This window comes from Streptomyces sp. NPDC058650, from assembly GCF_042717315.1.
GTDB lineage: Bacteria > Actinomycetota > Actinomycetes > Streptomycetales > Streptomycetaceae > Streptomyces.
In genome coordinates this window covers 1-226,996 of record NZ_JBHXRL010000011.1, presented here as the reverse complement: position 1 = coordinate 226,996, position 226,996 = coordinate 1, and the positions used below count along the sequence as shown (strand labels likewise).

General features: G+C 71.7%; 196 protein-coding genes, 3 pseudogenes and 1 riboswitch (1 of these 200 cut by a window edge). Of the genes and pseudogenes, 64 read left to right on the top strand and 135 right to left on the bottom strand.

Annotated elements, in window-relative coordinates; all coding sequences use genetic code 11:
• From ACFWWU_RS21550 to ACFWWU_RS21535, 4 genes are all read right to left on the bottom strand, one after another.
• Positions 1-1,554: the 5' portion of a prolyl oligopeptidase family serine peptidase gene (locus ACFWWU_RS21550; RefSeq protein WP_384147423.1), read on the bottom strand. Its footprint begins 462 nt before the window's first position; the window shows 1,554 of its 2,016 coding nt (coding positions 1-1,554); the start codon lies at positions 1,552-1,554; the stop codon falls past the left edge of the window.
• A 27-nt stretch (positions 1,555-1,581) separates the two neighbouring features.
• A complete protein-coding gene (locus ACFWWU_RS21545; RefSeq protein ID WP_384147422.1) occupies positions 1,582-2,916 on the bottom strand; it encodes a M20/M25/M40 family metallo-hydrolase in 1,335 nt (444 codons plus the stop codon).
• Positions 2,909-3,742: a M55 family metallopeptidase gene (locus tag ACFWWU_RS21540; RefSeq protein ID WP_329620362.1), complete on the bottom strand. Its 834-nt coding sequence runs from the start codon at positions 3,740-3,742 to the stop codon at positions 2,909-2,911. Before ACFWWU_RS21540 ends, ACFWWU_RS21545 begins: the two co-directional genes overlap by 8 nt.
• A 107-nt stretch (positions 3,743-3,849) precedes the next feature.
• Complete coding sequence (locus tag ACFWWU_RS21535; protein ID WP_384147421.1) at positions 3,850-5,751, bottom strand: hypothetical protein; 1,902 nt, start codon at positions 5,749-5,751, stop codon at positions 3,850-3,852.
• Positions 5,752-5,928: 177 nt separating this feature from the next.
• Between ACFWWU_RS21535 and ACFWWU_RS21530 the strand changes: the two genes are divergently transcribed.
• Positions 5,929-7,110, top strand: coding sequence for a hypothetical protein (locus tag ACFWWU_RS21530; RefSeq protein ID WP_384147420.1), 1,182 nt, complete (start codon positions 5,929-5,931; stop codon positions 7,108-7,110).
• Positions 7,111-7,219: 109 nt separating this feature from the next.
• Here the strand turns inward: ACFWWU_RS21530 and ACFWWU_RS21525 are convergent, their stop codons facing one another.
• Both ACFWWU_RS21525 and ACFWWU_RS21520 read right to left on the bottom strand, forming a co-directional pair.
• Positions 7,220-7,795, bottom strand: coding sequence for a hypothetical protein (locus tag ACFWWU_RS21525; protein ID WP_384147419.1), 576 nt, complete (start codon positions 7,793-7,795; stop codon positions 7,220-7,222).
• The gene (locus ACFWWU_RS21520) at positions 7,792-15,798 is read right to left on the bottom strand and encodes a ricin-type beta-trefoil lectin domain protein (RefSeq protein WP_384147418.1); all 8,007 of its coding nucleotides are present in this window, start codon (positions 15,796-15,798) and stop codon (positions 7,792-7,794) included. Before ACFWWU_RS21520 ends, ACFWWU_RS21525 begins: the two co-directional genes overlap by 4 nt.
• A gap of 600 nt (positions 15,799-16,398) precedes the next feature.
• Between ACFWWU_RS21520 and ACFWWU_RS21515 the strand changes: the two genes are divergently transcribed.
• A complete protein-coding gene (locus ACFWWU_RS21515) occupies positions 16,399-19,578 on the top strand; it encodes a hypothetical protein (RefSeq protein ID WP_384147417.1) in 3,180 nt (1,059 codons plus the stop codon).
• 86 nt (positions 19,579-19,664) lie between these two features.
• On the opposite strand, the gene ACFWWU_RS21510 is transcribed toward ACFWWU_RS21515, so the two are convergent.
• The gene (locus ACFWWU_RS21510) at positions 19,665-22,157 is read right to left on the bottom strand and encodes an MFS transporter (protein WP_384147480.1); all 2,493 of its coding nucleotides are present in this window, start codon (positions 22,155-22,157) and stop codon (positions 19,665-19,667) included.
• Between the two features lie 264 nt (positions 22,158-22,421).
• Positions 22,422-22,865, bottom strand: coding sequence for an SRPBCC family protein (locus tag ACFWWU_RS21505; protein ID WP_317600663.1), 444 nt, complete (start codon positions 22,863-22,865; stop codon positions 22,422-22,424).
• A 158-nt stretch (positions 22,866-23,023) separates the two neighbouring features.
• Here ACFWWU_RS21505 and ACFWWU_RS21500 point away from each other — a divergent pair, with 158 nt between their 5' ends.
• The 3 genes from ACFWWU_RS21500 to ACFWWU_RS21490 all read left to right on the top strand — a co-directional run bounded on the left by ACFWWU_RS21500 (position 23,024) and on the right by ACFWWU_RS21490 (position 26,369).
• Entirely contained in the window at positions 23,024-24,055 is a 1,032-nt protein-coding gene (locus ACFWWU_RS21500; protein ID WP_384147416.1) for an Rv2578c family radical SAM protein, read from the top strand.
• 127 nt (positions 24,056-24,182) lie between these two features.
• Complete coding sequence (locus ACFWWU_RS21495) at positions 24,183-25,832, top strand: alpha/beta hydrolase (RefSeq protein ID WP_384147415.1); 1,650 nt, start codon at positions 24,183-24,185, stop codon at positions 25,830-25,832.
• 93 nt (positions 25,833-25,925) lie between these two features.
• A complete protein-coding gene (locus ACFWWU_RS21490) occupies positions 25,926-26,369 on the top strand; it encodes a RidA family protein (RefSeq protein ID WP_384147414.1) in 444 nt (147 codons plus the stop codon).
• Between the two features lie 43 nt (positions 26,370-26,412).
• On the opposite strand, the gene ACFWWU_RS21485 is transcribed toward ACFWWU_RS21490, so the two are convergent.
• A complete protein-coding gene (locus ACFWWU_RS21485) occupies positions 26,413-27,015 on the bottom strand; it encodes a HEAT repeat domain-containing protein (RefSeq protein WP_384147413.1) in 603 nt (200 codons plus the stop codon).
• 309 nt (positions 27,016-27,324) lie between these two features.
• Here ACFWWU_RS21485 and ACFWWU_RS21480 point away from each other — a divergent pair, with 309 nt between their 5' ends.
• The 9 genes from ACFWWU_RS21480 (at position 27,325) to pssA (ending at position 38,232) form a co-directional block, all read left to right on the top strand.
• Positions 27,325-29,106 carry a 3-hydroxyacyl-CoA dehydrogenase family protein gene (locus tag ACFWWU_RS21480; RefSeq protein ID WP_384147412.1) on the top strand — a complete coding sequence of 594 codons (1,782 nt, stop codon included), beginning with the start codon at positions 27,325-27,327 and terminating at the stop codon, positions 29,104-29,106.
• Between the two features lie 115 nt (positions 29,107-29,221).
• The gene (locus ACFWWU_RS21475) at positions 29,222-30,040 is read left to right on the top strand and encodes a TetR family transcriptional regulator (protein ID WP_384147411.1); all 819 of its coding nucleotides are present in this window, start codon (positions 29,222-29,224) and stop codon (positions 30,038-30,040) included.
• Between the two features lie 418 nt (positions 30,041-30,458).
• Positions 30,459-31,796 carry a crotonyl-CoA carboxylase/reductase gene (gene ccrA / locus ACFWWU_RS21470; RefSeq protein ID WP_125742214.1) on the top strand — a complete coding sequence of 446 codons (1,338 nt, stop codon included), beginning with the start codon at positions 30,459-30,461 and terminating at the stop codon, positions 31,794-31,796.
• A 14-nt stretch (positions 31,797-31,810) separates the two neighbouring features.
• On the top strand, positions 31,811-33,847 hold the full coding sequence (locus ACFWWU_RS21465) for a protein meaA (protein WP_384147410.1): 2,037 nt from the start codon (positions 31,811-31,813) through the stop codon (positions 33,845-33,847).
• The gene (locus ACFWWU_RS21460; RefSeq protein WP_384147409.1) at positions 33,844-34,809 is read left to right on the top strand and encodes an HpcH/HpaI aldolase/citrate lyase family protein; all 966 of its coding nucleotides are present in this window, start codon (positions 33,844-33,846) and stop codon (positions 34,807-34,809) included. The genes ACFWWU_RS21465 and ACFWWU_RS21460 overlap by 4 nt, the downstream gene beginning before the upstream one ends.
• 5 nt (positions 34,810-34,814) lie before the next feature.
• Entirely contained in the window at positions 34,815-35,339 is a 525-nt protein-coding gene (locus ACFWWU_RS21455) for a MaoC family dehydratase (protein WP_384147408.1), read from the top strand.
• A 2-nt stretch (positions 35,340-35,341) separates the two neighbouring features.
• Entirely contained in the window at positions 35,342-36,547 is a 1,206-nt protein-coding gene (locus tag ACFWWU_RS21450) for an acyl-CoA dehydrogenase family protein (RefSeq protein ID WP_125742218.1), read from the top strand.
• Positions 36,548-36,716: 169 nt separating this feature from the next.
• Positions 36,717-37,373 carry a phosphatidylserine decarboxylase gene (locus ACFWWU_RS21445; protein WP_384147407.1) on the top strand — a complete coding sequence of 219 codons (657 nt, stop codon included), beginning with the start codon at positions 36,717-36,719 and terminating at the stop codon, positions 37,371-37,373.
• On the top strand, positions 37,366-38,232 hold the full coding sequence (pssA, locus tag ACFWWU_RS21440) for a CDP-diacylglycerol--serine O-phosphatidyltransferase (protein ID WP_384147479.1): 867 nt from the start codon (positions 37,366-37,368) through the stop codon (positions 38,230-38,232). Before ACFWWU_RS21445 ends, pssA begins: the two co-directional genes overlap by 8 nt.
• Positions 38,233-38,310: 78 nt before the next feature.
• Here the strand turns inward: pssA and ACFWWU_RS21435 are convergent, their stop codons facing one another.
• A complete protein-coding gene (locus ACFWWU_RS21435) occupies positions 38,311-38,826 on the bottom strand; it encodes a GNAT family N-acetyltransferase (protein ID WP_384147478.1) in 516 nt (171 codons plus the stop codon).
• 69 nt (positions 38,827-38,895) lie between these two features.
• Positions 38,896-39,321: pseudogene (locus tag ACFWWU_RS21430) on the bottom strand (GNAT family N-acetyltransferase); the annotation flags it as partial.
• A 51-nt stretch (positions 39,322-39,372) separates the two neighbouring features.
• Here ACFWWU_RS21430 and ACFWWU_RS21425 point away from each other — a divergent pair.
• A complete protein-coding gene (locus tag ACFWWU_RS21425; RefSeq protein WP_384147406.1) occupies positions 39,373-39,777 on the top strand; it encodes a hypothetical protein in 405 nt (134 codons plus the stop codon).
• Here ACFWWU_RS21425 and ACFWWU_RS21420 read toward each other — a convergent pair.
• Genes ACFWWU_RS21420 through ACFWWU_RS21400 form a run of 5 tightly spaced genes read right to left on the bottom strand, consistent with a single transcriptional unit; the run spans position 39,765 to position 44,670 of the window.
• On the bottom strand, positions 39,765-41,030 hold the full coding sequence (locus tag ACFWWU_RS21420) for an ABC transporter substrate-binding protein (RefSeq protein ID WP_384147405.1): 1,266 nt from the start codon (positions 41,028-41,030) through the stop codon (positions 39,765-39,767). The genes ACFWWU_RS21425 and ACFWWU_RS21420 overlap by 13 nt on opposite strands.
• The gene (locus ACFWWU_RS21415; RefSeq protein WP_384147404.1) at positions 41,027-42,172 is read right to left on the bottom strand and encodes a branched-chain amino acid ABC transporter permease; all 1,146 of its coding nucleotides are present in this window, start codon (positions 42,170-42,172) and stop codon (positions 41,027-41,029) included. Before ACFWWU_RS21415 ends, ACFWWU_RS21420 begins: the two co-directional genes overlap by 4 nt.
• On the bottom strand, positions 42,165-43,055 hold the full coding sequence (locus ACFWWU_RS21410; RefSeq protein WP_384147403.1) for a branched-chain amino acid ABC transporter permease: 891 nt from the start codon (positions 43,053-43,055) through the stop codon (positions 42,165-42,167). Before ACFWWU_RS21410 ends, ACFWWU_RS21415 begins: the two co-directional genes overlap by 8 nt.
• Positions 43,052-43,855: an ABC transporter ATP-binding protein gene (locus tag ACFWWU_RS21405; protein WP_384147402.1), complete on the bottom strand. Its 804-nt coding sequence runs from the start codon at positions 43,853-43,855 to the stop codon at positions 43,052-43,054. The genes ACFWWU_RS21410 and ACFWWU_RS21405 overlap by 4 nt, the downstream gene beginning before the upstream one ends.
• On the bottom strand, positions 43,852-44,670 hold the full coding sequence (locus tag ACFWWU_RS21400) for an ABC transporter ATP-binding protein (RefSeq protein WP_384147401.1): 819 nt from the start codon (positions 44,668-44,670) through the stop codon (positions 43,852-43,854). The genes ACFWWU_RS21405 and ACFWWU_RS21400 overlap by 4 nt, the downstream gene beginning before the upstream one ends.
• A gap of 205 nt (positions 44,671-44,875) precedes the next feature.
• On the opposite strand from ACFWWU_RS21400, the gene ACFWWU_RS21395 reads away from it, so the two are divergent.
• Entirely contained in the window at positions 44,876-46,075 is a 1,200-nt protein-coding gene (locus ACFWWU_RS21395; protein ID WP_384147400.1) for a PucR family transcriptional regulator, read from the top strand.
• 70 nt (positions 46,076-46,145) lie between these two features.
• Here ACFWWU_RS21395 and ACFWWU_RS21390 read toward each other — a convergent pair whose 3' ends face one another.
• Positions 46,146-47,297, bottom strand: a complete 1,152-nt coding sequence (locus ACFWWU_RS21390) for a glycerate kinase (protein ID WP_384147399.1) — start codon at positions 47,295-47,297, stop codon at positions 46,146-46,148.
• A 112-nt stretch (positions 47,298-47,409) separates the two neighbouring features.
• On the opposite strand from ACFWWU_RS21390, the gene ACFWWU_RS21385 reads away from it, so the two are divergent.
• The 3 genes from ACFWWU_RS21385 to ACFWWU_RS21375 are packed head-to-tail and all read left to right on the top strand — an operon-like array spanning position 47,410 to position 50,669.
• On the top strand, positions 47,410-49,089 hold the full coding sequence (locus tag ACFWWU_RS21385; RefSeq protein ID WP_384147398.1) for a BCCT family transporter: 1,680 nt from the start codon (positions 47,410-47,412) through the stop codon (positions 49,087-49,089).
• Positions 49,090-49,095: 6 nt separating this feature from the next.
• Positions 49,096-50,178, top strand: a complete 1,083-nt coding sequence (locus tag ACFWWU_RS21380; RefSeq protein ID WP_384147397.1) for an ADP-ribosylglycohydrolase family protein — start codon at positions 49,096-49,098, stop codon at positions 50,176-50,178.
• Complete coding sequence (locus ACFWWU_RS21375; protein ID WP_384147396.1) at positions 50,175-50,669, top strand: NUDIX domain-containing protein; 495 nt, start codon at positions 50,175-50,177, stop codon at positions 50,667-50,669. The genes ACFWWU_RS21380 and ACFWWU_RS21375 overlap by 4 nt, the downstream gene beginning before the upstream one ends.
• 15 nt (positions 50,670-50,684) lie before the next feature.
• On the opposite strand, the gene ACFWWU_RS21370 is transcribed toward ACFWWU_RS21375, so the two are convergent.
• Complete coding sequence (locus tag ACFWWU_RS21370) at positions 50,685-50,888, bottom strand: type II toxin-antitoxin system VapB family antitoxin (protein WP_384147395.1); 204 nt, start codon at positions 50,886-50,888, stop codon at positions 50,685-50,687.
• Between the two features lie 64 nt (positions 50,889-50,952).
• On the opposite strand from ACFWWU_RS21370, the gene ACFWWU_RS21365 reads away from it, so the two are divergent.
• Entirely contained in the window at positions 50,953-51,672 is a 720-nt protein-coding gene (locus tag ACFWWU_RS21365) for an NAD-dependent deacetylase (RefSeq protein WP_384147394.1), read from the top strand.
• 21 nt (positions 51,673-51,693) lie between these two features.
• On the opposite strand, the gene ACFWWU_RS21360 is transcribed toward ACFWWU_RS21365, so the two are convergent.
• From ACFWWU_RS21360 to ACFWWU_RS21335, 6 genes are all read right to left on the bottom strand, one after another.
• A complete protein-coding gene (locus tag ACFWWU_RS21360) occupies positions 51,694-52,197 on the bottom strand; it encodes a methylated-DNA--[protein]-cysteine S-methyltransferase (protein WP_384147393.1) in 504 nt (167 codons plus the stop codon).
• Between the two features lie 6 nt (positions 52,198-52,203).
• The gene (locus ACFWWU_RS21355; protein WP_384147392.1) at positions 52,204-53,691 is read right to left on the bottom strand and encodes an AlkA N-terminal domain-containing protein; all 1,488 of its coding nucleotides are present in this window, start codon (positions 53,689-53,691) and stop codon (positions 52,204-52,206) included.
• Between the two features lie 88 nt (positions 53,692-53,779).
• Complete coding sequence (locus ACFWWU_RS21350; RefSeq protein ID WP_384147477.1) at positions 53,780-54,562, bottom strand: metallophosphoesterase; 783 nt, start codon at positions 54,560-54,562, stop codon at positions 53,780-53,782.
• A 112-nt stretch (positions 54,563-54,674) separates the two neighbouring features.
• Positions 54,675-55,295, bottom strand: coding sequence for an L-threonylcarbamoyladenylate synthase (locus ACFWWU_RS21345; protein WP_384147391.1), 621 nt, complete (start codon positions 55,293-55,295; stop codon positions 54,675-54,677).
• Between the two features lie 9 nt (positions 55,296-55,304).
• A complete protein-coding gene (locus ACFWWU_RS21340) occupies positions 55,305-56,708 on the bottom strand; it encodes a phytoene desaturase family protein (protein WP_384147476.1) in 1,404 nt (467 codons plus the stop codon).
• Positions 56,709-56,789: 81 nt separating this feature from the next.
• Positions 56,790-57,626 (bottom strand): inositol monophosphatase family protein, encoded by an 837-nt coding sequence (locus ACFWWU_RS21335; RefSeq protein ID WP_384147390.1) that lies wholly within the window; start codon positions 57,624-57,626, stop codon positions 56,790-56,792.
• A gap of 121 nt (positions 57,627-57,747) precedes the next feature.
• Here ACFWWU_RS21335 and ACFWWU_RS21330 point away from each other — a divergent pair, with 121 nt between their 5' ends.
• The 3 genes from ACFWWU_RS21330 to ACFWWU_RS21320 all read left to right on the top strand — a co-directional run bounded on the left by ACFWWU_RS21330 (position 57,748) and on the right by ACFWWU_RS21320 (position 60,891).
• Entirely contained in the window at positions 57,748-58,815 is a 1,068-nt protein-coding gene (locus ACFWWU_RS21330; protein ID WP_384147389.1) for a biotin/lipoate A/B protein ligase family protein, read from the top strand.
• Positions 58,816-59,040: 225 nt separating this feature from the next.
• Complete coding sequence (locus ACFWWU_RS21325; RefSeq protein ID WP_384147388.1) at positions 59,041-59,931, top strand: hypothetical protein; 891 nt, start codon at positions 59,041-59,043, stop codon at positions 59,929-59,931.
• A gap of 150 nt (positions 59,932-60,081) precedes the next feature.
• Complete coding sequence (locus ACFWWU_RS21320; RefSeq protein WP_384147387.1) at positions 60,082-60,891, top strand: serine protease; 810 nt, start codon at positions 60,082-60,084, stop codon at positions 60,889-60,891.
• On the opposite strand, the gene ACFWWU_RS21315 is transcribed toward ACFWWU_RS21320, so the two are convergent.
• The 8 genes from ACFWWU_RS21315 to ACFWWU_RS21280 all read right to left on the bottom strand — a co-directional run bounded on the left by ACFWWU_RS21315 (position 60,845) and on the right by ACFWWU_RS21280 (position 70,222).
• Entirely contained in the window at positions 60,845-62,377 is a 1,533-nt protein-coding gene (locus ACFWWU_RS21315; protein WP_384147386.1) for an NCS1 family nucleobase:cation symporter-1, read from the bottom strand. The two genes, ACFWWU_RS21320 and ACFWWU_RS21315, sit on opposite strands and share 47 nt — an antisense overlap.
• Positions 62,378-62,449: 72 nt before the next feature.
• On the bottom strand, positions 62,450-63,466 hold the full coding sequence (locus ACFWWU_RS21310; protein ID WP_384147385.1) for a TIGR03842 family LLM class F420-dependent oxidoreductase: 1,017 nt from the start codon (positions 63,464-63,466) through the stop codon (positions 62,450-62,452).
• A gap of 23 nt (positions 63,467-63,489) precedes the next feature.
• On the bottom strand, positions 63,490-64,893 hold the full coding sequence (gene hydA / locus ACFWWU_RS21305) for a dihydropyrimidinase (RefSeq protein WP_384147384.1): 1,404 nt from the start codon (positions 64,891-64,893) through the stop codon (positions 63,490-63,492).
• Positions 64,894-64,964: 71 nt separating this feature from the next.
• Positions 64,965-66,245: an aspartate aminotransferase family protein gene (locus ACFWWU_RS21300; RefSeq protein ID WP_384147383.1), complete on the bottom strand. Its 1,281-nt coding sequence runs from the start codon at positions 66,243-66,245 to the stop codon at positions 64,965-64,967.
• Positions 66,242-67,084: a nitrilase-related carbon-nitrogen hydrolase gene (locus tag ACFWWU_RS21295; protein ID WP_384147382.1), complete on the bottom strand. Its 843-nt coding sequence runs from the start codon at positions 67,082-67,084 to the stop codon at positions 66,242-66,244. The genes ACFWWU_RS21300 and ACFWWU_RS21295 overlap by 4 nt, the downstream gene beginning before the upstream one ends.
• A 217-nt stretch (positions 67,085-67,301) precedes the next feature.
• Complete coding sequence (locus tag ACFWWU_RS21290) at positions 67,302-68,792, bottom strand: UL36 very large tegument protein (RefSeq protein ID WP_384147381.1); 1,491 nt, start codon at positions 68,790-68,792, stop codon at positions 67,302-67,304.
• A 103-nt stretch (positions 68,793-68,895) separates the two neighbouring features.
• Positions 68,896-69,291 carry a PPOX class F420-dependent oxidoreductase gene (locus ACFWWU_RS21285; RefSeq protein WP_384147380.1) on the bottom strand — a complete coding sequence of 132 codons (396 nt, stop codon included), beginning with the start codon at positions 69,289-69,291 and terminating at the stop codon, positions 68,896-68,898.
• A 526-nt stretch (positions 69,292-69,817) separates the two neighbouring features.
• Positions 69,818-70,222 carry a winged helix-turn-helix transcriptional regulator gene (locus ACFWWU_RS21280; protein WP_384147379.1) on the bottom strand — a complete coding sequence of 135 codons (405 nt, stop codon included), beginning with the start codon at positions 70,220-70,222 and terminating at the stop codon, positions 69,818-69,820.
• 61 nt (positions 70,223-70,283) lie between these two features.
• Here ACFWWU_RS21280 and ACFWWU_RS21275 point away from each other — a divergent pair, with 61 nt between their 5' ends.
• Complete coding sequence (locus ACFWWU_RS21275; RefSeq protein WP_384147378.1) at positions 70,284-70,988, top strand: NAD(P)-dependent oxidoreductase; 705 nt, start codon at positions 70,284-70,286, stop codon at positions 70,986-70,988.
• A 19-nt stretch (positions 70,989-71,007) separates the two neighbouring features.
• On the opposite strand, the gene ACFWWU_RS21270 is transcribed toward ACFWWU_RS21275, so the two are convergent.
• Positions 71,008-71,265: a helix-turn-helix domain-containing protein gene (locus ACFWWU_RS21270; RefSeq protein ID WP_384147377.1), complete on the bottom strand. Its 258-nt coding sequence runs from the start codon at positions 71,263-71,265 to the stop codon at positions 71,008-71,010.
• Between the two features lie 32 nt (positions 71,266-71,297).
• Between ACFWWU_RS21270 and map the strand changes: the two genes are divergently transcribed.
• Positions 71,298-72,065, top strand: a complete 768-nt coding sequence (gene map, locus ACFWWU_RS21265; protein ID WP_384147376.1) for a type I methionyl aminopeptidase — start codon at positions 71,298-71,300, stop codon at positions 72,063-72,065.
• A gap of 33 nt (positions 72,066-72,098) precedes the next feature.
• Here map and ggt read toward each other — a convergent pair whose 3' ends face one another.
• Complete coding sequence (ggt, locus tag ACFWWU_RS21260) at positions 72,099-73,910, bottom strand: gamma-glutamyltransferase (protein ID WP_384147375.1); 1,812 nt, start codon at positions 73,908-73,910, stop codon at positions 72,099-72,101.
• Positions 73,911-74,014: 104 nt separating this feature from the next.
• Between ggt and ACFWWU_RS21255 the strand changes: the two genes are divergently transcribed.
• Positions 74,015-74,746: a hypothetical protein gene (locus ACFWWU_RS21255; RefSeq protein ID WP_384147374.1), complete on the top strand. Its 732-nt coding sequence runs from the start codon at positions 74,015-74,017 to the stop codon at positions 74,744-74,746.
• Here ACFWWU_RS21255 and ACFWWU_RS21250 read toward each other — a convergent pair.
• Positions 74,697-75,959, bottom strand: a complete 1,263-nt coding sequence (locus tag ACFWWU_RS21250) for a cytochrome P450 (protein WP_384147373.1) — start codon at positions 75,957-75,959, stop codon at positions 74,697-74,699. The genes ACFWWU_RS21255 and ACFWWU_RS21250 overlap by 50 nt on opposite strands.
• Before the next feature lie 762 nt (positions 75,960-76,721).
• On the opposite strand from ACFWWU_RS21250, the gene ACFWWU_RS21245 reads away from it, so the two are divergent.
• On the top strand, positions 76,722-78,278 hold the full coding sequence (locus ACFWWU_RS21245) for a CocE/NonD family hydrolase (protein ID WP_384147372.1): 1,557 nt from the start codon (positions 76,722-76,724) through the stop codon (positions 78,276-78,278).
• A gap of 38 nt (positions 78,279-78,316) precedes the next feature.
• Here ACFWWU_RS21245 and ACFWWU_RS21240 read toward each other — a convergent pair whose 3' ends face one another.
• The 10 genes from ACFWWU_RS21240 to ACFWWU_RS21195 all read right to left on the bottom strand — a co-directional run bounded on the left by ACFWWU_RS21240 (position 78,317) and on the right by ACFWWU_RS21195 (position 85,623).
• A complete protein-coding gene (locus tag ACFWWU_RS21240; protein WP_384147371.1) occupies positions 78,317-79,174 on the bottom strand; it encodes an amino acid ABC transporter permease in 858 nt (285 codons plus the stop codon).
• Complete coding sequence (locus tag ACFWWU_RS21235) at positions 79,171-79,815, bottom strand: amino acid ABC transporter permease (protein WP_384147370.1); 645 nt, start codon at positions 79,813-79,815, stop codon at positions 79,171-79,173. Before ACFWWU_RS21235 ends, ACFWWU_RS21240 begins: the two co-directional genes overlap by 4 nt.
• An 18-nt stretch (positions 79,816-79,833) precedes the next feature.
• Complete coding sequence (locus ACFWWU_RS21230; RefSeq protein WP_384147369.1) at positions 79,834-80,751, bottom strand: glutamate ABC transporter substrate-binding protein; 918 nt, start codon at positions 80,749-80,751, stop codon at positions 79,834-79,836.
• Positions 80,752-80,765: 14 nt separating this feature from the next.
• On the bottom strand, positions 80,766-81,512 hold the full coding sequence (locus tag ACFWWU_RS21225) for an amino acid ABC transporter ATP-binding protein (protein WP_384147368.1): 747 nt from the start codon (positions 81,510-81,512) through the stop codon (positions 80,766-80,768).
• A gap of 148 nt (positions 81,513-81,660) precedes the next feature.
• On the bottom strand, positions 81,661-82,104 hold the full coding sequence (locus tag ACFWWU_RS21220; RefSeq protein WP_384147367.1) for a DUF6278 family protein: 444 nt from the start codon (positions 82,102-82,104) through the stop codon (positions 81,661-81,663).
• A 74-nt stretch (positions 82,105-82,178) separates the two neighbouring features.
• On the bottom strand, positions 82,179-82,958 hold the full coding sequence (locus tag ACFWWU_RS21215) for an exodeoxyribonuclease III (RefSeq protein WP_384147366.1): 780 nt from the start codon (positions 82,956-82,958) through the stop codon (positions 82,179-82,181).
• Between the two features lie 39 nt (positions 82,959-82,997).
• Positions 82,998-83,630, bottom strand: coding sequence for an MBL fold metallo-hydrolase (locus ACFWWU_RS21210; RefSeq protein WP_384147365.1), 633 nt, complete (start codon positions 83,628-83,630; stop codon positions 82,998-83,000).
• A gap of 9 nt (positions 83,631-83,639) precedes the next feature.
• Positions 83,640-84,899 (bottom strand): alpha/beta fold hydrolase, encoded by a 1,260-nt coding sequence (locus ACFWWU_RS21205; protein ID WP_384147364.1) that lies wholly within the window; start codon positions 84,897-84,899, stop codon positions 83,640-83,642.
• A 31-nt stretch (positions 84,900-84,930) separates the two neighbouring features.
• Positions 84,931-85,347 (bottom strand): transposase, encoded by a 417-nt coding sequence (locus ACFWWU_RS21200; RefSeq protein ID WP_384147363.1) that lies wholly within the window; start codon positions 85,345-85,347, stop codon positions 84,931-84,933.
• Positions 85,348-85,380: 33 nt separating this feature from the next.
• Positions 85,381-85,623: an FxLYD domain-containing protein gene (locus ACFWWU_RS21195; protein ID WP_384147475.1), complete on the bottom strand. Its 243-nt coding sequence runs from the start codon at positions 85,621-85,623 to the stop codon at positions 85,381-85,383.
• A 544-nt stretch (positions 85,624-86,167) separates the two neighbouring features.
• Between ACFWWU_RS21195 and ACFWWU_RS21190 the strand changes: the two genes are divergently transcribed.
• Positions 86,168-86,719 carry a hypothetical protein gene (locus ACFWWU_RS21190; protein ID WP_384147362.1) on the top strand — a complete coding sequence of 184 codons (552 nt, stop codon included), beginning with the start codon at positions 86,168-86,170 and terminating at the stop codon, positions 86,717-86,719.
• Between the two features lie 52 nt (positions 86,720-86,771).
• Complete coding sequence (locus ACFWWU_RS21185; protein WP_384147361.1) at positions 86,772-87,278, top strand: hypothetical protein; 507 nt, start codon at positions 86,772-86,774, stop codon at positions 87,276-87,278.
• A gap of 123 nt (positions 87,279-87,401) precedes the next feature.
• Here the strand turns inward: ACFWWU_RS21185 and ACFWWU_RS21180 are convergent, their stop codons facing one another.
• The 4 genes from ACFWWU_RS21180 to ACFWWU_RS21165 form a co-directional block, all read right to left on the bottom strand.
• Complete coding sequence (locus ACFWWU_RS21180) at positions 87,402-87,590, bottom strand: DUF6381 family protein (RefSeq protein ID WP_384147360.1); 189 nt, start codon at positions 87,588-87,590, stop codon at positions 87,402-87,404.
• Between the two features lie 159 nt (positions 87,591-87,749).
• The gene (locus tag ACFWWU_RS21175; protein WP_384147359.1) at positions 87,750-88,787 is read right to left on the bottom strand and encodes a M28 family peptidase; all 1,038 of its coding nucleotides are present in this window, start codon (positions 88,785-88,787) and stop codon (positions 87,750-87,752) included.
• Positions 88,788-88,794: 7 nt separating this feature from the next.
• Positions 88,795-88,971, bottom strand: a complete 177-nt coding sequence (locus ACFWWU_RS21170) for a hypothetical protein (protein ID WP_384147358.1) — start codon at positions 88,969-88,971, stop codon at positions 88,795-88,797.
• 1,252 nt (positions 88,972-90,223) lie between these two features.
• Entirely contained in the window at positions 90,224-91,570 is a 1,347-nt protein-coding gene (locus ACFWWU_RS21165) for an MFS transporter (RefSeq protein WP_384147357.1), read from the bottom strand.
• A 683-nt stretch (positions 91,571-92,253) separates the two neighbouring features.
• Between ACFWWU_RS21165 and ACFWWU_RS21160 the strand changes: the two genes are divergently transcribed.
• The 6 genes from ACFWWU_RS21160 to ACFWWU_RS21135 are packed head-to-tail and all read left to right on the top strand — an operon-like array spanning position 92,254 to position 104,035.
• Positions 92,254-98,265 (top strand): acyltransferase domain-containing protein, encoded by a 6,012-nt coding sequence (locus tag ACFWWU_RS21160; RefSeq protein WP_384147356.1) that lies wholly within the window; start codon positions 92,254-92,256, stop codon positions 98,263-98,265.
• Positions 98,262-100,082, top strand: coding sequence for an amino acid adenylation domain-containing protein (locus tag ACFWWU_RS21155; protein WP_384147355.1), 1,821 nt, complete (start codon positions 98,262-98,264; stop codon positions 100,080-100,082). The genes ACFWWU_RS21160 and ACFWWU_RS21155 overlap by 4 nt, the downstream gene beginning before the upstream one ends.
• Before the next feature lie 50 nt (positions 100,083-100,132).
• On the top strand, positions 100,133-101,917 hold the full coding sequence (locus ACFWWU_RS21150; protein WP_384147354.1) for a beta-ketoacyl synthase N-terminal-like domain-containing protein: 1,785 nt from the start codon (positions 100,133-100,135) through the stop codon (positions 101,915-101,917).
• Complete coding sequence (locus ACFWWU_RS21145; protein ID WP_384147353.1) at positions 101,914-103,152, top strand: cytochrome P450; 1,239 nt, start codon at positions 101,914-101,916, stop codon at positions 103,150-103,152. Before ACFWWU_RS21150 ends, ACFWWU_RS21145 begins: the two co-directional genes overlap by 4 nt.
• A complete protein-coding gene (locus ACFWWU_RS21140) occupies positions 103,152-103,343 on the top strand; it encodes an MbtH family NRPS accessory protein (RefSeq protein ID WP_384147352.1) in 192 nt (63 codons plus the stop codon). Before ACFWWU_RS21145 ends, ACFWWU_RS21140 begins: the two co-directional genes overlap by 1 nt.
• Positions 103,340-104,035 carry a formyltransferase family protein gene (locus tag ACFWWU_RS21135; RefSeq protein WP_384147351.1) on the top strand — a complete coding sequence of 232 codons (696 nt, stop codon included), beginning with the start codon at positions 103,340-103,342 and terminating at the stop codon, positions 104,033-104,035. Before ACFWWU_RS21140 ends, ACFWWU_RS21135 begins: the two co-directional genes overlap by 4 nt.
• A 51-nt stretch (positions 104,036-104,086) precedes the next feature.
• Here the strand turns inward: ACFWWU_RS21135 and ACFWWU_RS21130 are convergent, their stop codons facing one another.
• The 7 genes from ACFWWU_RS21130 to ACFWWU_RS21100 form a co-directional block, all read right to left on the bottom strand.
• Positions 104,087-105,565, bottom strand: a complete 1,479-nt coding sequence (locus tag ACFWWU_RS21130) for a PHP domain-containing protein (protein ID WP_384147350.1) — start codon at positions 105,563-105,565, stop codon at positions 104,087-104,089.
• Positions 105,566-105,586: 21 nt separating this feature from the next.
• Positions 105,587-106,174: a hypothetical protein gene (locus tag ACFWWU_RS21125; protein ID WP_384147349.1), complete on the bottom strand. Its 588-nt coding sequence runs from the start codon at positions 106,172-106,174 to the stop codon at positions 105,587-105,589.
• Entirely contained in the window at positions 106,171-107,346 is a 1,176-nt protein-coding gene (locus ACFWWU_RS21120; RefSeq protein ID WP_384147348.1) for an ROK family glucokinase, read from the bottom strand. The genes ACFWWU_RS21125 and ACFWWU_RS21120 overlap by 4 nt, the downstream gene beginning before the upstream one ends.
• 37 nt (positions 107,347-107,383) lie before the next feature.
• Complete coding sequence (locus ACFWWU_RS21115; RefSeq protein WP_384147347.1) at positions 107,384-108,178, bottom strand: ATP-binding cassette domain-containing protein; 795 nt, start codon at positions 108,176-108,178, stop codon at positions 107,384-107,386.
• On the bottom strand, positions 108,175-109,230 hold the full coding sequence (locus tag ACFWWU_RS21110; protein WP_384147346.1) for an ABC transporter permease: 1,056 nt from the start codon (positions 109,228-109,230) through the stop codon (positions 108,175-108,177). The genes ACFWWU_RS21115 and ACFWWU_RS21110 overlap by 4 nt, the downstream gene beginning before the upstream one ends.
• Positions 109,227-110,246 (bottom strand): sugar ABC transporter substrate-binding protein, encoded by a 1,020-nt coding sequence (locus ACFWWU_RS21105; protein WP_384147345.1) that lies wholly within the window; start codon positions 110,244-110,246, stop codon positions 109,227-109,229. The genes ACFWWU_RS21110 and ACFWWU_RS21105 overlap by 4 nt, the downstream gene beginning before the upstream one ends.
• Before the next feature lie 87 nt (positions 110,247-110,333).
• Positions 110,334-111,062: a GntR family transcriptional regulator gene (locus ACFWWU_RS21100; protein WP_384147474.1), complete on the bottom strand. Its 729-nt coding sequence runs from the start codon at positions 111,060-111,062 to the stop codon at positions 110,334-110,336.
• Between the two features lie 167 nt (positions 111,063-111,229).
• On the opposite strand from ACFWWU_RS21100, the gene ACFWWU_RS21095 reads away from it, so the two are divergent.
• Positions 111,230-112,225 (top strand): Gfo/Idh/MocA family oxidoreductase, encoded by a 996-nt coding sequence (locus ACFWWU_RS21095; protein WP_384147344.1) that lies wholly within the window; start codon positions 111,230-111,232, stop codon positions 112,223-112,225.
• 11 nt (positions 112,226-112,236) lie between these two features.
• On the opposite strand, the gene ACFWWU_RS21090 is transcribed toward ACFWWU_RS21095, so the two are convergent.
• Genes ACFWWU_RS21090 through ACFWWU_RS21080 form a run of 3 tightly spaced genes read right to left on the bottom strand, consistent with a single transcriptional unit; the run spans position 112,237 to position 115,333 of the window.
• The gene (locus tag ACFWWU_RS21090; RefSeq protein WP_384147343.1) at positions 112,237-113,415 is read right to left on the bottom strand and encodes a cytochrome P450; all 1,179 of its coding nucleotides are present in this window, start codon (positions 113,413-113,415) and stop codon (positions 112,237-112,239) included.
• A 17-nt stretch (positions 113,416-113,432) separates the two neighbouring features.
• On the bottom strand, positions 113,433-114,116 hold the full coding sequence (locus ACFWWU_RS21085) for a response regulator (RefSeq protein WP_384147342.1): 684 nt from the start codon (positions 114,114-114,116) through the stop codon (positions 113,433-113,435).
• Complete coding sequence (locus tag ACFWWU_RS21080) at positions 114,113-115,333, bottom strand: sensor histidine kinase (protein WP_384147341.1); 1,221 nt, start codon at positions 115,331-115,333, stop codon at positions 114,113-114,115. The genes ACFWWU_RS21085 and ACFWWU_RS21080 overlap by 4 nt, the downstream gene beginning before the upstream one ends.
• A 145-nt stretch (positions 115,334-115,478) precedes the next feature.
• Here ACFWWU_RS21080 and ACFWWU_RS21075 point away from each other — a divergent pair, with 145 nt between their 5' ends.
• Positions 115,479-115,700, top strand: a complete 222-nt coding sequence (locus ACFWWU_RS21075) for a hypothetical protein (protein ID WP_384147340.1) — start codon at positions 115,479-115,481, stop codon at positions 115,698-115,700.
• A 35-nt stretch (positions 115,701-115,735) separates the two neighbouring features.
• Here ACFWWU_RS21075 and ACFWWU_RS21070 read toward each other — a convergent pair whose 3' ends face one another.
• From ACFWWU_RS21070 to ACFWWU_RS21060, 3 genes are all read right to left on the bottom strand, one after another.
• Positions 115,736-116,101 (bottom strand): hypothetical protein, encoded by a 366-nt coding sequence (locus ACFWWU_RS21070; protein ID WP_384147339.1) that lies wholly within the window; start codon positions 116,099-116,101, stop codon positions 115,736-115,738.
• An 11-nt stretch (positions 116,102-116,112) separates the two neighbouring features.
• On the bottom strand, positions 116,113-117,048 hold the full coding sequence (locus tag ACFWWU_RS21065; protein WP_384147338.1) for a DMT family transporter: 936 nt from the start codon (positions 117,046-117,048) through the stop codon (positions 116,113-116,115).
• 118 nt (positions 117,049-117,166) lie between these two features.
• Positions 117,167-117,775, bottom strand: coding sequence for a dihydrofolate reductase family protein (locus tag ACFWWU_RS21060; protein ID WP_384147337.1), 609 nt, complete (start codon positions 117,773-117,775; stop codon positions 117,167-117,169).
• Between the two features lie 169 nt (positions 117,776-117,944).
• Between ACFWWU_RS21060 and ACFWWU_RS21055 the strand changes: the two genes are divergently transcribed.
• Positions 117,945-118,685, top strand: coding sequence for an SDR family NAD(P)-dependent oxidoreductase (locus ACFWWU_RS21055; RefSeq protein WP_384147336.1), 741 nt, complete (start codon positions 117,945-117,947; stop codon positions 118,683-118,685).
• 303 nt (positions 118,686-118,988) lie between these two features.
• Here ACFWWU_RS21055 and alc read toward each other — a convergent pair whose 3' ends face one another.
• Positions 118,989-120,104 (bottom strand): allantoicase, encoded by a 1,116-nt coding sequence (alc, locus tag ACFWWU_RS21050; protein ID WP_384147335.1) that lies wholly within the window; start codon positions 120,102-120,104, stop codon positions 118,989-118,991.
• Position 120,105: 1 nt separating this feature from the next.
• Entirely contained in the window at positions 120,106-121,440 is a 1,335-nt protein-coding gene (gene allB / locus ACFWWU_RS21045; RefSeq protein ID WP_384147334.1) for an allantoinase AllB, read from the bottom strand.
• Positions 121,441-121,775: 335 nt separating this feature from the next.
• Here allB and ACFWWU_RS21040 point away from each other — a divergent pair, with 335 nt between their 5' ends.
• The gene (locus ACFWWU_RS21040; protein ID WP_024758417.1) at positions 121,776-122,585 is read left to right on the top strand and encodes an IclR family transcriptional regulator; all 810 of its coding nucleotides are present in this window, start codon (positions 121,776-121,778) and stop codon (positions 122,583-122,585) included.
• A gap of 75 nt (positions 122,586-122,660) precedes the next feature.
• On the opposite strand, the gene ACFWWU_RS21035 is transcribed toward ACFWWU_RS21040, so the two are convergent.
• Together ACFWWU_RS21035 and ACFWWU_RS21030 are read right to left on the bottom strand one after the other, a co-directional pair.
• Positions 122,661-123,341, bottom strand: a complete 681-nt coding sequence (locus tag ACFWWU_RS21035) for an ABC transporter ATP-binding protein (RefSeq protein ID WP_384147333.1) — start codon at positions 123,339-123,341, stop codon at positions 122,661-122,663.
• Positions 123,338-124,444 (bottom strand): ABC transporter permease, encoded by a 1,107-nt coding sequence (locus ACFWWU_RS21030; protein WP_384147332.1) that lies wholly within the window; start codon positions 124,442-124,444, stop codon positions 123,338-123,340. Before ACFWWU_RS21030 ends, ACFWWU_RS21035 begins: the two co-directional genes overlap by 4 nt.
• A 124-nt stretch (positions 124,445-124,568) precedes the next feature.
• Between ACFWWU_RS21030 and ACFWWU_RS21025 the strand changes: the two genes are divergently transcribed.
• Positions 124,569-125,798, top strand: a complete 1,230-nt coding sequence (locus ACFWWU_RS21025) for a histidine kinase (protein WP_384147331.1) — start codon at positions 124,569-124,571, stop codon at positions 125,796-125,798.
• Positions 125,795-126,445: a response regulator transcription factor gene (locus ACFWWU_RS21020; RefSeq protein ID WP_317600512.1), complete on the top strand. Its 651-nt coding sequence runs from the start codon at positions 125,795-125,797 to the stop codon at positions 126,443-126,445. The genes ACFWWU_RS21025 and ACFWWU_RS21020 overlap by 4 nt, the downstream gene beginning before the upstream one ends.
• A gap of 171 nt (positions 126,446-126,616) precedes the next feature.
• Here ACFWWU_RS21020 and ACFWWU_RS21015 read toward each other — a convergent pair whose 3' ends face one another.
• On the bottom strand, positions 126,617-126,940 hold the full coding sequence (locus ACFWWU_RS21015; protein ID WP_384147330.1) for a DUF5955 family protein: 324 nt from the start codon (positions 126,938-126,940) through the stop codon (positions 126,617-126,619).
• A 182-nt stretch (positions 126,941-127,122) separates the two neighbouring features.
• Between ACFWWU_RS21015 and ACFWWU_RS21010 the strand changes: the two genes are divergently transcribed.
• The 3 genes from ACFWWU_RS21010 to ACFWWU_RS21000 all read left to right on the top strand — a co-directional run bounded on the left by ACFWWU_RS21010 (position 127,123) and on the right by ACFWWU_RS21000 (position 131,064).
• Entirely contained in the window at positions 127,123-127,737 is a 615-nt protein-coding gene (locus ACFWWU_RS21010) for an NTP transferase domain-containing protein (RefSeq protein ID WP_384147329.1), read from the top strand.
• 237 nt (positions 127,738-127,974) lie between these two features.
• Positions 127,975-129,597, top strand: a complete 1,623-nt coding sequence (gene aceB, locus ACFWWU_RS21005) for a malate synthase A (protein ID WP_384147328.1) — start codon at positions 127,975-127,977, stop codon at positions 129,595-129,597.
• A gap of 318 nt (positions 129,598-129,915) precedes the next feature.
• On the top strand, positions 129,916-131,064 hold the full coding sequence (locus tag ACFWWU_RS21000; RefSeq protein ID WP_384147327.1) for a GDSL-type esterase/lipase family protein: 1,149 nt from the start codon (positions 129,916-129,918) through the stop codon (positions 131,062-131,064).
• Here ACFWWU_RS21000 and ACFWWU_RS20995 read toward each other — a convergent pair.
• Positions 131,051-132,850, bottom strand: coding sequence for a hypothetical protein (locus ACFWWU_RS20995; protein ID WP_384147326.1), 1,800 nt, complete (start codon positions 132,848-132,850; stop codon positions 131,051-131,053). The two genes, ACFWWU_RS21000 and ACFWWU_RS20995, sit on opposite strands and share 14 nt — an antisense overlap.
• A 76-nt stretch (positions 132,851-132,926) precedes the next feature.
• Complete coding sequence (locus ACFWWU_RS20990) at positions 132,927-133,886, bottom strand: fibronectin type III domain-containing protein (protein ID WP_384147325.1); 960 nt, start codon at positions 133,884-133,886, stop codon at positions 132,927-132,929.
• Positions 133,887-134,017: 131 nt separating this feature from the next.
• Between ACFWWU_RS20990 and ACFWWU_RS20985 the strand changes: the two genes are divergently transcribed.
• The gene (locus ACFWWU_RS20985; RefSeq protein ID WP_384147324.1) at positions 134,018-134,620 is read left to right on the top strand and encodes a hypothetical protein; all 603 of its coding nucleotides are present in this window, start codon (positions 134,018-134,020) and stop codon (positions 134,618-134,620) included.
• A 7-nt stretch (positions 134,621-134,627) separates the two neighbouring features.
• Here the strand turns inward: ACFWWU_RS20985 and ACFWWU_RS20980 are convergent, their stop codons facing one another.
• The 9 genes from ACFWWU_RS20980 to ACFWWU_RS20940 all read right to left on the bottom strand — a co-directional run bounded on the left by ACFWWU_RS20980 (position 134,628) and on the right by ACFWWU_RS20940 (position 142,669).
• Positions 134,628-135,281 (bottom strand): aspartate/glutamate racemase family protein, encoded by a 654-nt coding sequence (locus tag ACFWWU_RS20980; RefSeq protein ID WP_384147323.1) that lies wholly within the window; start codon positions 135,279-135,281, stop codon positions 134,628-134,630.
• Between the two features lie 62 nt (positions 135,282-135,343).
• Entirely contained in the window at positions 135,344-136,693 is a 1,350-nt protein-coding gene (locus ACFWWU_RS20975) for a nucleobase:cation symporter-2 family protein (protein WP_384147473.1), read from the bottom strand.
• A gap of 433 nt (positions 136,694-137,126) precedes the next feature.
• The gene (locus ACFWWU_RS20970) at positions 137,127-138,515 is read right to left on the bottom strand and encodes an 8-oxoguanine deaminase (RefSeq protein ID WP_384147322.1); all 1,389 of its coding nucleotides are present in this window, start codon (positions 138,513-138,515) and stop codon (positions 137,127-137,129) included.
• A gap of 48 nt (positions 138,516-138,563) precedes the next feature.
• Positions 138,564-139,970, bottom strand: coding sequence for a nucleobase:cation symporter-2 family protein (locus ACFWWU_RS20965; RefSeq protein ID WP_384147321.1), 1,407 nt, complete (start codon positions 139,968-139,970; stop codon positions 138,564-138,566).
• A 69-nt stretch (positions 139,971-140,039) separates the two neighbouring features.
• Positions 140,040-140,963, bottom strand: a complete 924-nt coding sequence (gene pucL / locus ACFWWU_RS20960) for a factor-independent urate hydroxylase (RefSeq protein WP_384147320.1) — start codon at positions 140,961-140,963, stop codon at positions 140,040-140,042.
• 5 nt (positions 140,964-140,968) lie between these two features.
• Complete coding sequence (gene uraH, locus ACFWWU_RS20955; RefSeq protein WP_384147319.1) at positions 140,969-141,358, bottom strand: hydroxyisourate hydrolase; 390 nt, start codon at positions 141,356-141,358, stop codon at positions 140,969-140,971.
• Positions 141,355-141,879 carry a 2-oxo-4-hydroxy-4-carboxy-5-ureidoimidazoline decarboxylase gene (gene uraD / locus ACFWWU_RS20950; protein ID WP_384147318.1) on the bottom strand — a complete coding sequence of 175 codons (525 nt, stop codon included), beginning with the start codon at positions 141,877-141,879 and terminating at the stop codon, positions 141,355-141,357. The genes uraH and uraD overlap by 4 nt, the downstream gene beginning before the upstream one ends.
• Before the next feature lie 155 nt (positions 141,880-142,034).
• Positions 142,035-142,373 (bottom strand): helix-turn-helix domain-containing protein, encoded by a 339-nt coding sequence (locus tag ACFWWU_RS20945; protein WP_384147472.1) that lies wholly within the window; start codon positions 142,371-142,373, stop codon positions 142,035-142,037.
• Positions 142,374-142,417: 44 nt separating this feature from the next.
• A complete protein-coding gene (locus ACFWWU_RS20940; RefSeq protein WP_078627122.1) occupies positions 142,418-142,669 on the bottom strand; it encodes a hypothetical protein in 252 nt (83 codons plus the stop codon).
• A 140-nt stretch (positions 142,670-142,809) separates the two neighbouring features.
• Here ACFWWU_RS20940 and ACFWWU_RS20935 point away from each other — a divergent pair, with 140 nt between their 5' ends.
• The 4 genes from ACFWWU_RS20935 to ACFWWU_RS20920 all read left to right on the top strand — a co-directional run bounded on the left by ACFWWU_RS20935 (position 142,810) and on the right by ACFWWU_RS20920 (position 147,536).
• Positions 142,810-143,661 carry a TIM barrel protein gene (locus tag ACFWWU_RS20935; protein ID WP_384147317.1) on the top strand — a complete coding sequence of 284 codons (852 nt, stop codon included), beginning with the start codon at positions 142,810-142,812 and terminating at the stop codon, positions 143,659-143,661.
• A 44-nt stretch (positions 143,662-143,705) separates the two neighbouring features.
• Positions 143,706-144,596, top strand: a complete 891-nt coding sequence (locus ACFWWU_RS20930; protein ID WP_384147316.1) for a 2-hydroxy-3-oxopropionate reductase — start codon at positions 143,706-143,708, stop codon at positions 144,594-144,596.
• Between the two features lie 205 nt (positions 144,597-144,801).
• Positions 144,802-146,259 (top strand): catalase, encoded by a 1,458-nt coding sequence (locus ACFWWU_RS20925; RefSeq protein ID WP_384147315.1) that lies wholly within the window; start codon positions 144,802-144,804, stop codon positions 146,257-146,259.
• 611 nt (positions 146,260-146,870) lie between these two features.
• On the top strand, positions 146,871-147,536 hold the full coding sequence (locus ACFWWU_RS20920; RefSeq protein ID WP_384147314.1) for an HNH endonuclease: 666 nt from the start codon (positions 146,871-146,873) through the stop codon (positions 147,534-147,536).
• Here ACFWWU_RS20920 and ACFWWU_RS20915 read toward each other — a convergent pair.
• Positions 147,472-148,737 (bottom strand): MFS transporter, encoded by a 1,266-nt coding sequence (locus tag ACFWWU_RS20915; RefSeq protein ID WP_384147313.1) that lies wholly within the window; start codon positions 148,735-148,737, stop codon positions 147,472-147,474. The two genes, ACFWWU_RS20920 and ACFWWU_RS20915, sit on opposite strands and share 65 nt — an antisense overlap.
• Before the next feature lie 86 nt (positions 148,738-148,823).
• Here ACFWWU_RS20915 and ACFWWU_RS20910 point away from each other — a divergent pair, with 86 nt between their 5' ends.
• Positions 148,824-149,807, top strand: a complete 984-nt coding sequence (locus tag ACFWWU_RS20910) for an ArsR family transcriptional regulator (protein ID WP_384147312.1) — start codon at positions 148,824-148,826, stop codon at positions 149,805-149,807.
• Between the two features lie 96 nt (positions 149,808-149,903).
• Here ACFWWU_RS20910 and gcl read toward each other — a convergent pair whose 3' ends face one another.
• On the bottom strand, positions 149,904-151,691 hold the full coding sequence (gcl, locus tag ACFWWU_RS20905; protein WP_384147311.1) for a glyoxylate carboligase: 1,788 nt from the start codon (positions 151,689-151,691) through the stop codon (positions 149,904-149,906).
• Between the two features lie 235 nt (positions 151,692-151,926).
• On the opposite strand from gcl, the gene ACFWWU_RS20900 reads away from it, so the two are divergent.
• The 3 genes from ACFWWU_RS20900 (at position 151,927) to ACFWWU_RS20890 (ending at position 154,799) form a co-directional block, all read left to right on the top strand.
• A complete protein-coding gene (locus tag ACFWWU_RS20900) occupies positions 151,927-153,279 on the top strand; it encodes a hypothetical protein (RefSeq protein WP_384147310.1) in 1,353 nt (450 codons plus the stop codon).
• Between the two features lie 136 nt (positions 153,280-153,415).
• On the top strand, positions 153,416-154,246 hold the full coding sequence (locus ACFWWU_RS20895) for a TIGR04222 domain-containing membrane protein (RefSeq protein ID WP_384147309.1): 831 nt from the start codon (positions 153,416-153,418) through the stop codon (positions 154,244-154,246).
• Positions 154,247-154,265: 19 nt separating this feature from the next.
• A complete protein-coding gene (locus tag ACFWWU_RS20890; RefSeq protein WP_384147308.1) occupies positions 154,266-154,799 on the top strand; it encodes a GNAT family N-acetyltransferase in 534 nt (177 codons plus the stop codon).
• A 50-nt stretch (positions 154,800-154,849) separates the two neighbouring features.
• On the opposite strand, the gene ACFWWU_RS20885 is transcribed toward ACFWWU_RS20890, so the two are convergent.
• Both ACFWWU_RS20885 and ACFWWU_RS20880 read right to left on the bottom strand, forming a co-directional pair.
• Positions 154,850-156,448 (bottom strand): AMP-binding protein, encoded by a 1,599-nt coding sequence (locus tag ACFWWU_RS20885; protein ID WP_384147307.1) that lies wholly within the window; start codon positions 156,446-156,448, stop codon positions 154,850-154,852.
• Positions 156,445-158,130: an AMP-binding protein gene (locus ACFWWU_RS20880; RefSeq protein WP_384147306.1), complete on the bottom strand. Its 1,686-nt coding sequence runs from the start codon at positions 158,128-158,130 to the stop codon at positions 156,445-156,447. Before ACFWWU_RS20880 ends, ACFWWU_RS20885 begins: the two co-directional genes overlap by 4 nt.
• Positions 158,131-158,238: 108 nt before the next feature.
• Between ACFWWU_RS20880 and ACFWWU_RS20875 the strand changes: the two genes are divergently transcribed.
• Positions 158,239-159,078: a response regulator transcription factor gene (locus tag ACFWWU_RS20875; protein WP_384147471.1), complete on the top strand. Its 840-nt coding sequence runs from the start codon at positions 158,239-158,241 to the stop codon at positions 159,076-159,078.
• Positions 159,079-159,244: 166 nt separating this feature from the next.
• Here ACFWWU_RS20875 and ACFWWU_RS20870 read toward each other — a convergent pair whose 3' ends face one another.
• Positions 159,245-160,360 carry a winged helix DNA-binding domain-containing protein gene (locus ACFWWU_RS20870; protein ID WP_384147305.1) on the bottom strand — a complete coding sequence of 372 codons (1,116 nt, stop codon included), beginning with the start codon at positions 160,358-160,360 and terminating at the stop codon, positions 159,245-159,247.
• Between the two features lie 217 nt (positions 160,361-160,577).
• Here ACFWWU_RS20870 and ACFWWU_RS20865 point away from each other — a divergent pair, with 217 nt between their 5' ends.
• Positions 160,578-161,684, top strand: coding sequence for a magnesium and cobalt transport protein CorA (locus tag ACFWWU_RS20865; protein WP_384147304.1), 1,107 nt, complete (start codon positions 160,578-160,580; stop codon positions 161,682-161,684).
• A 92-nt stretch (positions 161,685-161,776) separates the two neighbouring features.
• Here the strand turns inward: ACFWWU_RS20865 and ACFWWU_RS20860 are convergent, their stop codons facing one another.
• The 25 genes from ACFWWU_RS20860 to ACFWWU_RS20740 all read right to left on the bottom strand — a co-directional run bounded on the left by ACFWWU_RS20860 (position 161,777) and on the right by ACFWWU_RS20740 (position 191,315).
• On the bottom strand, positions 161,777-162,490 hold the full coding sequence (locus ACFWWU_RS20860) for an alpha/beta fold hydrolase (RefSeq protein ID WP_384147303.1): 714 nt from the start codon (positions 162,488-162,490) through the stop codon (positions 161,777-161,779).
• 180 nt (positions 162,491-162,670) lie between these two features.
• Entirely contained in the window at positions 162,671-163,462 is a 792-nt protein-coding gene (locus ACFWWU_RS20855; protein WP_384147302.1) for an AraC family transcriptional regulator, read from the bottom strand.
• 149 nt (positions 163,463-163,611) lie between these two features.
• Positions 163,612-164,463 carry an alpha/beta fold hydrolase gene (locus ACFWWU_RS20850; protein ID WP_384147301.1) on the bottom strand — a complete coding sequence of 284 codons (852 nt, stop codon included), beginning with the start codon at positions 164,461-164,463 and terminating at the stop codon, positions 163,612-163,614.
• 138 nt (positions 164,464-164,601) lie between these two features.
• Complete coding sequence (locus tag ACFWWU_RS20845; RefSeq protein ID WP_384147300.1) at positions 164,602-165,849, bottom strand: PucR family transcriptional regulator; 1,248 nt, start codon at positions 165,847-165,849, stop codon at positions 164,602-164,604.
• A gap of 137 nt (positions 165,850-165,986) precedes the next feature.
• Positions 165,987-168,827 (bottom strand): LuxR C-terminal-related transcriptional regulator, encoded by a 2,841-nt coding sequence (locus ACFWWU_RS20840; protein ID WP_384147299.1) that lies wholly within the window; start codon positions 168,825-168,827, stop codon positions 165,987-165,989.
• A 60-nt stretch (positions 168,828-168,887) separates the two neighbouring features.
• Positions 168,888-169,502 (bottom strand): FMN reductase, encoded by a 615-nt coding sequence (locus tag ACFWWU_RS20835; protein WP_384147298.1) that lies wholly within the window; start codon positions 169,500-169,502, stop codon positions 168,888-168,890.
• Positions 169,499-170,584, bottom strand: coding sequence for an LLM class flavin-dependent oxidoreductase (locus ACFWWU_RS20830; protein WP_384147297.1), 1,086 nt, complete (start codon positions 170,582-170,584; stop codon positions 169,499-169,501). The genes ACFWWU_RS20835 and ACFWWU_RS20830 overlap by 4 nt, the downstream gene beginning before the upstream one ends.
• Before the next feature lie 102 nt (positions 170,585-170,686).
• Entirely contained in the window at positions 170,687-171,523 is an 837-nt protein-coding gene (locus ACFWWU_RS20825; protein WP_384147296.1) for an alpha/beta fold hydrolase, read from the bottom strand.
• Between the two features lie 133 nt (positions 171,524-171,656).
• Complete coding sequence (locus ACFWWU_RS20820) at positions 171,657-174,425, bottom strand: AAA family ATPase (RefSeq protein ID WP_384147295.1); 2,769 nt, start codon at positions 174,423-174,425, stop codon at positions 171,657-171,659.
• Positions 174,422-175,309: a carbohydrate ABC transporter permease gene (locus ACFWWU_RS20815; protein WP_384147294.1), complete on the bottom strand. Its 888-nt coding sequence runs from the start codon at positions 175,307-175,309 to the stop codon at positions 174,422-174,424. Before ACFWWU_RS20815 ends, ACFWWU_RS20820 begins: the two co-directional genes overlap by 4 nt.
• Positions 175,306-176,271: a carbohydrate ABC transporter permease gene (locus tag ACFWWU_RS20810; RefSeq protein ID WP_384147293.1), complete on the bottom strand. Its 966-nt coding sequence runs from the start codon at positions 176,269-176,271 to the stop codon at positions 175,306-175,308. Before ACFWWU_RS20810 ends, ACFWWU_RS20815 begins: the two co-directional genes overlap by 4 nt.
• Positions 176,271-177,602, bottom strand: coding sequence for an ABC transporter substrate-binding protein (locus tag ACFWWU_RS20805; RefSeq protein ID WP_384147292.1), 1,332 nt, complete (start codon positions 177,600-177,602; stop codon positions 176,271-176,273). Before ACFWWU_RS20805 ends, ACFWWU_RS20810 begins: the two co-directional genes overlap by 1 nt.
• A gap of 103 nt (positions 177,603-177,705) precedes the next feature.
• Entirely contained in the window at positions 177,706-178,431 is a 726-nt protein-coding gene (locus ACFWWU_RS20800; RefSeq protein WP_384147291.1) for an alpha/beta fold hydrolase, read from the bottom strand.
• Between the two features lie 106 nt (positions 178,432-178,537).
• Positions 178,538-178,852, bottom strand: a complete 315-nt coding sequence (locus ACFWWU_RS20795) for a GNAT family N-acetyltransferase (protein ID WP_266782491.1) — start codon at positions 178,850-178,852, stop codon at positions 178,538-178,540.
• A gap of 45 nt (positions 178,853-178,897) precedes the next feature.
• Complete coding sequence (locus ACFWWU_RS20790; protein ID WP_384147290.1) at positions 178,898-179,635, bottom strand: GPR1/FUN34/YaaH family transporter; 738 nt, start codon at positions 179,633-179,635, stop codon at positions 178,898-178,900.
• A gap of 16 nt (positions 179,636-179,651) precedes the next feature.
• Positions 179,652-181,538 carry an amidohydrolase gene (locus ACFWWU_RS20785; RefSeq protein WP_384147289.1) on the bottom strand — a complete coding sequence of 629 codons (1,887 nt, stop codon included), beginning with the start codon at positions 181,536-181,538 and terminating at the stop codon, positions 179,652-179,654.
• Positions 181,535-182,488 (bottom strand): alpha/beta hydrolase, encoded by a 954-nt coding sequence (locus ACFWWU_RS20780; protein WP_384147288.1) that lies wholly within the window; start codon positions 182,486-182,488, stop codon positions 181,535-181,537. The genes ACFWWU_RS20785 and ACFWWU_RS20780 overlap by 4 nt, the downstream gene beginning before the upstream one ends.
• 47 nt (positions 182,489-182,535) lie before the next feature.
• On the bottom strand, positions 182,536-183,384 hold the full coding sequence (locus ACFWWU_RS20775) for an alpha/beta fold hydrolase (RefSeq protein ID WP_384147287.1): 849 nt from the start codon (positions 183,382-183,384) through the stop codon (positions 182,536-182,538).
• A gap of 142 nt (positions 183,385-183,526) precedes the next feature.
• Positions 183,527-184,954, bottom strand: a complete 1,428-nt coding sequence (locus ACFWWU_RS20770; protein ID WP_384147286.1) for a dihydrolipoyl dehydrogenase family protein — start codon at positions 184,952-184,954, stop codon at positions 183,527-183,529.
• Positions 184,954-185,532, bottom strand: a complete 579-nt coding sequence (locus ACFWWU_RS20765) for a Dps family protein (RefSeq protein WP_384147285.1) — start codon at positions 185,530-185,532, stop codon at positions 184,954-184,956. The genes ACFWWU_RS20770 and ACFWWU_RS20765 overlap by 1 nt, the downstream gene beginning before the upstream one ends.
• A gap of 91 nt (positions 185,533-185,623) precedes the next feature.
• Complete coding sequence (locus ACFWWU_RS20760) at positions 185,624-186,130, bottom strand: DoxX family membrane protein (RefSeq protein ID WP_384147284.1); 507 nt, start codon at positions 186,128-186,130, stop codon at positions 185,624-185,626.
• 5 nt (positions 186,131-186,135) lie between these two features.
• A complete protein-coding gene (locus tag ACFWWU_RS20755) occupies positions 186,136-186,798 on the bottom strand; it encodes a hydrolase (protein WP_384147283.1) in 663 nt (220 codons plus the stop codon).
• 338 nt (positions 186,799-187,136) lie between these two features.
• Complete coding sequence (locus tag ACFWWU_RS20750) at positions 187,137-188,450, bottom strand: MFS transporter (protein WP_384147282.1); 1,314 nt, start codon at positions 188,448-188,450, stop codon at positions 187,137-187,139.
• Between the two features lie 124 nt (positions 188,451-188,574).
• Positions 188,575-189,744 carry an acyl-CoA dehydrogenase family protein gene (locus ACFWWU_RS20745; RefSeq protein WP_384147281.1) on the bottom strand — a complete coding sequence of 390 codons (1,170 nt, stop codon included), beginning with the start codon at positions 189,742-189,744 and terminating at the stop codon, positions 188,575-188,577.
• A 14-nt stretch (positions 189,745-189,758) separates the two neighbouring features.
• The gene (locus tag ACFWWU_RS20740; protein WP_384147280.1) at positions 189,759-191,315 is read right to left on the bottom strand and encodes a long-chain fatty acid--CoA ligase; all 1,557 of its coding nucleotides are present in this window, start codon (positions 191,313-191,315) and stop codon (positions 189,759-189,761) included.
• A 113-nt stretch (positions 191,316-191,428) separates the two neighbouring features.
• Here ACFWWU_RS20740 and ACFWWU_RS20735 point away from each other — a divergent pair, with 113 nt between their 5' ends.
• Both ACFWWU_RS20735 and ACFWWU_RS20730 read left to right on the top strand, forming a co-directional pair.
• Complete coding sequence (locus ACFWWU_RS20735; protein WP_384147279.1) at positions 191,429-192,055, top strand: TetR/AcrR family transcriptional regulator; 627 nt, start codon at positions 191,429-191,431, stop codon at positions 192,053-192,055.
• 113 nt (positions 192,056-192,168) lie between these two features.
• A complete protein-coding gene (locus tag ACFWWU_RS20730; protein WP_384147278.1) occupies positions 192,169-193,377 on the top strand; it encodes a serine hydrolase domain-containing protein in 1,209 nt (402 codons plus the stop codon).
• A 137-nt stretch (positions 193,378-193,514) separates the two neighbouring features.
• Here the strand turns inward: ACFWWU_RS20730 and ACFWWU_RS20725 are convergent, their stop codons facing one another.
• Positions 193,515-194,027 carry a GNAT family N-acetyltransferase gene (locus ACFWWU_RS20725; protein WP_384147277.1) on the bottom strand — a complete coding sequence of 171 codons (513 nt, stop codon included), beginning with the start codon at positions 194,025-194,027 and terminating at the stop codon, positions 193,515-193,517.
• A 351-nt stretch (positions 194,028-194,378) separates the two neighbouring features.
• On the opposite strand from ACFWWU_RS20725, the gene ACFWWU_RS20720 reads away from it, so the two are divergent.
• Entirely contained in the window at positions 194,379-194,957 is a 579-nt protein-coding gene (locus ACFWWU_RS20720) for a TIGR03086 family metal-binding protein (RefSeq protein WP_384147276.1), read from the top strand.
• Positions 194,958-195,108: 151 nt separating this feature from the next.
• On the opposite strand, the gene ACFWWU_RS20715 is transcribed toward ACFWWU_RS20720, so the two are convergent.
• The 6 genes and pseudogenes from ACFWWU_RS20715 to ACFWWU_RS20690 form a co-directional block, all read right to left on the bottom strand.
• Positions 195,109-196,371 carry an NAD(P)/FAD-dependent oxidoreductase gene (locus ACFWWU_RS20715; protein WP_384147275.1) on the bottom strand — a complete coding sequence of 421 codons (1,263 nt, stop codon included), beginning with the start codon at positions 196,369-196,371 and terminating at the stop codon, positions 195,109-195,111.
• 148 nt (positions 196,372-196,519) lie between these two features.
• Positions 196,520-198,772: an RICIN domain-containing protein gene (locus ACFWWU_RS20710; RefSeq protein ID WP_384147274.1), complete on the bottom strand. Its 2,253-nt coding sequence runs from the start codon at positions 198,770-198,772 to the stop codon at positions 196,520-196,522.
• Between the two features lie 246 nt (positions 198,773-199,018).
• Complete coding sequence (locus tag ACFWWU_RS20705; RefSeq protein ID WP_384147273.1) at positions 199,019-199,810, bottom strand: DUF4239 domain-containing protein; 792 nt, start codon at positions 199,808-199,810, stop codon at positions 199,019-199,021.
• 298 nt (positions 199,811-200,108) lie between these two features.
• A pseudogene (locus tag ACFWWU_RS20700) lies at positions 200,109-200,777 on the bottom strand (site-specific integrase); the annotation flags it as partial.
• Between the two features lie 81 nt (positions 200,778-200,858).
• Positions 200,859-202,025, bottom strand: a pseudogene (locus ACFWWU_RS20695) (RNA polymerase sigma factor); the annotation flags it as partial.
• A gap of 250 nt (positions 202,026-202,275) precedes the next feature.
• Entirely contained in the window at positions 202,276-202,599 is a 324-nt protein-coding gene (locus tag ACFWWU_RS20690) for a YciI family protein (protein WP_317602152.1), read from the bottom strand.
• A gap of 176 nt (positions 202,600-202,775) precedes the next feature.
• Between ACFWWU_RS20690 and ACFWWU_RS20685 the strand changes: the two genes are divergently transcribed.
• On the top strand, positions 202,776-203,474 hold the full coding sequence (locus ACFWWU_RS20685; protein WP_384147272.1) for a DUF998 domain-containing protein: 699 nt from the start codon (positions 202,776-202,778) through the stop codon (positions 203,472-203,474).
• A 185-nt stretch (positions 203,475-203,659) separates the two neighbouring features.
• Here the strand turns inward: ACFWWU_RS20685 and ACFWWU_RS20680 are convergent, their stop codons facing one another.
• From ACFWWU_RS20680 to ACFWWU_RS20660, 5 genes are read right to left on the bottom strand one after another with little or no spacing between them, the layout of a single operon-like run.
• Positions 203,660-204,328 carry a potassium-transporting ATPase subunit C gene (locus ACFWWU_RS20680; protein WP_384147271.1) on the bottom strand — a complete coding sequence of 223 codons (669 nt, stop codon included), beginning with the start codon at positions 204,326-204,328 and terminating at the stop codon, positions 203,660-203,662.
• A 6-nt stretch (positions 204,329-204,334) separates the two neighbouring features.
• Positions 204,335-206,455 carry a potassium-transporting ATPase subunit KdpB gene (gene kdpB, locus ACFWWU_RS20675; RefSeq protein WP_384147270.1) on the bottom strand — a complete coding sequence of 707 codons (2,121 nt, stop codon included), beginning with the start codon at positions 206,453-206,455 and terminating at the stop codon, positions 204,335-204,337.
• The gene (gene kdpA / locus ACFWWU_RS20670; RefSeq protein ID WP_384147269.1) at positions 206,452-208,116 is read right to left on the bottom strand and encodes a potassium-transporting ATPase subunit KdpA; all 1,665 of its coding nucleotides are present in this window, start codon (positions 208,114-208,116) and stop codon (positions 206,452-206,454) included. Before kdpA ends, kdpB begins: the two co-directional genes overlap by 4 nt.
• Before the next feature lie 9 nt (positions 208,117-208,125).
• On the bottom strand, positions 208,126-208,215 hold the full coding sequence (kdpF, locus tag ACFWWU_RS20665; RefSeq protein WP_056647661.1) for a K(+)-transporting ATPase subunit F: 90 nt from the start codon (positions 208,213-208,215) through the stop codon (positions 208,126-208,128).
• Entirely contained in the window at positions 208,212-208,676 is a 465-nt protein-coding gene (locus ACFWWU_RS20660; protein WP_384147484.1) for a hypothetical protein, read from the bottom strand. Before ACFWWU_RS20660 ends, kdpF begins: the two co-directional genes overlap by 4 nt.
• Between ACFWWU_RS20660 and ACFWWU_RS20655 the strand changes: the two genes are divergently transcribed.
• Positions 208,611-208,883 (top strand): sigma factor-like helix-turn-helix DNA-binding protein, encoded by a 273-nt coding sequence (locus ACFWWU_RS20655; RefSeq protein WP_384147470.1) that lies wholly within the window; start codon positions 208,611-208,613, stop codon positions 208,881-208,883. The genes ACFWWU_RS20660 and ACFWWU_RS20655 overlap by 66 nt on opposite strands.
• A 31-nt stretch (positions 208,884-208,914) precedes the next feature.
• A complete protein-coding gene (locus tag ACFWWU_RS20650) occupies positions 208,915-209,370 on the top strand; it encodes a tellurite resistance TerB family protein (protein WP_384147268.1) in 456 nt (151 codons plus the stop codon).
• A 25-nt stretch (positions 209,371-209,395) separates the two neighbouring features.
• On the opposite strand, the gene ACFWWU_RS20645 is transcribed toward ACFWWU_RS20650, so the two are convergent.
• The 5 genes from ACFWWU_RS20645 to ACFWWU_RS20625 all read right to left on the bottom strand — a co-directional run bounded on the left by ACFWWU_RS20645 (position 209,396) and on the right by ACFWWU_RS20625 (position 214,648).
• On the bottom strand, positions 209,396-210,328 hold the full coding sequence (locus ACFWWU_RS20645) for a M56 family metallopeptidase (protein ID WP_384147267.1): 933 nt from the start codon (positions 210,326-210,328) through the stop codon (positions 209,396-209,398).
• A gap of 8 nt (positions 210,329-210,336) precedes the next feature.
• Positions 210,337-210,780, bottom strand: coding sequence for a BlaI/MecI/CopY family transcriptional regulator (locus tag ACFWWU_RS20640; protein WP_384147266.1), 444 nt, complete (start codon positions 210,778-210,780; stop codon positions 210,337-210,339).
• Positions 210,781-210,872: 92 nt separating this feature from the next.
• Positions 210,873-211,790: a glutaminase gene (locus ACFWWU_RS20635; RefSeq protein WP_384147265.1), complete on the bottom strand. Its 918-nt coding sequence runs from the start codon at positions 211,788-211,790 to the stop codon at positions 210,873-210,875.
• A 28-nt stretch (positions 211,791-211,818) separates the two neighbouring features.
• Complete coding sequence (locus tag ACFWWU_RS20630) at positions 211,819-212,973, bottom strand: hypothetical protein (protein WP_384147264.1); 1,155 nt, start codon at positions 212,971-212,973, stop codon at positions 211,819-211,821.
• A gap of 115 nt (positions 212,974-213,088) precedes the next feature.
• Positions 213,089-214,648 carry an MFS transporter gene (locus ACFWWU_RS20625; RefSeq protein WP_384147263.1) on the bottom strand — a complete coding sequence of 520 codons (1,560 nt, stop codon included), beginning with the start codon at positions 214,646-214,648 and terminating at the stop codon, positions 213,089-213,091.
• 139 nt (positions 214,649-214,787) lie between these two features.
• On the opposite strand from ACFWWU_RS20625, the gene ACFWWU_RS20620 reads away from it, so the two are divergent.
• Entirely contained in the window at positions 214,788-215,528 is a 741-nt protein-coding gene (locus ACFWWU_RS20620; protein WP_384147262.1) for a TetR/AcrR family transcriptional regulator, read from the top strand.
• Positions 215,529-215,531: 3 nt separating this feature from the next.
• On the opposite strand, the gene ACFWWU_RS20615 is transcribed toward ACFWWU_RS20620, so the two are convergent.
• The 7 genes from ACFWWU_RS20615 to ACFWWU_RS20585 all read right to left on the bottom strand — a co-directional run bounded on the left by ACFWWU_RS20615 (position 215,532) and on the right by ACFWWU_RS20585 (position 222,042).
• On the bottom strand, positions 215,532-216,929 hold the full coding sequence (locus ACFWWU_RS20615) for an MFS transporter (protein ID WP_384147261.1): 1,398 nt from the start codon (positions 216,927-216,929) through the stop codon (positions 215,532-215,534).
• Positions 216,930-217,020: 91 nt separating this feature from the next.
• Positions 217,021-217,449: an ArsR/SmtB family transcription factor gene (locus ACFWWU_RS20610; RefSeq protein WP_384147260.1), complete on the bottom strand. Its 429-nt coding sequence runs from the start codon at positions 217,447-217,449 to the stop codon at positions 217,021-217,023.
• Between the two features lie 204 nt (positions 217,450-217,653).
• Complete coding sequence (locus ACFWWU_RS20605) at positions 217,654-218,481, bottom strand: ABC transporter ATP-binding protein (protein WP_384147259.1); 828 nt, start codon at positions 218,479-218,481, stop codon at positions 217,654-217,656.
• A complete protein-coding gene (locus ACFWWU_RS20600) occupies positions 218,478-219,566 on the bottom strand; it encodes a FecCD family ABC transporter permease (protein ID WP_384147258.1) in 1,089 nt (362 codons plus the stop codon). The genes ACFWWU_RS20605 and ACFWWU_RS20600 overlap by 4 nt, the downstream gene beginning before the upstream one ends.
• Positions 219,563-220,624 (bottom strand): ABC transporter substrate-binding protein, encoded by a 1,062-nt coding sequence (locus ACFWWU_RS20595; RefSeq protein ID WP_384147257.1) that lies wholly within the window; start codon positions 220,622-220,624, stop codon positions 219,563-219,565. Before ACFWWU_RS20595 ends, ACFWWU_RS20600 begins: the two co-directional genes overlap by 4 nt.
• A gap of 86 nt (positions 220,625-220,710) precedes the next feature.
• Positions 220,711-220,836: riboswitch (cobalamin riboswitch) on the bottom strand.
• A gap of 96 nt (positions 220,837-220,932) precedes the next feature.
• Positions 220,933-221,115, bottom strand: a complete 183-nt coding sequence (locus ACFWWU_RS20590) for a cold shock domain-containing protein (RefSeq protein ID WP_384147256.1) — start codon at positions 221,113-221,115, stop codon at positions 220,933-220,935.
• A 333-nt stretch (positions 221,116-221,448) separates the two neighbouring features.
• A complete protein-coding gene (locus ACFWWU_RS20585) occupies positions 221,449-222,042 on the bottom strand; it encodes a TetR/AcrR family transcriptional regulator (RefSeq protein WP_384147255.1) in 594 nt (197 codons plus the stop codon).
• 514 nt (positions 222,043-222,556) lie between these two features.
• On the opposite strand from ACFWWU_RS20585, the gene ACFWWU_RS20580 reads away from it, so the two are divergent.
• Positions 222,557-223,207: a ScbR family autoregulator-binding transcription factor gene (locus tag ACFWWU_RS20580; RefSeq protein WP_384147254.1), complete on the top strand. Its 651-nt coding sequence runs from the start codon at positions 222,557-222,559 to the stop codon at positions 223,205-223,207.
• 7 nt (positions 223,208-223,214) lie between these two features.
• On the opposite strand, the gene ACFWWU_RS20575 is transcribed toward ACFWWU_RS20580, so the two are convergent.
• The 3 genes from ACFWWU_RS20575 to ACFWWU_RS20565 are packed head-to-tail and all read right to left on the bottom strand — an operon-like array spanning position 223,215 to position 225,932.
• Positions 223,215-223,979 (bottom strand): SDR family oxidoreductase, encoded by a 765-nt coding sequence (locus tag ACFWWU_RS20575; RefSeq protein ID WP_384147253.1) that lies wholly within the window; start codon positions 223,977-223,979, stop codon positions 223,215-223,217.
• 22 nt (positions 223,980-224,001) lie between these two features.
• Complete coding sequence (locus ACFWWU_RS20570; protein ID WP_384147252.1) at positions 224,002-224,967, bottom strand: NAD-dependent epimerase/dehydratase family protein; 966 nt, start codon at positions 224,965-224,967, stop codon at positions 224,002-224,004.
• A gap of 14 nt (positions 224,968-224,981) precedes the next feature.
• Positions 224,982-225,932, bottom strand: a complete 951-nt coding sequence (locus ACFWWU_RS20565) for a ScbA/BarX family gamma-butyrolactone biosynthesis protein (RefSeq protein WP_384147251.1) — start codon at positions 225,930-225,932, stop codon at positions 224,982-224,984.
• Positions 225,933-226,059: 127 nt separating this feature from the next.
• On the opposite strand from ACFWWU_RS20565, the gene ACFWWU_RS20560 reads away from it, so the two are divergent.
• Positions 226,060-226,719, top strand: coding sequence for a ScbR family autoregulator-binding transcription factor (locus ACFWWU_RS20560; protein WP_384147250.1), 660 nt, complete (start codon positions 226,060-226,062; stop codon positions 226,717-226,719).
• Positions 226,720-226,996 lie beyond the last annotated feature (277 nt).

The window sequence follows — 226,996 nt, the reverse complement described above, 5'->3', positions numbered from 1 at the left end:
CCCGCGCACCGCGAGCCGGGCGGGGTCGGCGGTGCCCTCGGCGGCGAGGGCCGCGGCGACGGCCGCGCAGTCCTCGACGTCGACGACGCCCCACTGCTCACGCAGCCGCTCCCGGTACTCCCGGCCGTAGCCGGTCGAGCCGCCGTAGTTGACCTCGGCGACGCCGATCCCCCGCGAGGTGAAGTAGGCGATCTCCAGGTCGAGGACGAGCGGGGCGTGTCCGGTGGGTCCGCCGTGGGCCCAGATCACGTAGGGCGGCAGTTCGCCGGCGGGGCCGGTGAACCCGGGGTGGTGGGGCGGGTACACCTGCGCGTGGATCTCGCGTCCGCCGGGGCCGGTGAAGGTGCGGATCCGCGGCTCGGGGTAGTACGCGGGGTCGACGGCGTCCGTGTGCGCGGCACCGACGACCCGGGTGCGGCCGGTGCGGGTGTCGAGCTCGACGAGCTCGTAGGCGCTGCGCGGTCCCGCGGCGACACCGACGACGCGGGTGCCGTGCGCGGCGAGGGTGGAGGCCCAGTCGGTCCAGGGGCCTGCGGCGTCGACGAGGGTGCCGCTGTCGGGATCGAGTATCCCGAGGGCGGTGGTCCCCTTGCCGTGGACGACGGCGATCAGGCCGTTCTCGAGGGGCGTGAACCAGTTCAGCCCGATCTTCCAGAGCGGTCCGGCGAACTCCTCGTCGCGGGGGCAGAGCGCGAGGGGTTCACCGACCTCGCCGGCCGGGTCGATCTCCGCCCGGTAGAGGTTCCACCAGCCGGTGCGGTCGCTCGCGAAGAGCAGTCGCCCGGCCGCGTCCCAGGCGACCTGCGCGATCGACTCGGCGGGGCCGCCGGCGACGGTCCGGTCCTCGTGGAAGGTGCCGTCGGGGGCGAGGTCGGCGAGCCGGACCTCGGTGCCGTCCCAGGGCATGCGGGGGTGGTCCCAGGCGATCCAGGCCGCCCGGCGCCCGTCCGGGGAGAGGCGGGGCCCCGTGACGAACCGGTGCCGCCCGTCGGAGAGTTCGCGCACGGCACCGCGGTCCTCGGCGGCCGATCCGTCCAGCGGCACGGCGGCGAGGACCCGGCGGACGTCGGTCGGCGCGGGCCCGGTGAACTCCTCCAGGACGCACCAGACCTCGCCGCGGTCCGGGTGGATCACCGGGTCGACCCAGCGCAGTCCGCCGCCGACGCCGGAGACGGGCGTGAGCGGCCGGGGCCCGGCACCGGGTCCGGCCTCCGGCTCGTAGGCGTACAGGCGCTGGTCGGGGAAGTGGCTGAAGACCACGAGGGGTCCGCCGGTCGGGCGCGCGCTCGCGGCCCAGGGCTGTCCGCCGTACTCGATGACCCGGCTGCGGACGTTCCACGGCGCGGGGAGCACCGGCTCCTCGGTGCCGTCGGCGCGCCGCCGGACGAGGGCACGCCTGCCGCCCTCGGCGGGCCGGGGCGCGGTCCACCACAGCTCGTCGCCGACGGTGCCCGCGTACTCGGGTCGCCCGTCGTGGGCGGCGGCGAGCGCGGCGTCGACGGGCGACGGCCAACTGCCGTGCGCGGCCGTGGTCGCGGTCGTGGACGTGGTCATCTCGGCTCCCCCTGTCACTGCGTTTTCCTAGGCGGACTTCATGTAGTGGTCGAGCACCCGGACGCCGAAGTGCAGGGCGTCGACCGGGACCCGTTCGTCGACGCCGTGGAAGAGCGCCCCGTAGTCGAGTTCCGGCGGCAGCCGCAGCGGAGAGAAGCCGTAGCCGGTGATGCCCAGCCGGGAGAACTGCTTGGCGTCGGTGCCGCCGGACATGGTGAACGGCACGACGTGTCCGGCCGGGTCGAAGCGCTCGACGGCGGCGCGGAGCTTCGCGAAGGTCGGCGAGTCGACCGGGGCCTCCAGGGACACCTCGCGGTGATGGAACTCCCACTCCACGTCGGGCCCGGTGAGCTCGTCCATGGTCGTGGCGAACTCTTCCTCGCCGCCGGGCAGGGTCCGTCCGTCGATGTACGCGACGGCCTGGCCCGGGATGACGTTGACCTTGTAACCGGCCTTCAGCATCGTCGGGTTGGCGCTGTTGCGGACGGTGGGTGCGACGAGCGCGGCGGCGGGGCCGAGCTTGTCGAGGAGGAGGTCGACGTCGAGGTCGGGCGCGCTGGTGTCGACGTCGATGCCGTACAGCACGGCGAGTTCGGTGAGGGCGGCGCGGACGGTGGTGGTGAGGCGCACCGGCCAGGTGTGCGCGCCGATCCGGGCGACGGCGGAGGCGAGGCGGGTGACGGCGTTGGCGGTGTTCACCTTGGAGCCGTGGCCCGCCTTGCCGTGGGCGGTCAGCTTGAGCCAGGCGGTGCCCCGCTCCCCCGCCGCGATCGGGTAGAGGGTCGTGCCGGGCTGCGGGTGGAAGCTGAACGCCCCGGACTCGCTGATGCCTTCCGTGCAGCCCTCGAAGAGCGCGGCGTGGCGGTCGGCGAGGAAGCCGGAGCCGTCGTCGGCGCTGGCCTCCTCGTCGGCGGTGTACGCGAGGACGATGTCGCGGCGCGGACGGACGCCCTGCCGGGCCCAGGAGCGGACGACGGCCAGGACCATCGCGTCCATGTTCTTCATGTCGACGGCGCCGCGCCCCCACACGAGCCCGTCGTGGACCTCCCCGGAGAAGGGGTGCACGGTCCATTCGGCGGGGTCGGCGGGGACGACGTCGAGGTGGCCGTGGACGAGGAGCGCGTCGGCCGAGGGGTCGGTGCCGGGGATGCGCGCCACGACGTTGGTGCGGCCGGGGGTCCGCTCCAGGAGGGTGGGTGTGATGCCGGCGGCCGCGAGCCGCTCGGCGACGTACTCGGCGGCGGGGCGCTCGCGGCAGTCGCCGTCGCCCCGGTTGGTGGTGTCGATGCGGATGAGCTCGGAAGTGAAGGTGACCACCTCGTCGAGCGCCGTCGTGTCCGGGCCCCGGACCTCCTCAGCCATACTGCTCCTCCACTGCGGCCGAGACGATGGTCGTGACCGCCTTGAACGTGCGAATTGCCTCGTACATCGTCTCCCCCGTGTAGGAGACGCGCCGCTCGCCGCTCCGCGCCACGCCGGGAACCACCGTGGCGGCCGCGCCGAGGTGGTCGGCGTCGAACTCCAGCTCCACCGTGAACGGTCCGCCGCGGACCGGCTCGTGCCGGACGGCGAGGGCGGTCGCGTCCTTCGCCGCCGCTCTGATGTCGGCGGCGGTCCTGGCCGGGGTGCGGCACACCGCCGCGTACCGCGAGACGTGGTCCTTGACGGCCACCTTGCGGGCCTCCGGCGCGTACCCGAGGGCGTCCTCGCAGGTCAGGTCGTCGCCGGTGACGAGCACGACCGGGACGCCGTACTCCGCCACCACATGGGCGTTGAGCAGGCCCTCGCTCGCCCGCTCGCCGTTCAGCCAGACGCCCGTGATCGAGTTGGCGAGGTAGGTGTGCGCGAGGACCCCCTCGGTGCCCGCGCCCGTGTGGTAGCCGACGAAGGCGATCCCGTCGACGTCCCCGTGCTGCACGCCCTCGACCATCGACAGCGACTTGTGCCGGCCCGTGAGCATCTCGGCGCGCTCGTCCAGCCGCTCCAGGAGCAGGTTCCGCATGCTCCAGTGTGCTTCGTTGATCAGGACCTCGTCGGCGCCGCCGTCGAAGAAGCCGAGCACGGCCGCGTTCACGTCGGACGTGAACATCGCGCGGCAGCGCTCCCACTGGGGTGTACCGGGCAGCACGTCGGCGGGCCAGGTCACCCCGGTCGCGCCCTCCATGTCGGCGCTGATGAGGATCTTCATGTCTGGCACCGTACGCGCCGCCCGGCAGCCCTACCACCCCTGTGGATAACCGCCGTTGGAGTGGACCAATGACGGCCCGTCGAAGGTCACCGGGACGGCGGTACGGATCATCCGCGGAGTTCCGGATACCCCCGGGGATCATCCTCGGCCAGACGGCGCAGGGCGGCGGCGGCCTGTTCCTCGGGCGGTGTCCCGTCGTCCGGGAGGTGCCACAGGAACTGCCGCCGCTCCCCCTCCGCCTCGGGCGTTCCGTCGGCGGCCAGGGGCGGGCCGGTGAAGGTGACCACGGTCGTGTCCGGCGCGTCGAAGGCCGTGGAGATCCACCCCTGCCGGAGCCCCCACCGGGTGAGCGACTCCGGCCGGTCGCGCAGACCCGCCGTGATCAGCCGGGCCGTGCGGCGGGCCGGCCAGGTCCAGCCATGGTCGTGTTCCGCGTACGCGATCTCGGCGTCGTACGCGACGGCGTCGAAGCGGTACGCGGGGAGTTCCGGCAGCCCGCGCGACGCGCCCGGCCGCCGCCAGTCGTCCCAGACGACGTGGCCGCCTTCGCGCCGCACGGTGACGTAGAGCGCGCCGCAGCAGCCCTCGGTGCAGTAGGCCTCGGCGAGCCGCACTTCGCGGGGTTCGGACGTGGCCCGCAGGGCGCCCTCGTCGAGCAGCCGCTCGGGCGGCTCGCCGGGACCCTGGTCGAAGGCCTCGGGGACGAGGGGTCGTCCGTCGATCAGGAAGCGGGTCTCGACGACCTCCGGCTCGGCGGGATCGGCGACGGCGACCTCGATCCGCAGCCGGGGCGCGCCGGAGGGCTCCGCCGCGTCGGCGGTACGGAGCCGGCGGGCGGTACGGAGCCGCCGCACCGTGCGGTGGACCCAGTCGGCGCGCCGCCGGTCCGCCGGGTCGGCGGGCGTGTCGCCCTGCCACCTCGCCACCGCCAGGAGGGTGTCGACCAGTTCCTCGCGCCGCCCCTCAGACCAGGCGAGGAGGTGCCCTGCGCCGCTGTGCAGGTCGAGGGCGAGGGAGACCAGATCGGCCCGGTGGTCGAGCTCGCGGGGCAGCCGGTGGGCGAGGCCGGCCACCGTCTCGTACAGGTCGACGGCCTCTCCGTACCGAAGGATCTCGGCCAGATAGTTGCTGCGACTGGTCATCCGGACCAGCACACGGACCGCCTGGGCGAGCAGCCCGGGGTGGTCGGGCTCCCGCCGGAGGAGGCCCACGAGCCCGATGGCCTCGGCGACGTGCCTGGCGGCCTCGGGACCGAGGCCCCGGGGCCCGGTCGGGATCTCCAGGAACCGGTCGCGTACGGCCTCGGTGTCCCCCGAGTCGAGTGCGTCGACGAGTGCGCGCAGCTCGGCCCCTCGGACGCGGTGGATCAGCCACACGAACGCGGCGGTCCGCCGGTCCAGGGGGGCGAGCGCGGTGACGATTTCCTGATCGAGGCTTTGGAGGACGCCGAGGGTGCGGAGATACGGCACGTCCTCGGCCTCGCCGAGCCGGGCGAGGATGCCGAGGCCGGCGGCCACGGTGATCGTGGTGGTCCCGTCGCGGGTCAGGCGCCGGCCGAGCGCCCTGGCGCGGGCCCGGTCGGTCGGATCGTCGGGTGGCGGGAGGTCGGCGACCGCGGAGAAGACGGTCCGGTCGCGCACCCCGGTTGCGGCGATGACCCGGTGGGCCTCGGCTGCCGCCCGCTCCGCGTCCGGGTCGGCGAGCAGGGAGACGAGGACGTCGGTGACGGCGATCCTGGCCTCGGCATGGGTGCGGCCGACGCGTTTGGGCCTCGGTGGGCGCCCGGTGTCGGGGAGGGGATGGCCGCGCTCGGGCAGGGGCTGGTCGGGTTCCGCGCGGCGGAGGTCCCTGGCGTACGCGAAGAGGGAGGGCGCGGAGAGGGAGGGGTCGGAGAGGGAGGGGTCGGAGAGGGAGGGGTCGGAGAGGCCGGGGGCGGAGAGGCCGGGGGCGGAGAGGCCGGGGGCGGAGAGGCCGGGGGCGAGCGTCGGGCGCTCGTGCGGGGCGCTCACCGCGCGGGGTGGAGCTCGATTCCGTAGGTCATGGGAGCATGCTGCCCTCCGGGCCTCCCGACCCGCCATCGAATTAACGGGCGCCTAGACGATGGCTCGAATAGGGCGAAATATCGTCAACGTGTGCGTATAGGCTGTCGGCCGCAGTTGTCGTACCGACCTTCCGGAGAGCACTCGGTGACCATCGCCATCACCCCGTCCGACACGTCCGCCGAAGAGCGCGAGACCGCCCCCGCGGCGATCTCGGAGCCCGAGTTCTGGGTGCCGGATGCCCCGGAGCCGGCGTCCACGCAGCCGGAGTCCCCCGAGGCCGAGGTCCAGGACGAGGCCGAGGATGAGGAGCCGGAGCCCGTGTCGCCCGACGCGCACGACCCCGTCGTCGTCCGCGACGCGCAGGACTTCGGGATCTACGCGCGGACCGGCGGCTGGGCCTTCGCGCTCAAGGTCGCGCGGAGCGTGCGCCCCGGCGGCCAGCCCGCCGAGGGCACGGCCGCCGCGAAGGTCTCGGCGAAGGCCTTCGCCGCGCTCGCGGGCTGCTCGCCCGACCGGGTCATGCGCTACTACAAGGCCTGGGACATGGCGGCCGACGACGGCCTGGTCCCGCAGTTCGAGGTCCTGGTCCCCGGCGAGGACGTCGAGCTGCCCGACGCGGACGTCTGGCTCTCGTACTACACCTCCCGCAACAGCGCGTCCTCCGTGCGCGGCCAGGCGATCAGCGCGGCGGCCGAGGCGGAGGGCATCCGGCCGACGAAGGCCCTGGAGGTCGCCGAGAACCCCACGGCGCTGCGGGCCGCGATCCTCGCCGACCCCGGGACGGCCGAGGCGGCGCGCGGCGCGCTGCTCGACCGGATGAAGGAGGACCCGGCCCTCCAGACGGAGATGGCCCGCGCGTTCGCCCGCACCGACGACCTGAAGAAGGCGGTGGCGAGCGAGGCGAAGGCGGCCGACCGCATCGGGTACGTGCGGCAGATCGTCGAGAACGGCCAGATCAAGACCCCGGCCGGCCAGACGGTGGACGCTCCGGCCGAGCTGCGCGCCGAGGCGGAGCGCCATCTGTCGCTCATCGACGAGCTCGACGACTCCGAGGAGGCGGGCGAGTGGGCCGGTGAGGCGTACGACGCGGTGAAGGGCCTGGTCGCCCGGGCCGTCGAGGAAGACCCGACGCTGCGGGTCCAGGAGCGGCGCACCAAGTTCTACAACAGCCTGCAGAAGGCGACGAAGGTCTTCGAGGAGCTGACGCTGGACGAGGTGATGGAGGAGGACATCTACGAGGCCGACATGCTCCAGCGCCTCGAAGCCCTCCAGGAGGCGATCGGCACCTGCATCAGCGCGCTGCGCAAGGCGTCGACCGCCTCCTGAGGGCAGCCGCTCAGTCCGGAAAAGGGGGAGCCCCGACCGATGTCTCGGTCGGGGCTCCCGAACTGCTTCGAGGGCGGCCGGGCCGGGATGACCCGGCCCGGCCACACTCCTAGTGAGTGTCGAGCCAGCGGCGTGCCGCCGGGCTCAGCGGGGGCTCATCCGGATAGTCCATCGATCCGGACGCCAGATCCTCGGCCCACCGACGGAGGACCTTCGAACGATGCGGCGCCGTCAGTACCGAGGTGCTGATCTCGTGTTCCCACGTCGTCGCGAAGAGCAGCACGTTCCCGTCGAGCGAGAGCATGCGGAACTCGGGACGGCAGGGAGCGCTGCCGAGTAGCCCGGCGGCTCCCGCGCCCATGATGTCCCATTCGCTCTGCAGCTCGACGCAGAACCACCCCGAGCTGTCGTTCTCCTCCGTGTCCATCGCGAGCAGGAACCTGCGGTCGGTCTCGGAGAAGAGCCCTCCTTCGACCGCCAGCCGGTACCAGTCGGCGTTCGCCCTCTCGTGCAGCTGCGGCTCGAGGACGTCCAGCATGGCTTCGACGCGTCCGTCCGAAGGCGGGCAGCTCGTGGCCAGGCCGGTGACGATGGTCGGGATGAGCCCCTCGGGCTCGGTCCACCCGTCAACGAGCAGCAGACCCGCTGCGGCCAGAGCGTCGACTGCTGCGGCTGAAGGCTTCATCGGGGAGATCCACCTCCATGACTCTGGTACCAGTCGGACCCTGGCTGGTTCCACCTGCCTGGCAGGCGTCCGGCATATCCGTATTCGTGGACCGTATTGTAATTGTGGCCCAGCACGTACCCGACGACGCCGTCGGAGCGGACGAGAACGCGGTGCAGAGTGTCCTGACCCTGCCTGTTGAAGACGGTGTACACCGTCGCGTCGTACCACGGGTTGCTGGTGTTGTAGGTGGTCACACCGTTTCGCACCCTGCGGGCGTCGTACCAGTCGGCACCGTTGTTGTTGACCCGCTGCGGCAGCTGACCGCTCTCCACCCGGTTCACGGTCTCGTGAACGTCACGCGGGATCTCCGACCAGTTCTGCGCGTTCTCCTTCTGGCGCTTCTCGGTGAGCTCCGGCGAGTACGGGTCGACTTCCTCGCCACCCGTCGGGCAGCTTTCGTTGTGGTTGAGGAGCGAGGTGCCCGCCGCCATCACGTAGTACGTGTGGAGGTCGGAGACCGTCAGGTTGTGAACCGTGGCCGCCTGGGCGGTCCTGCGCTCGATCGCGGTGATCTGGACGCGGGTGCCGGCGCTGGTCTGCAGCCACTGGCCCGACGTCAGGTCGGTGGCCTTGAGCCAGGCGCGGAGCTGGGGCACCCAGAACGGGTGGCCTTCGGTCGCGGTGACCTGGGCCGTCTTCGTCCCGGTCTTGCCGTCGATGTCGACGGTGATCGTGACGAGGTGCTTGAGGCCCTGGCCCTTGATCTCCGCGGTGACCGTCTCGACCCGGCTCTCACCGGACACGGGGTCGGTCGCGATGACCTTGTCGCCAGCCTTGACCTGCTCGATCGGCTTGGTGGAGCCGTCGGCCATCAGCACCTTCGTGCCGGGCGCGAAGCTGTTGCAGCCGGACTTGCCGGAGCCGCCGCCGCTGGATCCGCCCTTGCTGCGGGAGGAACCGCCGGAGCTTCCGCCCGGCTTGGACGCGCCGGACTTGCCGCCCTTGCCTCCGCCCGCCTGTGAGGAGGACTTGGGAGCGGCCTTGGCCTGGGAGCTCTTCTGGGCCGGGTTACCGGTCTTCTTCTTGGCGGCCGCCGCCGCTTCGGCCTTCCGTTTCGCGGCCTCGGCCGCCTTCTTCTTGGCCCGTTGCGCGGCCTCCTTCTTCGCCTTCTCGATGGCGGCCTTCTTGGCTCTCAGAGCCGCCGCCTCGGCCGCCTTCGCGGCCTTGAGGACGGCTTCCGCCGCCGCCTTCGCCTTCTTGAACGCCTGGATGGCGTTGATCGTGCGGTCGACCGCCCTCAGGACGGACGGGATCTTGCCCAGCTTGGTCCACGGGATCGCCCCGATGATCAGGCTGCCGCAGGACCACATGTCACCGCCGAAGCAGGCCATGGCGTCACTGAGTCCGATGAAGTCGCTCAGGACGCTCCATGCGGCGGCGAGGATCACCGAGGTGAGGGACTTGCCCATGGTGGCCTGCGCCTGCGCGACCTGCGCCGCGGACAGGCCCGCGCCCGCGAGGGCCGCCGCCTTCTCCGAAGCGGTCAGGGTGATCGCCTCACCGGTCGGGTCCGCGTGGGTGACCGGGTTGTTGTGCGCGTAGACGTACCCGTTGGCCTGCAGTGGGTCGTTCAGGTCCATCTGCGGGTCGGCGGACAGGAATCGTCCGACCACCGGGTCGTAGAGACGGGCGCCCAGCAGCGTGTAGCCGGAGGAGTCGTCCCGGGTCTTGTTGAGGAACCCGGTGTGCGCCTGCATGTTGGCGCCGACCGTGCCGGCACCGCGCTGGTTGCCGAACGCGTCCTGCTTGCGGATCCGCACGTCCATCGAGGCGGCCAACGCGACCTCGGCGTAGGTGGAACCCTGGTGATCCGTGGTCAGAGCGACCAGCCGGTCCGCACCCGTGCCGTAGGCGTAGCGCATGACCGAGCCACTGGGGGTGGTGTAGGTGCGCTGCGAGTTGACCAGGACGCCGCCCTGCTGGACGGTGACCTCCGTGTCACCCAGGTTCAGGGTGGCCGTCTTGCCCTTGATGGTGAGCAGGCGTTCGCCACCGGGGCCGTAGATGTGACGGGTGTCGTTCTGCGGCGCCCACAGCTGTGCGGCGGAGGCTCCGTCGCACGTGGCCAGGACGATCGCCGTGCCGCTGGCCGAGTTGGCACCCTGCACCGCCAGGCACAGGTTGGACGCGATGTGCGTCAGCTGACCGGCGGCGTTGCGCTTCAGCTCCTGCGCTGTAGCCGCCGCGGCGGTGGCGGCGCACTTCTGGACCTGTACCGCGGACCCGACGGTGTTGGCGGCCGGCTGGACGCACCAGTCGTCCTGCACCGACAGCGCGCCCCGGTTGGGGTCGGTCTGCGGAGTCGCCGGCGTGCTCGGGGTGGGCGTGAACTTCCAGCTCTGCGCCGAGGAGGCGTTGCAGCTGTACAGCTGGACCGCCTGTGCCGCGGCCGGGATGCCGCTCTTGAGGTCGAAGCACTTGTCGGCCAGGCCCACGTAAGGGGTCTTGCCGCCGGTGCCCGCGCCGGTGATCCGGTCGACCTTGCCGTCCGGCGTCCAGGTCAGCGTCTGCTTGTCACCGTTGTCGAGCGAGGTGACGGACTTCGTCTGACCCGTGAGCTCGTACAGGCGCTCGGCCTCGGCCTTGACCTGCGCACCCGCGGGGGTGGTGTAGGTCTTCGAGGCCTTGGTGAGCGTGTGCGGCTGGCTCTTGGCCGCGCCCACACCGTACTGGTACGTGGTGGTCGCGTCCTTGGCCGTGGCGCCGGTCAGGTCCTTCTCGACCAGCTTGGTGCGGTTGCCGAGGAGGTCGTACTCGTACTCCTGCCAGTAGCCGGAGGTGTCCTTGCCCGGGGCGACGTTGAGCGTGCCGTCGGTGTTCTTCGGGGCGGTGCAGTTCTCCTGGTCCTTCGAGGTCCAGGCGGTCTTCAGCTGACCCAGCGGGTCGTACGTGAAGCACTGCCGCTCCTCGATCCCGGTGGCGTGCTCACGGATGCCCGTGACGTTGCCTGCGGGGTCGTAGGCGTACTCGCGCTTCGAGACCAGGGTGCCCTCGACCGGACCGGCACCAACGGTCTGCTCCCGGTAGACCATCTGGTTCTGGAGCTCACCGGTGGACTCGTCGTACGAGTTCTGGGCCCACACCCGGTACGGCACCGCGCCCATGGTCGAGCGCATGACCTGGCCGTAGGGCGAGTAGACCGTCTCCGAGCCGTACCAGTCCTTGCCGGAGATCGAGAGCGGGTTGCCGTCCTTGTTGTAACGGATGACCAGCTTCTCCGGGTCGAACTTGCCGGCCTTGGGAAGGTGCGCCTCCTCCAGCATGCCGTTGTCGGAGAACTTGTAGTCGTACTGGTAGTCCGCGGGGATGCCCCACGTGGCGGCCAGCGACGAGGGAAGCGACAGCGTCGTCGACGTCGGCTGGTAGTCCGTCGTGTAGCCGTTGACCTTCTGCGTGTACGCCAGGCCGTCGGTGTACCGGGTGGCGGAGGCGGGCATGCCCTTGCCGCCGGCGACGGTGTCGTACGAGAAGCCGGCGAGCAGCGTGCCCGTGGAGCTGCCGAGGCGCTGCTCCTTGGGCCGGGACAGCTCGTCGTATCCGTTCCAGACCGTCACGCCACGCGCGTCGGTCGTGGTCAGCGGACGGTCACGATCGTCGTACGTCATCCGCGTGGTGCCCGTGTCCGGGTCGGTCGCGGTCTCCAGCCGTCCCCGCCCGTCGAACGTCCACGACCACGGGTGGGTCGGGTCGGCCGAGGGCGTCGCCTTGGTCAGCTGACCCCGGCTGTCGTACGTGTAGCGCGTCGACGTGTAGCCGCCGGGCGCCGCCGGGTTGGTGGTGTCCGTGCGGACGGTGCGGCCGAGGGCGTCGGTGTAGACCGTGTAGGCCGAGGCGCCCTGCGGGTGGATCACCTTCGACCAGTCGGGTCCGTACTCGTAGCGGGTGGCCTTCTCGGGCACCTCCTTCGAGATGGCCTCGGTGGTCTCGGAGGCCTTCACCTTGAGGACCGGCATCTCCTCGAGCACGCGGCCAAGGCCGTCGTACTTGTACCGGGTGATGTTCGGGACCGTGGTGTCGGCGCGCGGCGTGAACAGCTCGCCGTTCGGGGTGTCCTCGTTGAGGTAGGCGTTGTTGGTCTGGTAGACCTCACCGGCGCTGTTGTACAGCGTGTCGGTGATCAGACGGCCACCGCCGTCCGCCTCTTCCTGCGACTGGCGCTCGCGGCCGAGACCGTCGTAGATCGTGACGGACTTCTCCACCCGGTCCTCGTAGCCACGGCTGTAGGTCGTGACGTAGGGGGGCTTGCGGAGCGTGCCGCCGTTCGGGTCGTTCGGGTCCGGCTCCTCCACCGGGATCACGTAGTCGGCCTTGAAGTCCGGAATCTTGCCCGCGGCAGGTGTCCGGCCGGGGGCCCAGGCCTCGGCGAGACGGCCCAGCGGGTCGAACGACGCCTCACTGACGTGGCCGTTGGCATCGGTCGTCTTCAGCGAGACCCCGCGGCCCGGCTCCACCTCCTGGACCTGGGTGTGGCCCAGAGGGTTCGTCTGGGTGATCTTGAACACCTGACCCGTCGGCGGGTCGAAGGTGATCGAGGACTCCTTGTTGTCCGGGTCGATCTGCTTGGTGACGCGGCCCATGGCGTCGAAGACGACGGTGCCGCCGGTCTGGAAGCCGGTGCCGTCCGCCTTCAGGGACCACGTCTCGGTGGCCAGACCGCGGGTGGTGTCGGCGGGTGCCGTGCCGTACGCCGTGTTGTCGTACGCGGTCCGTGAACCGGCGGTCAGCGTCTTCAGATCGGCCCAGTTGGCGTCAGCGCACGCCGTGGGCGAGACGAGGACCTGCTTGGTCAGACCGATGATGTTCTTGGTCGTGTTGTGCAGGTACTCCAACTTGGTGCAGGAGTCGTCACCGGTCTTGGTGGGGTCGGTGTCGCCGAACGACTCCACCTGCGTGGGCAGACCGTAGGTGGATTCGAACGTCGTCTTGGTGCGGACGCTCCGCAGGGTGCGGGTGTCGTCACCCGTGCCCGACGACTTCGTGTACGCGATCTCCTCGGGCTCGGTGACGCGCCACGCCTTCAGCGGGTCGAGGCCGTCGCCGCGGGTGCGGCTGGCGAGCTCGGTGGCCTCGGGGACGGTGAGGCTGCGGGTGAGCCAGTCGGTGTCGGCGTCGGCCGCGTCGGAGTAGCTGAACTCCTCGGCTATTCGGCCGGCGAAGGGCTCACGGTCGTAGACCGTCGCACCGTTGTGGGTGAGCGTGGCGCCCGTGATGCTCTTCATCGGGACGGTGTCGCCCATGCCCCGGTAGAAGCGGGTGACCGCCTTGGTCTTCGGTCCCTCTGTGCCCGGCGTGTCCTCGCCGGGAGTGGAACCCTCGCCGTTGTCGGCTGCGACCTTCCGCTCGCCCGTGACGACGGCCGTCTGCTCGAAGCCCGCGAACTGCGAGTACGTGCGCGTGGACTTCTTGCTGAACTCCGCCTCGGCGAGCTTCCAGCCGGCGTTCTTGTAGTCGTACGACGTCCGCGTGGAGTACGAGCCGTCGACGTTCGGCAGCTCCTCGATGGAGTCGACCACGTACTTGTGGAACCAGTCGATGTCCTCGACCTCGGCGTCCGGGTGCCAGAACATCGGGTAGCACAGACGCGTGTTGGCCTTCAGCGCGGCGGTGTCCGTCTTGCCGGGCAGGCCCGTCCTGCTGGCGCAGCCGTCCGCCGCGTCACCCCAGGTCGGCACCTTGTAGGTGACGACGGTCTCGCCGCCGTACTCGTTGATGACGCGACCGATGCGCAGCCTGGCGAAGCCCGGGCGCGGGTCGATCGGCGCCCCCTTCTCCTCCCCGGACGTCTTCCGCAGGAGGACGCGGTTCGGCATCTCCTCCTCGTTGGACTCGAACCGGATCGGGTTGAGCGTGACCGAGGCGTCCAACGAGCCCTTGCGGGCGTAGCCGGTGCGCTGGATGGACTCCAGCCACAGGGCCGTGTTCGGGCCGGTCTTGAGGACGGGGAAGTTCTGCTTGAGCTGGTACTGGTCGACGTCCTGGCGCGCGGTGGTGTCGGTGCGGCGCTGGGCCGAGGTGGTGATCTTGTCCAGGCGCTTGGTGGACCAGAAGGTCGGGCCGGCGTTCCAGCACTTCTTCTTGTCCGTCGAGGTGACCGCCTGGCACCGCAGGTCGGCGGGGGTGTCGTACCAGATGCGGTACTTGCCCGGGTCGCTCGACTTGAAGTTGTCCTCGCTACAGGTCAGCGTGCCCTCGGTGAAGCAGCGCTCGGCGACGGTGAAGCGCACGCGGCCCGGGGCCTCGGCGCTGAAGACGGTGTCCTTGCGCTGGCCGTAGTCGATGTGCTTCAGGTAGCCGCCCCGGTGGTACTCGACCGGGCCCTTGAAGTAGAAGTTCTTCGCGTAGTAGTTCTTCTCGCGCTCCCACCACAGCGACATGGCGTTGCCGTGGACGTCCTCGACGTAGTCGAGGTTCCACTGCCAGGCCTGGTTGCAGGCGGAGGCCTTCCAGTCGGCGGTCGTCGCGCCCTTGTAGCAGGGCTCGCCCGCGTGGTTGCCGTAGACCGGCACCGCGAGCACGGAGTCGGTGTACGGGTCGTCGGCGGCGGCGCCGTTGTCCGACCAGCCCGGGAGCTTGTTCAGACCGAAGTGGTACTTCGTGCCGTCCTTGGTGGTGACGACCCAGTACTCGCCATCGGCGTCCTTCATGCCCGAACGCGGGTCCTTGGACGTGTCCTTGAACCGCTCGATCTTCGAGCCGTCACCGTTGGCGCTGAACCACTTCTGCTTGGCTTCGTCCCACACCAGCTCGGTGGTCATGCCGCCCAGCGACAGGGTGGCGTTCTCCGAGCCCCAGCACTGGTCGGCGGTCTTGTGGGTCGAGTTGTTCGACCCGGCCTTCTTGGAGTCCTGGCGGCAGTTGACGTACGTCCGGCTGATGGAGCCCGGGTTGTAGTCCCAGCCGTCACCGATCCAGGAGGCCTGGTTGTTCGACGCCGAGGTACGGCCGTCGACCGTCTGCGACGAGTAGCCCAGGCTGACCTTCGGCGTCAGACCGCCGGCGGCCTCCGGGACCTGCACCTGGTATCCGTAGGTGAAGGCACCGTTCGACGAGCCCGCGGCCCAGGAGCCGGCGGACAGCAGCGGCGAGGCGGTGAAGTCGCCGGTCGCCGAGGCGCCGGTGTCCATCGCACCGACGACCTGGCGGCCGGAGGTGTCGACGGCCGGGAGGGCGACCTGCCGGGCCGAGGCGCCGGAGACGGACGAGCGGGCTACGCCGTCCTCGAGCAGGTTCGCGACCGGCACCGATCCGGACAGGATCTTGCGGGTGGGCGCGCTCGTCTTGAGCTTGACCTTGGTGGGGGCCTTGGCGGCCGGCACCTCCTTGACCGTGGAACGCAGCCGCTCGATGTCGTCGGCGACCTCGGACGTGCCGGACATGGTCTCCGTGCCGGTGTCCGGGGCGCAGTCACCGGAGTCCGGGGAGTCGATGACGCAGTTCGGCAGCAGGACCAGGCCGAAGCGCTCGGCGGCCTGGGGGCCGTAGCGGTCGGCGAAGCCGGTGGTGTCGACCTCGAGCGTGACCTGCGCGGCCGGATCGGCGTCCGCCGGCGGAATGACCTCAAGGATCATGCCCGGGACGCCGGTGTCCTCCGACGTGGTGGTCGACTTGACCGCGACCCGCCAGTCACCGTCGACCTTCGTCGGGTCCTGACCGACCGGCACGCCGACCGCGACCGGCAGACCGACCGACGTGGTCTCGTTCACCACCGGGACCGTGGTGCCCGGCTGGGTCTGCGCCGTCAGCGGCGCCTTGCCGGCGTCCTCCGCCCACGGGGCGACGTTCTTCGGCACGTAGGGGTCGAGCTGCTGCTCGTCCCCGAGGCTCAGCGCCTTGTCGGCACTGGCGTCGTCGGCGAGCGCGGTGCTCTCGGGGATGTCCGGCAGATCGACCTGGGAGGTCGTCTGCTCACGGCTCATCCCGTCGCCGGGAACGGCCAGGGCCTGCGAGCCCAGACTCGTCACCGTCAATACCGATGACAAAAGAAGGACGGTCGCCGTGCGGCTTCGCCGACGGCGCCGTCGTTGTGACTCTGTCATGGCTAGGCGATTCCGCCCCACCCATGACAGTGGTTCTGAAGCACGCATCACGCGTCGACTCCCACCCAAACGAACAAGACAACGGAGGAGGTGCGGAAACACCAAAGAGCACGCGCCTGGATCAGGCGCGTGCGTGCGCACTCTGTGTCATGTGCGCTCCATTTACAAGATCGGCCAAGTGGCCGAGATGCCCCGACAGTGAGATTCACCACGGTGCAGTCGCAAACAGAAGCTCACACTGTCGATCTTCCGGACAGATCGGATGACAGGAGCATTTACGACCTAAAGCACCATCAGAACGGTTCGAACCAGAACCGAATGACACTCTGTCGAGCTCGTTCCACAGAATCTGTAACATCTTCATAAAGTCTTCAGAAATGGACGTCACGTACCGAACGTGTGATCGTGTGCGCGCCTTGTGCCCCGCGGACGGTCCGTCGGGGCCGTCTGCGCTGTCCGAAAATCCCTCTGGTCCCACGGGAGTAGACCGCCGTGCCCGCGCCGCCTCGTCTTCTCAGCCCGTTCGTGCGCACGCGCACACGGCTGACACTCACTCTCGGCCTCGTACTGGCCGCACTCACCGCCGTGCTCCTGCCCTGGTGGCAGCCGGGCACGCCTACGACCACCAGCTCCCCCAGCGCCCCCAACTCCCCCCGCACGGATGCCAAGCAGGCGTCGACGGGGCCGAAGGACGGGGCCGCCGCGTCGGCCGAGGCCAAGCGCACCGGCAAGAAGGTGCTCGTCGACACGGCGACCACCGCCACCGAGCTGATCTGGGCGCTGCCGAACGGGCAGATGCGCACCCAGATCCACGCGCTGCCCCAGCGTGCGAAGAACGCCCGGGGCAAGTGGGCGCCCATCGACAACACCCTGCACCGGACGGAGAACGCCGGCGCTCTGACCGTCCGTCCGGCCAACCCGGCCGTGCCGGTCCGCTTCTCCGGGGGCACCTCCGGCGAGGACCGCGCCGACCGTTCGTACGCCCGGCTGCCGCTCGCCGAGGGCGCGGGCGACGCGTCCGTCCTCGCCGAGGTCGACCTCGGCGGCCACACCATCGCCTACACCTGGCCCGGCGCCCTGCCGAAGCCGGTGCTCGACGGCCCGCGCGCCCTCTACCCCGAGGTGCTTCCCGGCGTCGACCTGCTCCTGGTGGTGCGTGAGGAGGGCGGCTTCGGCCAGCTCCTGATCGTCAAGAACCGCGAGGCCGCACAGAACAAGGACCTCGCGACCGTCTCGTACGGCCTGCGGTCCAAGACCGCTGTCTTCCGGCAGGACGCGAAGGCCAACCGGATCCAGGTCCTGGACAAGTCGGGCGCGGAGGTCGGCACCATCCCGACCCCCTTCGCCTGGGACTCCAGCGGCCGGGACCCCGAGCTCAAGCCGGGCACGCCCCAGCGCACCTCGGTCGCCGGCCCCGCCGACGTGCTGAAGCTGTCGGGCCTGACGGGCATCGAGCCGGGCGCGCGCTCCGCGCAGCTCCCGATCGCGCTCGACGGCGACGACACCGGTACGGCCACCCTGAACCTGGGCCTGGGCCGGACCGGCCTCCTCGCCCACCAGGACACGAAGTACCCGGTCTTCATCGACCCGCCGCTCAACAGCGGCTGGGCGGCCTGGACGACCGCGTACAAGAAGTACCCGAGCTCCAGCTTCTGGAACGGTACGAACTTCTCCTCCGGCACCTCCGACGCCCGTGTCGGCTACGAGAGCGACACCGGTGGTCTCGGCCGCTCCTTCTGGCGGATGAAGTTCTCGACCGGCTACAAGGGCGCGAAGTTCACGCGGGCCACCTTCAAGGTCAAGAACAACCACTCCTGGTCCTGCACCGCGCGGGAGTTCCAGTTCTGGCAGACCGGGTCCATCTCGTCCGGTACGACGTGGAACGCGCAGCCGAGCTGGTCGACGAAGCTGGACTGGCAGTCCTTCGCCCACGGCTGGTCCTCGACCGGCTGCCCGGACGCGTACGAGGCGTTCAACGTGCTGGCCGGAGTCCAGAAGAGCGCGGACGCCGGCGCCGAGACCCTCACCTTCGGCATGCGTGCCACCAGCGAGGGCGACACCCAGACCTGGCGCAAGTTCCTCGCGACCTCCGCCGTGGTGGAGGGCGACTTCAACACTGCCCCGTCCGAGCCGACCAACGGCACGTCTTCCCCGGGCGGCGCGTGTGTGCCCGGACCGACCAACAGCGTCACCATCGGCCGGACGACCATCACCCTGAAGGCCAAGGGCTACGACCCGGACAAGACCATTCCCAAGCTGCGGTTCCGTATCTGGAAGGCCGGCGCGACCACCAAGACCGAGTACGTCGCCACCGCGGACTCCACCGGCTACGGCCAGATGGTCATCCAGTCCGACCACGCGCTGCTGACGGGCCTCACGGGCAACACCCTCTTCTCCTGGGACGTGCGCGCCGAGGACGCGGCCGGTGCGGTCTCCTCGTTCTTCCCGAACGGCACGGAGTCGTGCCGGATCACCGTGGACCCGACCGCGCCGCCGCAGCCGGACATCACCAGCACCGTGTTCACCGAGGCCACGCCCGACGGCAAGACCTGGGCGAAGGTCAAGTACGGCACCCCCGGTGACTTCACCTTCAGCGCTGCCGGCGCGACCAAGTTCAAGTACGCCTTCGAGGGCGAGGCGCTCATCGAGACGCCGGCGCCCGTGAACGGCAAGATCACCCTCACCAACGTCCAGCCCAGGCACGCGGGTCCGACCTCCCTGAACGTCTACGCCTACGACGTCAGCGGCAATCAGAGCATCAAGGGCGACTACTCCTTCTACCTGCCGCCGCGCGACCGGGCCGACGGTCCGATGGACACCGGTGGCGACGACATCGCCGACCTGCTGGTGCTCTACCCGGACGGCAAGCTGAAGAACTGCGTGGGTGCCCCCGCCGACCCGGCGGTCCCCGGTACCGGCGGTGAGCTGTACAGCTGCCTCGCCGCGTCGTACGTGACCAAGGACAAGCAGGTCGACCCGGCGAACCACTGGATCGACGCGGCGGGCACCGCCTCACTGATCGCGCACTACAACGACACGTACCCGGGCGACGGTTCGACCGACATGTTCGCGGTCACCCCGGACAAGAAGTTCTGGCTCTACCCGGGTGACGGCTACGGCAGCTTCAACGTCGACGAGCGGATCGAGATCCGCCTGCCGGCCAACGCCCCCGCGCCGTCCACCTGGACGCAGCTGAAGGCGATCGGCGACATCACCGGCGACAAGCTGCCCGATCTGACCCTGCGGGCCGGGCCGGCGTTCTGGGTGCTGTCCGGCTACACCGGCGCCACCTTCCAGACCGCGACGCTGATGGAGGGCACCGCATGGGCCCGACGGGACATCGTCAACATCGCGGACATGAACAAGGACAGCACGCCCGACCTGCTGTGGCGCAACCTGGACAACGGCAACATGTACGTCCGCCACGGCAAGCCCGGTACGGGCGGCGGCGTCGACCTGGAGTCGATCAAGGTAGCGGTCAACTCGCTCAATGGTGACGTCGCGTTCGGCACGACCTGGACCGAGGTCAACGTCACGACCGCGATCGGCATCCCCGATGTCAACAACGACGGCGTGCCCGACATCTGGGCCCGCTTCGGTGACACCGGCAACATGAAGCTGTACTACCCGTCCACCACCAACACCAACCCGCCGGTCAGGACCGTCCTGGGCGTCGACTGGCGGGCCATCCGCGCCTTGGGCTGACCCCGCCCCCGCCCGCTGATCCCGAGCCCCGGCCGCCTGCCTCGCAGCAGGCGACCGGGGCTCGGGCCGTTCGCGGGAACGAGCCGTCAGTCCTGGTGGCCGAGCTGGAGGTCGCGCTCGGTGCGGCCCCCGCCCGCCATCTGGAGGACGGTGGCGACGGGCGGGTACCCGGCCGCGATGACCGTGTACTCGCCGGAGGACAGGTCCACGAAGCGGAAGGTGCCGTCGGCCCCGGTGGTGAGGGTGTCCATGACGTTGCCCGCGGCGTCGAGGAGGGTGACGCGGGCGTCCTCGACGGGGCGCCCGCCACCGGCCCGCACCGTGCCGCGCAGCACCGCCCCGCCGGCCAGCTCGATGTCCTGGCGGGTCTCGCGGGAGGACTGGACGCTCACCGGGAGCGCGGCGGGCCGGAACGCGGGGGCGCTGGCGGCGAGCGTGTACTCGCCCGCGACCAGTTCGGTGATGACGTACCCGCCCTCGCGTCCGCTGCGGGTCGAGGCGACGACCTCGCCGCGTACGTCGGTGAGGGTGACGGCCGCGTCCCGTACGGGCGTCCCGTCGGCGGTGACGACGCTGCCCGCGAGCCGCCCCGCGCCGCCGAGGACGACGTCGAGCTCCACGGGCCGGTCGCCCACGGTGACGGAGACCGCCTGCGGCTGGTGTCCGCCGGCCGCCGCGATGAGGACGTAGGCGCCCCGGTCGGGCACGCTCAGCGCGTACCGCCCGTCCTCGCCGCTCGCGCCGCGCCCGACCTGGCGGCCCTGGACGTCGATGAGGGTGAGGGCGGCCCGGGGCACGCGGCTGCCGTCGTGGTGCTGGACGGTGCCGCAGACCGGGACGCCGGAGTGGGCGGGCCCCTCGTGCGAAGAGGCGGGGGCGGCGTGGCGGGCGTGCGGGACCGCCTGGGTGCCGCGGAAGTCGGTGGCCTCGGTGGCCTCGGTGAGCGGGGTGTGGTGGGACACCAGCGGTTTCTCCTTGAGGAAGAAGGCGAGGACGAGACCGAGCACGAGGACCGGCACGAGGTAGAGGAAGATGCGGGGCATCGCGTCCGCGTACGCCTGGATGTAGGCGTCGCGCAGGGCGGGCGGCAGGGTGTGCACCGACTGCGGGGTGATCGACTCGGCCGGCGGCGGGGACGCCGCGGAGCCGCCCTGGGCGGTCACCCGCGCGAGCCGGTCGCCGAGGGCGTCGTCGAGCCGGGAGGCGAAGAGGGTGCCGAAGATCGCCGCGCCGACGCTGCCGCCGATCTGGCGGAAGTAGTTGTGGGCGCTGGTGGCGGTGCCGAGGTCGGCGGGGCGTACGGAGTTCTGCACGGCGAGCACGAGGACCGGCATGACGAGTCCGATGCCGGTGCCGAGGACGGCCTGCCAGAGGCTGTGCTGGAGGCGTGGGGTCTCGGTGTCCATGCGGGAGAGCAACCACATGCCGAGGACGGAGACGGCCCCGCCGAGCACCGGGTAGACCTTGTAGTGGCCCGTGCGGCTGATGAGTTGGCCGGAGACGACGGACGCGATGACGATCCCGCCCATGAGCGGGAGCATCAGGAGGCCGGACTCGGTGGCGGTGGCCCCCTCGACCATCTGCAGGAAGCTGGGGAGGTAACTGGCGGCGCCGAAGAGCGCGATGCCGACGACGGCCCCGACGAGGGCGGTGACGGTGAAGACGGAGTCGCGGAAGAGCCGGAGCGGGATGAGGGGTTCGGGCGCGACGTGCTCGACGACCAGGAAGAGCAGGGTCGTTCCGGCGGCGCCGCAGGCGAGGGCGAGGACGACCCGGGAGTCCCAGGCGTACTCGGTTCCGCCCCAACTGGTCAGCAGGACCAGGCAGGTGGAGGCGGCGGCGAGGAGCAGCGCGCCGAGGACGTCGAAGCGCCCGCGCGCCGTGGGCTTGGGGAGTTTGAGGACGACGGCGACGACGGCGAGGGTGACGAGCCCGAAGGGCACGTTGAAGTAGAAGCACCAGCGCCAGGAGACGTGGTCGGTGAAGAAGCCGCCGAGCAGGGGTCCGGCGACGGAGGCGAGGCCGAAGGCGGCGCCGATCAGGCCCATGTACCGGCCGCGTTCCCGGGCGGGGACGATGTCGGCGATGATCGCCTGGACGCCGATCATCAGGCCGCCGGCGCCCGCGCCCTGGAGCGCTCGGAAGGCGATCAGCTCGTCCATGCTCCGGGACCAGCCGGCCAGGCCGGAGCCGATGACGAAGACGACGATGGCGAAGAGGAAGACGCTCTTGCGGCCGAGGAGGTCGCCGAGCTTCCCGTAGATCGGGAGGCCGATGGTGGAGGTCAGCAGGTAGGCGGTGATGGCCCAGGACATCCGGTCCAGGCCCTGGAGCTCGCCGACGATCTTCGGCAGGGCGGTGGCCACGATCATCTGCTCGAGCGCGGCGAGGAGCAGCGCGAGCATGAGGCCGCAGAAGACGAGCCGGACGCGGCGGGCGTCGAGGGGGGCCGGTCCGGGGTCGGGCGGCGGCGCGAGGCCCGGGGGCGGGCCGCCCCCGTCGAGCTGCTCCGTGCCGACGGTGGCAGCGGCGCCCGGGGCACCCTCCGTGTCCGCCACGCCGTCCGCGGACTTCACCATCGCGATCGCACCCACGTACCTGCTCCCCTCGACACGGCGTCTGCGCCGCGCCATTCTTCGCATTGGGCGCGAAGCGGGAGCAAGTCGGGCGGTACGGGAGGCCGGTGGCGGTCAGGGGCGCCCCGTGGGCCGAACGACCCTGCGGCACGGCGCACTTGGGTCGCTCATCAGCGCGTTTACGAGGACGCCCGCGCCCCCTCGGTGCGCGGGGGCTCCGGTACGGGGGTGCGGGCGAACCACTCGAATCGGTGAACGCTCGGGGCGTTACTTCTCGACCTCGTCGGCCAGCTTGACGAGCAGGGCGTCGTAGATCCGGGCCAGGCCCTTGGGCGCGAAGGTCCTCTCGAAGAAGCCGCCGACGCCGCCGGCGCCGTTCCAGACGGAGGTGACGACGGCGCGCGACTTGCCCTCGCCGGCGGGGGTCACGGTCCAGGTGGTGACCATGGACGAGTTGCGGTCCTTCTCGACGAGCTGGCCGTCGGTGGGCTCGGTGACCTCCAGGAGGCAGTCGCGAACGCGCTTGCTGGTGGCCTGGAGCTTCCAGTGGACGAGGGTGCCCTCACCGTCGCCGCCCTCGCGCACCTCGTATTCGCTGAAGTGCTCGGGGAGCACCTTCGCGCGCGTGCCGCTGTAGTCCGCCAGCGCGTCGAACACCGTCTCCGCGTCCGCGGCGATGATCCGTTCCGTCGTGGCCTCGACCTGCGCCATTGACTTCCTCCAGCTTGTGGTTCCTCGGGGGTGTGGGCCAAGCGAACCACGCGGGCTCCGGGGCGCGAAATCCGGGTTGCGGTGATCAAGGGAACAGGTGTTCTATTCTGGGCGCAGGGTGGAGTCAGAGGCGAGGCAGAGCAACCGAGGAGGCGTCCGTGCGCTGGGACAATCTGGGCGACAGACCGACCGCGCCCGCCGATATCGGCCTGTTCGGTACGGACGCGGTGACCACGCGGACGTTCGACACTCCGGAGTTCCGGGGCATCACCTTCCACGAGGTGCGGGCCCGCTCGATCCTCAACCGGGTCCCCGGCGCCTCGCGGATGCCGTTCGAGTGGACGGTCAACCCGTACCGGGGCTGCACGCACGCGTGCGTGTACTGCTTCGCCCGCAAGACCCACAGCTATCTGGACCTCGACACCGGGCTCGGCTTCGACTCCCAGATCGTCGTCAAGATCAACGCCCCGGAGGTCCTGGCCCGCCAGCTCGCCTCCGCGCGCTGGCAGGGCGCCCACGTCGCCATGGGCACCAACGTCGACTGCTACCAGCGCGCGGAGGGCCGCTACCGCCTGATGCCGGGCATCCTCACCGCCCTGCGCGACCGGGCCAACCCCTTCTCGATCCTCACCAAGGGCACCCTGATCCTGCGCGACCTGGAGCTCCTCACCCAGGCCGCCCGGGTCACCGAGGTCGGCATCTCCGTCTCCGTCGGCTTCATCGACCAGGAGCTGTGGCGGACGATCGAACCCGGTACCCCCTCCCCCGAGCGCCGCCTCGACGTGGTCCGCACCCTCGGCGAGCACGGCATCGACTGCGGCGTCCTGATGGCCCCGGTCGTCCCCTTCCTCGGCGACCGGCCCGAGCAGCTGCGCGCGACGGTCCGCGCGATCGCCGAGGCCGGGGCGAGTTCGGTCACCCCGCTCGTGCTGCACCTGCGGCCGGGCGCCCGCGAGTGGTTCATGCGGTGGCTGCGGCAGCACCACCCGGAGCTGGTGCGGCGGTACGAGCGGATGTACGCGGACGGGGCCTACGCGCCGACCTGGTACCAGCGCCGGATCACCCGTCAGGTCCACGAACTGGCCGCCGAGTTCGGCATCGGCCCAGCCGACCGGGGCGCGCCGCGCCGGATCCCGGTCCCGGAGGAGCCCGCCCTCGCGGCCGCCCCCGAGCAGCTCACGCTGCTCTGATCAACGGACCGATCAACGGACCGATCATCGGACCGGTTCACCTGACACGCCGTCGGATCGTCCTCTGTTCGGGTCAACTCTCGGCGAAACAGGTCCCTCCACTGACCGTTCGGGGCACGGACGCCCTATGACCCCACGCGCAGGAATGCTGATCGCCGCGGGAGCGCTGGTCGCCGGGACGGTCACCGTCCTGCCCGCCACCCCCGCAGGCGCCGGTGAACCGACCCCCCGGCCGTTCCCCAGGCTCGCCTGGACCGGCTGCGCCACCCAGGCGTACCCGAAGCTCCAGTGCGCCACCCTGAAGGTGCCGCTCGATCACGACGACCCGGCCGGGCGGAGCATCACGCTCGCCCTCACCCGGGTCCCGCACACCGCCAAGACCTTCCAGGGGCCGCTGCTCGTGAACCCGGGCGGGCCCGGGGGCAGCGGGCGCACGATGGCCGGGTACGTGGCGGCCTCGCTGCCCCCGAAGGTGGCCGCCGAGTACGACGTGATCGGCTTCGACCCGCGCGGGGTCGGCAGGAGCGAGCCCGCGCTCGACTGCCGGCCGGGCCATTTCGCGCCGGTCCGCCCCGACTCGGTGCCGCGCGGCGCCGACGCCGAGAGGGTGGCGGTCGAGCGGGCCCGGGCCTTCGCCGAGGCCTGCGGCGACAAGTACGCCGACGTGCTTCCGTACATCGACACCGTGAGCACCGCCCGGGACCTCGACGCGATCCGCGACGCGCTCGGCGCGCCGAAGGTCAACTACCTCGGTTACTCGTACGGCACCTACCTGGGAGCGGTCTACGCGCGGCTGTACCCGGACCGGGTGCGGCGCATGGCACTCGACTCCGTCGTGAACCCGCACGGGGTCTGGTACGAGGACAACATCGCGCAGGACTACGCCTTCGACACCCGCCACAAGGACTTCATGGCCTGGGTGGCCCGGCAGGACGCGGTGTACAAGCTGGGGACCGACCCGGCGGCGGTCGAGGCCGCCTGGTACCGGATGCGCGACGCGCTGCGCGAGGCCCCGGCCGGCGGGAAGGTCGGACCGGGCGAACTGGAGGACACCTTCCTGCCCGGCGGGTACTACAACGGCTACTGGCCCCGCCTCGCGAGCGCGTTCTCGTCCTACGTCAACGACGGCGACGCGGCGCCCCTGACGGAGGCGTACGAGAAGTACGGGGAGGCCGACGCCTCCGCCGACAACGGCTACTCGGTCTACACGAGCGTGCAGTGCCGGGACGCGGCCTGGCCCCGCGACTGGAACGTCTGGCGAAAGGACAGCTGGGACGTCCACGCGAAGGCGCCCTTCTCGACCTGGAACAACGCCTGGTACAACGCTCCCTGCGCCTTCTGGACCGTGCCGGCCCTGACCCCGCCGGACGTCACCAACGACCAGCTGCCGCCGACCCTCATCCTCCAGGCGACGGAGGACGCGGCGACCCCGTACGAGGGCGGGATGGCCCTGCACCGGCTGCTGCGCGGCTCCAGCCTCGTCGTCGAGGAGGGCGGCGGGAACCACGGCGTGACCCTCGGCGGCAACGACTGCCTGGACGACCACCTGGCCGCCTACCTCGCCACCGGCAAGGTGCCGCGCGCCGAGGACGGGGCCGAGGTCGACGCGGTCTGCGAGGCGCTCCCCGAGCCGGTGCCCGAGCCGCCAACCCCGGCCGGGAAGAAGGCCGGGAAGGGAACGGCCCAGGCCCCCGATCCCACGGGAAAGCGCGTCGGCTCCCTGCGGGCGGAGGCGACCGGCATCACGCTCCACGGACTCCTCGGCCACGTCCGCTGACGACGGTCGCGCCGACCGGCACGGCCCCCACCGACAGTGCCCGCGCCCCCAGGGACGCGGGCACTGTCAGTGGCGTGCGCGAGGATGTGGGACATGACGAGCCACCTGACCCACGTCCCCGCACCCGACGGCCTCGCGCCCAGTCCGCAGTACAGCCACGTCGTCTGGGGGACGGGCCGGTTCGTCGCGATATCCGGGCAGTGCGCGCTGGACGCTTCCGGCGCGGTGGTCGGGGAGGGCGACGCGGTGGCCCAGGCCCACCAGGTCTTCGCCAATCTGGAGCGCTGCCTCGCCGCCGCCGGCGCGGGTTTCGGTGACGTGGTGAAGCTGACGTACTTCGTCACGGACGTGGCCCACCTCCCCGCGGTGCGGGACGCCCGGGACGCGTACTTCGCGGGGGCGCCGCTCCCGGCGAGCTCGGCGATGCAGGTGTCGGCGCTGGTCCGGCCGGAACTCCTCGTGGAGATCGAGGCCTTCGCCCTCGTGCCCGAGAAGGAGACCGGCGAGTCCGTGGCGGAGCTCCGTCTGCTGCGTTGACGCCCGTGTTCCTCGGGCGTCGCTGCGTTGACGCCCGTGTCTTTCAGCCGTGCGGACCGAGCCGCGTCAGTGAGTCCTCGGCCGCGCGGCCGAGCCGGGGGTGGGGAAGCGCGGCCTCCAGGGCGGGGCGGGCCCGGGGGTCACCGAGGGTGCCGAGGCCTTCGACGCAGGCGAGGCCGACCCGCCAGTGGGGGTCGTCGGCCGGAAGGCGCCGCCGCAGGACGGTGATCAGGGCCGGTACGGACTCGGGGGCGCGGAGTTCGGCGAGCAGCCGGACCGGCAGGAGGGCGTAGGCGACCCGGAGTTCGTTGGTGGCGAGGGCGGCGGCCGCGCGGGCGGTCCGCGGGTCGCCTAGCCGGACCAGGGCGTGGGCGGCGGTGACGCAGCGCTCGGCGTCGCGGTGGTTGAGGAGGAGGACGAGCGCCTCGAAGGCGCGCGGGTCGCCCGCGAGTCCGAGCTTGAAGGCGGCGATCTCACGGGCCCAGAGCGGCTGCCCGGGTGCGGTGAGGACCTGGTGGAGTTCCTCCGGATCGTCGGTTCCGGCGAGTTCTCCGAATGCCGCCGGGACTTCTCCGGTGTCATTCTCGATCTCGTCCCGCAATCGATCGATCATCGAGCAGAATTCCGGATCCTCGGCGCTTTCCATGAATCCGAGCCTATCCGCGATCCAGATCACACTTTCTCAACTTGCCGGGACTGGCGCGCTCGTTACCGGCCGGTTAGTCTCAGGTGAGCGGGTCACCACCCGCACTCCTCACTTTGGCCTGGTGACGCAGCCATCGTGAGCGTTTCGTCGGTTCGGCAGTTTCGATGTGACTCCGGGACAGAGTCCGTCGCCCTTTTCTCCAGGGCCTCGCCCTTCCTTCCAGGGCATCGCCCTCGTTCTTTCCCGCGCCCTTTCCCTCTCGCGCGCGCACTGCCCTCAGTCGTCACTCTTCCTCCCTGGAGTCCCCTGATGGACACCCCTCTCTCCACCATCGCCGTCGTCGGTCTCGGCACCATGGGCACCGGCATCGCCGACGTCCTCGCCCGGGCCGGCCGCGAGGTCATCGGCATCGACATCGACGACACCGCCGCCGCCCGGGCCGTCACCGCCCTGGAGGCCTCCACCGCCCGCGCCGTGGCCCGCGAGCGGATCACCGAGGAGGAGCGGCAGGACGTCCTGGCCCGCTTCCGTACCTTCTCCGACCTCCAGGCGGCCGCCGAGGCCGACCTCGTGATCGAGGTCGTGCCCGAGTCGTACGAGGCGAAGCAGGAGGTGTTCCGGGCGCTCGACGGGATCGTCCGGCCGGACGCGATCCTGGCCACCGGCACCAACGCGCTCTCCGTCACCCGGCTCGCCGCCGACTCGGCCCACCCCGAGCGGGTGCTGGGCCTGCACTTCTTCGCCCCCGTGCAGGCGATGAAGCTGGTCGAGGTGGTCTCCTCGGTGCTGACCGACCCGCGGGCCGTCGACGCCGTCACCCGGCTCGCGCAGGACCTCGGCAAGGAGCCGGTGGCGGTCGGCGACCGGGCCGGTTTCATCGCGGACGGGCTCCTCTTCGGCTACCTGAACCAGGCCGCCGCCATGTACGAGGCCAAGTACGCCTCCCGCGAGGACATCGACGCGGCCATGAAGCTGGGCTGCGGCCTGCCGATGGGGCCGCTGGCGCTGCTCGACCTGATCGGCGTCGACACGGCCCGTACGGTCCTGGAGGCCATGTACACGTCCTCGCACGACCGGCTGCACGCGCCCGCCCCGATCCTCAAGCAGCTCAGCGAGGCGGGCCTGACCGGCCGCAAGGCGGGGCGCGGCTTCTACACGTACGAGGCGCCGGGCTCCGGCGAGGTCGTGCGGGACGCGCTCACCCCGCTGACCTCCGCCGACGCCGGCGCCGGCCGCGAGGTCCGCTCGGTCGGCGTCGCCGGCTCCGGCACCATGGCCTCGGGCATCGCCGAGGTCTTCGCCAAGGCCGGATACGAGGTCGTCCTCGCCGCCCGCTCCCAGGAGAAGGCGGACACGGCCAAGGCCCGGATCGCCAAGTCCCTGGCCCGCTCCGTCGACAAGGGCCGGATGACCGGCGAGGCCCGTGACACGACACTGGCCCTGATCACCGCGGCCGGCACGCTCGACGCCTTCGCCGACGTCGACCTGGCCGTCGAGGCGGTCGCCGAGGACCTGGGGATCAAGCAGGAGCTGTTCGCGCGGCTCGACAAGATCTGCAAGCCGGGCGCGGTGCTCGCCACCACGACCTCCTCGCTGCCGGTCGTGGCCTGCGCCCGCGCCACCTCGCGCCCGCAGGACGTCATCGGGATGCACTTCTTCAACCCGGCGCCCGCGATGAAGCTGGTCGAGATCGTCCGTACGGTCCTGACGGCCGACGACGTCCACGCCACCGTCCGCGAGGTCACCACGAAGATCCGCAAGCACCCGGTGGACTGCGGCGACCGCGCCGGCTTCATCGTGAACGCGCTGCTCTTCCCGTACCTGAACAACGCGATCAAGATGGTCGAGGAGCACTACGCGACCCTCGACGACATCGACGCCGCGATGAAGCTGGGCGGCGGCTACCCGATGGGCCCGTTCGAGCTGCTCGACGTGGTCGGTCTGGACGTCTCGCTCGCGATCGAGCAGGTGCTGCACCGCGAGTTCCGCGACCCGGGCCTCGCCCCGGCCCCGCTCCTGGAGCACCTGGTGGCGGCCGGCTGCCTCGGCCGCAAGACGGGACGCGGCTTCCGCGAATATGCCCGCCGCTGAGCCGCCCACCGCGGGCTGGGGCGGCCTGCTGAGCTCCCCGGGCACCTCCGGTGTCCCGGGGGGCTCCCCGCCCCCACCTGGGCACACTCCCACTCCGATGCAGTACGTTCGGACCATGCCCAAGGCCGCGAAGACACCCCGTGCCACGTCCACGTCCGACGCTCCGGAGAGCGCGGCCGGCACGCGTGCCGCCGCCCAGCGGCTCAAGATGCGCCGGGAGCTGGCGACGGCGGCGATGGAGCTCTTCGCCACCAAGGGGTACGAGGCGACGACCGTCGACGAGATCGCGGCCACGGCCGGGGTCGCCCGGCGGACCTTCTTCCGCCACTTCCGCTCCAAGGAAGAGGCGATCTTCCCGGACCACGACGACACGCTGGTGCGGGCGGAGGCGGTGCTGAACGCCGCCCCGCCGCACGAGCACCCGCTCGACACCGTGTGCCGGGGCATCAAGGAGGTCATGAAGATGTACGCGGGCTCCCCCGCGGTCTCCGTGGAGCGCTACCGGCTGACCCGCGAGGTGCCGACCCTGCGGGAGCGCGAGATCGCCTCGGTGGCCCGCTACGAGCGGCTGTTCACCCGCTATCTCCTCGGCCACTTCGACGAGCGCGACCACCACGACGGCAACGACGACCCGCTGCTCGCGGAGGTGGCCGCCTCGGCGGTCGTCACCGCGCACAACCACGTGCTGCGCCGCTGGCTGCGGGCGGGCGGCCAGGGCGACGTGGAGGCGCAGCTCGACCACGCCTTCGCGATCGTCCGGGACACCTTCGGCACCGGCATAGGCGCGGGCCGCCCGGCCCCGTCCCCGCAGGCCGAGCAGGCGCCGGCCGTCAGGGCCTCCACCACCGGTGACGTGGTGATAGCCGTGGCCCGCACGGACGCCCCTCTCGACGAGGTCATGCGCACGATCCAGCAGGCGCTCAAAACCCCCTGAGGAGCCCTTGAGGACCCCTCAAGACCGCTCCACCACGACGGCCGCCCCCGGTTTCCGGGGGCGGCCGTCTTCGTATCGTCCCAGTTCAGGGGGGATTTCGATCGATCATCGCTCATCTGTGAGGGGCAGATTGCATCTGAGTGAAATTGTTGGCACGCAGTGCCTTGTGCGGTGACACGGCGTGCCATACGTTGATGTTGTCCGGGCGGCCGGCGAGCAGAGAACACCTCGTTCGCCGGCTGTCCCCACAAGCCGACGGCTCGTGCGCCCGGACGCCTGCGTCACAGGCACCCACGCGCCACCAGCGCCGCGCCACCGCACCACCCGAGCCGAACCGACGGCACACCTCCACAGCAAACAGCACTCCCCGCCGCAACCCTCAGGCGTCCACCCCGGACGCTCATCGCCGGAGGCAACCGTGAAGGAAATCCTGGACGCGATCCAGTCGCCGGACTCGACGTCCGCCGACTTCGCGAACATCTCGCTCCCCGAGTCGTACCGGGGCATCACCGTCCACAAGGACGAGGCCGAGATGTTCGCCGGGCTCGCCAGCCGCGACAAGGACCCGCGCAAGTCGCTGCACCTCGACGACGTGCCGCTGCCCGAGCTCGGCCCGGGCGAGGCCCTGGTCGCCGTCATGGCCAGCTCGGTCAACTACAACTCGGTCTGGACCTCGATCTTCGAGCCGGTGTCGACCTTCGGCTTCCTGGAGCGCTACGGCCGGCTCAGCGAGCTCAGCAAGCGCCACGACCTGCCGTACCACGTCATCGGCTCCGACCTCGCGGGCGTCGTGCTGCGCACCGGCCCCGGCGTGAACTCGTGGAAGCCCGGCGACGAGGTCGTCGCCCACTGCCTCTCGGTCGAGCTGGAGTCCTCCGACGGCCACAACGACACGATGCTCGACCCCGAGCAGCGCATCTGGGGCTTCGAGACCAACTTCGGCGGCCTGGCGGAGATCGCCCTCGTCAAGTCGAACCAGCTGATGCCGAAGCCCGGCCACCTCAGCTGGGAGGAGGCGGCCTCCCCCGGCCTCGTGAACTCCACCGCCTACCGCCAGCTGGTCTCCCGCAACGGCGCCGGCATGAAGCAGGGCGACAACGTCCTCATCTGGGGCGCGAGCGGCGGACTCGGCTCGTACGCCACGCAGTTCGCCCTGGCCGGCGGCGCCAACCCGATCTGTGTCGTCTCCTCCCCGGAGAAGGCCGACATCTGCCGCGCGATGGGCGCCGAGGCGGTCATCGACCGCAATGCCGAGGGCTACAAGTTCTGGAAGGACGAGCACACCCAGGACCCGAAGGAGTGGAAGCGCTTCGGCAAGCGCATCCGCGAGCTCACCGGTGGCGAGGACATCGACATCGTCTTCGAGCACCCCGGCCGCGAGACCTTCGGCGCGAGCGTCTACGTCACCCGCAAGGGCGGCACCATCACCACCTGCGCCTCCACCTCGGGCTACATGCACGAGTACGACAACCGCTACCTGTGGATGTCGCTGAAGCGGATCATCGGCTCGCACTTCGCGAACTACCGCGAGGCGTGGGAGGCGAACCGCCTGATCGCCAAGGGCAAGATCCACCCGACCCTGTCGAAGGTCTACTCCCTGGAGGAGACCGGCCAGGCCGCCTACGACGTCCACCGCAACCTGCACCAGGGCAAGGTCGGCGTCCTCGCGCTCGCGCCGCAGGAGGGCCTGGGCGTCAGCAACCCCGAGCTGCGCGAGAAGCACATCGACGCCATCAACCGTTTCCGCAACATCTGAGCCCGGGACCATAGATGACTGAGCGCCAGAAGGACCGGCCGTGGCTCATGCGGACCTACGCCGGTCACTCGACCGCCGAGGCGTCCAACGAGCTGTACCGGCGCAACCTCGCCAAGGGTCAGACCGGCCTGTCGGTCGCGTTCGACCTGCCGACGCAGACGGGCTACGACCCGGACCACATCCTCGCCCGCGGCGAGGTGGGCCGGGTCGGCGTCCCCGTCTCGCACCTCGGTGACATGCGCCGGCTGTTCCAGGACATCCCCCTGGAGCAGATGAACACCTCGATGACCATCAACGCCACGGCGATGTGGCTGCTGGCGCTCTACCAGGTGGCCGCCGAGGAGCAGGGTGCGGACATCACCCAGCTCCAGGGCACCACCCAGAACGACATCGTGAAGGAGTACCTGTCGCGCGGGACGCACGTCTTCCCGCCCGGCCCCTCCCTCCGCCTCACGACGGACATGATCGCGTACACGGTCAACAACATCCCGAAGTGGAACCCGATCAACATCTGCAGCTACCACCTGCAGGAGGCGGGGGCCACTCCGGTCCAGGAGATCTCGTACGCGATGTCCACCGCGATCGCGGTGCTCGACTCGGTCCGCGACTCCGGGCAGGTCCCGGAGGACCGCTTCGGCGAGGTCGTCGCCCGCATCTCCTTCTTCGTGAACGCGGGCGTCCGCTTCATCGAGGAGATGTGCAAGATGCGCGCCTTCGGCCGCATCTGGGACAAGATCACCCACGAGCGGTACGGGATCGAGAACGAGAAGCAGCGCCGGTTCCGCTACGGCGTGCAGGTCAACTCGCTCGGCCTGACCGAGGCCCAGCCGGAGAACAACGTCCAGCGGATCGTCCTGGAGATGCTGGCCGTCACCCTCTCCAAGGACGCCCGCGCGCGGGCCGTGCAGCTCCCCGCCTGGAACGAGGCGCTCGGGCTGCCGCGGCCCTGGGACCAGCAGTGGTCGCTCCGCATCCAGCAGGTGCTCGCCCACGAGTCCGACCTGCTGGAGTACGAGGACATCTTCGCCGGCTCGCACGTGATCGAGGCCAAGGTCGAGTCGCTCGTCGCGGAGTGCCTGGCCGAGATCGACCGGATCCAGGAGATGGGCGGCGCCATGGCGGCCGTCGAGTCCGGCTACCTCAAGTCGCAGCTCGTCTCCTCGCACGCCGAGCGGCGCGCCCGGATCGAGTCCGGCGACGAGAAGATCATCGGCGTCAACATCTTCCAGTCGACGGAGGAGAACCCCCTCACCGCCGACCTCGACACGGCGATCATGACAGTCGACCCGGCGGTCGAGGCGCGGGTGGTCGGTTCGCTGAAGACCTGGCGGGACAACCGCTACCAGCCGCCGTTCAACCACCCGCGCCCCTGCAAGGCCCTCGAACGCCTCAAGGAGGCCGCCAAGGGCACGGGCAACCTCATGGAGGCCACCCTCGAGTGCGCCCGCGCCGGGGTCACGACCGGCGAGTGGACCGAGGCCCTGCGCGAGGTGTTCGGCGAGTTCCGGGCCCCCACCGGCGTCTCCTCGGCTCCGGTCGCGGTGACGGCCGAGGAAGGCACGCCGCTGGCTCTCGTACGGGAGAAGGTGGCGCGGACCGCCGAGGAGCTCGGCGCCGGGCGGCTGCGGCTGCTCGTCGGCAAGCCGGGCCTGGACGGGCACTCCAACGGCGCCGAGCAGATCGCCGTACGGGCCCGTGACGCCGGTTTCGAGGTGGTCTACCAGGGCATCCGGCTGACCCCCGAGCAGATCGTCAACGCGGCCCTCGCCGAGGACGTGCACTGCGTGGGGCTGTCGATCCTCTCCGGCTCGCACGCCGAGCTGGTCCCGGACGTCCTCGACCGCCTCCGCGAGGCGGGCGCGACCGACGTGCCGGTCATCGTCGGCGGGATCATCCCGAACGCCGACGCCGCAGATCTGAAGCGCGCGGGCGTGGCCGCCGTCTTCACACCGAAGGACTTCGGTATCACGGAGATCATCGGCCGTATCGTCGACGAGATCCGGAAAGCTCACAAGCTCAGCCCCCTTGAAAGTACGGAGGTCCTCGCATGACCAGCCCCGTGAACCGTCTGCGTCCGCGCCGCTCCTGCCTCGCGGTCCCCGGCTCCAACCCGCGCTTCCTGGAGAAGGCCCAGGGCCTCGCCGCGGACCAGGTCTTCCTCGACCTGGAGGACGCCTGCGCGCCGCTGGCCAAGCCCGAGGCACGGCACACCATCGTCAAGTTCCTCAACGAGGGCGACTGGACCGGCAAGACCCGGGTCGTGCGGGTCAACGACTGGACGACCCACTGGACCTACCGGGACGTCGTCACGGTCGTCGAGGGCGCCGGCCAGAACCTCGACTGCATCATGCTGCCGAAGGTCCAGGACGCCCAGCAGATCGTCGCGCTCGACCTGCTGCTCACGCAGATCGAGAAGACGATGGGCTTCGAGGTCGGCAAGATCGGCATCGAGGCGCAGATCGAGAACGCCCAGGGCCTCGTCAACGTCAACGCGATCGCGCAGGCCTCCCAGCGCGTCGAGACGATCATCTTCGGCCCGGCCGACTTCATGGCCTCCATCAACATGAAGTCGCTGGTCGTGGGCGAGCAGCCGCCGGGCTACCCGGCGGACGCCTACCACCACATCCTGATGAGCATCCTGATGGCCGCCCGCGCCAACAACCTCCAGGCGATCGACGGCCCCTACCTCCAGATCCGCAACCCGGAGGGCTACAAGGCCGTCGCGCAGCGTGCCGCCGCCCTGGGCTTCGACGGCAAGTGGGTGCTGCACCCGGACCAGGTCGCCGCCGCGAACGAGATCTTCTCGCCCGCGCAGGACGACTTCGACCACGCCGAGCTGATCCTCGACGCGTACGACTACTACACGTCCGAGGCCGGCGGGAAGAAGGGCTCCGCGATGCTCGGCGACGAGATGATCGACGAGGCCTCCCGCAAGATGGCCCTGGTCATCTCCGGCAAGGGCCGCGCCGCCGGCATGCAGCGCACCACCAAGTTCGAGATCCCGGGGGCCTGAGTCCGATGCAGTTCGGCCGTAGCTACGAAGAGTTCGAAATCGGTGCCGTCTACAAGCACTGGCCCGGAAAGACGGTCACCGAGTACGACGACCATCTCTTCTGTCTGCTGACGATGAACCACCATCCGCTGCACATGGATGTGAATTACGCCGAGAACACGACGGACTTCGGGAAGAACGTCGTCGTCGGCAACTACATCTACTCGCTGCTGCTCGGCATGTCCGTGCCGGACGTCTCCGGCAAGGCCATCGCCAACCTGGAGATCGAGTCGCTGCGGCACGTGGCGCCGACCTTCCACGGCGACACGATCTACGGCGAGACGACGGTCCTCGACAAGACCCCGTCGAAGTCGAAGAACGACCGCGGCATCGTCTACGTCGAGACCAAGGGCTACAAGCAGGACGGCACCCTCGTGTGCGTCTTCCGCCGCAAGGTCATGGTGCCCACCGAGACGTACATCAAGGAGCGCGGCGGCGAGCAGCCCGGCCGCCCCGAGCTGATCGAGCCCGCCAAGAAGACGGAGAAGTAGCCATGGCCCGACTCGCCCAGACCGCCGGGCTCACGGACGTCCAGCAGGAGATCCTCAAGACCGTCCGGGAGTTCGTCGACAAGGAGATCATCCCGGTCGCCACCGAGCTGGAGCACCGCGACGAGTACCCCCAGCAGATCGTCGACGGGCTCAAGGAGCTCGGCCTCTTCGGTCTGATGATCCCCGAGGAGTACGGGGGCCTGGGCGAGTCGCTGCTCACCTACGCGCTGTGCGTGGAGGAGATCGCCCGCGGCTGGATGTCGGTCTCCGGCATCATCAACACGCACTTCATCGTCGCGTACATGCTCAAGCAGCACGGCACGCAGGAGCAGAAGGACTACTTCCTTCCGCGGATGGCGGCCGGCGAGACGCGCGGCGCGTTCTCGATGTCGGAGCCGGGCCTCGGCTCGGACGTGTCCGCCATCACGTCCAAGGCGGTCAAGGACGGCGACGAGTACGTCCTCAACGGTCAGAAGATGTGGCTGACGAACGGCGGAACGTCGACGCTGGTCGCCGTTCTCGTCCGAAGTGACGAAGGACACCCGGAGGGCACCGCCCCCCACAAGTCGATGACGACCTTCCTCGTCGAGAAGGAGTCCGGCTTCGGAGAGGTCCGCCCCGGCCTCACCATTCCCGGGAAGATCGACAAGATGGGTTACAAGGGCGTCGACACGACCGAACTCATCATGGACGGACTGCGCATTCCGGCCAATCGGGTCCTCGGCGGCACGACGGGCCGAGGGTTTTACCAAATGATGGACGGCGTGGAAGTCGGCCGCGTGAACGTGGCGGCCCGTGGCTGCGGCGTCGCTCAGCGTGCTTTCGAACTGGGTGTCTCGTATGCCCAGCAACGTCACACTTTCGGCAAGGCGATCGCCGAACACCAGGCGATTCAGTTCAAGCTTGCCGAGATGGCTACCAAGGTCGAGGCCGCTCATGCCATGATGGTGAACGCAGCACGCAAAAAGGACTCCGGGGAACGAAACGACCTCGAAGCAGGGATGGCGAAGTACCTCGCCTCCGAGTACTGCAAGGAGGTCGTGGAGGATGCCTTCCGCATTCACGGCGGCTACGGGTTCTCGAAGGAGTACGAGATCGAGCGCCTCTACCGTGAGGCGCCGATGCTGCTCATCGGTGAAGGTACCGCCGAGATCCAGAAAATGATCATTGGTCGTCGGCTGCTCGAGGAGTACCGCTTCCAGGGTTGATTGTCGCGTTTGAGTCGGTTCGGCCGCGAAGAAGATCACACCCTGTGTTCGTCTTCCGGCCGTCGACTCGGTTCCTGGCTTGCCCAGTTGCGCCCCGCAACCGATAGCATCGCCGGAAAGCCGCCGTCCCCCGTTGCCAGTGCGGCATCATCCGCTACGAAGGTCATCCATGCCCCACAGCCAAACCTCTGCACACCGCGACAGCCTCTCGGGCGTACGCCTCGCGCGCGGAGCATCGCCGTGGCTTCTGCCGACCGTCGCCACCGCGGCGCTCACGCTCCTGCGCGCGCGCAAGTCGAAGCGTGCCGCGGCCATCGCCGTGCCGACCACCGCGCTCGCGGCCGGCATGCTGTGGTTCTTCCGCGACCCCGAGCGCGAGATCGCGCAGGGCCGGGTCATCTCCCCCGCCGACGGCGTGGTGCAGAGCATCATGCCGTGGAAGGACGGACGCACCCGGGTCGCCATCTTCATGAGCCCGCTGAACGTCCACGTCAACCGCGCGCCGCTGGCCGGCACGGTGACGTCCGTGGAGCACATCCCCGGCGGGTTCGTCCCGGCGTTCAACAAGGAGAGCGAGAACAACGAGCGCGTTGTCTGGCACTTCGACACCGAGCTCGGCGACATCGAGATGATCCAGATCGCGGGTGCCGTCGCACGACGCATCGTGCCGTACATCCCGCAGGGGACGAAGGTCGAGCAGGGTGACCGGATCGGTCTGATCCGCTTCGGCTCGCGTGTCGACATCTACCTCCCGGAGGGTGTCGAGGTCGCCGTCGAGGTGGGCCAGGCCACGACCGCGGGGGTGACTCGCATTGACCGTGATTGATCCCGACACACGGGCTGCCGAATGGGTTGCCGACGCCGAGGCGGAGGCGGCCGAAGAGGCCGAGGAGATGCCGCTGTCGTTGAGGCTGTCCATAGCGGACGCCCTCACGCTCGGTAACGCCACGTGCGGCTTCATGGCGGTCTACTTCACGACGACCGGCATCCTGATCCCGCATCTCACCGGCAGCACGGAGACCGGCATGGCGCGCAACAGCGCCGCCACCGCCGTGATCCTGATGCTGGCCGCGGCGATCTTCGACCTCTTCGACGGCATCGTGGCGCGCAAGCTCCGCAGCTCGCCGATGGGCGCCGAGCTCGACAACCTGTCGGACCTCATCAGCTTCGGTCTGGCCCCGGCCTACTTCGTGCTCGTGTACGGCATGGTCACGCCCGGCGCGCAGCAGAAGGTCTCGGCGGTGGCCGCGATCGTGGTGCTGCTCGCCGTGGTGCTGAGGCTGGCGAGATTCTCGTGCGTGACGATGAAGGACGGCATGTTCCAGGGCATGCCGAGCCCCTTCGGCGCGCTGACGGTCGTCTCGATCGTGCTTCTGGAGCTGCCGTTCATCCCGACGCTCCTCGCGATCATCGGGGTGGCCTGGCTGATGGTGAGCCGGGTCGAGTACCCCAAGCCGCGGGGTGTCCTCGCGGTGGCGATGCTCGCCTGGATCGTCGGTGCGATGGGCATGCTGGCGGCCTGGGCGTTCGACGCGCCGGGCGGGGCATTCCTGCTCCAGACCGGCTGCGCGCTCCAGGTGGTGTTGGGCGCCGTGATCCCCCTCTTCGCGACGGCCCGCCGGGTGAACACGTTCCGCGGCAACCGCCGTGAGAGCCGCGAGGCTCGTGCGACGCAGCTGCGGTAGCGGATCGAGTGGTACGTGAAGGGCCCCAGGAGGCGACAAGCCTCCCGGGGCCCTTTCGTGTGCCCGGCGCTGCCTCGGCTACCCGAGGCGCTTGTAGTACAGCGTGGTGGGGCGGAGGGTGCCGGCCGGGTCGGCGGCGAAGTCCGGGATCGTTCCCGCGGCCGTCCAGCCCGCTCGCCGGTAGAGGCGCTCGGCGGGGCTGTCGGTCTGGGTGTCCAGGACGAGCAGGCGCAGGCCGGTGGCGGCGGCGTGGGCCTCGGCGGCGGCGAGCAGCCGGCGCCCGAGGCCGCGGCCCCGCGCCGAGCCGTGCACGAGGAGCCGGGCGATCTCGCCGCGGTGGCGGCCGTTGGCGGTGCCGGTACGGACGAGGGTCACGACGCCGGTCAGGCTCCCGTCCGGGGCGTGGGCGGCCCAGACGTCCCGTACGCCGGCCGCGGCTTCCTCGGCGACCTCCGACCACCAGGCGGCCGCCCGGGCCGTCTCCAGGGGCGCCAGGAAGCCGACGGAGGCGCCGCCGTCGACGGCGTCCACGAGGAGCGCCGCGAGACCGGCGGGGGCGTGGGTCCGTACGGCGTCGGGGGTGAGCCGCTCGATCACGTCCAGGTCGGGGAGCGGCTTCTCCAGGCAGACCAGGTCCGGACGCTCGTCCCAGGAGTCGACGGTCGCGAAGCCGAGGTTCCGGTAGAGGGCGAGCGGCTCCGCCCGCCAGGCCCAGACCGTGAGGCGTACGGCGGGTGTGCCCGCGGCGGCGGCCCGGCGCAGGGCCTCGGCCATGAGGGCCTTCGCGAGGCCCTTCCGCCGGGCCTCGGGCGCGACCCAGAGCCGCTTGATCTCGGGAGACGCGCCCTCGCGGGGCGCCTTGAGGACGACACAGCCCGTCGGGGTGTCGTCGCCGGGCGCGGTGGCGAGCAGGACGGTGTCGGCGGCGAAGGCGGCGGCCGGGTCCTCGGCCTCGCCGCGGTATACGGCGGGGAGCTCGGCGACCGTCTCCACGGCCGTCCCCTTCTCGGCCTGGTTGACCAGGTGGTAGGCGGCCAGCAGGTCGCGGAGGCGCGGGTGGGAGCGGTTCTCCTCGATACGTACAGTCATGGGCCAGAGCTTCACATCGCGATGTTTCGGGAGTGTGAAGATCCACTAGGGGTGACCCTCTACGGTCCCGGCACCTGGTACGCGCTCCGGGGCGCGGTGGCCGCCGCGCTCGCGGGGGACCCGGAGGCCCGGTTCCTGGGCAGCACGGCGGCCGACGGTTCGGTGAGTTCCTTCGTTCACGTCGCCGACGCCGCCGAGGCGGCCGTACGGGCCCTGGCGTGGCCCTCGGGCGCGTACAACGTGGTGGACGACGAGCCCGCGCCCGGTCACGACTGGCTGCCGGTCCTGGCGGGGGCCCTGGGTGTCCCGGCCCCGGAGCGGAGCGGGGGCCGGGCGTCCTGGGCCCGGGGTGCGGCGAACGCCCGGGCCCGTGCGCTGGGCTGGGCCCCGGCCCGCCCGTCCTGGCGGACGGGCTTCGCGGACCAGGGCGTGGAGGCGCCTGACTACGGCGTGTAGGACTTCGCCGCCTCCGCGACGAACGGCTGCCGGACCGTGCGCATGCCGCCGGGGACGGACTTGTCCGGCTGGATGATGACGGACTCGCGGGAGGACGGGGCCTTCGGGTCGCCCAGGTCGTGGGTCATGCCGAAGCCCGCGTCGTGGGCCTTCAGGCTCAGGAGCGCCTTGTCGACGCCCTCGCGGGTGAGGTCCTTGTCCGCGCAGGCCTTCTTCAGGGCCTCGCCGAAGACGCCGGCCGCGGTCCAGCCGGCCACGATGCCGTTGTCGAGGCTGTCGCCCGGGTAGGCGGCCTGGTAGTCGGCGACGAGCTTCTTCGCCGTGGGGGTGTCCGCGCCGATCGGCAGGCTCGGCGAGGCGAACCAGTACATCTTCTCCAGGGCGGGTCCCGCCTGGGTGCCGAGGAGCTGGGGCGCGAAGGCGGAGTTGTTTCCGACGACCGGGACCTTGAGGCCGGTGGCGGCGGCGACGCCGACGAGGGAGGCGGCCTGGCGGGGGCCCGCGCTGATGACGATGGCCTTGACCCCGGCCTGCTTGAGTGCCGAGACCTGCGCCGACATGTCGTTGTCGGTGGGCTTGATCTTCTGCTCGACGACGGTCAGGCCGGCCTTCCCGGCGGCGAACTTCGAGCCCTTCAGCGCGTTCTCGCCGTAGTCGCCCTCGAAGTAGACGTGCCCGAGCTTGTCGCCGGACTTCAGGCCCTTCTCCTTGAGGAGGAAGTCGACGGCGTTGATCGTCTCGACGTCGTACGTGGCGCCGAGGACGCGGATGTACGGGGAGCCGAGCAGGGACGCCGACCAGGCCTGGGGCAGGACGAGCCCCTTGTCCTTGCCGTCGACCTGGGGCTTGACCGCGGCGACGAACGGGGAGCCGATGAACTGGGTGTAGCCGACGACCTTCGGCTCCAGCTCGGTGTAGGCGGCGAGTGCCTTCTGCGGGTCGTAGCCGTGGTCGCGGACCGTGAGCTCCAGCTGCCGGCCGCAGATCCCGCCGGCGGCGTTGACCTGCTTGACGTACAGCTGCTGGGCCTGGGTGACGCTCTTGCCGAGGGTCGCGTACACGCCGGTCATGTCGGTGAGGGCGCCCAGCGCGATCGTCTTGTCGGTGACGCCCTCGCCGGTCTTCACCCCGCCCGCGCCGGTCTGCTTGCCGTCGCCGGTCTTGGCCTTGGAGCTGCATCCGGCGGCGGTGAGGGCGACCAGTGCGGCGAGCGCGGCGGCCAGGCCCCGCACGGCCTGTCTGCGGTGGTTCATCGTGTCTCCCCAGAGGGTTCGGTGGTGGGTGTGGGGCTGTGGGGTGTGGGGCTTTGGGATGGGGTGCTTGGGGTTGGGGGGCTCTTGGGTTTCCGGGCGGCGAGGCGGACCAGGCCGCCGGGCAGGAACAGCACCACCGCGACGACGGCGGCGCCGTAGAGGTAGCGCGAGGCCTCGCCCGGGGCGATCCCGCCCGTCCCCGGGGCGGAGACCAGGGGCAGCGCGTCGCTGTACCGGGTGAGGAGCTGGGGCAGGAGGGAGACGAAGACGCCTCCGGCGACCGCTCCGGCGACGGAGCCGAGACCGCCGATGACGATCATGGCCAGGTATTCGAGGGAGAGCGCCATGCCGAAGTACTCCGGCACGGTGCGCTGGAAGACGAGGGCGAGCAGGACGCCCGCCAGGCCCGCGTACATCGAGGAGAGGACGAAGACGGCGCCGCGGTAGCGGGCCACGGGGATGCCCATGACCCCGGCGGCGATCCGGTGGTCCCGGATGGCGTTCATGGCACGTCCGGGGCGGCCCCTGAGGACTCCCCTGGCGAACAGGACGCCGCCGAGGAGCAGGATCAGGCCGAGGTACCAGAGCTTCTCGACGGCGCCGAACGGCACCTGGGCGACGAGGAGTTCGGTGTCGTCGAAGGTGAGACCGAAGAGGGAGAGCGGCGGGACGGCGCGGCCGTTGTAACCGCCGGTCAGGTCATGGGCGTTGAAGAGCACGTGCTGCCCGATGAAGATCAGCGCGAGGGTGGCGATGCCGAGGTACGCGCCGCGCAGCCGGCCCGCGATGGGGCTGAACACCCCGCCGGCCAGGCCCGCGAGGGCCACGGCGAGGACGGCGGCGAGCCAGCCGGGCAGGCCGAGTCCGGCGAGTCCGTCGGCGCCGTCGCCGGCGAAGAGGCAGTAGCCGTAGGCGCCGACGGCGAGGAAGAAGGCGTGTCCCATGGAGAGTTGGCCGGTGGCGCCGGTCAACAGGTTGATGCCGAGGGCGCCGATGGCGGCGACCATGGCGAACAGGCCCGCCTGGAGCCAGAATCGGTCCAGGTAGAACGGGAGGGCGACGAGGAGGAGTCCGGCGGCGGCCCACCCGTACACCCCGGTGGTACGGGCCCGCAGGCCGCTCCGGGCGAGGGTCTCAGACACGGGCGAGCTCCTTCGTGCCGAAGAGTCCGGCCGGGCGGATCAGCAGCACCGCGACCATGACGAGGTAGGGGGCGAGGTCGCCGATGCCCCGGCCGAGGAAGGCCAGGTCGCTCTGGTAACCGGTGGCGAGGGACTCGGTGATGCCGACGAGGAGGCCGCCGACGAGGGCGCCCGTGGTGGAGTCGAGGCCGCCGAGGATGGCGGCGGGGAAGGCCTTGAGGGCGGCGAGCGAGGTGGCCCGTTCCAGGCCGGGCGTCGGGAAGACGGTGAGGAAGAGCGCGGCGACCGCGGCGAGGGCGCCGGCGACCGCCCACGCCCCCAGCGAGACCCGGCCGAGCCGGATGCCCATGAGCGCGGCGGTCTCCTGGCTCTCGGCGGCGGCCCGCATGGCGACGCCCCAGGAGGTGTACCGGAAGGCGAGCAGGAAGGCCGTGATGAGGAGCCCCGCGACGAGAAGGGCGGCGATCCGGGTCTGGGCGATGGTGACGGGGCCGACGGTGAGGACCGCGTCGCCCCACGGGTCGCCGAGGGCGAGGATGTCGGTGCCGATCCGGCGGGTCAGCTCGGTGGCGAGCAGGATGTCGACACCGATGGTGACGATCGCGAGGACGCTGTGGTCGGCGCCCCGGTGGCGGCGCATCACGAAGAACTCGACGGCGGCGCCGACCACGGCGGCGCCCGCGATCCCGGCGAGCAGCGCGGGCCAGAAGCCGATCTCGTCGTGGAGCACGGCGGTGACGTAACCGCCGGCCAGGAGGAGGGAGGCGTGGGCGAAGTTGACGACCTCGGTGGCACGGAAGATGACCACGAAACCGAGGGCGATGAGGGCGTAGATCGAGCCCAGTGAGACGCCGTTGATCAGGAATTCGGCGAAGGTGCTCACGCGGCGGTCTCCTCTCCGAGGTAGGCGCGGACGACCGCCGGGTCGTTCTGGACGTCACCGGGGGCTCCGTCGGCGATGCGGCGGCCGAAGTCGAGGACGGTGACGGAGTCGGCGAGCCGCATCACCAGGCCCATGTCGTGCTCGACGAGGAGGACCGAGATGCCGAGGCCGTCGCGGACGCCCGCGATGACGGAGGCCGTACGGCGCCGCTCGTCGGCGGTCATGCCGGCGACGGGTTCGTCGAGGAGCAGGAGCTTCGGCTCCATGCAGAGGGCGCGGGCGAGTTCGGCGAGCTTCTGCTGCCCGTACGGGAGGGAGCCCGCGGGCTGCGCGAGCTGCTTCTCCAGGCCGACGAAGGCGGCGATCTCCCGGACCCTGGCCCGGTGGCGGGCCTCCTCGCGGGCGGCGGAGGGGAGCCGGAGCCCGGCGGCGAGGAAGCCGGTGCGGGTGAGCCGGTGGCGGCCGAGCATCAGGCTGTCCTCGACGGTGGCGCGGGGTGGCAGGGCCAGGTTCTGGAAGATCCGGCCGACGCCGAGGTCCGCGATCTTGTGCGGGGGCAGGGCGGTCAGCTCGTGCGGGCCGAGGCGGACGGAGCCGGCCGTGGCCCGGTAGACACCGGAGAGCACGTTGAAGCAGGTGGACTTGCCTGCGCCGTTGGGGCCGATGAGGGCGTGGACGGTGCCGGGCCGGACGGTGAAGCCGATGCCGTCCAGGGCGGTGAGTCCGGCGAACCGTACGGTCAGGTCCTCGACGACGAGGGCGGGGACGTCGGGGGCGCCGGGCATGGACGAGTCGCTCATCGGGTCTCCTCCCAGCGGGACAGGACCGGGTGCGCGGACCGCGCGCGGTCCGCGTCGGCGGCGGCGTCCTCGTCGACCACGCCCAGATAGCGGCGGCGCACCTCGTCGGAGGCTGCGAGCTCGGCGGCCGGGCCGGAGAGGGTGACCTCGCCGACCTCCAGGACGTACGCACGGGAGGCGAGGCGCAGCGCGAGCGCCGCGTTCTGCTCGACGAGGAGCACCGCCGTGCCCTGGGCGTTGATCTCGCGGACGGCGTCCGCGATCCGGGCGGCCATCAGCGGGGCGAGCCCGAGGGAGGGCTCGTCGAGGAGGAGCAGGCCCGGCGCGGCCATCAGGGCGCGGCCGACGGCGAGCATCTGCTGTTCGCCGCCGGAGAGGAGTCCGGCCTGCTGCCGGGCCCGGTCGGCCAGGACCGGGAAGAGCTCGTGGACCCGGCGCAGCGCGGCGGCCTTCGCGGCGCGGTCGCCGCGGCGGCCGAGTGCGCCCGCGCGCAGGTTGTCCTCGACGGTCATCCGGGCGAAGACCTGGCGGCCCTCCGGCACCTGGGAGACGCCGGCGGCGACCACCCGGTCGGGCGGGAGCCCGTCGAGCGGCCGGCCGTCGCGGCTCACCGTGCCGGAGACCACGGACCCGCCGTGGAACCGCAGGGTGCGCGAGACGGCCCGCAGCAGGGTCGACTTGCCGGCGCCGTTGCCGCCCAGGACGGTGACGACGGCGCCCGCCGGCACGGTCAGCGACACCTGGCGCAGCGCGCGCACCGGTCCGTATCCCGCCGTGAGGTCCTTGACCTCGAGGGCGGGTGCGGTTCCTCCCATGGATCCCCTTCCCCGGCCGCGCCGTTACCTGGCGTTTCCCGGCCGATTCAATGGCGCTCACCCCAACACCGCGCCGGACCGCCCGTCCACGTCCCGCGGCCGAATCGCTGCCGGTGACCAGCGGGGACGGCGATGGGCTGTGCATGCGCACAACGCTGCGCGTCAGGGGTGTGCCGAGGGGCCCGGGGCGGTGGATCCTCCGGGCATGGGACGGCGCAGACGGCGGACCGGTGACGACTGGAAGGTGCTCGCTCAGGCGTGCACGGCGCTTCTGGAGCGGGTGCCGGAGCTGGTGGACGAGCATCTGAGGGAGCTTCACGCGTACGAGCCCGCCTACGGGCGGATCCTCCCGTACGACCAGCACTGGCAGGAGGCCCACGAGGCGATGCGGATCGGGATCGAGATGATCTCGGCGCCCCGGAACTCGCCCCGGCGGGACCTGGAGCAGGCGGAGTCGATGGGCCGGCGCCGGGCCGCGCAGGGCATGCCACTGGAACTGGTCGTGCACGCTTACCGGCATGCCGGGCACCTCGTGTGGGACGCGCTGATCGAGGGGGCCGGGGAGGACACGGCTCAACTGGCGGCGCTGATGCAGTCGGCGACGACGGTGTGGTCGGCGGTGGACGCGCAGGCGGACACGGCGTCGGAGGCGTACCGGTCGACGGAGGCGGAGCTGCGCCGCCGGACGGACGAGCAGCTCCAGGCGCTCCTGGACGCGCTGCTCCAGGGGCAGCGGTCGCCCGAGCTGGTGTCGCGTGCCGCGGCGGGCCTGGACCTGCCGGAGCAGGGGCGGTACGCGGTGGTGGTGCTGCGCTACGACCGGCGGGAGGAGCGGGAGTCGTTCCACCGGCAGGTGCAGGGCGAGGGCGTGCGGTTCCTGTGGCGGATGGGCGCGGACTGCGAGATCGGGGTGGTGGCGCTGGCCGGGGAGACCGGCCTGGACGCGCTGTCGGAGCTCCTCGACGGGCGGTGCCCGGGGCCCGGCGGGATCAGCCCGGTCGTGGTCGGCCTGACCGAGCTGGGCCGGGCGCGCCGCCTCGCGGAGCTGGCCCTGCGCACGTGCCCGCCGGGCAGCCGGCAGATCGTACGGCTCGACCGCCGGATGGCGGGGGCGCTGGTGGTGGGCCAGCCGGAGATGGCGAGCCTGCTGGTCTCGGACGTCCTGGGCGGGCTGTTGGAGCTGGACCCGGCGGACCGGGCGGTGCTCCTGGAGACGCTGGACGTGTGGCTGGACTGCGAGGGTTCGGCGGGCCGGGCGGCGGGCCGCCTGTACTGCCACCGGAACACGGTCTTCAACCGCCTGCGGCGCCTGGAGCAGCTGACGTCACGGTCGCTGTCCCGGCCGCGGGACCTGACGGAGATGACGCTGGCGCTGGACGCGTTCCGGCTGACGGCGTCGGGGTGAGCGCGCGTACGGGTTCGGGGGCGCCCCCCAGAACCCGTACACGCGACCGTACGGACGTCCCGGGCAGGCCCTACGTCAGGAAGTCGCGGGCGATGTTCGCCGCCACGTCCTCCAGGAGCGGGCCCGCGTTCGCGATGCACTTCGCCGTGTCCGGCTCGATGGCGGTGAGCGGGTAGGCGCGGCGGATGCCGGCCGTGCCGAGGGCCTCGGGCGGGAGGGCCAGGCGGCCGCAGACCGCGACGACCTCCTTGCCGGCGGCGCGGGCCGCCGCGGCGACGCCCGCGGGGGCCTTGCCGTGGAGGGTCTGCTCGTCGAGGGAGCCCTCGCCGGTGATGACGAGGGTGGCCCGCTCCAGGGCGGGGGCGAAGCCGAGGACCTCCAGCATCAGCTCGATGCCGGGGCGGAAGCTCGCGCCGAGGATGAGCGCGCCGTAGCCGATGCCGCCCGCGCCGCCGGCGCCGGGAGCCACGGCCGCTTCGGCCGCCTTGGGGCCGATGGACTTCTCCAGGACGGTGGCGAAGTGGGCGAGGGCCGCGTCCAGGGTGCGGACGTCGTCCGGGGTGGCGCCCTTCTGCGGTCCGTAGACGGCGGGGGCGCCCTTGGGGCCGGTGAGCGGGTTGTCGACGTCGCTGGCGAGGATCAGATCGACCGTCGCGAAGCGGGTGTCGAGGCCGGTGAGGTCGGCCGTGGCCAGCTCGGCGAGGGCCGCGCCGCCGGGGCCGACGGGCTCGCCGGCCTCGTCGAGGAAGCGGGCGCCGAGCGCGGCGAGCATGCCGGCGCCGCCGTCGGTGGTGGCGCTGCCGCCGACGCCGAAGACGACGGTGGTCGCCCCCGCGTCCAGGGCCGCGCGGAGGAGCTCCCCGGAGCCGTAGGTGGTCGCGGTCAGCGGGGCGAAGACCCCGGCGGGGAGGAGCTGGAGGCCGGAGGCCTCCGCCATCTCGACGACCGCGGTGGTGCCGCGCAGCGCGTAGGCCGCGGTGACCTGCTCGCCGAGCGGTCCCGTGACCCGCACCTCGCGGCGCTCGAAGCCGGCCGCGACCGCGGCCGCGACGGTGCCGTCGCCTCCGTCGGCCACCGGCAGCGTCTCCACCGTGAGCTCGGGGACGACCCGTCGCAGTCCTGCTGTGACCCGCTCCGCGACCTGTACGGCCGTGAGCGAACCCTTGAACTTGTCAGCCGCCACGAGTACGTGAGCGACCTGAGTTGCTGCCCCGTCCGTCACCTTGCATCCCTTGCTTTCGAACGTGCAGTCGCGCCAGGGCCGACCCTATCCGTACCGCCAGACGGCGTGCCACCCCCTGATAGCGCGATATTCCGCACCATAGTGGGGTCACATGAGCACGGAACCGATCGAACGGACCCCGCGTGAGCGGTACGCGCCCGATGCCAAAGTCATCGGTATCGGGGTCGCGGCCGTCGTGGCGGTCGTCGCCTGGGCGGCCCTGGGCGAGGACTCCTTCGACAGCGCCTCGTCCACCGCCCTCCAGTGGGTGCTGTCCAATTTCGCCTGGCTCTTCGTGGTCGCGGCGGACACCTTCCTGGTCCTGTGCGTGGTGATCGCGCTGAGCCGCTTCGGCCGGATCCGGCTGGGCGCGGACGACTCGGAGCCGGAGTTCACGAACCTCGCGTGGATCGCGATGATGTTCAGCGCCGGCATGGGCATCGGTCTGATGTTCTACGGGGTCGGGGAACCGCTCCAGCACTTCCTGAGCCCTCCCCCGGCGAGCGGTGTCCCGGCGGGGTCGGGCGCGGCGGCCCGTACCGCCATGGAGTACTCGTTCTTCCACTGGACGCTCACCCCGTGGGCGATCTACGGCATCGCCGGTCTCGCCCTCGCGTACGCGGGCTTCCGCAAGGGCCGCGGCAACCAGCTGAGCTCCGTCTTCGTGCCGCTGATCGGGGCGCGCCGGGCGGCTTCCTGGCCCGGCAAGGCGATCGATCTGCTCGCCGTGTTCGCGACCGTCTTCGGTACGGCGACGAGCCTGGGGCTCGGCGCGCTCCAGGTGGCCGAGGGGCTGAACCTGACGATGGGCGTGGAGAACTCCACCTCCACCCAGCTGATCATCATCGTCTCGCTGTCGGCGGCCTTCGTCCTGTCGGCGTTCTCGGGGCTCCACAAGGGCGTGAAGTGGCTCTCCACCCTGAACATCGTCCTCGCCGCCTGCCTGATGCTCTTCGTCTTCCTCCTCGGTCCGACCGTCTACATCCTGGACACCATCCCGGCCTCGGTCGGCGGCTATCTGCACCAGCTGCTGCCGATGGCGAGCCGCACGGGTGCCTTCACCGACCCCGACTGGCTGGGCGTGTGGACGATCTTCTACTGGGCGTGGTGGCTGTCCTGGGCGCCGTTCGTCGGCACCTTCATCGCCCGGATCTCGCACGGCCGGACGATCCGCGAGTTCCTGATGGGCGTGCTGCTCGTCCCCTCCGGCGCGACCGTGGTGTGGTTCTGCGTCCTGGGCGGTACGGCGATCCGGCTGGAGTCGACCGGCGCCGCGGACCTGGCGACGGCCGTCAAGGACGGCCCGGAGGCCTCGCTGTTCGCGATGCTGGACGCGCTGCCGATCCGCACGGTCACCTCGGTCATCGCGATGATCCTGGTGATGACGTACTTCGTCACGAGCGCGGACTCGGCCTCGCTGGTCATGGGCTCGCTGACGAGCCGGGGCTCGCTGCACCCGCCGACCTGGCTCGTGGTGACCTGGGGCGTCCTGATGGCGGCCGTGGCGGCGGTGCTGCTCGTCGTCGGCGGGCTGAACTCGCTCCAGACGGCGACGATCCTCGTGGCCCTGCCGTTCGTGGTGGTCATGCTCGTGTTGTGCTTCGCGCTCCTGAAGGAGCTGCGGGAGGACCCGGGGGCCGGCCCGGTCCGGCACCACCCCCTGCACGGGATGCGGGACGCGGTGCGGACGCTGGTCGGCGAGGCGATGACCGAGCAGGGCGGCGGCACCCGCCACCACCGGCTGCGCCGGGCGGCGAAGGCCCGTACCGACACGGAGGAAGAGGAGCGCTGACCTGCCATGGAGCTCGCGCACAGGGAACTCACCCGCACGGAACTCGCCGACCGGATCCTGGGCGGCTGGACCGGCCGCATCGCCGGGAACATGCTCGGCAAGCCCGTGGAGCGCGGCGACCACTGGACGCGCGGGCACATCGACGCGTACCTGCGGCTCGCGGACGCGCTTCCGCTGACCGACTACCTGCCGCCCCCGCCGCCCGGGGCGACCGGTTTCGAGCTGCGCCCCGAGTGGCCCCGGTGCGTACGCGGCGGGATCGACGGGAGCTGCCGGGACGACGACGTCGACTGGTCGGTCCTCGGGCTGCACCTCCTGGAGACCCGGGGGTTCGCGTTCACGACCGAGCAGGTCGGCGAGGAGTGGCTGCTGCGGCTGCCGTACCTCCAGACGTTCACGGCCGAGCGGGTCGCCTACCGGAACCTCGCGAACGGGCTGAGGCCGCCGCTGACGGCGACGTACGACAACCCCTACCAGGAGTGGATCGGCGCGCTGATCCGGGCCGACGTCTACGGCTGGACCTGCCCGGGGGATCCGCGCCGGGCCGCCTCGCTCGCCCGCCGGGACGCGGTCCTCTCGCACACCGGGAACGGCGTGTACGGGGCGATGTGGGCGGCGGCGCTGATCGCCGCCGCCTTCACCGCGCCCGACGTCCGGTCCGCCCTGGAGGCGGGCCTGGAGCGGGTCCCGGCGAGCAGCCGGCTCGCCCGGACCGTACGGGGGACGATCGCCCTGTACGAGTCCGGGCTCGACTGGTCCGAGGCGCTCGCCGAGCTGGAGGAGCGGACGGCGGGGCTCGGCTGGATCCACACCGTCCCGAACGCGGCCGTCCTGACCGCCGGACTCCTGTACGGCGAGGGGGACTTCACCCGCACGATCGCGCTGACCGTGCGCGGCGGTCTCGACACGGACTCCAACGGCGCGACGGCGGGCTCGGTGGCCGGGGTGATGTGCGGGGCGGCCGCGATCCCGCCGCAGTGGTCGGAGCCGCTGCGGGACCGGGTGAGCAGCGCGGTGTTCGGCTACGACGGGGTGCGGATCACCGATCTCGCCGAGCGGACGCTGCGGCTGGCTACGCTGACGCAGTGACCACCACCGACTACGCCACGTACATCGCCGGCCTCCCCCGCGTCCTGGCCGCCGCCGCCGCACTCTTCCGCGACTCCGAGGGCCGGGTCCTCGTCGTGGAGCCCAACTACCGCGACGGCTGGGCGCTGCCGGGCGGCACGATCGAGTCCGACGGCGGCGAGACGCCGCGGCAGGCCGCCCGCCGGGAGACGGCGGAGGAGATCGGCCTGGACGTGCCGCTCGGACCGCTGCTCGCCGTCGACTGGTCGCACGGCACCGAGCGGCCGCCGATCGTGGCCTACGTGTATGACGGCGGGGTGCTGCCCGAGGAGCGGTTCGCGGAGATCCGGCTCCAGGAGGAGGAACTGCTCTCCTGGAAGCTGATCGACCGCGGGGAGGTCGCCGCCCATCTTGCGGGCAGCCTGGGCCGGCGTGTCCTCGCCGCGCTGGACGTCCTGGAGACGGGCCGGGGTCCGGTGGAGCTGGAGAACGGTCACCCCGCGCGGGGATGACCGGAGCCCCTTCTCTCAGCCCTGCGGGGGCTCGGGCGGCAGGAGTTCGCCGGTGCGGTGCGGTTCGTCACGGGTGGCGACGCGGGCCTCGGTGCGGTGTCCGCGCGCGATGTAGTCGCGGACGACGGCCTCCACCGCGTCCTGCGGGTTCCCGATCCCTGCCAGGACCATGACTTCCACGACGAGTTCGGCGTCGAGCGTGATGTTCACCTTGGCCATGCGGGGAACGTAACACCCGGAAACCCGTTCGCGGGAGCGGTTCGGCGCTGCTTAGGGTCGTCGTATGACGATGGTCGCGATTCTCAGTGGAGCCGGTATCTCGACGGACTCGGGCATCCCCGACTACCGGGGCCCGAACGGTGTCTGGCGGCAGGACCCCGAGGCGGAGCGGCTCGTCACGTACGGGCCGTACATGGCCGACCCGGAGATCCGCCGCCGCTCGTGGCGGATGCGGCTCGACGGTCCAGTGCTGAGCGCCGAGCCGAACGTGGCGCACCACGCGATCGCCGCGTACGAGCGGACGAGCGGCCACGCGCTGCGGGTGATCACGCAGAACGTGGACGGACTGCACCAGGCCGCCGGGGTGCCCGGGCGGAAGGTCCTCGAACTCCACGGCTCGGCGCGGTCGGTGGTGTGCACGGCCTGCCACGCCCGCTCGTCGATGACGGAGGCGCTCGACCGGGTGCGGGCCGGTGAGGACGACCCGGCGTGCCGGGTGTGCGGCGGGATCCTGAAGTCGGCGACGGTCATGTTCGGGCAGCGGCTCGACCCGGTCGTACTCGGCGAGGCCATGTCGATCGCCAAGGCCACCGAGGTGTTCGTGGTGGTCGGGAGCAGTCTCCAGGTCCAGCCGGCGGCCTCGCTCGCGGGGATCGCGGCCGAGCACGGCGCCCGGCTGATCATCGTGAACGCCGAACCCACTCCGTACGACCCCGTCGCCGACGAGGTCGTCCGTGAGCCGATCGGCACGGCGCTGCCCGCGCTCCTCGACCGGCTCCGGTAGGCGGGCTCCGGTAGCCGGCTCCTAGAAGAGGCCCGCGGGTTCCTCCGTCCCCGATTCGAAGGCGAGCAGCCGCTGTTTGCGGTCGAGGCCGCCGCCGTAGCCGGTGAGGCTTCCGCTCGCGCCGACCACGCGGTGGCAGGGGACGACGATGCCCACGGGGTTCTTGCCGTTCGCGAGGCCGACGGCCCGGGAGGCGGTGGGGTTGCCGAGGGCCTCGGCCAGTTCGCCGTACGTCCGGGTCTCCCCGTACGGGATGCGGCACAGCTCCGCCCAGACCCGTAGCTGGAACGGGGTGCCGACCAGGTGGAGCGGGAGGTCGAACTCGGTGAGCTCGCCGGCGAAGTAGGCGTCGAGCTGCCGGACGGTCTCGTCGAAGGGGCGGGGGTCGGGCTCGCCGAAGGTCTCCTCGGGCGGGCGGTGGCGCTGGCCGGTCATGTGGATGCGGCTGAGGACGCCGTCGACGGCGACGAGGGTCAGCGGCTCGTACGGGCTGTCGACGACGGTGTGGCGGACGGTGGCGGGCATGGGGGTTCAGCTCTCCTCACCGGGCAGGTGGTTGATGGGGTGGTCGTCGGTGGCCCAGAGGTACTGGACGGCGTAGGCGCGCCAGGGCCGCCAGTCGGCGGCGCGGGCGGTGAGCGCGGCCGGGGTGCCGGGCAGGCCGAGGCCCTCGGCGGCGCGGCGGACGCCGAGGTCGCCGGGGAGGAAGGCGTCGGGGTCGCCGAGCGCCCGCATCGCGATGATCTCGGTGGTCCAGGGGCCGAAGCCCGGCAGGGCGAGGAGCCGGGCGCGGGCCTCCTCGCGGTCGTCGGCGGGGCCGAGGGTGAGCGAGCCATCCGCGAGCGCCCCCACGAGGGTGAGGAGGGTGGTGCGGCGGCTGCGGGGCAGGGCGAGGCTCTCGGGGTCGAGCGCGGCGAGGGACTCGGGGCCGGGGAAGAGGTGGGTGAGACCGCCCTCGGGGTCGTCGATGGGGGTGCCGTACGCAGTGACCAGGCGGGCCGCGTGGGTGCGGGCGGCGGCCGTGGAGACCTGCTGGCCGAGCACGGCCCGTACGGCGAACTCGGCGGGGTCGACGGTCCCGGGCACCCGGCGGCCGGGCGCCGCGTCGACGAGGGGCGCGAGCAGCGGGTCCGCGCGCAGCCGGTCGTCGACGGCGACGGGGTCGGCGTCCAGGTCGAGGAGCCTGCGGCAGCGGCTGATCGCGTGCGTGAGGTCGCGCGGGTCGGTGAGGAAGAGGCGGCAGGCGATGTGGTCGGCGCGGGGTGCGAGGCCGACGATGCCGTGTCCGTACGGGAGGCTCAGCGTTCGCCGGTAGGCGCCGTCGCGCCACTCCTCCACGCCGGGGACGGCGGTCGCGGCGAGGTGTCCGAAGAGGTTGGACGGTTCGAGGGGCGCGCGGAACGGCAGCCGGAGGCTGATCACCCCGGGGGTGGCGGCGGCCGTCGCGGGGTGGCGGCGGGCCGCGCGGGCGCGGAGCTCCCCGGGGGTGAGGCCGAAGACCTCGCGGACGGTGTCGTTGAAGGTCCGGATGGAGGAGAAGCCGGCCGCGAAGGCGATCTCGCCCATCGGCAGCGGGGTGGTCTCGATGAGGACCCGGGCGGTCTGGGCGCGCTGGGCGCGGGCGAGGGCGAGGGGTCCGGCGCCGAGCTCGGCGAGGAGCTGGCGTTCGATCTGGCGGGTGGACCAGCCGAGCCGTCGGGCGAGTCCGGGGACGCCCTCCCGGTCGACGACGCCGTCCTGGATGAGCCGCATGGCGCGGGCCACGGCGTCGGCCCGGACGTGCCACTCGGGCGAGCCGGGGCTGGTGTCGGGCCGGCACCGCTTGCAGGCCCGGAATCCGGCGCGCTGGCAGGACGCGGCGCTGGGGTGGAACTCCATGTTCTCGGGCTTGGGCGGGACGACCGGGCAGCTGGGCCGGCAGTAGATCCGGGTGGTGCGGACGGCGGTGAAGAACACGCCGTCGAAGCGGGCGTCCTTCGATTGGACGGCCCGCACGCAGCGCTCGGTTTCGGTGTGCATGGTTCCAGGATCGGGGACGGACGGCTCGCGGGCTGGCGAGAAAACGACATGGACGTCCGCGCCGGTCGCCGTTGCCCGTCGCCGGCGGTCAGACGGTGACGGTCCGGTAGTGGGTGGTCAGCCTGCCGTCTTCGGCGAGGACGTGGAAGGCGAGCGCGGGCGGCAGGTCGAGGTGGACGTGCGGCGAGTCCGGTCCCGGGTTCTCCCAGGGGAGGCGGAGGGCGGAGACGACACCGGGTGCCACGAGGAGCGGGCGCCCGGCGAAGGTGGTGGCGGCCGCCGTGTGGGCGTGGCCCGCGAGGAAGGCCGTGAGGTGGGGGTGGCGCTCGGCGAGGGCGGCGAGCCGCACCTCGCCGAACTGCCGGATCCCGTCCACGTACGGGGTGTGCAGCGGGACCGGCGGGTGGTGGAAGGCGACGAGGACGGGCACCTCGCGCGGGGTGGAATCGAGGACGCCGTCCAGCCACTCCAGGGTCTCGTCCTCCAGGAGGCCCTCGTCCTTGCCCGGCACCGAGGAGTCGCAGAGGGCCACGACGAAGCCCTCGCCCCGGAGCACCTGGTTGACGGGCGCGTCCGGCCGGGCGGTGGCCCCGGCCGGGGCCTCGGTGCCCGGGTCGAGGAGGCCCGCCCGGAAGGCGGCGCGGTCGTCGTGGTTGCCGGGGCAGACGAGCAGCGGGTGACGGGAGGTCAGCAGCTCCCGGACGACCGCGTACTCGTCCGCCGTCCCGTGGTCGGCGATGTCCCCGGTGACGAGGACGGCCGCCAGGTCGTACGGCAGCTCCTCCAGGTACCGCATGACCGCGCGGGTGCGGTCGACGCTGCGCGGTTCCCCGTCGACATGGATGTCGCTGACCTGGGCGATGACGATCACGAGACTCGGTCCTCCGTCGGTTCCGGTGAGCGGCTGCTCGCACGACCGTACGGCGGTCACGGTGCTGACCGTAAGGGCCGGTCCGCGAGCGGTGGCCTGCTCCCGGCGCTTCCTACTCGAACCGCGTGGTGTCCCCCGCCCCGCGCCGGACGATCTCGGGCTCGCCGCTGGAGAAGTCGACGACGGTGGTCGGTTCGGTGCCGCAGTCGCCGGAGTCGACGACCACGTCCACCTGGTGGTCGAGGCGCTCCTTGATCTCCCATCCCTGGGTCAGGGGTTCGGCCTCGTCGGGCAGGAGCAGGGTGCTGGAGAGCAGCGGTTCGCCGAGTTCCGCGAGGAGCGCCTGAGTGACGACGTGGTCGGGGATGCGGACGCCGACCGTTTTCTTCTTGGGGTGCAGCAGCTGGCGCGGCACCTCCTTGGTGGCGGGCAGGATGAAGGTGTACGGACCGGGGGTCGCGGCCTTGACCGCGCGGAAGACGTCGTTGTCGATGTGCACGAGCTGGCCCAGCTGGGCGAAGTTCTGGCACATGAGCGTGAAGTGGTGCCGGTCGTCGAGCTCGCGGATCGCGCGGATGCGGCTGATGCCGTCGCGGCTGCCCAGTCGGCTGCCGAGGGCGTAACAGGAATCGGTCGGGTACGCGACGAGCGCCCCGTTCCGGATGCTGTCTGCCACCGAGCCGATGGTGCGCGGCTGGGGGTTGTCGGGGTGCACGTCGAAGTACTTGGCCATGGGGGCAGTCTATTTTCGCAGTCGGCGCCAGACCGCCTTCGCCGCGTTGTGGCCGGACATGCCGTGGACGCCGGGGCCGGGCGGGGTGGCGGAGGAGCAGAGGAAGACCGCCGGGTGCGGGGTCGCGTAGGGGCGGAGCGAGAGCGTGGGACGCAGCACGAGCTGGAGGCCTCGGGCGGCTCCGCAGGCGATGTCGCCGCCGACGTAGTTGGCGTTGCGGGCGGCGAGTTCGGGGGGGCCGGCGGTGGCGCGGGCCAGGACGCGGTCGCGGAAGCCGGGTGCGAAGCGCTCGATCTGCCGCTCGATGGCGTCGGTGAGGTCGCCGCGCCAGCCGTTCGGCACGTGTCCGTACGCCCAGAAGACGTGCTTGCCCGCGGGGGCGCGGGAGGGGTCGACGAGGCTGGGCTGGGCGGTGATGAGGAAGGGTGCGTCGGGGGCGGTGCCGGAGGAGGCCTGGTGCAGGGCGGTGTCGATCTCGCCGGCGGTGGGGCCGATCTGGACGGTGCCGGCGCGCCGGGGTTCCTCGGCGGTCCAGGGCACGGGCCCGTCGAGCGCGTAGTCGATCTTGAAGACGCTGGCGCCGTACCGGTAGTGGTCGTAGTGCCCGCCGAAGCCGGCGATCCGGGCGAGGGCGGTGGGCGAGGTGTCGAAGACGTAGGCACGGGCGGGCGGCAGGTCGTCGAGCCGCTTGACCTCGTAGTCGGTGTGGACGGCGCCACCGAGGTCCTTCAGGTACGCGGCGAGGGCGTCGGAGATCGACTGCGAGCCGCCCCGGGGCATCGGCCAGCCGCCCGCGTGCGCGGCGAGCGCGAAGACGAGGCCGACGGCCCCCGTGGCGAAGCCGCCCAGCGGGGCGATCACATGACCGACAAGCCCGGCCAAGAGCGCGGGAGCCTTCTCGTCCTGGAACCTTCGCATCAGCCAGGTGGCGGGCGGCAGCCCGTCGATGCCGAAGCGGGCGAGGGTGACCGGGTCGCGCGGCAGTCCGGTGAGCGGCAGCTGCATGAAGTCCCGTGCGAGGGTGTCCCACTTGCCGATGTAGGGGGCGACGAGCCGGCGGTACGCCCCGGCGTCGCGCGGTCCGAAGGAGGCGGCGGTCTCGGCGACGGAGCGGGCGAGGACGGCGGCGGTGCCGTCGTCGAAGGGGTGGGCCATGGGCAGTTCGGGGTGGAGCCACTCCAGGCCGTACCGCTCCAGCGGCATCGTCTTGAAGACGGGTGAGCCGACGCCGAGGGGGTGCACGGCGGAGCAGGGGTCGTGGCGGAAGCCGGGGAGGGTGAGCTCCTCGGTCCTGGCACCGCCGCCGACCGTCGACTTCGCCTCGAAGACGGCGACGGAGAAGCCGCGCCGGGCCAACTCCACCGCCGCGGTCAGTCCGTTGGGCCCCGCTCCCACGACGACGGCATCGAGCATCGACGTCTCGTTCGTCACCTTCGGACTCCTTCGTCAGCCGATGGCCAAGGCCCTCAGGATAGGCCGGTGGTCCCCCGCGCCTCACGCACCCCCGAGGAGCGTCCGGATCCGTTCGGCGGTCGCCGCGTCCCTGGCCGCGGTGAACGGCAGCGCGTTCCCTCCGGTGATGCGGTACGGCTCCCCGGCGATCGTCGTGTGCGCGCCGCCCGCCTCGACGACGAGGAGCAGTCCGGCCGCGTGATCCCAGGCGTACTCCCAGGAGAAGGCGGTGCCGGAGAGCACGCCGCGGGCCACGGCGAGGTACTCCAGACCGGCCGAGCCACAGGGACGCGGAGCGACCCCTTCCACCTGAAGACCGAGCAGGGCCTGCTTCTGCTCCGGGGTGGTGTAGTCGGGGTGGGAGGCGGCGACCTCCAGGACCTCGCCGGGTGCCGGTGAACCCGACCGTATCGGCTGCCCGTTGAGCGTGGCCCCGCGGCCGCGCACGGCGACCGCCATCTCGTCCAGGGCCGGGGCGAAGGTCCACGAGGCGAGGAGCTCGCCGCGGACGGCGAGGGCGACGAGGGTGCAGAAGGCGGGGTCGCCGTGGACGAACTGACGGGTGCCGTCGACGGGGTCGACGATCCAGACGGGCGCGTCGCCGCGCAGCGCCTCGTACACGGCGGGGTCGGCGTGGACGGCCTCCTCGCCGACGACGACCGAGCCGGGCAGCAGCGCGGTCAGCGAGGCGGTGAGGTGGGCCTCGGCGGCCCGGTCGGCGATGGTGACCAGGTCGTGCGGCCCGTTCTTCTCCACGATCTCGTGCGCGGCGAGCTGCCGGAAGCGCGGCATGATCTCGGCGGCGGCGGCCTTGCGGACCGCCTCCTCCACCTCGGTCGTACGGCCGCCGAGGACGTGCTCAAGGAACTCTTCGATCATGCCTCCAGCTAAGCACGGGGCACTGACAACCGGAATGCCGCACTTGTCACCAGCTGTTCTCCTCAGGAGTACCCTTTGATTCCCTTGGCTGAGTTCGCCCCTTACATGCAGGGAGGGTTCCGTGCACGGCGCGTTCCACGGCGAGTACAAGGTCCCCGGCGGCAAGCTGGTGGTCGTCGACCTCGACAGCGAGGGCGGTGTCCTGCGGAACGTCCGGGTCGCGGGCGACTTCTTCCTGGAGCCCGACGAGGCGATCCTGGCGATCGACCGGGCCCTGGAGGGAGCGCCGGTCGACACGGACGCCGCCGGGCTCGCGGCGCGGATCGACGGGGCCCTCCCGCCGGGCACGCAGATGTTCGGGCTGACCGCCGAGGGCGTCGGGGTGGCGGTCCGCCGGGCCCTCGCGCACGCCACGGACTGGACCGACTACGACTGGCAGCTGATCCACGAGCCGCCGCAGGCACCCGCCCTGCACATGGCCCTCGACGAGGTCCTGACGGCCGAGGTGGCGGCCGGTCACCGGCCTCCCACGTTGCGCGTCTGGGAGTGGGGGGCTCCCGCGGTGGTGATCGGCAGCTTCCAGTCCCTGCGCAACGAGGTCGACCCGGCGGCCGCCGAGCGCCACGGCATCCAGGTGGTGCGCCGGATCAGCGGCGGCGGGGCGATGTTCATCGAGCCCGGCAACACGATCACGTACTCGCTCTCCGTGCCCGACGCGCTCGTGCAGGGGCTGTCCTTCGCCGACAGTTACGCCTATCTCGACGACTGGGTGCTCGGCGCGCTCGGCGACATGGGGATCAAGGCCTGGTATCAGCCGCTGAACGACATCGCGACGGACGCCGGGAAGATCGCGGGTGCGGCGCAGAAGCGGATGGTCGGGGGCGGGGGCGCGGTCCTGCACCACGTGACGATGGCGTACGACATCGACGCGGACCGGATGACGGAGGTGCTGCGGATCGGCCGCGAGAAGCTCTCCGACAAGGGCACGAAGAGCGCGAAGAAGCGGGTGGACCCGCTGCGGCGGCAGACGGGGCTGCCGCGCGAGGCGGTGATCGAGCGGATGATCGACTCCTTCCGCGGCCGGTACGGCCTTTCGGAGGGCAGCCTCACGGAGGACGAGCTGACGCGGGCGAAGGAGCTGGCGGAGACGAAGTTCGGCACGTCGGAGTGGACGGCCCGGGTGCCGTAGGGGCCGGCTGGCCCGGAGGGCGCGGGAGCGGTCCTCCCCGCTGTCGCAGGAACGCTTCTCCCGGCTGTCGCAGGAACGGTCCTCCCGGCTGTCGCAGGAACGCTTCTCTCGGCTGTCGCAGGAACGGTCCTCCCGGCTGTCGCAGGAGCGCAACTCCCGGCTGTCGCGGGAGCGGTCCTCCCGGCCGTCGCAGGAGCGCTTCTCCCGGTTGCCTAGGCTGTCGGCATGCGGATGCGTGTCGAGGGGCCGGTGAAGCCCGGTCTGCGGATGGAGAGCGCCGACGGGCGGCGGCTCGTGCTGGTCCAGGGCGGGGTTCCGGTGCTGTTCGCCCGGCAGCGCGCCACCCACCGCGGGCTGCGCTACGCGCGGACGGGCCGGTACGTCTCGCCGCTGGCGCCGCTGCGCGCGGAACGGGCCCGTGCGGTCGCGGAGTTCGCGGAGCCGGGCTCGGAGGAGTGGACGGAGCGCTGGGCCGCGCACGGCGAGACGGCGCTCCGCGCGGCGGACGACGGGCCGCTCCACGAGGGCGAGTGGCACCTCGCCCCGGACGCGGACCGCTGGTTCGTGGACGGCAATTGGCCGAAACTGCTCGCCCACGACCCGGACCGGGGCCACCTCACCTGGTTCGGCTACGGCGACCCGGTGGAGGACGCCCGGGACCTGCTGCCGCTGCGGGCCCTGTCGCACCCGGAGGCGCCCCGGGTGAAGGCCTACCGCCGCCAGTACCGGGAGGGGGTCCTCCCGCCGGTGTTCGCGTGGTGGATCAGCGGGCTCAACTCCCCCGTGGTCCTCGACGGTCACGACCGGCTGACGGCGGCGCTCGCGGAGGGCGGCCGCCCGCGGCTCCTGCTCCTCTCCCGGGCCATGGAGGCCCACTGGATCGCGCTCTGGGCCGAGCGGCCCGTGATGGAGTACGAGAAGCGGGTCGCCGCTCTGGAGGGCCCGCTCGCCCCGGCCCGGGCCGGTCACCAGAGTCGCAGCCTGGCCGCGCAGCTCCAGGCGCTCGACCGCACGCCACGCCTCACCCGCGCCTGGCCCTTCCCGGGCGGGCCCGCGGCCTGGGACGCGGCGGCGGCCGCGCACGTCCCGGGCTGGGCCCCCGACGCGGACCTGTGACCGCACCCCGCCTTGATCGTTGAAGTCCGGACGGGCCGGAACGGGCCGTGGTGACGGGCAGAGGAAACGTCTCCGCATGCCACCGCCGGCCCAGGGAAACCGCGCCGACAGTTCGGAGATGCCGTGGCACGCCGGGTACGCATGGGACGGATGAGAAGGACGAGAAGGCTCCTGGCCACGGTCACGGGGGCGGTGCTGGCCATGAGCCCGCTCGGCCCCGCCCCGGCGCACGCGATCGTCGGAGGGCAGGAGGCGAAGCCGCACCAGTACCCGTTCATGGCGGGGCTCGTGGACCTCGCCGAGCAGCGGGTGGTGTGCGGCGGGGCGCTCGTCACCGACCGGCACGTGCTCACCGCCGCCCACTGTCTGACCGGCTCCTACAGCGACCCCGCCCGGCTGGGCGTCCTCCTGGGCGACCACGACCTGACGACCGGGGACGACAGCCCGTACACCGTCCTGGCGACGCCGGAACGGTTCGTCGTGCACCCCGACTACGACCCGGAGACCCAGCGGAACGACATCGCGCTCGTCCGGCTGGCCGAACCGGTCGCGTACAACCGCGGCGTGAGCCCGGTCGGGCTGCCCGCCCCGTACTCCCACGGCACCTTCGACCACACGCAGGTCGAGGTCCCCGGCTGGGGCGCCACCTCGTTCGGCGGCCGGACCTCCGACGTCCTGCGCACGGTGGTCCTCGGCACGATGAGCAACCCGACGTGCGTGGACCGGGGCATGTCCCACGTCGCCTCGCCGCAGATCTGCACCTACGCCCCCGGGCGGGACACCTGCCTGTACGACTCCGGCGGCCCCCTCGTCCGCAAGGTCGGGCGGAAGCCGTACCTGGTCGGCCTGGTCTCCTACGGGAAGGGGTGCGCCACCGACACCCCGGCCGTGAACACCCGTGTCTGGTCCTACCTCAGCTGGATCGGGAGGACGACGGGGACGCGCCCCGCCGCTTCATGAGGGCGGTGTAGAGGAGCAGCGAGGCTGCCAGTCCCACGGCCCAGCCGTAGTCGGCGAGGGGCTTGAGGAAGGGGATGAGGCCGTCCTCGGGGAAGGGGCCGGTGCCCGGCGCCGAGTGGGAGCCGCCGACGGCGAGGACGCCGCCGACCGCGAACGCGAGGACGGCCGCCGGGTTCCAGCCGCCCCGGTACCAGTACGGCCCGTCCGCCCGGTACAGCCCTTCGAGGTCGAGTGCGGTGCGGCGGACGAGCCAGTAGTCGGCGATGAGGATGCCGGCGACGGTGCCGAGGAGGCCGCCGACCAGACCGAGCCAGGTGAAGATGTAGAGCTCGGGGGTGGCGGTGAGCTTCCACGGCATGATGACGACGCCGACGACCCCGGTGATCAGCGCGCCCGTGCGGAAGTTCACGAGCTTCGGCGCCAGGTTGGCGAGGTCGTACGCCGGGGAGACGACGTTCGCCGCGATGTTGACCGAGAGGGTCGCGACGAGGACGGTCACCAGGGCGAAGAGCAGGCCGAAGACGTTGTCGGCCTTGGCGGCGAGCTCCACCGGGTCCCAGACGGGTGCTCCGTACACGGCCTGCGAGCCGGAGGTGACGAGCACCGAGAGCAGCGCGAACAGGGTCATGGTGGTGGGCAGGCCGAGGGTCTGGCCCCACACCTGGGCCCGCTGCCCCGCGCCGAAGCGCGTGAAGTCGGGGATGTTGAGGCTGAGCGTCGCCCAGAAGGCGATCATGCCCATGAGGGCGGGGAAGAAGACCGGCCAGAAGTCCGCGCCCCAGCCGAGCCGGGAGGGCTGGTCGAGGAGGGGGCCGAGGCCGCCCGCCTTGACCGTGATCCAGACGAGGAGCGCGAGCGCGCCGACGATGACGAAGGGCGCGGCCCAGTTCTCGAAGCGGCGCAGGGCGTCCATGCCCCGGTAGATGATGGCGAGTTCGAGGGCCCAGAAGAGGACGAAGCAGAGCCAGAGGGTCCAGGGCTGGCCGCCGATCCTCGACGCCTCCGCCCAGCTGCCGCCGAAGACCTTGTCGAGGAGGATGAAGACGCCCTGTCCGCCGATCCAGGTCTGGATGCCGAACCACGCGCAGGCGACGCCGGCGCGGATGAGGGCGGGCAGGTTGGCGCCGCGCAGTCCGAAGGAGGCGCGGGCGAGGACCGGGAAGGGGATGCCGTACTTGGGTCCGGCGTGCCCCGTGAGGAGCATCGGAAGCAGCACGACGACGTTGGCGAGGGCGATGGTGAGGACGGCCTGCTTCCAGTCCATGCCGAGGGCGACGAGACCGGAGGCGAGCATCCAGGAGGGGATGTTGTGGGCCATGCCGACCCAGAGGGCGGCGAAGTTGTACGTGGTCCAGCGGCGCTCCGCGACGGGGACGGGGAGCAGGTCGTCGTTGACGAAGCGGGGGTCCGTGGGGGCCGTGCCGGGCGCGAGCTCGGCACGGCCGTCGGCTATGGCGGGGCTTCCGGAGGAGGCGGTGGCGGTCATGGCGGCGGAACCCTTCGTTCGGCGGGGACGGAACGAGGCCGTGCGGGGCGTGGGGGGTTCGGCGGCGCGGGGTCAGGGGCGGAGGACGGGGATGATCTCGCTGCCGTACGCGTCGATGGTCGCTTCCCGGTTGTCGTGCATGTTGTAGACGGCGAACTGGTCCACGCCCATGTCCCGGAGGCGGCGCAGCTTCTCGATGTGCGCCTCGGCGGGGCCGAGGAGGCAGAAGCGGTCGACGATCTCGTCCGGGACGAACGCGGTGTCGGGGTTGTCCGCGCGCCCGTGGTGGCTGTAGTCGTACCCCTGCCGGTCCTTGATGTACGCGGTGAGCGCCTCCGGCACCATCCCCGAGTGCTCGCCGTACTTCTCCACCAGGTCGGCCACGTGGTTGCCGACCATGCCGCCGAACCAGCGGCACTGCTCCCGGGCGTGCGCCAGGGCCTCGGGAGAGTCGTCGGCGGTGACGTACGCGGGCGCGGCGACGCAGATCGTGAGCGCGTCCGGGTCGCGGCCCGCCTCGGTGGCGGCCTGCCGGACGGCCTTGACCATCCACTCCGTGAGGAAGGGGTCGGCGAGCTGGAGGATGAAGCCGTCGGCCTTCTGCCCGGCGAGGGCGAGGGCCTTGGGGCCGTACGCCGCCATCCAGACGGGCAGCTTGCCGTCCTTGATCCAGGGGATCCGGATCGGGTTGCCGTCGACGAGCGCCTCGCGGCCCTCGGCGAGGTCGCGGATGACGTCGATGGCCTCGCCGAGCCGGGCGAGGGTGTTGGGCCTGCGGCCGGCGACGCGCATGGCGGAGTCGCCGCGGCCGATGCCGCAGACGGTCCGGTTGCCGTACATGTCGTTGAGGGTGGCGAAGGTGGAGGCGGTGACCTCCCAGGTGCGCGTGCCCGGGTTGGTGACCATGGGGCCCACGTGCAGTTTCGTGGTGTGTTCGAGGATGCGGCTGTAGATGACGAAGGGTTCCTGCCACAGCACGGCGGAGTCGAAGGTCCAGCCGTAGCGGAAGCCGTTCCGCTCCGCCCGGCGCATCAGCCCGACGACCTGCGAGGCGGGCGGGTCGGTCTGCAGGACGAGTCCGAAGTCCACGCGGGGACCTCCTGGTTCGGGGTTCAGTTCAGGTACTGGCAGGTGGAGCGGGGGGTGAAGGCGCCGTGTCCGGCGCGGCCGGTGAACTTCCGCTGGTCGATGACGAGTTCGCCGCGCGAGAGGACGGTCTCGACCTGTCCGGTGATCGCCTTCCCCTCGTACGCGGAGTAGTCGACGTTCATGTGGTGGGTGGCCGCGGAGAGGGTCTGGCGGGCGTTCGGGTCGTAGATGACGACGTCGGCGTCGGCGCCGGGCGCGATCGTGCCCTTCTGCGGGTAGAGGCCGAACATCCGGGCGGGTGTGGCGCAGGCGATCTCGATCCAGCGGCGCCGGGAGATGTGCCCTTCGACGACGGCCTGGTGGAGGAGGTCCATGCGGTTCTCCACGCCCGGCAGGCCGTTGGGGATCTTGGAGAAGTCCCCGCGGCCGAGGTCCTTCTGCCCCGTGAAGCAGAAGGGGCAGTGGTCGGTGGAGACCACCTGGAGGTCGTTGGTCCGCAGCCCGCGCCAGAGCGCGGCCTGGTGCTCCCGGGGGCGGAGCGGGGTGCTGCACACGTACTTGGCGCCCTCGAAGCCGGGCTCCGCGAGGTTGTCCGTGGAGAGGAAGAGGTACTGGGGACAGGTCTCGCCGAAGACGGGCAGCCCCTTGTCGCGGGCGGCGGCGATCTCGGCGACCGCCTCCTCGGCGGAGACGTGGACGACGTAGAGGGGCGCCCCGGCGACCCGGGCGAGCTGGATCGCGCGGTGGGTGGCCTCGGCCTCCAGGAGGACCTTGCGGACCTCCCCGTGGTAGCGGGGGTCGGTCTCGCCGCGGGCGAGCGCCTGCTCGACGAGGACGTCGATGGCGATGCCGTTCTCGGCGTGCATCATGATCAGTCCGCCGTTGTCGGCGGATCGCTGCATGGCGCGCAGGATCCGGCCGTCGTCCGAGTAGAAGACCCCCGGGTACGCCATGAAGAGCTTGAACGAGCTCACGCCCTCCTGGACGAGCCGGTCCATCTCCTTGAGCGTGTGCTCGTTCACGTCGGAGAGGATCATGTGGAAGCCGTAGTCGATCGCGCAGTTGCCGTCGGCCTTGGCGTACCAGGCGTCGAGTCCTTCCCGGAGGCTCTGGCCGACGGTCTGGACGGCGAAGTCGACGATCGTGGTGGTGCCGCCCCAGGCGGCGGCGCGGGTGCCGGTCTCGAAGGTGTCGGAAGCGGCGGTGCCGCCGAAGGGCAGCTCCATGTGGGTGTGGGCGTCGACGCCGCCGGGCAGCACGTAGCGGTCGGTGGCGTCGATGGTCCGGTCGGCGGTCCAGCCGGCGGCCGCGTCCGAGCCGTGGGCGGCGAGGGCGGCGATCCGGCCGTCCTCGATCAGCACGTCGGCGTGGATTTCGTCGGCGGCGGTGACGACGAGACCGCCCCGGATGAGGGTACGGGTGCTCACGGGACTCTCCTGCGCGAGTAAGGGTGAAGTACAGGGAGCGGATTGCGGGGAGCGGGCTACGCGGGCGTGGACTACAGGGCTCCGAGCGCACCTTCGAGGATCGCGGCGCCTTCCTCGGCCTCGGCGACGGTGAGCGAGAGCGGCGGCGCGACCCGCAGGGCGCTGGTGTTGTGTCCGCCGCCCTTGCCGATGAGCAGGCCGTTCTCCCGGGCCGACTCCAGGACGGCGGAGGCCGCGTCCGGGTCGGCGCGGTCGGTGCCCGGCTCAGTGAGTTCGATGCCGATCATGAGGCCCCGGCCCCGGACCTCCCGTACGGCGTCCACGCCCGCGGCGGCGGCCCGTAGGCGCTCGATGAGGAGGCCGCCGACGCGGCGGGCGTTGCCCTGGAGGTCGTGCTCCAGGAGGTAGGAGAGGTTGGCCAGGCCCGCGGCCATGGTGATCGGCGAACCGCCGAAGGTGGAGATGGAGTTGGCGTCGATGCAGTTCATGATCTCGGCGCGGGCCACGACCCCGCCCACGGACATGCCGTTCCCGATGCCCTTGGCAAAAGTAAGAATGTCGGGCGGCCCGGCCTGGCCGTGGGCCTGCCAGCCCCAGAAGTGGTCGCCGGTGCGGCCCCAGCCGGTCTGTACCTCGTCGGCGATCCAGAGGATGCCGTGCCGGTCGAGGACGCGCCGGAAGGCGGCGTACAGGCCGTCCGGCGGGGAGGTGAAGCCGCCGACGCCCTGGACGGGTTCGGCGATGAGGGCGGCGACGTCCCGGGTGTGGCCGAGGAGGTCTTCGAGGTCGGCGACGCAGGCGTCGACGAACCGCTCGTCCGTGTACTGGGCGTAGGGGCCGCGGTTGCGGACGCCGCCGTGCACGTACAGCGTCTGGAGCGGCGAGAGGCCGGTCGGCGACCAGGCGCGGTTGCCGGTGATGCCGACGGTGGAGAAGGAACGGCCGTGGTAGCTGTTGCGCATCGCCAGGATCTGGTTCGAGCGGCGGTACGCGGTGGCCAGGAGCAGGGCCGTGTCGTTGGCCTCGGTGCCGGAGGTGGTGAAGAAGACGCGGGCGTCGGGGATGCCGGAGAGGCCGGCGATCCGCTCGGCGAGCTCCACCATGGGCCGGTTGAGGTAGAGGGTCGAGGAGTGGACGATCCGCCCGGCCTGCTCGGCGACGGCCTTGGTGACCTCGGGCAGGGCGTGGGCGGTCATGGTGGTGAGGATGCCGCCGAAGAAGTCGAGGTACTTGCGCCCCTCGGCGTCCCAGACGTGGCGGCCCTCGCCGTGGGTGATCTCGATGGGGTCGCGGTAGTAGAGGGCGACCCAGTCGGGGATGACGGCCTTGTGCCGGTCGTAGAGGCTGCTCACGGACGCACCAGCCCGTCGTACGCGTCGGGGCGGCGGTCCCGGTAGAAGGCCCACTGCTGCCGCACCTGCTCGATGAGGCCGAAGTCGAGGTCCCGGACGACGAGTTCCTCGGTCTTGTCGGAGGCGACGTCGCCGACGAAGCGGCCGCGGGGGTCGACGAAGTAGCTCGTGCCGTAGAAGTCGTTGTCGCCGTACTCCTCGACGCCGACGCGGTTGATGGCGGCGACGAAGTACTCGTTGGCGACGGCCGCGGCGGGCTGTTCCAGCTGCCAGAGGTGGGAGGAGAGGCCGCGGTGGGTGGCCGAGGGGTTGTAGACCAGCTGGGCGCCGTTGAGCCCGAGTTGGCGCCAGCCCTCCGGGAAGTGCCGGTCGTAGCAGATGTAGACGCCGACCCTGCCGACGGCGGTGTCGAAGACCGGCCAGCCGGCATTGCCCGGGCGGAAGTAGTACTTCTCCCAGAAGCCCTTGACCTGCGGGATGTGGTGCTTGCGGTACTTGCCGAGGTAGGTGCCGTCGGCGTCGATGACGGCCGCGGTGTTGTAGTAGAAGCCCTCGCCCTCGATCTCGAAGACGGGGACGACGATCACCATCCCGGTCTCCCGGGCGAGGTCCCGCATCCGCTGGACGGTGGGGCCGTCGGGGACGGGCTCGGCCCAGCGGTAGTGCTCGGGCTCCTGGACCTGACAGAAGTAGGGGGCGTTGAACACCTCCTGGAACCCGATCACCTTGGCGCCCTGCCGGGCGGCCTCCCGGGCGTGCTCCTCATGTTTGGCGATCATGGATTCGGTGTCACCCGTCCAGGTCGCCTGGACGAGCGCGGCGCGTACGACGTCGGTCATGAGCTGCTCCTTCGGCACGGCGTCAGAGAGCCTCTACGCCCGTAGACGCGGGGCGTAGGAGGAGAACGTAAGCCCCGTCACACCCCGGAGCAAGACCACCGTCGTGAAGCGGCGGCGTCGATCATGTTTCATACCCGAGTGGTCCACGTCGGACACGTACCGACACGTACCCGCAAGTAACGACACGCGCCCGGGGGAGGGCTCCGCCGGCGGGGCTTCAGGCCCCCGCCAGGCCCGCCACGCGCAGGGCGTGGATCAGGTCGCGCTCCCGGGCGACGGAGACCGCGCGGGCCGCGTCCAGGAGCTGGGGGACGAGTCCGCGCGGGTCCGCGCCCGCGAGGCGGGCGGCGTCCTCGGGGGCCCGGACCCGGACGAAGGCGGTGAGCAGCGCGTGCGCCTCGCGGTGGTGGTGCTCCGCGCGCAGCGCGGCGCACGCCCCGGCGAGCTCCTCCACGGGGCGGGCCACGCCCTGGCGGAGGAGCTGGTCACAGTCGGCCGCCCGGCCCGCGTCGGCGAGGACTCCGGCGACGGCGGCGAGCCGGCCGGGCGGCAGCGAGGCCGCCTCCCAGAGCAGGGTGGACCAGTCGGCGCCGAAGCCGGCCCGGTGCAGCTCCACGGCGAGGGCGGGCAGCCGGTCCGGCGGGCCGTTGAGCGCCTCGCAGAGGAGGGCGTGCGCCTCGCCGCTGCGGCCCTGGGCGCGGAGCCGCTGGAGGGCGTAGACGGCATTGGCCGCGGCACGGGCGGCCTCCCCGGGGTCCGCCGTCGTCACCTCGGGGGCCGGGGCCGCCGCCCCGCTCGCCTCGCCACCACCGCCGAACCTGGCGCCCCGGGGCGCCGCTCCCCCGGTCGGCAGCGCGGGGACGGCCACGGCGGGCGTCCGCTCCTCGGCACTCTCGTCCAGCCAGGCGTACCGAGCGCCCCGGCGGCGCGGCTTCGCGGGCCGGGCGGGGGCGGGAGCCGGGGCCGGGGCCGGGGCGGGAGCGGGCGCGGGTGACGCGGCGGGGGCCGGCGCGGGTGACGCGGCGGGGGCCGGCGCGGGAGCGGGGTTCGAGGCCGCGGCATGCGCCCGGCCGGGGGCCGGGGCGGCGGTGGCGGCGTCGCGGGCGCCGGCCAGAGGCCACGCCGGGGCACGGCCCGAGGCGGGAGCCTGCGCCGGAGCAGGGGCTTTGGCCCACCTGGCGGCGCGCTCCGGTGCGGCCCTCGCGGCCTCCGCGGCCCCTTCGAGGCGGGCCAGGCGGGCCGTCAGTTCGGCGACGCGGGCGGCGGCCCGGGCCTGGTCGTCGCGGATCCAGGCGAGGTCGTTCTCCAGGGCGGCCGCCTCGGCCGCCCCCGCGGCGGCGCGGAGCCGCTCCCCCAGCTCGCGGGCGCGGGACTCCGCGTACCGCCGCTCCCGCTCCATGAGCCCCCGGCGTTCGGCGAGCGCGGCGGCCCCGCCGGGGCGCCGGTCGTGGGCGGTGGCAGCCGCCTCGTACAGCGTCCCGGCCCGCGCGGCGAGCGGTCCGCCGGCGGGCTCCCCGGCGTCCTGGAGCAGCGACTCGACGACGTCCCAGGGCAGGATCTCCGTACCGTCGAAGCAGGCGCGCAGGCCCTCCGGGTCGCGGTCGGCGAAGACGCCGTACCAGCCGGCGTCCGGCCGAAGGCGGGATGCGAGCTCCGTCAGCCAGTGCGCGAACGCCTGCACTTCCTCCGGAAGTTGATACACCGTCATGCGTTCAGCACCTGCCCCGCCGTCGACTGGAACCTTCCGGTCCGCGGGTATTGGACCGCAGTCGTGTTACGGGACGACTACGGTCCGTTTTCGTGCGGGTGCCTCACTCGGCGGATTCACCGAATCGCACGACGATTCCGGTGTGCGGGCGCTTGCCGAGGCGGACGATCATGGCCGGCACGTCGGTCAGCCAGTACTGCCAGGTGTACTTGCGCGAGAGCAGGCCCCGGATCCGGCGCAGCTCCTCGCCCTCGACCAGCCGGCCCTCGCCGGGGAAGCGCGTGGCGCCCTCGGCGACGTTGCCGCGCAGGTCGCAGACGGATACCTCGACCCGCGGGTCGTTCCGCAGCCGCTTGACCTTCCAGGAGTCGGCGCGGGTCCACGCGTACAGCTCGGCGCCCTCCACCGCGTACCAGACGGGCGTCGCGACGCCCGTGCCGTTCTTGCGGAAGGTGGTCAGGCTGACGTAGCGGCCGCGCCGCAGTTCCTCGGGAATCATGCCCGGAGCCTAGGCGAGGGCGGGCGTCAGGCGGGGGCCGGGTTGGCCGCGTGGGCGAGGATCCCCCGGCCGACGAAGAGGTCGTCGGTGCCGCTGGCCGCTGGCTCCGGGCGAGCTTCGCGGTCTGCGGGAGCTTCACGCCCATCCGGCCTTCGAGGTGGTTGAGGGCGACCTCCACGTCCGGGCCCATGGTCCGTTCGACCTTCCCGCCGCAGAGCCACTTCGGGGCGGCCTCGCCGAGCTGGTAGCGGGCGTGGAACTCCAGGGCGGCGCCCATCCGTTCGGCTTCCTCGCCGTAGAGGTCGAGGCCCTGGCGCCAGGCGGTCTCGGCGGTGTCTATGGTGCCGCCGGGCGCCGCCTTGGGCACGACGGACCGGGGCGGGTCGACGGTTCCGCCGGCCGTGTCGTCGGCCCCCGCAGGCCGTACCGAGGAGCAGCAGCGGGGCCAGGACGGCGGCGAGGAAGCGCTTCTGACGAAGGTGCACGCGTCCACGGTCGCCCCGGCCGCCGGAGCCCGCGTCCGGTACTACGCCACCGGGCCGGCCTGCTCGTACGAGGCGCGGGCCGCCGTGATGGCGGGAGCGTGGGCGCGGGCCCAGTCGCAGGCCGTGTCGAGCGGTCCGATGAGCGATCGCCCGAGGGGCGTGAGGGCGTACTCGACGCGGGGCGGGTTCTCGTCGTGGACGGTCCGGGTGACGAAGCCGTTGCGCTCCATGGAGCGGAGGGTCTCGGTGAGGACCTTGGGGGTGATCCAGTGCAGGGGCACGCGCAGTTCGGTGAAGCGGCGGGGCGTCCCGTCCTCCAGGCAGCGCAGCACCATGCCGGTCCATTTGTCGCCGACGCGGAAGGGCTGGGCGGGGCTGGTGGCGCAGTCGGGGTCGTCGAAGCGGGCGGCGTCCGACGGCGCGGCCGGGGAGGGCTGATCAGGCATGCGACCGACGCTAGCCCAGTACCGTTGAAGTAACCAGGGACCTCCGTTCTACCGTCCGGGCATGGACATCGAGAGCGGCAACCACAGTGACGGCAACAGCAACGACAACAGCACCGGGAACGGACTGCGCATCGCGGTCTTCGGCGCCGGCGGGCGCGTCGGCCGGGCGGCCGTGGCCGAGGCGGTGGCCCGGGGCCACCGGGTGACGGCAGTCGTCCGCGACCCGGCCGCGCATCGCGACCTGGAGGGCGCGGGAGTCACGCTCGTCCGGGGCGACGCGACGGACGCGAGCTCCGTGGCGGCGCTCGCGGCCGGCCACGACGCCGCGCTCCACGCGGCGGCCCGCCTGGACCTGCCGTCGGAGGAGTACTTCACGGCGGCGGCGAAGGCCCTCGTCACGGGCCTCGCGGAGGCGGGGGTGCGGCGACTCCTCACCCTCGGGATCGCGACGACGCTGGAGGCCGAGCCGGGGGTGCGACTCATGGACGCGCCGGAGTTCCCGGCGGCGTGGCGCGCCTTCGCGCAGGGCCACGTGGCCGAGTTCGAGCTGCTCACGGCCGAGGCGGGGCCGGAGCTCGACTGGCTGATGGTGGTGCCGCCGCTGGACCTGAACGCGGAGGCGGAGCGGACCGGCGACTACCGGACGGCCGTGGGCACGGTGGTCGAGGGGCCGGGCCGTATCGGGCACGCCGATCTGGCGCTCGCGCTCCTGGACGAGATCGAGCGCCCGCGCCACAGCCGGGTGCAGTTGGCCGTCTCCCTCTGAGGCCCGGAACCGGCCCCTGTCAGGCCGGGGCCGGGGCCGGGGCGCAGAGCACCACGAGTTCGTCCATGGACAGGTCGAGGACCCCGGCGAGGGCCGCGACGGTGAAGAAGGCGGGCGTCGGGGCCCGCCCGGTCTCGATCTTGCGGAGGGTCTCGGCGGACAGGCCGGCCGCGGCCGCGATCTCGACCATGGACCGCTCGCCGCGCGCCGAGCGCAGGAGGAGGCCCAGGCGCTCGCCGCGCTCGCGCTCTTCGGGGGTCAGGGGTGTGCGCACCATGCCGCCATTCTAATACCGGTATAGTAATTGGCATGGTGGAGATCAAGACGAACGAGTCCCTGGCGGCGATGCGCGAGGCCGGGCGGGTGGTGGCCCGGGCCCTCGCGGCCGTACGGGAGAAGGCGGCGCCCGGCGTCCCGCTGACCGAGCTCGACCGGGCCGCCCGCGCGGTCCTGGCGGAGGCGGACGCCGGTTCACCCTTCCTCGACTACCACCCGGACTGGGCGCCGGTGCCGTTCCCGGCGGTCGTGTGCCTCTCCGTGAACGACGCGATCGTGCACGGCATCCCCGACGACACGCGGCTGGCCGACGGCGACCTGGTGTCCGCGGACTGCGGCGCGCTGCTGGGCGGCTGGGCGGGCGACGCGGCCGTCAGCTTCACGGTCGGCCGGGCCCGGCCGGAGGACACGCGCCTGATCGCCGCGGCGGAGGACGCCCTGGCGGCGGGCATCGCGGCGGCCGTCGTCGGCAACCGCATCGGCGACATCGCGCACGCGATCGGCGGGGTCTGCCGCGGCGCGGGCTACGGCATCCCCGACGGCTTCGGCGGCCACGGCATCGGCCGCACCATGCACGAGGACCCGGGCGTCCCCAACGAGGGACGCCCTGGCCGGGGCATGAAGCTGCGGCACGGGATGGTGCTCGCGATCGAGCCGATGCTCATCGGCGGCGGCACGGACGACCACTACACGGCACGGGACGGCTGGACCATCCGTACGCTCGACGGCTCGCGCGCGTCCCACGCCGAGCACACGGTCGCGATCACGGACGACGGCCCGCGCGTGCTCACGGCCCTGTAGGGGGACCTGCCGATCAGGCCGCCGAGGCGCCCGCTACCGGCCCGCCGGCCGTACGACCATCGCCGAACCACCGCCCCTGCGGACCGTCTCCGCGGCGGCCACCCAGCGGCCGTCGGGCAGGCGCTGTACGCCCGTCGCCGCGCCGATCTCCGGGTTCTGCCGGAAGCCGTGCCCGATCCCCTCGAGCTCCGCCCTCAGCGGGCTGTTCCACAGGCCGGGTTCGAGTTCGGTGGTGGCCTGGTTGCGCTGGCTGGCGCGGGGCGCGGCGATCGCGTCGACGAGTGGCAGGCCCCGGTCGACGACCCCGGTGAGGGTCTGGAGGGCCGTCGTGATGATGGTCGCGCCGCCCGGCGAGCCGAGGGCGAGGACGGGCCGGTCGTGCCGGTCGAGGACGATCGTCGGGGAGATCGAGGAGCGGGGGCGCTTGCCGGGGCCGGGCAGGTTCGGGTCGTGCACGGCCGGGTTCGCGGGGGCGAAGGAGAAGTCGGTCAGCTCGTTGTTGAGCAGGAAGCCCCGGCCGGGCACGGTGATGCCGCTGCCGCCGGTGGACTCGATGGTCAGGGTGTAGGCGACGACGTTGCCCCACTTGTCGGCGGCCGTCAGATGAGTGGTGTTCTCGCCCTCGTACGTGGTCGGGGCGGCGATCCCGCCGCTCGCGCAGGCCGCCGGGTCGCGGGGGTCGCCCGGGGCGAGTGGGCTGGTCAGGACGGCGTCGTCGCGGATCAGGCAGGCGCGGGAGTCGGCGTACCGCTGGGAGAGCAGTTCGCGGGTCGGCACGGACTCGAACGCGGGGTCGCCGACCCAGCGGCCCCGGTCGGCGAAGGCGATCCGGCTGGCCTCGATGAACCGGTGCAGATAGCCGGCCGGGGTGGCGGCGGCGAGGTCGGTGCCCTCCAGGATGTTGAGCGCCTCGCCGACGCTCGTGCCGCCGGAGGAGGACGGGGCCATGCCGTAGACGTCGAGTCCGCGGTACGCGACCTTCGTCGGCCTGCGGGACTCGGTCCGGTACGCGGCGAGGTCACGCCCCGTCAGGTCGCCGGGGCGGACGGTCCGGGTGGCGCCCTCGCGGACGGGGGGCGTGCGGACGGTGTCGACGATGTCCCGGGCGAGCGGCCCCCGGTAGAGGGCGCCGACGCCCTCACGGCCGAGCGTCTCGTACGTACGGGCCAGGTCGGGGTTCTTGAAGACCGAGCCGACGACCGGCAGTTGACCTCCGGGCAGGAAGAGCGCGGAGGTGTCCGGGAAGTCGCGGAACCGGGCCTCGTTGGCGGCCGTCTGGGCCCGGAAGGTCGGGTCCACGGTGAAGCCCTCGCGGGCGAGCCGCTCGGCGGGTGCGAGGAGCGTGGCGAGGCGCTTGCTGCCCCAGGCGTCGAGGGCGGTCTTCCAGGTCGCCGGGGTGCCGGGGGTGCCGACGCCGAGGCCGCTGGTCATGCCCTCCTCGAAGGGGATCGGCTTGCCGTTCTCCACGAAGAGGTTCGCGTCGGCGGAGCGCGGTGCGGTCTCCCGGCCGTCGACGGTGTGGACCGTACGGCGCTTGGCGTCGTAGTACACGAAGTAGCCGCCGCCCCCGATCCCGGCGGAGTAGGGCTCGGTGACGCCGAGGGCCGCCGCGACGGCGACGGCCGCGTCCACGGCGTTGCCGCCCTTGCGGAGCACCTCGATGCCGGCGGCCGAGGCGTCGGCGTCGACGCTGGCGACCGCTCCGCCGTAGCCGACGGCGACGGGCTCCTTGACCGGTGCCGGCGGGGCTCCGGGAGGGGCCGCGGGCGGCGCGGCGGCGCCCATCGAGAGGACCGTCGCCGCTACAGCGAGAACGGAGACCTTCCGGGCGGCGGATCGACGCATGCGCAACCTCCACTCAACGACCGTCCGCGCAGCGTAACTTCCGCGCGCACCTCCCGTCAGGACCGCCTCGAACGAAGTCCGGATCGCCGCTACCATGCGCGCACATGGACGAAGACGTGCGCAACATCGTGCTCGGGGTCCTGGCCACCGGGGTCAGCGCCTCCTTCGGCTGGCTGGGCCGCACGTATCTGTGGCGGCGCAGGCTCCGCCGCAAGCAGGCGTTCTTCGGGCTGCCGGGGAACTCGGAGTGCCTGCTGGTGGTGAACAGGGAGTCCGGCGGGGAACGCTCGGTGCACCGGTTCGACGTGTTCGCGCTGCTCGAACTCTCCGCGCTCATCAAGGACTGCGGGGCGCAGGCCCGGATCCTCACCCATGACCAGGCCCACCAGGGGTTCGGGGACCGGACGGAGTTCTGCGTCGGCGGCCCCTACTCGAACCGGCGGATGGACGCCCATCTGGCCACGCTCCTGCCGGGCGTGGAGGTGAACGTCGAGGTGGAGCCGAGCCCCGTGCGCGGCATGTTCCGGATCGGCTCGGGGCGCTACCTCTCGGAGGTGGGCGTGTCCGAGTACGTGATCCTGGCCCGGCTCACGGCCGGCGAGGGCGGGCGGCCCGTCTTCCTCTTCTGTGGGCAGCGGGCCATCACCAACCAGGCGGCGACCCGCTATCTGGCACGCCACCACCGCTCGCTGGCGCGCCGCTACCGCTCGGGCTCCTTCGTGCTGCTCCTGAAGGTGATCAACTCGCAGGCCTACGGCCCCGATGTGGTGGAGCTGGTCGCCGATGTCACGCAACTGGCGCGGACGGCTCCCGCAGCCGAACCGGCAGCGACTTGACGCCGTTGATGAAGTTGGAGACGAGGCGGCGGGGCTGCCCCGCCAGGGTCAGCCCGTCGCAGGCCTCGCGCACCTCCTCGTACAGCACCCGGAGCTGAAGCCGGGCGAAGTGGGCGCCGAGGCAGACGTGCGGGCCGTCGCCGAAGGAGACGTGCGGGTTCGGGCGCCGGCCGAGGTCGAGGCGGTGGGGTGCGGCGAAGACGCGTACGTCGTGGTTGGCGGAGGCGTGGAAGACGACGACCTTGTCGCCGTCCCGGATCAGCTGACCGGCCAGCTCGGTGTCGTGTGTCGCCGTGCGCCGGAAGGAGAGCACGGGCGGGTGCACCCGCAGGAGTTCGTCGACGGCGGTCTCCATGGAGACCTTTCCGCTCCACAGCCCGGCTTGCTCTCCGGGGTGTTCGGCGAGGGCGAGGAGTCCGCCGGGGGCGGCGCTGCGTACGGTGTCGTTCCCGGCGACGGTCAGCAGGAAGAAGAACATCTCCAGTTCGGCGTCCGCGAGTTCGGAGGTGGCCAGCGAGGTCATCACGTCGTCGGCGGGGTGCGCGCGCTTGTACGCGGCGAGTTCCTGGGCGTATCCGAACATCTCGGCGAGCATCGCGGGCGAGCGGGGGTTGACCGGCCGCCCGTGGGCGTCGAGGACGGGTGGCTCGTCGGGGTCCTGGTAGGCGATGACCCGCTCGGTCCAGGCGTGCAGCAGTCCCCGGTCGCTCGCGGGCACGCCGAGCAGGTCGGTGAGGTTGAGCAGGGCGTAGTCGTCGGTGACGGTCCGGACGAGGTCGATCTCGCCGCCGTCCGCGGCCTCAACCGCGTCCGCGAGCAGGCCACGCGCCCGCTCCCGTGCGGTGGTGGCGAACCGCTCGATCCGCCCGGGGGTGAAGGCCCGGCTGACGAGCCGCCGCAACCTTCCGTGCTGGGGAGGGTCTTGATTGAGCATCATGCGCCGGATGAAGGGCAGATCGGCGGGGTCGGGGTCGCGGATCTGGGTGGCACCGAGACAGGACGAGTACGTGCCCGAGTCCTTCAGCACCCGGACGACATCGGCATGCCGGGTGACGGCCCAGAACCCGGAACCTGCGGGCCATCCCAGGATCTCGGGCTCCTCCTGCCAGGCGACGGGCGCGTGGTCGCGCAGGGCGCGGAAGCGGTCGTGCGGGATCCCGGCGGCGTAGATCCGCGGGTCGAACACATCGGGTAGGTCACCCGTGTCGCCCACCGTGCCTCCCGTCAGGGGTCAACCAGAGGTGAAGACGTTTCCATCATGACAGGTCAGAGGCGGTTGTCGTAGGACTGATCGCACAGTCGTGGAACCTTGCCCGCCCCGTTCCGCGACTCCCAGAATCACCGTCATGAATCACTCCGAGAACGTCGATCAGGATGCGGTGCTGCGGGCACGGACGATGCTGCTCGGATCGGGTCGACTGAGTCTGTCGCAGAAGGTCGAGGCGTACCGGGTGCTGGTGAAGGTGAGCCCGGCGGCCTATCTGCCGAAGCTGGTCAGCGCGCTCGTCTCGTACGGCTACGAGGTCGGGGATCGGGGCGGGCAGGAGCTTCGGCTCGCGCTGCACGCGGAGGCCGTGGACACCGGCCGACGCATCGACGCCCACGAACCGAAGCGGACCGAGGCGCTCTGCCGGGCCCTGAACGCGTACCAGCACACCCTGCTCACCGACGGCCGCCGGACCGAGGCGTTCGCGGTGTGCGAGGAGATGGCGGAGGTGGAAAGGCTGGGCTTCGAGCGTGGCCATACGGAGGGCCTCGCGAACACTCACGGGCGACTGGCGAAGGTACTCGCCGAGGAGGGGCGCCACGCGGAGGCGGCGTGGGCCTCCGCGACGGCAAAGTTCCGCCTTCAATCGTTACCCGCACGTAACTTACCGACCGGTTACCACGGGTACGGCCCGCCGGTTACCGTCGGGTCACTTTCACTGCCCCCCATTCACCGCCCCCCATCGGTGCCCCCAGTGAGGAGTGACCCGTGCGCACATCCCTGGCACTCGCCGTCTCGGCCGCTCTCGTGGCCGGGACGGCCCTCGGCCTGGCCCCCGCCGCCCAGGCCGTCGAGACCGGCCAGACCGGCATCCGCTTCGTCGACATCGCCGGGGAGGGCGGCACCGTCCTCAAGGCGAACGTCGTCACCCCCGCCGGCGCCGGCGCCTCGGCCCGACTCCCCCTGATCGTGCTGCCCACGAGCTGGGCCATGCCCCAGATCGAGTACCTCGCCCAGGCGCAGAAGCTCGCCGACTCCGGTTACATCGTGGTGAGTTACAACTCCCGCGGCTTCTGGCAGTCCGGCGGCGAGATCGAGACCGCGGGCCCGAAGGACATCGCCGACGCCTCGAAGGTCATCGACTGGGCACTCGCCAACACGCCGGCCGACGCCGACCACGTGGGCATGGCGGGCGTCTCGTACGGCGCGGGGATCAGCCTGCTCGCCGCCGCGCACGACCCCCGGATCAAGGCCGTCGCCGCGCTCAGCGGCTGGGCCGACCTCATCGAATCGATCTACAGCGGCCGCACCCAGCACCTCCAGGCCGCCGCCCTGCTCGGCGGCGCCGGCTATCTCACCGGGCGCCCCGGCCCCGAACTCCAGGGAATCCTGAGCGACTTCCTCTCGTCGAACCTCGACAAGGAGGACGAGATGATCGCCTGGGGCCGTTTGCGGTCCCCGGTCACCTACCTGGACCGGATCAACGCCAACGGCGCCGCGATCATGATGGGCAACGCCTGGGGCGACACCATCTTCCCGCCGAACCAGTACGCGAGCTTCTACGAGAAGCTCACCGGCCCGAAGCGGCTGGAGTTCCGCCCCGGCGACCACGCCACCGCAGAGGCGACCGGCATCCTCGGACTCCCCAACGACACCTGGACCAACGCCCACCGCTGGTTCGACCGCCACCTCAAGGGTGTCGACAACGGCATCGACCGCGAGCAGCCCGTCCAGCTCAAGTCCCGCTCCGCCGACGGCTACGAGGGCTATCCCGACTGGAAGTCCGCCCACGCGAACCAGCGGAAGTTCGCCCTCGCGGACTCGGAGCACCTCTGGGCGAACGTCGACTCCGGCGCCAACGGCGGCATCACCCTGCTCACCAACCTTCTGGACCAGTTCCTGCGCACCCCGCCCACCGTCTCCGTCCCGCTGCTCAACCGCGCCTTCTCCGGCGTCTGGCAGTCCGAGCGGTACGACACCCCGCAGCGGGTGCGCGGCACGGCCGAGGTGCACACCACGGTCACCTCCACGAAGGAGAGCGGCACCTTCGTCGCGTACCTCTACGACGTGGGCCCGCTCGGCGTGGGCAAGCTGATCAGCAACGCCCCGTACACCTTCCACGGCAAGACGCCGGGGAAGCCGTTCGCCGTCGATCTGGAGCTGTTCTCCACGGCGTACGACGTACCGGCCGGACACCGGCTCGCCCTGGTCGTCGACACCGTCGACCCGCTCTACATCGAGCACAACCCGACCGGCGCGCAGCTGACCTTCTCCTCCCCTTCGGCCGACCCGTCGTACGTGTCGGTACCGCTGCGGGAGAAGTGATCACCGGCTGCTGCCGGGCGGGCAGGGCTTCACAGCAGCTACTGCGCTCCCGGCAGCAGCGTCCCGGGGTCGGCCGGCGCGACGTCCACGGCCTTCGTCTTCGGGTTGCGGCGCTCTCGGCGGGCCACCCAGGTGGCGAACCAGGAGAGCAGCATGCACATCCCGATGTAGATCGGTGAGATGACCAGCACGACGGGGATGAACGGCAGGTCGTAGTCGAGGTTCGACGCGATCAGCTTGCCCGCGTGCAGGAACTCCTCGTAGGTGATGAGGAAGCCGAGCGAGGTGTCCTTGAGGGCCACGACGAGCTGGCTGATGATGGCCGGCAGCATCGCCCGGACGGCCTGCGGTACGAGGACGGAGGTCATGACCTGCGTCTTGCGCATGCCGAGCGCGTACGCGGCCTCGCCCTGGCCGCGCGCGACGGAGTGGACACCGGTGCGGAAGACCTCGGCGAGCACCGAGCCGTTGTAGAGGGTCAGTCCGGCGACGAGCGCGGGCAGCGGCTGCACCTTCAGGGCCACGAAGATGAAGAAGATCATCACGAGGACGGGCATCGCGCGGAAGAACTCGACGAACAGGGTCGACGTCCACCGGAACACGCGGTGCTGGGAGAGTCGCCCGGCGGCGAGGACGCCACCGAGCGCGAGCGAGAGCACCGAGGCGTACGCGAAGGCCTTGAGGGTGTTGCCGAGGCCTTCGAGCAGCAGCTCCTGGATGCCCTCGTAGAGGAAGGGCGACCACTTGGTGGAGGTGAACTGCTCGGTGTCGAAGAGGAGATAGAGGAACCAGCCGGCCAGGGCGAGGATCAGGACGGTGGACGCGAGGCCGTAGAGGAGGTGACGCCGCCGGGCGTGCGGCCCGGGGATGTCGTAGAGGGCGGTGGACTCGGTCATCGGGCGACTCCCCAGCGCTTCTCCAGGACGTGGAAGAGGGCGCTGATGGTGAGGGTGATGATCAGGTATCCGACGGCGATCCAGACGAAGGTCCAGACGATGTTGTAGCCGAGTTCGCTCAACGTCTTGTAGGTGCCGAGGAGTTCGGTGACGCTGAAGGCACCGGCGATCGCCGAGTTCTTGGCGAGGGCGATCAGGGTGGAGCCGATGGGCGGGATGACCGTCCGGAAGGCCTGCGGCAGGACCACCGCCCCGAGCGTCTGCGTGAAGGTCATGCCCAGGCTGCGGGCCGCCTCACCCTGGCCGCGCGGCACGGTGTTGATGCCTGAGCGCAGGACCTCGCAGATGAAGGCGGAGGTGTAGCAGCCGAGCGCGAGGACCGCGAACACCTCGAAGGGCAGGACCAGTCCGAAGCGCGGCAGGCCCAGCATGACCGCGAAGAAGAGCAGGGTCAGCGGGGTGTTGCGCAGGACCGCGACCCAGACCGTGCCGAAGACCCGGAAGGAGCCCACGGGCGCGACCCGGAAGGAGGCCATGACGAAGCCCAGGACGAGGGCCAACGCCGAGGCGTAGACGGTCAGTTCGACGGTTCCGAGGAAACCCTCGCCGTAGAGCGCGAAGTTGTCGGTCAGGACGTCCATGTCGGGGGGCTCCTCCGGTCAGCTCGCCGGGTACCGGTCGATGGCGGGCGGCGTCGGGGCGGGGACCCCGGAGAGGCCGAGGGTGGCGTCGTAGGCCTTCTTCCAGTCGCCGTTCTTCTCGTGGGCGGCGATGGCGTCGTCGAGGGCGAAGCGCAGTGCGTTGTCGCCGCGCGGGACGCCGATGCCGTACGGCTCCTTGGAGAACGGCTTGCCGACGACCTTGAGTTCGTCGGGGACCTTGGCGGCGTACCCCATGAGGATGGTGTCGTCGGTGGTGACCGCGTCGACCTGGTAGGTCAGCAGGTTGTCCACGCAGACGGAGTACGTGTCGTAGGCGACGAGTTCGGCCTCCGGGTAGTCCTTCTCGATCCGCTGGTACGGGGTGGATCCGGCGGCCGAGCAGACCCGCTTGCCGGCCAGGTCCCGCGGTCCGGCGATGTCGTCCTCGTCGGTGCGGACGAGGAGGGACTGGCCCGCCTGGTAGTAGGGGCCGGCGAAGCCGACGAGCTTCTTGCGGTTGTCGTTGATGGTGTAGGTGCCGACGTAGTAGTCGATCTGGCCGTTCTGCAGGGCGGTCTCGCGGTTGGCCGAGGCGATCGTGCGGAACTCGATGCCGGCGGGTTCGAAGCCGAGGGAGGCCGCCATCATCTTGGCGATCTCGATGTCGAAGCCGGAGTAGCGGCCGGTGGCGGGGTCCTTCTCGCCCATGTAGGGCTGGTCCTCCTTGGCGCCGACGACGAGCCGGCCGCGCTTCTTCGCCCGGTTCCAGGTGCCCGAATCGGGCAGGGTGAAATCCGACTGGACTTGGTAGACGGGGAGTTGGTCGGGCTGCGGGCCCTTGACGGGTGGGCTGCCCGACCGGCCGCAGCCGCCGAGCGCCGCCGTGGCGGCGAGCAGCAGGGCGAGCGCGGCCAGGGTCCGGTGCGTACGCTGCATCGTTGCCGCCCCGCTCAGTGCTTGAGGATCTTGGAGAGGAAGTCCTTGGCGCGCTCGCTGCGCGGACTCGTGAAGAACTCCTCCGGCGTGCGGTCCTCGACGATGCGTCCGTCGGCCATGAAGACGACGCGGTTGGCGGCGGAGCGGGCGAAGCCCATCTCGTGGGTGACGACGACCATCGTCATGCCGTCCCGGGCGAGTTGCTGCATGACCTCCAGGACCTCGTTGATCATCTCGGGGTCGAGCGCGGAGGTCGGCTCGTCGAAGAGGAGGGCCTTGGGGTCCATGGCGAGGGCGCGGGCGATCGCCACGCGCTGCTGCTGACCGCCGGAGAGCTGCGCCGGGTACTTCTCGGCGTGCGCCGCGAGGCCGACCCGTTCGAGGAGTTCGCGTGAACGCCGGTCGGCCTCCTCCTTCTTGCGCTTGCGGACCTTGATCTGCGCGAGGGAGACGTTGGCGAGGACGGTCTTGTGCGCGAAGAGGTTGAAGGACTGGAAGACCATGCCGACCTCGGCCCGCAGCCGGGCGAGCGCCTTGCCCTCGTCGGGGAGGGGCTGCCCGTCGATGACGATCTCGCCCGACTCGACGCGCTCCAGCCGGTTCATCGCCCGGCAGAGGGTGGACTTGCCGGAGCCGGAGGGACCGATGACGACGACCACCTCGCCGCGGCCGACCGTCAGGTCCACGTCCTGGAGGACGTGCAGCGCGCCGTAGTGCTTGTTGACGCCACGCAGTTCGATCAGCGGATCGACAACGGCCATACGCTGCCCTGCCCCATTTCTCAGCGGTGTCGAGGTCAGCGCAAACTATCCACCAAAAAAGGGACTTCACGGCCGACACGCATGAAAACGGAATAAGCCGTATTTACTGCAAAAGGGTGGTGCGGGCTGGGGTGGGAAGCGGGTCCGCTCAGTATTCGGCGGCCTCGGCGTACACCTGGTACAGCTCCGGCGCGCCGCGCATCGCCCAGTCGAGACCGGCCTCGACGACCTGGATCTCCCGGCCGGTGACGAGCCGCACCACGGGCCCGCCACCGGGCCACACCTGCCACCGGGCCCCGGGTACGTTGCGGACGATCACCGTGCCGAGGTAGAGGCCGGCGTCGTTGCCGAACCAGGGAAGCTCCTCGGGGTCGTCCCGCCAGCCGGGCGGCAACTGGTCCAGCTCCTGGAGAGAACGCGGGCTGCCGTCGAGCACCACCCCGGATTCCTCGACGCGGGCGCGGAGGAGCTCGCACTCGGAGAGCAGCTCGCCCACCCCTTCGGGGTCGCGGTCGAAGTCGACGGCCGACGGCTCGTCGGCCTCCTCGCTTCCGTGCCGCTTGCGCCAGTTGTCCAGAAACGGAATGTTCATCCGAACAGCGTCGCACCGCCACCTGCCGGTCGACCACCCGGCGCGCGGAGATCGTCAGCTCGCCGGGCCCCCGCTCACACGTCGAGGTCGACCACGACGGGTGCGTGGTCGGAGGCGCCCTTGCCCTTGCGCTCCTCGCGGTCCACGTAGCTGTCCGAGACCGCCTCGGCGAAGGGCTTGTTGCCGTAGACCAGGTCGATGCGCATGCCCTTGTTCTTCGGGAAGCGGAGCTGGCGGTAGTCCCAGTAGGTGTACGGGTGGTCGTACTTGAGGGGGCGCGGGACCACGTCGGTCAGACCTGCCTCGCGCAGGCCGGCGAGGGCGGCCCGCTCCGGCTCCGTGACGTGCGTGGCGCCCTCGAACGCGGCGATGTCCCAGACGTCCTCGTCGGCCGGGGCGATGTTGTAGTCGCCGAGGACGGCGAAGGGGCGCTCTCCGGCCGCGTCGTCCGCGACGGCCGCCTTGAGCGCGTCCAGCCAGCGCAGCTTGTACGCGTAGTGGTCGTGGATCACCTCGCGGCCGTTCGGCACGTAGACCGACCAGACCCGGACGGGGCCGCAGGTCGCGGAGATGGCCCGCGGCTCCTCCACGCCCTCGTACTCGGGGCCGCCGGGCAGACCCGTGACCACGTCCGCGAGGCCGACGCGGGAGACCAGGGCCACGCCGTTCCACCGTCCGGTGGCGTTGACCACCGACTCGTAGCCCAGCGCGCGCAGCTCCTCGGTGGGGAACTGCTCGGCGGTGCACTTGGTCTCCTGGATGCACAGCACGTCGGTGCCGGTGCTCTCCAGCCAGGCCAGGAGGCGGGGCAGCCGGGCGGTGATCGAGTTGACGTTCCAGGTGGCGATGCGCATGGACGCAAGCCTACTGGCGGGGTGTGACAGTCGGCGGATTCAGAGCTCGGTCGAGGCGCCGGGGGCGAGGCGGGAGTGGTCGGTGCCGCCGAGGGCGCCGATCTGCCGGTCGTAGATCGGCCGGGCGAGGTCGGTGAGGAGCGCGTCGTGGATGTCGTACGCCCGGCGGGGCTTCACCTCGCGGACGTAGTCGATGACCTCGGAGATCTTGTTCCAGGGGGCCATGACCGGCAGCAGCAGCGTGTCGACGGGGTGGTCCGGGACGGTGAGCGCGTCGCCGGGGTGGAAGACGGCGCCGTCGACGAGGAAGCCCACGTTGGTGATGCGCGGGATGTCGGGGTGGATCACCGCGTGCAGCTCGCCGTGGACCTGGACGTCGAACCCGGCGGCCGTGAAGGTGTCGCCGTGGCCGACGGTGTTCACCCGGCCGGGGAAGGCCGCCGAGAGCCGGTCGGCGACGCTCCGCAGCGTCCAGATCTCGGCGGCCGGATTGGCCTCCAGGGCGGCGCGCAGCCGGCTCTCGTCGAAGTGGTCCGGGTGCTCGTGGGTGACGAGCAGAGCGTCCGCCCCGAGGGCCGCGTCCTCCTCGGTGAAATTGCCCGGGTCGAGGACGAGCGTCCGCCCTTCCTTCTCCAGCCGGACGCAGGCGTGGGACTTCTTCGTCAGCTTCACGCGGTCAGGTTACGCGGGAGGCGTCGTCTCCTCCCGGATGACGCGGGTGACCACGCGCAGGGCGGACTCGGCGGCCGGCAGGCCGCAGTACACGCCGGTGTGGAGCACGATCTCGCGGAGCTCGTCGGGCGACAGGCCGTTGCGGAGGGCGGCCCGGGTGTGGTCGGCGAGCGCCTCGTGGTGGCCTCCGGCGATGAGGGCCGTGACGGTGACGACGCTGCGGGTGCGCCGGTCGAGGCCCTCACGGCTCCAGACCTCGCCCCAGGCGTACCGGGTGACGAGTTCCTGGAGGCCGCTGTCGGGATCGTCGGCGAGGGCCTGGTCCACATGGGCGTCGCCGAGGACCTCGCGGCGCAGTCCGAGGCCCGTCTCGTACGGGTCGGGCCGGCCGGGATCGGCGGGTTCGGCGTCCGGGGCCACGGGGGCGGGCTCGGCGGCGGGGACCGGGGCCGCGGGGAGCGGCGGCACGACCAGGATGCCGCCGGTCTCCTGGGCGGTGTCCGCGAAGTGCTCGGTGAGCAGGTCGGTGACGGCGGCGGGCTGCTCGACGGGCGCGAGGTGCGAGGCGCCGGGGACGACGGCGAGCCGGGCGTCGGCGATGCCGGCGACCAGGGTGCGGGCCTCGGCGGGGCCGGTCACCTGGTCCTCGGAGCCGACGAGGACGAGGACGGGGATGCCGATGCGGTCGAGTGCCTCGCGGACGTCGAAGACGGCGAGGGCCTCGCAGGCGGCGACGTAGCAGGCGGGGTCGGTCGTCCGGACCATCTGGACGGCCCAGTCGACGATGGCCGGCTGCGCGCCCGCGAAGAGCGGGGTGAACCACTGCTCGGGCGCGGTGCGGGCCATCGGTTCCAGACCGTTGGTCCGGACGATGACGCCGCGCTGCCGGAACTCGTCGGCGCTGCCGAACCGCGGCGAGGTGGCGACCAGCGCGAGCGAGGCGACCCGCTGCGGTGCGCGCAGCGCGAGGTCGAGGCCCACGGCGCCGCCGAGGGAGCAGCCCGCGTAGCCGAAGCGCTGGACGCCGATCGCGTCGAGCGTGGCGAGGAGCCGGTCGCCGAGCTCGGCGACGGAGGTGAAGGGCTCGGCCGGGGCGCCGCCGTGACCGGGAAGGTCGAAACGGACGACCCGCCACTCGCGCGTGAGCTCGGGTATCTGCCGGTCCCACATGTGCCAGGTGGTACCGAGGGACGGCCCCATGACCAGGACGGGAGCCTGTTCTGGCCCGTCAACGCGGTACTGCAGCGTATCGATCTTGGTCTCGCTCACCGGTTCACACCTTCATCTGTCACGACAGCCCCTATAGCGTCGGGTACGAGTGGGTGGTCCTGACCAGGTGGAACACCTCACGGGCAGCGTAACGTTTGAGGCATCGGACGATTTCACCTCGGGTCTTGCCCTGTTGGGTGCGGCGTTCGTAGTACTCCTGGGTGCGCGGTTCGAAGCGCAGGCGGGTCTGCACGATCCGGTGGAGGGCGGCGTTGGCCTGCCGGTCGCCGCCGCGGTTGAGGCGACGGCACTGCCTCGCGCCCGAGGATCGCTCGACGGGGCTGACCCCGCGGGCGAAGTATCCGGTGCCGGCCGGCCTCGAATACTCGACTCGCCCTGCGGCCGCTCCGCCATCATCCTCGTGCTCGTCGGACAGGTGGACGTCGTCACGGCGATGTTCATCTGGACGACTTCCAGACCGGCGCAGCAGGCGCGGGTCCAAGGCCACGTCAGCGCGAAGCCCCACCGGCCGGGAGCCGATTCAGGACGCGAATCGGCTGACGTCCGTGATCCGGCATGTGATCTCGGCCGTGATCTGGTCCAGGCCCTGGGCCGTCAACCTCGACTGCCGGCCAGGCGCGAGGCCGTTCGTCGTCGCATACGCCTCGCCCAGCCGCCTGTGAGACGCGTCGACGAACTCGACCTGCACGATGTAATTGCTGGCCCTACTCGACCTATTGGTGACCAGCAACTCCGCACTGGGCCACTTCGTGGCCGAATCCACCTCGCACGCCGTGATCTTCACATCTCCCCTCGGACCGCTCTCCTCCTGCGGCCGCTCCGAGGCCGACGTCTCTCGGTGCGGTCTTGCGCCGGGTGCGCTCCAGCAGGGAACGTCAGCTCCTCACATCAGTGGCCATGGCTCAGCCATGCCTGCCCGCTGCGGCGGTGTCGACAGCGCCGCACTACGCCAACCGCCACCGCGACCCACCCGGACGGCCACACACTCCAACGCACCCGCGTCCGCCATGACAGTCCGAGTGCTGCGGTGACACAGAACTCCTCGCCACCTGGCCGCCTCGGCCCGCGCTGCGTGGTGCGCTGCCGCCCGACCCACTGACCTGTCCGCAGTGTCCGCGGCCGCTCCCCCGACCCGACCGTTGTCCGTCACAGCGGCCAGGCGGGCCGGCCACCATTTACCCGATAGCACATTTTGGGCGATATGTGAAATTCTGGAATGGCGCACCAAGGGACAGCACCCGCGGCGGTGACCCTCGTACGCCCAGGTTCTGGCTGCCCGTGTGAGCTGTCAAAGAGTGGAGGATGCGATGTGGACCATCGTCATCATCGTGGCCGCCGTGGTCATCGTGGTCGCCATCGCGCTGACCATGCGGACCATGGCCCGGCGCCGGCACCTGCGGGATCAGTTCGGGCCCGAATACGAGCGCGCGGTCGAGGCGGGGCAGAGCCGTGGAGCAGCCGAGCGCGACCTCAAGGAGAGGGAGGAGCGGCATGAGGAGCTGGAGATCAGGCCGCTGCCCTCGACGGTCCGGGACCGGTATGCCCGGGACTGGGCCAGCGTTCAGGAGCATTTCGTCGACAGTCCCGACCAGGCTGTGGGTGAGGCGGACCGGCTCGTGACCACGCTCATGAGCGAGCGTGGCTACCCGACGGAGAACTACGAGCAACAGAAGCGGGACCTGTCGGTCGAGCACTCCCGAACCCTGGACCACTACCGCATCGCCCACGAGATCAACGGGCGTGCCGGCGGCAGGGACACCACGACAGAAGAACTGCGGGGTGCGATGGTCCACTACCGGGCGCTGTTCGACGAACTGCTGCAGGACGACACCGCTTCGCCGGATGAGGAACGCCGCTGAATGCCCAGCGGCCGGGATCTGATGTTCACCACCGCCATGAAGGTGAAGAGACATGCAGAGAGAATCACGACACGGGCGCGACGAGTACGCCGAGCCCGCCGAAGAGACACTGTCCACCGAGGACATCGCCAGGCCCCAGACGGAAACATCGCAACAGCCCCCGGACGATGACCCGTCAGCGGCCCCCGATGACGAGGGGGCAGCACTCAGGACCAGAGTCACGGGCGAGGCGGGAGACGAGCGGGACGCTGCGCCCGGTGAACGGGACGAGTCCGCGCGGCGGCCCGATGCTGCCCCGCTTCTCGGGGCACAGGAGGCAGAAGGGCTCCGTACCAGGTGGCAGGAGATCCAGCAGGGATTCGTCGATGACCCGAAGCGGTCTGTGCTTGCGGCAGACGGGCTCGTCGCCGAGGTGATGCAGCTGCTCGCCACCACATTCGCCGACCACAAGCTGGGACTCGAAAGCCAATGGCACCGCGGCGAGGAGGTCGCCACCGAGGACCTGCGCCTGGCCCTGCGCCAATACCGATCCTTCTTCGACCGCCTGCTCAGCACCTGACCTACGGGCCCGGATCCGCGACGAGTACCGTCCGACTGGGGGGCGCTTGTACGCAGAACACCGGCCGGTGGCTCCCTCGCGCGTAGAGCGGGCAGCCACCGGCCGGTATACGTACAGGGGCCGTCACATGGGGTCGACGTTCCCGCTGCCCCTGTCGTTCTCCCTCTTGCTCTGCTCCTCGAACCGGCGGGCCTTGTCCTTCAGTCGCTGACGCTCGGCCGGGTCAGTGGCACGCTCCGCGGCCTGCTCCATCTCCTGCGCCTTCTGACGCATCTGCTGGGCACGACTGCCGGACTCGCCTGCAACGCTCATGATCACTCCTGGGATCTGGGGGAGAGCGGATGCCACCAGCGAAACAGCGCCACCGTCCCCGCGCACCTCGAACGGTCACCCACCGCAATCGCCACAGCACAGGCCGTGCACCCCTTCGAACTCTCGCAGTCGAACTCCTGCACCACGCGGAGGCAGCGATCAACCGGGTCCTCCGACCGACCAGGACACAGCGGTCGCGGCGGTCGCGACGGCGACCGCCGCCAGACGCCGGTAGTCGATGGTGTCCGGGGTGTCGGTCGGGCGGTGGTAGTTGCGGTTCCGGAAGTTGGCCGTACTGGTCAGCATCAGGGCCGGAATTCCTGCGTTCCAGAAGGACGCGTGGTCGCTGCGGTCGAGCTGGATCAACGGTGGTACCCCGAGGCCGACGAGTGCGCCCAGCAGGCCGTCGGGACGCGGGTCGCGCAGTGTGACAGCGGGCAGTGAGGGCTCCGCGGCCTCGGCTGCCCGGCGCCACAGGGCGGCCGCCGCCTCCGACGAGCGCCGGTGGGCCACGAGGGTGAAGTCGCCTCGCCGCCCGGCCGAGCGGACCGCCGCGGCCGCCCGGGGGAAGGCCGCGCGAAAGCCGCCGGGCATCAGCTGGGTTCCGGGCTCGTTCGCGAAGAAGCCGACCGACTCCAGGCAGATCATGCCCGTGACCCGCCCGGCGTGGCGGAGCCGCCGGGCAGCGACCCGTGAACCGATCATCCCCAGCTCCTCCATGTCGAAGACCATGAGGGTGACCGCGGGCGGTCGCGGCAGCCCGCCGAGGAGCCGCGCGATCTCCAGCAGCGCGGCGACTCCGGAGGCGTTGTCATCGGCTCCGGGGCTGTCGGCGACGGTGTCCAGGTGCGCTCCGACGACCACCGTGGGGCGGGCGTCGCCTCCCGGCAGCCCGGCCAGGAGGTTCGCGCCGGTCAGCCGCCGGTGCAGACGGAGTTGGAACGCGAGCGCCCGATTGGTCTGGCGGTCGGTGCCGCCCAGGCGCCACCGTACGTCGAACGGCTGCCGCTCCGTCCACCAGCCCGCAACGGCCAGTTCACTCGTCACATGGGCCTCGGCGCGCAGCATGGCCTCGGGAGAACGGATCCGGCTGCGCGGGCGGTCTGCGAGGAGTTCCACGTCATGCCGCAGGCGCTGCGGGTCAGCCCGCCGGGCCAGTTCGCGTACGAGCGCGGGCACTTCGTGGCCGAGATCCATGACGGAGTCAGCTCCGAGCGGCCGGGGCCGGGACGGCCACGATCCGGTCGAGAGCCAGCGAACAGCCCGTGCCGCGGCAGCCGGGCTGCTCCGCCGGCAGCTTGCGGCCTTCGGTGCCGAGGCCGTCGACGGCCTCGCCGAGCGTGACCGGATCACCCATCGCGTAGATCGTACGAACGTACATGGCGCCCTTCCTCATGTGTAGGCCGGCGCCGGGGCGGGCGCACAGCCCTCACTCCATGCCATGACAGGGGCGGGTGGGAGGCAAGGCCGCCCGGGCGTTCGAGTGACCGTGCCCTCTCTGCACTTGGCCGACCGGCGATCCAGCGGCAGGAGGCGTCCCCGCACCTGGGAAGCGGTCGTGGGGCAGTCCAGCCTGACGGATCAGCGCAGGCTGGGGCGTCGGGAGTGGCGCAGACGCATGCCGTAGTAGACGATGTCCGCCGCGAGCAGGACGATGCCGATGATCAGCAGGTAGAGCAGCCCCTCAGCTGTATGGACTGTGTGGACGGTCGTGGAAGGGTCCTACGACCTGTGCCAGGTGCTCCCCAGAGAGGGCCCGATGACCAGGACCGGAGCGTCGTCTCGCCCGTCGACGCGGTCTTGCAGGGTGTTCGTCGGTGTCTCACTCACCCGCAAGACCCTCTCATCTCTCACGCCGGCCAATGTGACCGGGGGTACGGCTGCCCGGGTCCGACCAGGTGGAAGACGTCTCGCGCCGCGAGGCGTGTGTGGCTGTCGAGGGCGATGGCCACGGTCGTATTCCGCCCAAGACCGACCTCGGCCGGCTTCCTCCGGAGAAGCGTGACGCCCTTCTCGACCGTGACCGCCCCTGACTCGCTGCGGGCGAGGGAGGAAATCTCCGCAGTGCCCGTGCGTCGGGGTTCCCTCGGGGCGATTCCGGATATCCGGGGAAGCCCGCGCCGATCAAGAGACGTGCTGCCCATCGTCTACACGGTCGGTCCGTCCCCTTTCTCCGTAGGGTCATTTCTGCGGCGCGCTGTCCCCTCTGGGGCGCGGCCTGACATACGGCGAGTTGACGAGAGAGACCCGGCATTGCCGGAGAAGGCTCGTCGTATGTGTGGCATTTCGAGTTTCGACACATGGGTGACCTCGCCACGGCAGACGGCGATGTGCGGTCCAGAGGCGAATCAGTCGACCGGGTGATCGGTTTCTCCGGGTACCGGTGTACGGAAAGCGACTCATGAAGCAGGGGTTACGCAAGGCCGATATGCGTACGGCGAAGTCGGAATGACTTCCCGACGCGTCCTACCGAGCGCAGCACGATTTCCTATGCCCTCGATTCTCTCGTGCCGCGAGCTCTCCACGGAAAACACTCCGGGTGTGCGTCGCCGACGGTCCGGCACGCCTCGCCGACTGGTGCGGATTCCGGATTCGGATTCCGGGGAGGCGTGCCGGAGCGTCACCGTCGTCCGTCAGGGCCGCCGTACCGCGGCGATGGTCACCGCTCCGAGCACACAGGCGACAGCTGCCGCGACGTAGGCCAGGTGGTAACCCGTGAGCTGGTCGCCGCTGGTCGCCGCGATCAGGACCATGACCGCCACACCGACGCTGGCGCCGATCTGCTGTGCCACGACGTTCACCGCGCCGGCGACCGCGTGTCGCTCCGGCGGCACGCCGGTGAGCGCGGCGGAGGTCATCGAGGGGAAGTTCAACCCCTGGCCGATGCCGCTGATGACCAGGCCGGGAAGCACGTGCAGCACGTAACTGCCGTCCTGCGGCGTGCTCAGCCACAGCCCTGTTCCCACACCGATCAGGACCAACCCGACGGCCATCAACGTGCGCGGAGTGTGCCGGGCGAGCAGGCGCCCGGTGGCGAAGTTGGCGGTGAGGAACACGGCCGCGGACATCGGCACCAGGGCGAGACCGGACTCGAGCGGGGAGTAGTCCAGCATGCCCTGGAGATACAGCGGCGCGAAGAACAACAGCCCGACCGAGCCCATGTACTGGAGGAACGCCGCCAGGCTCGCGGCCCGTACCGACGCGATCCGGAAGAGGCCGAGAGGAAGGACGGGGTCGGCGGTGCGGTGCTCGCGGACCACGAAGAACACCAGGAACGCCACCGCGGCGGAGAGCGCGATCCAGGCCGGCGCACCACTGGTGCTCACGCCGACGATCAGCAGGGTGAGGCCGAGCGTGCCCGTGATCGCCCCGGGCAGGTCCAGGCTGCCGCCGCGCCCGACACCGTCGGGCAGCCCGGCGCGCGTCGCGGCCAGCACGACGAGACCCAGGAGCACCGAGAACCCCAGCACCGACCGCCAGCCGAAGAACTGGGTCAGTACGCCGCCCAGCAGCACCCCGCCGCTGAAGCTCGCGGCGCCGACCGCGGCGTACACGCTGAGTGCCCGGTTGCGCGCCGGTCCGGCCGGGAACACCTCGGTCAGCAGGGCCAGTGCGGCCGGCCCCGACAGGGCCGCGCCGATGCCCTGGGCCGCCCGCGCGCCGAGCAGCACCGCGGTGTCCGGCGCCACGGCCCCGACGAGCGCGGCCGCCGTGAACAGGGCGACCCCGAACTCGAACACGCGCCGGCGGCCGAACACATCGGCCAGGCGCCCGCCCACCAACAGGAAGCCGGCGAAGGTCACGGCGTAGGCGATCATGACCCACTGGAGCGTGGTGTCGTCCAGGCCGAAACGCGCTCCGACCGACGGAAGCGCGGCGTTGAGCACCCCGAGACCGCTCACGTCCAGCGCGAGTGCTCCGGCCAGTACGCCAAGTGCCAGGCCCGGCCTGTGCCGTGGCATCACCTCGGTACCGGTCATGCGTCACCCGCAACCGTGACAGGGGTGCGCGGGTGACGCCTGGATAAAGCAATGTCGACATCGGCCGAAAACCCTTGCCGCACGGTGGCAAGTTCCCTTCGGTGGTTCATGTATTTCATGCCGAGCATGCTTGCAAGGTCGTCCGTCCGCTGTCCAGTCCGCCTCGAATCCCAGGAACCTCCGAAGCACCCCACGGTGATTGAGCGAGTCGATCCGGTCAGTCGGGGCCCAAATCGCGCCAGCGCACCATCCGACCCGGGAAGCACCCTTGTCTCACCTTTCCCAGAGTGGCAGTCTGATGTTGGTCGTTCGGGGCAACTACTTCGTCATACGGGCCATGTCAGCCCGCTGGTTTCTAGACCTGGGATCGCCGTCGCAGAGCGACGCGACCAGGAGCGCGCGATGTACGCCGGCGGCTGGACCGCCGGGAAACGGTCCTGATGCGGACCCCGATCCGATGCAGCCAGGATGACTCGACGGGAGTCATTTCGAGACCGCAGGGCCCCGGCCGTGTCCACCGACACGGCCCGTACGTGCGCCGCAGCCCTCCCATCCTCCTGCCACGACACAGCTCTGTCGGCCCATACCACCCGCCCTGCTGAGGAGCCGTAATGCCCCAAGAGCGCGCAGAACGAGATCAGCATGCCTTAACAGAGTTTCTCCTTTCTCGCGTTGCCGATCTTATGGATCTTCCCAAGGACTCGGTGGACCGCTGGACACCGATGCACCGATACGGTCTCGATTCACTGAAATTCACCCATCTCGCCACCTCGTTATCCGAATTCGTCGGCTGGAAGGTGCCGGTCACCTGGATGTGGCAGTACCCCTCCGTCGACGAGCTGTGCCGGGCTCTCGTGAACGGCCCGCGGGCGGCGGAGCCCGCGCCGGGAGCCGAGCGCCGTACGGCCTCGGCCTCGGCCTCGCACGAGCCCATCGCGATCGTGGGCATCGGCTGCCGCTTCCCCGGCGGGCCCGACCCGTCCTCCTTCTGGAAGTTGCTGTCCGAGGGCCGTGACGCCGTCGGCCCGGTACCGGCCGCGCGCCGCGACCTGCTGCGCGGCTCGGCTCGCTGGGGCGGGTTCATCGACGGCATCGACCAGTTCGATCCGCTGTTCTTCGGCATCTCACCCCGCGAAGCCGTCCAGATGGACCCGCAGCAGCGCCTGATCCTGGAGCTCGCCTGGGAGGCGCTGGAGGACGCGGGCGTCGCGCCCGACAGCCTCGTCGGCACCGAGACCGGCGTGTTCATGGCCTCCTGCTGGGGCGACTACGCCGCGCTCGCGCACTACCGCGGGCCCGACGTCCAGATCACCCCGCACACCGCGACCGGCATGCACGACGGCATCATCGCCAACCGCGTCTCCTATGTACTCGGCCTCCAGGGCCCGAGCATGGCCATCGACGCCGCCTGCGCCGGGTCGCTGGTCTCGGTGCACGCGGGCTGTCAGTCGATCTGGATGGGCGAGAGCGAGCTGGTGCTCGCCGGTGGCGTGAACCTGAGCTTCGTCTCCGACTACTACACCGCCATGGACGCGATGGGCGCGCTCGCCCCGGACGGCCGCTGCAAGTCGTTCGACGCCCGGGCCGACGGCTACGTCCGCGGTGAGGGCGCCGGAGTCGTCGTGCTCGCCCCGCTGAGCGTGGCCCTCGAACGCGACCTGCCCGTGTACTGCGTGATCAAGGGCAGCTCCTCCCAGAACGACGGTCTGAGCAACGGCATGACCGCGCCGAACCCGCAGGCGCAGGAGCTGATGCTCCGCAACGCGTACCGGCGGGCCGGTATCGCGCCGTCCCTCGTGGACTACATCGAGTGCCACGGCTCCGCGACACCCCTCGGCGACCCCATCGAGGCCAACGCCATCGGCGCGGTCCTGGGCGGCGACCGCGCCGCGCCGCTGCGGCTCGGCTCGGTCAAGTCCAACGTCGGGCACCTGGAGGCGGCGGCCGGCATCGTCGGCCTGGTCAAGCTCGCGCTGTCGATCCGCAACCGCGTGCTGCCGCCCAGCCTGCACTACACCTCCCCGAACCCGCAGATCCTGTTCGACGAGTACAACCTCACCGTCCAGGACCGGCTCACGGCATGGCCCCGGCGGTCGGACGCGCGCCGCGGAGGCGTCAGCTCGTTCGGCTTCGGCGGCGCGATCTGTCACGTCGTCGTCGAGGAACTGCCGCAGCCCGAGGGCACGCTCCTCCTGCTGGCCGAGGACTCCCGGGAGGCGCTGGCCGAACGGGCCGCGGCGCTGCGCGACGAGGACGACCTGCGGGCGGTCTGCCGCCGGACTCCCGCCGACGGGACGTTCCGGCTCGCGGCCGCCGCCCGTGACATGACCGAGCTCAGGACGCAGCTGGACGCCTTCACCGCCGGCACGCCGGCCGACGGGCTGCACGTCGGGGAAGCGACCGGCCGCAGGCCCCGGGTGGCGTTCCTGTTCTCGGGCAACGGCTCGCAGTGGGTGGGCATGGGCCGGCAACTCCTCGCCGGGATGCCCGTGTTCCGGCGGTCGATGATGCGCTCCGACAAGCGGATGCGGGAGCTGCTCGGCTTCTCGCTCGTCGACCAGATGCTGGCGGCCGACGGCCGCATCGACGACATGGACGTCTTCCAGCCGCTGCTGTTCTCGATCCAGGTCGCCCTGGCCGACGCCTGGCGCTCCCTGGGGGTGGAGCCGGACGTCGTCGTGGGACAGAGCGTCGGCGAGTTCGCCGCCTCCCACATCGCCGGCGCGCTCGACTTCGAGGACGCCTCCCGGCTGGCCGCCGGCCACGGTCGGCTGCTCCAGCAGCTGGCCGTCGGGCGCGGCGACGGCATCGTGGTCACGACCGGTGCCGACGCCGTCAGGCCGTACCTGACCGGGCAGCTCACGATCGCCGGCTACAACGGCCTGAACTCGACGCTGGTCACCGGCACACCGGAGGAGATCGACGGACTCGTCCAGCGGCTGACCGAGGAGGGCGTCACGAGCCATCGGGTGCGGATGGGGCACGCACCGCACTCGCCGCTGGTCGACCACGTCCTCGCCCCGCTGAAGGTCGAACTCGACGGCATCAAGCCCCGGACCACCCGCGTCCCGATGGTCTCGACGGTCACCGGCGAACTCGTCGACGGTACGGAGCTCGGGCCGGACTACTGGGCGGACAACCTGCGCGGGGAGATCCGGGTGGTCGACGCCCTGACGACCCTGCGCGACCACGACGTCGACGCCGTGATCGAGGTCAGTCCGCATCCCGTCCTGCTCAAGTCCGTGGCCGAGATCCTGCCGGCGGCGACCACCCTGCCCTCGCTGCGGCGCGGCACCGACGAGGCCTGGACCCTGCTCGGCTCGCTCGGTGCGCTGCACGCCGCCGGCCACCCCGTCACGGCCGGCCCGTTCCTCGCGGGTGACCGGGGCCGACACGTCACACCGAGCCAGGGCGACGCCGCGCCCGACGAGCAGGTGCACCTCGTGCCCGTCACGGCGCGTACGGCGGACGCGCTGGCCGACACCTGCCGCGAGCTGTCCAACCACGTCGAACGCGACGCGGGCCTGCGGGTCTCCGACCTCGCGTACACGCTCGCGACCAGGCGTGCCCACCACAACCAGCGGATAGCGTTGTTCGCCCGCAACCGTCAGGACGTCCTGGACGGACTCGCCCGCGTCGCCGCCGGTCAGCCGCACCCGGATGTCGTCACGGGCACGGTCGCCGGCAACAGCGACCGGCGGGTGGCGCTGGTGTTCTCCGGCGGCGGGACGCAGTGGGTCGGCATGGGCCGGGAACTCCTGCGCTCGCACGCCGGCTTCCGTACGTGGATGAACGCCTGCGACGCCGCCGTGCGCGCGGCCGGCGGCTGCTCGGTGCTCGACCAGCTCGACGCCCCGGCCGACGAGGCCCGGTTCGAGGAGATGGACTTCCAGCAGCCCGTCCTGTTCGCCTTGCAGGTCTCGCTGGCGAAGGTCTGGCTCGGACTCGGCATCCAGCCGACCGCCGTCGTCGGACACAGCCTGGGCGAGGTCGCGGCCGCCTGTGTCGCCGGGTCGCTGTCGCTGGACGACGCAGCCCGTGTCGTGGTCGCCCGGTCGCACCTGCTCGAACGGAAGGCGGCCCCCGGGGCCATGATCTCGGTCGACCTGCCGGAGCAGGAGCTGCTGCCGAGGATCGCCCCGTACGCGGAGCACGTGGCCGTCGCCGTGGTGAACAGCCCCACCAGTGCGGCGGTGTCCGGCTCGCCCGAGGCCATCGGTGCCCTGGAGGCCGACCTGAAGCAGGCCGGCATCTCGACCAGGAGGATCCGGGTCGAGCGGCCCGTACACAGCCCCGGCATGGATCCGCTGATCCAGCCGCTGCGTGAACGCATCGACGGGATCAGCCCGTTGACGAACACGATCGAGTTCCGTTCCACGGCGCTGGCCGACACGGTGAACCCGGTCACGGACGTCGACTACTGGGTGCACAACCTGCGCAACCAGGTGCGGTTCGCCGAGACGATCGGTGCGCTGGTCGACGAGGGTGTCGGCACCTTCATCGAGATCGGGCCGCACGAGACGCTGCGCGGCGCGGTCGAGGAGATCGCGCTGACCCGTGGCGCCCGTGTGCACGCGATCAACTCGCTGCGGCGCGACGAGAGTGACGTCCGCTGTCTGCTGGCGGCCGCCGCGTCGCTGTACGTCCGGGGGCTGCCGCTGACCTTCGACTCGTTGTTCGCCGACGACGTCGAGGTCGTGGAAACCCCGCTCGTGCAATGGCAGAAGGACCGCTACTGGCTGGACACCACGCCGCTCCCCCGGGTCGCGTCGACACCGGCCGCCGAGACCGCGGCCGTGACCGAGTCCGTGGCCGTGGCCGTGGCCGGATCCGAGGCAGCGACCGGGTACGTGGCAGCGACCGGGTCCGCCGTCGGGTCCGTGGCGGACAGGCCGCTGAAGGACGTCGTCCTCGGCGAGCTCGCCGACGCGCTGGGTGTTCCCGCCGGAAAGCTCGACGCCAACGCCGAACTGCGGGACTTCGGCCTCGACTCGATGCTGGCGATCCGCCTCGTCAACCGCCTGCAGTCGCTGTTCGGGCATCGCGTGTCGCCGGTGGTGTTCCTGGACGGCCGGACCATATCCGAGGTCGTCGGCCATGTCGTCGAGACCATCGGGGGGACGACGGAGTCCCAACCGAGCGCGGTGGTCGCACCGGAGCCGACGCCCAAGGCCAAGACGAAGCCCAAGACCAAGCCCGAGCCCGAGCCGGCCCGGACGTTCCTCGACGACCTGTCCGAGGTGGACGCAGAGGAGCTGCTGGAGGAACTGACCGCACGCGGGTTCCTGGAGCCCACCGACGCACCGGCGGCGGAGCGGCTGCGCGCCGGCGGCCTCGGTCTCGAACTGGCACCGGCGTCCCACGGCCAGGCCTCACTGTGGTTCATGCAGCAGGTCTCACCGGACGCCGTGCCCTACAACTTCATGGTGGCGGCCCGGATCCGCGCCGAGGTCGACGAGAAGACGCTCGACCTCGCCGTACGGGCCGTGATGGAGCGGCATCCCGCGCTGCGCACGCTCTTCGTCGAGGCCGGCGGCCGACCGCACCAGGTCATCCTGGACGAACCGGTGTACGAGTTCCTCGTCGTGGACAGCACCGACTTGGACGACGAGCAGGCCCGCGAGGAACTCGCCGAGTACGGGCACGAGCCGCTGGACCTGGACAACGGCCCGCTGGTGCGGGTGGTCTTGATGACGCGCGGGCCCGCGGACCACTACCTGCTGGTGCTCGTGCACCACATCGCGTCGGACGCGGCCTCGGCGGACGTGATGATCCGTGAACTCCAGGAGTTCTACGAGGGCGCCGACCCCGCCGCCCGTGAACCGGTCGCTCCGTACACGGAGTTCGTCGCGTGGGAGCGGGAGTGGCTGACCGGCCCCGCGGCCGACGCGGCGCTGGACTGGTGGTCGGGGAAGCTGGCCGACCCGCCCGCCCACCTGGACCTGTCCACCAGGGAGCGACCCCCGGGCGTCACCTACGAAGGCCGCGACCTGACGCTCCGCTGGAGCGCCGAAGAGACGCGTCGGCTCCGGGAGTTCGCGGTACGCGAGGGGGTGTCGATCAGCACCGTCGTCCTGGCCGGCTTCTTCGCCACGCTCAACCGCGCGGCCGGGGTCGAGGACTCCGTCCTGGCCACCGCCGTCGCCCAACGCGCCGAACCCGGCTGGGAATCCGCGATCGGCTACTACCTCAACACGGTGCTGGTACGCGCCGAACCCTCCGGCGACCGCAGTTTCCGGGACCTGCTGGGCGAGGTCCACGCCTTCTCTCTCGGCTTGGTCGAGCACATGAACTACCCGCTCGACCTGCTGGCCTCGCACCTGAAGCCGCCCCGGGCCGAGGGCCGTTCCCCGTGGTTCGACGTGGTGGTGAACTGGCTGTCCTCCGACGCGTTCCCCCGGTCCGTGAAGCTCTTCCACGGCATCGGCGACACCATCGCGCCCGACGGCGCGCTCCCGCTCGAACCGCTCCAGGTGCGCAGGCACCTCGCCAAGTTCGACCTGGAGATCTCCATGGCCGACATCGACGGTGAGGTCGTCGGCCACATCCAGTACAAGCCCAGCTACCTAGAGAGGGAGACCGTGACGGCCCTGCTCGCGCTCTACCGCACCGTGCTCTTCGACTCCATGGCCCACCCCGACCTGGCCCTCCGGGACATCGCGCCGAGCGGCCTCCCCGAGGAGTCGGACCAGTGACCGATACCCTGCACTCCGAGTTCATCGAGCAAGCGGTCAAGAACCCCGGTGCCCCCGCGGTCTACGCCGACGCCGGCGTCCTGACCTACGGCGACCTGAACGAGCGGTCCCGGGGCCTGGCGGAACGGCTCGTCGCCGAGGGCGCCGGTCCCGGTGTCCCGGTCGGCATCTGTGTCGAGCGCACGCCCGACCTGCTCGTCGCCCTCCTGGCCGTCCTGCGCACCGGCTCCTGCTACGTACCCCTGGACCCGAAGTACCCGGCCGAGCGGCTGACCTTCATGGTCCGGGACAGCGGGACCCGGCTGCTGCTGACCACGCCCGCGTCCCGGGCCAACTGCCCGGCGGGCCCGACCGTGGTCGTCCTGGGCGAGACCGTGACGACCGAGCCCGGCGAGCAGCCCGTACCGGTCGTGCCCGGCGACACCGCGTACATCATCTACACCTCGGGATCCACCGGCGTACCGAAGGGCGTGGCCATCCACCACGGCGGCTGCGTCGCCATGCTGTCCGAGATGGACCGGATCTTCGACGGCCGCGACATGAGCGGCATCTCGGCGGCGAGCTCGGTCTGCTTCGACATGTCCGTGATGGAGATCTTCCCGGCGCTGTGCCGCGGCGGCGCCGTCGTCCTCGTGGAGAGCGCCGTCCACCTGCCGGACAGCCCGCACGCCGACAAGATCACCCACCTCAACGTCGTCCCGTCGGTGATGAACGGCCTGCTCGACGCCGGCGCCCTGCCGCCGAACGTCCGCACGGTCGTGTTCGGCGGCGAGCCCCTGCGGCGCAAGCTGGTGGACCGGGCGTACCGGGAGACCGCCGCCGACCGGGTCTACAACGCCTACGGCCCCACCGAGGCGACCGTCTTCAGTTCGCACAAGTGGGTGCCGGAGGACGAGACCGGCGAGCCGTCGATCGGCGCGCCGTCGGCCAGTGCCCGCGCCTACGTCCTCGACGAGAACCTGAAGCCGCTGCCGGCCGGCGTGCCGGGTGAGCTGTATGTCGGCGGCGTCGGCCTCGCCCACGGCTATGTGAACCGGCCGCGCACCACGGCCGAGCGGTTCGTGCCGGACCCGTTCCTGGACGGCGAACGCATGTACCGCACGGGGGACGTCGTCACGTTCACCGACGACGGCGAACTCCGGTTCGGCGGCCGCTCCGACCACCAGGTGAAGCTGCGCGGCTTCCGTATCGAGCTGGAGGAGGTCGAGGCGCGGCTGACCAGCTGCCCCGGGGTCCGGGAGGCCGCCGCCGTCGTACGGGGGAACAAGCTCATCGGCTACGTCGTGCCGGAGAGCGACTCCCGGGAGGGCGTCTGGCTCGACGCCGGACTCCAGACCGCCCTCACCGGCGAGCTGGCCGCCGAGCTGCCCGACTACATGGTGCCGGGGACCCTCGTGTTCCTGACGGCGCTCCCGCTGGCGCCGGGCGGAAAGCTCGACCGTGCGGCGCTGCCCGATCCGCCGGCCGCCGCTTCCGGTCCTCCCCTGAGGGCCGCCAGTACGCCGACGGAGGTGGCGCTGGCGGAGATCTGGGGCCAGTTGCTCGACCTCGAACCGGCGAACATCGACGTCCAGGCCGCCTTCTACGACCTCGGCGGGGACTCGCTGCTGCTCGTCCGGCTGGCCAGGCTGATGACCCGGCGGTTCGACCGCCGCGTCCGCGTGCCCGACCTCTTCAGCTTCCGTGACATCGCCTCCCTGGCCCGCTGGCTCGACACCGAGAGCGGCGCCACCCCCGAGGTGGTCGAGTCGGCCCGCCGGCGCGCCGGCGCCCGCCGCGCGGTGCTGCGCGGCCGCGCCGCCCCCACCGACAGCTGAGTCACGCGTCGCTCGCCACCCGCCACTCGCCTCAACGCAGGAGCGTTTCCATGACCGACAGCCCCGAGCAGGACTACGACCCGGGTGACGTGGCCGTCATCGGCATGTCCCTCCGGTCGCCCGGAGCCCGTACCAAGGAACAGTTCTGGGACAACCTCGTCCACGGCAGGGAGTCCGTGTCGTTCCTGGAGAAGGACGACATCCACGTCGACGAGACCCTGATCCACAGCCCGTTCTACGTGCGGGCCTGCGGCGTGCTCGACACGTACGACAAGTTCGATCCCTCGGTGTTCGGCATCAGCGACCGGATGGCGGCCGCGATGACCCCGGAGAACCGCCTGTTCCTGGAGAGCGCGTGGGAGACGCTCGAGGACGGCGGCTACGACCCGGACCGGGTCACGGCCGAGATAGGCATGTACGGCGCCAACAACCCGCAGACCGCCGCGCTCTACAGCTCGCCGCCGGACCGGGTGTCGGTCGGCCCCGAGGCGATCGAGGCGAGTCTGGCGTGGTCGCCGGACACCATGACGTCCAACGCCCTGTACTACATGGGGCTGACCGGTGAGGCCGTCACCGTCGCCGCCGTCTGCGCCGGCTTCCACTACGCGGTGCACCTGGCCTGTCAGTCGCTGCTGCTCGGCCAGACCGACATGGCGATCGCCGGTGGCGCGATGGTCCGGCTGCCGCACCCCCGTGGTCACCTGTGGGAGGAGAACCGCATCCTCTCCAAGGACGGCCACTGCCGCCCGTTCGACGCCAACGGCACCGGTACGGCCCTGTCCAGCGGTGTCGTCACCGTGCTGCTGAAGCCACTGGCCGAGGCCGTCGCCGACCGCGACCACATCTACGCCGTGGTCAAGGGCTCGGCCGTGAACAACAACGGTGTCAGCGCGATGGCCTACGGCCTGGCCCAGCCCGAGCGGCTGAGCGCGTGCATCGCCGCCGCCATGGAGGTCGGCGGCGTCGCCCCGGACACCGTGTCCCTGTACGAGGCCAACGGTCTCGGTCTGCCGATGACCGACGAGCTGGAGGTGCACGCGGCGAGCATGGCGTTCGGCAAGCAGACCGGCACCACCTCGATCGGCGGGGTCAAGGGCAACGTGGGCCACGGCGGCGTGGTGTCGGGCGGCTTCGGCGCGATGAAGGCCGCACTGGCGCTCTACCACAAGACGCTCGCGAAGACGATCAACCTGACCGAGGTCAACCAGGACCTCGACCTCCCCAGCACCCCGTTCGTGCCGCAGCTGGAGACGACGGACTGGGAGGCGGAGTCCGGCATCCGCCGTGCGGGCATCACCTCGATCGGCGGCGGTGGCTACAACGCGCACCTGGTGCTCGAGGAGCCCCCGACGGTCGCCGAGCGCACCCCCGAGGCCGACGGCAGGCCGCGACTGGCCACGCTGTCCGCCCTGGACGACGAAGCGCTGGCCCGTCAGCGCGCACGGCTGAGGGAGTGGCTGATCGCCCGCCCCGAGCTGCGTCTGGACGACATCTGCTTCAGTCTCAACCTGGGCCGCAAGGTGATGGACCGCCGGTGGGCGGCCGTGGTCCGCAGCCGTGCGGAGCTGATCGAGGCGCTGGCCGCCGACTCCCCCCGGGGCCCGGCCGTCACGACGAGTGCGGCGCCGCCGGTGGACGCGGACTCCTTCCGCCGCAACGACAACGGCATCGTGGAGCCCGGACGGGACGCGGAGGCCCTGGCCGATCTGGCCGCGGCCTGGGTGACCGGCGAGCGGGTGGACTTCGGCTCCCTGCACCTCGGGGAGACCAGCCACCGCGTGCCCCTGCCCACGTACCCCTTCACGCCGCGCCGCTTCTGGCGTACGGACTGGTGACCGTGAGCACGACGGCACTGGACACCGTGGACCTGGGCGACCCGGGCACCTTCGCGGACCACGACCTCGGCGCGTTCTGGCGCACCCTGCGGGACACCGCACCGGTGCACTGGAACCCGCCGGTCGGCGGCCGCAAGGGGTTCTGGGTGCTCTCCCGCTACGACGACATCATGGCCACCTACCGCGACGACGTGAACTTCACGTCCGAGCGCGGCAATGTGCTCGTCACGCTGCTGGAGGGCGGCGACGCCGGGGCCGGCCGGATGCTGGCCGTCACCGACGGGCACCGGCACCACGAGCTGCGCAAGATCCTTCAGCGGGTGCTCTCGCCGAGGGTGCTCGACGAGGTGGCACGGACGGTACGGGTCAACACCCGGCGGTGGATCCGCGAGGCGGTCGAGAGCGGCGGGTGCGACTTCGCCGAAGAGATCGCCGGCCGGATTCCGATGACGACGATCTCCAGCCTGCTCGGAGTCCCCGAGCAGGACCGGGAGTTCCTGCTCTCGCTGACCAAGGCCGCGCTGTCGACCGAGGACGAGGGCGCCGGCGAGGCCGACTCCGAGCTGGCCCGCAACGAGATCCTCATGTACTTCATGGACATCGTCGAGGAGCGGCGCGAGTCGCCGGGCGACGACGTGATCAGCATGCTGATCGGCAGCTCCATCGACGGTGTGCCGCTGTCCGACGAGGACGTCGTGCTCAACTGCTACAGCCTGATCATCGGGGGCGACGAGACCAGCCGGCTCACGATGATCGACTGCGTGCGCACGCTCGCGGACCGGCCCGAGCAGTGGCGGCGGCTCAAGCGCGGCGAGGTCGCGGTCGACACCGCCGTGGACGAGGTGCTGCGCTGGGCGTCGCCCACGATGCACTTCGGGCGCAGCGTCGTCCACGAGACCGAACTGCACGGCGTACGGCTGCGGCCGGGCGAGATCGTCACGCTCTGGCACGCCTCCGGCAACCGGGACGAACGGGTCTTCGCCTCGCCGGGGACGTTCGACCTCGGCCGCACGCCCAACAAGCACCTGGCCTTCGGCTACGGCCCGCACTTCTGTGTCGGCTCGTACCTGGCCAAGGTGGAGATCGCCGAACTCCTCATGGCGTTGCGGGACTTCACCACCGGATTCGAGCAGACCGGCGAGGCGCTGCCCATCCGGTCCAACTTCCTGACCGGGTTCTCCACCCTGCCGGTGCGGTTCCGCCCCGATCACTCCGGACTGAAAGAGGTCGACTGATGAACGGTAACCCCTTCGAAGGCGGCGACGCCGACTGGCTGGTCGTGGCGAACGACGGCGAGCAGTACGCGCTGTGGCGGCCGCACCTGGACGTGCCGAAGGGCTGGCGGATCGTCCACTCCGGCCCGGACCGCGACGGCGCCCTCGACTACGTCGAGCGGCACGCCACCGCGGCGCGGGAGCGCGCGTGAACATCTACCTGTCGGGACGAGGGGGATTCGCGGTCCAGGTCGCGGACGCGCTGCTGGACGAAGGGCACAAGATCGTCGGCGTGGCCGCCCCCCGGCTGCGCAAGGGGCAGTCCGACGAGAGCAACGCGATGTGCTGGGACCGCCTGCGGTCCTGGGGCTTCCCCAGGAACATCCCGTGGACGGACTCGGCCGAGCTCCGCGCGATGCACGTCCCGGACGGGGTGGACATCATCGTCGCCGCGCATTCGCACGCCTTCCTCGGCCGCCGTACGCGGGCCAGGGCCGGCGTCGCCACCATCGGCTACCACCCCAGCCTGCTGCCGTTGCACCGCGGCCGGGACGCCATCCGGTGGACGATCCGCGACGGGGACAAGGTGACGGGCGGGAGCGTCTACCACCTCACGGAGCGCACCGACGGCGGCCCGCTGGCCGCCCAGGAGCACCTGCTCGTGCCCCCGGGCTCGACCGCGCAGACCCTGTGGCGCGAGCATCTGGCGCCGCTCGGTGTGCGGTTGCTCCTGAAGGTGGTCGCCGACCTCGCCGCGGGCCGGCGGATCGAGGTCCCTCAGGACGAGAAGCTGGCGACCTGGGAACCGGCGATGGACACGCAGCCGCTGTTCAAGCCCGAACTCATCGCGCTGCCCGGATCAGTGGACGTCGACGGCAGCAAGTGGGCGCTTCACGCGAACTAGCCCCGCCGGTCGACCCGCAGGGAGCACCCGCCTGCGGGTCGACGTCGCGTCTCAGAGGGGAACGACCCACATCGGGTTGGAGTAGAACCACAGGTCCTGCCACGGATCGACATCGCCTCGTACGTCCATGGCAGGGCCGTGGGGATCGACGGCGGCACCCCGGAGGCCGGTGGCGCCGCGCTTGCCGTCGGTCCCGCGCAGCCGTACGTACACGGGCCGGTCCAGGCGGCCGAGATCGTACGTCAGCCGCACCGTACGCGCGGAGCTGTCCACCTCGAAGGACCGGACCACTCTGGTGCCGGGTGCGCAGAGGGCATCGGGATCGGCCGGAGCCCCGGTCACGTCGCCCTGGATGACGTCCACGCGGGCCAGACCGGGCACGGTCCCCGCCCAGTTGGCGGCAGTCGCCAACGCGACGTCGACGACGAGCTCGACCCCGTCGCCACGTCGCACGGTCAGCGTCTCGCCGAGGCCGGCCGTGCGGTCGTCCGCCCGGAGCCGCGCGTGCAGTCCGCTCAGCAGGCCGCCGTGGTCGACCCAGATCCGGCCGGCCCGGAGGCCGTCCATCACGGCCTGGTAGGAGAAGGCGTGCGCCCCGACGTGCGTACGGCTGTACTGGCCCGGCCAGTGGTCGCCGATCACCCGGTTCGGCTCTCCGCCGTAGACGGGATCGGCGTGGCGGCCGTCGCCGGCGAAGTCGCTGCCGGGACCCCGTACCGACGTGTCGCCGATGACGTCGTGCGCGTCGGAGTTCACGGTGATCCACCAGGGCCGGCCCTCGGCGAGCAGGCTGTCCCACAGCCCGCCCACGGTCGCGGTCATCCAGTCGAATCCGCCGAACGTCCGGTAACTCTCCGGCGGGTAGAGGGGAGAGGAGTCGGGTCCCGGAGTCGCGCTGTAGTGGCCGCGGTACGTACCGGGCCCGCGCGACGCCGGCAGCCCGGCGGCCTGATGGCCCGGCGCGCCCTCCATCCCCACGGCGATGCGCGGCTGGGCGTCGCGCCAGTTCCTGAGGTCGCGCGGAGCGTCGAGGCCCCGACGCGAGGGGTGGTTGGCGAGGAAGAGGGCGTCGTCGACGCGCCCGTCCGTCAACGCGTCCGCCAGGAAACCGAGTCCTGAGAGGGCGAGCGCCTTGTGGGCGTCGGTGACGGCGGTCGAACCCGTCACCCCACCGTCGTAGCGCGACTCGAACTCCTTGAGGACGGCGACCTCGTCGCGCCCTGGATGGACGAAGACCGTGGCGTGTTCCGCGGCCGGGACGTTCCACTCCAGGCCCTGGAAGACCAGGATGTCCGGATGGGTCCCGCGGGCCTGGAGAATGTCCGGATTCACCTTCTCCACACCGAGCTTGACGTGGGTGGTGCCGCCGTGGTCGGTGATGACGATCCAGCGCAGGCCGTGCGCCCGGGCCTGGCGTACCTGGTCGATGACCCGGTACTTCCCGTCGCCGCTGTACTGGGTGTGGACGTGATGGTCACCCGCCAGCCACATCTCGCATCCCCCTTGCCTCGGCATGGAGTCCCGAAGCATACCCAGGACCCTCGGAGGGGGTCAGGGGCTGGTGGTGGAGACCGCGTAGACGCGGGGGAACGCCGGGTCCGTGAGGTCGACCGTGATGTCGGTGGTCGGGCGCGGTTCCTCGCGCTTGACCGTGGTGCCCGCCCAGGCCATCCCCTCGGCGAAGGACCAGCCGGCGATCTCGGCGTCGCGGTCGCCGACGGTGATCCGCCCCGCGGTGAGCCGCGCACGGGAGGTGCCGGCGTCGGCGAGGAAGGCGTCGAGGCCGTAGGCGTCCGTCGTGAACTGGACGTAGAGCCTGCTGGTCTTCCAGTTGCTGGTCTCGTAGTACGCGACGTCCCAGGCGCCGCCGGGGATCGGGACCTCGAAGACCCGGCGCTTCATCTTGGAGGGCGGGTTGGTCTGGAGGCCGGCCGCGGAGGACTCGCGTTCCTTGTCGCGGCCGCTGTCGCGGCTCTGGCCCGCGGAGACGACGAGGTACCCGGCCGGGATGCCGACGAGCAGCACGATGATGACGGCCGTGAGCCAGCGGCGGCGGATCATGTGCCGGCGCTCCTCCGGCAGCTTTCCCTCGGGCGGATGGGGCGAGTGGGGCGGGCGGGACGGGTGGGGCAGGGTCATGAAGAGGGGTCCTCGGGAGTACGGGGAGCCCGGGCCGAGGTGCCGGTGCGCAGGGCCTGGGCGTACCGCTCGTAGCGTTCGTACCGCTCGACGCGGCGCCGGTTGGCGCGGCGGAAGCGGCGGGCGACGAGCCGGGCGAGGTCGGCCGCACCGACCATCCCGGCCTCGGGGCCGAGCTGGGCACGGGCGATGCGGGCCTCGGGGCGGTAGCCGCGGCCGGTGAGGTGGCGGCGGAAGGCGTCGCGGGCGGGGCCGATGAGGAGGTCGTCGGCGGCGGAGACGCCTCCGCCGATGACGAAGCAGGAGGGGTCGAGCGCGGCGGCGAGGTTGGCGATCCCGACGCCGAGCCACTGGCCGATGTCCTGGAACAGCTCGATGCTCATGGCGTCGCCCTCGCGGGCGAGCTCGGTGATGAGCGGTCCGGTGATGTCGGGGATGTTGCCCTTGACCCGCTCGATGATCTCGTACGCCACCGGGGAGTCGGCGGCGGCCAGCTCGCGGGCCTCGCGGACGAGGGCGTTGCCCGAGCTGTACTGCTCCCAGCAGCCACGGTTGCCGCAGGGGCAGCGGTGGCCGCCGGGGACGACCTGCATGTGCCCGAACTCGCCGGCGACGCCGTACTTGCCGCGCTTGACCTGGCCGTCCTCCAGGATCGCGCCGCCGATGCCCGTACCGAGGGTGATCATGACGAGGTGGTCCTCGCCGCGTCCGGCGCCGAAGCGCCATTCGGCCCAGGCGGCGGTGTTGGCGTCGTTGTCGACCATGACGGGGACGGCGAGCCGGCCCTGGAGGGCGTCCTTGAGGGGTTCGTTGCGCCAGGCGAGGTGCGGGGCGAAGAGGACCCGGGACCGGTCGGCGTCGACCCAGCCGGCCGCGCCGATGCCGACGGCGTGGACGTCGTGCCGGTCGGCGAGGTCGAGGACGAGCTCGACGATGGTGTCCTCGACGACCTTGGGGCTCTTGGACTTGTCCGGCGTCTCGGTGCGGAGCTTCTCCAGGATGTTGCCGTCCGCGTCGACGACACCGGCCATCACCTTCGTACCGCCGATGTCGATGCCGACGGTCGGCACCCGGGGCGCGGTCAGGTGGGAGCGCCGCTCCCGGGTCCCGACGGTCCGCAGCACGGTGCCCCGGGCCGATCCCCGGTGGGTGAGGTCGCGGTAGGTACTCATCGGATCCGATTCTGCCAGGTGGGAGGTGAAGGGGCCGTTACGCTCCGGACGGCCGCTCCAGTTCGTGGCGGAGGTCCTCCAGCTCGGTGCCGCCGGCCATCTGGCGGGTCAACTCGTCGAGCGTGACGGAGCTCTTGGTGTGGCGGGCGGCCATCACGCCCCGCTTGAGCAGGACGAACCGGTCGCCGACGAGGTAGGCGTGGTGGGGGTTGTGGGTGATGAGGACCACGCCGAGGCCCTGGTCACGGGCGGCGGCCACGTACTTCAGGACGACCCCGGACTGCTTGACGCCGAGCGCGGCGGTCGGCTCGTCGAGGACGAGGACCTTGGCGCCGAAGTGGACGGCGCGGGCGATGGCCACGCACTGGCGCTCGCCGCCGGAGAGGGTGCCGATGGGCTGGTCGACGTCGCGCAGGTCGATGCCCATGCGGAGCAGCGCCTCGCGGGTGGTGGTCCGCATGAGGTCGACGTCGAGCCGCTTGAAGGGGCCGGAGCCCTTGGTGGGCTCGGAGCCGAGGAAGAAGTTCCGCCAGACCGGCATGAGGGGGACGACGGCGAGGTCCTGGTAGACGGTGGCGATGCCCCGGTCGAGGGCGTCGCGCGGGTTGGCGAGGGTGACTTCCTCGCCCTCGATGCGGAAGGTGCCGGCGTCGTGCCGGTGGAGTCCGGCGACGATCTTGATGAGGGTCGACTTGCCGGCGCCGTTGTCGCCGAGGACGCAGGTGATCTCGCCCGCGTCCACCCTCAGGGAGACCCCTTCGAGGGCGCGGATGTTGCCGTAGTACTTGCTGACGTCGTCGAGCTCGACCAGCGCGGTGGCTTCCGTCGTCACTTGGTGGCCTCCACACGCTTGCGGATCCAGGCGTTCAGCAGGGTCGCCAGGAGGAGCATCGCTCCCAGGAAGAACTTGAACCAGTCGGGGTTCCACTCGGCGTACACGATGCCCTTGCTCGTCATGCCGAAGATGAGGGCGCCGACGGCCGAGCCGATGGCGGAGCCGTAGCCGCCGGTGATCAGGCAGCCGCCGATGACGGCCGCGATGATGTAGATCAGTTCGTTGCCGACGCCTTCGCCCGACTGGACGACGTCGAAGGAGAGGAGCAGGTGCTGGCCGGAGATCCAGGCGCAGAAGGCCACGCCCATGTAGAGGCCGATCTTCGTCCGGTAGACCGGGACGCCGACCGCGCGGGCGGCGTCGGCGCCGCCGCCGACGGCGAAGATCCAGTTGCCGAAGCGGGTGCGGAGCAGGATCCAGGTGGCGAGCGCCACGAGGCCGAGCCACCACAGGATGGTGACCTTGAGCTCGACGCCGCCGACGGTCACCTGGGAGGCGAAGAGCTTCCGGGCGGAGGGGAAGCCCTCCATGTCGGCGATGGTCTTGGTGGAGACGGTGCCGCTGATCAGCTTGGTGAGGCCGAGGTTCAGGCCGGTCAGCATGAGGAAGGTGCCGAGCGTGATGATGAAGCTGGGCAGCTTGGTGCGGGTCAGCATGAAGCCGTTGAAGGCGCCGATCGCGAGGGTGACGAGCAGCGAGACGCCGACGCCGACCCAGACGTTCGCCGTCAGCTGGTAGCTGACCATCGAGGAGACGAGCGCGGAACTCGTGACCATGACACCGGCGGAGAGGTCGAATTCGCCGCCGATCATCAGCATCGCGACGGGGACCGCCATGATGCCGATGGTGGAGGCCGCGTAGAGCACGGTGCCGAGGCTGGCGGGGCGCAGGAAGCTGTCGGCCGCGACGGAGAAGAAGACGAAGACGGCGATCGCGCCGACGACCGAGCCGAGCTCGGGCCGGGCGAGGAGCTTCTTCAGCGGGGTGGTGCGCAGGAGCCGTTCGTCGACGTGGTCGACGCCGTCGGACGGTGGGGCGGTGGAGCTCATCGGGTACCCCGCTCCGCGTACTGCTTGAGCGCGCCCGCCTGGTCCTTGGTGATGATCTGGGGGCCGGTGAGGACCGGCTTGCCGCCGCCGAGGACGTCGGCGTTGTAGCGGTACAGCCAGAGCAGGTCGACGGCCTCGTACCCCTGGAGGTAGGGCTGCTGGTCGACGGCGAAGCCGAGCGTGCCGTCCTGGAGGGCGGTCGCGACCTTGGCGTTCAGGTCGAAGGTGTCGATCTCGGCCTTGCTCCCGGCGCTCTTCGCGGCCTGGACGGCGGCGTCGGCGAAGGGGGCGCCGAGGGTGACGACGGCGTCGATGGCCTTGTCGGACTGGAGCTTGGCCTCGATGGAGGCCTTGACGTCGGGCATGTTCGTGCCGTCGACGTAGAGGTTCACGAGCTCACCGCCGAAGGTCTTCTTCGCTCCGGCGCAGCGCTGCTCGTGGCCGATGTTGCCCTGCTCGTGCAGGACGCAGAGGGCCTTCTTCTTCGCGCGCTGGTCGAGCTCGTCGCCGACGGCCTCGCCGGCCACGGCCTCGTCCTGGCCGATGTGGGTGAGGGCGCCGTAGGCCTTGGACTGCTCGGCGCCGGAGTTCACGGTGATCACCGGGATGCCGGCCTTGACGGCCTTCTCGACGGAGGCCTTCATCGCGTCGGGCTTGGCGAGGGTGACGATCAGGCCGTCGACGCCCTTGGCGACGTACGAGTCGATGAGCTGGGCCTGCTGCTGGGCCTCGTCGCTGTGGGCGTAGAGGAAGTTGATGTTGTCCTTGACGGCGGCCTGCTTGGCGCCGTTCTGGACGATGTCCCAGAAGGTGTCGCCGTCACCGGAGTGGGTCACCATGGCGAAGGTCCAGCGGGGGGTGTCGACGGCCGCCCTGCCCTGCGCCGCCGCGGCCTTGCGAGCGTCCTCCGCCCGCTTCCCACCGGTGCTGCTGCACCCCGCGAGCGCTCCTGTGAGCGCGAGCGCGAGCACGGCGCCGATGACGGCCCGCACCCCTCCTGTCCGAAGCCTGGTCACGAGGCCGTGCCCTCCTTTGTGTCCTTCTGCGTGCATTGCAGTATCGGTCATGCGGGTCGTGGCACTGGTCAGCGGGGGTCTGTGTGGTCAGGGACGGACCATCAGCTGGAGCTCGAAGGAGTAGCGCGCGGCCCGGTAGAGGTGCGAGCCGTACTCGACGGCGCGGCCCGTGTCGTCGTACGTGGTGCGTTCCATCGTGAGCAGCGGGGCGCCCTCCCGCTCGTCGAGGAGCGCGGCCTCCTCGGCGGTCGCGGCGCGGGCGCCGATGGACTGGCGGGCGCTGTGCAGGGTGAGCGCGGCGGAGCGGAGCATGCGGTAGAGGCCGGTGGTCTCCAGGCGCTCCGTGTCCGGCTCGTCCGGTGCGAGGAGTCCGGCGGGCAGGTGGTTGCGCAGGTACGCCATGGGCTCGCCGTACGCGGTGCGCAGCCGCTCCAGGTAGTGGACGTCGCTGCCCTCGGGTACGCCGAGGGCGGCCGCGACGGGTGCGGTGGCGGGTTCGAGGCGGTTGGTGAGGACGCGGGTGGCGGGGCGGCGGCCCGCGGCCTCCAGGTCGTCGTAGAGGCTGCTGAGCTCCAGCGGGCGCCGGACCCTGCTGTGCACGACCTGGGTGCCGACACCCCGGCGGCGGACCAGGAGGCCCTTGTCGACGAGGGACTGGATGGCCTGGCGGACGGTGGGGCGGGAGAGGCCGAGGCGGGTGGCGAGCTCGATCTCGTTGCCGAGGAGGGTGCCCGGGGGCAGCGTCCCGTTCTCCACCGCGCTCTCCAGCTGCCGGGCCAGCTGGAAGTAGAGCGGGACCGGGCTGGTGCGGTCCACGGAGAGCGGAGGCAGGGGGGAGCCGGACTGCTTGGACACGGGGGGAGCGTAACCGGGCGCGCTGATGACCGGAAGCCGGTGGCGAGAAGCGGATGACGGGACGTCGTGACGTCCGGTTGTCCTGACAAATCCTTGACACGGCGGTCGTACGGCTCCACGGTGGGGCCATGCGCATCGGACTCATCGGTACGGGACGGATCGGGAGCTTCCACGCGGGGGTGCTGGCCCGCCACCCGGAGGTCGAGTCGCTGGTCGTGGCGGACGCGGACGCGAGCCGGGCGGCCGGGGTCGCGGGGGCGCTCGGGGCGGAGGCGGCGCCCGATGTGGCGGCGCTGCTCGGGCACGCCGTGGACGCGGTGGTGATCGCCTCGGCGACGGCCGCGCACGCGGAGTTGATCGCCCGCGCGGCCGGCGCGGGGCTGCCGGTCTTCTGCGAGAAGCCGATCGCCCTGGACGTGCCCGGCACGCGGGCGGCGCTGCGGGCCGTGGCGGACGCGGGCACCGAACTCCAGCTCGGGTTCATGCGCCGCTTCGACGCGGGCTACCGGGCGGCGCGCGAGGCGGTGCGGTCGGGGCGGCTCGGTCGGCTGCACACCGTACGGGCGGCGACGTCCGACCCGGAGCCGCCGCCCGCGGCGTACCTGCCGCTCTCCGGTGGACTCTTCCGGGACTGTCTGGTGCACGACTTCGACATCGTGCGCTGGGTGACCGGTCGGGAGGTCGTGGAGGTGTACGCGACGGGCTCGGACGCGGGTCCCGCGATGTTCCGGGAGGCGGGGGACGTGGGCACGGCCGCCGCGCTCCTCACCCTGGACGACGGCACGCTGGTGACGGTGACCGGGACGCGGTGCAACGGCGCCGGGTACGACGTGCGGATGGAGCTGGCGGGCGACCGGGACCAGATCGCGGTGGGCCTGGACGACCGGACGCCGCTCACCTCGGTGGAGCCGCAGGGGCCGCCGGCGCCGGGGAAGCCCTGGCAGGGGTTCCTGGAGCGGTTCGCCCCCGCGTACGAGGCGGAGCTCGACGCCTTCCTGCGGCTGGTGCGCGGCGAGGCCGCCAATCCGTGCGACGGCGTCGAGGCCCTGGCGGCGCTCCGGATCGCCGAGGCGTGCGAGCGGTCGCGCGGGGAGCGGCGTCCGGTGCGGGTGGACACTCTCTGAGAGGTGTCCGTTCACCACCGGACCGGGAGGTGGCGGACTCCGCGGATGAGGAGGCCGGGCACCCACTCCCAGGGGTCGCCCTCGGGGTCCAGTGCGAGCCGGGGGAAGCGGTCCAGGAGGGTACGGAGGGCGATCCTGCCCTCCAGCCGGGCGAGCGGGGCGCCGAGGCAGTAGTGGATGCCGTGGCCGAAGGCGAGGTGGCCGCGGGTGTCGCGGCGGATGTCGAAGCGGTCGGGGTCGGGGAAGCGGGCCGGGTCGCGGTCGAGCGCGCCGATCCCCACGAGGACGCTCGCGCCTGCCGGGATCTCGGTGCCGCCGAGGGTGACGGGCTCCCGGGTGAAGCGGAAGGTGCTGGTCTCGACCGGTCCGTCGTACCGCAGGGACTCCTCGATCGCGCCGTCGAGGAGGCCGGGGTCGGCGCGGAGGGCGGCGAACTGCTCCGGGTGGGTGAGCAGGTTGCGGACGGTGTTGGCGATGAGGTTGACGGTGGTCTCGTGGCCGGCGATGAGCAACAGGTAGGCCATGGCGCGGAGTTCGGGACCGGAGAGCCGGTCGCCGTCTTCGGCGCGGGCGGCGATGAGGCCGGAGAGCAGGTCGTCGGCGGGGCCCGCGGCGCGCTTGTCCTCGATGAGCTCGTCGAGGTAGCCGCCGAAGCCTTGCATCGCGGTGAGGAGGGCGGTCTCGTCCCCGGGGGCGACGAGCTCGTTCGACCAGTGGCGGAAGGTGTCGCGGTCGGCGGCGGGGACGCCGAGGAGTTCGCAGATGACGGTCATCGGCAGCGGGAAGGCGTAGGCGTCGACGAGGTCGGCGCGGCCGGCCGGTTCCATCGCGTCGGCGAGTTCGCGGGTGAGCCGCTCGACGCGGGGACGCAGGTTCTCGGCCCGGCGGCCGGTGAACACGCCCGCGACGAGTCTGCGGAGCCGGGTGTGGTCGGGGGCGTCCGCCCCGAGGAGGTGGACGCCGATGACGTCCTCCTCCGGCGGCCGTACGCCGATGACGGACGGGGACTTGGCGAGCCGGGGGTCGGCGAGCGCGGCGCGCCCCTCCTCGTGGCCGACGACCAGCCAGAACTGGAAGCCGTCGGGCATGCGCACTTCGTGGACCGGGCCGGACGTGCGGAGCTTGGCGTAGTAGGGGTACGGGTTCGCGGTGAAGTCCGCGCCGTACTCCCCCAGTTCGATGACGGACATCCCGGCAGACTATCCGACTACTTCTCTCCGTCCAGGAGGCCCGCGTCGTGGACGAGGAGGGCGATCTGGACGCGGTTGTTGAGGCCGAGTTTGGCGAGCACGCGCGAGACATGGGTCTTGACCGTGGGGACGCTCATGTACAGCTCGGCGGCGATCTCCGCGTTGGAGCGACCCCGGCCGACGGCGACGGCGACTTCCCTTTCGCGTACGGCCAGTTCGGCGAGGCGCGCGGCGAGCGCGGCGCGCCGCGACTCCTCCCGACGGTGCGGCCGGTCCGCCTCCGCCGCGACATGGCTCATCAGCTGGCGGGTGACGGCCGGGGAGAGCACCGGGTCCCCGGCGGCGACCCGGCGGACGGCGGCGACGATCTCGGCGGGCGGGGTGTCCTTGAGGACGAAGCCGGCGGCGCCCGCCCGCAGGGCGCGCAGCACCTGCTCGTCGGCGTGGAAGGTGGTGAGGACGACGACCTCGGGGGCGCCGGGGAGCGCGCGGAGGCGTTCGGTGGCGGTGAGTCCGTCCACGTGGGGCATGCGGATGTCCATGAGGACGACGTCCGGGGCGAGCCGGTCGACGAGCTCGGGGACCTCGCGGCCGTCGGCGCCCTCGCCGACGATCTCCAGGTCCTCGGCGCCGCCGAGCATGAGGGTGAGGCCCGCGCGGACCAGGGGGTCGTCGTCGACGATGATCAGCCGGATGGTCATGCGGGCCACGGTAGCCAGGCGTGGAGGGCGAATCCGCCGTCGGGGTCCGGGCCGTGCTCCATCCGGCCCCCGGCGAGGCCGGCGCGCTCGGTGAGCCCGATGAGGCCCTGGCCCGAGCCGGGGACGGGCGGGACGGGGCCGGCGGGCGCGGGGTTGTGGACGGTGACGTCGAGGCCCTCGCCGGGGCGGCCGCTCACGGTGACGGTGACCTTGGTGCCGGGGGCGTGTTTGCGGGCGTTGGTCAGGCCTTCCTGGGCGATGCGGTAGGCGGTGCGGCCGGTGGAGGCGGGGACGGTGGGCGCGCCCTCGGCGGTGTCGACGTCGAGTTCCAGGACGACGTCGGCGCCGGCCTCGCGGGACTCGGCGACGAGCGCGTCCAGGGTGGCGAGGGTCGGCTGGGGCCGGTCGCCGTCGCCGTTCTCCCCGGGCGTCCGCAGGACGCCGATGATCTCGCGCAGGTCCTGGAGCGCTTCGTGGGCGCTGTCGCGGATGACGCCGGCCGCGCGGGCGATCTGCTCGGGCGGGGCGTCGGGCCGGAACTCCAGGGCTCCGGCGTGCACGCTGAGCAGGGTCAGCCGGTGGGCGAGGACGTCGTGCATCTCGCGGGCGATGGCCTCCCGGGCGAGCCGCTGGGCCTGGGCGGCGCGGAGTTCGGCCTCGGCCTCGGCGCGCCGGGCCCGCTCGCGGAGGGCCTCGACGAGCTGGCGCCGGGAGCGGACGAGCATGCCCCAGGCGGTGACGAGCAGGATGAGGACGAAGCCGAGGACGATGGCGATCCCGGCATTGAGGGTGGGGTCGGGGCGGACGAAGACCTGGACGGTGGAGGCGGCGACGGCGAGGACGCCGATCCAGGCGACCTCGCGGAAGGGGCGGCGTACGGCGACGCTGAAGAGGCTCGCGAGGACGGCGCCGGCGGCGACCGGGGCGACGATGCTGACCAGGGAGAGGGTGACGGCCAGCCCGGCGGGCCACCGGCGGCGGAGCCAGATTGCGCAGCAGGCGGCGGCGCCGACGAGCTGGTCGAAGAGGATGACGGGCTCGCTGCTGTACTGCGCGCCGGCGTCGGCGGCGACGAGACCGACGAGGGCCGCGAGGAGGAAGAGCGAGGTGTCGACGACCCAGTCGCGGACGGTACGGCGGGGCCTGCCCGCGCCGCTCTCGCCCGGTTCGACCAGGTGGGAGGGGAGCAGCCAGCGCTGCCGTTCCGTACGGGTCATATCGGCAATGTACGCAGCCGGGGGCCCCGCGCGGGTGAGGGAAGGGCCAGGACGCTACCGAAGTCGCACGGGTCGATACTTCGGTAGCGGTGGACATGGACCTGAGTCGGACGCGGCGGGCCCGGCGCCTGGTCATGATCAAGTCATGAAGAAGTTTCTGGAGGGCGTCGGGTTCCTGCTGATCGTGTTCGGTGTCTGCGGGGTGATCCGCGAGCTGACGGACGGCTGGTTCAAACTGATGGGCCTGACCCGCTTCCTGACCGAGAACGTCTGGTTCATGGAGGGGCGGGAGCTGTTCGTCAACATCGTGATCGCCGTGCTCGGCCTGGTCCTCCTGATCGTGTCGGACCGGGTGCGGAAGTCCTGACCCTGGCGGGCACCTCGGGAGGGCGCCCCGGGCCATCAGACGCTCGCGGTGTCCGGCCGGGTCGTCTCGGCGTGCCGCACGGCCACCCGGTGGGTGGCGGAGCCGATGGCGGTGAGGACGGAGCCGGCCACGGCGAACGGCACGGAGGCGCCGAGGTAGCCGAGGAGCCTCGGCCAGTCACGCGCCTCCGCGCAGACCCGCGAGGTGTCGTGGAGGTCGTCGGCGATGATGCGGGCGCGGCAGGTCGTCGTGACGTAGTCGTGCTCCACCTCGTACGGGGTGAGGAGCAGGACCGCGAACCCGATCCAGAGCAGGCCGGCCACCGCGAGGAGGCCGAGACCCCAGCCCCGGGTGCGCCGGGCACGGGCGCGGAACGCGTCGTCGTAGGCAGGTGAACGCATGATCGGAGAACCTACCGGGCGTTCTCGTCGGCCGTGCGACGGCCCCAACTGGTGCCCGCCAGAACGAGGATCGCGCCCGCGAGGCCGAGGACTCCGGGGCGGTCGCCGGCGAGGGCGATGCCCGCGGCGGCGGCCCAGAGGGGCTCCGTACCGAGGAGGAGGCTGACCCGGGACGGGGAGCTGCGGCGGACGGCCCACATCTGCACGAAGAAGGCGAACAGCGTGCAGAAGACGGACAGGAAGAGCAGCCCGGCCCATTCGCGGGGACCGAAGTCGAGGGCCGTGGCCCAGGGCGAGGCGCCCGTGCCGGGGAAGGCCGCGATGACGGCGAAGACGGCGACGGCGGCGCCGAGCTGCACGGTGGTGAGGGAGAGCGAGTCGGCCGACCGGACCGCCTTGATCCGGGACATGGCCAGGACGTGGACGGTACGGGCGACGGCGGCGAGCAGCATGAGGAGGTCGCCGAGGGAGGGGGTGGTGAAGCCGCCGCCCTGGGTGAGCAGGACGACGCCCGCGACGGAGAGCGCGGCGGCGCCGAGGAAGGCGCGGGGTGGCCTGACCCGGGTGACTGCGGCCTCGGCGAGCGGGGTCAGGATCATGGTGAGGCTGATGATCAGGCCCGCGTTGGTGGCGGAGGTGTGGACGACGCCGTACGTCTCCAGGAGGAAGATCCCGCTGAGGATCAGCCCGAGGCCGGCGGCGCCGCGCCACTGGGGCGCGGTGAGCGCGCGCAGCTTGCGCCATCCGGCGACGACGAGGACGGGCAACACCACCGCGAAGCGCAGCACGAGGACCGCGATGACGGTGTGGGTGGTGGTGATGCCCTTGGCCGCGAGATAGCTGGCGCCCCAGACGACGGCGACGAGCAGGACGGGCAGATCGGTGAGCCAGGCCCGGCGCGGGGCGCAGAGGGACACGGGTGCGGCGATCGAAGACGAAACCGACATTGCGGGCCGTTTCTCCAACTCTTGTGGCGGGGTGGAGACTTCGGCGGCTCGCACGCGGAGCGATCACCGTACCCGGCGCGGCCGGTGGTGGCTACACCTTTCCGGGACTTTCCGCTGGTCAGTAGCTGCCGTAGGTGGGACGCCCGCCGAGCTCGTACGTGAGGATCGCGACGCCCGAGCCGGTGGTGCGCGCGTCGGTCTGCCGGAAGGCGGTGGGGCGCACCCCGTCGGCGAAGAGGCGGCGGCCGGTGCCGAGGATCACCGGGAAGACGAGCAGGCGGAGGGTGTCGATCAGGTCGTGGTCGAGGAGGGTCCGGGCGAGGCCGCCGCTGCCGTGCATCTGGATCTCGCCGTCGAGGCTCTCCTTGAGGTCGGCGACCTCCTTCGCGACGTCACCGCGGAGCAGGGTGGTCCCGGCCCAGTCGGCGGTGTCGAGGGTGGTGGTGGCGACGTACTTGGGGAGGGCGTTGAGCTTGCCGGCGATGGGGTCGTCGGGGTCGGTCTGCTTCGGCCAGTAGCCCGCGAAGATCTCGTACGTGCGACGCCCGAGGAGGAAGGCGGCGGGGCGGGTGAAGACCTCGTTCATGAACTGTCCGAAGTCCTCGTCGCCGTACGGCACGGACCAGCCGCCGTGCTCGAACCCGCCGCTGGGGTCCTCCTGCGGGCCGCCGGGCGCCTGGTGGACGCCGTCGAGGGTGAGGAACTGGGTAAGGCTGAGCGTGGCCATGGCGAGTGCCCTTTCTGGTCCTGTCCATCGTGTCTCAGAAGCTCGGACCGCACCGCTCGGCGGAACTCATCGGTGATCGGGTCGGCGTCCGATTCCCGCCAGCGTCCGACCGCCCCGCCGACTTTCATTGAACCCGCAACAACTAAGCACTTCTCACGGAGGTTTCGGGATGTCCACGATGAACGGCACGGCGGTTCTGGTGACGGGCGGCAGCCGCGGGATCGGCGCGGCCACGGCCGTCCGGCTGGCACGGGAGGGCGCGGATGTGGCCTTCACCTACGTACGGGACGAGGCGGCGGCCATGGAGGTCGCCGCGCGGATCGAGGCCGCGGGGCGCAAGGCACTGCCCCTGCGCGCGGACGCGGCCGACGCCGGGGACGCGGCGGGCGCGGTGGAGTGGGCGGCGGACGCCCTGGGCCGGCTCGACGTCCTCGTGAACAGTGTGGGCGTCGGGGTCCTCGGCCCGCTGGAGTCGCTGTCCCTGGCGGACGTGGACCGGGTCCTCGCGGTGAACGTCCGCGCGGCCTTCCTCGCCTCGCAGGCGGCGGCCGGGCGGCTGCCGGAGGGCGGGCGGATCGTCACGATCGGCACCTGCATGACGCAGCGGGTACCCGGCCCTGGCGGCACGCTGTACGCGACGAGCAAGGCGGCGCTGATCGGCCTGACGAAGGCGCTCGCCCGGGAGCTGGGCGGGCGCGGCATCACGGCCAACCTCGTCCACCCCGGTCCCATCGACACCGACATGAACCCGGCGGACGGGCCGTACGCGGAGGGCCAGGCGGCGATGACGGCGCTCGGCCGCTTCGGCACGGCGGACGAGGTGGCGGCGATGGTCGCCTTCCTCGCGGGCCCGGAGGGGCGGTACGTGACGGGGGCGGAGTTCGCGGTGGACGGCGGGCACGCGGCCTGACCGACGGGGGCACCGCGAGCAGGCGCCGTCACCGACGGGACCGGCGAGTGAGCCGAAGGGGCGCGCCGGGGGAACATCCCCGAGCGCGCGGAGCCCCCGACGAAGGAGGGGGCGAGCACGGTCGGGGCTGTGAGCCCGGCTGTAGCGCCCCGGAGGCGGACCGAGCCCAAAAAAAGGGGGGGTTGCGCGAGGGCGCACCGTGCTGTCGGTCGGTGCGCCCTCGCGGGCCGGGCGGGGTGTCGTACCCGCCCGGTTCAGAGGGAGGCCGGTCGGGCCGGCCCCCGGTTCTCGGGTGTCCTGCGGTCAGCCGCCCAGCTCCTGGTGGCGGGCGGTCAGCCGCGCCGCGCCGGCCTCCGTGAGGGAGCCGAAGAGGCGGAGGCGGGAGATGCCGCCGTCCGGGTAGATGTCGACGCGGATCCGGGATCCGACCGCCGGGGTGTCGAGGACGAACCGGTGGTTGGTGTCGGGCTGGAGGCGGGTCCGGGGCAGGATCTCGGCCCAGTCGTCGGAGCCTTCGGCCGCGACCGAGAGCGCGGCCCAGCCCGCGCTGTTGCCCTTGAGGTAGGCGGTGTCGATCTCGACGGCGCGGATCTCGGACTCGGCGACGAGCTGGTAGCGGATCCAGTCGTTGCCCTTGTCGCGGCGGCGGCGGGTCTCCCAGCCGTCGTCCATCTTGCGGGAGCGGCCCGGCTGGATGGTGTTGGTGGCCGGCGAGTAGAAGCGGTCGGAGGCGTCCTCGACCTGGCCGCCGTTCTCCAGGGCCGCGAGGTCGAAGGTGCCGAGGACGGCGAGCCAGCGCGGGTCGGGGGCGACCTCGCCGTAGACGCGGAGGCGGGCGATGCCGCCGTCGGGGTGCTGGTTGACGCGCAGGTGGGTGAAGCGCTGTTCGACGTCGACGGCGAAGCCGTTGGCGGCGTGGCCGCCGACGGCGGTGCGCGGGACGAGCGTCGTCCACTTCACGTCGTCGGCGAGGAGCTCCTCGGGCGAGGGCGAGCCGGCCACGGAGGTGGCCTCGACGGAGACGGCCTGCGGGTAGTTGCCGCGGAAGTGGGCGGTGTCGATGACGATGCCGCGGACGACGCCGGGGGCGCCGAGGCGTACGAGCGCCCAGTCGTGGTCGTCCTCGGTGGGGTGCGGCTGCTGGGCGGAGACGCCACGGCGGCGGCGGGTCTCCCAGCCGTCCATGATCTTGCCCTTGTGGCCGAAGTGCTCGGGGTCGAACTCGGCGGCCTCGGGCTTGAGCAGGTTCTCGCGCTCGGCGAAGAACTCGTCGTTGGCCGCGACGACGCCCGCGCCGAGGCGCCGGTCGGCGAGGTCGGCGTACTGGGTGAACGGGAAGTCGGCGGTGCGGTAGTCGGCGTACGGGTCGCCGCCGCCGTAGGGGCTGGCGTCACCGGTGAAGCCGGGTATGACGGACACGTCAGTTGTTCCTTTCGAGGAGGCGGCCGGAGGGCTCGGCGAGGGTGCCGTGGTCGACGATCCGCTCCCCGCGCAGCCAGGTGGAGGCGACGACGCCGCTCAGGGTCTTGCCCGCGTAGGCGGTGATGCGGTTGCGGTGCTGGAGTTCGGCCGGGTCGACGGTGAAGGTCGCGTCCGGGTCGATGACGGCGAAGTCGGCGTCACGGCCGGCCTCGATGGCGCCCTTCCGCGACAGGCCCGCGAGTCGCGCGGGGGCCTCGGACATCCAGCGGACCACGTCCTCCAGGGAGTGGCCGCGGCGCCGGGCCTCGGTCCAGATCGCGGGGAGGCCGAGCTGGAGGGAGGAGATGCCGCCCCAGGCGGAGGAGAAGTCGGGGGTCTTCAGGTCCGCGGTCGACGGCGAGTGGTCCGAGACGATGCAGTCGATGACGCCGTCGGCGAGCCCCTGCCACAGGGCGTCCTGGTTGGAGGCCTCGCGGATGGGCGGGCAGCACTTGAACTCGGTCGCGCCGTCGGGGATCTCCTCCGCGGTGAGCGTGAGGAAGTGCGGACACGACTCGACCGTGACCTTGACGCCGTCCGCCTTCGCGGCGGCGATCAGCGGCAGCGCGTCGGAGGAGGACAGGTGCAGGACGTGGACGCGGGCGTTCAGCCGTCGGGCCTGGTTGACCAGGTTCTCGATCGCCGTGTTCTCGGCGTCCCGGGGACGGGAGGCGAGGAAGTCCGCGTATTCGGCGGAGGACTTCTGCGGTGCGGCCGCGAGGTGGTGGGGGTCCTCGGCGTGCACGATCATCAGGCCGTCGAAGCCCGCGATCTCGGCGAGCGAGTTCGCCAGCTGCTCCTGGTCCAGCGACGGGAACTCGTCCACGCCGGACGGCGACAGGAAGCACTTGAATCCGTAGACCCCCGCGTCGTGCAGCGGGCGCAGGTCCTTGACGTTGTCGGGCAGCGCGCCGCCCCAGAAACCGACGTCGATGTGCGCCTTCGTGCGGGCGACGTCCTGCTTCACCCGCAGGTTCTCCACCGTCGTCGTCGGCGGGATGGAGTTCAGCGGCATGTCGAGCAGCGTGGTGATGCCACCGGCGGCCGCCGCGCGGGTGGCGGTCCAGAAGCCCTCCCACTCGGTGCGGCCCGGGTCGTTCACGTGCACGTGGGTGTCGACGAGGCCCGGCAGGACGACGTCGTCGCCGACGTCCTCCAGGCGGGCGCCGGCCGGTACCTCGGCGTCGTACGGCAGCACGGCAGCGATCGTCCCGCCGGAGACGGCGATCGACGCCGGGCGCGTCCCCTCGGGGGTGATGACGCGAGTCGAGCGCAGGACCAGGTTGACGTCCACCCATACCCCTTCTTCAAGCGATCCACTGAGGAACCGAGAAATTCAACGAACTGTTGAAGGAGTCTTCACTTCCGGACGACATGTCGTCAAGGGCACACTTCCAGCATCGGCCGTCGGCGAACCCGACTTAGATGTTTCCACAAAGTGGAATGGAAATTCCGTACAGTAGAACGTAGCTCCCCACATGTGAGGCGGAGCCGGACCGCGCCGAGCCCTCCCCGACACCCGGACAAACACCCCCTGACCGGCCCGTACGCCGGTACCGGGACCAGGTGTCCCGGCCGGTGGCCCGGTAGGCTGCTGACTTGCCCGCCTGCCTCGAAAGGACCGTTGACGTGCCGACGTCCAGCGCCAGCACCACCGACGCCGCCAAGCCCGCCGCCGCGAGCGGTGGCGTCCAGTCCCTTGAGCGTGCCTTCGACCTCCTTGAGCGGATGGCCGACGCCGGGGGCGAGGTCGGGCTGAGCGAGCTCTCCGCCAGCAGCGGACTGCCGCTCCCCACCATCCACCGCCTGATGCGCACCCTCGTCGCCTGCGGCTACGTGCGCCAGCAGCCCAACCGGCGGTACGCGCTCGGCCCCCGCCTCATCCGGCTCGGCGAGTCCTCCTCCCGCCTCCTCGGCACCTGGGCGCGCCCCTTCCTGGCGCGGCTCGTCGAGGAGACCGGCGAGACCGCCAACATGGCGCTGCTCGACGGGGACGAGATCGTGTACGTCGCCCAGGTGCCGTCCAAGCACTCGATGCGCATGTTCACCGAGGTCGGCCGGCGGGTCCTGCCGCACTCGACCGGCGTGGGCAAGGCGCTCCTCGCGCACACCCCGGCGGAGGAGGTGCGCGCGCTGCTCGCCCGTACCGGCATGCCGGCCGCCACCGAGAAGACCATCACCACGCCGGACGGCTTCCTCGACGCCCTCGAAGCGGTCCGCGCGACGGGGTACGCGGTCGACGACAACGAGCAGGAGATAGGGGTCCGCTGCCTCGCGGTGCCGGTCCCCGACTCCCCCACCGCCGCCGCGATCTCGATCTCGGGTCCGGCCGGCCGGGTCACCGAGGCGGCCACGGAGAAGATCGTCCCGATCCTCCAGCAGGTCGCCCGCGAACTGTCGGCGGCGCTCGCCAACACGACGGGCAACGGCCAGGGCTGAGCCCGGAGCCTGCCGTACCGCACACGCGGAAGGGCGCCCGGAACCTTCGCGGTTCCGGGCGCCCTTCCGTATGCGTCACACCCGCTCGGCCTCCGTCACCCGACCGTCCTGGACCGTCACCGTGCGGTCCGTGCGGGCCAGATGGGTGCTGTCGTGGGTCACGAGCACCGTCGCCGTGCCCCGCTCGGCCGTCAGGCCGGCCAGCAGGTCCATGACCGCCGCGCCCCGCTCGTGGTCCAGGGCGCTCGTCGGCTCGTCGACCAGGAGCACGGACGGCTCGTTCATCAGGGCCCGCGCGATGTTGATCCGCTGCCGCTGACCGCCCGACAACTGGTGCGGGCGGCGGTGCGCCTGGTCCGCGAGGCCCACCGCGTCGAGCAGGTCCATGGCCCGGCCCCGTACCGACGTCGGCGCGCGCCCCGACAGGTGCGCCATCACCTGGAGCTGTTCCGCCGCGCTCAGCGAGGCCAGCAGGTTGGGCTGCTGGAAGACGATCCCGATGTGCTCGCGCCGCAGCTCGGCGCGGGCGGCGGGGGTGAGCGGCCCCGTGTCCGTACCGGCGACGACGACCTGTCCCCGGTCCGGGGTCACCAGGGTCGCGGCCACGGCCAGCAGGCTGGACTTGCCGGAGCCGGAGGGGCCGACGACGGCCGTGAGGGTGCCCCCGGGGACGGTCAGGGAGACGGAGTCGAGGGCGGTGAGCCGGCCGTCTCCGTCGGGGTAGGTCAGGGTGACGGCGTCGAGGACGAGGCTCATCGGGCGCTCCCGAGGGCGGTGAGGGGGTCGACGGCGGTGATCCGCCGGATGGACAGGGCGGCGCCGAGCACCCCGAGCACGATGATCACGGCGGCGGGCCCGAGCACGGTGAGCGGTTCCAGGACGAAGGGCACGTTCCCGCCGCTGACGAGGGCGCCGATGCCGACCGCGAGGGCGGTGCCGAGCAAGGTGCCCGCGGTGAGCATGAGGACGGCCTGGCCGAGGGCGTCCTTGAGGAGGTACGGCGTGGAGGCGCCGAGCGCCTTGAGGACGGCGACGTCGCCGCTGCGCTGGATCGTCCAGACGGTGAAGAAGGCTCCTATGACGAGCGCGGAGATCGCGAAGAGGAAGCCGCGCATCAGCTGGAGCGAGCCGTTCTCGGCCTGGTAGGACCCTATGGCGGTGAGCGCGTCGTCAATGGTCCGCGCCTCGGTCCCGGCGGCCTTGTCGCCGGCCGCCCAGTCGACCCCGCTGCCGTCGTCACTGCCGCCGCCGCTCCCGCTGAGCGCGATGACGGTGGCCTGCTCCTGCGGGGTGGTGCCGCTGTGCCCGAGCTGCTGCCAGTCGTCGAGGGAGGTCCACACGACCGGGGTGTGGCTGTACGAGGCGTCGCCGGAGACGGCCGTGACGGTGGCCTCCAGGGGTCCGAGGCGCAGCGCGTCGCCGACGCCCACGCCCAGTTCCTCCGCCGCGGACTCGGAGAGGACCGCCTTGCCGGCACCGAGCCGGCCGCTCTCGGGCGCGAGACCCGTCCCCGGCTCCGTGCCGAAGGCGGAGACGGCGGCGGTACGGTCCCCGGCGGCGGCGTTGAGCGTACGGATGCCGAGCGGCGCGGCCTCCGTCACGCCGGGCCGCTTCGCCCACCCGTCCCACTGCTCCTCCGTCACCGTCGAGCTGGTGAAGGAGACCGACTGCCCGGACGGCGGCGCCGCGAAGGCCAGCCGGTCGGCGGGCAGGCCGGTGATCGCGGAGATGTTCTCTCGCGCGAGCCCGGCGGTCAGCCCGGACAGCAGCCCCACGAGCAGGGTGATCAGGACGATCACGGAGCCCATGAGGGCGAACCGCCCCTTGGCGAATCTCAGGTCTCTCCATGCCACGAACATGGTGACCAGGGTGGTCCGAGGGGGGCGGTCCGGGCATCGCGCCACGGATGGCTCCGCAATCAAACTTTCGGTTGAGTCCGGATTGTCCGTTCCCCGTCCGCCCGCTGTCTACGCTGGAGGGGACATGGATCCCCTCATCTCCCTCCACCCCGCCCGGCGCCCCCTCACCCCCGCCCTGCGCGCGCTGCGCCTCTGCCTCCATCTGCTGATGGCGGGCCTGCTCGTCCTCGCGGCGGTACGGGCCGACTCGGCCGCCGGGACGGTGATGGCGGTGGTCGTGGGCGCGGTCTACGCGACCGGCTCGCTGCTGCCGTCCGTGGGCAGCTCGCAGCGGGCCGCCGCCCTCTGGCTGGGCGTCCTGGGCGCGTCCTGGCTGGCGCTGCTCTGGCTGACGCCCGACGCGCTCTGGGTGGCCTTCCCGCTCTACTTCCTCCAGCTGCATCTGCTGCCCACGCGCTGGTCGCTGCCGGCCGTCACGCTGACGGCGGGCGCGGCGATCCTCTCGTACGTGGGGCACGGCGCCCCGCTCAATCCCGGGGTCTTCATCGGGCCGCTGCTCGGCGGGGCGGTCGCGGTGGCGACGGTCCTCGGCTACCAGGCCCTGTACCGGGAGAGCGAGCGGCGGCGCCGGCTCATCGAGGAGCTGATCGAGACGCGGGCGGAGCTGGCGGCCGCGGAGCGGCACGCGGGGACGCTCGCCGAGCGCGAGCGGCTCGCGCGGGAGATCCACGACACGCTGGCACAGGGCCTGTCCTCGATCCAGCTGCTGCTGCGCGCCGCCGAGCGGGCGCTGCCGCCGGACTCCCCGGCCGCCGGTCACATCGACCGGGCGCGGCAGGCGGCGCAGGACAACCTGGCGGAGGCGCGGCGCTTCGTCAGGGCGCTGTCGCCGCCGGACCTGGAGCACGGCTCGCTGGCGGCGGCCCTGGAGCGACTGTGCGAGCCGGGTGCCGGTTCCGGTCCTGACGGGTCCTACGGCGCCTACGGAGCGGGGGCCGGGCCGCGGGTCCGGTTCTCGGTGAGCGGCACGCCGGCCGAGCTGCCCACCCCGTACGAGGTGGCGCTGCTGCGCATCGCGCAGTCCGCGCTCGCGAACACCGTGCGGCACGCCTCGGCCTCGCGGGCCGAGATCACGCTGTCGTTCATGGGGGCCTCGGTGACCCTGGACGTGGTCGACGACGGCAGGGGCTTTGCTCCGGGGTCCGTACGGCAGTCCTCGGAGGGCGGCTTCGGGCTTCCGGCGATGCGCTCGCGCGCCGAGTCGCTGGGCGGCACGTTCACCGTCGAGTCGGCGCCCGGCCAGGGCACGGCGGTGGCCGTGTCCCTCCCTCTCCCCGCTGGAGTCCCCGCATGACCGTCGACCCGGCCGGCACCCCGGCCATCAGGCTTCTCCTCGCCGACGACCACCCGGTGGTCCGGGCGGGCCTGCGCGCCGTTCTCGACACGGAGCCCGGCTTCACGGTGGTCGGCGAGGCCGCCACGGCCGAGCGGGCCGTGGAGCTGGCCGCCGCCGGGGGCGTGGACGTGGTCCTGATGGACCTGCAGTTCGGCTCCGGGATGCACGGTTCGGAGGCGACGGCAGCGATCACCGCGGCCCCCGGCGGGCCGAAGGTGCTGGTCCTGACGACGTACGACACGGACGCGGACATCCTGGCGGCGGTGGAGGCGGGCGCCTCCGGCTACCTCCTGAAGGACGCACCGCCGGAGGAACTCGCGGCGGCGGTACGGACGGCGGCGGCCGGGCAGTCGGCGCTCGCCCCGGCGGTGGCCCACCGGCTGATGGACCGGATGCGGACACCGGCGGAGGCCCTGACGAAACGGGAGCTGGAGGTGCTCCAGCTGGTGGGCGAGGGCCTGTCGAACCAGCAGATCAGCAAGGCGCTGTTCCTCAGCCAGGCGACGGTGAAGTCGCACCTCGTACACATCTTCGCGAAGCTGGGCGTGGACTCGCGGACGGCCGCGGTGGCGGCGGCGACGGCCCGACGGCTGATCAGGCGGTAGAACGGTCAGACGGGTAAGGCCATCAGAGTGCCAAGGCCGTCAGACGGATACCGCCAGCAGACGGATAGGGCCAGCAGACGGCTGAGGCCACGAGACGGGTAAGGCCACCAAGCGGTTGGGCCGCCAGACGGCAGGACCGTCAGACGGCAGGGCCCTCAGGCGGCAGGGCCGTCAGACAGCCGGGCCCTGCGGCGGCGTACCGAAGTGCTCGACCGCCCGGCGGACCGCGGCGAGCCCGTCGGCGAACGCGCTCACGGAGCCGATGGAGCCGGCGATCAGCAGCAGGGACCGGCGCAGCCGCCGTACTTCGGGGACGCCGCTGAGCACCATGGCGTCCAGCGCGGCGAGCTCGTCCTCGGCGATGCCCCGATCGGCGAACTCGACCCGGTGACCCGCCAGTTCCCGCCGGAGCCGGGACACGGCCGACCGCAGTTCGGTCACCCTGGGGTCCACGCCCTCGCCGGTCACTCGCCTCTGCCCCACGCTTCGCAACACGGTTCTCCCCCTCGCACGGCACTGTGCGCAGAACACTCCGAACACGCTACGCCGACCCGCCGGACGGCGGCCGGCGCCGGGAGTCGCGGGCCAGTTAACTCCTTCGCCACCCCACCGCGCCACCCTCCTCGGACGGAATTCAGGCGACCGTGTCATTCCGCGCCATGAGGTATGCAGTCCCCATGACGTCGACTGAAGATCGAACCCCGCTCGTCGCCGGACTGCTGCTCGCCGCGGGAGGCGGGCGGCGGCTCGGGGGGCGGCCCAAGGCCCTCCTGTCCCACCGGGGGCGCCCCCTCGTCGAGAACGCGGTGCGCGTGCTGCGCGAGGGCGGCTGCGAGGTCGTGCACGTCGTGCTCGGCGCGGCGGCCGGGACCGTACGGGAGCGGGCCGAGCTGCCCGGGTGCGTGCTCGTGGAGAACCCGGAATGGGCCGAGGGGATGGGCTCCTCCCTGCGCGCCGGGCTCGCGTCGCTCGCCGCGGATCCGCGTGGGGTGGACGCGGCGCTGGTGTTCCTGGTGGACCAGCCGGGGATCGGACCGGCGGCGGTGGCCCGGGTCCGTGCGGCGTACCGCTCGCGGGAGTCGCTCGCGGCGGCCTCGTACGACGGGGACCGGGGCCATCCGGTGCTGTTCGGCGCCGGGCACTGGGCAGGGATCGCCGAGGGGGCGGTCGGCGACCGGGGCGCACGGGACTATCTGGCGGCGCACGGGGATGCGATCACGCCGGTGGACTGTTCGGATGTGGCCGAGCCCTATGACATCGACACGGAGGCGGATCTGGCCCACCTGGAGTGAGCGGCGCGGCACGGACGTGGCACGGAGCGCCACGTTCTGTCGATCCGGAGAATCTCGACATCAACAAACCATTGAACTTCCACCATGAGGAAACTAGTATCCACTGTTCAGAAGCGCCTGCCAGTTCAGAGGGCGCTCGCGGTCGTATCTCGGCGCCTGCGGCACTCCGTGCCGTCCCGCGACGCCCGGCGGCCGCCTGGCACCGCCCGTGAAGTTCGCTGAAGGAAGTGACAGTTCATGTCCGCACCAGCGCCGTCCCCCCTGGCCGTCGTCGATGCCGAGCCCCTGCCGCGTCAGGAGGAAGTGCTCACCGAGGCCGCTCTGGCCTTCGTCGCCGAACTGCACAGGCGGTTCACTCCGCGCCGGGACGAGCTCCTCGCCCGCCGGGCGGAGCGTCGCGCCGAGATCGCCCGTACATCCACGCTGGACTTCCTCCCGGAGACCGCCGCGATCCGCGCCGACGACTCCTGGAAGGTCGCACCGGCCCCGGCGGCCCTGAACGACCGCCGTGTCGAGATCACCGGTCCGACCGACCGCAAGATGACGATCAACGCGCTCAACTCCGGCGCCCGCGTGTGGCTCGCCGACTTCGAGGACGCCTCCGCGCCGACCTGGGAGAACGTGGTCCTCGGCCAGGTCAACCTGATCGACGCGTACACCCGGAACATCGACTTCACGGACCCGCGTTCCGGCAAGTCGTACGCCCTCAAGCCCGCCGACGAGCTCGCGACGGTCGTCATGCGCCCGCGCGGCTGGCACCTGGAGGAGCGTCACCTGACGTTCGACGGACGCCCGGTGCCCGGCGCGCTCGTCGACTTCGGCCTGTACTTCTTCCACAACGCCCAGCGTCTGATCGACCTCGGCAAGGGCCCGTACTTCTACCTGCCGAAGACGGAGTCGCACCTGGAGGCCCGCCTCTGGAACGACATCTTCGTCTTCGCCCAGGACTACGTCGGCATCCCCCAGGGCACCGTCCGCGCCACGGTCCTCATCGAGACCATCACGGCCGCGTACGAGATGGAGGAGATCCTCTACGAGCTCCGCGACCACGCCGCCGGCCTGAACGCGGGCCGCTGGGACTACCTCTTCTCCATCGTCAAGAACTTCCGTGACGGCGGCGCCAAGTTCGTCCTCCCGGACCGCAACGCGGTCACGATGACGGCCCCGTTCATGCGCGCGTACACCGAACTCCTCGTCCGCACCTGCCACAAGCGCGGCGCGCACGCGATCGGCGGCATGGCGGCCTTCATCCCGTCCCGCAAGGACGCCGAGGTCAACAAGGTCGCCTTCGAGAAGGTCAAGGCCGACAAGGACCGCGAGGCCGGCGACGGCTTCGACGGCTCCTGGGTCGCGCACCCGGACCTGGTCCCGATCGCGATGGCCTCCTTCGACGCCGTGCTCGGCGAGAAGCCGAACCAGAAGGACCGGCTCCGCGAGGACGTCTCCGTGGCGCCCGGCGACCTGATCGCGATCGACTCGCTCGACGCGAAGCCCACCTACGACGGCCTGGTCAGCGCCGTCCAGGTCGGCGTCCGCTACATCGAGGCGTGGCTGCGCGGCCTCGGCGCCGTCGCCATCTTCAACCTGATGGAGGACGCGGCCACCGCGGAGATCTCGCGCTCGCAGATCTGGCAGTGGATCAACGCGGGCGTGGTCTTCGAGAACGGGCAGACGGCGACTCCGGAGCTGGCCCGCGAGGTCGCCGCCCAGGAGCTGGCCGCGATCCGCGCGGAGATCGGCGAGGAGGCCTTCGCGGCCGGCAAGTGGCAGCAGGCGCACGACCTGCTCCTGCACGTCTCCCTCGACGCGGACTACGCGGACTTCCTGACGCTCCCCGCCTACGAACAGCTGGTCGGCTGACCGCACAGCGGCCGAACAGCTCTCGGTAGAACACTCGAAATCAGGGCTCTGCCCCCGGTGTCCGCACAGACACCGGGGGCAGAGCCCTGTGCCGTTCCCCAGCCCCGCTCCCCGGCCCCGTTCCCTGGCTCCGTTCCCCGGCCCCGTTCCCCGGCCCCGTTCCCCGGCCCCGTTCCCTGGCTCCTCACAGGTGACGTGACGGAACCGAGATATGCAGCTACCTAGCGGTAACAAGCCACGACGTGCGAGATTCCGCCTGCCACCGGCCGGCGGCTGTCCCCCACGTCACTGCGCACCGCATACCGCAGGAGCACAGCCATGCCTTCTACCCCCCACCGTGCGCTGCGCGGATTCCTGGCTCTGTGTACCGCCGCCGGGCTCGCCTCCGTCGCCGCTCCCACCGTCGCCCACGCTTCCCCGGGCACCGGCCCCACCGCCGTCGTCGCCATGGGCGACAGCTACATCTCCGGCGAGGCCGGACGCTGGCTGGGCAACAGCCTGACCAACTCCGGCAGCCGCAACGGCACCGACCGGGCCTGGACGGGCAGCGCCTACGACCCGTCCCGGGTGTACGGCGCCACCGCGGGCGGCTGTCACCGCTCGGACACCGCCGAGGTGAAGAGCGCCGGCGCGATCGCCTCCTCCCTCGTCAACCTCGCCTGCTCCGGGGCGACCACGGAGAACGTCATCCGGGCCTCCCAGGGCGGCCAGGCCTACAAGGGCGAGGCCCCGCAGGCCGACCAGCTCGCGGCCGTGGCCGCCTCGCACGACGTGGAGCTCATCGCGCTCTCCATCGGCGGCAACGACCTGGGCTTCGCCGACATCATCGCCACCTGCGCGAAGGACTACATCGTCTGGTACTCGTACTGCCACGACGACCAGCAGGCCGAGGTCGACGCGAAGATCGACGGCGTGATGGCGGACGTCGGCCGGTCGGTCGACGAGATCCGGGCCGTGATGACGGGCGCCGGGTACTCCTCGTCCGACTACCGGATCGTGCTCCAGTCGTACCCCTCCCCCATCCCGCGCGCCGCCGAGAACCGGTACGCGGAGAGCGGCTGGACCCGTACCAACACCGGTGGCTGCCCCTTCTGGAACGCCGACTCCACCTGGGCGCGGGACTCCCTGGTCCCGCAGCTCGCGAACCGGCTGAAGGGGGTCGCGGCGGCCAAGGGCGTGCAGTTCATGGACCTGCGGGACGCGCTCCAGGGGCGCGAGGTCTGCGCGAAGACGAGCAAGCAGGTCTCGTCGACCGTGCCGGCGTCGGCGACGACGAGCGAGTGGGCGCGCTGGATCGACAGCCAGAGCACGCAGGGGCTCGTCCAGGAGTCGATGCACCCGAACGCCTACGGCCAGCAGGCCCTGGGCCGGTGCCTGGCCCTCGTCCACGCCCGCCCCACCGGGAACCACAGCTGCAAGAACACGGCGGGTTCGGGAGCCTCGGGGATGTACCTCACGGCAGGGTGACGCCGAGGGGGCCGAGGACCCGGGCCGTCTCGTGACGGTCCGCCTCGGCCATCGCCCGGACCAGGGCGGCGGAGCCGCCGGGCCAGGCGGCCGCCGCCGCGTCGAACGCGGCGCGGCGGGACTCCAGGGGCCCCTTCTTGCCGGGCAGTCCGTCGAGGACGTACAGCGCCCGCGCCGAGGTGGGGACCTGGAGGTGGTCCGCCCGCTCGCCCCTGGCGCGCAGGACCTCGTGGGCGTACTCGCCGATCACGGGGTCGCGCAGGGCGCCGCGGAGGGCCTCGGCCGGGGCGGCGGCCGTGTCGAGGACGGCGAGGAAGCCCCGGGTGGCGGCCGCGTCGGCGGTGCCCGCGTGGGCGGTGCCGAGGGCGGCGAGCAGCTGGGACCAGGCCTCGGCGCTGTCCCCGCGCGCGTGGAGCCAGTCGGCGAGGACGCGCACGGCGGACGAGACGGGCCAGCCGGTGGCGGCGGCGACCAGGGTCGGCGCGGCCCAGGCGGCGGTCTCGGCCGGGACGGGAGCGGCGATCCCCCGCACCCGCAGCAGATAGCGCACGACGCCCGCGCCACGCGGGGTCAGCCCGAAGGCGTCGCCCGTGCGGAAGAGGAGGCCGGTGGTGGCGAGCCGGTCGACGACCGCGGCGAGGTCGCGGGCGGGACCGGTGAGCCGTTCCCGGTCCGCCTCGGTCAGCTCCGGCGTACCCAGGAGCCGTACGAGCTCCGCGAGCGGCGGGGTGGTGTAGCCGGGGGGCGCCTCGTCCGGTACCGGCACGGGCAGGTCCTCCAGGGCCGGGTCGACGCTCCAGTCCTCGTACTCGGCGGCCTTGCGGGCGACGGACTCGGCGGAGCAGCCGCGCTGGTAGACCACGTACAGCAGGTGGGTCGCCTCGCCGCCGTAGGGGCCTGCTCCCCCCTCGGCCAGGCTGTCGACGGCGGCGGCGAGCGCGTCGGCGTCCTCCTCGACGGCCCCGGGCCCGGTCGGCGCCTCGACGGCGGGCGGCGGTGGGACGGGGTCGGCGGTGTCGCCGTAGTAGTCGAGGTGTTCGTCGAGGAGGGCGTCGGCCAGGACCAGGTGGGGGAAGGATTCGGGGCCGGGGGCGAAGCGGGCGTACGGCCCGGCGAGCTGCTCGGCGAGCCCGGCGGCGGTCCACCGGTCCAGGAGCGCGGCGGCCACGTGCCCGATGCCGGTGGCGACGGCGTGGTCCGTGAGGAGCGGGCCGGCGGCCGGGGCTCTTTCGGCGTCCCGTACGTACGCCCGGGTGAGCGCCTCGGCGAGGAGGACCTCGGCGAGGGCCGTACGGCCCATGAGGTCGGCCCGCCGCACTCCGTCGGGGAGCGGCGCGCCGTCGAGGGCGGCGAGCCGGCGGCGTACGTCCTCGGGGTCCGCGAGATCGGTGCCGCAGGCCCGCAGGAGGGAGGCGTACCAGCGGTTCCAGGTGAGGTTACCGGGGTCGATCATGGCGCGCTCGAAGTCGGGCGCGGCCTCCGCGACCACGGCGACGACCCGCTCGCCCCGCCCTCCGTCGAACCGCGCGGCGAGCTCCGCGAGCACGGCCGGATACGCGCCGAGCTCCCCTGGCGCCGCGTACACGAACGTCGGCAGGTCCTCCACGAGGAGATGCCGCACGAGCCCGGGCGTCGGCTCGGGCACCCCGGTCGCCCGGTCCGCCCCGCGCAGGGCGAGGAGTCCGAGCACCGCTTCGGCGGCGCGCGTGAAGACGGGGTCGCGGCGCTCGGGCGTTCCGTCGAGGAAGCTGTCGAGCCCGGTGTTGGTGAGAACGGTCTCGGCCACGCTTCCCAGGGTAATTCCGGGGAGGGGATTCCGGGCATGCGAGACATTCGGGTCAGCGTGCTCGGCGCTCTGCCGCTCAGCGGACCACCACCACGCGGGGCGCCGAGAAGTCGCCCCAGGTGCCGTCGGGGAGTCGGGCGCGGAGGGTGACGGTGTAGCGGGTGCCCGGAGGGTCCTGGACCGGGAAGGTGTAGGTGGCGCGGCCGGGGGGCGGGGTGGTTCCCCAGACGATGGTGGTCGTGAAGCGGCCGTCGAGGTGGAGTTCGTGGTGGGTGACGGGGGCTCCGGTGTCGGGCGGGGTCCAGGTGAGGGTGATCTCGCCCTGGGCGGCCGTGGCGGTGAGGTGCTCGGGCGCGGTGTTCGGGGGTGCGCCGGGTGCCGGGGTGGTGGTGAGCTCGACGCGGGGGCTGTCCGGGGAGGAGTTCTCGGCGGCGTCGCGGGCGCGGACCGTGAACGCGTAGGCGGTGCCGGGGCGCAGGCCGGTGACGCGGGCGGTGGTGGCGGTGCCGGGGGCGGTGTGGACGCGGGTGTCGGCCTGGTAGACGTCGTACGCGGTGACGCGGGTGTCGTCGCGGGACGGGGCCCAGGTGAGGGTGGCGGTGCGGCTGCCGTCGGCCGTGGCGCGGAGTGCCTTCGGGGCGGTGGGGGGCGTGCGGTCCTCGGTGTCCGCGGGGAGGGTGGTGGCGACGACGGTGGCGCTCGGGAGCGAGAGGTTTCCGGCGGCGTCGCGGGCGCGGACGGTGAAGGCGTGCCGGGTGGCGGGCGCGAGTCCGACGACGTCGGTCATCAGGGTGGTGGCGGGGAGGTCCCTGACCTTGCGGCCCTCGCGGTAGACGGCGTAGCCGGTGACGGCCCGGTCGTCGGTGGCCGCGCTCCACATGACGTGGACGGTGCTCGCGCTGCCCGCGGTGGCGGTGACCCCGGTGGGGACGGTCGGGGCGCTCGTGTCCTTGGGCGGGGGTTCCGGGGCGCCCGAGCAGGCGGCCAGGGTGAGCATCAAGGCGGTCAACAGGCTTGCGGCGAGCGGGCGTTGCACGGGAAGCCCTCCGTCCGTCGAAAAGGTCCAGACCTATATCGCACAGTCGGACCGACCCCGGCAAGAGGGTGTTGTCAGTGGCGTGCGCTTCACTGGAATCGTCACGCTGAGTAGTCGATTCTGGGGGAATCATGACGGACCGTACGACCTATGTGACGCTCACCGGCGTCCGCCGCCGCGGCTGGACCGACTCGATGGTCCGGGACCTGCTCGGCTCGCCCGACGTGCAGGGCCGCGACCCGCGCCGCTGGTCCCTCGCACCCGTGCGGCTCTATCTCCTGGCCCGGGTGGAGACGGTGGAGCGGACGGCCGAGTTCGCCGCGGCCTCCCTGCTGTCGAAGGCCCGGTCGGCGGCCGCCGGGGTGTACGCGGCGCGCCGGCGGGCCGCCGTGCTCACCGCGATCCGCGCCGCGCCGATCGAGGTGCCGCTGCTGCCCGGTCCGGAGCTGGAGCGGCGGGCCGTCCGCCACCGGCATCTGCTGGGCGGGCGGAGCCCGGGAAGGACCGGGGCGGAGCCGGACGGGGCGCTGAAGGACGGGGCGCTGACGCGGTGGCAGGTGAGCTACCTGCGGCACGCCCTCTCGCGGTACGAGTCGCTGCTCGACGGGCTGTACGGGGAGACCGGCCGCGGGGATGCCGAGCGGTTGCTGCGGCGGCGGCTGTACGAGGCGATCGCCGCGGCCTACCCGGCCCTGGCCCACGAGTGCCTGCGGCGGATCGCGGTGGAGCGGTGAGGAGGAGTCAGCCGGCCAGCAGCCGGGAGAGCGCGCGGCAGGCCGCCGGGATCGGGGCGACGACCTCGACCGCGCACCGGGCGCGCAGCTCCTCGGCGGCCTCGCCGAGCGGACCGCCGCCGATGACGACGGCGCGCGCCCCGTCCCGTTCGGCGCAGGCCCGGACCGCCCGCTCCAGCCGGTCGAGGAGCAACGACGGGTCGGCGGAGAGGCGTTCGGGGGTGCCTGTGGTGAGCCGGATGCCCGTGTACCGGTCGGCGAGGCCGAGGGCCGCCACCCGCTCGGCGATGGCCTCGGCGAGGAGCGGCGTGGTGGTCGCCACGCCGAACGGCGCGCCGTCGGCGGCGGCCTCCAGGAGGGCCGCCTCCCCGAGCCCCGCCACGGGCAGGCCGGTCGCGGCGCGCAGCGCCTCCAGGCCGGGGTCGCCGAAGGCGCCGACGAGGAGCGCCGCGCAGTCGCCCTCGGCCGCGGCCCGGAGTCCGGCGGCGAGCACTTCGGGGGCGGCGGCACGCAGGGCGGCGGGGTCGGTGAGCATGCCGGGGCCGCGGGAGACGGTGACCCCACGGACCGCACGGACCCCCGGCCGGGCCCCCAGGGTCCGGCGGGCGATCGCGGTCATCATCGCGGTCGTCGCCGTGGAGGTGTTGGGGTTGATCAGCACGACGGCCCCGGGCCCCGCGGCGTGCGCGGGGACCGGGGCGGTCGGTGGAGCGACGAGCGGGTTCAGTGGACGTGCGCCGCCTTCGCCGTGGCACTGCCGGAGATCTCCTCGCCCGGCTCCATCGGCGCGGTGACCTGGTCGTCGTCCCGGCCCCCGCCCAGGTGGTTGAAGACCACGTTGAGCAGGACGGCCGCGACACAGCCGGTGGAGATGCCGGAGTCCAGGATGATCTTCGCGGTCTCCGGGAAGGCGTGGTAGAAGGTGGGCGCCGTGATCGGGATGATGCCGACGGCCAGCGAGACGGCCACGATCAGGACGTTGTTGTCCTTCTCCAGGCCGGCCTTGACCAGGGTCTGGATGCCGCTGGCGGCGACCGAGCCGAAGAGGACGACGCCCGCGCCGCCGAGGACCGGCCGGGGGACGACCGAGATCAGCGAGGCGGCGACCGGCGAGAGCCCCATCAGGACCAGGAAGCCACCGCCGCAGGCCACGACGAAGCGGCTGCGGATTCTGGTCATGGCGACCAGACCGATGTTCTGGGCGAAGGCGCTGCACATGAAGCCGTTGAAGAGCGGGCTGATCGCCGAGCCGAGGGTGTCGGCGCGGAGGCCGGCCGCGATGGTCTTCTCGTCGGCGGGCCGCTCCACGATCTCGCCGAGCGCCAGCATGTCGGCGGTCGACTCGGTCATGGAGACCAGCATGACCACGCACATCGAGATGATCGCGGCGAGCGCGAACTGCGGGGCACCGAAGTGGAACGGGGACGGGAAGCCGACGATGTCCGCCTCGGTCACCGGGGAGAAGTCGGTGACCCCGAACGGTATGGCGATGAGCGTGCCGATGACGAGACCGACCAGGACGGCGACCTGCTTGAGGAAGCCGCGGGTGAAGCGGCGCAGCAGCAGGACCACGACGAGGGTGATGCCGGCCAGGGTGAGGTACGTGGTCGAACCGTAGTCCTTGGCCGTGGGGTTGGGCCCTTGGGCCCAACCGAAGGCGACCGGGAGGAGGGAGACACCGATGAGGGTGATCACGGTGCCGGTGACGACCGGCGGGAAGAACCGCACGAGCCGGGAGAACCAGGGGGCGGCCAGGAAGCCGAGCAGTCCGGCGACGATGATCGCGCCGAAGATGACGGGCAGCGCGTCGGCCTTGTCGTCGGTGGTGTCGACGATCGCGAGCATCGGGGCGACACCGGCGAAGGTGACGCCGTTGACGAACGGCAGCTTGGCGCCGATCTTCCAGACACCGAGGGTCTGGAGGAAGGTCGCGAGACCGGCGGTGAAAAGACTCGCGCCGGTCAGGAAGGTGAGTTCGGTGCCGGATAGGCCGACGGCCGCTCCGACGATCAGGGGCGGCGCGACGACGCCCGCGTACATGGCGGCCACGTGCTGGAGGCCACTGGTGAGCATCTTCACTGGGGGCAGCGTCTCGTCGACCGGATGCTTCTCACGGTCTTCGGGGGCGGAGCCTGCGTCTTGTGCATTGCGAACCTGGGGCTTGGCGGCCACGGCGGTTCCTCCGGTCGGTTACACGTCGGCGGCGACGCGGGGTTCATGGAGGTGGAGCGATGCGGTGCGAAGTACAGGAGGTGCGGCTCGTTGCGGGGTGGAGCGGTGCGGGCGCGGGGTGGAGAAGTACGCACGCGGGGTGGAGCGGTGTGCGCGGGGAGGAGGCGCTACGGGGGACGGGTGCCCGATGGGGGGTGGGGCAGGCATCACCTTCCCGGGAGGTGCCGTACGTCTTCTGCGTACGACACCTCCCGGTCGGGCTGCCGCGGACCCCGCTCGGGTCCGCGGCGACCGACCGAGGGCCGTCCCCCTCGGTCGGACTCCATGGGGAGGGTCAGCTCTGGGCCGTGACGCGGGCCAGGCGCTGCGCCTCCGCGCGCGCGTCGCGCGCGATCTGCTCCTCGTCGGCGAACAGCAGTCGGTTGTTCTCGACGATCTGCTTGCCGTTGACGAAGGAGGCGGTGACCGGGGCCGCGGCGCCGAAGACGATCGCGGTGACCGGGTCGGCGATCGAGGAGTGGCCGAGGCCGTCGATCTTCCAGAGGACGAAGTCGGCGAGCTTGCCGGCTTCGAGGGAGCCGATGTTGTCGGCGCGGCCGAGGACCTGCGCGCCGCCGTAGGTGCCGAGGCGCAGGGCCTGGCGGGCGTTGAGCGCGGCCTCGCGGTGGGCGCCGAGGCGGTTGATGAGCAGCGCGTTCCGCAGCTCGGTGTGGAGCTCGCCGGACTCGTTGGACGCGGTGCCGTCGACGCCGAGGCCGACCGGCACGCCCGCCTTCAGCATGTCCGGTACGCGGGCGATGCCCGCGGCGAGGCGCGCGTTGGAGGACGGGCAGTGCGCCACACCCGTGCCGGTGCGGGCGAAGGCGGCGATGTCGGAGTCGTTCATGTGGACGCAGTGCGCCATCCACACGTCCTCGCCGAGGAAGCCGGTGGACTCGAAGTAGTCCGTCGGTCCCATGCCGAAGAGCTCGTGGCAGAACTTCTCCTCCTCCACGGTCTCCGAGCCGTGGGTGTGCATGCGCACCCCGAGCCGGCGGGCCAGCTCGGCACCCTGCTTGAGCAGCTGGGTGGAGATGGAGAAGGGGGAACAGGGGGCGACGGCGACCTGGGTCATCGCGTCGAAGGAGGCGTCGTGGAACTTCTTGACGGTCTCCTCGGTCGCGGCGAGCGCGCCCTCGGTGGACTCGACGGCGAAGTCGGGCGGCAGGAAGCCGTCCTTCTCGCTCATGTCCATCGAGCCGCGGGCGAGGGTGAAGCGGACGCCCATGTCGGAGGCGGCACCGATGATGGCGCCGGACAGGTCACCCGAGTTCTTCGGGTAGACGTAGTGGTGGTCCATGGCGGTGGTGACGCCACCGCGGGCCATCATCGCCAGGGAGCCCTGCGCGGCCACGCGGACCATCGACTCGTCGATCCGCGACCAGGTCGGGTAGAGCGCCACCAACCAGTTGAACAGGTTGTGGTCGGTGGCCAGCCCTCGGGTGATCCACTGGTAGAAGTGGTGGTGGGTGTTGACCAGACCGGGCGTCACCAGATGACCGGTGGCGTCGATCCGGCGGACCACGTTCTCCAGGCCCTCGGGCGCCTTGCCGGCACCGATGGACTCGATCCTGTTGTCGGCGACGACGAGGTAGCCGGAGGCGTACTCGGTGTCGTTCGCGTCGACGGTCGCGATCGCCGCGTTCTCGATGACGATGCGCTGGGCTGCCGAAGGTGCTGCCATGGCGGTGCTTCCTTCATTCCTCGGGGGTGGTGTGGGCACGGCAGGACCCTAGGAGGATTTGAGTGCCGGAGCCGCGTGACGGCTCCGGGTGCCGAGATGGTGGAAGAACAAGTTGAGCAGGACGGCGACGAGCGCGCCCGCGCTGATGCCGGAGCCGAGCACGGTCTGCGCCCAGGCCGGGAAGTCGGCGTAGAAGGTGGGAGCGGCGAGCGGGATGATGCCCGCTCCGAGCGCGACGGCCACCAGGATGATGTTGGAGCTGTCGTCGAGTCCGGCTTCCGACAGGGTCCGGATGCCGCTGACCGCGATCGAGCCGAAGAGGACGATACCGGCGCCGCCGAGGACGGGCATCGGGACCGTGGACACGACCGCGCCGAGGACCGGGAAGGCACCGAGGACCAGCAGGGCGCCGCCGGCGACGGCGACGACGTACCGGGAGCGGACCCGGGTCAGCGAGACGACGCCGACGTTCTGGGCGAAGGCCGAGGTCGGGAAGCCGCCGAAGACGGGGCCGAGCAGCGTCGCGATGCCGTCGGTGCGCAGACCCTGAGTGATGGTCTTCCCGTCGCTGCGGCGGTCGCAGATCTCGCCGAGGGCGAGCATCCCGGCGCTGGACTCGGTCATCAGGACGAGCATCACGATGCACAGGGAGAGGATCGCGGCGGGCTGGAACTCGGGGGCGCCGAAGGCGAAGGGAGCGGGCAGGGCCGCGACGGGCGCCTCGCGCAGGGCCGTGAAGTCGGCCATCCCGAAGGGAATCGCGGCGAGGGTGCCGATGAAGAGGCCGAGCAGCAGGGCGATCTGCTTGACGAAGCCCTTGCCGAAGCGCTGGAAGAGCAGGATGACGACGAGGGTGAAGCCGGCGAGCGCCAGGTACTTCATGGCGCCGAAGTCGGCGGCGGTCTTGTCGCCCCCCTGGGCCCAGCCGACGGGCACGGGCATCAGGGTGACGCCGATGAGGGTGATGACGACGCCGGTGACGAGCGGCGGGAAGAAGCGCAGGAGCTTACCGAAGAAGGGTCCCACGGCGAGGCAGAACACTCCGGCGACCATCACCGCGCCGTAGATGGCGGGGAGTTGGTGCCCGGGGGCGCTGGTCTCGGCGATGGCGAGCATCGGGGCGATGCCCGCCGAGGAGGCGGCGTTGACGAACGGGAGCCGGTTGCCGGCGAAGGTCCGGATGCCGAGGGTCTGCAGGATCGTGGCACAGCCGGCGATCAGCAGGCTCGCGGCGATGAGCCGGGTCATCCCCGCCGCGTCCAGGCCGACGGCCTGGCCGATGATGAGCGGAGGGGTGACGACGCCGGCGTACATGGCGGCGATGTGCTGGAGCGCCGCGGGGACGAGCCGCGAGGCGGGAAGCTTTTCGTCCACCGGATGGACCTGGTGTGTGGTGTCCGGTGGGGTGGAACACGGGCCTTCGGCGGATGCCGGCCCCCTTGCAGGCGGTGCCATGGGAGTCCCTCCGGGCTGGTGCGGGCCCCGCCCGACTGCGGGCGGGCGGGGCCGTCACTCAGATGGCGCTTAGAGGTTGGTCATGTCGACCGGGATCTGCGCCGTGGCTCCGTCACGCAGCACGGTGGCCTCGATGAGGCCGTACATGCGGTCGGCGGCGTAGTAGACCTCGTTGTCGTTCTTCAGACCGAAGGGCTCGAGGTCGACCAGGAAGTGGTGCTTGTTCGGGAGCGAGAAGCGGACTTCGTCGATCTCCGAGCGGTGGTTGATGATGCGCGTGGCCATCTGGTACAGCGTCTGCTGGAGGGAGTACGAGTACGTCTCCGAGAAGGCTTCCAGCATGTGCTTGCGGGTCTGCTCGTAGGACCGCTCCCAGGTGGGCATGCGCTGGTCGTCGTCGGTCCAGTTGAACCGCCACCGGGCGGACACCTGCGTGGCCAGGATGCGGTCGTACGCCTCCTGGAGCGTCGTGTACTTGTCCTTGATGTAGCCCCAGAACTCCGAGTTGGTGGAGTTCATGACGACGAGGTCCTTGAGGCCGGAGATGACCTCCCACTTCTCGCCGTCGTAGGTGACCTGCGTGACGCGGGTCTCCTGGCCCTTGCGGGCGAAGGAGTGGTTGACCTCGTCGGCGCCGATGAACTTGGAGTTGGCGTCCGAGGAGGCGATGCGCTCCCAGGAGTACTCCTCGATCCGGATGCGCGCCTGCTTGATCGGCTCCTGGCTCGTCACGAAGTGGCGGGCGAGGTGGATGCCGAACTGCTCGGCGGACTCGATGCCGTACTCCTTGGCGAACGCGAAGATGGTGTTCTTCGTCGTGTCGGTGGGGAGGCAGTGGGCGTTGGAGCCGGTGAGGTGGACGTCGTCGAGGTCGCCGGAGAGGGCGACGGAGACGTTCAGGTCCTTGATGTGGTGGGTGTCGCCGTCCCGCGTGATCTTGACGACGCGGTTCTCTGCTTTGCCGTACTGGTTCTGGCCGAGAATCGTGGGCATGTCTGCTAGCTCCCTCGGTAAACGGAGTAGCCGAACGGGTTGAGCAGCAGCGGTACGTGATAGTGCTCGCCCGGCCTGACGGCGAACGTGATCGCCACCTCCGGGAAGAACGCACCGCTGTCCCTTACGCGGGGGGCGTCCTGCTGCGCCTCGGCTTGCTTCTTGGAGAAGTACTCCTCGACCTCGAAGTCGAGTCGTACGTGGGTGGTTGCTTCCGGCAGGGCCGGCAGGTCCTTGCAGCGCCCGTCCGCGTCGGTGGCGGAGCCGCCGAGCGTGACCCACTCGCCGTCGAGGCCCTTGCGGGCCGCGAGCGTGATGGCCACGCCCTCGGCGGGGCGGCCGATGCTGGTGTCCAGGATGTGGGTGGACACCGAGGCCGTGGTGTCGGTGCTCATGCGGAGCTCTCTTCCTCGGAGGTCTCTACGAGACGGGTCAGCCGGATGCGGTTGATCTTGCCCAGTTCGGTGCGGACGATCTCCCGCTCCTCCTCGGGCGAGTTGCCGATCCGCTCACGGACCGCGTCGCGCATCTGCTCGCCGGTCCTGCCGGTGGCGCAGATGAGGAAGACATGACCGAACGTGTCCTGGTAGGCCAGGTTGAGTTCGAGCATCTCGGCCTTGAGCTCCGTGGAGGCGCCGGCCATCCCGCTCTGTTCGCGGGAGGAGGTCGGGTCCCCGGCCTTCGGACGACCGATCGGCGGGTGGCCCGCCATCGCGTCGGCCAGGTCCTCGGCGGTCAGCTCGGCCATGGCGGCGTCGCTGGCGAGGAAGAGGGCTTCGGCGGTGGCGTACGGGCGCTGGGCGAGCAGTTTGCTCCCCCACGCCGAGCTGGAGCACACCTCGTGGAGCGCGGCGAGAGCCTCGCTGTCCGCCGAGGTGTTGAACCGGGTCAGACCCGGTGTCGTACCTGAAGTCACGGGAAGCCTCCGTGGCTGTTTTTCGCTGTGCGTCGGACGGGCTGCGGATAGCTAACGCCCTCCGCAACACAACGTCAACACTTTGTTGAAAAGTCGGCCATACAAAAGCCGTCGTCCCGACATCTGGACGACGGCTGATGGCCATACAAGATCAACTAGCTGCTCTCGGCAGCCTTTCCCCTGTTCAGGGCGGTTTCTCTGTTCAGGTAGTTGTACACGGTGAAGCGGCTGACACCCAGCGCCCCCGCCACCGTCTCCACCCCGTGGCGCACCGAGAAGGCACCGCGTGCCTCCAGAACGCGCACCGCTTCCTGCTTCGCCTTGCGGTCGAGTTCGGCCAGCGGCATTCCGTGCCGTCGCTCCATCGCCGCGAGGATGTGGTCCAGCGAATCCGACAGCTGCGGCAGCCGTACGGCGAGCACGTCCTCCCCCTCCCAGGAGAGGACGACGTCGTCGCCCTGCGCCTGCGCGGGACCGAGCAGCTCGGCCCCCATGGCGTCGACCAGCGGCTTCACTGCCGCGACCAGCGGGTGTTCGGTCACTTCTCGCCCTCCCCGATCACATTCACCTGGAGGGAGACCCGGGTGGCACCGGCCGCGAGCGACCTCCGCAGCAGCGCGTCGACCGCGGTGAGCACCTCGTCGGCACCGCCTTCCGCCGTGTTGCCGAAGGGGCCGACATCCACCGCGTCCAGTTCGGCCGACTGGATGACCTCTCGGGCCACGACCGCGTGCGCCGGCGCCTCGTCGAGGTCGAACGGCTCGGTCGTGAACTCCACTCTCAAACGCACCATGCACCCAAAGTACGGCCCCGCTCCGGCCGGCGGGAGCCCCGGACCTGCGGGGACCTCTTGACAAGGTGGACGCCCTGCTTGCAACATTCCGTCAGACAGAAACTTACTTCCGCGATACGGAAGGAGCGCCGCCCCTCATGGCCCGCTTCTCAGCAGGCGCAGGCACGGACCAGCGCTTCGATGTGAACCTGTCGATCCTCTTCACGGAACTCCCGCTCCTGGAGCGCCCCGCGGCCGCCGCCGCGGCGGGCTTCACCGCGGTCGAGCTGTGGTGGCCCTGGATCGACACCGCCACCCCCGAGCAGAGCGAGCTCGACGCCCTCAGGAAAGCCCTTGAGGACGCCGGCACCCAGCTGGTGGGTCTGAACTTCTACGCCGGGCAGCTCCCCGGACCGGACCGCGGCGCCCTCTCCGTACCCGGGGACGAGTCGGACCGCTTCCGCGCCAACATCGAGGTGGCCGCCGACTTCGCCGCCTCCGTCGGCTGCAAGGCGCTCAACGCGCTCTACGGCAACCGCGTCGAAGGCGTGGACCCGCAGATCCAGGACGCCCTCGCCCTGGAGAACCTGGTCCTGGCCGCCCGCGCGGCCGACCGGATCGGCGCGATCCTCCTCGTCGAGACCCTCAACAAGCCGGAGTCGCCGCTCTACCCGCTGGTGAGCGCCCCGTCCGCGATCGAGGTGATCGACAAGGTGAACGCGGCCACGGGCCTCGGCAACGCCAAGTTCCTCCTCGACATCTACCACCTGTCGATGAACGGCGAGGACGTCAGCCAGGTCATCGCGGAGTACGCCGCCAAGACCGGCCACGTCCAGATCGCGGACAACCCGGGCCGCGGCGCGCCGGGCACCGGCGAGCTCCCCCTGGAGCAGCTCCTCGACGAGCTCAAGAAGGCGGGCTACGACGGCTGGATCGGCCTGGAGTACAAGGCCGCCGACGCCGCCGCGTCCTTCGACTGGCTCCCGGTCGAGGCCCGCCCGGCCCGCTGACCAGCGACTTCTCCCCGTACCACCAGTTTTTGAGAGGCACCCTCATGAGCAACCTTCCCAAGATTGCCTGGATCGGCCTCGGAATCATGGGCTCGCCCATGTCCGAGAACCTGCTGAAGGCCGGCTACGCGGTCACCGGCTTCACGCTGGAGCAGGACAAGCTGGACCGCCTCACCGCGGCCGGCGGCACCTCCGCCGCGTCGATCGCCGAGGCCGTGAAGGACGCCGACGTCGTCATCACGATGGTGCCCGCGTCCCCGCAGGTCGAGGCCATCTCCTACGGCCCCGAGGGCATCCTGGAGAACGCCAGGCAGGGCGCGCTGATCATCGACATGTCGTCGATCACCCCGCAGACCTCGGTCGACCTCGCCAAGAACGCCGCCGCGAAGGGCATCCGCGTCATCGACGCCCCGGTGTCCGGCGGCGAGGCCGGCGCGATCGAGGCCGTGCTCTCGATCATGGTCGGTGGCGAGCAGGCCGACTTCGACGAGGCCCTCCCGATCCTGGAGACCCTCGGCAAGACCATCGTGCTCTGTGGCCCGCACGGCTCCGGCCAGACGGTGAAGGCCGCCAATCAGCTCATCGTCGCGGTCAACATCCAGGCCTGCGCCGAGGCCGTCGTCTTCCTCGAGAAGTCCGGCGTGAACCTCCAGGCCGCCCTGGACGTCCTCAACGGCGGTCTGGCCGGCTCCACGGTCCTGACCCGCAAGAAGGACAACTTCCTGAACCGGGACTTCAAGCCCGGCTTCCGGATCGACCTGCACCACAAGGACATGGGCATCGTCACCGACGCCGCCCGCAACGTCGGCGCGGCCCTCCCGGTCGGCGCTGTCGTCGCCCAGCTCGTCGCCTCCCTGCGCGCTCAGGGTGACGGCGGCCTGGACCACTCGGCCCTGCTGCGCGCCGTCGAGCGCCTCTCCGGCCAGCAGGTCTGACCCGAAGGGGTGCGAGCCACCCCCTCGCCCCTTCACCGGGGCCCCTGAATTCCGGTCGGCGGCGGCGCTGACACCTGTCCTGTCGCGCCCAGGCGTCGCCGCCGGCCGGAACACCTCACTTCATTTTCAACAAACTGTTGACGTTACGTTCGAGCCGAATTTACGCTCCTCGGACCTCAGCAGAGTTCCCGTACGGAAGGTCACGATGTCGAAGCGCGTGCTTACGACCGAGTCCGGCGCCCCCGTCGCCGACAACCAGAACTCCGCCACCGCCGGCGTCGGTGGCCCCATCCTGCTCCAGGACCAGCACCTGCTGGAGAAGCTCGCGCGCTTCAACCGTGAGCGGATCCCGGAGCGCGTGGTCCACGCCCGCGGTTCCGGTGCGTACGGCTACTTCGAGGTGACCGACGACGTCACCGCGTACACCAAGGCCGACTTCCTCGGCGCGGTCGGCAAGAAGACCGAGACCTTCATCCGGTTCTCCACCGTGGCCGACTCGCTCGGCGGCGCGGACGCGGTCCGCGACCCCCGCGGCTTCGCGCTGAAGTTCTACACCGAAGAGGGCAACTACGACCTCGTCGGCAACAACACCCCGGTGTTCTTCATCAAGGACCCGATCAAGTTCCCCGACTTCATCCACTCCCAGAAGCGCGACCCCTTCACGGGCAAGCAGGAGGCGGACAACGTCTGGGACTTCTGGGCGCACGCCCCCGAGGCGACGCACCAGATCACCTGGCTCATGGGCGACCGCGGCATCCCCGCCTCGTACCGCCACATGAACGGCTACGGCTCGCACACCTACCAGTGGACCAACGAGGCGGGCGAGGCCTTCTTCGTCAAGTACCACTTCAAGACGAACCAGGGCATCCGCAGCCTCTCCGCCGAGCAGGCCGCCGAGCTCGTCGGCAAGGACGCGAACTCGCACCAGACCGACCTGCTCCAGGCCATCGAGCGCGGTGTGAACCCCTCGTGGACCCTGTACGTCCAGGTCATGCCGGCCGCCGAGGCCGCCGAGTACCGCTTCAACCCGTTCGACCTCACCAAGGTGTGGCCGCACGGCGACTACCCGCTCCAGCGCGTGGGCCGCCTGGTCCTCGACCGCAACCCGGAGAACGTCTTCGCCGAGGTCGAGCAGGCCGCCTTCTCCCCGAACAACTTCGTCCCGGGCATCGGTCCCTCGCCGGACAAGATGCTCCAGGGCCGTCTCTTCGCCTACGCGGACGCCCACCGCTACCGCCTCGGCGTGAACCACACCCTGCTGCCGGTGAACGCCCCCAAGGCGACCACCGCCGAGAACTACGGCCGGGACGGCTTCATGGCCACCCGCAACGGCTCGCGCCACGACAAGAACTACGAGCCCAACTCGTACCAGGGCCCGGCCCAGACCGACGCCGCGCTGTCCGCGCCGCTCGCGATCCACGGCTGGACCGGCACCCACGAGGCGCCCGCCCACACCAAGGACGACGACTTCTTCCAGGCCGGCGAGCTCTACCGCCTGATGTCCGCCGAGGAGAAGAACCGTCTGATCGCCAACATCGCCGGCGGTCTGTCCCAGGTGTCCCGCGAGGACGTCATCGAGAAGAACCTCGCCCACTTCGCCGCCGCCGACGCCGAGTACGGCAAGCGCGTGGCCGAGGCGGTCCGCGCCCTGCGCGAGGACTGAGCGGACAGCAGCACCCAGACTGCGTACGGCGCCTGACGGGAGGTCAGTGCCGTACGCGGTCCGGATCGCCGGCCCGGATGAGGGGTGGTCGGCGGACCGGACAAGCGTGAGGACCGCGGCGGCGTCGAGCCAGTGCGGTGGTAAGGGCGTCGGGCCCCCCTTCTTGACCTGAAAGAAGAGGACAGCCGGCACGCCCGTCGCCGCCGCCGCGGTCCTATCGCCCATCCCCCTTCCCCTCGGGGCCCCAGAGATGCCCCACCCACAGACTCCGTCCGGCGGCGCGAACGACCCACTCTCGACGCCGCCCTCGCACTGCTTCGCAGGCTTCGGACGGCTGCGTCGGACTCCGTCCGCCGGCCCCGGAAGCGGCTGCACCCACAGACTCCGTCCGGCGGCGCGAACGTCCTGTCGCGCCAGCCTCGTGCCGTCGGACGGGTACAACGGGAGAGCGTGGAACCAGGTTTACGGTCCTTGGTTCCGCGCTCTTCTTCGTATGCGCGGGCGCACGGGGCCCAGCGCATCGTTTCTGCGGTGAAGATCCGCACCCGCTCGGAGGAGCGCACCGCGATTCCCTCCCCGTGCGCCCCGCGACCGCCGCTATCCACTGGTACATGATCAAGAACCTGATGCGCGGTCTCGCGCCGCTCGCGCTGATCCTGTCCCCGCTCGCCGTCCCCTCCCCCGCCCTCTCCGCCGGCGTCGTCCTCTTCCCCGACGCGCTCGCCGAACTCACCGAGGCCTCCGAGGACCCGGACGGCTACAAGGAGTCGGCGTTCCCCCACTGGAACCAGGGCCTCGACCCGGCGGACGGCTGTGACACCCGCGCCGAGGTCCTCGTCGCCGAGGCCGTCGACGCCCCGAAGACCGGGGCGGGCTGCGCCCTGACCGAGGGCCGGTGGACCTCGTACTACGACGGGCAGAACGTCACCGACCCGGCCGTGCTCCGCGTGGACCACGTCGTCGCGCTCGAAGAGGCCTGGCAGTCGGGGGCCTCCGGCTGGACCGCCGCACGGCGCGAGAAGTACGCCAACGACCAGGGAGCCGCCGCGACCCTCGTCGCCGTCACGGCCCGCAGCCAGAAGGAGAAGGCCGGCCGCGACCCCGCCGAGTGGGTGCCCGCGGAAAACGCCCGGTACTGCCGCTACGTCGGCGAGTGGGTGAGCACGAAGCTGCGCTGGGGCCTCTCCGCCGACAAGGACGAGGTGGAGGCGCTCAAGCTGTTCGCCGACGGTCCGTGCGAGGACACGGTCGTGCACCGCTCGACGGCGCCTCACTAGGCGGTGCCTCACCGGGCGGCGTCGCTCCGGCCTCCCGGTCGGCCTTGTCGGCCCGGTCGGCCCGGGCGAGCGCCACGGTCACGGTGAGCGAGGCGAGGGCGAGCAGGACCATCGCCGTACGCGGTGACGTGTACTGGGCGAGGGCGCCCGCCAGCGCCGCGCTCACGCCCTGGAGGGCGAGCATCCCGGAGGTGTGCAGCCCGAGGGCGTGACCGCTCAGCTCCGTCGGCACCAGGGCCATCAGCCGTTCCTGGTGCAGCAGGCTCGCCCCGTACCCGACGGCCGACACGGTCACGAGGGCGAGCGCGAGCGGCAACCCCGGGTCGAGGGCGAACAGCAGGAACGGGGCCGCGAGGAGGGCCTGGAGCGGGAAGCGGATCCGGCCGCGGAGCCGCGCGGGCACGAAGCGGCCGACGGCCGCGTCCCCGACGAGCATCCCGAGCCCGGCGCAGGCGAAGAGCAGCCCGGCGCGCTCGGGGTCGTACGGCACGAACAGCGACTCACAGCCGACGATCAGCCCATTGGGGACCCACAGGGCGAGGTAGCAGCGGCGGCGGGCGGGCGAGGACCACAGGCGCGCGTTGGTCCGCCACGTCTCCGCGACCGAGGCCCTTCCGGTGGCGCGGGGCGGTCGCCGGGTGAGGCCGAGGCGGGCGACGAGGGCCGCGGCGAGGTAGAGCCCGGCGCCGACGAGGACCGTGCCGCGCGGCGAGAGGAGCGCGACCAGGATCCCGCCGGTAGCGAAGCCGCCGATCTGGCAGACGCCGGCCGCCATGTTCGTCACCGAGCGGCCGAGGAGGTACTGCTCGCGGTCCAGGATCTCGTTCAGGAGGCCGTACCGGACTCCGCCGCCCAGCGAGGCCGCGAGCCCCTGGGCGAAGAGGATCACGAAGACGGCCCAGGTCGGCAGGGCGGGGAGCGCCAGGACAGCCGTGCACAGCGCGAAGAAGAGCGCGAGCCCGGCGAGCGCCGTGCGCGGCGGGAGCCGGTCGGCCGCCGAGAGCAGGGTCGTCGCGCCGACGAGCTGGGCGAGCGAGGGCCCGAAGAGCGCGAGGGCGGAGAGAAGCGGTGAACCGGTCGCGCGGAACACGAGGGTCGCGAGACCGAGCCCGGCCACCATCTGGGCGGCGATCTGGACGGAGCCGGTGAGGAAGAGCGGGGTGAACTCGGGCTTACGGAAGACGGCGCGGTAGCGGGACATGCGAGGAGCTTCGGGGGCACGGGGCCATGGGGATACTGTTTCGCTCGGAGGCGAAACCAACGGGCTGGTAGCGAGGGTGCTGTCTGATGGGCTGGTGGCGGATCGGTACGGACTCACTCGCGGGCAGCCGATTCGTCGTCTCGCCGCTGACCGAGACGATCGCGGCCCTCAAGATCCTGCACGCGGCCTCGGGCACCCACCCGGGCGAACAGGCCTGGCTGGCCCGGCACCTCCCCGCCTACCGGGCGCGTCTGGCGGCCGAGCCGCTCGACGGTCTGCTCGTCGGGGCCGCGCTCGGGAGGACGTGGAACGCGGACTTCCTGACGCCGACGCCCCTGGGTGAGGGCGAGCAGTCGTTCGAGGAGGAGGTCGAGGCCGTCCGCGCGGCCGATCCGGCCGCCGCCGTACCGCAGTTGGCCGTCGCGCTCGACGGTCCCGTACCGGAGCCGCTGTACTCGGCGCGCGACCTTCCGGAGCGGATGGCCGGGGTCCTGACGTGGGTGTGGCGGGAGACCGTGCTGCCGGAGTGGCCGCGACGGCGGAGGATCCTCGAAGCCGATGTGGTGGCGCGGACCGCCCAGTTGGTCAGGGGCGGCTGGGCGGCGGCCCTCGACGAGCTGTGCCCGGGGAAGTTGCGCTGGCTCGGCGACGGGCGGCTCCAGGTCAACTCCCGGGATTATCCGCCGCGTTCGGTCGAGGGTGGCCGACTGCTGTTCGTTCCGGTGACGGCGAGCACGGGCTGGGCGTCGTGGGAGGGGACTGAGCGCTTCGCGGTGGTGTACGCGTGCGCGGGCGTACTGGCGGACGGTTCCGGTCCTGTCGTGCCCGAGGCGCTCGGCGCGCTGCTCGGTTCGGCGCGGGCGGGTGTGCTCGTACGGCTCGAATCCCCCAAGTCCACCAGCCAGTTGGTGGCGCTGACCGGGCAGGGCCTGGGGTCGGTGGGCCGGCACCTGAAGGTGCTGCTCGACGCCGGTCTCGTACGCAGGGGCCGGGCGGGGCGGTCGGTCCTGTACGAGTGGACCGAGGCGGGCGCGGTGCTCGTACGGGCGCAAGGGGCCGGCGGGTCGTAGACGTGGGGCGGCCCCCGTCCCGGTGCTCCTCGGGACGGGGGCCGTGTCACGGCACCCGGGATCAGGCCGTAAGGGCCTTCAGTGGCGTCAGGGGTGTCAGACCTTGAGGGGCTTGATCGCGGTCGGCGCGTGGCCGGGCTCGGTCGCGAGCTCCTCGAACTCGGTGACGTCGCTCATGTCGACCGTCTTGCTCATCGCGATGTTCGTGATGCGCTCCAGGATGGCCTCGACGACGACCGGGACCTGGAACTCCACCGCGAGCTTCTTGGCCTCTTCGAGGGCCTCGCCCAGCTTGTCCGGGTCGGTGACGCGGATGGCCTTCACGCCCAGGCCCTCGGCGACCTTGACGTGGTCGACGCCGTAGACGCCGATCTCCGGGGTGTTGATGTTCTCGAACTCGAGGTTGACCTCGAAGTTGATGCCCAGGTTGCCCTGCGCCTGGCGGATCAGGCCCAGGTACGCGTTGTTCACGAGGACGTGGACGTAGGGGACCTTGTGCTGGGCGGCGACCGCCAGCTCCTCGATCATGAACTGGAAGTCGTAGTCGCCGGAGAGGGCGACGACCGGCGTCTCCGGGTCCGCGGTGGCGACACCGATCGCGGCCGGGATGGTCCAGCCGAGCGGGCCGGCCTGGCCGCAGTTGATCCAGTGGCGCGGCTTGTAGACGTGCAGGAACTGCGCGGCCGCGATCTGGGAGAGACCGATGGTGGTGACGTAGCGGGTCTCCGGACCGAAGGCCTTGTTCATCTCCTCGTAGACGCGCTGCGGCTTGATCGGGATGTTGTCGAAGTTCGTGCGGCGCTGGAGCGTGGCCTTGCGCTCCTGCGCGGACGCGGTCCAGGCGGAGAAGTCCGGGAGCTTGCCCGCGGCCTTCCACTCCTTGGCGATCTCGACGAAGAGCTCGAGCGCGGCCTTGGCGTCGGAGGCGATGCCGTAGTCCGGGGCGAAGATCTTGCCGATCTGGGTGGGCTCGATGTCGACGTGGACGAACTTGCGGCCCTTGGTGTAGGCGTCCATGTTGTAGCCGGTGTGGCGGTTGGCCCAGCGGTTGCCGATGCCCAGGACGAAGTCCGACTCCAGGAAGGTCGCGTTGCCGTAGCGGTGCGCGGTCTGGACGCCGACCATGCCGGCGGCCAGCTCGTGGTCGTCCGGGATGGTGCCCCAGCCCATCAGGGTGGAGATGACCGGGACGTTGATCAGCTCGGCGAACTCGACGAGCAGGTCGGAGGCGTCGGCGTTGATGATGCCGCCACCGGCGACGATCAGCGGGCGCTCGGACTCCAGGAGGAAGCTCAGGGCCTTCTCGGCCTGGGCACGGCTGGCCTGCGGCTTGTAGACCGGCAGAGGCTCGTACGTCTCGGGGTCGAACTCGATCTCGGTCAGCTGGACGTCGATCGGGAGGTCGATGAGGACCGGGCCCGGACGGCCGGAGCGCATCAGGTGGAAGGCCTGCTGGAAGACGCCCGGGACCTGCGCGGCCTCCAGGACGGTCGTCGCGGCCTTGGTGACCGGCTTGGCGATGGAGGCGATGTCGACGGCCTGGAAGTCCTCCTTGTGGAGCTTCGAGACCGGGGCCTGGCCCGTGATGCAGAGGATCGGGATGGAGTCCGCGATCGCCGAGTAGAGGCCGGTGATCATGTCGGTGCCGGCGGGGCCGGAGGTACCGATGCAGACGCCGATGTTGCCGGCCTTGGCGCGGGTGTACCCCTCCGCCATGTGCGACGCGCCCTCGACGTGACGAGCGAGGGTGTGGGCGACGCCGCCCACGTTCTTGAGCTCGCGGTAGAAGGGGTTGATCGCCGCGCCAGGCACGCCGAACGCGTTGGTGACGCCTTCGCGCTTGAGGATCTCAACGGCCGCTGCGGCGGCGGTCATACGAGGCATGGGAGTGCTCCTGCTTCGGCCGGTCGGAGACGAGCATGCCCGGCGGCTCGGGGAGCCCGGGAGGCTTGTTTCCGTAATGCGGAAATACTGTTCTGCTATACGGAAGCAATGTAGGTCGGGTCCCGGAGAACCGTCAAGAGAAGTCCGCCTCGCGGGATCAGCGAAGTGGCCGAACTCCCTCCCCCGAGGTGGCCGATGGGTGGACGATGGGGCGGAACGACAGGGGGTAGGGGTTGTGGCTGAGTCGGTACCGGTGCGCTGCCCGGAGTGCCAGCGGACGCAGGCGTACGCGGCGCCCGTCTTCCCCTGTGCGTGCGGAAGCCCGGTGGCGCCGCCGGTGACGGCGGGCGCGACGGCGGAACCGATCACGCACCGGAACTGGACGGACGAGTGGGTCACCGTCCGCTGCGGCGCCTGCGGCCGCGAGGACGACTGGCCCCACCCGGAGCTGGGCTGCGCCTGCGGCACGGTCCTCCGGGTCCCGGTGCGGCCGGTGCAGCCGATGGGCGCGGAGCCCGACGCGGGCGGGGGCGCCGGTGGTGACGCCGGGGGCATGGCGGCTCATGGCCGCCGGGAGCCGGGCGCCCCTGGCGGGACGGGGGCCGGCGACGCGCGGCCCGACACCCTCCGGAGGGCCGAGGCACCGCGACCGGCCGAGTGGAGCGGGCCTCTCCCCGGACCCGCGCCTCGGCCCCCCCTCACCCCTCCCTCCCCGGACGGGCCCGGCCCGACCGCGCCGAACGCGGGCGCGGCGGGCGGGTCCGGCCCCTCAGGAACGTCCGGTACGCACCCGGGCACCGACCCGCGCCGCCCGGGGCTCATCCCGCCGACGGCCACCGGCGGGACCTTCGGCGCCCGGCCCGCAGGGGCGCCCCTGCGCCCCGGTACGAGCGGGCTGTCCGGCGCGCCGGGAGCGGAGGCCCCCGGCGGCCCGGCCCGACCCCGGGCGTTCGGACCCGGCTCGGAGTGGTTCGGCCCGGGACCGGCCGCCCCGGACGGGAGCACGCCGGGCGGCCCGGACGGCCCGATCCCTGGCAGCACCGACGGCAGGATCCCCGGCGATCCGGACGTCAGGACTCCGGGCGGCCGGGCTCCGGGCGGCCGGGACGTCCCGCCCCGGGCCCGCGCGCACCGCACGTTCGCCGAGCGGTACCCCACGCACATCCCGCTGCCGCCCACGGCCCCGCGTCCCGCGCCGGCGCGTGACGCCTTCCGGCCGGTGACGATCCGGACCGCGCGGGACGCGGTGGCCGCGGCCGCCGGCTACCTCCGCTGGCTCGGGTTCCGGGACGTGGTCCAGCCCGAGGACCGCCCCGCCTCCGGCGTGGACCTGCGGGCGCCGGGGCTCGTCGCCCAGGTGGATCCGAGCACGCGGCCCGCCGGGCTGCGGGCGGTCGAGTGCCTCTGGCTCAACGGCCTGAGCACCCCTGACGCGAGCGTGAGCGTCTTCTTCTCACTGGCCGGCTACACCCCGGAGGCGCGCGAGCGGGCCGCCGAGATCGGCCTCCCGCTCTTCGTCCTCGACCTGACGGGCACCCCACAGCCCGCCAACCACGCCGCCGACGAACTGGCCGCCGACGGCGCCTGACCCTCCCGACCACCCCTCCCGCGGGGCCCCGCACAGCTCATCGCACCCCCGTCCACAACACCTCGCCATCCGAAACCGGCCATTCACGCGTGACGATCACGCTCCCCCGGGCACAACACCCTCGGGGGGTGGCGTCATGTCGACGGCGATGTGGTGGTTCATCGGGGTGGCCTGCGCGGAACTGGCGCTCGCCGCCGTGCTGTTGCGAACCCGCAGCCAGGAAAGCGGAGCGTGGCCCGCGGGCGCCGAGCCTCCGCCACAGGCCCTCGCGCTGCTGCGGGGAGGGCGCCGGGCGGCCGTCACGGTCGCGCTCGTGGCACTGCACCAGCGAGGGGCGGTCGCCGCCGGCCGCAAACGTACAATTCGGGCCAACGGAGGGCCGGGCCGGACCCGTGACCCCGTACAGCTCGGGGTGCACGGGGCGCTGCACCGGGCGCTGGCGCTGCGGGCGCTCGCCCTGCGCCCCGAGGCGCGCCGGGCCGTGGACGCCCTGTGCGGCGAGCTCGGCCGGGCCGGTCTGCTGCGGCCGCGGGCCCGGTTGCGGGCCGCCCGCACCCTGCTCGCCTGCGTACCGCTGACGGTCGGCGCCGGACTGCTCGTCTCCTGGGCGCGCCACGGCCACGGAGGCGGGTACGCCGGCGGATCCGGCGGCGTGGGTCTCGTCGTCGCGGTCACCGTGCCGCCGGTCCTCGCCGCGGTGGCGCTGCTGCGCCTGCGGCCGGCCACACAGGCCGCCCGGCATCTGCTCGCCGGCCTGCGGGAGCGGCATCCACTGCCGGCCCACCGGCGCGAGGTGACGGACGGACGCCTCGTCCAGCTCTACGTGGCGCTGTACGGGGATCCGGCGCTCGCCCTGTTCCTGCCCCGTTTCTCCCGGGACGGCGGGCTGCTCGACCGCCCCCGCGAGCCGGACGGGAACCGGCCGCCGCCGGAGCCGGGCGGAGGGACGGGCCGCACCGCTCACTGACGTCGCGCCATACTGTCGTATGCGCATCAGAGCGGCCGCTCCGGCCGAACTCCCGCTGCTCCAGGACATCGAACGGGCGGCGGGCGAGCCGTTCCGTTCTCTCGGCATGGCGGCGATCGCCGACGACGACCCGCTGCCCCTGGACGTCCTGGAGGCGTACCGCTGCGAGGGCCGGGCCTGGGTGGCGGTGGACACGGCCGACCGTCCCGTCGCCTATCTGCTCGCCGACACGGTCGACGGCGCCGCCCACATCGAGCAGGTGTCGGTGCACCCGGACGCCGCCCGCCGGGGCGTCGGGCGGAAGCTGATCGAGCACCTGGCGGCGGCCGCCAGGGAGCAGGGCCTGACGGCCCTGACCCTGACGACCTTCACCGAAGTCCCGTGGAACGCCCCGTACTACACCCGGCTCGGCTTCCGCCCCCTCGCCGACTCCGACCCGGCGCTCACGGACGGGCTGCGCGCCATCAGCCTCGCGGAGGCGGCCCACGGCCTGTCGGCCTGGCCCCGGGTCTGCATGCGCCGAGAGGTCCGGGAGTGCCGGGAGGCCCCTTAGGGCCTGTCGTTTGGATCAGGCCGGATCAGGCATGATCCAAACGACAGACCCTAGCGGCCCTCCCCGTACCGCTGCCGCAGCTCCACCTTCCGCACCTTGCCGCTGACCGTCATGGGGAACTCGGTGAGGATCTCCACCCTGCGCGGGATCTTGTAGTGGGCGAGCCGGTCGCGGCAGAACGCGGTGATCTCCTCCAGGCCCGGCGGGTCGGCCGGGTCGCGGGGGATCACGCAGGCCAGGATCTCCTCGCCGTACCGGGCGTCGGGCACGCCGACGACCTGGACGTCGGCGATCTTGGCGTGCCCGTAGAGGAACTCCTCGATCTCGCGCGGGTACACGTTCTCCCCGCCACGGATGATCATGTCCTTGATGCGGCCGACGATCTCGACGTAGCCGTCGTCCCGCATCACCGACAGGTCCCCGGTGTGCATCCAGCGGCCCGCGTCGATCACCTCGGCGGTCTTCTCCGGCTCGTCCCAGTAGCCGAGCATCACGCTGTAGCCGCGGGTGCACAGCTCGCCCGCCGTGCCGCGCTCGACGGTCAGTCCGGTCGCCGGGTCGACGACCTTGACCTCGACGTGCGGCAGGACCCGGCCGACGGTGCCGGTGCGGCGCTCCAGGTCGTCGTCGCGCCGGGTCTGGGTGGAGACGGGCGAGGTCTCGGTCATGCCGTAACAGATCGACACCTCCGCCATGTTCATCTCGGCGACGACCCGCTTCATCACCTCCACCGGGCACGGCGAGCCGGCCATGATCCCGGTGCGGAGGGTGGAGAGGTCGTAGGCGGCGAAGTCGGGGTGGTCGAGCTCGGCGATGAACATCGTCGGCACGCCGTACAGCGAGGTGCAGCGCTCCCCCTGCACGGCCCGGAGGGTGGCGGCGGGGTCGAACGACGGCGCGGGGATCACCATGCAGGCGCCGTGCGAGGTGGCGGCGAGATTGCCCATCACCATGCCGAAACAGTGGTAGAAGGGGACGGGGATGCAGATCCGGTCCTGCTCGCTGTAAGCGATCATCTCCCCGACGAAGTAACCGTTGTTGAGGATGTTGTGGTGGGAGAGGGTGGCCCCCTTCGGGAAACCGGTGGTCCCCGAGGTGTACTGGATGTTGACCGGCTCGTCACAGGAGAGCGGCTCGGGACGCAGCCCTCCCGCCGTACGCCCGAGGAAAGCGTCCCAACTCGGGTCCCCGAAGTGCACGACCTCCCTCAACTCCGGGCACTCCCCCCGCACTTCCTCGACCATGGCCCGGTAGTCGCTCGTCTTGTGGGCGAGCGTGGCGAAGAGCAGGGAGATGCCCGCCTGGTTCAGCACGTACGCCAACTCGTGGGAGCGGTAGGCCGGATTGATGGTGACCATGATCGCGCCGATGCGGGCGGTGGCGTACTGGACGAGGACCCACTCGGCGCAGTTCACCGCCCAGATCCCGACCCGGTCACCCTTCCGGACGCCGCTGCCGAGCAGCGCGCCGGCCAACCGGTCGACGTCGGCGCCGAATTGGGCGTAGGTCCAGCGCCGGCCGCTGGGGACGTCGACGAGGGCCTCCCGCTCGGGCCAGGCGGCGACGGCCCGGTCGAGGTTGGCACCGACGGTGTCGCCGAGGAGGGCGGTGCCGGACACCCCGTGCGCGTACGAGAGTTCCGTGGTCATCCGCGCTCTCCTTCGGCGTACTCCGTGCCGGCGCCCTCGGCGGTGAGCCGGCGCAGTTCCACCCGCCGGATCTTGCCGGAGACGGTCTTGGGCAGCTCGGCGAACTCGATGCGCCGGATCCGCTTGTACGGGGCGAGGACCGCGCGCGAGTGGTCGAAGAGGGCCTTCGCGGTCTCCGCGCCCGGTTCCCAGCCCGCGGCGAGGACGACGTACGCCTTGGGAACGGCGAGCCGCAGCGGGTCGGGGGCGGGGACGACGGCCGCCTCGGCGACGGCCTCGTGCTCCAGCAGGGCGCTCTCCAGCTCGAAGGGGCTGATCTTGTAGTCGGAGGCCTTGAAGACGTCGTCGGCGCGCCCGATGTAGGTGATGTACCCCTCGCCGTCCTTGGCGCCGATGTCACCGGTGCGGTAGTAGCCGCCCGCCATCGCCTCCGCCGTACGCTCCGGATCGCCGTGGTAACCGGTCATCAGGCCCACCGGGTTGGCCGACAGGTCGAGACAGATCTCGCCCTCCTCCACGTCCGCCCGGCCGGTCACCGGATCGACGAGCGTGACGCGGAATCCGGGGCTCGGGCGGCCCATGGAGCCTTCCTTGAGGCGCTGTCCGGGGCTGTTGGAGACCTGCACGGCGGTCTCCGTCTGGCCGAAGCCGTCCCGGATGGTGACGCCCCAGGCGCGCCGTACCGACTCGATGACCTCGGGGTTGAGGGGTTCGCCGGCGGCGACGACCTCGCGCGGCGGGGTCTTCAACTGCCCGAGGTCGGCCTGGATCAGCATCCGCCACACGGTCGGCGGGGCACAGAAGCTCGTCACGCCGTGCCGGTCCATCTCGCTCATCAGACGGGCCGGGTCGAAGCGCGTGTAGTTGTGGATGAAGACGGTCGCCTCCGCGTTCCAGGGCGCGAAGAGGTTGGACCAGGCGTGCTTGGCCCAGCCGGGCGAGGAGATGTTGAGGTGCACGTCCCCGGGCTTGAGGCCGATCCAGTACATCGTCGAGAGGTGGCCGACCGGGTACGAGGTGTGGGTCTGCTCGACGAGCTTCGGCCGGGCGGTCGTACCGGAGGTGAAGTACAGCATCAGCGTGTCCTCGGCGAAGGTCACGCCGTCGGGCTCGAAGTCGGCGGACTCCTGGTCGGCGTGCTCGTAGCCGAGCCAGATCACCCCGTCGCCGCCGATCGCGATGCGGGTGTAGTCGCCGGGGACGTCGTCGAACTTGGCCGTGTCCTCGGCACGCGCGATGACGTGGCGGGCGCGGCCCCGCTCGACGCGGTCGCGGAGGTCGGCGGGGCCGAGGAGGGGGGTGGCGGGGATGACGACGGCCCGCAGCTTCATCGCGGCGAGCATGGTCTCCCACAGCTCGACCTGGTTGCCGAGCATGACGATGATCCGGTCCCCGGCACGGACGCCCTGGGCGCGCAGCCAGTTCGCGACGCGGTTCGAGCGGGCGGACATCTCGGCGAAGCTCGACCTCGTCTCGGAACCGTCCTCCTCGACGATGTGCAGGGCGGTTCTGTCGTTGCCCGCGGCGATGACGTCGAACCAGTCGAGCGCCCAGTTGAAACGGTCGGGCCGGGGCCAGGTGAAGCCCTCGTAAGCCGTCTCGTAGTCCTCGCGATGCTGGAGCAGGAAGTCCCGGGCGGCCCGGAACATCTCCGTCGCGCTGGTCGCGCTCGCTTCCGTCATGTGTCCTCCTCGTTGCGGGACCGGTCCCGGACATCGTGTAATCGGTGACCCAGGTCTCACTACCCCCGTTCGGGGGTGAACCAGCCGACCGACGAGAGCGAGGCAACGATGCGCGAGCACGTCGAGTCGGTGGAGCTGCGCGGCGCGCTGCTGCGGCTGCGCCGCACCACGGGTCTCCCGGTGGTGTTCGGGGGGCTGCTCCACGACGGCCGCGTCCTGCGGATCGCCGAGCTGAACGGGGCGGTGACCCCGGCGCTGCACGGGCTCGTGATCTCGACCGGCTGGGGACTCGGGGGAAAGTGCCTGGCCCTCGCCCGGCCGTGCGCGGTGACCGACTACCCCTCGGCCCGGCACATCACGCACGAGTACGACGTGCCGGTCTCCGCGGAGGGGCTGCGGTCGGTGATCGCGGTGCCGGTCGTGGTTCGCCGCAAGGTGCGCGGGGTGATGTACGGGGCGCTGCGCGACGCGCTGCCGATCGGCGAGCGGGTCTTCGACGCGGCGGTGGCGGCGGCCCGGGACGTGGAGCAGGCACTCGCGGTACGGGACGAGGTCCGGCAGCTGCTGACGCCGCCACCGTCGGAACCGTCCTGGGAGGAGGTGCGGCAGGCGTACGGGGAGCTGCGGGCGCTGGCTCCGCGGGTGGCGGATCCGGAGCTGCGGGAGCGGCTGCTCGCGGTGTGCGGACGCCTGGGGGCGGCCTCCGGCGCGACGGCGGTGCCGGTGCCAGGGGCCGGGGCGCTCGTACCGGCGGTGTCGCTGACCCCTCGCGAGACGGACGTCCTGGTGGCGGTGGCATCGGGGGCGACGAACGCGACGGCGGCGGCGCGCCTCGGGCTGCGGCCGGAGACGGTGAAGGGCTACCTGCGCTCGGCGATGCGGAAGCTCGGCGCGCACACCCGCCTGGAGGCGGTGGTGGCGGCCCGCCGGGCGGGGGTGCTGCCGTAGGCGGGGCAGCGGTCACGGCACTTTCAGGTGAGGTCAGGTGAGGTCAGGTGAGGTCAGGTGAGGTCAGGTCAGGTCAGGTCAGGTCAGGTCAGGTCAGGTCAGGTCAGGTCAAAGAGTCCCGTGCTTACGGCAGGGGCCGCGCAGCAGACGCCTTCCCCCCTCGATCTCAGGGCTGGACGATGTCGTACGGGGTGCCGGACGGCGTCATGATCCGGAGGGTCCGCTCGGCCTCGGCGGCGAGCTCGGCGCGCTGGGCGCGGGTCACGGGCGCGAAGGGCTCGATGGTGAGGGTGGTGCGGTCCTTGCCCTCGTCGAGGTGCCAGAGGCCGGCGAGGAGACCGTCGAGGAGGAAGACGGAGAAGGCCCGGTTGCCCTGCCAGGTGCGGGAGCGGATCTCGGGGGTGACGACCCGGGTGCGGTCGGCGTGCGACAGGAGCAGGTTGTCGAACTCGGGCAGGAACCGGGGCGGGGCGGGGGTGTCCTCGTCGGGGCGGGGCGCGTCGGGGAGGTCGAAGAGCTCGGTGCCGCGCTCGTCCTGGAAGACGAGGAGCCGGGGCCGGAGGCGCTCGAAGGACTCGCGGAGGCGGGTCAGGCCGCACCAGGTCTGCATGTCCTTGACGGAGGCGGGCCCGAAGGCGCCGAGGTAGCGCAGCACGGTCTCGTCGGTGTCGGCGGTCTCCGCGGGGACGGCGTCCCCGAACCACACGTCGGTGGTGGTGAGGGCGACCTGCCCGCCGCGGCCCCACAGGCCGCGCGGCGTGACCTGCACCAGGGGGAGGAGGCAGCGGGCGGCGAGGGAGAGGGACGTCGGGTCGGCGTGGGGCCACTCCGTGAGGAGCTCGTCACGGAGCTGCTTGGGCGTACGGGGCCGCTCCTCGACGAGCGCGCGGGCGAGGCCGGACAGCCTGTCGAGGTCGACACCGTCGAGCCCCTTGCGGCCGACGAAGATGGCGAGCTCCCGGTCGATGGCCCCGGGCTGCACGAGCCGGCGCAGGGCGACGGCGTCGCGGGCCGTGTGGGTGTGGACGGTGGAGCGCATGGTCACGATGCGGGCGACGGAGCGGGACTCCATGAGCGCGGACAGCTGCTCGGGCCGGAACTCGTCGAGGCGGGCGGCGAGCGCGTAGTACGGGGGCTTGGTGTTCTGCGCCTGGAGGCCGAGCAGATGGGCCACGGCGTCCTCGACGCCGAGCGGGGCGCGGCGGAGGAGGAGCTGACGGTCGAGGGTGGCGCGGTTCAGGGCGCGGCGGCTGAGGACCGGGTGCTTCGTCGTGGAGGCCATACGAGGACGCTACTGGCCCTTGCGGACAGATTCGGTCCGCAAGGCGCGGAAATCAGCCCGAGCCGCAGCGACAACCGCCAGATACCATGCCCAAAGCCCCGCAGCCCCCACGCGACACCGCTACCTCCCAAAACCCCCAAAGCACCCAAAGACCCTGACAGACACCCACAGGCACCCATAAACACTCACAGTCACTCACAGGAGGAGGGAAAGGCCCGTGTCCGACCGTCGTCCCCGCGCGGCCTGGCGCCGCCACCCGGAACCGCCGCCGGAGCCCGCGTCGGCACCGCGCACCGCCGACCGGCCGAGCGTGGTGCAGGCGAGCCTCTACCGCGACGGCCGGCGGGTCTCCTCCCCCGCGACGCTGGCGGACACGTTCCGCCAGCTGCGCGAGCACCCGGCCGGCATGGCGTGGATCGGCCTGCACCGCCCGACGGAGGCGGAACTCCACTCCCTGGCCGCGGAGTTCGACCTCCACGAACTGGCGGCGGAAGACGCGCTGGAGGCCCATCAGCGCCCGAAGCTGGAACGGTACGGCGACACCCTCTTCGTCGTCCTGCGCGCCGCGCGCTACCTCGACGCCCAGGAGGAGGTCGAGTTCGGCGAACTCCACATCTTCGTGGGCCCGGACTTCCTCATCACGGTCCGCCACGGCGCGGCCCCGGACCTCTCCACGGTCCGCCGCCGCATGGAGGAGAACCCGGACCTCCTCGCCCTCGGCCCGGAAGCGGTCCTGTACGCGATCCTCGACGCGGTGGTCGACGGCTACGCCCCGGTGGTGGCGGGCGTGCAGAACGACATCGACGAGATCGAGACGGAGGTCTTCGGCGGCGACCCGGCGGTCTCGCGCCGCATCTACGAACTCTCCCGCGAAATGGTCGAGTTCCAACGAGCGACCCGCCCCCTGGTGGGCATGCTCCACGGCCTGATGGCGGGCTTCGCCAAGTACGGCACGGACGAGGAACTCCAGCGCTACCTCCGCGACGTCGCCGACCACGTGACCCACACCAGCGAACGCGTCGACGGCTTCCGCCAGGCCCTGACGGACATCCTCACGGTCAACGCGACCCTGGTCACCCAACAACAGAACGCGGAAATGCGCGCACTCGCGGAAGCAGGCTTCGAACAGAACGAGGAGATCAAGAAGATCTCCGCCTGGGCGGCGATTCTCTTCGCACCCACACTCGTCGGCACCATCTACGGAATGAACTTCGACTCCATGCCGGAGCTGCACTGGACGGGCGGATATCCGTTCGCGATCGGCTTGATGGGGCTTGTCTGCACCGGTTTGTACGTGATTTTCAAGCGGCGGGACTGGCTCTAGGGAGCGGTCGATCCCCCTCACGCCGCGCGCATGGTTGACCGGTGGCACCCCGACTGCCCGGTCCCGCTCCTGTCGTAGTGGAGGGCGGTCGGTCAGCTCGTCGCCCGTACCGCGTCCCTGATCAGGTCGGCGACCCGTGTGGGCTCGGACAGGACGACCGCGTGGGAGGCGTCCGGAAGTTCGACGACGACGGCTCCGGCCCGTGCGGCGCCGAAGTGCTGGACCTCGGGGCTGATCGTGCGGTCTGCCCCGGCCACCAGAGCCCAGGACGGTTTCGTCCGCCACGCCGCCGCGGACGCGGTCTCAGTGAAGGCGGCCGTGGCGAGCGGGCGTTGGGTCGCCGCCAGGACACCGGCGACGTCCTCGGGCACGTCCGCCGCGAAGACGGAGGGAAAGGCCGTCTCTTCGATGGTGACCTCGACCGCCGAGTCGCCGTCGAGGAGCGGGTACGTCCACTCCTTCAGGTGGCCCGTCAGCGGGGACTCGGGGAAGCCCCCTTGGAGCTGGCCGAGGCTCTCGCCCTCGTGGGGCACGTAGGCGGCCACGTAGACGAGCGCGACGACGTTCTCCGCGGCGCCGGCCACGGTGATCAGCGCACCGCCGTAGGAGTGGCCGACGAGTACGGCCGGACCGTCGACCTGCGCGAGGACGGAGGTGAGGTAGGCGGCGTCCGACGTCAGGCCCCGCAGCGGGTTCGACGGAGCGATCACCGGGATACCGCTGCTCCGCAGTTCCGAGATGACGCCTATCCAGCCTGTCGCGTCGGCGAAGGCACCGTGCACGAGGACGACGGTGGGGTTGGTCATGCGAGTTCTCTTCTCGGTGTCGGGCCACGTGTGGGGCGTCGTCACGACGGGTCAGGTCGCGGCCCGGGATTCGGCAAGAGGCCCGTACGACGGTTACTCACGGTAGAGCCGTGGAAGTGGCTCCTCTTGTACGTGCGCGCAGCCGCGCTGTCATGACAGCGCACGCGCGCCTCAGCGCCTTCACTCGTCCTGGGCGCCGGCGGTCGTCGTCGCGAAGGCCGAGGTCGCCAGCGCCTGCCATTCGCTGGGACTCATGCCGTAGGCCCCGCGGAACGTGCGGCTGAAGTGCGAGGGGCTGCTGAAGCCCCAGCGGTGTGCCACCGCGGCCATGGTGATTCTCCGGTTGGAGCGGCCCAGCTCGAGCCGGCAGAACTCGAGCCTGCGCTGCCGCACCCATTGGCTCACCGTGCTGCCGTCGTTCTGGAACAGCTTCTGCAGGTACCGGACGGAGATGTGGTGGGCGCGTGCGATCGACTCCGGTGAGAGGTCCGGGTCCATCAGATGCTCTTCGATGTAGCCGTGGATACGGGACAGCATCTCGTTGACGGCCCCGGACGCGTCGTCGGCCTCGTCCGTCGTGTCCGCATCGAGGAGCTCCATGACCAGGACGGAGAGGAGGTGTACGGCCGTCCGGGCACGCCGCTCCCCGATCGTGGACCGGCGGAACTCCGCCCTGGCGGCGAGCGCGGTCAGGAAGTCGGACGCCAGCGCCCCGATCCCCTCCCCGCCACGCACGGGTACGCCGAGCACCTGGTTCAGCTCCGACTCCGTGACGCCCAGATAGCAGCGGGGCACCCGGAAGAAGATCATCTGGCAGTCCTCGCCGAACTGCAGCAGGTGCTGTCGGGCCGGGTCGCAGAAGACCAGGTCGTTCGGCTCCAACTGGGTCCTGGCACGCTCGTGGACGACGGTGACGGGCCCACGGACATGGACGCCGAGGTAGACGTGGGTCCGGTCGTTCGTCTCCGGCATCTCGGAAAGCATCTGGACCAGCCACCCCGAGCGGGAGGAGGACGAGGTCGGATCGGGCGCTTGCCGGGGCACCCGTTCGGGCGCACGCGACATCAGTGTGAGGGGCATGGGGATTCCTAGCCGTAGGTGCGTGCGGGCGGAGGGCGGATTCACGCCCCGTTCGCCGGCTCCTCGGCAAGGAACTTCTCCACCACGGCATTGAAGGCCGGCGGGTTCTCCAGGAAGGGGAAGTGCGAGCTCGCCACGTCGGAGGCGAAGACGTGCAGGCGTGCGCCGGGAATCCGCTCGGCGGCGAAGCGCTGCGAATCAGGATGCACATGGCTTCCCTCACAGCCGATCACCAGGGTCGGCACATCGATCCGGGGAAGCACGTCGCGCCAGTCCTGCGCGCAGTGGTCGAACAGCAGCGGTACGCCCGCGTAGGCGGGTGTCGACCGGACCTCCTCGGCGACGAAGGCCAGCACCTCGGGGTCGGGCTCGCCGGAGAACATGCCGCGCACGAAGTCGGCGCGGACCGTGTCGCCCTCCGGACCCGCGAGAGCCGCACCCAGGTACAACAGCCCCGACACATCGAAGATGGCACCGGAGTCCCGCTGTTCCCGCTCGGTCATCCAGGGCACGGCGGCGACCGCCGCGGGCTGGTCGACGGCGACGAAGCGGCGGATCCGTCCGGTCCCGTACTGGTCGATGAAGCTCCACCACACCGAGACACCCATGGACCAGCCCAGTGCGTCGAAACGGTCGAGACCGAGATGGTCGACGAGTTCGAGCACATCGCGGGAGAGCCGGGCGATGCGGTAGCCGTGACGCGGCTTGCCGGACTTCCCATGGCCGCGGAGGTCGACGGTGACGACGCGACGGCCGGGCGCCAACCCCTCGATCTGGTGGCGGAACATCGCCTGCGTCTGCCCCCAGCCGTGCAGCATCACCAGCGGGACGCCCTCGCCGCCGGTGTCCTGGTACGCGAGTCGTACGCCGTCCGTCGTGATCAGTTCCTTCATGACCTCTCCCCTGGTCAGAGGCGGTACATCGTCCCCGCCCGTCACGAACATCATCGAATGGAGCCCGCCGCCCGCACCACCGCGAGCTGTAGGAATCGGGCCGTGAATCCTCCTCGCTTTGTCGAAGCGAGTCCGTCGTCAGACGGCCCCGTCGCCGCCCGGGGCGAGGAGTTCCTCGATCCTGAGGCCGAGGTGCAGAGTGAGCCGGTGGGCGCCGTCGTCGAGATCCAGTCCGGTGATCTCCTGAATCTGGCGCAGGCGGTAGTAGAGCGAGGTGCGGTGGATTCCCAGCGCGTCCGCGGTCCGGGGAATCGATCCCGCGTGTTCGAGGAAGCAGCGCAGGGTGTCCCGCAGGCGGTCGCCGCCATGAGCGTCGCCCAGGGTACGGAGCGGCTTGGGGACCAAGGACGCGTTCAGGGCGTGCTCGGGGAGCTGGAGCAGCACTGCGAGCTCCCCGAGCAGCTCCCAGTCACCGGCGCTCTTCAGGGTGGGCAGTCGGCGTGCCGCGCGTGCCGCCACGAGCGCCTGCTCGTACGACGTCCATGCGTCGTCCAGGCTGGGGTGCCGGCCTCCGACGCCGATCACGGGGTCCGCCGACGGGCCCAGAAAGGTGTGAAGTTCGTCCAGGATGCGAGCGGACTGTGCGGTGACCTCGTCCTGGCCGGGTGGGCGGTCGCGCAGCTGGAGCAGTGTCGCCCGCTCCTTGCCGATCGCGATGAGGCCCTGGGCCGAACGCGTCTGCCGGAACCCCTCCAGCGCCCCCCACAGGGCCGCCTCGGACTGCCGCACGAGCTCGGTCGCGCAGCTCAGCTGGACGATGGTGACCAGGACATGCTCGGCTGCTCCGAGCAGTCCGAGTTCCTTGCCCCGCCGCCGTGCGGTGGTACGGGCGGCGACGTCGGTGCCGACGAGTTCGAGGACGAGGTCCCGCTCGTCGGCCTCCCGGGTGTCGGTGGCGATGTGCTCTCCGTGCAGCTGGGCGGCCATGGCGTCCGCGGCCCGGGCGATGGCACGCGTCTCGTGCTCTGCGAGCGTCTTCTCGGGCACGACCACCAGGAGCAGTCCGAGGAGATGCCCGCGCTCGCGCAGGGGCACGACATAACGGGGCAGCAGTCCGAGATCGTCACGGCCGTCGATGAATCCGGCTCGGGACCACTGGGTCACGCCCTGGGCGAGGACGTAGCGGATGGTCGCGTTGTCGGCGCGGCCCTGCAACAGGGTGCCGATGCGGACCGGGTCCTCGTCGCCGAAGTGGCGGCTCGTACAGACCATGCGGACCAGCGGGTCGTCGACGGCGACGGACCGGCCGAGCCGCTCCGCGAGCTCGTCGACAAGCGCCTGGAGCTCGGGGCTGCCGGGGCGGGCTCGCTGGAGCCTTACGGTCATGCGCTGTTCCTCTCTCGACCAACGGTTCCCCGCGGACTTCTCCATTCCGCGGCTATTGATCAGTCTGAGGAAGCGACGACGTCGGCACATCACACGAATCGTCCATTGCCATGGCACCCACAGGGGATACGAAGTGACTACGCTCCGCTGTCGCGATGCCTCACCAGCCGGGTCAGCTCCACGCGCGAGGTGATGTCCAGCTTGGTGAAGGCCCGGCGCAGGTGCGAACTCACCGTGTGGGGCGAGAGGGAGAGATGCTCTGCCACCTGCTGGTTGGTCAGCCCTTGTGCCACGAGCCGTACCACCCGTGTCTCCGCGGCCGTCAGCTCGGGCCATGCCCCGGAGAGTCCGGCCGTCGAGGGCCGGCGGCGGACACCAGCTGCCCGCAGGCGCCGGCGGACGCGTGCGACGTCCCGCTCGGCGCCCGCTCGCGCGTAGAGCGCGAGGGCCGTGTCGAAGTACGGCACCGCTTCGGACGTGCGGGTGGCCGCAAGCTTGCGTCCGGCGTCCTCCAGTGCCGACGCCCGGGCCAACGGCCGAGGGCAGTCCTCGTACAGCCGGACGGCGCGTACGAGAGGGGCGAGGTCGTTGTCGAGGAGCCCCCGGGCATGCGCGGCGGTGGCGGCCAGGAACGTGAGGTCTGGGTTGAGCACGGCCAGTCGCTCGGCCAGGGCCACTGCCTGCGCGGCCCGTTCGAGTGCGCCGGCACGCAGCGCCAGGCGGACGAGGACCGGGGCGTCCGCGGGGTCGACCAAGCCTGCGTAGGCCGGCCGGTCCGCGGCAGGCGACGTCATCACCTCGTCGAGTTCGGCCATGGCACGATCGGGCCGGCCTTCGAAGTCGGCCATCAGCGCCAGCATCCAGGAGCCGAAGTGCCGGACGACGGGTGCGCCGTCGCTCCGCATGCGCCTCGCCTCCGCCGCGTACGCTCGTGCGGTCTGCTGGTCGTTGGTGTGGAGGGCGACGCGCATCATCACGTACCGGAGCGTGACGTCGGCGAGGTTGCCCGGGCCGAGGTCCTCGGTCGTCGCGGACGCGGCTTCGGCGTCGGCCCGGGCCTCCCTCAGCCGTCCGGCCTCCAGAAGGATGCGGGAGCGGGTCATGAGCCACATACCGGTGGCCGCCGTCCGGCCCTGCTCCCTGGTGATCCGGATGCCGTCCTCAGCGGCGGCGAGCGCCTCCGCGGAGCGTCCGGTGGTGTTCGACAGGAGAGCGCGCCACAAGGCCTCCGGAACCCACAGCGAGGTGCTGACGCCCAGGGCGTCGGCCAGCGCGACGGACCGCTCGGCCTGCCGGAACGCCTCGGTCAAGTCCATGCGGTGGAAACTCACGGCCGAGCGGACCGTCGTCAGCGTGGCCTCGGCGGAGCGGTCCCCCGCTGCCGCTGCGGTCTCCCACGCCTCCGCGGCGACCTGCTCGGCCGCCGAGTGCTCGCCCGACATCGACAGGCCGACAGCGAGCATGGCGAGCAGTCGCCCCCTCAAGTCCACGGGGATCCCGGGCAGTGCCGACCCGGCGCGGGCCTGGCGGACCGCCTCGGAGAAGTCGAACGGTACGGCGAGGCGTGCCAGGGCAAGGCGTATGCGCGCCTCGTCCTCTGGTCCGAGAGCGCCGGTCGCCAGGGCGGAGGCTCCCAGCTCACGCGCCTGGGCGGCCCGGCCCGTCTGCCAGAGCAGCGGGATCGTCTCGGCGATGATCCGCGGCCGCTCCGGAGCGTCCGCCGTGGTGAGTTCCAGGGCCTTGAGACTGCGTTCCGCGGCGGGTCCGGGAGCGGTGGCCGCGAGTTCCGCCGCGGCGGTGCGCAGCCGGTCGGCCTCCGCCGCATCTGCCGGTGCTCTCCCGGCCGACGGCCCGGGACGCTCGACGGGTGAGGCCGCGCTCCCCGGCAGCAGCTCGGCGGCTTGACCACGCAGGGCCTGACGCAGGGGCAGGGGGAGGCCGGCTTCCACCGCCTCACGGATCAGGTCGTGGCGGAAGGCGAGGTGATCACCGCTTTCGATGAGCAGATCAGCGTCGAGGGATTCCCGTACCGCTGTGATGAGCGCCGCCGGGGACCTGCCGAGCAGTTCGGCCAGCAGCGCGACGGTGGCCGGGCCCCCCACGGCGGCCGCCGTCTGCACCAGCGCCCGTGCCTCGTCGGACAGCTGGTCGAGGCGGCGCACGACAGAGGGGAGTTCCCGTGGGGCGGGGGGTCCGGCCGACAGTCCGGCCGTGCCGTTCTCGATCGTCACTGCCTCCCGCAGCGAGCCGAGCAGCGCGACCAGCAGCTGCGGGACTCCTTCGGCGCGGCGGACGACGCGGAGGACGTCCGGGTCGGGAGCGGCGCCGAGGACGTCCTCGGCGATCCGTGTGGTGGCCTGGTCGTCCAGCGCTCCCAGCGCCAGCTCGTGTGCGCCCGCCTGCCGGATCCTGTCCAGGGTCGTGCGCACTCCCGACGGCACGCTGCCGCCGCGCACGGCGACCAGCCACTGGATGGCGTGCGACGAGAGTCCGGCCGCGAGGGTGTTGAAGGTGAGAAGGGTCAGGTCGTCGCACCACTGGAGGTCGTCGAGGACGACGAGCAGCGGTCCGTTTCGAGCCGTCTCCCGCAGGCGGTCCCCCAGTTCCTGGAGCAGCCAGAAGCGCTGGCCGGGTGTCGTGGCGAGGTCCCTGAGGCGGACGGCGCCCGACAGCGGTTCCTCGCCGGAGAGCAGACCGTCGAGGAGCGGGCCGAGCGGCACGAACTGTTCGTCGGGGTCCGCCGCTCCCTCGAACACCCTCGTCCCGCGCAGCCTCGCGGCTGCCGCGGCCTCCGCGAGGATCCTGGACCTACCGATGCCGACGGGGCCTCCGACGCGGATGATCCCGCCTTCGCCCCGGTCGAGCGCGTCGAGCCGCGCCTCGATGAACGCCAGTTCGGCGTCCCTGCCGCGGAGGGGCGTCCGTACACCCTCGAGTTCCTCGGGCACGGTCCTTGTCGTCACTCGGTTCACGCTCATACGGCGGAACAGTATGAACCATATGAACCACCCCGCCGTCGCCCGGCCCAGGGGCCCGTCTCAGTCGAAGCGCAGGTCGGCGAGTTGCCGTTCGAGGACGGTGATGTCGTCCTCGGGCTCTTCACCGACCGGGCGCGCCGCCATGAGCGCGGCGAGCTCGACGCCCACCCGGCGGACGCGGCCGGGAAGGCCGTCGGTGTACTCGTCTCCCCCCGAGCCCCAGTCCTCGGAGGCCGCGAACACGGCGGTGGGGACGACGACGGCGCGGAGATAGACGAAGAGCGGGCGCACGGCGTGCTCAAGGACCAGGGAGTGGCGGGCGGTACCGCCCGTCGCCGCGATCAGGACCGGCTTCCCGGAGAGGGCGTCCGGATCGATCACGTCGAAGAAGGACTTGAAGAGACCGCTGTAGGAAGCCGCGAACACGGGAGTCACCACGATCAGGCCGTCGGCCGCCGTGACCGCGTCGATCGCGGCGCTCAGTCGCGGCGGCGGAAAGCCGGTCACGAGGTGGTTGGCGATGTCGCCGGCCAGTTCCCGCAGCTCCACGACCTCGGTCGACGGCGCGTGCCCCCGGGCGGCGAGTTCGTCGCGGGCCGCCTCGGCCAGCCGGTCCGCGAGCAGGCGGGTGGAGGAGGGGGTGCTCAGCCCCGCGGAGACGACGATCAGTCTCATGCGGCGGACACCTCCCGGACGGCTCGAAGGGACGCGTGCGTGGGGGCCTCCGGCACGTCGGCCGGACGTCCCTTCGCGAACTCCCTCCGCAGGACGGGCACGACCTCTTCGCCGAGGATGTCCAGCTGTTCGAGGACGGTCTTCAGGGGCAGGCCCGCGTGGTCCATCAGGAACAGCTGGCGCTGGTAGTCGCCGACGCTCTCCCGGAAGGTCAGGGTCCGCTCGATGACCTGCTGGGGAGAGCCCACCGTCAGCGGGGTCTGCTCGGTGAAGTCCTCGAGCGACGGGCCGTGGCCGTACACCGGCGCGTTGTCGAAGTAGGGACGGAACTCCCGTACGGCGTCCTGGGAGTTCTTCCGCATGAAGACCTGTCCGCCCAGGCCGACGATGGCGTCCTCCGGCCGGCCGTGGCCGTGGTGGGCGTACCGGCGCCGGTAGAGCTGGACCATGCGCCGGGTGTGGTCGGCCGGCCAGAAGATGTTGTTGTGGAAGAAGCCGTCGCCGTAGAAGGCGGCCTGCTCCGCGATCTCGGGGGACCTGATGGATCCGTGCCAGACGAAGGGCGGGACGCCGTCCAGGGGCCGGGGTGTCGAGGTGAAGGCCTGGAGCGGCGTACGGAACGTGCCCTCCCAGTCCACGACGTCCTCGCGCCACAGCCGACGCAGCAGCGTGTAGTTCTCCTTGGCGAGGTTGATGCCCTGGCGGATGTCCTGGCCGAACCACGGGTAGACCGGGCCGGTGTTGCCGCGCCCCAGCATGAGGTCGACCCGGCCGTCGGCCAGGTGCTGGAGCATCGCGTAGTCCTCGGCGATCTTCACCGGGTCGTTGGTGGTGATCAGCGTCGTGGACGTGGACAGGATCAGCTTCTCGGTGCGGGCGGCGATGTAGCCGAGCAGGGTCGTCGGCGACGACGGGACGAACGGCGGATTGTGGTGCTCGCCTGTCGCGAAGACGTCCAGGCCGACTTCCTCGGCCTTGAGGGCGATGGCGACCATCGCCTTGATGCGCTCGTGTTCCGACGGAGTACGGCCGTTGGTGGGGTCGGGGGTCACGTCCCCGACGGTGAAGATGCCGAACTGCATGGGTGTCTGCTCTCCTGAGCTCGTCCGGTTCCCGCGCCGGGGAACCGGGGGCCGGGGTGACGCCGGGGGCTCCGGCGTCCCCGGCGGGTCAACGGTGCGGCGTCACTTCGCCAGGAAGGCGAGCAGGGCGGTGTTGACCTCCTCGGCGTGGGTCCACAGCAGACCGTGCGGGGCACCCTCGATCTCGACGTAGTCGGCCGACGGGAGCGCCTTGTGGAAGGGGCGCGCGGTGCCCTCCGCGGGCAGGATGCGGTCGGCGGTGCCATGCAGGATCAGGGCCGGCACGTCGACGGCGGGGATGTCGGCGCGGAAGTCGGTGTACCACGTCGACGGCGCGGCGGACGCGGCGAAGGAGCCGCCGAGGGCCGCGGTGTTCCAGCTGTTGCGGACGGCCTCCTCGCTGATCCGGGTGCCGAGGTTCTCGTCGAGGTTGTAGAAGTCGTTGAAGAAGGCCGTGTAGTAGGCGTAGCGGTCGGCCTTGACGGCGGCGACGACGCCGTCGAAGAACTCCTTCGGGGCGACGCCGTCCGGGTTGTCGTCGCTCTTGAGCAGGCAGGGCTCGAGCGAGGCCAGGAAGGCGACCTTGGCGACCCGGCCGGAGCCGTACGTGGACACGTAGCGGGCGACCTCACCGGTGCCCATGGAGAAACCGACCAGGACGGCGTCCTTCAGGTCGAGGGTCTCCAGCACGGTGTTCAGGTCGGCGGCGAAGGTGTCGTAGTCGTAGCCGATGGTCGGCTGCGAGGACTGCCCGAAACCGCGGCGGTCGTACGTGATCACGCGGTATCCGGCGTCGAGCAGCGCGGCGCTCTGGCGCTCCCAGGAGTGGCCGTCGAGCGGGAAGCCGTGGATGAGGACGACGGGCTGCCCGGCGCCCTGGTCCTCGAAGTACAGCTCGATGGGGTTGGTGTTCTCCTGGCCCACGGTGATGTACGGCATGGGGATGCTTCCTCGATTCGGGTCGGCTGGTCCGCGCGGCGAAGCGGCGCGGTATGCCGTCACGCTAGGACCGGGACGGCGCCTCCTGTTGCCGTGCGGCGCACCACTGCTGGCACGGGGGCGCAGAGGTCACTCAGCCGCCGGTGGCTGTTCCGGCGTCGCCCTCCGCAAGCACGATCCGGGCCAGGTGGACCCTCGAGCGCACCGAGAGCTTGCGGAAGATCGACGCCAGATGGGTGTTGACCGTGTGCGGGGAGACGACGAGGGCCTCCGCGGCCGACCGGTTGGTGTGGCCCGCGGCGATCAGCCGGGCCACCCTGCGTTCCGAGGCCGTGAGCGCGTCCCAGCCCTGGCCGTGGCGCGGCCGGAGGCCTCCGGTGCGCCGGCCGGAGCGGCTGGTGGCCCGTTCCAGATCGGCCCGGACCCGGTCGGCCTCGACATCGGCCCCCGCCTGGGCGTAGATGTCATGGGCCCTGGTCAGGGCGGGTGTCGCGGCGGGCTCGCCTGCGGTGAGGAGCGCGCGCCCGAGGTCGGCGGATGCGGCGGCGAGGGGCAGCGGCCGGGGGCCGGTGAGGAGGATGCGGACCGACCGCTCCAGGAGTCCGTGGTCGGCGTTCACCAGACCGGCCGCGTGGGCGGCCGTCCCCCGGGCGGTCGGCACGGAGGGGTTGCGGGTGGCGTGTTCGGCAGCCTGGGCCGCGAGGTCCTCGGCCAGGTTCCGGTCCCCGCCGCGCAGGGCGATCCGCACGGCCTGGACGACATGGGGGCGCAGCAGCCGCCACCGGAGGAAAGGGTGGTCCCGCTGCACGGATCGGACCAGTTCGGCCGCTGCCGCGTGGTCGCCGTCGGCGTCGGCGACGACGGCCTCGAAGTACTGGTGCGTGGCGTGGTTGCCGGTGTTCGGCCGCTCGGCCACGGTCGCCCGCACGACGTCCAGGTGTTCCCGCGCGGCTTCGCGGTCGCCGCGCAGCATCGCGAGGAGGCCGCGGTTGACGCGGATGTTGACCAGGTTGCCGGGGACGTGGAGGTCCGCTTCGAGACGCTCGGCGGTGACGAAGTCGGCGTCCGCGTCGTCGAGCCGGCCGAGACCCATGTTCAGGGTTCCCTGGGCCCAGATCAGCATGGCGGGACGCAGTGGATCGTCGCCCGCCGTCCGGAGGAGTCGCCGTACGGTGCCGAAGTCGTCCGTGTGGATCCGGGCCACGGCCTCCTCGGGGAGGAAGGCCGTGTCGAACACGCTCAGCGCCGAGTGGTGTTCGACGGCGGCGGCGCAGTCGCCCGCGTTGAGGGCGATCTCGCCGAGGCCCCACAGCGCGAGGACGCGCGCCTCCCGGTCACCGGCCCGCTCCGCCTCGGCGAGCGCCCGCTCGCCGGTCTCACGCGCGGCCCCGAGGTCGCGTCCGCGAGACCGGGCCATGGCCAGCCGGGCGGTCAGCCGGGCGCGGATCACCGGGTCCGTGACGGCTGCCAGCGCCGCCGTCGAGCGGCGGGTCAGCTCGTGGACGTCGTCGAGGTGCCACAGCGTGTCGCCGAGTACGGACTGCAGACGTGCGAAGACGTCCAGGGGCGGCTGCCGGGCGAGCAGGGTGTCGCCGGTATCCCGCGCCCGGGTGTACCGGCCCGCGCGGGTCAGCGCGACGATGGCCCGTTCTCCCACGTCGAACAGCATGGGCGCATGCGGCGGTACGAGTTCCAGGGCCCGTGTGGCCAGGTCGGCGGCGAGGTCGGGCATCACGGCGATCACGTCCGTGGCGGCCGTCCCGAGCAGTCTGATCGCCTCATGGTCGCCGGGCTCGGCGCTCTTCAGCAGATGCGGGACCGCGTCGACGGAGCTCCGGCCTGCCGCGACGAGCCGGCTCGCGGCCTCCCGGTGCAGTGCCCGGCGCACGGAGGGGGTGAGGTCGGCGTACACCGCCTGGCGGAGCAGGTCGTGGCGGAACAGGAGGCGTTCGCCCTCGTCGTGGAGGAGCTCGGCGGAGATCGCCTCGTCCAGTTCGGCGCTGAGTCCGGAAGCGGGCCGGCCGCACAAGGCCGCGGCGTCGGCGAGCGTGAACGCGCGGCCGAGGACAGAGCCGATGCGCAGGAAGTGGAGGGTGTCCGGCCGGAGGGTGGCCAGCCGGTCGCGTACGCCGAGGACCAGCCGCTCCGGCGGTTCCGGCCCGTCCGCGCCCGACGCCGCGATACCCGTGAGCATCTCGGATGCGAGGAAGGGGTTACCTCCCGCCCCGTCGAGGAGCTGCGCGACCTGCTCCGGGACGTCCCCGCCGAGGACGTCCCGTGCCAGCTCGGCCAGGGCCGTGTCGGAAAGCGGCCGGAGGGGGAGGGTCGTCGTCCGCGGCCCCTGCCCGTACAGTTCCGGGTCGCTCCTACTCGTGAGCAGCCAGAGCACCGGGGAGCTGAGCAACCGTGCCGGCATGACACTCAGGGCGAACCGGCTCAGCGGGTCGGCCCATTGAACGTCGTCGACCGCGATCAGTACGGGCGTGCCCGCCGAGCGTTCCTCGATCAGCTGGGCCAGCCGTTCGACGAGCCAGATGCGCTGGTCGTGGTGGCCCGCGAGGTCCGCGAAGTCCGTGCCGGACAGCAGCGGCGGGTCACCGTGCAGGAGGCCCGAGGCCAGCGAGGCGAGCGGTGCCAGCTCGTGCAGTTCCTCGGCGCGTCCATGGCTGACGACGAATCCGTGAGCCCGTGCGATCGAGACGGTCTCCTGCAGCAGTACGGTCTTCCCGATCCCGGGCTCGCCCCGGAGCAGCGCGATCGCTCCGCCCTCGCCGTCGCGCACCGCCTCGACCAGGGCGCGCAGCCGCTCCAGCTCGGCTGCGCGGCCGCGCAGCCCGGGCCGGCTCAGCCCCGCGCTCCCGGGCGTCGCGACGCCTTCTCCCTCAGGCCGGTCGGGGATCATCCCTTGACCGATCCGGCGAGCAGTCCCCGTGCGAAGTGCCGCCGGAGGGAGAAGAAGACGAGCAGCGGGACGAACGCCGCCACGAAGGCTCCTGCGGTGAGCCGCTGCCACTCGTTGCCGTACGTCCCGGCCAGGCTCGCCAGCCTGACCGTCATCGGCGCGGTCTCGGCCGTTCCGCCCGACAGTGTCAGTGCCACGAGGAGGTCGTTCCACACCCAGATGAACTGGATGATGGCAAAGGTGACCAGGGCCGGGCGGGCCAGGGGCAGCACGACCCGGAGCAGCAGCGTCCCGTGCGACGCCCCGTCGACGCGGGCGGCCTCGATCAGGTCCCGGGGCAGCCCGGCCAGGAAGTTGTGCAGGAGGAACACCGCGAACGGCAGAGCGAAGACCGTGTGGGCGAACCAGACGTGGCCGAACCGCGCGGGACCGGTGAGGTTCCACGCGGGCAGGAACAGCCAGCCTTGGGAGAAGAGCTTCAGGAGGGGGACGAGCGCCATCTGGAGCGGCACGACCTGGAGCGCGAAGATGCCGACGACGAGCGCGTCCCGCCCCCTGAAGTCGATCCACGCCAGGGCGTACGCCGCGAAGAACGCCAGCACGAGCGGGAACAGCACCGAGGGAAGGGTGATGACGACGGAGTTGACGAAGTACTCCGCGAGCCGCCCCGACCCGTTCCCGCCTCCGGCCAGCACCTCGCCGTAGTTGTCGAGCGTGAGATGCGGCGTACCGAACACGGTCCACCAGCCCGTCGTCTTGATCGCCTCCTCGGGGCGGAACGAGGAGAGCAGGAGACCGAGGGTCGGCGTCGTCCAGAGGACCGCGATCACCACCGCGATCGACGTGAAGGCGCGGGAGGCCAGACGCTCCCGGACACCGCTCACCCCGCCCTCCGCTGCGCCCGCACCTGGTGGGCCACGAAGGGGGTGACGAGGACGAAGAGCAGCACGGCGAGCGCCGCGCCGCGGCCCGTCTCGCCGTAGCGGAAGGCCTGGTCGTACATCTCGTGGGCGATGACGGCCGTGTCGAACTGTCCGCCGGTCATGGTCTTGACGATGTCGAAGGCCTTGAAGGTGCCGATCGCCTGGGCGAGGACCACGACGAGCAGCGTGGGCCTGATCGACGGCATGGTGATCTGCCGAAAGATCTGCCGGGGGGACGCGCCGTCGAGTCGGGCCGCCTCGGTCAGCTCCCCGGGAACGGCCCTGATCGCGCCGGCCAGCAGGACGGCCGCGAAGCCCGCCTGTGTCCACACCATCACCACGATGAGGAACAGGACGTTCCAGGGAGAGTCCACGAGCCATTGCCTCGGTTCGCCGCCGAACGCGACGACGAGCTGGTTCAGCAGCCCGATCTGCCCGGTCTCCGCGGGACGGTAGGCGTAGACGAACTTCCAGACGACACCCGCGCCGACGAAGGAGGTCGCCATCGGCATCAGGAGCAGGGACAGCGCGAACGTTCTGAACCGCGACCGTACGACGGCCGCCGCGTAGAACAGACCGACCGAGGTCGCCGACAACGGGACGAGCACCACCCACGCCAGGGTGTTGCGCAGCGCGACCAGCGCCCGGGGGTCGGTGAACATCCACATGTAGTTGTCGAAGCCGGCCCACGCGTCTCCCCCGCCGTCGGTGAACGACAGCACCAGGGTGCGCAGACCGGGAAGGAGGAGACCGACCGTGAGCAGCAGCAGCGCGGGGGCCAGCAGGATCAGGGCCGCGGCCCTCCTCCGTTCCGGCCCCCGGTGCAGCGCCAGCAGGATCAGGGAGACCACCGCCGCGAAGGCGGCGACGCCCTGGAGCAGGTACAGCAGCTTGGGCTGCTGGGCGACGACGTCGAACAACATCAGTGGCTCGGCCAGGACCGTTCGATGGAGCCGGCCACCTGCCGGGTGTTCGCACCGCCGATCCAGTCGACGGCCCCCTTCCAGAACGTCCCGGCGCCGACCGACGCGGGCATCAGGTCCGAACCGTCGAACCTGAACTGTGTCCTGGGATCCTGGAGGAGCTGGATCGAGAGCCTGTCGACCGGGGTGGCGGCATTCGCCGGATCCACACCCTTGTTCGCCGAGACGAACGGGCCCTTCTTCATACGCGCGTTCGCGAAGTCCGCGGAGGCCAGATACTCCTGATAGGCCCGTACTTCGGGACGGTCGGCGAACGCCGCGGTGAACACTCCACCGCCCAGGACGGGGCGGGTGGCCGGGTCGGCCCCCGGCAGGAGGAAGGCGTTGACGTCCTTGTCCGGTCCGATCTCGGTGCCCTCGGGCCACAGATCGGCATAGAACGAGGCCTGGCGGTGCATCGCGCAGTCGCCGGAGAGAATCGGTGTGCCGGCCTCCTGGAAGGAGATCGACGCCATCGAACGGGCCGGACCGAAACCGCCGTTGGCGTACCGGTCGTTCTTGAGGACGGACCCCACGGTGTCCATGGCCTTGATCACCCGCGGGTCGTTGAACGGGATCTTGTGGGCGACCCACTGGTCGTAGACGTCCGTGCCCTGCTGGCGCAGCAGGACGTCCTCGATCCAGTCCGTCACGGGCCAGCCGGTCGCCTCGGCGGACTCGATGCCCGCGCACCACGGCTTGACGCCCGACGCCGCGACCTTCTCCGTCACGGCCATCAGCTCGGACCACGTGCGGGGAACGCTCAGTCCCCTGTCGCGGAAGAACTTCGGCGAGTACCAGACGAACGACTTCACGTTCGCGACCAGCGGCGTGCCGTAGAGGGTGCCGTTCACGGTGGCGTAGCTGTTCCAGTCCGCCGACCAGCCCTGCTTCGCGAGGGCCACGACCCCGGCGCTCGCGGGCTTGAGCTTCCCCGCCCGCGCGAAGCGTTCCAGGAGCCCGGGCTGAGGGAAGAACGCCACATCCGGCGCACTCCCGCCGTCGACCCGGAGCTGGATCTGGGCCTCGAACTCCCCGTCCCCCTCGTAGTGGACGTCGATTCCCGTGCAGTTCGCGAAGTCCGCCCAGGTCTCTTCGAACAGGTCGGCCTCCCGGTCCCGGTTCTCCGCGTAGACGGTGACCTTGGTGCCGGGGTGGTTGCCGTACCTGGCGTACGGCCCACAGTCCACGGCGGTGTGCGACTGCGAACCACTGTCCTCCGGAACACCGCAGGCGGTGGCAAGGGCGGCGAGGGCGATGACGGCGAGCGCGAGCCTCGCGCCGAACCTCATGGGTGTAGCTCCTCCGATCGCCCCCCGAAGGATCCTCGGGGGCGATCAGAAGCTACCAGCGCTCGAACATTATCGACTAATCGTTCGATCCTGAACGATCGGGTCAGTGAGCGGTGGACCTGGCCGCGTCCTGGATCAGCTCCGCCACGGCCTTGGGCTGGGCAAGCATGACCAGGTGGGAGGAGTCGACCTCGACGGTGGTCATGCCGGCGCGCTCATAGCCGAAGCGCTCCACATCGGGGTTGATCGTGCGGTCGGAGGAGGCGACCAGGCCCCACGAGGGCTTGGTCTTCCACGCCGCGACAGGCGCCGCCTCCGAGAAGGCACGTGCGGCCAGGGGGCGCTGGGAGACGGCGAGCACCGCGGCGAGGTCGGGGTCGACGTCCGCCGCGAAGAGGGCGGGGAACTTCTCGATCTCCACCGAGACGTCGGTGCCGGTCTCGGTGGAGCCGGCCACCGGGAACGGGGTGTAGACGAGCGCGTCGGCGAGGCCGGAGTCGGGGAAGCGGCCCTGCAGCTCGCCCAGGCTCTCGCCTTCCTCCAGCGCGTATCCCGCGAGGTACACCAGTGCGCGGACGTTGTCCTCCGTCCCGGCGAGGGTGATGACGGCACCGCCGTAGGAGTGCCCGACCAGGATCACGGGGCCTTCGACGGCGCGGATCACCGAGGCGATGTACGCGGCGTCGTCGACGAGGCTGCGGTTGGGCACCGCCGGGGCCACCACTTCCAGGCCGGCGGCGGTCAGCTCGGGGATGACGCGGGCGAAGCTGGAGGCGTCGGCGAAGGCGCCGTGGACCAGGATGACGGTGGGGCGGGCGTGTCGGGGCATGGGGGAACTCCTCGGTGCGTGACGGGGGGGGGGATGGGGCTGGTTCTGGGGCTGCGGCTGCGGCTGCGGCTGCGGCTGCGGCTGCGGGAGATGGATGCGCGGTGTTTCACAGGCCGAAGCGGGCGCGCCTCGCCTCGGGCACCAGGTCGGTGTACTCGGGGTGCTTGCCGATCCAGCCCCGGATGAAGGGGCAGTACGGCAGGACGCGCAGCCCACGGGCCCGGGCGTCGTCGAGCGCTCCCCGGGCAAGGAGACCGCCCAAGCCCTGGCCGGCGAACCGGCTGTCGATCTCGGTGTGGATGAAGGCGATCTCGCCCTCCGAGAGGTGGTACTCGGCGAAGCCCGCGGTCTCGGTGCCGTCGTCGCCGGCGAGGATCTCGTACCGAGACTTCTGGGGCCGGTCCGTCACCTGCGGTTCCATGGGTGCTCCTGTGCGGTCGTGGTGTGACGGGGTGGGTGGGCGTGGTCAGAGCGTGCGGCGCACGCCCGCCTGGCGTTCCAGGTTGCGGAGCTGGACGGCCAGGTCGCCTTCCACTGCGAGGTGGGCGGGGCCGCTGCGGCCGATGGGCAGGACCTGTTCGCTGCGCATGTCCTCGAGCATCAGGGCGAACGCCGTGTACATCGCCACCAGCGCCACCACGAGGCCGAGCGCACCGGACGTGCGCGTCAGCCATTCGGCGCCGGTGATGCCCCCGAGACCGGTGGCCGCCCAGCGAGGCAGGGAGACCGCGAGGACGAGCCACAGCGCGCGCTTGGGCCGGGTCACGGCGGTCATCAGGGCCCCGAAGCAGAGGAGCGCCAGGTTGAACACGCCGAGAACCTGAAGGCCGTCGGCCGCGTCGCTGAGCATGATGAGCGAGTAGGGCAGCCAGCTGCCGGCGAAGACCGCCATCAGCGTCGCCGCGATCACGTCACGGGCGCCGAAGGCCAGGAAACTCACCAGGAGTTGGAGGACGAAGGCCGGAAGCACGGTGAAGGCGACGGCGGCGCGGGCCGCCTCGTCGAAGAGCCCGAGCTGGAGGCAGCCCGTCATCACGGAGGCGATGGCTATCGTGAAGAAGCCGAGCGGCATGGGTGAGGCGATGGGGCGCAGATTGATCCGTGTCATCGACCGGAGGTCCGGTTCGAAACGGCGTTCCGGGGGCGTGTCCGGCGAGGCCGCCGGGGTGTCGCCGCTGTCGGCGGCGGGGGAGGCTGCGGACATCGGGTGGATCTCTCTTTCAGTGCTCGAAGCAGGGGTCGACGAAGGACGGCGTCGTGTCGGGGACGGAGCCGCGGGCGACGCGCCAGCGGCGGTGCTGCTCTGATTCGGCGACGGCCTCGGCCACGGCCGATGCCTGGCGGGCACCGCTCTGGTAGCCGCCGAAGTGGGCCACCGGGCTCCACTCGGGGCTCACCCGCGGGATGGCCTCGTCGAGTCCCTCGTACTCGGCGGTCGCGTAGACGATGCGGCCGCCGACGACGGTGAGGACGGACTCGATGTCGGGAATGACGTCCTCGGGGACGGTGAGGAAGTCGTCGGAGAGGATCACCAGGTCGCCGTAACACCCCTCTCGCAGGGCTCCCTTGACGTCCTGCTCGCCGGTGAGCTGCGCTCCGCCCCGGGTGTAGAGGCCGAGGGCGGTCTCCCGGTCGATCAGGTTCCCCGCCGGGTAGAGGGCCGTGCCGCCGACGGTGCGCCCGGTCACCAGCCAGTGGAGTGCGACCCACGGGTTGTACGAGGAGACGCGGGTGGCGTCGGTTCCGGCGGCGACGGTCAGACCTCGGTCGAGCATGGCCCGGACCGGCGGGGTGTGGGCGGCGGCCTCGGCGCCGTAGCGGTCGCGGAAGGCGGTGCCCTGGAAGGACATGCGGTTCTGGACGGACACGGCGCCGCCGAGGGCCGCGATCCGGTCCAGGCTGTCGGCCGTGACGGTCTCGGCGTGGTCGAAGAGCCAGCGGTTGCCGCCGGGGAAGAGTCCTTCCGCCGCGAGCTTCTCGAAGACGGCAAGGTCGCGGCGGATCGTCTCGTCGTAGGTGGCGTGGAGGCGGAAGCCCCAGCCGTTCTCAAGGAGGAGCCGGACCGCCTTCTCGAACTCGGCCTCGTATCCTGCGGCGAGCTCGGGGCGGGGTTCGGAGAAGTTCTCGAAGTCGGCGGCGGCCCAGGTGAGGTTCTCGCCCGCGCCGTTGAGCCGGAGCCACTCGTCCCCGTCGCCGGGCTTGACCATCTCGGTCCAGCGCTTCAGGTCGGCGAGCTCCTGACCTGCCGTCTGCGGGAAGAGGTGATAGGCGATCCGGAGGGTCAGCTCCCCCGACCTGGCGAGGTCGACGACCGTGGCGTAGTTGTCGGGGAAGTTCTGGAAACCGCCGGCGGCGTCGACCGCGGACGTCAGTCCGAAGCGGTTCAGCTCACGCAGGAAGTGACGGGTCGACGTCCGCTTGTCGGCCTCGTCCAGCGTCGGCGCCTTGGCCAGGGTCGAATAGAGGATGAGGGCGCTCGGCGCCGCGAGCAGGACGCCGTTGGGTTCGCCGTCCCGGCCGCGTACGATCTGCCCGCCGCGCGGGTCGGGGGTTTCCCGGGTGAATCCGGCGGCCTTGACGGCGGCCCGGTTCATCAGCGCCGACTGGTACAGGTGCAGGACGAACACGGGGGTGTCGGGGGCGGCGGCGTTCAGTTCGGCGACGGTCGGCATCCTGCGTTCGACGAACTGTTCGGCGGTCCAGCCGCCCACGACCCGGATCCACTGCCCCTTGGGGGTACGGCCGGCCTGCTCCCGCAGCATGGCCAGGGCGTGGCGCAGACTGCGCACCCCGTCCCAGCGCAGCTCCAGGACGTAGTTCAGGCCGCCCCTGATGACGTGCAGGTGCGAGTCGTTCAGTCCGGGGATCACCCGGCGGCCGAGGGCGTCGACGACCTTGGTCCCCGGCCCTACGAGGTGGAGGAGGTCGTGGTCGTCGCCGAGGGCCGCGACCCGGCCGTCGCGGATCGCGACGGCGCGGGCCTCGGGGCGGTCGGGGTCGCCGGTGAAGACCTTGGCGTTGCGGACGAGGAGGTCGGCGTGCTCGTGCTCCCTACGCGGGGCGGGGACGAGGCCCGCCACCGGCATGCTCGTCGTCGGCCCGGTCATGCGAGGGCCTTGCGCAGGGTGTCGACGGCGAGACCGATGGCGAGTTCCGCGCCCCGCGTCTCGCGCAGCGCGTTCAGCATGACGAAGTCGTGAATGACCCCCTGCACACGCAGGGCGGTGACGGGAACTCCGGCGGCGCGGAGCTTCGCCGCGTACGCCTCGCCCTCGTCGCGCAGGACGTCGGCCTCGGCGGTGATGACCAGGGCGGGCGGCAGGCCGGTGAGCTGCTCGGTGGTGGCGCGCAGCGGCGAGGCGGTGATCTGCGCGCGCTCGGCCTCTTCGGTCGTGTACTGGTCCCAGAACCACTTCATGGCGTCCCGGCGCAGGAAGTAGCCCTCGGCGAAGGCGTGGTACGAGTCGGTGTCGAGGCTCGCGTCGGTGACGGGGTAGAAGAGGACCTGCTGGGTGAGGCGGACGTCTCCGCGCTGCTTGGCCATGAGGGTGAGGGCGGCGGTCATGTTGCCGCCGACCGAGTCGCCCGCGACGGCGATCCGGGTGCCGTCGAGGTCCTTGTGGTGTCCCTCGCGGGCGATCCACTGGGCGACGCTGTAGTTCTGCTCGATGGCGACGGGGTAGCGGGCCTCGGGCGAGAGGTCGTACTCGGGGAACACGACGGCCGCCCGGGTGCCGACGGCGAGTTCGCGGACGAGCCGGTCGTGGGTGTGGGCGTTGCCGAAGACCCAGCCGGCGCCGTGGATGTAGAGGATGACGGGGAGCGGGCCGGTGGCGCCGCGCGGGCGGACGATCCGGGCGCGGACGTCGCCGGTCGGGCCGCCGTGGACGGTGATCCACTCCTCGTCGACCTCGGGCAGGGGGACGCCCTCACCGCTCTGGACACCGTCCACGGCCTTACGGCCTTCGGCGACGGGGATCTGGTAGAGGTACGGCGGCTGGGCGGTGGCGTCGGCGAAGGCCTGGGCGGCGGGTTCGAGGATCGGACGGTTCGTCATGAGGGGTTCTCCTTCTGGGGATGTACGAGAGGGCGCGGGTCGGGGGCTCAGCGGGTCGCCCGTACGGCGGCGAGGATCACGTCGGTGACCACGGCCGGACGGGAGACGGCCACGGCGTGCGACGCGTCCACTTCGGTGATGCGCGAGCCGGCGCGCCGGGCCATCCACCGTTCGGCGGCCGGCGGGATGTTCTTGTCGGCGGTGGCGATCAGCGCCCAGGACGGGATCGTCTTCCAGGCCGCTTCCCCGGCCTTCTCCTCCAGCGCGGCGGTGGCGACCGGGCGCTGGGTCGCGGCCATGACGGCCGCGTCGGCGGTGGGGACGTCGGCGGCGAACTGCCGGTGGAACTTGGCGCGTTCGATGACGAGTTCGGTGCCGGTGCCACCGCCGGGCAGCGGGTACGACCGGGGGTTCACCGTGTCACCGAGGGTGGAGCCGGGGAACTTGGCGGCGAGCTCGGCCGCGCTCTCGCCCTTGTCCGGGGTGAACGCGGCGATGTAGACGAGCGCCTTCACACGGCTGTCGCCCAGCGCGGCGCCACTGATGACGGCGCCGCCGTAGGAGTGGCCGACCAGGACGACGGGTCCCTCGACGGCGGCCAGCACGCTGCGCAGGTAGGCGGTGTCCGCGGCGAGACCGCGCAGCGGGTTGGCGGGGGCCAGGACGGGGTAGCCGACGCGCTGCAGCCGCCTGATCGTGCCGCTCCAGCTGGAGGCGTCGGCGAACGCCCCGTGAACGAGGACGATCGTGGGCTTGGGTCCATGCCGGTCGGTGCCGGCGGCGGCCGGGCCGCTCGCGGGTGCGGCGGGTGCGGCGGGTACGGCGGGTGCGGCGCCCATCAGGGCGGCCAGCGTGGCCGGCAGGGCGAGGGCGAGGGTGCGCCTCTTGGGATGCATGAGGGATTCCTGTCGGGTGGTGAGGCATTCGGGTGTGCTCGGGCGGGCGGGGGTGTGCCGGTCGGGCGGAGGTGTGCGCCGATCGGGCGGAGGTGTGCGCCGATCGGGCCGAGCGGGTGCGGCGGTCGGGCGGGGCCTCGCCTCAGAGGCCGTACGCCTCCAGGAGCCGGAGCCAGACCTCGCTCACCGTCGGGAAAGCGGGGACGGCGTGCCACAGGCGTTCGATCGGGACTTCTCCCACGATGGCGACCGTGGCCGTGTGGATCAGCTCGGTCGCCATCGGGCCGGTGAGCGTGCAGCCGACGACGACCCCCCGCGTCTCGTCGACGACGAGCTTGGCGTGACCGCGGAAGTCGTCCGCGTACAGCGCGGCTCCCGCGACGTCGTCGATGCGGTACTCCACCGCGCGTACCGCGATGCCCGCTTCGCGTGCCGCGCGTTCCGTGAGGCCGACGCTCGCGACTTCAGGACGGGTGAACACGGCCTGCGGTACGGCCATGTGGTCGGCCTCCGCGCTCCACGGCTGTCGGCCGCCGGTGACGGCCGGGCGCCCCGCTGCCCGCTCGGCGATCGCCGCGGCGCAGGCGCGGGCCTGGTACTTGGCCATGTGGGTCAGCGGCGCACGGTGATTCACGTCGCCGACGGCATAGAGCCAGTCTCCGTCGAGGGCGGTGACGCGGCAGGTGTCGTCGACCGGGAGCCAGTCGCCCGCCGGCAGTCCGACGGAGTCCAGGCCGAGGTCTGTGGTGCGCGGGCGCCGCCCGACGGCGGCGAGGACCTCGTCGCAGACGAGGGCGGTGCCGTCGTCCGTGTTCACGGTCACCGTGCGGGTGGCGGCGTCACGGGCGACCCGGACGGCCGACACCCCGAAGCGGATCGTGACGCCCAGATCACTCAGCCCCCGCGCGACCTCTTCACCGGCACACGGCTCCCAGCCGGTCAGCAGGGCCTGGTCGCGGACGAGCAGGGTGACGGAGGAGCCGAGCGAGCGCCACGCGGTGGCCATCTCGCAGGCCACCACTCCCCCGCCGATGACGACGAGTCGCTCGGGCACCGCGTCGGCCGTGGTGGCCTGCCGGTTGGTCCACACGCCGATCCGGTCGAGCCCTTCGACCGGCGGAAGGGCGGGCTCCGTGCCGGTGCAGACCACGACCGCGAGCCGGGCCCGCAGGGTGCGGACCGTACCGTCGGCCCCGTTCACCTCCACCCGCCGCTCTCCGGCGAGCCGTCCGTGCCCCCGTACGAGGGCGATGCCCGCACCGTCGAGCCAGTCGGCCTGGCCGGTGTCGTCACCGCGACCGGTGAACCGGTCACGCCGGGCCAGGACCCGTGCCGGGTCGAGCGCCCCGGTCACCGACTGCCGTGCCCCGTCGACCGACCGGGCGGCCTCCCGGGCGGCGCCGGGTCGCAGCAGGGCCTTGCTCGGTATGCAGGCACGGTAGGAACACTCGCCGCCGACCGCCTCGGCCTCGACGACGACGGCGGTCAGCCCCGACCGGACGAGCCGGTCGGCGGCGACCTCGCCGCCCGGCCCGCCGCCGACCACGACGACGTCGTACGTGTCCTCCATCAGCCGCGCACCAGAGGCGTGTCCACCAGGTGCTCGGCCAGGAACCACACCTGCGCCTCGCCGGTGCGGATGACGTCGGAGACGAGCAGGTCGGTGCTGCCCTCGTCGCCCTCCGCCGAGATGCGGTCGGCGGCGTCCCGCGCGTCGATCAGGATCCGCTCGTGCGCGTCGAGGAGCCGCGACAGCATGACGGGTACCGGCTCCACACCGTCCGGCGGCCGGGGAATGGCGGTCAGCTCCGCGACGTGACGCGGGTCGCCCACGGCGACGCCGCCGAGGCTCTGGATCCGCTCGGCCAGCGCGTCCACGATGGCCAGTTGGGCGTCCGCGTGCTTGTCCAGCATGAGGTGGAGCGAGTAGAAGGTCGCCCCGCGCATGAGCCAGTGGTGCTTCTTGTAGAGGGAGTACAGGATCTGCGTGTCGGCGAGTACGCGGTTCAGCCGCTGGCAGGCGTACATGCGGGTGTCGTGGCCGAGGCCGATCGGCAGCTGCTTGAGGGTGCCGAACGCCTGGGTCTCGGCGCCCTTCTGGTGCAGCAGCGGCTGGCCGCCGCCGTGCGGGGTCGTGAGGGTGTCCATCGGGTGCTCCTGTTGGGGAGAGAGGGTGGGAAGGGCCCGGCCGCCCGGTCGGGGGTACGCGGGCGGCCGGACCGGTCTGCGCGGCTCGCGCTCAGCGCTCGGCCATCGCCGGGGCGGCCGGCCGGTGCAGTACGAGCCGGGTGAGGAGCCCGCTGCCGAGGCCGGTCGCGAGCGCGAGGGCCGCCCACCACAGTGGGTACGGCGTGAGGCCGAGGGCCGCGTCGAGGGACCAGGCGCCGGGGCCGGTGGCGGCGAGGGCGGCGGCGGTGCCGATGAGGACGAGCGGGTACTCGTATCCGTCGTTCTGCACCCAGAGCCCGTGGCGCCATTTCACGGTGAGCGCGACCGTCATGACCCCGATGGCGCCGGTCGCGGCGAGCGGGGTCAGGAGGCCGGCGGCGAGCAGCAGGCCCGATCCGATCTGACCACCGCCCGCCGCCAGTGCGGTGACGGCACCGCCGCGGAAACCGTCGGCGCGGAACTCCTCCGTGCCGCCCTCGAGTCCCCTGCCGCCCAGGTGCGAGCTGATCTTCTGCACACCGTGGCCGGCGACGAGCAGTCCCACCAGCAGACGCAGGATCAGAATGCCGGTGTCCACAGGGGTCAGCCGGCGGCGTGCGCGCCGATGACGCTCTGCGCGTACACGACGCCCAGGCCGTAAGCGCCCGCGTGGGCCTTGACGATCTCCATGACCGCGCCGTACGACTCCTGACGCGCCCAGTCGCGCTGCAGCTCCAGGAGGACCTGCACCCAGGTCACCGGGACGGCGCCGGCGGCGATCATCCGCTGCAGCGCGTGCTCGTGGGCGGCCGGGCTGACGCCACCGGAGGCGTCGGAGACCACGTACACCTCGTATCCCTGCTCAAGCGCGGAGAGAGCGGGCAGCACGAGGCAGACCTCGGTCCACAGGCCGGACAGGATGATCTTCTTGCGGCCGGTCGCCTTGACCGCCGCCACGAGCGCCTCGTCCTCCCAGGCGTTCATCGTCGTACGGTCGATGACCTCGTTCTTGGGGAACACCTCGGCGAGCTGCGGCAGCAGGGGCCCGGAGAACGACTCGGCGGCGACCGTGGTCAGGACGGCCGGCACATCGAACGCCTGAGCCGCCTTGGCGAGACCCACGGTGCTGTTGATGATCGCGGCGCGATCGCCGCTCCCGGTGCCGAAGAACATCTGCGGCTGGTGGTCCACGAAGAGCATGACCGAGTTGTCGGGCGTGAGCAGATCCTTGCTCGGGGCGGCCTGCACCTTGTTGATGTCGAACATGAGGGGTCCTCTCGAAGCAATCGGTAACGTGCCCGCCACTCCGCGGCTCGGCACTTCTTCAAGCTACGAGCGACCCGACCGACCGCATTGACCTCCTGCGCCCAGGGGTTGGCACGACAGCGCACAACCGGTCGAGGACGAGATCCGCTCAGTGTCACGGGCGCGAACGCGCAAGGTCGCGACACCGGCGCACTCGCCCCGAGACCCCTCCGAAACGGCCCGTCACCACACCCCGACCCAACGAAGGGCCGCCTCCGCTCGATGGGGATGGTCTGCGTCAGTTCGTACGTGACACCGGCCAGCGGACCGTCACACCTCTCGCGGGTGAGTGCGGCGGCCTACCCCAGGGGCTGGGGACCGGCGTCGAGCCCCAGGCGTCGGGCGTCCCGGTCCGGGCGGATGGCCGCCAGGGCGAAGGCGCCGGCCGCGAGCATCACCGCGCCGGCGACGAGGAAGGCCGTGGTGTAGCCGACGGCCGGGGTGTCGGCGGTGTCGATGAGGTGGCCGGTCAGGAACGGCGCCACGAGTCCCGGCAGGGTCCCGATCCCGGCGACGATGCCGAAGACGGCTCCGCGCTGGGCAGGGGGGACGACCTCGGCGGTCGTCATGTAGTGGAGGGGGATGGCGATCGCGGTACCGCCGAAGGCCAGCGCGATCAGCACCAGCCGGGGGCCGGACGCCTCGACGAACGGGAACGCCGTCATCGCGCACCCCGCCACGCACACGGCGATGCTCTGCGCCGCCCCGCTGGACCAACGGCTGCTCACACCACGGGATTTCAGCGCGTCCACGAACGGGGAGACCGCCAGCAGCAGCACGAGTCCGAAACCGGACATGACACTGATGGCGGTCGCGGAGGCCGCCGCCGACATGTCCATCTGCGTCCTGAAGTAGGCGGGCAGCCAGGCATGGCTGAGGGACAGCGCCCACGCCGCTCCGAAGGCGCTGGCGATGCTGCCGAGTACGGTGCCGGTCAGCAGGATCCTGCGGTAGGGCAGCCGGAGCCCGCCGGACCCGGCGGCCGTGTGCTTGTGGTCGTACGGGCCGTCGTGGCCGACGCGCCACCACAGCAGCGCCCAGCAGACGCTGACGACGGCGAGCACGGCGTAGGCGGAGCGCCAGCCGAAGTCGTCGATCAGCCAGGTGACCAGGGGCGCCGCGATGAGCGTGCCCAGGGCCGCGCCGCCGATCTGGAGGGCCGAGGGCAGGGCGCGGCGCTCCGGCGGGAACCACTTGTAGAGGGCGTGCATGGACATGGACGCGGCCGGCCCCTCGGCGGCACCGAGCAGGATGCGGCCCGCTATCAGGGTCGGGACCGTGGCCACCACGAGGACCGGGAGCTGGGCCACGGCCCACAGCACGGTCATGGCGAACAGCAGAACCCGGCTGGAGATCCGGGTGGAGACGAATCCGACGAGGAGTCCGGAGATGCTGAAGAGGAAGTAGAAGGAGCTGGAGATCAGGCCGTAGGTGCTGTTGCTGAGGTCGAGTTCCTCCATGATCGGGACGGCGGCGAGGCCGAGGACCGACTTGTCGGCGAAGTTGATGACCATGAAGGCCACGATCATCGCCATGATCAGCCAGGCTCCGCGGCGGTCGGGTGCCGGGGCGGCGATGTGCCGGGACTGCGCGGCGGCGGTACGGGGTGCCATGGGGCGACTCCTGCGGATGCGGGTGGAGCAGGGGGTCGTACGGGTGGGCGGTGGTCCCCCGTGGCCGCGGGCCCGCTCGTCGGAGCGGGGGCCCGTGGCACCGCCCTGGGCACCAAGGGGTCGGTCAGAAGAGGCCCTTGGCGATCGCGTTCTTGTGGATCTCGGTGGTTCCGGTGACGATCCGGAACATCCGCAGGCTGCGGAAGATCTGTTCGACCTCGTGGCCGCGGGTGAGCCCGGCCTTGCCGTGGATCTGGACCGCCTGGTCGGCGACGCGGAAGGACGCCTCGGAGGTGAAGAGCTTGCACATGTTGGCCTCGACGGAGACGTTGTCCCCGCGGTCGGCCTTCGCCGCGGTGGCCATCACCATCGCGCGGGCGGCGTAGATCTCGGTGGCCATCTCGGCGATCTTGTGGTGGATGGCCTGATGGGCGAGGAGCGGCTGCCCGAAGACGACGCGGTTCATGGCGTACTCGACCGACAGGTCCCAGGCGCGACGGGCGGCGCCGATGAGGGACGGGCAGTGCAGCAGACGGTTGAGGGTGATGCGGCCGATGCCGATGCGCAGGCCCTGGCCGATCTCACCGAGGAGGTTCGCGGCGGGGATCCGGCAGTCCTCGAAGACGAGGTCACCCTCCATCTGCTGTCCGGACATGGGGACTTCACCGTCGAGGACACGGCAGCCGGGGGTGTCCAGGTCGACGAGGAACGCGCTGTAGGCCTCCTCGCTGCCGGCCATGCGGGCGACGACGATCGCGAAGTCCGCGAAAGGGGCGGCCGAACTGAACACCTTCTTGCCGTTGAGGACGTAGGTGTCCCCGTCCGGGGTGGCGGTGGTCGTCATCCGGCGTACGTCGGAGCCCGCGTCCTCCTCCGTGATCGAGAAGCAGCAGGCGCGCTCGCCTCGGACGACGGGCATCAGGTAGCGCTCACGCTGTTCCTCGGTGGCGTACTTCACGATCGCGCCGACGCGCAGCGGACCACCCATGTCGCCGAGGACGGAGTGGGAGAGAGCGGCACCGGAGGCGGTCAGCTCCTCCTTGAGGGCGCAGAGCTCGTAGAAGCTCAGGCCTTGGCCGCCGAGCTCGGGGGGCAGGCTGATGCCGTAGAAGCCGAGTTCCGCGCTGCGCTTCCAGACGTGTTCGAGGGTGGTGCGGTCGAGCTTGGTCTCCGCGGTGATGCCGTGCTCGCGCTCGTACGGGATGAGCTCGTCGCGGAGGTAGGCGCGCAGTCGGACGACCAGGTCCTGGAGGCGCGGATTGTCGTCGTAGGAGGGTTCGAGGGTGAAGGGCATGCCTGGGGTCCTGTTCAGTTGACGCGGCGCTCGGCGCCCGCCCAGTAGCGGTCGCGGATGGCGCGGCGGTCGATCTTGCCGTTGGGGTTGTGCGGCAGGGCGGCGACGAATTCGACGGAGCGGGGCTTCTTCATGCGGGCCAGGTGCTCGGCGCAGAAGTCGATGAGGCCGGCCTCCGTGAGGGTGGCGCCGTCACGCGGCACGACGACCGCCTTGACGGCCTCGCCCCACTGCTCGTCCGGGACGCCGACGACGGCCGCCTCGTAGACGTCGGGGTGCTGGTGCAGGACGGACTCGACCTCGACGGCATAGATGTTGAACCCGCCGGAGACGATCATGTCCTTCTTGCGGTCGACGATGAAGACGTAGCCGTCGGAACGGCGGCGGGCGAGGTCGCCGGTGAGGAACCAGCCGTCCCGGAAGGTCTCCGCCGTGAGGTCGGGTTCGTTGTGGTAGCCGGGGACGACATCGGGGCCGCGTACGGCGATCTCTCCGATCTCCCCGTCGGCGACGGGTTGTCCGCTGTCGTCGACGACGGCGACCTCGGCCTCGGCGAGGGGACGGCCGCAGGACAGCAGCAGCTCCTCGTCCTTCCCCTCGATCGCCCGTCGGTGGTCCTCGGTGGAGAGGAAGAGCACTCCGGACGTGGTCTCGCCGCACCCGTAGCCCTGGGAGAGAACAGGGCCGAAGAGGTCCCAGGCGGCCCTGATCCGGGCCGAGGACATGGGCGCGGCACCGTAGATCAGCTGGCGCAGGCTGGAGAGGTCGTAGTCGCGGGCGTTCGGCAGCGCGAGCACGGTGTTGACCATCGTCGGCACGACGAAGGCGTGGGTGGCGCGCTCGCGCTGGACGGTGGCGAGGAAGTCCTCGGCGTCCCAGCGAGGCAGCACGATCGCGCAGCCGCCGGCGAAGAAGATGCCCATCAGCGGCATGCCCGAGGCATGGGTGACCGGTCCGGCCAGGATCTGCCGGTCTCCGGGGCCGACCCGGGTGTCGGCGCTCATCACCGACTTGCGCATCAGGGCGAGCCGGTTGCCGTAGGTCTGGACCGCCGCCTTGAGTTTGCCGGTGGAGCCCGAAGTGAAGTGCAGGACGGCGATGTCGCCCTCGTCGCACTCCGTCTCGACGGGTTCCGGCTCGGTGCCCGCGAGCGTCTCGGTGTAGCCCGGGCCGAGATCGCTCGGGCCGTCGTAGCCGATGACGGTCCTCACGGCCGTGCCGGGCATCGCCGCTCGGGCGATGTCGAGATGGGCGGCGTCCGTCAGCAGCAGCCGCGCGTCGGACTCGGCGAGCAGGTGAGCCACCTCGGCGGCTCCGAGCCTGGCGTTGATCGGCGCGCGAGCCAGGCCGGCCTTGTAGAGGGCGACTTCCGTGACGACCAGTTCCGCGCGGTTGCCGGCGAGGGTCGCCACACGGTCGCCCCGGCTCAGGCCGAGCGCGCGCAGCGCCGTCGCGAGCCGGTCACTGTGGTCGTCGAGTTCCGCGTACGTCAGCCGGGCGGGTCCGCAGACCACGGCCTCGGCATCGGGTTGGTGGCCGGCAGTCCGGCGTACGTACCGCCCGAAGTTCATCGCACCTCCAGAGTTTCCGAACAATCTGTTCGGTAGCAAGCTTGATGTTCGGCAACGTAAAGGCAGCGTTAGGGTCAGGTCAACGGTCCGGACGAGAAGGAAACGAAGTGGACATGAAACCCGCGGGAGACCGCCGCGTCCGCAGGACGCGCGCCGCACTGCGCCAGGCCCTGGTCGAACTGGTCCTGGAGAAGGGGTTCCACGCGATCACGGTCGAGGAGATCACCGAACACGCCGACGTCGGCCGCGCCACCTTCTACGCGCATTACCGCGACAAGGAGGACCTCCTGGTCGGCATCGTCCGCGACCTCGCCGAGGACCGCGAACGCCTCCTGCCGGCGGTCCGGCAGGCGCACGCCGAGGGGTTCACCGGACTGCCGGTGAAGTACATCTTCGAACACGCCGAGCAGGAGAAACCCGTCTACCAGGTCGTCCTTCGAGGCGAGGGCGACGGACGGGCCCTGCGCGAGTTCACCGACCTCATCCGCGCGCACGCCGAAGCGGCCTTCCGGGCGCGGACCGAGCAGCTCGCGGTGACACCGAGGATCCCCCTCGACGTCGTCGCCCGGGCCTGGACCGGCGAACTCATCGGCCTGCTGACCTGGTGGGTCGAGAACGACACCGGCTACAGCGCCGCCGAGATCACCGCCCACCTGCGCGACCTGTCGGTCTACGGCCGCGTCTGGGCCACCGGCCTCGCCCCGTCCGACGCCCCGGGAGCCCTCGACGTCACCCCCTGAACCACCCCGCCCCACGCGAACTCATCCGCTCGCACCCGACACCTCTGGTCGAGTTACCAGACAGCATGTACGGTAACTCGACCAGAAGGCGCAAGACTGAGCGGAGCGGACGCATGGCAGGCATTTCCTCCTTGGCCGACCTCGTGTGGGCGCGGGGATACACCGATCCGGTCTGGGCCCGACGCCACACCATCTCGGGTCGAGAACTCGTTCCCAGCCGCCGTGTCTGGCGGGGCTCAGGCAGCGCCGCCCCGCTGCCCACCGCACCGGCCGGCGCCCTCGACGGCCTCGCGTTCACGGGACCCCGCGGTCAGTCCCGCACGCTCGCGGAGCTGCTCGCCGAGGCCGAGACCGACGCCCTGCTGGTCATGCACCGGGGCCACGTCGTCCACGAGCAGTACCTCCACGGGTACGAGCCCCACGTCCCGCACTTCAACGCCTCGGCCGCCAAGTCCTACCTCGGCCTCGTCGCCGCGGTCCTCGCCCACGAAGGGCAGCTCGACCGCGGCGCCCGGGTCGACACGTACGTCCCCGAGCTCGCCGGTACCGCGTTCGGCGAAGCCCAGGTCGACCAGCTCCTCCACATGGGCACGCAGATGAGTTACGCGGGCCGCCCGTATGACAAGGCACTCGAAGCCCAGCGCTACTTCGCTGTCCTCGCCCCCCAACTACGCCCCTACGGCTACACCGGGCCGGCCACGATCCGCGAACACCTCGCAACCGCCCGGGCGACCGGCGAGCCGGGCACCGGTTTCCGCTACGAGAACGGCAACGTCGAGGCCCTCGCCGAGGTCCTGCGCCGCGTCACCGGCACCACCACCTCGGCCCTGCTCTCCGAGATGATCTGGTCCCGCATCGGCGCCGAGGAGGACGCCTACTACCTCCTCGACGCGGAGGGCTCCGAGGCCGCCTGCGGCGGATTCAGCGCCACCGCCCGCGACCTGGCCCGCCTCGGCGAGCTGATCCGCTGCGGCGGCGCGATCGGCGACCGCCAGATCGTCCCCGAGGCCGTCGCCTCGACCATCGTCTCCGGTGTCCCCGACGGCTACCCCCGCCACGTGCGCTTCCCCGCCGCGCCTCCCGACGCGCCCGCCACGCTCTCGTACCACGACTTCTGGTGGATCCCGAACGACCCGTACGGCTCCTTCATGGCCAGCGGCATCCACGGCCAGCGCCTCTTCATCTCCCCCGCGCTCGACCTGGTGATCGTCCACTACGCCTCCCAGATCGTCTCCCCGGCCGTCCCCCAAGTCCCCTTGGTCCAGGCGTTCCTGAAGATCGGCACACACCTGTGCGGCCGGCCAGACAAGCCCGCTGAGTGAGCGGGTGGGCGCGAGGACGGGTGACAGGCAAGGCAGGCCGCCCGACGACTCTCGGTCCGTGACCGCGCCCGGACGGGTCCTGGCACCGTCCACCGGGCCCGGTCGCGGCGAGCTGCTCCGCGAGCGTCCCGAGGAGTTCAGACGATGCGCGGGCTACGGCGTTCGACGAGGACGGTGTCGCGCCAGACGCCCTGGTGGCGCCCGATGCGCTCACGGGTGCCGATGACCCGGAAACCCGCGCGGGCGTGGACGGCGAGGCTGGCGGTGTTCTCGGGGAAGATGCCGGCCTGAACGGTCCAGATCCCCGCCGCCTCGGTCGAGTCGACGAGCGCGGCGAGCAGCGCGGAGGCGACACCGCGTCCCCGGGCACGGGGGTGCACGTACACGGAGTGCTCGACGACACCGACGTACGCGCACCGGTCGGAGACCTGCGAGGCGGCCACCCAGCCGAGCACCCGACCGTCCTCGTCGAGCGCGACGAAGCGATGCTCGGACAGTTTGGCCGCGTCGAACTGCGCCCAGGTCGGGGCGGTGGTCTCGAAGGTGGCGTCGCCCTCGTCGATCCCGGCCTGGTAGATCGCGACGACCTCGTCGGCATGGGCGGCTGTGAGGGGTGCGAGGGCGATGGTGCGGGCAGCTGATCCGGTCATGGGGCGGAGTCTCCCAGACCGAGACCTGAGCGGTGGAACGGCCCGGTGGAGAGTGGGGGCAGCGTCGACCAGGTGCCGTTCCCCAGCGCGGACGGCCGGCCGAAGACCGGCGAGGGATGGTCGACGGGCACGCATGCGCGCGTCCCCGTGGTGTCGACCAGCCAGTATCGGCTCTACCCCCGCCCCTCGTCGCTGTCGGCCGTCGAGACAACGAGGGCGGTCTCGTCGACGAAGCCGCCCGCCCAGTCCCAGCGGGCGGGCCGAATCGATGGATCTATGAGACGGACGGGGCGTGGAGCGATGAGTTTCGGGTGGGCCGGCGGTCTGCCTTGCATGGAGAACACTTCACGCATGGAGCCGATCGACCTGGGGGCGGCCGCGGAGCGCGTCGCCCGGCTCGCCGAGGACATCGGCGACGAGCGGCTCGACGATCCGACGCCCTGCCCCGAGTACGCGGTACGGGAACTGCTCGCTCACGTCGCCGGCCTCAGCGTCGCCTTCCGCGACGCCGCCCGCAAGCAGTTCGGGCCGACGACGGGCACACCGCCCGGCTCGACCCGTCCGGTACTGGCGGACGACTGGCGGACGGCCCTGCCGAAGGCGCTGGCCGAGCTGGCCGCCGCCTGGCGGGAGCCGGACGCCTGGGAGGGGGACACACAGGCGGGTGGAATCGACCTGCCGGCCGCTGTCATGGGCCGGATCGCACTCGACGAGCTGCTGATCCACGGCTGGGACCTGGCGCGGGCGACCGGCCAGAGGTACGAGGTGAGCGAGGAGGAACTGAGGGTCTCCGAGGCGCTGTTGACGCCGACCGACGACACCGCCGACGAGGGGTTCTTCGGCCCCGTCGTCCCGGTCCCGGACAGCGCGCCCCTGCTGGACCGCGTGATCGGCCTCAGCGGGCGCCGGCCCGACTGGCATCCCGCCTAGGCCGGGAGCGCCCCAGGCCGCCTCGCCGCCTGCCACCGGTCTGCGGCAGGCGGCAGGCGGCAGGCGGCAGGCGGCAGGCGGCAGGCGGCAGGCGGCCGGGATCGGTCGCGCCCCGCGATCCGGCGCCTCGTTGTCGTTCTTCACCTGGACCTCACCTGCCCGGCGCGGCCGCCCTGCGGTGCTTGAGGTTCACGGAGGCGGCCTTCGTCACGGCCGCGGGGTTCAGGAATCGCAGTGGGCCGATCAGGCGGGACGCGAAGAGATGCATGTGCCGCGCCAGCGACTCGTCGCGCACCGCCGCCGAGAACATCAGGCGTTCCATGGGGTTGAACGGGCGGGCCTTGGCGAAGTCGGCGGCCAGGCTCTGGTGGGCTGTCAGCCGGCGCCGGTGTGTGCGGGCGTACGTCGCGAGCGCCTTGTCGAGGTCGCCCCTGCCCGTCGCGGTCGAGGCGACCGCGTCCGTCAGCCATCGCGCGGACTCCAGGGCCCACCCGCAGCCCACTCCCCAGAGGGGGTCGCCGGTCAGGGCGGCGTCGCCGATGAGTGCGACGCCCGGTGCGGTCGCCCTGCGGCTGCGGAGGGGGTAGTCGATCGTGCCGATGATCTTCGTGACGCGCTCGGCGGAGTCGATGGGCGGCGCCTCGGGCAGGGCGCGGACGAATGCCAGGAAGTTGCCCTCCAGGTCCTCCCGGAAGGCCGGCAGTCGTTCCTTGTCCGGGACCACGGCCATGACCGTCACCCCGTCGTCGTTCGGGAACGCGTACGCCATGTCGGGTTCGAGGAACCAGGTCTGGGCGATCCCGCCGTGCAGCGGAAGGTTGCGGAAGTGCGCGAGGTAGGCGAACCGCGTGTTCTCGTACTGCCGGGTGGGCACTTCGGCGAACTTCGCCACGGCCGAGTCCTTGCCGTCGGCGCCGACGACCAGGCGGGCCCGGATCTCGCGCTCGCCCTGTGGTGTCGACGTACGCACCCCCACGGTTCGCCCGGCGTTCCGGACCAGTCCGGTCACCTGATGGCCGAGGAGCAGATCGACGCCCGGGGTCTCCGCCGCCCGGGACCTGATCAACGGGTCGAGGGTGCTGCGCCGGATGTTGTATCCGTACGGGAGCGGCGGGCCCGCCGCCGCGGCCCTCGGCTCGATCCAGCCCCAACGGGTGTGCCAGCGGGCCTCGTTGCGGACGGCTCCCGCCTTCTCCAGTGCGGGGACGAGACCGAGTTCGTCCAGGACCGGGTAGGCGTTGGCCGTGAGGGAGTGGGTACACAGCACCTTGTACGCGTCGGGGTCCGAGCGGCGTTCCAGCAGTGCGACGCGGACACCGCGCCGAGCGAGCAGGATCGCCGCAGTGCTGCCGGCGAGGCTGGCTCCGCTGATGACGACGTCGTAGCCGTGTCCCGTGCTCTCAGGCTTGGTCATGCGCTGAGCGCTCCCTTCGGGGTTCCCCAGGAGTGGTGTCCCGCTCATACTGTCAGGCACATGACCAAATGAGGCGCCCCTGGAACAGCGGGACACCGGGATCACCGGGACCGGCGGGCGAGGCCCGCCGGTCCCGCTCAGACCTGTGTCAGTTGATCGTCCATTGCTGCAAGGGCGAGCCCGTGTCGGGCTGTTGGGTGACCGCGGCCCCGTTGGCGGTGGACGCGGTGGTGAGCAGGAGGCCGCTCTTCACCGAGGCGACGGTGTACGCGCCGTTCGCCAGCCGCGTCACGGTCCAGCGCTGGTTGCCGCCGCCGGTGCAGGGCCATTGGATCACCTTGGCGCCGGCGGCCGTCGACCCGCTCTCGACGTCGGCACAGAGCCCCGACTCGGCGTTGGCGAGCTCGTAGGAGCCGTCGGTGCGGCGCGTGAACCGCCACGTCTGATTGGCGCCGCCGTTCGCGGTCCAGGTGACGAGCTGCGTACCGGCGGTGGTGCTGTGGCCCGGGTTGTCCAGGGCCTTTCCGCTAGCGCTGAGGGTGTGGTCGCCGTCGGCGATCCCGCCGGGGGCCTGGCCCACCGCCGTGAGGGTCAGGGTCTGCTCACTCGCCGTGCGCGTGCCGCCCACCGCGTTGCCCGTGCTGTTGGTCCAGGTACGGGTGGGGGTCGTCTCGGCCAGTCGGTTCGCGGCGGCGGACATGCCGACCACGAGGCCGCTGTAGCGGTTGACCAGGCGGTACGTGCCGTTCGGCGAACCGTCCACGGCGGACGCGCCGGGTATCACGAACCACTGCTGCCCCACGGTGGGACCGCCGGCCGGGGCCGCGGTGACCGTCGGCTTGGTGCCCCAGGCGCGGCTGCCCGTACTGGCGGAGTCGACGCCGAGGAGCTGCCCGGTGGCGGCGTTGGCGATCCTGTGCGACCCGTCTCCGTTGGCGGTGAAGATCCACGATTCCAGGCCCGCACCGGTGGCCGACGGTACGGACGTGGTGGCCGATCCGCCGGAGACCTGGGCGAGGACGCGACCGCCCGCGCCGGCGATGCGGTACGCCTTGCTCGGGTCGACGGGCGCGGCGGGCGCCGAGGTGTCGACCGCGAGATTGACGTACTCGCTCGACGTTCCGCCCGAGCAGCCGAAGGAGCAGTACGAACGGAAGTTCTTGCCGACGATCCCCGAGCCGGTCTTGTTCACCCCGTCGAGGAACCAGCGGTACCACGACGCGTTCTTGTAGGCGCCCGTGTCCCCGAGGCGGAACCATTTCTGGGTGGTGAGGTCGTCGGTGGCGTAGATCTCCTGGGGTGCGTTGCCGCTCTGGTCGACGGCCTGCGGCTCGCCGATGTACAGCCCCAGGTACGCGTTGTAGGTGATGTCCATGACGAACAGGGGGGATGTGGCGGGCATCTTGCCCGCCGCGACCTGCTGGCTCACCGTGCCGGAGTTCGCCGGGTCGTACTCGCCCCCGACGGGGGTGTAGCCGGTCGTGTCGGTGCCCCCCACCGGCGTCATGTTGCTCTCGCGGCCGCCGACACCGGGCTCGGTCCAGGCGCCGTCGTACCACTTCCTCCAGGAACCGGGCGCCATCTTCCCGGAGATGGGGGCGCGGGCCACATGCGCGTGGAAGGCCTTCCAGCCGCCGTTCTTCTCCACGATCCGTGAACCGTAGAAGGCGTAGAAGTACCCCGACGCGGTGTCGACGAACAGGCGCTGGTCACCGTCGCCGTAGTGGTACGTCTGCTGCGGGAAGGCCGCCGTGTCGCCCCGCTTCGTGCTGAACGGGGAGGTGATGACGTGGTCCTTGATGGTCCAGGTCCGGCCCTGGTCGGTGGAGACCGCGTAGTCGATGCCGTCGTAGTGGACGCCGTCACCGAAGGGCTGGGGCGTGAACTCGTTGTGGACCAGGCCGTACCAGTCGCCGGTGTCCGGGTCGACCCACACCCCGGCCAGGTCGCAGAAGTTCTTCTGGGAGTAGGACGATCCGGCCGGCGGGTAGGTGGACTTCAGACCGGTCGGACTGTTGTTGCACCGCCAGGTCGTGTCGTTGTTCCGGTCGTTGCCGTTCGCCGGGTTCACGGCGTCGCTGAGGGCGCTCGACCGGACGGCGGTGTCGAAGTTGCTCCCGGTGTAGAAGGTCCATCTGCGCTGCTGCGTCGATCCGTAGAGCGCGTGGGCCTGCTGGAAGTAGAACGTGCCGTCCTTGTCGATGTACGTCGCGGCCGGAGTGTCATCAGGGTGCGCCCACGACCCCTTCGCACCGACGGTGACGCTGTACGTGGCGGCGTTCGCGGCCGCCGGTGCGGACGTCGTCGCCGCTGCCGGCGCCGTCACCGCGGCGCCGCCTCCGACCATCGCGAGGGTCACGGCGACGACCGTACCGATCAGGCTTCTTCGAGGAGTTGACAAGGTGACTCCCTGGCTGGTCTCCGTGCGCAGCTCTTCATGGCGGCGCTACCTCGCCGACCGGAACCCTGCCGGGCACACACGGTGGCTGGGACCACAGAACCGCGCCGCACGGACCGTGCACATGGACACTCCTCCGCAGGGGCTTGGACTTTCCGGCCGAAGAGCTCGCGAGGGACGGTGGACCTGCCGAACGCCGGAAGTCACCGCTGCGGCAGCCGGTCCAGCTCCACCGCGCCCGTCCCTCCGTCACGGCGTCCAGTACCGCGCGAGCGCACCCTCCCGGTACGGTGCCGGGCTCACGCTGAGTTCGCCTGCGAAGGGGCGGTCGAGGACGAAGACCAGGAGCAGACTGAAGCCGATGAGGGCGGCGACGGAGGCGACGAAGAGGAGCTGGATCCGCAGCCTGCGCATGCCGTAGAGGAAGGTGAGCGGGATCAGGACGAGCGCGCCGCCGAACGCCAGGGCCTGGAGCAGCGGCGGCAGTTGCTGCTCCGCCATGGTCAGCCGGGCCCGGCGCTGGGAGGCGACGTCGTTCAGCTGGTGGACGGCCTCCTCGTAGAAGACCTCCTCGCGGGCGGTCTTCGGCTCGAACTCCTGGAGCACGTCGTAGACGGTCTGGAACGTGACGGCGGTGGACTCGTAACTCGGCGCTCCCTCGCGCATCAGCGGCCACTGGACTTCCACGACGGCGTGGACGTAGTCGCTCAGGGCGGCGTCGAGGCGGGCGCGGACCGGGGGCGGGAAGGCGGCGGCGTCACGCGCGATGAGGGCCATGTCCGTGGCCTCGGCCGCGACGATCGTCTGCGTGCTCTCCAGTTGCGTCCAGAGGGTGACGATGACGAAGGCGAGGATGATCCCGTAGATCGCGCCGAACATCCCCAGCGTCACCCCGACCATGTCATTGTGTTCGCCCTCCGCCAAGGAGGGGTACCTGCGGCGGAGCAGCACGCTGCCGGCGACGGCCAGGACGACGGTCCCGCCGACGGTGGCCACGGCCAGGGTGAAGGTGCTGAAGTGATTGAGCAGCCAGAGCGACATGTGCCGGGAGTGTAGGGACACGACGGACCGTCGCCGCCCGTCCGCCGGCGGGGGCGCACGAGGGCGTACGAGGGTCCGTCGCCCGCGCGTGCGGTGCAACGCGCTCCGTTCGTCCACGCTGTCGCGCGCCGCCACCCGTGAGAGTCCACACCATCGGGTGAGGCGGCGTGTCGGCTTCGCCAGGCGCTCCTCAGGTCCGGGTGTCCGACGAGCGTGGCGTCGGTAGCGGCCTGCTCGCGCTCCGGGTCGCTCGTCGCCGCCGCGCCGGGCCCGGCCCTGGCGGCGCGGAGGGCCCCGGTCAGCGATCCCGGTGGGGCGGCTTGAGCCGGCGCAGGGTGTAGCCGTCGCGGGCCGGGTCCAGGGGCCTGGTCGCCTGCTTGAAGAGGTACTCGGCCCGTTCGTAGGAGAGTCGGCGACGACCCGTGTCCGGGCACAGGTCGGACGCCCCGGGCGTACGGGCCGGGCCGGGGCGGCGGTCGGAGAGGAAGACCGGGCCGCGTGTCCGGCCGGCGAGCAGCCGGGGCAGGAGCCGGGCCGTTCCGGATCGCCAGCTCACCCAGGCACCGAGGGAGCGGGCGCGGCGGTCGTCGAGGTCCAGGTCCTCCACGTTCAGGGAAAGGACCGCCGTCGTCCCGGCGCCCGACTCGTACAGCAGGCGCCACAGCGTCTCCTCGCGCAGCGGCAGGTCCGGGAGGCTCCAGACCGCGTCGAGCTGCGCGGGGTCGAGGGGCCGCGCCCGGGGGCGGGTCCCGGCGCGGCGGTCGAGCCCCGCGGCGAGGTCGTCAAGGGAGGCCCAGGTGCCGAAGGACCGGACGGCTGCCCGGTGCCGGTTCCAGGTCGCCGCCGCCGCCTCGCCCCAGGTCGTCGTGAAGACGCGCGTCACCTGGTCCGCCGTCAGGGACGCCAGCGGCTGCCGGTCGCCGAGGGTGCGGCGGAGGCGGCGGAGCGTCTGCCCGTACGAGCGGCTCGTCGCGGGGTCCAGGTCGTCCCGGCTCAGGAAGGCCTCGGCCGCCTCCCCCAGGACGGGGCCCGCCGGAGCGGCGGCGCCGAGCTCGTCCGCGCGCCGCTCCAGAAAGGCGCGCTCGGCGGCGTTCCGCGCGAGGGACGCCGCCCGCCGGAACTCGACGCGGGCCTCGTCGAAGCGGTCGAGCCGGGCCAGCAAGTCCGCCCGGACGCTGGGGAGGAGGTGGTAGTCGCGCAGCACCGGATCGGTGAGCAGGGCGTCGATCAGTTCGAGCCCCGCCCGCGGCCCGTACGCCATCCCGACCGCCACGGCGCTGTTCAGCCGGACGACCGGCGTCGGCAGGATCCGGGTCAAGGCCGCGTACAGGGCGGCGATCTGTGCCCAGTCGGTGTCCTCCGCGTTCCTGGCCTGTGCGTGGCACACGGCGATGGCCGCCTGGAGCATGTACGGACCGGGGGCGCCGCCCGTCTCCCGGGCCCTCAGCATCGCGGTGAAGCCGCGGCGGATGAGCAGCTGGTCCCAGCGGCCCCGGTTCTGCTCGTGGAGGGGGACGGGCTCGCCGGAGGGGCCGGTGCGCGCGGCGGCGCGGGACGCCTGGATCTCCATCAGCGCGACAAGCCCGTGCACCTCGGGTTCCCGCGGGGCCAGTTCGGCGAGGAGCCGGCCGAGGCGCAGGGCCTCCAGGCAGAGTCCGGGCCGCATCAGATCGTCGCCGGAGGTCGCGGAGTACCCCTCGTTGAAGATCAGGTAGATGACTTCGAGGACCGAGGAGAGCCGCTCGGCCAGGTGGTCGCCGTCCGGCAGTTCGAAGGGGACGCCCTCCTCGGCCAGTGTCCGCTTGGCTCCGGCGACGCGCTGGGTGATCACTGTCTCGGTGACGAGGAAGGCGCGGGCGATCTCCTGGGCCGTCAGGCCGCCGAGCAGGCGGAGCGTCAGGGCGGCGCGGGCCTCGGTCGGCAGCACGGGGTGACAGGAGAGGAAGACGAGCCGGAGGACGTCGTCCGGCTCGTCGTCCGGCCGTGCGTCGGGGTCCTGTCGGCGGTCCTGTCGCTGCCCCAGTTCGTGGGCGAGCTGCTCCTGCTTGCGTTCGAGGCGCTGGGTGCGGCGGAGGTGGTCGAGGGCGCGCCGCTTGGCGGTGGTCGTCAGCCAGGCGCCGGGGTTGTCGGGGACGCCCGAGACGGGCCACTGTTCGAGGGCGGCGACGAGGGCGTCCTGGGCCAGTTCCTCGGCGAGACCGACGTCGCGGACCATGCGGGTGAGAGAGGCGACGATCTTCGCCGACTCCAGTTTCCAGGCCGCATCGACCGTGCGGTGAACGTCCGGCAGCACAGGAACGATCACAGCACCCGCCGCGGCTCGGTCGCAAGCCGCGGGGGTGCTGTGATCAGTGGGACGCCCCCTGGACGTCGGGAGCGTGGTTGTCGGGGAGCGTGGTCGTCAGTGAGCGTGGTCGTCGGGGAACGTGGTCGTCAGGGAGCCTGGTCGTCAGGGAGCCTGGCCGTCAGGGGCCGAAGACCTCCTGGACCACGCTCTCGCCGTCTCCGACGATCCGGCGGAAGCGGCGGGCCAGCTCGATCGCCTCCTCCTTGGAGCGGACCTCGATCAGCGCGAAGCCGGCCACGGCTTCCTTGGCCTCGGCGAAGGGCCCGTCCGTCACGGTGATCTCGTCCCCCGCGGAGGTGACGCGGACGCCGCCCGGCTCCAGGCCGCCGGTCGCCAGGAGCACACCGGCCGCCGTCAGCTCCTCGATGAACCGACCCATCTCGGCGTACAGCTTCTCGTCGGGGGCGGTGTCGGACGGCTTGGTCGTCATCAGGTAGCGCATGGGGATCTCTGTTCCTCTCATCGTTCCGGTCATCGTTCGGGTGGTTCGTTCGGGTGGTTCTGCCTAAGCGTCGAACAAGGGCATGTGACAGGGAATGCATCCGTTCCCTGTCACATCGCCGGTTCGACGTGTCACCGAGAAGCAGACCGCCACGGACACCGGAAGAGAGCCCCGACATGGCCACCACGCAGACCGCCCCCGGCACCACCCCGCAGAGCGCCCCTCGCACCGCCCCGACCGTCGCCCCCTCCCGCGCCACCACCCGCTCCCTGCTCACCGTCGCGGTCGTGGCGCAGCCCCTGTGGGCTGTCGTGGCGCTCACCCAGGCCGCCACCCGCGACGGCTACGACATCACCCGCCACCCGCTGAGCGCCCTCAGCAACGGGTCCCTCGGCTGGATCCAGATCACCAACTTCGTCCTCGCCGGTGTCCTGACCGTCATCGGCGCCGGCGGACTGCGCCGGGTCCTCCGGGGCGCCCCCGGCGGGACGTGGGCGCCCCGGCTCGTACGGATCAGCGGTATCGGCATGATCGCGGCGGGCGCGTTCGTGATGGACCCGGCCGACGGTTTCCCCGTCGGGACGCCGGACGGGATGCCCGCAGCCCTGTCCTGGCAGAGCTACGCCCACTTCGCCGCCGGTTCCGTCACGTTCACCGCGCTGATCGCCGCCTGCTACGTCCTGGGCCGGCACTTCGGCCGCGCCGGGATGCGGAAGCACGCCATCGGCTCGCGGGTCGCGGGGACGGCGCTGCTGCTCGGCAACGGCTGGGCGATGAGCGGCGGCAAGGCCGGCACGCTCACCCTGGCGATCGGGGTGATCACGGCGATGGTGTGGATCTCCTCGGTCGCCGCCCGGTACCGCCGCGCGCTCTGAGCCGACTCATGGCACCGCGAGGCCACGCTTCGGTGGCACGCCTCCGTGGCACGCCTCGGTGGCACGACTCGCCCCGCCTCAGCGATGCGGTGCTCGGCCTCGTCGGGGCCACATGTGGGAGTCGGCGGGCCCGGGGTGATCCCGGCCCGCCGACTCCCTCTGTCGCGGTCGTCGCGACAAGGCCATCAGCCCTTGGTCAGTTCCCTGAGGGCGATGTTGAGCTTCAGGACGTTGACCCGGGGCTCGCCGATGAAGCCGAGGACGCGGTCGTCGGTGTGGTCGGCGACGAGCTTGTCGACCTGGGCGACGGTCAGCTCGTTCTTCTCGGCGATCCGGTGGACCTGGAGCTCCGCGTACTCCGGGGAGATGTGCGGGTCCAGGCCGGAGCCGGAGGAGGTGACCGCGTCCGCCGGGACGTCGGACGGCTTGACCGCGTAGCCGGCCGTCGAGTTGTCCTTGATCACGGCCGCCTTGGCGTCCTTGACCCACTGGATCAGGTCCTCGTTGTCGCCGGAGCGGTTGGTCGCGCCGGAGAGGATCAGCGTGTACTGGCCGTTGACGGTGTTGGTGCCCAGGCCGTTGGAGGGACGGGGCTGGAACCACTTCAGGTCCGGGGCCGCCGTCTCCTCCCCGTCCTTCAGCGGCAGGTCGTAGGTCTGGCCGATGAGCTCGGAGCCGACGACCTCGCCGCTCGCGTCGGTGACTTCGGAGCCGTTCGCCTTGCCGGGGAAGACCAGTTGGGCGACGCCGGTGACGGCGAGCGGGTAGAGGACGCCGCACACGACGGTCAGGACGAGGAGGGCGCGCAATCCCGCCCAGAGCACACGGCCGGTGTTTCCTACGGAGTTGTTCATCGTGGGTCAGCCGATTCCGGGGATGAGGGAGAGGAGCAGGTCGATGATCTTGATGCCGATGAACGGGGCGATCAGGCCGCCGAGTCCGTAGATCCCGAGGTTCCGCCGGAGCATCGAGTCGGCGCTGCTCGGCCGGTAGCGGACGCCCTTGAGGGCGAGTGGCACCAGGGCGATGATGATCAGCGCGTTGAAGATGACGGCCGACAGGATCGCGGACTCGGGCGAGGTCAGGCCCATGATGTTGAGCTTGTCCAGGCCCGGGTAGGCGACGGCGAACATCGCGGGGATGATCGCGAAGTACTTCGCGACGTCGTTGGCGATCGAGAAGGTCGTCAACGCGCCACGGGTGATGAGGAGTTGCTTGCCGATCTCGACGATCTCGATGAGCTTGGTCGGGTTGGAGTCGAGGTCGACCATGTTGCCGGCCTCCTTCGCCGCCGACGTACCCGTGTTCATCGCCACGCCGACGTCCGCCTGGGCCAGCGCGGGGGCGTCGTTGGTGCCGTCACCGGTCATCGCGACGAGCTTGCCGCCCGCCTGCTCCCGCTTGATGAGGGCCATCTTGTCCTCGGGAGTGGCCTCGGCGAGGAAGTCGTCGACACCCGCCTCTTCGGCGATGGCCTTCGCGGTCAGCGGGTTGTCGCCCGTGATCATGACCGTACGGATGCCCATGCGGCGCAGCTCGTCGAACCGCTCCCGCATGCCCTCCTTGACGACGTCCTTGAGGTGGACGACGCCCAGGACGCGGGCGCCCTCGTCGTCGTTGACCGCGACGAGCAGCGGCGTACCACCGGCCTGCGCGATCCGGTCGGTCAGGGTCTCGGCGTCGTCGGCGACCGTGCCGCCCTGCTCACGGACCCAGGCGACCACCGAGCCGGTCGCGCCCTTGCGGGTCTGCCTGCCGTCGACGTCGACACCCGACATACGGGTCTGGGCGGTGAACTCGATCCACGTGGCGTGGGAGAGCTCGCCCTGGTGACGCTCACGCAGGCCGTACTTCTCCTTGGCGAGGACCACGATCGAGCGCCCTTCGGGCGTCTCGTCCGCGAGGGAGGAGAGCTGGGCGGCGTCGGCCAGTTCGGCCTCGGTGGTGCCCTTGACGGGCACGAACTCGGAGGCTTGGCGGTTGCCGAGCGTGATGGTGCCGGTCTTGTCGAGCAGCAGTGTCGACACGTCGCCGGCGGCCTCGACCGCGCGGCCGGACATGGCGAGGACGTTGCGCTGCACGAGCCGGTCCATGCCCGCGATGCCGATCGCGGAGAGCAGGGCGCCGATCGTGGTCGGGATGAGGCAGACGAGCAGGGCCGTCAGGACGATCAGGGAGGTCTGCTTGTCGGCGCCCGCGTAGATCGCGAACGGCTTCAGAGTGACGACAGCGAGCAGGAAGACGATCGTGAGGGACGACAGCAGGATGTTGAGGGCGATCTCGTTGGGGGTCTTCTGCCGGGCGGCGCCCTCGACCAGGCTGATCATCCGGTCGATGAAGGTCTCGCCGGGCTTCGTCGTGATCTTGACGACGATCCGGTCGGAGAGGACCTTGGTGCCGCCCGTGACCGCGCACCGGTCGCCGCCGGACTCACGGATGACCGGAGCCGACTCACCGGTGATCGCCGACTCGTCAACCGACGCGACACCCTCGACGACGTCACCGTCGCCGGGGATGATGTCGCCGGCCTCGCAGACCACCAGGTCGCCGATGCGCAGCTCGGTGCCGGGGACCCGCTCCTCGGTCTTGCCGATGAGGCGGCGGGCGACGGTGTCGGTCTTGGCCTTGCGCAGGGTGTCGGCCTGGGCCTTGCCGCGGCCCTCGGCGACCGCCTCCGCGAGGTTGGCGAAGACGGTGGTCAGCCACAGCCAGACGGTGATCGCCCAGCCGAACCAGTCGCCCGGGTTCCTGACCGCGAGCACGGTGGTGACCACCGAGCCGATCAGGACCACGAACATCACGGGCGACTTGATCATCACGCGCGGGTCGAGCTTCCTGACCGCGTCGGGGAAGGACTTGATCAGCTGCTTGGGGTCGAACAGTCCCCCGCCGACGCGTCCGGAGACCTGATGCCCCATAGGCACATCCGGCGTATCCGGCGCATCCAAGTGCGGTGCCCGGGTGGGAGTGACGGTGCTCATGCTGCGAGCCCTTCGGCGAGCGGTCCCAGCGCGAGGGCCGGGAAGTAGGTGAGACCGGCGACGATCATGATCGTGCCGCCCAGGAGCCCCGTGAACAGCGGCTTCTCCGTCCGGAGCGTGCCCGCGGTCTCGGGCACCGGCGTCTGCTCGGCGAGCGAGCCGGCCAGGGCGAGCACGAACACCATCGGCAGGAACCGGCCGAGCAGCATCGCGATGCCGATCGTCGAGTTGAACCACTGCGTGTCGGCGTTCAGACCCGCGAACGCGGAGCCGTTGTTGTTGGCGCCGGACGTGTAGGCGTACAGGATCTCGGAGAAGCCGTGCGCGCCGGAGTTCGTCATCGAGTGCGACGGGGTGTCCAGGGCCATCGCGACGGCGGTGAAGCAGAGCACGAGCGCCGGGGTGACGAGGATGTAGCAGGCCGCGAACTTGATCTCGCGAATGCCGATCTTCTTGCCCAGGTACTCAGGGGTGCGGCCGACCATCAGACCGGCGATGAACACGGCGATGACCGCCATGATCAGCATGCCGTAGAGGCCGGAGCCGACGCCGCCGGGCGCGATCTCGCCGAGCTGCATGCCCAGCATCGTGATGCCGCCGCCGAAGCCCGTGTACGAGGAGTGGAAGGAGTTGACGGCACCGGTCGAGGTGAGCGTGGTCGCCACCGCGAAGAGCGACGAGCCGCCGATCCCGAACCGGGTCTCCTTGCCCTCCATCGCACCGCCGGCGAGGTCGAACGCGGGACCGTTGTGGGCGAACTCGGTCCACATCATCAGCGCGGTGAACCCGACCCAGATGGCCGCCATCGTCCCCAGGATCGCGTACCCCTGCTTCAGCGAGCCGACCATACGGCCGAAGGTCCGCGTCAGCGCGAAGGGAATGACGAGGATCAGATAGATCTCGAAGAGGTTCGACAGGCCGTTCGGGTTCTCGAAGGGGTGGGCCGAGTTGGCGTTGAAGTAACCGCCGCCGTTCGTGCCCAGCTCCTTGATGACCTCCTGCGAGGCGACGGCCCCGCCGTTCCACTGCTGGGTGCCGCCCATGAACTGACCGACCTCGTGAATGCCCGCGAAGTTCTGGATCGCGCCGCAGGCGACGAGGACCAGGGCGCCGATCACCGAGATCGGCAGCAGGATGCGGACGACACCGCGGACCAGGTCTGCCCAGAAGTTGCCCAGCTCACCGGTACGGGACCTGCCGAAGCCGCGGACGAGGGCGACCGCCACGGCGATCCCCACCGCCGCCGAGACGAAGTTCTGCACCGCGAGGCCGCCGGTCTGCACGACGTGGCCCATGGCCTGCTCGCCGTAGTACGACTGCCAGTTGGTGTTCGCCACGAACGAGGCGGCGGTGTTGAACGCCTGGTCCGGGTCGATCGAGACGAAGCCGAGCGAGCCGGGCAGCGAGCCCTGGAGCCGCTGGAGCAGGTAGAGGAAGAGGACGCTCACGGCGGAGAAGGCCAGGACACCGCGCAGGTACGCGGGCCAGCGCATCTCGACGCTCGGATTCGCGCCGATGGCCTTGTAGATCCACTTCTCCACCCGCAGGTGCTTCTCCGAGGAGTACACCGTGGCCATGTGGTCGCCGAGCGGGCGGTACGAGAGGCCGAGCGCCACGATCAGGGCGAGGAGCTGGAGAATCCCAGCGAGAACAGGACTCATGGTCGTGCCTCAGAACCTCTCCGGCTTGACGAGGGCGAGGACGAGATAGCCGAGGAGGCCGGCGGCCACCAGCAGACCGATGATGTTCTCGGCACTCACAGCTTGGCCACCCCCTTGGCGATGAAGGCCACCAACGCGAAGATCGCGACCGTGGTGACGACGAAGGCCAGGTCGGCCATCGTGAGCTCCTGAAGGAAGAACGGATTCTCGGACGAGATGAGCAAACCGCTCTTCAGACGGGTGACGGCTCTCGTTAACGCCCCCCATACGTCCCGCGGCGCGCTCTTGACGCGTCCCCTACGCGACCGGCTCGTATGCGGGGTTCTCAGACCGCGCGGGGCAGCGAGACTCGAGTCCTCCTCCCTCCCCGACGACGGATCGGGCACCCCACCCCGCTCCGCGCGGTCGTCGGCCGCCGACGCGGTGACGACCCGGCTCGCGCCGGCGGCCCGGGACGGCGACAGCCGCAGGGGCCTGCCGCCTTCGAGGACGGCATCGCCCTCGCGCAACTCCTGGCGGCCATTCCGGCCGAGCGGAAGGACGCCTTCGTCCTCACGCAACTCCTGGGCCTGCCCTACGCCGAGGCCGCCAAGGCCATCGGCTGTCCGTGGGCACGGTCCGCTCCCGCGCATCCGCGCCCGGGCCTCCCTGATCGCGCTGCTCCGCGGCGAGGAGGACGCGACCCTGGGCCTGTTCCGACCACCCGTCACATCGGCCGCGGGGGCCGGGAACCTTCCCGCACACCGCCACGTTCTACAGAAGCGTAGAAGTGATCGACGACGTCTGGAGTGACGGAACATGGCCCTGTGGGACCGCATCAAGGAATCCGCATCGACGATGCAGACCCAGCTGGAGGCGCGGAAGAACGACCTGAAGAGCGGCGCCTTCCGGGACGCGAGCATGGCGATGTGCGCGCTCGTGGCCGCCGCCGACGGGACGATCGATCCGGCCGAGCGCCGCCGGGTCGCGCAGCTCATCTCGACCAACGAGGTGCTGCAGAACTTCGACGCGGCCGACCTCCAGCGCCGGTTCGACGAGAACCTGAACAAGCTGACGGCCGACTTCGACTTCGGCAGGGTCAGCGTGCTCCAGGAGATCGCCAAGGCGAAGAAGAAGCCCGCCGAGGCCCGCGCCGTCGTCCAGATAGGCATCGTCATCGGCGGCGCCGACGGCGACTTCGACAAGACCGAGCAGGCCGTCGTCCGCGAGGCGTGCTTCACCCTCGGTCTGCCGCCGCACGAGTTCGACCTCTAGGAGAGCCCGGACCTCCGGACGCGGCCTAGATCGGGGTGGCCGCCCGCAGGACGAGGAAGAGGGTGACGGCCGAGTTCGCCGAGGACAGTGCCGACACCGTCGCGCCGAAAGCCGCGCCCCAGGCCGCGCACCCGACGGCGGTGAAGAGCGAGGGCCAGGCGCGGCCCGCCGGGGCCGGTCGCAGCAGGGCCGCGACCCGGCGGGGCACCGGTCCGGCGCCGGTGACCGCGGGGAGCAGCGCGGTGGTCGCGGGCGGGGCCAGCAGGGCGGCCGTGCCGATCGCGCGGGCCACGCAGCGGCGGCTGCCGACCGCCGCCGCGGCCTCCTCGTCGGCCCAGCGTTCGGCGGTGTACGCGACGGCGGTACGGAGCGGGCGCAAGAACGGGTGGGCGCGGGCCGCGAGCTGGACCGTCAGGAGGTGCCGGTGGTGACGCCCCGCCAGGTGGGCCCGCTCGTGGGCGAAGAGGGCCCTGCGTTCGCGGGAGGTCAGCGCGGCGAGCATGCCGGTGCTGACGACGACCCGGCCACGCCGGCGGCCGGGCAGCGCGTACGCGTAGGGGGCGCCGTCCGGCAGGACGGTCACGGAGGTCCGGGGCAGACCGGCGAGCGCGTCCTCGGCCCGTCGGCGTGCCCGCACCTGGCGCCGGGCCGCCGCGCCGCACGAGGCGAGGACGGCGAGCAGGGCCGGGATCGCCGCCCGGCCGGCCACCTCGTCGTACGGCAGGGCCGCGCGCACCTCGGGGTCCGACCAGGCGTCGGGCAGCGGGTTGCCGGGCAGCTGGGCCGTGCCGACGATCATGAGCAGCACGAGACACAGGGTGCTGCACACGGCGAGGACGCCGGCGACGGCGGAGAGGAGCCGCGTCGCGGTACGGGGATGGAGCCGGCTCTCGGCGAGGCGGGCGATGGGCCAGGCGGTGAGCGGAAGGACGAGCGGAAGGAAGACGAACACTCCCATGGCTGCTGCTACCGGTCTCCCTCGGCGAATCCCGCGGAGTCCCCGAGAGGTCCGTCGGACTCGCCGGGCTCCGCGGAGAGGAGTGCGCGCAGGAGCAGCTCGTCGTTCGGTGAGAGCGCGGTGACGAAGCTGGCGAGCACGGCCTGACGGTCCGCCTCGGCGTCCAGCACCTTGCGCATCCGCAGCGCGGCGAGCCCCGCCTCGTCGGCCACGGCGGTCCAGACGAAGGAGCGCCCCGCCCGCTCGCGCTCGACGGCACCCTTGCCGTGCAGCCGGGTCAGGATCGTGATCACGGTGGTGTAGGCGAGGTCGCCGCCGAGGCGCTCCTGCACCCACGCCACGGGCACCGGTTCGGCGGCGCCTTTGAGCACGGAGAGGACGTGCGCCTCCAGCTTTCCCTGGCCGCGTCTGCGCGGCGAGGGCGCCGCCGCGCTCCCGCTCCGGTCCGTCATGCCACCGCCCTCCCTCCGGTCCCGTACTCGTCAGTCGTCACGCGTCCACCCGACCCGGACGGCAGTCCATCGTACGACCGGCTTGCCGCAGGTCAGAAGACGGAGAGCCCCGTGATGGTGGTGAAGCGGTCCAGGGCGGCGACGCCGGCGACCGAGTTCCCGCGCTCGTCGAGGCCGGGGCTCCAGACGCAGAGGGTGCAGCGGCCTGGGACGACGGCGATGATGGCGCCGCCCACCCCGCTCTTGCCGGGGAGCCCCACCCGGAGGGCGAAGTCGCCCGCCGCGTCGTAGGTGCCGCAGGTCATCATCACGGCGTTGACCTGCTTGGCCTGGCTGCGGGTGAGCAGGCGGGTGCCGTCGGCGCGGATGCCGTGCCGGGCGAGGAAGCCGGTGGCAACGGCGAGGTCGGCGCAGGACGCCTCGATCGAGCACTGCCGGAAGTACTCGCGGAGCAGGGTCGGGACGGGCGTGGTGATGTTGCCGTACGAGGCCATGAAGTGGGCGAGGGCCGCGTTGCGGTCGCCGTGGGCGGTCTCCGAGGCGACCACGTCCCGGTTGAAGTCGAGGTCCTGGTTGGCGGACTCGGCGCGCAGGAAGTCGCGGAGACTGCCGGAGGCGTCGCCGGTCATCCGGTGCAGCCGGTCGGTGACGACGAGGGCGCCGGCGTTGATGAACGGGTTCCGGGGGATGCCGTGCTCGTACTCCAGCTGGACGAGCGAGTTGAAGGGGTTGCCGGAGGGTTCGCGGCCGACGTGCTCCCAGAGGCTGTCGCCTTCGCGGGCGAGGTCGAGAGCCAGGGTGAACACCTTGGTGACGGACTGGGTGGAGAAGGGCTGCTGCCACTCCCCCACCCCGTACACCGAGCCGTCGAGCTCCGCCACGGCCATGCCGAAGCGGTTCGGGTCGACGGCGGCGAGGGCCGGGATGTAGTCGGCGGGGCGGCCCCGGCCGGCGAGGCCCTCGATCTCCTCGCCGATGCGTTCGAGTACGGGTAGGAAGGACTGCACCATGAGCGCATTGTGCCCGGCCGCGCCCGGCTCAGCTCTCCGCCGTGTCGGGGACGCCGGTCTCCGGCATCTCGTCGAGCGCGTACGGGTGCACGTACCGCGCGTCGTCGAAGGGCGTGAACCACGTGCCGAAGCCGAGTGCCGCCACGCCGCCCTCGCCGGCGCCGCTCTCCCCTGCGTCCTGGAGCCACGCGAAGTCCATGTCCTCGTAGACCTCCCCGGCGAAGCGTCCGAGGGCGGCCGCGACCTCGTCGTCCAGGAGTCCGTGCAGGTCGAGGGTGACGTGGGCCTGTTCGAGGAGGAGCTTCAGGACGAGCTCCTCGGCGAGGCAGCCGAGCCGTCGGAAGCTGCCGTCGGTGAACCGGGTGGTGAGGGCGATCGCGGTCACCAGGAAGCGGCGCGCGAAGAGTTCGTTGTACTGCGAGGCGTGGCGTGAGGGCAGTTGGTCGAGGTGCCACAGGTGCCCCTGGCACTCGGCGACGGTGGTGTCCTCCTCGGCGAGGGCCTGGACGTCGTCGTACAGCTCGTCGATGAGGACCTCGGCGCCGTACACCAGGGAGCCGGCGGCGAGTTCGGCGCTCTCGGGAGTGACGCCGGAGGGCCCGTCCGCCTCCTCCTCCCCCGCCGCCGCACCTTCCGCCTCGGCCGCCTCGGCCGCCTCGGCCGGGACACCGAAGGTGGCCGGGGTGAAGGAGCGCAGGCGGGTCGCCAGGGCGCGGAACGCGGCTTCGTGGTCCTGCGCCTCCCCGTCCGCCTCGTCGGCGGCGTCGGGCTTCGCCGTGTGGTGGGCCCGGCGCGCCTGTGGGTCGCTGGGCGGGGCGCCGGGCCCGTCGGCGGCTTCGAGGCTCTCGCGCGCCGCGTCGGTGTGCAGTTGCACCTCGCTGCTCTCGACCGTCCACTCGGCCAGCAGCTCCGAGCGTTCCAGGACTTCCTCGCTGACGGAGCCGACGGCCTCCTCGGCGAACTCCAGCGACGGTGCCGCGACCAGCACCTTCAGGATCGCCCCGCCCGGATGGACCGCCACGGCGACGTCGAAGAGATCCATCTCCATGCCGTCGGCGCCTTCGATACCGGCCACCGACGCGAAGCCCTGTTCCAGCAGTGCGGAGGCTCCCACGCGGTGGAGCCCGTCCAGCTCCGGAGCACCCTCCGGAATGCGTATTTCCACGGTTACGACATAGGTCACGGACGAAAGCGTGCCAGGCCGGGGCGGGTGGACGCGGGTGTTCGCCGAAGCTTTTCGCGTACGGCGGGAGCCGGCGCCCCCCGAAGGGGACACCGGCTCCCGGTGTGGGCTGGGGTCAGCCGACGAGCTCGGACTTCTCCGCGCCCGCCTCGCCCGCCTCATCTGCCGCGCCCGCCTCGGCCGCCGCGCCTGCCGCGTCTCCCTCGTCTCCGGCGGCGGCCTTCTTGCCGTCCCGCATGACCAGGGTGGCGAGGGCGGCCGCCGCGAGGACACCGATCGCGCTGATCGTGAAGGTGGTGGACATCGAGGTGGTGAAGGCCTCGTGGGCCGATTCGATCATCGCGGGGTCGCCCTTGGCGGCGGCCAGCGCCCCGCCGATCGACTGCTTGGCCTCCTCGGAGGCGTCGGCCGGCATCTCACGGGAGAAGGTGCTGGTGAGGAGCGAGCCGAGGATCGCGATGCCGAGCGCGGTGCCGGCCTGCTGGATGGTGTCGTTCAGCGCGGAGCCGACACCCGCCTTCTCCTCGGGGATGGTGCTCATCAGGGCGCCGACGGCGGCCGGCATGGCGAGGCCGGCGCCGAGGCCGAGCAGGCCCAGGGCGATGGCCGGGACGGTGAAGCCGGAGGCGGCGTCGACCGTGGTCAGCAGGGCGAAGGAGCCAGCCATGACGAGCATGCCCGCCAGGATCAGGACGCGGTTGCCGACCTTGGCCGCGAGTCCGGCTCCGGCGCCGTTGCCGATGAGGGCGGCGACGGCGAGCGGGACGAAGGCGAGGCCCGCCTTGACCGGCGAGTAGCCGAGGACGAACTGCAGGTACTGGGTGAGGACGAGGAGCAGGCCGCCGTTGCCGATCTGGACGAGGGTCAGCGAGAGCGAACCGCCGCTGAAGTTGCGGTGCTTGAAGAGGACGAGCGGCACCATCGGCTCGGGGGTGACGTTCTCCCAGATCACGAAGCCGACGAGGCAGACGACCGCGACGGCCAGGGTGACGAGGGAGCGGCCTTCGAAGGCGCCGTGCTGCGGGATCTCGATGATCCACCAGATCAGCGCGGTCATGCCGACGGCGGAGAGGATCGCGCCGAGCGGGTCGGGCTTCTGCCAGGGGCCCTTCGACTCCGGCATGAGGGTGAGGGCGGCGACGACGGCGAGGACGACGACCGGGACATTGATGAAGAAGATCGACTGCCACGAGAACCGGTCGATCAGGACGCCGCCGAGGACCGGGCTGCCGACGAGGCCGAGCATCGACACGGAGCCCCAGGCCGCCATCGCCTTGGGCCGCTCGTCCTCGTCGAAGACCGTGATGAGGATGGAGAGCGTCGAGGGCATGATCAGCGCGCCGCCGACACCCATCGCGGTCCGCGCGGCGATGACCTCGCCGGGGCTGGTGCAGAACGTCGCGGCCAGTGATGCCGCGCCGAAGAGCAGCAGGCCGATGATCATGATCTTCCGTCGGCCGAACCGGTCACCGAGACTTCCGGAGGTGAGGAGGAGTCCCGCGAAGACGAGGATGTAGGAGTCCAGGATCCACTGGATGTCCTGGGCGCTCGCGCCGATGTCCTCGGTCATCGCGGGGACCGCGACGGTCAGCGCCATGCTGTCGACCACCAGGACCAGGGTGCTGAGGCACAGCACGACCAGGATCCACCAGCGGCGCGGGTTGCGGCTTTCCATGGGACTTCCCCCTCGACTTTCGTCTTTCGCTTGCCGTTCCTTCGTTGCGAACACTGTACGCAGACGCGCACAGTGTTCGCAACCCATTGCACCTGTACGCTGGACGCGAACGCCGTACGCCGCGAAGGAGGACCCGCCCATGGCCACCAAGGCGAACCCCGTCCCGTCCGTGTGGACGCGACAGCAGCCCGCGCCCGATCAGCCCGCTCTCAGCCGGACCGCGATCGTCCGCGAGGCGATCGTCATGCTGGACACCGACGGCATCGAGGCGCTGAGCATGCGCAAGCTCGGCGCCCGTCTCCACGCCGGCGCCGCCTCGCTCTACCGCCATGTCGCGACCAAGGACGAGCTCATGGAGCTCGCCGTGGACGAGGTCGCCGCCGAGATCGCCGTCCCTCCGGCCGAAGCCGCCCGTGGCGGAGCCGGCTGGCGCACCGCCGCGACCGAGGCCGCGGGCTCCTTCCGTGCGACGGCCCTGCGCCACCCCTGGCTCTCGTCCGTCCTCGGCCAGGCGGGTCTCGCGTATCTGGGCCCGAACCTGATGGCGTACTCGGAGCGGCTCGCCGCCCTGTTCGCGGCGGCCGGGTTCCCGGAGCCGAGCCGGGCGATCGACACCCTCCTCTCGTACGTCATCGGGATGAGCACGACGGAGGCCGCCTGGCTCACCACGGTCGCCCGCTCCGGCGAGAGCGAGGCCGACTTCATCGCCCGTCTGATGCCCGCCGCCCAGCAGGCCGCGGCCGGCCACGACCACCTCACCGAGGCGTACGCCGACTCCGCCGTCCACGCGGTCGTCGACCCCGTCGCCATCCGCGACGAGAAGTTCGCCTACGGCCTGGACGTCGTCCTCGACGGCCTGGAGATGCGCCTCCCCCGATAGGCCTTACGGAGCCGGGGCGGCCTCCCCGCGCGGCCAGCGGCGGTGCAGTTCGTCGATGCGGAAGTCGTGCGCGTGGCGGCCGCCGCCGCCGACCTCCGCGAGGTGGGGGTGGCCGGCCGGGAGTTCGGGGTGGGCGTGTGCCGGCGCGGTCGGGTCCGTACGCGGCCACAGGCGGGTGGCGGCCAGGGCGCCGAGCAGGGCGACCCCGGCGAGCACGGCCGCCGAGACCATGAGCCCGGCACGCGCGGCGAGCCAGCCGGCGAGGGGATAGGTCAGCAGCCAGCAGGCGTGCGAGAGGGAGAAGCGGGCGGCAAAGGCGGCCGGCAGATCGGCGCTCCGGGCGGAGCGGCGCAGCAGCCTGCCGCCGGGCGTCAGGATCGCCGAGGTCGCCGCGCCGAGCACCAGCCAGACCGCGAGCAGCCCGGGCCAGGACCATGCCCCCGGCGTGAGCGCGAGTCCGACCGCGAGCAACCCGAGGGCGCCGGCCAGGACGAAGGCGGCGCGCAGCATGAGCGCCCGTTCACCCCCTGGGTCGGGCAGGCGGCGCGGCGCGCCCGCCCGTTCGGCGGGCCGGCGGTCCAGCGCCCGTGGGAGCAGGAGCGCGACCGCCATCGAGCCCGCTCCGTACGCGCCGAGGGCGAGCGGGACGTCTCCGGGGGTGCGGCCGAGGGTGTCGCGGACCAGGACCACCGTGTTGACGAGCACCGTCGCGCCCGCCGCCGCCACCGCGACGTCCAGGGCGAGCAGGGCCCTCAGACGCGGAGTGCCGAGGAGGATCCGCGTACCGAAGGCCGCCCTGGCGCGGAGGCCTCCCGCGCGTGCGGCGGGTGCGGGTGCGGGCAGGGCGGTCGCGCGGACGAGGATGCCCGAGGCCAGGAACCCGGCGGCGGTGCCGGTGAAGAGCCGGTCGTACGGGACGACGGTGAGCAGCGCGGCGGCGAGCACCGGGCTGAGCAGGCTCTCCAGGTCGTAGGCGAGCCGGGAGAGGGAGAGCGCCCGCGTGTAGTCGCGCTCTTCGGGCAGCACTTCGGGGATCGTCGCCTGGAAGGTCGGCGTGAAGGCGGCGGAGGCAGTCTGGAGCAGGAGGATCAGGACGTAGATCTGCCACACCTGGGTGACGAACGGCAGGGACAGGGCGACCCCGGCCCGGAGGAGGTCCATGGTGACGAGCAGATTCCGGCGGGGCAGCCGGTCGGCGAGGGCGCCGACGACCGGGCCCATGCCGACGTACGCGGCCATCTTGATCGCGAGGGCGGTGCCGAGCACGGCGGAGGCGTTCGCTCCGGCGAGGTCGTAGGCGAGGAGGCTCAGCGCCACGGTCGCGAGGCCGGTGCCGGCCAGGGCGACGACCTGGGCGGTGAAGAGGCGCCGGTAGGTGCGGTTGCGCAGCACGGACAGCATGGGGATGCCCCCGGTCGGCCAGGGCGGTCGGCGGACCCCCTCACCGTAACCGATACGTGCATAGGTGCGCACACGTTGACGCCAGGGGCGCTCAGTCGTGCCAGGGCTCGCCGCTCACCACGTGGTCCGCGCGACTGATCGCCTCGACGACCAGCCGCTTCAGGTGCCCGTCGGGCATCGCGTACACGACCCGCCGCCCGTCCTTGCGGGACTGCACGAGGCCGCCGAGGCGCAGTTTGGCCAGGTGCTGGCTGACGGCCGGGCGCGCCGCCCCGCACGCCTCGGTCAGGGCGCTGACGTCGGCCTCTCCGCGGGTGAGCAGCCACAGCAGGTGGAGCCGGGTGGGGTCGGCGAGGAGCGCGAACACCTCCGCCGCCGCGGCGAGTTCCCGCGCTCCCGGTGTCCGCTCGTGCGGACGCGGACGCGGACGCGACACGGCGGCCGCCTCGGCATCCGCCGCGGGATCCGTCGTGGGGCCGTCGGGACCTGCGGCGTCTGCCGGATCTGCGCGCTCGGACATGGGGCCATCGTAGGCAGACCGGCCCACGGCTCGGCCCTCGCGCCCGCCGCCGAGGATCACCCCTCGTGCCCGACGCCGCGGCTCGGCCCTCGCGCCCGACGGAGGGTCACCCCTCGTATCCGACGCCGAGGCTCAACCCTCGTGCCGACCGAGGATCACTCCTCTCACCCGCCACCGCGGCTCAGCCCCGTGCCCGCCCACGATTCAACCCTCGCACCCGGACTCGGCGGGCGTCGGGAGCGTTCCCAGGAAGCGGATGTGGGGGCGGTCTCCGGGCGTCGGCCGGGTCACCGTGGCGCGTACCCGGTACACCTCGGCGATGAGCTCCTCCGTCAGGACCTCGTGCGGGGTGCCCCGGGCCACCACGCGACCCTCCGCGAGGACGACGAGCCGGTCGCAGTACAGCGCCGCGAGGTTCAGGTCGTGCAGGGCGACGACGGCGGTCAGGCGGAGCCCGGCGACCAGGGTCAGGAGGTCGAGCTGGTGCTGGATGTCGAGGTGGTTGGTGGGTTCGTCGAGCAGGAGTTCGCGCGGTTCCTGGGCGAGGGCGCGGGCGATCTGGACCCGCTGCCGTTCCCCGCCCGAGAGCGTCCGCCAGGAGCGGTGCGCCTTGTCGGCGAGGCCGGTGCGGGCGAGGGCGGAGCGGACGGCGGCCTCGTCCGCCGCCGACGCGGGGGTCCAGGCCCTCCGGTGCGGGACGCGGCCCAGCCGGACGGCGTCGAGGACGGTCAGGTCGACCTGGGTGTCGGCCTGCTGCTCGACCGCGGCGAGGCGCCGCGCGACCGTGCGGCGGCCGAGGCCGTCGAGGGGATCGCCGTCGAGGGTGACGACGCCGCTGTCGGGGGCGAGGACGCCGGCGAGGAGGCGCAGGAGCGTCGACTTCCCCGATCCGTTGGGGCCGAGCAGGCCGGTGACGGTGCCGGGACGCGGGGCGAGGCTGACGCCGTCGAGGACGGGGGTGCCACCGACGGTGCGCGAGACCCGGTCGGCGCGGAGCCCCGCGCCGCCGCACGCGTCGGTGGTCGTGGTCATCGCGCACCCCTCGTGCGGTAGAGGACGATGACGAAGCCCGGTACGCCGATCAGCGAGGTCACCACGCCCACCGGAACCTCCTGGGGATCGAGCACCGTACGGGCGAGGGTGTCCGCCCAGACGAGGAAGACCGCTCCCGCGAGCGCCGTGACCGGCAACAGCCGGGCGTGCCCGGGACCGACGAGCGCGCGGGCCGCGTGCGGCAGGACGAGACCGACGAAGCCGATCACGCCGGCCGCGGAGACCAGAGCGGCCGTCAGGAGGGCGGTGACGCACAGGAGGACCGTCCGGGCGCGGGTGACGGCGACGCCCAGTGACGCGGCGGCGTCCTCGCCGAAGGCGAAGGCGTCCAGCGTCCGCGCGTACCCGCCGCAGATCAGCAGGGCCGCCACGAGCACCGCGAAACACACCCGCACCTCGTCCCAGCCGACCCCGCCGAGCGAGCCGAGCAGCCAGAACAGCACGCCGCGGGTGGTCTCCGCGTCCGCGGCCGTCATGACGACGAAGGAGGTCAGCGCGGAGAAGAGCTGCATCGCCGCGACCCCGGCGAGGACCACGCGGTCCGGCGAACCGCCGAGGGTGTGGCTGAGCAGCAGCACGAGCGCGAAGGAGCAGACCGCCCCGAGGAACGCGCCGCCGGTGACGGAGAGCACTCCCCCGCCGACGCCGAGGACGACGACCAGGACGGCGCCGGTCGAGGCTCCCGAGGAGACGCCGAGGACGAAGGGATCGGCGAGCGGGTTACGCAGGAGCGACTGCATCACCGCCCCGCACACGGCGAGTCCGGCGCCGCACACGGCCGCGAGGAGGGTGCGGGGCAGGCGCAGGTTCCAGACGATCCCGTCCCGGATCGGGGACAGTTCCGAGGCGCCGCCGGCCAGGTGGGCGACGACGACGGACCGCACCTCGCCGACACGGATGTCCGCCGGCCCGATGGTGATCGCCACGGCGACCGACGCGCAGAGGAAGGCGAACCCTGCCAGGGCCCACGCCAGGGCCCGGCCGCCGCGCCGCGCTGTGGCCGACCGGGTGGGAGGACGGGGAGCGGCGGGCCTGACGGGGCGGGTGAGGCGCGCGAGGGTCACTTGGCGAGCCCGTACGAGCGGAGCGCGGCCGCCACCTTCTCCACGCCCTCGACCGTACGGATCGTGGGGTTCATCGCCTGGCCGCTGAGCAACACGTACCGCTTCTTCCTCACCGCCGTCATGTTCCTGGTGACCGGGTCGGACTCCAGGAAAGCGATCTTCTTCGCGGCGCTCTCGGCCGACTGGGAACGGCGGGTCAGATCGCCGATCACGAGCACGTCCGGGTCGCGGTCCGCGACGGTCTCCCAGTTGATCTGGGGCCACTCCTCGCGCGTGTCGTCGAAGACGTTCTTCGCGCCGAGCGCACGGGTCACGATGCCCGGGGCGCCGCAACAGCCCGCCATGTAGGGGGACTCGGCGTTGGCGAACCAGTAGAGGACCGTGACGTCCTCGAAGTCGCCGGACGAAGTCGCCTTCGCCACCCGGCCCTTGAGTTCGGCGACGAGCTTCTCGCCTCGCTCTGGCACCCCGAACACCCGGGCCAGGTCACGGATCTCGCCGTGGACGGTCTCCATCGTGAGCGGCCGGGTGCGGACACCGTCGCCGTCACCGCTGTTGTCCTTGTCGGCGCAGTCGGTCGGCGAGAGGTAGGTGGGGACGCCCAGCTTCGCGAACTGTTCGCGGGGCGCGACGCCGCCCTTGCCGAGCGTGTACGCGAACGAGGCGGCGGCGAAGTCGGGTTCGGTGTCGAGCACCTTCTCGAAGGAGGGGTAGCGGTCGGCGAGGCGCGGCACCTTCGCGTTCTGCGCCTCAAGTCCCTTGAGGACGGGGTCGGTCCAGGTCCCGGTGCCGACCATCCGGTCGGCCAGGACGAGGGAGAGCATGATCTCGGCGGCCCCCTGGTCGAGGGCGACGGCCCGCCGGGGCGGGCGGTCGATCCGTACGCGCTCTCCGCAGTTGTCGAGGGTCACGGGGTAGTCGGAGCCCGCACCGTCGGCGGGGCTCTTCGCCGAGGGCGTCGTGGCGGGTCCGCCGCCACAGCCCGTCGCGGTCACGAGCAGGGTCAGGGTGCCGGCGAGAAACAGCGCGGCGGAACGGACGGGGTGTGCGAGCGGCACGGAGCATTCCTCTGCGTCCACGGCTCATACGCGGAGCCTGTCGTACGGTGCTCCCCGGTCGACGGCGTGACGCCGGGGCCGCCAGCAGGTCTTCGGACTCGGGGTCATCCGGACGGGGCGCCTTCCCGGGCCTGTCCCGCCGCCCAGTGGCCGATGCTCCGCCCGTCGCCCTCACCGCTGCGCGTCAGCTCCGGATTCCCACCGGATTCCCTGACCCGTACGCTCGCCCGTTCGGGTGAGCGCATAGGTGCGACTGGCCTCGGCACAGTACCACCGGGGACCCGTCGCACCTCCGGCCGTGGGCCGGGTCAGAGACGCAGCTCCTTCGCCTCGAAGCGGCCGTCACCGAGAACGAGGGCGAAAGTGACCTGCTGGCCCTCGGAGACCGCCTGCACCTCTCCCTCGATGTCCGCCGCGCTGAAGTACACCTGCTCATCGGAGCCCACCGGGACGACGAAGCCGTACCCGCCGAGACGATTGAAGGACTGCACGAACCCTTTGCTTCTGCCTTCCACGGCGGCCTCCCTGTCGTCACCGGCGAAGTGCCTCTCAGGGGAGATCTACCCCGTCGGCCCGCACTTCGCCCGTCAGGGGGACACCCGCGGGTGTTCCCTGCGGTCAGCTCGCCGGCCCCGATGTGCGGGCCACCTCCACAGTCTCGTACAATCTTCAACAGAGGTCCGGTGCCGGAGATCCCCCGTGTCCGTCACCGGGCCTCGCCGACTTCCCGGCGCCTCCCCCGCCCCTGCGGTCCCGGGTCCTCCCGCTCGGTCCCGCGTCCACACGGTGCCGCGGGCCCGTGACCCGCCCGGACGGGCGGCGCCTCAGCGGGCGCCGGGGTACGCGGTCCGTGCCGTGATCCGGGCGATGCGCCGCGCCGACTCCTCCGGCGAGGCCACGGGCCGGACGATGTGGCTGACCGTGAGCCGCACGATCGTCTCGACCGCGAGACGTCGCGACTCCTCGTCCACCTCGGGCCAGGTCTCGATCGCGTACGCGTCGAGCATCGCCGTCGCCGTCCCGAAGGCCGGCTCCGGGCGGGTGGCCGGACAGGCGAGGAGCTCGTCCTCGCCACCCCGCTCGGCCACCAGGACCCCCTTGATCAGAGGGTTGTCCGCGGCCCGCTGGAGGGTGTAGCCGACCCCGGCCGCGGCCGTGGCCTCCAGTTCGCCCCGGTGGGCGTCGAGTTCGCGCTGGATGCCGCGCAGGAAGCCTTCCACCTCGCGCTGGACCAGGGCTTTGCCGATGGCGTCCTTCGAGCCGAACTCGTTGTAGAGCGTCTGGCGGCTGATCCCGGCGGCCCGCGCGATGGCGGTCATCCGCAGCCCGCCCCGGCCCTCGGCGGCGACGAGGAGGTAGGTGGCGTCGAGTACTCGCTCGCGCAGCAGGGACCGGACGCTCTCGCGTAAACGTGTCATCGTGGCCACACTTTATCCACGGGGGACGGGCCCGCCCGTCCCCGTACGGCAGGCGCCCGGCCCTGTACGGGACGGCCCCCGCCCTCTCCCGTCACCGGCTCCGGCTCCGGCTCCGGCTCCGGGTGAGCCGCCCGCCCAGGTACGTCGCGGTGACCGCGGCCTCCTCCGGGACGCGTTCCGGCGGGACGGTGTACGGGTCCCGGGTCCCGGGTCCCGGGTCCCGCTGGGTCTGCCCGAGCGCTGCGGCGGCGTCCTCCGCCGTCGGTATCCACCGACAAACCTTCCACTCGGTTTGTTCATGCCCACACCCTCGGCCCGGAACGCACCGTGGACCCTTGCGGGGGCGCATGCCGACGCCCTCCATGGGTAGGTAAATCCGACAACACCGAAGCGCCCCTGCATCCCAACGAAAGCTCGTAGAATACCAATCAGTCGGTTTGAGGTCGTCGAGTGGTACGGCGCGACGGGGCGCAATTCCGTACCGCTGCGACGCATGGTGCTACTGGAGCCGTTGGTGACCAAACAAGAGCGGGGCACACGGACCCGCGACGCGCTGATCAGGTCGGCGGCAGGAGAGTTCGACCTGCACGGCTACGCCCTGGCCACACTGTCCGCGATCAGCATGGGAGCCGGCGTCAGCCCCGGGGCGCTCCACTTCCACTTCGAGAACAAGGCGGCGATCGCCGAGGCCGTCGAGGACGCGGCCTGCACGACCCTGCGGCGGACCGCCCGGATCGCGTACGGCCACCGGTCCAACGCCCTGCAGAACCTCGCGGACACCACGCACGCGCTCGCCCGCCTGTTCCGCGAGGACATCGTCGTACGGGCGGGCTTCCGGCTCAGCTGCGCGAACGACAGCCGTACGGAGCTCAATCTGCGCCAGGAATGGCAGAGCTGCGTACAGCAACGGCTCGCGGAGGCGGCCGACGAGGGTCTCCTCGCCGCCGGCATCGGACGGCAGCAGGACCTCGCCCGCACGATCGTCGCCGCCACCGTCGGCCTGGTGACCCTGTGCCAGGACAACGCCGAGTGGCTCTCCCCCCACACCGTCACCGGTCTGTGGCGCACCCTGCTGCCGACCCTGACGGCGCCGGAGGCCCTCGCGGGCCTGGAACCGGCGGGCACCGCGGCCGTGATCAGCCGCTCGCTCGCCCCGGTCGGCTGACCGTGGCTCAGAGCGCGCTTCCTCCCGTGGCGTCCACGTACTGGCCGGTGATCCAGCGGGCGTCGTCGGAGACGAGGAACGCGACGATGTCCGCGATGTCGGCCGGCGTCCCGAGCCGGTTGAAGACCGAGTAGGCGGCGAGGGCGGCGCTCGCCTCCGGGGTCGCCCTGCGTCGCGCGTTCATGTCCGTCGCGACGAACCCGGGGGCCACGGCGTTGACCGTGATCCCCCGGGGCCCCAACTCCTTGGCGAGGGCGAGCGTCATCGTGTCGACGGCGCCCTTCGTCATCGCGTAGGTGACGGAGTCGGGGAAGGCGATCCTCGTCGCCGCCGAGGAGACGTTGATGATCCGGCCGCCGTCGCGCAGCCGGCCGAGGCCCCGCTGGATCAGGAACAGCGGGGCCTTCACGTTGATCGCGAACAACCGGTCGAAGACCTCGGTGGTCAGTTCGTGGATGCGGCCGGAGCCGCTGGCGCCCGCGTTGTTCACGAGGATGTCGAACCCGGGCTCCGCGCCGCACTCCACGAGACCGGCGTCCAGCGCCGCGTAGAAGGTGTCCGCGACGTCCGGCGCTTCGAGCTCCGCGCGGAAGGCGAAGGCCCGGCCGCCTTCCTCCTCGATGTGCTGCACCGTCGCGCGCGCGGCGTCGCCGTTGCTGCCGTAGTGCACGGCGACGAGGGCTCCGTCCCTGGCCAGCCGCTCTGCGATGCCTCTTCCGATGCCGCGGCTCGCGCCCGTGACGATCGCGGTCCTACCGGCCAACGCGGACATGTCGGTGGTGCCTTCTTTCGGTTCAGGAACGGTCGAGGAGATTCTGGTACCAGGGCACGTGGGCCGCGAACCCCGCGGTGAAACCCGGTCCCGGGTCACAGCCGAGCTCCCCCCAGGGACGGCCGTCGGCGAACCAGTGGTCGGTGGCCAGCATGGCGAGGTGGTGCCGGCCGAAAGGGTGCCCGGCGAACAGCTCGTGGGCCTCCGCGAGGTCCACCGCCGCCGCCCGGGACCGCCCCGCCCGCCCTTCCAGTAGCTCCTCGCAGGGCGCGAGCAGCTCCGCCACCGGCACCGGCTCGGGATGGTTGACGTAGTACGGGCCCGCCTCCGTCCGCGGCGAGAGCGCCGCGCCGAGCAGGGCGCCCGCCAGGCTCTCCACGTCGATCAGGGAGTGCAGCGAGGCACCGGCGTCGAGCGGGCCGGGCAGCGCCGCGAGCAGCCGGACCAGGCCAGGGATCAGCTGCCGGTCGCCCGTGCCGTACACGAGGTGGGGTCGCAGGACGGCCCCGCCCGCGTCCATGACGTACCGCTCGCCCGCCGCCCGGGTACGGCTGGTCGCCGAGCCGGGAGCCAGTGGCAGCGTGCCGGGGGCGGCCGCCCGGAAAGGACCTCGGCCGTGGACGGAGGCGGTGCTCAGGGCGACGATCCGGGTCACGCCGGCGCGTACGGCCGCGTCGACGAGGGCCCGGGTGCCGTCGTCGTTGACGCTGCGGGCCAGCTCCTCGTCCCCGCCGATCGCCGAGGCGCAGTGGATCAGCACGTCGACGCCCTCGCAGGCCCGGCGCAGCGAGTCGGCGTCCCGGAGGTCACCGGTGACGGACTCGGTCACGGGACCTCCGTCGCGCTCCTCCGTCGCGGGGGCGGGCGGCGGCAGCGGGCGGCGTACGAGCAGCCGGAGGCGGCCGATCTCCGGTCGCGCCACGGCCCGGGCCGCGACCCGCCCGCCGATGAACCCGGTCGTGCCGGTGATCAGAATGCGAGGCCCCATCGTTCCCGTTCCGTTCAACCCGCCAGGCGGCTGCCGAGGCCGCCTCCGACGACCGCCAGGTCGCGGGACGGGGAGGTCAGCTCGCACCGGAACACCTCGTTGCCGTCCTGTCGGCCGAAGACACGGACGGTGGTGGCCGGGGAAGCGGAGGCGGGCACGACCTCGGTCTCGATCCAGCACGGACTGTCGAGCTCCGCGTAGCGCGAGAAGGAGGCCTCCATGACGGTGGGCAGGAAGACGCGGCTCCCGGTCGTCATGGTCGCCGCCTGGCGGGCGGCCTCGAGGAGCACCATTCCCGGTACGTGGTCGTTCGGGCGGCGGAAGAGGGTGGTGTGCTGGGTGTTGATCCGCAGCTGCCACCGGCCGGGCCTGGTAGCCGGGGCCAGGACGACGTCCTTGGAGTTCTCGCGGCCGACGAGGTGCGGGGACACGCCCGGGATGAGCGGGACGGGCCTGCCCAGTGCGGCCATGCGCTCGCCCCGGATCCGGCGGTACGCCAGGGCCGACGTGCAGCGGGCCAGGGCGTTGCCGGTGGCGAGGTGCCGGCCGTCACGGGTGAGCACCATGGTGGTGCGCAGGTTGCGGATGCTGCCGCCGCGACGGGTCAGGTCGGAGCAGACGAGGTCGACGGTGACGTCCGAGGAGAGGCCGTCCACGGCGAGCGCCTCGGGGTCGGCGGCGTAATTGAGGCCCCACATGACGAACTGGTCGTCCACGGGTACCCCCAGTTCGGCATGAGCGACGAGCATAGTGGCCTGGCGTATCGTCTCGGCCACCAGCACGGGGTCGTGCCGGTCCCCTGCGACGGGAGAGAAGAAGGGATGTGTGGCAGGCCAGCGGGCGGATATGGAGAACCGGTTCTCCGTCAACTGTGTCCAGCCCGTGGGGATGATGTCGGCGGGGTCGGCCCGGTGAACGAACTCTCCGGGGACCTGCGTCGTAGCCCCTCGACAGTTCTGATCCATGGATCCCCCTTGCGTCCCGCGCCCCTGGGCGGTGTGTCCGCCCAACATAGAATACGTACAGCCCGGTTTTCTTTTCAATGCTTCACGTCACACGGTGAGCACAGACAGCGAGACAGCAGGAGGCGCCTTGGCGCAGCAAGCGCGTGCAATCAAGACCCGGCGGGCGATCCTGGAGTCGGCCGCCACGGTCTTCGCGGAGCGCGGCTACGAGCGGACGACCATCGGGGAAATCCTGGTGCGCGCCGGGGTGACCAAGGGAGCACTGTATTTCCACTTTGCTTCCAAGGAAGATCTCGCCCTCGGCGTCCTCGATGCCCAGATGCTCGACGAACCGCTGACCCCGCAGCCCATCAAGCTCCAGGAGCTCGCGGACCAGGCCTTCCTGCTCGCTCACCGGCTGCAGCGCGACCCGCTCGTACGGGCAAGCGTCGCACTGGCCCTGGACAGTGGCGCCACCGGAGTCGACCGGGCGGCACCGTTCAAGGCGTGGATCGACCAGGTGTCGGAGATCCTGACGGTCGCGAAGGCCAGAGGGGAGATCCTCGTCCACGTGGACGTGTCGGACACGGCCGAGCTCTTCTCGGGCGCGTACGCCGGGATCCAGACGATGTCCCAGATCCTGCGCGATCGCAACGACCTGACCCATCGGGTCTCGGTGCTGCTCCGGTACCTCCTGCCGAGCATCTGCACCCCCGCCCTGCTCACCAGCCTCGACATGACCGAGGGCCGCGCCCGGCAGCTGGCCGCGGAGTACGACGAGAGCCTGAGACGCCGTGAGGAGTTCTAGTCTCGCGTACACCCTCCGTTAACAAAACCGACCGACCGGTCCTCTGAGCGCCCCGACGTGGAACAGCGTCGGGGCGCTCTGGCGTGATGGCACTGAGTGTGTTTTGCTGAGGGTACTCAGTGCCACAAGCGTGACATCGGTGCCACAAGCGTCTAGGGGAGCTCCACATCATGGGCAAGGACTTCGACCTGTATCGGCCCTCCGAGGAGCACGACATGCTCCGGGAGTCGGTGCGTGCGCTGGCGGAGGCGAAGATCGCGCCGTTCGCGGCCGCGGT

Coding starts and splice junctions, on each gene's coding strand:
- ACFWWU_RS20840 (WP_384147299.1), bottom strand. CDS start 168,827: ATGAGCGTGAACCGAGTGACGACAAGGACCGTGCCCGAGGAACTCGAG.
- ACFWWU_RS21275 (WP_384147378.1), top strand. CDS start 70,284: ATGGACATCGAGAGCGGCAACCACAGTGACGGCAACAGCAACGACAAC.
- ACFWWU_RS21255 (WP_384147374.1), top strand. CDS start 74,015: ATGGACGAAGACGTGCGCAACATCGTGCTCGGGGTCCTGGCCACCGGG.
- ACFWWU_RS20890 (WP_384147308.1), top strand. CDS start 154,266: ATGCGCATCAGAGCGGCCGCTCCGGCCGAACTCCCGCTGCTCCAGGAC.
- ACFWWU_RS21465 (WP_384147410.1), top strand. CDS start 31,811: ATGACTGAGCGCCAGAAGGACCGGCCGTGGCTCATGCGGACCTACGCC.
- ACFWWU_RS20705 (WP_384147273.1), bottom strand. CDS start 199,810: ATGTCGCTCTGGCTGCTCAATCACTTCAGCACCTTCACCCTGGCCGTG.
- ACFWWU_RS20635 (WP_384147265.1), bottom strand. CDS start 211,790: ATGGTGCAGTCCTTCCTACCCGTACTCGAACGCATCGGCGAGGAGATC.
- ACFWWU_RS21090 (WP_384147343.1), bottom strand. CDS start 113,415: ATGTCCGTCATCGAACTGGGGGAGTACGGCGCGGACTTCACCGCGAAC.
- ACFWWU_RS20795 (WP_266782491.1), bottom strand. CDS start 178,852: ATGGAACCGCAGGTGACGGACCGGCCCCAGAAGTCTCGGTACGAGATC.
- ACFWWU_RS21235 (WP_384147370.1), bottom strand. CDS start 79,815: ATGGACGTCCTGACCGACAACTTCGCGCTCTACGGCGAGGGTTTCCTC.
- ACFWWU_RS20920 (WP_384147314.1), top strand. CDS start 146,871: ATGATCAAGAACCTGATGCGCGGTCTCGCGCCGCTCGCGCTGATCCTG.
- ACFWWU_RS21335 (WP_384147390.1), bottom strand. CDS start 57,626: ATGATCGAAGAGTTCCTTGAGCACGTCCTCGGCGGCCGTACGACCGAG.
- ACFWWU_RS20685 (WP_384147272.1), top strand. CDS start 202,776: ATGGCCACCACGCAGACCGCCCCCGGCACCACCCCGCAGAGCGCCCCT.
- ACFWWU_RS21110 (WP_384147346.1), bottom strand. CDS start 109,230: ATGAGCTCCACCGCCCCACCGTCCGACGGCGTCGACCACGTCGACGAA.
- ACFWWU_RS21125 (WP_384147349.1), bottom strand. CDS start 106,174: ATGACCCTGCCCCACCCGTCCCGCCCGCCCCACTCGCCCCATCCGCCC.
- ACFWWU_RS21510 (WP_384147480.1), bottom strand. CDS start 22,157: ATGGTGAAGTCCGCGGACGGCGTGGCGGACACGGAGGGTGCCCCGGGC.
- ACFWWU_RS20945 (WP_384147472.1), bottom strand. CDS start 142,373: ATGGGGGCCGAGCTGCTCGGTCCCGCGCAGGCGCAGGGCGACGACGTC.
- ACFWWU_RS21545 (WP_384147422.1), bottom strand. CDS start 2,916: ATGGCTGAGGAGGTCCGGGGCCCGGACACGACGGCGCTCGACGAGGTG.
- ACFWWU_RS21370 (WP_384147395.1), bottom strand. CDS start 50,888: ATGGCCAAGGTGAACATCACGCTCGACGCCGAACTCGTCGTGGAAGTC.
- ACFWWU_RS20755 (WP_384147283.1), bottom strand. CDS start 186,798: ATGTTCGACATCAACAAGGTGCAGGCCGCCCCGAGCAAGGATCTGCTC.
- ACFWWU_RS21325 (WP_384147388.1), top strand. CDS start 59,041: ATGCGGATGCGTGTCGAGGGGCCGGTGAAGCCCGGTCTGCGGATGGAG.
- ACFWWU_RS20765 (WP_384147285.1), bottom strand. CDS start 185,532: ATGGACACCCTCACGACCCCGCACGGCGGCGGCCAGCCGCTGCTGCAC.
- ACFWWU_RS21480 (WP_384147412.1), top strand. CDS start 27,325: ATGGACACCCCTCTCTCCACCATCGCCGTCGTCGGTCTCGGCACCATG.
- ACFWWU_RS21085 (WP_384147342.1), bottom strand. CDS start 114,116: ATGACCATCCGGCTGATCATCGTCGACGACGACCCCCTGGTCCGCGCG.
- ACFWWU_RS21445 (WP_384147407.1), top strand. CDS start 36,717: ATGCCCCACAGCCAAACCTCTGCACACCGCGACAGCCTCTCGGGCGTA.
- map (WP_384147376.1), top strand. CDS start 71,298: ATGGTGGAGATCAAGACGAACGAGTCCCTGGCGGCGATGCGCGAGGCC.
- ACFWWU_RS21365 (WP_384147394.1), top strand. CDS start 50,953: ATGACGATGGTCGCGATTCTCAGTGGAGCCGGTATCTCGACGGACTCG.
- ACFWWU_RS20720 (WP_384147276.1), top strand. CDS start 194,379: ATGGAGCCGATCGACCTGGGGGCGGCCGCGGAGCGCGTCGCCCGGCTC.
- ACFWWU_RS21355 (WP_384147392.1), bottom strand. CDS start 53,691: ATGCACACCGAAACCGAGCGCTGCGTGCGGGCCGTCCAATCGAAGGAC.
- ACFWWU_RS20910 (WP_384147312.1), top strand. CDS start 148,824: ATGGGCTGGTGGCGGATCGGTACGGACTCACTCGCGGGCAGCCGATTC.
- ACFWWU_RS20690 (WP_317602152.1), bottom strand. CDS start 202,599: ATGCGCTACCTGATGACGACCAAGCCGTCCGACACCGCCCCCGACGAG.
- ACFWWU_RS20845 (WP_384147300.1), bottom strand. CDS start 165,849: ATGACCGTAAGGCTCCAGCGAGCCCGCCCCGGCAGCCCCGAGCTCCAG.
- ACFWWU_RS20605 (WP_384147259.1), bottom strand. CDS start 218,481: ATGACCACGACCACCGACGCGTGCGGCGGCGCGGGGCTCCGCGCCGAC.
- ACFWWU_RS21120 (WP_384147348.1), bottom strand. CDS start 107,346: ATGAGTACCTACCGCGACCTCACCCACCGGGGATCGGCCCGGGGCACC.
- ACFWWU_RS21405 (WP_384147402.1), bottom strand. CDS start 43,855: ATGAGCGACTCGTCCATGCCCGGCGCCCCCGACGTCCCCGCCCTCGTC.
- ACFWWU_RS20930 (WP_384147316.1), top strand. CDS start 143,706: ATGAGCAACCTTCCCAAGATTGCCTGGATCGGCCTCGGAATCATGGGC.
- ACFWWU_RS20880 (WP_384147306.1), bottom strand. CDS start 158,130: ATGACGGAAGCGAGCGCGACCAGCGCGACGGAGATGTTCCGGGCCGCC.
- ACFWWU_RS21490 (WP_384147414.1), top strand. CDS start 25,926: ATGACGAGCCACCTGACCCACGTCCCCGCACCCGACGGCCTCGCGCCC.
- ACFWWU_RS21055 (WP_384147336.1), top strand. CDS start 117,945: ATGTCCACGATGAACGGCACGGCGGTTCTGGTGACGGGCGGCAGCCGC.
- ACFWWU_RS20860 (WP_384147303.1), bottom strand. CDS start 162,490: ATGACCAACCCCACCGTCGTCCTCGTGCACGGTGCCTTCGCCGACGCG.
- ACFWWU_RS20800 (WP_384147291.1), bottom strand. CDS start 178,431: ATGCCCCGACACGCCCGCCCCACCGTCATCCTGGTCCACGGCGCCTTC.
- ACFWWU_RS21095 (WP_384147344.1), top strand. CDS start 111,230: ATGCGCATCGGACTCATCGGTACGGGACGGATCGGGAGCTTCCACGCG.
- ACFWWU_RS21270 (WP_384147377.1), bottom strand. CDS start 71,265: ATGGTGCGCACACCCCTGACCCCCGAAGAGCGCGAGCGCGGCGAGCGC.
- ACFWWU_RS21140 (WP_384147352.1), top strand. CDS start 103,152: ATGAACGGTAACCCCTTCGAAGGCGGCGACGCCGACTGGCTGGTCGTG.
- ACFWWU_RS21320 (WP_384147387.1), top strand. CDS start 60,082: ATGAGAAGGACGAGAAGGCTCCTGGCCACGGTCACGGGGGCGGTGCTG.
- ACFWWU_RS21020 (WP_317600512.1), top strand. CDS start 125,795: ATGACCGTCGACCCGGCCGGCACCCCGGCCATCAGGCTTCTCCTCGCC.
- ACFWWU_RS21075 (WP_384147340.1), top strand. CDS start 115,479: ATGAAGAAGTTTCTGGAGGGCGTCGGGTTCCTGCTGATCGTGTTCGGT.
- ACFWWU_RS21240 (WP_384147371.1), bottom strand. CDS start 79,174: ATGACCGAGTCCACCGCCCTCTACGACATCCCCGGGCCGCACGCCCGG.
- ACFWWU_RS20585 (WP_384147255.1), bottom strand. CDS start 222,042: ATGACACGTTTACGCGAGAGCGTCCGGTCCCTGCTGCGCGAGCGAGTA.
- ACFWWU_RS20830 (WP_384147297.1), bottom strand. CDS start 170,584: ATGCAGTTCGGCATCTTCACCGTCGGGGACGTGACCCCCGACCCCACC.
- ACFWWU_RS20985 (WP_384147324.1), top strand. CDS start 134,018: ATGACGGACCGTACGACCTATGTGACGCTCACCGGCGTCCGCCGCCGC.
- ACFWWU_RS20810 (WP_384147293.1), bottom strand. CDS start 176,271: ATGTTGTTCGACGTCGTCGCCCAGCAGCCCAAGCTGCTGTACCTGCTC.
- ACFWWU_RS21540 (WP_329620362.1), bottom strand. CDS start 3,742: ATGAAGATCCTCATCAGCGCCGACATGGAGGGCGCGACCGGGGTGACC.
- ACFWWU_RS21475 (WP_384147411.1), top strand. CDS start 29,222: ATGCCCAAGGCCGCGAAGACACCCCGTGCCACGTCCACGTCCGACGCT.
- ACFWWU_RS21295 (WP_384147382.1), bottom strand. CDS start 67,084: ATGACCGACGTCGTACGCGCCGCGCTCGTCCAGGCGACCTGGACGGGT.
- ACFWWU_RS21280 (WP_384147379.1), bottom strand. CDS start 70,222: ATGCCTGATCAGCCCTCCCCGGCCGCGCCGTCGGACGCCGCCCGCTTC.
- ACFWWU_RS21220 (WP_384147367.1), bottom strand. CDS start 82,104: ATGAACATTCCGTTTCTGGACAACTGGCGCAAGCGGCACGGAAGCGAG.
- ACFWWU_RS20575 (WP_384147253.1), bottom strand. CDS start 223,979: ATGTCCGCGTTGGCCGGTAGGACCGCGATCGTCACGGGCGCGAGCCGC.
- ACFWWU_RS20790 (WP_384147290.1), bottom strand. CDS start 179,635: ATGTCCGCAGCCTCCCCCGCCGCCGACAGCGGCGACACCCCGGCGGCC.
- ACFWWU_RS21290 (WP_384147381.1), bottom strand. CDS start 68,792: ATGACGGTGTATCAACTTCCGGAGGAAGTGCAGGCGTTCGCGCACTGG.
- ACFWWU_RS21025 (WP_384147331.1), top strand. CDS start 124,569: ATGGATCCCCTCATCTCCCTCCACCCCGCCCGGCGCCCCCTCACCCCC.
- ACFWWU_RS20625 (WP_384147263.1), bottom strand. CDS start 214,648: ATGGAAAGCCGCAACCCGCGCCGCTGGTGGATCCTGGTCGTGCTGTGC.
- ACFWWU_RS20925 (WP_384147315.1), top strand. CDS start 144,802: ATGTCGAAGCGCGTGCTTACGACCGAGTCCGGCGCCCCCGTCGCCGAC.
- ACFWWU_RS21285 (WP_384147380.1), bottom strand. CDS start 69,291: ATGATTCCCGAGGAACTGCGGCGCGGCCGCTACGTCAGCCTGACCACC.
- ACFWWU_RS20735 (WP_384147279.1), top strand. CDS start 191,429: ATGAAACCCGCGGGAGACCGCCGCGTCCGCAGGACGCGCGCCGCACTG.
- ACFWWU_RS21485 (WP_384147413.1), bottom strand. CDS start 27,015: ATGGAAAGCGCCGAGGATCCGGAATTCTGCTCGATGATCGATCGATTG.
- ACFWWU_RS20915 (WP_384147313.1), bottom strand. CDS start 148,737: ATGTCCCGCTACCGCGCCGTCTTCCGTAAGCCCGAGTTCACCCCGCTC.
- ACFWWU_RS20645 (WP_384147267.1), bottom strand. CDS start 210,328: ATGGGAGTGTTCGTCTTCCTTCCGCTCGTCCTTCCGCTCACCGCCTGG.
- ACFWWU_RS20610 (WP_384147260.1), bottom strand. CDS start 217,449: ATGTCCGAGCGCGCAGATCCGGCAGACGCCGCAGGTCCCGACGGCCCC.
- ACFWWU_RS20835 (WP_384147298.1), bottom strand. CDS start 169,502: ATGAGACTGATCGTCGTCTCCGCGGGGCTGAGCACCCCCTCCTCCACC.
- ACFWWU_RS21345 (WP_384147391.1), bottom strand. CDS start 55,295: ATGGCCAAGTACTTCGACGTGCACCCCGACAACCCCCAGCCGCGCACC.
- ACFWWU_RS21450 (WP_125742218.1), top strand. CDS start 35,342: ATGGCCCGACTCGCCCAGACCGCCGGGCTCACGGACGTCCAGCAGGAG.
- ACFWWU_RS21495 (WP_384147415.1), top strand. CDS start 24,183: ATGACCCCACGCGCAGGAATGCTGATCGCCGCGGGAGCGCTGGTCGCC.
- ACFWWU_RS20640 (WP_384147266.1), bottom strand. CDS start 210,780: ATGACGGACCGGAGCGGGAGCGCGGCGGCGCCCTCGCCGCGCAGACGC.
- ACFWWU_RS20875 (WP_384147471.1), top strand. CDS start 158,239: ATGCGCGAGCACGTCGAGTCGGTGGAGCTGCGCGGCGCGCTGCTGCGG.
- uraH (WP_384147319.1), bottom strand. CDS start 141,358: ATGAGCACCGACACCACGGCCTCGGTGTCCACCCACATCCTGGACACC.
- ACFWWU_RS21455 (WP_384147408.1), top strand. CDS start 34,815: ATGCAGTTCGGCCGTAGCTACGAAGAGTTCGAAATCGGTGCCGTCTAC.
- ACFWWU_RS21190 (WP_384147362.1), top strand. CDS start 86,168: ATGTGGACCATCGTCATCATCGTGGCCGCCGTGGTCATCGTGGTCGCC.
- ACFWWU_RS20895 (WP_384147309.1), top strand. CDS start 153,416: ATGTCGACGGCGATGTGGTGGTTCATCGGGGTGGCCTGCGCGGAACTG.
- kdpB (WP_384147270.1), bottom strand. CDS start 206,455: ATGAGCACCGTCACTCCCACCCGGGCACCGCACTTGGATGCGCCGGAT.
- pucL (WP_384147320.1), bottom strand. CDS start 140,963: ATGCCCACGATTCTCGGCCAGAACCAGTACGGCAAAGCAGAGAACCGC.
- ggt (WP_384147375.1), bottom strand. CDS start 73,910: ATGCGTCGATCCGCCGCCCGGAAGGTCTCCGTTCTCGCTGTAGCGGCG.
- ACFWWU_RS21070 (WP_384147339.1), bottom strand. CDS start 116,101: ATGCGTTCACCTGCCTACGACGACGCGTTCCGCGCCCGTGCCCGGCGC.
- kdpA (WP_384147269.1), bottom strand. CDS start 208,116: ATGAGTCCTGTTCTCGCTGGGATTCTCCAGCTCCTCGCCCTGATCGTG.
- ACFWWU_RS21030 (WP_384147332.1), bottom strand. CDS start 124,444: ATGTTCGTGGCATGGAGAGACCTGAGATTCGCCAAGGGGCGGTTCGCC.
- ACFWWU_RS21420 (WP_384147405.1), bottom strand. CDS start 41,030: ATGAACCACCGCAGACAGGCCGTGCGGGGCCTGGCCGCCGCGCTCGCC.
- ACFWWU_RS21180 (WP_384147360.1), bottom strand. CDS start 87,590: ATGAGCGTTGCAGGCGAGTCCGGCAGTCGTGCCCAGCAGATGCGTCAG.
- gcl (WP_384147311.1), bottom strand. CDS start 151,691: ATGCCTCGTATGACCGCCGCCGCAGCGGCCGTTGAGATCCTCAAGCGC.
- ACFWWU_RS20730 (WP_384147278.1), top strand. CDS start 192,169: ATGGCAGGCATTTCCTCCTTGGCCGACCTCGTGTGGGCGCGGGGATAC.
- ACFWWU_RS21460 (WP_384147409.1), top strand. CDS start 33,844: ATGACCAGCCCCGTGAACCGTCTGCGTCCGCGCCGCTCCTGCCTCGCG.
- ACFWWU_RS21230 (WP_384147369.1), bottom strand. CDS start 80,751: ATGCAGCGTACGCACCGGACCCTGGCCGCGCTCGCCCTGCTGCTCGCC.
- ACFWWU_RS20725 (WP_384147277.1), bottom strand. CDS start 194,027: ATGACCGGATCAGCTGCCCGCACCATCGCCCTCGCACCCCTCACAGCC.
- ACFWWU_RS20715 (WP_384147275.1), bottom strand. CDS start 196,371: ATGACCAAGCCTGAGAGCACGGGACACGGCTACGACGTCGTCATCAGC.
- ACFWWU_RS20750 (WP_384147282.1), bottom strand. CDS start 188,450: ATGGCACCCCGTACCGCCGCCGCGCAGTCCCGGCACATCGCCGCCCCG.
- ACFWWU_RS21505 (WP_317600663.1), bottom strand. CDS start 22,865: ATGGCGCAGGTCGAGGCCACGACGGAACGGATCATCGCCGCGGACGCG.
- ACFWWU_RS21175 (WP_384147359.1), bottom strand. CDS start 88,787: ATGGATCTCGGCCACGAAGTGCCCGCGCTCGTACGCGAACTGGCCCGG.
- ACFWWU_RS21130 (WP_384147350.1), bottom strand. CDS start 105,565: ATGCTTCGGGACTCCATGCCGAGGCAAGGGGGATGCGAGATGTGGCTG.
- ACFWWU_RS20620 (WP_384147262.1), top strand. CDS start 214,788: ATGGCCACCAAGGCGAACCCCGTCCCGTCCGTGTGGACGCGACAGCAG.
- ACFWWU_RS20970 (WP_384147322.1), bottom strand. CDS start 138,515: ATGGCAGCACCTTCGGCAGCCCAGCGCATCGTCATCGAGAACGCGGCG.
- ACFWWU_RS20870 (WP_384147305.1), bottom strand. CDS start 160,360: ATGGCCTCCACGACGAAGCACCCGGTCCTCAGCCGCCGCGCCCTGAAC.
- ACFWWU_RS20785 (WP_384147289.1), bottom strand. CDS start 181,538: ATGACCGGGCCGACGACGAGCATGCCGGTGGCGGGCCTCGTCCCCGCC.
- ACFWWU_RS21010 (WP_384147329.1), top strand. CDS start 127,123: ATGACGTCGACTGAAGATCGAACCCCGCTCGTCGCCGGACTGCTGCTC.
- ACFWWU_RS20775 (WP_384147287.1), bottom strand. CDS start 183,384: ATGCATCCCAAGAGGCGCACCCTCGCCCTCGCCCTGCCGGCCACGCTG.
- ACFWWU_RS21380 (WP_384147397.1), top strand. CDS start 49,096: ATGGAGCTCGCGCACAGGGAACTCACCCGCACGGAACTCGCCGACCGG.
- ACFWWU_RS20850 (WP_384147301.1), bottom strand. CDS start 164,463: ATGAAGGAACTGATCACGACGGACGGCGTACGACTCGCGTACCAGGAC.
- ACFWWU_RS21065 (WP_384147338.1), bottom strand. CDS start 117,048: ATGTCGGTTTCGTCTTCGATCGCCGCACCCGTGTCCCTCTGCGCCCCG.
- ACFWWU_RS21315 (WP_384147386.1), bottom strand. CDS start 62,377: ATGACCGCCACCGCCTCCTCCGGAAGCCCCGCCATAGCCGACGGCCGT.
- ACFWWU_RS21400 (WP_384147401.1), bottom strand. CDS start 44,670: ATGGGAGGAACCGCACCCGCCCTCGAGGTCAAGGACCTCACGGCGGGA.
- ACFWWU_RS21525 (WP_384147419.1), bottom strand. CDS start 7,795: ATGAAGCCTTCAGCCGCAGCAGTCGACGCTCTGGCCGCAGCGGGTCTG.
- ACFWWU_RS21225 (WP_384147368.1), bottom strand. CDS start 81,512: ATGGCCGTTGTCGATCCGCTGATCGAACTGCGTGGCGTCAACAAGCAC.
- ACFWWU_RS21170 (WP_384147358.1), bottom strand. CDS start 88,971: ATGTACGTTCGTACGATCTACGCGATGGGTGATCCGGTCACGCTCGGC.
- ACFWWU_RS20680 (WP_384147271.1), bottom strand. CDS start 204,328: ATGAACAACTCCGTAGGAAACACCGGCCGTGTGCTCTGGGCGGGATTG.
- ACFWWU_RS21160 (WP_384147356.1), top strand. CDS start 92,254: ATGGATCTTCCCAAGGACTCGGTGGACCGCTGGACACCGATGCACCGA.
- ACFWWU_RS21395 (WP_384147400.1), top strand. CDS start 44,876: ATGGGACGGCGCAGACGGCGGACCGGTGACGACTGGAAGGTGCTCGCT.
- ACFWWU_RS21385 (WP_384147398.1), top strand. CDS start 47,410: ATGAGCACGGAACCGATCGAACGGACCCCGCGTGAGCGGTACGCGCCC.
- ACFWWU_RS21215 (WP_384147366.1), bottom strand. CDS start 82,958: ATGCGCATCGCCACCTGGAACGTCAACTCGATCACCGCCCGGCTGCCC.
- ACFWWU_RS20855 (WP_384147302.1), bottom strand. CDS start 163,462: ATGCCGGAGACGAACGACCGGACCCACGTCTACCTCGGCGTCCATGTC.
- ACFWWU_RS21000 (WP_384147327.1), top strand. CDS start 129,916: ATGCCTTCTACCCCCCACCGTGCGCTGCGCGGATTCCTGGCTCTGTGT.
- ACFWWU_RS20740 (WP_384147280.1), bottom strand. CDS start 191,315: ATGAACTTCGGGCGGTACGTACGCCGGACTGCCGGCCACCAACCCGAT.
- ACFWWU_RS20780 (WP_384147288.1), bottom strand. CDS start 182,488: ATGACGAACCGTCCGATCCTCGAACCCGCCGCCCAGGCCTTCGCCGAC.
- ACFWWU_RS20965 (WP_384147321.1), bottom strand. CDS start 139,970: ATGGCACCGCCTGCAAGGGGGCCGGCATCCGCCGAAGGCCCGTGTTCC.
- aceB (WP_384147328.1), top strand. CDS start 127,975: ATGTCCGCACCAGCGCCGTCCCCCCTGGCCGTCGTCGATGCCGAGCCC.
- ACFWWU_RS20570 (WP_384147252.1), bottom strand. CDS start 224,967: ATGGGGCCTCGCATTCTGATCACCGGCACGACCGGGTTCATCGGCGGG.
- ACFWWU_RS20805 (WP_384147292.1), bottom strand. CDS start 177,602: ATGAGGTTCGGCGCGAGGCTCGCGCTCGCCGTCATCGCCCTCGCCGCC.
- ACFWWU_RS20820 (WP_384147295.1), bottom strand. CDS start 174,425: ATGATCCCCGACCGGCCTGAGGGAGAAGGCGTCGCGACGCCCGGGAGC.
- ACFWWU_RS20825 (WP_384147296.1), bottom strand. CDS start 171,523: ATGCCGTACATCACCGTGGGCCAGGAGAACACCAACCCCATCGAGCTG.
- ACFWWU_RS20975 (WP_384147473.1), bottom strand. CDS start 136,693: ATGCTCACCAGTGGCCTCCAGCACGTGGCCGCCATGTACGCGGGCGTC.
- ACFWWU_RS21150 (WP_384147354.1), top strand. CDS start 100,133: ATGACCGACAGCCCCGAGCAGGACTACGACCCGGGTGACGTGGCCGTC.
- ACFWWU_RS20745 (WP_384147281.1), bottom strand. CDS start 189,744: ATGCCCTTCACCCTCGAACCCTCCTACGACGACAATCCGCGCCTCCAG.
- ACFWWU_RS21360 (WP_384147393.1), bottom strand. CDS start 52,197: ATGCCCGCCACCGTCCGCCACACCGTCGTCGACAGCCCGTACGAGCCG.
- ACFWWU_RS20935 (WP_384147317.1), top strand. CDS start 142,810: ATGGCCCGCTTCTCAGCAGGCGCAGGCACGGACCAGCGCTTCGATGTG.
- ACFWWU_RS20770 (WP_384147286.1), bottom strand. CDS start 184,954: ATGGAGGACACGTACGACGTCGTCGTGGTCGGCGGCGGGCCGGGCGGC.
- ACFWWU_RS21060 (WP_384147337.1), bottom strand. CDS start 117,775: ATGGCCACGCTCAGCCTTACCCAGTTCCTCACCCTCGACGGCGTCCAC.
- ACFWWU_RS20885 (WP_384147307.1), bottom strand. CDS start 156,448: ATGACCACGGAACTCTCGTACGCGCACGGGGTGTCCGGCACCGCCCTC.
- ACFWWU_RS21080 (WP_384147341.1), bottom strand. CDS start 115,333: ATGACCCGTACGGAACGGCAGCGCTGGCTGCTCCCCTCCCACCTGGTC.
- ACFWWU_RS20565 (WP_384147251.1), bottom strand. CDS start 225,932: ATGGATCAGAACTGTCGAGGGGCTACGACGCAGGTCCCCGGAGAGTTC.
- ACFWWU_RS21165 (WP_384147357.1), bottom strand. CDS start 91,570: ATGACCGGTACCGAGGTGATGCCACGGCACAGGCCGGGCCTGGCACTT.
- ACFWWU_RS21035 (WP_384147333.1), bottom strand. CDS start 123,341: ATGAGCCTCGTCCTCGACGCCGTCACCCTGACCTACCCCGACGGAGAC.
- ACFWWU_RS20650 (WP_384147268.1), top strand. CDS start 208,915: ATGGCCCTGTGGGACCGCATCAAGGAATCCGCATCGACGATGCAGACC.
- ACFWWU_RS21340 (WP_384147476.1), bottom strand. CDS start 56,708: ATGCTCGATGCCGTCGTCGTGGGAGCGGGGCCCAACGGACTGACCGCG.
- ACFWWU_RS21185 (WP_384147361.1), top strand. CDS start 86,772: ATGCAGAGAGAATCACGACACGGGCGCGACGAGTACGCCGAGCCCGCC.
- ACFWWU_RS20615 (WP_384147261.1), bottom strand. CDS start 216,929: ATGCTGTCCGTGCTGCGCAACCGCACCTACCGGCGCCTCTTCACCGCC.